The 230686-nt window shown below is 44.9% G+C and carries 171 protein-coding genes and 1 pseudogene (1 of these 172 cut by a window edge); 105 read left to right on the top strand and 67 right to left on the bottom strand.

Going from position 1 to position 230686, the window contains the following annotated elements:
* Positions 1-49: 49 nt before the first annotated feature.
* From QQL36_RS19705 to QQL36_RS19715, 3 genes are read right to left on the bottom strand one after another with little or no spacing between them, the layout of a single operon-like run.
* Positions 50-1132, bottom strand: coding sequence for a metallophosphoesterase (locus tag QQL36_RS19705; protein ID WP_321566523.1), 1083 nt, complete (start codon positions 1130-1132; stop codon positions 50-52).
* A complete protein-coding gene (locus QQL36_RS19710) occupies positions 1119-2453 on the bottom strand; it encodes an HlyD family efflux transporter periplasmic adaptor subunit (protein WP_321566524.1) in 1335 nt (444 codons plus the stop codon). The genes QQL36_RS19705 and QQL36_RS19710 overlap by 14 nt, the downstream gene beginning before the upstream one ends.
* Positions 2454-2463: 10 nt before the next feature.
* Entirely contained in the window at positions 2464-4650 is a 2187-nt protein-coding gene (locus tag QQL36_RS19715) for a peptidase domain-containing ABC transporter (RefSeq protein WP_321566525.1), read from the bottom strand.
* 225 nt (positions 4651-4875) lie between these two features.
* Here QQL36_RS19715 and QQL36_RS19720 point away from each other — a divergent pair, with 225 nt between their 5' ends.
* From QQL36_RS19720 to QQL36_RS19750, 8 genes and pseudogenes are all read left to right on the top strand, one after another.
* Entirely contained in the window at positions 4876-6507 is a 1632-nt protein-coding gene (locus QQL36_RS19720; RefSeq protein ID WP_321566526.1) for a vitamin K epoxide reductase family protein, read from the top strand.
* A gap of 467 nt (positions 6508-6974) precedes the next feature.
* Positions 6975-7208: a TIGR04149 family rSAM-modified RiPP gene (locus QQL36_RS35715; protein ID WP_415751032.1), complete on the top strand. Its 234-nt coding sequence runs from the start codon at positions 6975-6977 to the stop codon at positions 7206-7208.
* A 329-nt stretch (positions 7209-7537) separates the two neighbouring features.
* Positions 7538-8341, top strand: a pseudogene (locus tag QQL36_RS19725) (IS701 family transposase).
* Between the two features lie 44 nt (positions 8342-8385).
* Positions 8386-8700, top strand: coding sequence for a hypothetical protein (locus QQL36_RS19730; protein WP_321566527.1), 315 nt, complete (start codon positions 8386-8388; stop codon positions 8698-8700).
* A 59-nt stretch (positions 8701-8759) separates the two neighbouring features.
* On the top strand, positions 8760-9347 hold the full coding sequence (locus QQL36_RS19735; RefSeq protein WP_321566528.1) for a class I SAM-dependent methyltransferase: 588 nt from the start codon (positions 8760-8762) through the stop codon (positions 9345-9347).
* A gap of 11 nt (positions 9348-9358) precedes the next feature.
* On the top strand, positions 9359-10675 hold the full coding sequence (locus QQL36_RS19740; RefSeq protein WP_321566529.1) for a hypothetical protein: 1317 nt from the start codon (positions 9359-9361) through the stop codon (positions 10673-10675).
* A gap of 32 nt (positions 10676-10707) precedes the next feature.
* Complete coding sequence (locus tag QQL36_RS19745) at positions 10708-11568, top strand: beta-1,6-N-acetylglucosaminyltransferase (RefSeq protein WP_321566530.1); 861 nt, start codon at positions 10708-10710, stop codon at positions 11566-11568.
* Between the two features lie 40 nt (positions 11569-11608).
* On the top strand, positions 11609-12745 hold the full coding sequence (locus QQL36_RS19750; RefSeq protein WP_321566531.1) for a TlpA disulfide reductase family protein: 1137 nt from the start codon (positions 11609-11611) through the stop codon (positions 12743-12745).
* Between the two features lie 169 nt (positions 12746-12914).
* Here the strand turns inward: QQL36_RS19750 and QQL36_RS19755 are convergent, their stop codons facing one another.
* Genes QQL36_RS19755 through QQL36_RS19765 form a run of 3 tightly spaced genes read right to left on the bottom strand, consistent with a single transcriptional unit; the run spans position 12915 to position 14106 of the window.
* Positions 12915-13463: a hypothetical protein gene (locus QQL36_RS19755; protein WP_321566532.1), complete on the bottom strand. Its 549-nt coding sequence runs from the start codon at positions 13461-13463 to the stop codon at positions 12915-12917.
* Between the two features lies 1 nt (position 13464).
* Complete coding sequence (locus QQL36_RS19760) at positions 13465-13818, bottom strand: DinB family protein (RefSeq protein WP_321566533.1); 354 nt, start codon at positions 13816-13818, stop codon at positions 13465-13467.
* A gap of 60 nt (positions 13819-13878) precedes the next feature.
* Positions 13879-14106: a helix-turn-helix transcriptional regulator gene (locus tag QQL36_RS19765; protein WP_321566534.1), complete on the bottom strand. Its 228-nt coding sequence runs from the start codon at positions 14104-14106 to the stop codon at positions 13879-13881.
* A 100-nt stretch (positions 14107-14206) separates the two neighbouring features.
* On the opposite strand from QQL36_RS19765, the gene QQL36_RS19770 reads away from it, so the two are divergent.
* Positions 14207-14596 (top strand): VOC family protein, encoded by a 390-nt coding sequence (locus tag QQL36_RS19770; protein ID WP_083727407.1) that lies wholly within the window; start codon positions 14207-14209, stop codon positions 14594-14596.
* A gap of 235 nt (positions 14597-14831) precedes the next feature.
* On the top strand, positions 14832-16007 hold the full coding sequence (locus QQL36_RS19775; protein WP_321566535.1) for a metallophosphoesterase: 1176 nt from the start codon (positions 14832-14834) through the stop codon (positions 16005-16007).
* 177 nt (positions 16008-16184) lie between these two features.
* On the opposite strand, the gene QQL36_RS19780 is transcribed toward QQL36_RS19775, so the two are convergent.
* On the bottom strand, positions 16185-16724 hold the full coding sequence (locus tag QQL36_RS19780; RefSeq protein ID WP_321566536.1) for a hypothetical protein: 540 nt from the start codon (positions 16722-16724) through the stop codon (positions 16185-16187).
* 389 nt (positions 16725-17113) lie between these two features.
* Between QQL36_RS19780 and QQL36_RS19785 the strand changes: the two genes are divergently transcribed.
* A complete protein-coding gene (locus tag QQL36_RS19785) occupies positions 17114-18697 on the top strand; it encodes a Na+/H+ antiporter (protein WP_321566537.1) in 1584 nt (527 codons plus the stop codon).
* Positions 18698-18854: 157 nt separating this feature from the next.
* Here the strand turns inward: QQL36_RS19785 and QQL36_RS19790 are convergent, their stop codons facing one another.
* A complete protein-coding gene (locus QQL36_RS19790) occupies positions 18855-19376 on the bottom strand; it encodes a nicotinate-nucleotide adenylyltransferase (protein ID WP_321566538.1) in 522 nt (173 codons plus the stop codon).
* A 235-nt stretch (positions 19377-19611) separates the two neighbouring features.
* Positions 19612-21288: an RluA family pseudouridine synthase gene (locus tag QQL36_RS19795; protein WP_321566539.1), complete on the bottom strand. Its 1677-nt coding sequence runs from the start codon at positions 21286-21288 to the stop codon at positions 19612-19614.
* A 54-nt stretch (positions 21289-21342) separates the two neighbouring features.
* On the opposite strand from QQL36_RS19795, the gene QQL36_RS19800 reads away from it, so the two are divergent.
* The gene (locus QQL36_RS19800) at positions 21343-22173 is read left to right on the top strand and encodes a hypothetical protein (RefSeq protein WP_321566540.1); all 831 of its coding nucleotides are present in this window, start codon (positions 21343-21345) and stop codon (positions 22171-22173) included.
* A 1094-nt stretch (positions 22174-23267) separates the two neighbouring features.
* Here QQL36_RS19800 and map read toward each other — a convergent pair.
* Positions 23268-24032, bottom strand: a complete 765-nt coding sequence (gene map, locus QQL36_RS19805) for a type I methionyl aminopeptidase (RefSeq protein ID WP_321566541.1) — start codon at positions 24030-24032, stop codon at positions 23268-23270.
* A 16-nt stretch (positions 24033-24048) separates the two neighbouring features.
* A complete protein-coding gene (locus tag QQL36_RS19810; RefSeq protein ID WP_321566542.1) occupies positions 24049-24243 on the bottom strand; it encodes a hypothetical protein in 195 nt (64 codons plus the stop codon).
* A 262-nt stretch (positions 24244-24505) separates the two neighbouring features.
* Between QQL36_RS19810 and QQL36_RS19815 the strand changes: the two genes are divergently transcribed.
* The 4 genes from QQL36_RS19815 to QQL36_RS19830 all read left to right on the top strand — a co-directional run bounded on the left by QQL36_RS19815 (position 24506) and on the right by QQL36_RS19830 (position 26291).
* Positions 24506-24973, top strand: coding sequence for a hypothetical protein (locus tag QQL36_RS19815; RefSeq protein ID WP_321566543.1), 468 nt, complete (start codon positions 24506-24508; stop codon positions 24971-24973).
* Entirely contained in the window at positions 24963-25322 is a 360-nt protein-coding gene (locus QQL36_RS19820; protein ID WP_321566544.1) for a hypothetical protein, read from the top strand. Before QQL36_RS19815 ends, QQL36_RS19820 begins: the two co-directional genes overlap by 11 nt.
* Positions 25323-25504: 182 nt before the next feature.
* On the top strand, positions 25505-25735 hold the full coding sequence (locus QQL36_RS19825) for a hypothetical protein (protein ID WP_321566545.1): 231 nt from the start codon (positions 25505-25507) through the stop codon (positions 25733-25735).
* Complete coding sequence (locus tag QQL36_RS19830) at positions 25725-26291, top strand: class I SAM-dependent methyltransferase (RefSeq protein WP_321566546.1); 567 nt, start codon at positions 25725-25727, stop codon at positions 26289-26291. The genes QQL36_RS19825 and QQL36_RS19830 overlap by 11 nt, the downstream gene beginning before the upstream one ends.
* 283 nt (positions 26292-26574) lie before the next feature.
* Here QQL36_RS19830 and QQL36_RS19835 read toward each other — a convergent pair whose 3' ends face one another.
* From QQL36_RS19835 to QQL36_RS19865, 7 genes are all read right to left on the bottom strand, one after another.
* On the bottom strand, positions 26575-27144 hold the full coding sequence (locus QQL36_RS19835) for a Crp/Fnr family transcriptional regulator (RefSeq protein ID WP_321566547.1): 570 nt from the start codon (positions 27142-27144) through the stop codon (positions 26575-26577).
* A gap of 6 nt (positions 27145-27150) precedes the next feature.
* Positions 27151-27951 carry an oxidoreductase gene (locus QQL36_RS19840; protein WP_321566548.1) on the bottom strand — a complete coding sequence of 267 codons (801 nt, stop codon included), beginning with the start codon at positions 27949-27951 and terminating at the stop codon, positions 27151-27153.
* 319 nt (positions 27952-28270) lie between these two features.
* Entirely contained in the window at positions 28271-28693 is a 423-nt protein-coding gene (locus tag QQL36_RS19845) for a nuclear transport factor 2 family protein (protein WP_321566549.1), read from the bottom strand.
* Between the two features lie 183 nt (positions 28694-28876).
* Positions 28877-29878, bottom strand: a complete 1002-nt coding sequence (locus QQL36_RS19850) for an NADP-dependent oxidoreductase (protein WP_321566550.1) — start codon at positions 29876-29878, stop codon at positions 28877-28879.
* Between the two features lie 292 nt (positions 29879-30170).
* The gene (locus QQL36_RS19855) at positions 30171-31061 is read right to left on the bottom strand and encodes a helix-turn-helix transcriptional regulator (protein ID WP_321566551.1); all 891 of its coding nucleotides are present in this window, start codon (positions 31059-31061) and stop codon (positions 30171-30173) included.
* A 410-nt stretch (positions 31062-31471) separates the two neighbouring features.
* Complete coding sequence (locus tag QQL36_RS19860; RefSeq protein ID WP_321566552.1) at positions 31472-33616, bottom strand: TIM-barrel domain-containing protein; 2145 nt, start codon at positions 33614-33616, stop codon at positions 31472-31474.
* Between the two features lie 54 nt (positions 33617-33670).
* Positions 33671-34591, bottom strand: a complete 921-nt coding sequence (locus QQL36_RS19865; protein ID WP_321566553.1) for an AraC family transcriptional regulator — start codon at positions 34589-34591, stop codon at positions 33671-33673.
* A 68-nt stretch (positions 34592-34659) separates the two neighbouring features.
* On the opposite strand from QQL36_RS19865, the gene QQL36_RS19870 reads away from it, so the two are divergent.
* Positions 34660-35748 carry an FAD-dependent monooxygenase gene (locus QQL36_RS19870; RefSeq protein WP_321566554.1) on the top strand — a complete coding sequence of 363 codons (1089 nt, stop codon included), beginning with the start codon at positions 34660-34662 and terminating at the stop codon, positions 35746-35748.
* Positions 35749-36016: 268 nt separating this feature from the next.
* Positions 36017-36640 carry a hypothetical protein gene (locus QQL36_RS19875; RefSeq protein WP_220388722.1) on the top strand — a complete coding sequence of 208 codons (624 nt, stop codon included), beginning with the start codon at positions 36017-36019 and terminating at the stop codon, positions 36638-36640.
* A 181-nt stretch (positions 36641-36821) separates the two neighbouring features.
* Here the strand turns inward: QQL36_RS19875 and QQL36_RS19880 are convergent, their stop codons facing one another.
* Positions 36822-38771 (bottom strand): beta-N-acetylhexosaminidase family protein, encoded by a 1950-nt coding sequence (locus tag QQL36_RS19880; protein WP_321566555.1) that lies wholly within the window; start codon positions 38769-38771, stop codon positions 36822-36824.
* A 148-nt stretch (positions 38772-38919) separates the two neighbouring features.
* Here QQL36_RS19880 and QQL36_RS19885 point away from each other — a divergent pair, with 148 nt between their 5' ends.
* From QQL36_RS19885 to QQL36_RS19905, 5 genes are all read left to right on the top strand, one after another.
* A complete protein-coding gene (locus QQL36_RS19885; RefSeq protein ID WP_321566556.1) occupies positions 38920-39657 on the top strand; it encodes a hypothetical protein in 738 nt (245 codons plus the stop codon).
* A gap of 443 nt (positions 39658-40100) precedes the next feature.
* A complete protein-coding gene (locus QQL36_RS19890; RefSeq protein WP_083721839.1) occupies positions 40101-40775 on the top strand; it encodes a YceI family protein in 675 nt (224 codons plus the stop codon).
* A gap of 552 nt (positions 40776-41327) precedes the next feature.
* Positions 41328-43499, top strand: coding sequence for a gliding motility-associated C-terminal domain-containing protein (locus tag QQL36_RS19895; protein WP_321566557.1), 2172 nt, complete (start codon positions 41328-41330; stop codon positions 43497-43499).
* Between the two features lie 77 nt (positions 43500-43576).
* A complete protein-coding gene (locus QQL36_RS19900) occupies positions 43577-43993 on the top strand; it encodes a Dabb family protein (RefSeq protein WP_321566558.1) in 417 nt (138 codons plus the stop codon).
* Positions 43994-44107: 114 nt separating this feature from the next.
* On the top strand, positions 44108-44500 hold the full coding sequence (locus tag QQL36_RS19905) for a hypothetical protein (protein WP_321566559.1): 393 nt from the start codon (positions 44108-44110) through the stop codon (positions 44498-44500).
* A gap of 159 nt (positions 44501-44659) precedes the next feature.
* On the opposite strand, the gene QQL36_RS19910 is transcribed toward QQL36_RS19905, so the two are convergent.
* From QQL36_RS19910 to QQL36_RS19920, 3 genes are all read right to left on the bottom strand, one after another.
* Complete coding sequence (locus tag QQL36_RS19910; RefSeq protein WP_321566560.1) at positions 44660-47251, bottom strand: outer membrane beta-barrel family protein; 2592 nt, start codon at positions 47249-47251, stop codon at positions 44660-44662.
* A gap of 178 nt (positions 47252-47429) precedes the next feature.
* The gene (locus QQL36_RS19915) at positions 47430-48149 is read right to left on the bottom strand and encodes a LytTR family DNA-binding domain-containing protein (RefSeq protein ID WP_321566561.1); all 720 of its coding nucleotides are present in this window, start codon (positions 48147-48149) and stop codon (positions 47430-47432) included.
* Between the two features lie 12 nt (positions 48150-48161).
* Positions 48162-49034, bottom strand: a complete 873-nt coding sequence (locus tag QQL36_RS19920; protein ID WP_235643526.1) for a sensor histidine kinase — start codon at positions 49032-49034, stop codon at positions 48162-48164.
* A gap of 388 nt (positions 49035-49422) precedes the next feature.
* Between QQL36_RS19920 and QQL36_RS19925 the strand changes: the two genes are divergently transcribed.
* Complete coding sequence (locus tag QQL36_RS19925) at positions 49423-51288, top strand: PAS domain S-box protein (RefSeq protein WP_321566562.1); 1866 nt, start codon at positions 49423-49425, stop codon at positions 51286-51288.
* Positions 51281-51688: a response regulator gene (locus tag QQL36_RS19930; protein ID WP_083721831.1), complete on the top strand. Its 408-nt coding sequence runs from the start codon at positions 51281-51283 to the stop codon at positions 51686-51688. Before QQL36_RS19925 ends, QQL36_RS19930 begins: the two co-directional genes overlap by 8 nt.
* Before the next feature lie 59 nt (positions 51689-51747).
* On the opposite strand, the gene QQL36_RS19935 is transcribed toward QQL36_RS19930, so the two are convergent.
* Positions 51748-52545 carry an SDR family NAD(P)-dependent oxidoreductase gene (locus QQL36_RS19935; RefSeq protein WP_321566563.1) on the bottom strand — a complete coding sequence of 266 codons (798 nt, stop codon included), beginning with the start codon at positions 52543-52545 and terminating at the stop codon, positions 51748-51750.
* Between the two features lie 49 nt (positions 52546-52594).
* Here QQL36_RS19935 and QQL36_RS19940 point away from each other — a divergent pair, with 49 nt between their 5' ends.
* The 12 genes from QQL36_RS19940 to QQL36_RS19995 all read left to right on the top strand — a co-directional run bounded on the left by QQL36_RS19940 (position 52595) and on the right by QQL36_RS19995 (position 65206).
* Positions 52595-53995: an MBL fold metallo-hydrolase gene (locus tag QQL36_RS19940; protein WP_083721830.1), complete on the top strand. Its 1401-nt coding sequence runs from the start codon at positions 52595-52597 to the stop codon at positions 53993-53995.
* A gap of 162 nt (positions 53996-54157) precedes the next feature.
* On the top strand, positions 54158-54367 hold the full coding sequence (locus QQL36_RS19945; RefSeq protein WP_083721869.1) for a hypothetical protein: 210 nt from the start codon (positions 54158-54160) through the stop codon (positions 54365-54367).
* 33 nt (positions 54368-54400) lie between these two features.
* Positions 54401-55270 carry an aldose 1-epimerase family protein gene (locus QQL36_RS19950; protein ID WP_083721829.1) on the top strand — a complete coding sequence of 290 codons (870 nt, stop codon included), beginning with the start codon at positions 54401-54403 and terminating at the stop codon, positions 55268-55270.
* 46 nt (positions 55271-55316) lie between these two features.
* Positions 55317-55466: a hypothetical protein gene (locus QQL36_RS19955; protein WP_179091023.1), complete on the top strand. Its 150-nt coding sequence runs from the start codon at positions 55317-55319 to the stop codon at positions 55464-55466.
* Positions 55467-56003: 537 nt separating this feature from the next.
* Positions 56004-59120, top strand: a complete 3117-nt coding sequence (locus QQL36_RS19960) for a TonB-dependent receptor (protein ID WP_321566564.1) — start codon at positions 56004-56006, stop codon at positions 59118-59120.
* An 11-nt stretch (positions 59121-59131) separates the two neighbouring features.
* Complete coding sequence (locus QQL36_RS19965) at positions 59132-60583, top strand: RagB/SusD family nutrient uptake outer membrane protein (RefSeq protein WP_321566565.1); 1452 nt, start codon at positions 59132-59134, stop codon at positions 60581-60583.
* Positions 60584-60602: 19 nt separating this feature from the next.
* Positions 60603-62426, top strand: a complete 1824-nt coding sequence (locus QQL36_RS19970; protein ID WP_321566566.1) for a sulfatase-like hydrolase/transferase — start codon at positions 60603-60605, stop codon at positions 62424-62426.
* Between the two features lie 3 nt (positions 62427-62429).
* Positions 62430-62552, top strand: a complete 123-nt coding sequence (locus QQL36_RS19975) for a hypothetical protein (protein ID WP_255373858.1) — start codon at positions 62430-62432, stop codon at positions 62550-62552.
* Between the two features lie 13 nt (positions 62553-62565).
* Positions 62566-62721, top strand: a complete 156-nt coding sequence (locus QQL36_RS19980; RefSeq protein ID WP_321566567.1) for a hypothetical protein — start codon at positions 62566-62568, stop codon at positions 62719-62721.
* A 15-nt stretch (positions 62722-62736) separates the two neighbouring features.
* Complete coding sequence (locus tag QQL36_RS19985; protein WP_083721825.1) at positions 62737-63639, top strand: sterol desaturase family protein; 903 nt, start codon at positions 62737-62739, stop codon at positions 63637-63639.
* 125 nt (positions 63640-63764) lie between these two features.
* Complete coding sequence (locus QQL36_RS19990; protein ID WP_083721824.1) at positions 63765-64244, top strand: DinB family protein; 480 nt, start codon at positions 63765-63767, stop codon at positions 64242-64244.
* Between the two features lie 200 nt (positions 64245-64444).
* On the top strand, positions 64445-65206 hold the full coding sequence (locus QQL36_RS19995) for a phosphosulfolactate synthase (protein WP_083721823.1): 762 nt from the start codon (positions 64445-64447) through the stop codon (positions 65204-65206).
* 147 nt (positions 65207-65353) lie between these two features.
* On the opposite strand, the gene mgrA is transcribed toward QQL36_RS19995, so the two are convergent.
* Complete coding sequence (mgrA, locus tag QQL36_RS20000; RefSeq protein WP_321566568.1) at positions 65354-66349, bottom strand: L-glyceraldehyde 3-phosphate reductase; 996 nt, start codon at positions 66347-66349, stop codon at positions 65354-65356.
* 177 nt (positions 66350-66526) lie between these two features.
* Between mgrA and QQL36_RS20005 the strand changes: the two genes are divergently transcribed.
* From QQL36_RS20005 to QQL36_RS20020, 4 genes are all read left to right on the top strand, one after another.
* Positions 66527-68761 (top strand): S9 family peptidase, encoded by a 2235-nt coding sequence (locus QQL36_RS20005; RefSeq protein WP_321566569.1) that lies wholly within the window; start codon positions 66527-66529, stop codon positions 68759-68761.
* A 373-nt stretch (positions 68762-69134) separates the two neighbouring features.
* On the top strand, positions 69135-72485 hold the full coding sequence (locus tag QQL36_RS20010; RefSeq protein WP_321566570.1) for a PQQ-dependent sugar dehydrogenase: 3351 nt from the start codon (positions 69135-69137) through the stop codon (positions 72483-72485).
* Between the two features lie 57 nt (positions 72486-72542).
* Positions 72543-73001, top strand: coding sequence for a hypothetical protein (locus QQL36_RS20015; RefSeq protein WP_143708766.1), 459 nt, complete (start codon positions 72543-72545; stop codon positions 72999-73001).
* Between the two features lie 266 nt (positions 73002-73267).
* Positions 73268-73741 (top strand): hypothetical protein, encoded by a 474-nt coding sequence (locus QQL36_RS20020; protein WP_321566571.1) that lies wholly within the window; start codon positions 73268-73270, stop codon positions 73739-73741.
* Between the two features lie 31 nt (positions 73742-73772).
* Here QQL36_RS20020 and QQL36_RS20025 read toward each other — a convergent pair whose 3' ends face one another.
* Positions 73773-74648: an AraC family transcriptional regulator gene (locus QQL36_RS20025; RefSeq protein WP_083721818.1), complete on the bottom strand. Its 876-nt coding sequence runs from the start codon at positions 74646-74648 to the stop codon at positions 73773-73775.
* A gap of 450 nt (positions 74649-75098) precedes the next feature.
* On the opposite strand from QQL36_RS20025, the gene QQL36_RS20030 reads away from it, so the two are divergent.
* Genes QQL36_RS20030 through QQL36_RS20040 form a run of 3 tightly spaced genes read left to right on the top strand, consistent with a single transcriptional unit; the run spans position 75099 to position 78894 of the window.
* On the top strand, positions 75099-76004 hold the full coding sequence (locus QQL36_RS20030) for a dihydrodipicolinate synthase family protein (RefSeq protein WP_321566572.1): 906 nt from the start codon (positions 75099-75101) through the stop codon (positions 76002-76004).
* A gap of 22 nt (positions 76005-76026) precedes the next feature.
* Positions 76027-77475, top strand: a complete 1449-nt coding sequence (locus tag QQL36_RS20035; protein ID WP_321566573.1) for an aldehyde dehydrogenase (NADP(+)) — start codon at positions 76027-76029, stop codon at positions 77473-77475.
* 9 nt (positions 77476-77484) lie between these two features.
* A complete protein-coding gene (locus QQL36_RS20040; RefSeq protein ID WP_321566574.1) occupies positions 77485-78894 on the top strand; it encodes an APC family permease in 1410 nt (469 codons plus the stop codon).
* Positions 78895-78978: 84 nt separating this feature from the next.
* On the opposite strand, the gene QQL36_RS20045 is transcribed toward QQL36_RS20040, so the two are convergent.
* The 3 genes from QQL36_RS20045 to QQL36_RS20055 are packed head-to-tail and all read right to left on the bottom strand — an operon-like array spanning position 78979 to position 82314.
* The gene (locus QQL36_RS20045; protein ID WP_083721815.1) at positions 78979-79914 is read right to left on the bottom strand and encodes a transglutaminase family protein; all 936 of its coding nucleotides are present in this window, start codon (positions 79912-79914) and stop codon (positions 78979-78981) included.
* Positions 79915-79925: 11 nt separating this feature from the next.
* Entirely contained in the window at positions 79926-80867 is a 942-nt protein-coding gene (locus QQL36_RS20050) for an alpha-E domain-containing protein (protein WP_083721814.1), read from the bottom strand.
* A 10-nt stretch (positions 80868-80877) separates the two neighbouring features.
* Complete coding sequence (locus QQL36_RS20055) at positions 80878-82314, bottom strand: circularly permuted type 2 ATP-grasp protein (protein WP_321566575.1); 1437 nt, start codon at positions 82312-82314, stop codon at positions 80878-80880.
* A 498-nt stretch (positions 82315-82812) separates the two neighbouring features.
* Between QQL36_RS20055 and QQL36_RS20060 the strand changes: the two genes are divergently transcribed.
* From QQL36_RS20060 to QQL36_RS20110, 11 genes are all read left to right on the top strand, one after another.
* Positions 82813-84960 carry a DUF6055 domain-containing protein gene (locus QQL36_RS20060; RefSeq protein WP_321566576.1) on the top strand — a complete coding sequence of 716 codons (2148 nt, stop codon included), beginning with the start codon at positions 82813-82815 and terminating at the stop codon, positions 84958-84960.
* A gap of 226 nt (positions 84961-85186) precedes the next feature.
* Positions 85187-85783, top strand: coding sequence for an RNA polymerase sigma factor (locus QQL36_RS20065; RefSeq protein ID WP_083721811.1), 597 nt, complete (start codon positions 85187-85189; stop codon positions 85781-85783).
* A 48-nt stretch (positions 85784-85831) separates the two neighbouring features.
* On the top strand, positions 85832-86779 hold the full coding sequence (locus QQL36_RS20070; RefSeq protein ID WP_321566577.1) for a FecR family protein: 948 nt from the start codon (positions 85832-85834) through the stop codon (positions 86777-86779).
* Between the two features lie 120 nt (positions 86780-86899).
* The gene (locus tag QQL36_RS20075; protein ID WP_321566578.1) at positions 86900-90115 is read left to right on the top strand and encodes a TonB-dependent receptor domain-containing protein; all 3216 of its coding nucleotides are present in this window, start codon (positions 86900-86902) and stop codon (positions 90113-90115) included.
* Positions 90116-90126: 11 nt separating this feature from the next.
* Positions 90127-91536, top strand: coding sequence for a hypothetical protein (locus QQL36_RS20080; protein WP_321566579.1), 1410 nt, complete (start codon positions 90127-90129; stop codon positions 91534-91536).
* 1 nt (position 91537) lies between these two features.
* Positions 91538-92875, top strand: coding sequence for an alkaline phosphatase family protein (locus QQL36_RS20085; RefSeq protein WP_083721807.1), 1338 nt, complete (start codon positions 91538-91540; stop codon positions 92873-92875).
* Positions 92876-93046: 171 nt separating this feature from the next.
* Positions 93047-93442, top strand: a complete 396-nt coding sequence (locus QQL36_RS20090; RefSeq protein ID WP_321566580.1) for a hypothetical protein — start codon at positions 93047-93049, stop codon at positions 93440-93442.
* A 180-nt stretch (positions 93443-93622) separates the two neighbouring features.
* The gene (locus tag QQL36_RS20095) at positions 93623-94624 is read left to right on the top strand and encodes a 4-hydroxyproline epimerase (protein WP_083721805.1); all 1002 of its coding nucleotides are present in this window, start codon (positions 93623-93625) and stop codon (positions 94622-94624) included.
* A gap of 93 nt (positions 94625-94717) precedes the next feature.
* Positions 94718-95947, top strand: coding sequence for an FAD-dependent oxidoreductase (locus tag QQL36_RS20100; protein ID WP_321566581.1), 1230 nt, complete (start codon positions 94718-94720; stop codon positions 95945-95947).
* 20 nt (positions 95948-95967) lie between these two features.
* Positions 95968-97650, top strand: coding sequence for a DUF885 family protein (locus QQL36_RS20105; RefSeq protein WP_083721803.1), 1683 nt, complete (start codon positions 95968-95970; stop codon positions 97648-97650).
* A 78-nt stretch (positions 97651-97728) separates the two neighbouring features.
* Positions 97729-100080, top strand: a complete 2352-nt coding sequence (locus QQL36_RS20110) for a glycoside hydrolase family 127 protein (protein ID WP_083721802.1) — start codon at positions 97729-97731, stop codon at positions 100078-100080.
* A gap of 2 nt (positions 100081-100082) precedes the next feature.
* On the opposite strand, the gene QQL36_RS20115 is transcribed toward QQL36_RS20110, so the two are convergent.
* Positions 100083-100697, bottom strand: a complete 615-nt coding sequence (locus tag QQL36_RS20115) for a porin family protein (RefSeq protein WP_083721801.1) — start codon at positions 100695-100697, stop codon at positions 100083-100085.
* 312 nt (positions 100698-101009) lie between these two features.
* Here QQL36_RS20115 and rmuC point away from each other — a divergent pair, with 312 nt between their 5' ends.
* The 9 genes from rmuC (at position 101010) to QQL36_RS20160 (ending at position 116600) form a co-directional block, all read left to right on the top strand.
* A complete protein-coding gene (gene rmuC, locus QQL36_RS20120; RefSeq protein ID WP_083721800.1) occupies positions 101010-102407 on the top strand; it encodes a DNA recombination protein RmuC in 1398 nt (465 codons plus the stop codon).
* Positions 102408-102485: 78 nt separating this feature from the next.
* Positions 102486-103178 carry a basic secretory protein-like protein gene (locus QQL36_RS20125; RefSeq protein WP_083721799.1) on the top strand — a complete coding sequence of 231 codons (693 nt, stop codon included), beginning with the start codon at positions 102486-102488 and terminating at the stop codon, positions 103176-103178.
* An 88-nt stretch (positions 103179-103266) separates the two neighbouring features.
* Complete coding sequence (locus tag QQL36_RS20130; RefSeq protein ID WP_321566582.1) at positions 103267-105477, top strand: transferrin receptor-like dimerization domain-containing protein; 2211 nt, start codon at positions 103267-103269, stop codon at positions 105475-105477.
* 225 nt (positions 105478-105702) lie between these two features.
* Positions 105703-109314, top strand: a complete 3612-nt coding sequence (locus tag QQL36_RS20135) for a response regulator (protein ID WP_321566583.1) — start codon at positions 105703-105705, stop codon at positions 109312-109314.
* 7 nt (positions 109315-109321) lie between these two features.
* Entirely contained in the window at positions 109322-109681 is a 360-nt protein-coding gene (locus QQL36_RS20140; protein WP_083721796.1) for a response regulator, read from the top strand.
* 302 nt (positions 109682-109983) lie between these two features.
* Positions 109984-110457 (top strand): sigma factor, encoded by a 474-nt coding sequence (locus QQL36_RS20145; RefSeq protein ID WP_179091020.1) that lies wholly within the window; start codon positions 109984-109986, stop codon positions 110455-110457.
* Between the two features lie 64 nt (positions 110458-110521).
* Positions 110522-111847 carry a FecR family protein gene (locus QQL36_RS20150; RefSeq protein ID WP_321566584.1) on the top strand — a complete coding sequence of 442 codons (1326 nt, stop codon included), beginning with the start codon at positions 110522-110524 and terminating at the stop codon, positions 111845-111847.
* A gap of 160 nt (positions 111848-112007) precedes the next feature.
* Positions 112008-115253, top strand: coding sequence for a SusC/RagA family TonB-linked outer membrane protein (locus QQL36_RS20155; RefSeq protein WP_321566585.1), 3246 nt, complete (start codon positions 112008-112010; stop codon positions 115251-115253).
* Between the two features lie 3 nt (positions 115254-115256).
* Positions 115257-116600, top strand: a complete 1344-nt coding sequence (locus QQL36_RS20160; RefSeq protein ID WP_321566586.1) for a RagB/SusD family nutrient uptake outer membrane protein — start codon at positions 115257-115259, stop codon at positions 116598-116600.
* Here QQL36_RS20160 and QQL36_RS20165 read toward each other — a convergent pair.
* From QQL36_RS20165 to QQL36_RS20195, 7 genes are all read right to left on the bottom strand, one after another.
* Positions 116569-117636, bottom strand: coding sequence for a hypothetical protein (locus tag QQL36_RS20165; RefSeq protein ID WP_321566587.1), 1068 nt, complete (start codon positions 117634-117636; stop codon positions 116569-116571). The two genes, QQL36_RS20160 and QQL36_RS20165, sit on opposite strands and share 32 nt — an antisense overlap.
* A 70-nt stretch (positions 117637-117706) precedes the next feature.
* A complete protein-coding gene (locus QQL36_RS20170; protein ID WP_143708765.1) occupies positions 117707-117922 on the bottom strand; it encodes a hypothetical protein in 216 nt (71 codons plus the stop codon).
* A 74-nt stretch (positions 117923-117996) separates the two neighbouring features.
* Positions 117997-118410: a MauE/DoxX family redox-associated membrane protein gene (locus QQL36_RS20175; protein ID WP_083721789.1), complete on the bottom strand. Its 414-nt coding sequence runs from the start codon at positions 118408-118410 to the stop codon at positions 117997-117999.
* Between the two features lie 88 nt (positions 118411-118498).
* The gene (locus QQL36_RS20180; RefSeq protein ID WP_321566588.1) at positions 118499-118909 is read right to left on the bottom strand and encodes a hypothetical protein; all 411 of its coding nucleotides are present in this window, start codon (positions 118907-118909) and stop codon (positions 118499-118501) included.
* An 88-nt stretch (positions 118910-118997) separates the two neighbouring features.
* The gene (locus QQL36_RS20185; RefSeq protein WP_306460909.1) at positions 118998-120059 is read right to left on the bottom strand and encodes a response regulator; all 1062 of its coding nucleotides are present in this window, start codon (positions 120057-120059) and stop codon (positions 118998-119000) included.
* Positions 120060-120072: 13 nt separating this feature from the next.
* Positions 120073-121293, bottom strand: a complete 1221-nt coding sequence (locus QQL36_RS20190) for a PAS domain-containing sensor histidine kinase (RefSeq protein WP_321566589.1) — start codon at positions 121291-121293, stop codon at positions 120073-120075.
* Between the two features lie 87 nt (positions 121294-121380).
* On the bottom strand, positions 121381-122223 hold the full coding sequence (locus QQL36_RS20195; RefSeq protein WP_083721786.1) for an alpha/beta hydrolase: 843 nt from the start codon (positions 122221-122223) through the stop codon (positions 121381-121383).
* A gap of 140 nt (positions 122224-122363) precedes the next feature.
* Here QQL36_RS20195 and QQL36_RS20200 point away from each other — a divergent pair, with 140 nt between their 5' ends.
* Positions 122364-124418: a glycoside hydrolase family 19 protein gene (locus QQL36_RS20200; RefSeq protein ID WP_321566590.1), complete on the top strand. Its 2055-nt coding sequence runs from the start codon at positions 122364-122366 to the stop codon at positions 124416-124418.
* A 120-nt stretch (positions 124419-124538) separates the two neighbouring features.
* Entirely contained in the window at positions 124539-124928 is a 390-nt protein-coding gene (locus tag QQL36_RS20205; RefSeq protein ID WP_321566591.1) for a hypothetical protein, read from the top strand.
* Positions 124929-124963: 35 nt separating this feature from the next.
* Here the strand turns inward: QQL36_RS20205 and QQL36_RS20210 are convergent, their stop codons facing one another.
* Positions 124964-129169, bottom strand: a complete 4206-nt coding sequence (locus QQL36_RS20210) for a two-component regulator propeller domain-containing protein (RefSeq protein ID WP_321566592.1) — start codon at positions 129167-129169, stop codon at positions 124964-124966.
* A gap of 241 nt (positions 129170-129410) precedes the next feature.
* On the opposite strand from QQL36_RS20210, the gene QQL36_RS20215 reads away from it, so the two are divergent.
* From QQL36_RS20215 to QQL36_RS20230, 4 genes are all read left to right on the top strand, one after another.
* Positions 129411-131732, top strand: coding sequence for a glycoside hydrolase family 31 protein (locus QQL36_RS20215; RefSeq protein WP_321566593.1), 2322 nt, complete (start codon positions 129411-129413; stop codon positions 131730-131732).
* Position 131733: 1 nt separating this feature from the next.
* Positions 131734-136017 carry a sialate O-acetylesterase gene (locus tag QQL36_RS20220; protein ID WP_321566594.1) on the top strand — a complete coding sequence of 1428 codons (4284 nt, stop codon included), beginning with the start codon at positions 131734-131736 and terminating at the stop codon, positions 136015-136017.
* Between the two features lie 307 nt (positions 136018-136324).
* Positions 136325-139444, top strand: a complete 3120-nt coding sequence (locus tag QQL36_RS20225) for a TonB-dependent receptor (RefSeq protein ID WP_321566595.1) — start codon at positions 136325-136327, stop codon at positions 139442-139444.
* 12 nt (positions 139445-139456) lie between these two features.
* Positions 139457-140929: a RagB/SusD family nutrient uptake outer membrane protein gene (locus QQL36_RS20230; RefSeq protein ID WP_321566596.1), complete on the top strand. Its 1473-nt coding sequence runs from the start codon at positions 139457-139459 to the stop codon at positions 140927-140929.
* A 46-nt stretch (positions 140930-140975) separates the two neighbouring features.
* Here QQL36_RS20230 and QQL36_RS20235 read toward each other — a convergent pair whose 3' ends face one another.
* From QQL36_RS20235 to QQL36_RS20270, 8 genes are all read right to left on the bottom strand, one after another.
* Complete coding sequence (locus tag QQL36_RS20235; protein ID WP_083721777.1) at positions 140976-141740, bottom strand: hypothetical protein; 765 nt, start codon at positions 141738-141740, stop codon at positions 140976-140978.
* A gap of 27 nt (positions 141741-141767) precedes the next feature.
* The gene (locus tag QQL36_RS20240) at positions 141768-143327 is read right to left on the bottom strand and encodes a RagB/SusD family nutrient uptake outer membrane protein (RefSeq protein WP_083721776.1); all 1560 of its coding nucleotides are present in this window, start codon (positions 143325-143327) and stop codon (positions 141768-141770) included.
* 10 nt (positions 143328-143337) lie between these two features.
* Complete coding sequence (locus QQL36_RS20245) at positions 143338-146436, bottom strand: TonB-dependent receptor (protein ID WP_321566597.1); 3099 nt, start codon at positions 146434-146436, stop codon at positions 143338-143340.
* Positions 146437-146532: 96 nt separating this feature from the next.
* Positions 146533-149367, bottom strand: coding sequence for a TIM-barrel domain-containing protein (locus tag QQL36_RS20250; protein WP_321566598.1), 2835 nt, complete (start codon positions 149365-149367; stop codon positions 146533-146535).
* 163 nt (positions 149368-149530) lie between these two features.
* Complete coding sequence (locus tag QQL36_RS20255) at positions 149531-150124, bottom strand: hypothetical protein (RefSeq protein WP_321566599.1); 594 nt, start codon at positions 150122-150124, stop codon at positions 149531-149533.
* An 85-nt stretch (positions 150125-150209) separates the two neighbouring features.
* The gene (locus QQL36_RS20260; protein WP_321566600.1) at positions 150210-151610 is read right to left on the bottom strand and encodes a hypothetical protein; all 1401 of its coding nucleotides are present in this window, start codon (positions 151608-151610) and stop codon (positions 150210-150212) included.
* Positions 151611-151669: 59 nt separating this feature from the next.
* The gene (locus QQL36_RS20265; RefSeq protein WP_321566601.1) at positions 151670-152254 is read right to left on the bottom strand and encodes a YceI family protein; all 585 of its coding nucleotides are present in this window, start codon (positions 152252-152254) and stop codon (positions 151670-151672) included.
* 135 nt (positions 152255-152389) lie between these two features.
* Complete coding sequence (locus QQL36_RS20270; protein ID WP_321566602.1) at positions 152390-156403, bottom strand: two-component regulator propeller domain-containing protein; 4014 nt, start codon at positions 156401-156403, stop codon at positions 152390-152392.
* Between the two features lie 491 nt (positions 156404-156894).
* Here QQL36_RS20270 and QQL36_RS20275 point away from each other — a divergent pair, with 491 nt between their 5' ends.
* On the top strand, positions 156895-159384 hold the full coding sequence (locus QQL36_RS20275) for a glycoside hydrolase family 95 protein (protein ID WP_321566603.1): 2490 nt from the start codon (positions 156895-156897) through the stop codon (positions 159382-159384).
* 350 nt (positions 159385-159734) lie between these two features.
* Here the strand turns inward: QQL36_RS20275 and QQL36_RS20280 are convergent, their stop codons facing one another.
* Entirely contained in the window at positions 159735-162029 is a 2295-nt protein-coding gene (locus QQL36_RS20280; protein ID WP_321566604.1) for an ABC transporter permease, read from the bottom strand.
* A 520-nt stretch (positions 162030-162549) separates the two neighbouring features.
* Between QQL36_RS20280 and QQL36_RS20285 the strand changes: the two genes are divergently transcribed.
* Both QQL36_RS20285 and gap read left to right on the top strand, forming a co-directional pair.
* The gene (locus QQL36_RS20285) at positions 162550-163542 is read left to right on the top strand and encodes a GlxA family transcriptional regulator (RefSeq protein ID WP_143708762.1); all 993 of its coding nucleotides are present in this window, start codon (positions 162550-162552) and stop codon (positions 163540-163542) included.
* An 83-nt stretch (positions 163543-163625) separates the two neighbouring features.
* A complete protein-coding gene (gene gap / locus QQL36_RS20290; protein ID WP_321566605.1) occupies positions 163626-164639 on the top strand; it encodes a type I glyceraldehyde-3-phosphate dehydrogenase in 1014 nt (337 codons plus the stop codon).
* 113 nt (positions 164640-164752) lie between these two features.
* Here gap and QQL36_RS20295 read toward each other — a convergent pair whose 3' ends face one another.
* Positions 164753-165775 carry a LacI family DNA-binding transcriptional regulator gene (locus tag QQL36_RS20295; RefSeq protein WP_083721764.1) on the bottom strand — a complete coding sequence of 341 codons (1023 nt, stop codon included), beginning with the start codon at positions 165773-165775 and terminating at the stop codon, positions 164753-164755.
* Positions 165776-165885: 110 nt separating this feature from the next.
* Between QQL36_RS20295 and QQL36_RS20300 the strand changes: the two genes are divergently transcribed.
* Positions 165886-167613: a glycoside hydrolase 43 family protein gene (locus QQL36_RS20300; RefSeq protein WP_415751033.1), complete on the top strand. Its 1728-nt coding sequence runs from the start codon at positions 165886-165888 to the stop codon at positions 167611-167613.
* A gap of 57 nt (positions 167614-167670) precedes the next feature.
* Here the strand turns inward: QQL36_RS20300 and QQL36_RS20305 are convergent, their stop codons facing one another.
* A complete protein-coding gene (locus tag QQL36_RS20305) occupies positions 167671-168450 on the bottom strand; it encodes a hypothetical protein (RefSeq protein ID WP_321566606.1) in 780 nt (259 codons plus the stop codon).
* 282 nt (positions 168451-168732) lie between these two features.
* On the opposite strand from QQL36_RS20305, the gene QQL36_RS20310 reads away from it, so the two are divergent.
* The 7 genes from QQL36_RS20310 to uxaC all read left to right on the top strand — a co-directional run bounded on the left by QQL36_RS20310 (position 168733) and on the right by uxaC (position 181991).
* Complete coding sequence (locus QQL36_RS20310; RefSeq protein ID WP_083721762.1) at positions 168733-171690, top strand: SusC/RagA family TonB-linked outer membrane protein; 2958 nt, start codon at positions 168733-168735, stop codon at positions 171688-171690.
* Between the two features lie 17 nt (positions 171691-171707).
* A complete protein-coding gene (locus QQL36_RS20315; protein WP_321566607.1) occupies positions 171708-173342 on the top strand; it encodes a RagB/SusD family nutrient uptake outer membrane protein in 1635 nt (544 codons plus the stop codon).
* 10 nt (positions 173343-173352) lie between these two features.
* Positions 173353-175539, top strand: coding sequence for a glycosyl hydrolase family 28 protein (locus QQL36_RS20320; protein ID WP_321566608.1), 2187 nt, complete (start codon positions 173353-173355; stop codon positions 175537-175539).
* A 1-nt stretch (position 175540) separates the two neighbouring features.
* Positions 175541-177427, top strand: a complete 1887-nt coding sequence (locus QQL36_RS20325) for a glycoside hydrolase family 88 protein (protein ID WP_321566609.1) — start codon at positions 175541-175543, stop codon at positions 177425-177427.
* A 65-nt stretch (positions 177428-177492) separates the two neighbouring features.
* Positions 177493-178914 carry a tagaturonate reductase gene (locus tag QQL36_RS20330; protein ID WP_321566610.1) on the top strand — a complete coding sequence of 474 codons (1422 nt, stop codon included), beginning with the start codon at positions 177493-177495 and terminating at the stop codon, positions 178912-178914.
* Positions 178911-180566: an altronate dehydratase family protein gene (locus QQL36_RS20335; RefSeq protein ID WP_321566611.1), complete on the top strand. Its 1656-nt coding sequence runs from the start codon at positions 178911-178913 to the stop codon at positions 180564-180566. Before QQL36_RS20330 ends, QQL36_RS20335 begins: the two co-directional genes overlap by 4 nt.
* Positions 180567-180587: 21 nt before the next feature.
* Positions 180588-181991: a glucuronate isomerase gene (uxaC, locus tag QQL36_RS20340; protein WP_083721757.1), complete on the top strand. Its 1404-nt coding sequence runs from the start codon at positions 180588-180590 to the stop codon at positions 181989-181991.
* 412 nt (positions 181992-182403) lie between these two features.
* Here the strand turns inward: uxaC and QQL36_RS20345 are convergent, their stop codons facing one another.
* Positions 182404-183417, bottom strand: coding sequence for an alkene reductase (locus tag QQL36_RS20345; protein WP_083721756.1), 1014 nt, complete (start codon positions 183415-183417; stop codon positions 182404-182406).
* Positions 183418-183453: 36 nt separating this feature from the next.
* The gene (locus QQL36_RS20350) at positions 183454-184026 is read right to left on the bottom strand and encodes a TetR/AcrR family transcriptional regulator (RefSeq protein WP_083721755.1); all 573 of its coding nucleotides are present in this window, start codon (positions 184024-184026) and stop codon (positions 183454-183456) included.
* Between the two features lie 229 nt (positions 184027-184255).
* On the opposite strand from QQL36_RS20350, the gene QQL36_RS20355 reads away from it, so the two are divergent.
* From QQL36_RS20355 to QQL36_RS20375, 5 genes are all read left to right on the top strand, one after another.
* A complete protein-coding gene (locus tag QQL36_RS20355) occupies positions 184256-184831 on the top strand; it encodes a DUF4142 domain-containing protein (protein WP_321566612.1) in 576 nt (191 codons plus the stop codon).
* Positions 184832-184964: 133 nt separating this feature from the next.
* Positions 184965-186335, top strand: coding sequence for an exonuclease domain-containing protein (locus QQL36_RS20360; RefSeq protein WP_321566613.1), 1371 nt, complete (start codon positions 184965-184967; stop codon positions 186333-186335).
* A 96-nt stretch (positions 186336-186431) separates the two neighbouring features.
* A complete protein-coding gene (locus QQL36_RS20365) occupies positions 186432-187361 on the top strand; it encodes a phosphoribosylaminoimidazolesuccinocarboxamide synthase (protein WP_083721752.1) in 930 nt (309 codons plus the stop codon).
* A 203-nt stretch (positions 187362-187564) separates the two neighbouring features.
* Positions 187565-189361, top strand: coding sequence for an ABC transporter ATP-binding protein (locus QQL36_RS20370; protein ID WP_321566614.1), 1797 nt, complete (start codon positions 187565-187567; stop codon positions 189359-189361).
* A 159-nt stretch (positions 189362-189520) separates the two neighbouring features.
* Entirely contained in the window at positions 189521-189958 is a 438-nt protein-coding gene (locus tag QQL36_RS20375) for a DUF3276 family protein (protein ID WP_083721750.1), read from the top strand.
* A 126-nt stretch (positions 189959-190084) separates the two neighbouring features.
* Here QQL36_RS20375 and pgi read toward each other — a convergent pair whose 3' ends face one another.
* Both pgi and QQL36_RS20385 read right to left on the bottom strand, forming a co-directional pair.
* Positions 190085-191737, bottom strand: a complete 1653-nt coding sequence (pgi, locus tag QQL36_RS20380; protein WP_083721749.1) for a glucose-6-phosphate isomerase — start codon at positions 191735-191737, stop codon at positions 190085-190087.
* Positions 191738-191769: 32 nt separating this feature from the next.
* Entirely contained in the window at positions 191770-192561 is a 792-nt protein-coding gene (locus tag QQL36_RS20385) for a hypothetical protein (protein WP_321566615.1), read from the bottom strand.
* A gap of 89 nt (positions 192562-192650) precedes the next feature.
* Here QQL36_RS20385 and prfB point away from each other — a divergent pair.
* Both prfB and pruA read left to right on the top strand, forming a co-directional pair.
* Positions 192651-193740 (top strand): peptide chain release factor 2 gene (gene prfB, locus QQL36_RS20390; RefSeq protein WP_143708760.1). Its coding sequence is split into 2 segments (ribosomal slippage): positions 192651-192710 and positions 192712-193740, totalling 1089 coding nucleotides; the frame shifts between segments, so codons are not numbered across the junction.
* A gap of 581 nt (positions 193741-194321) precedes the next feature.
* The gene (gene pruA, locus QQL36_RS20395; protein WP_321566616.1) at positions 194322-195953 is read left to right on the top strand and encodes an L-glutamate gamma-semialdehyde dehydrogenase; all 1632 of its coding nucleotides are present in this window, start codon (positions 194322-194324) and stop codon (positions 195951-195953) included.
* Positions 195954-195991: 38 nt separating this feature from the next.
* On the opposite strand, the gene QQL36_RS20400 is transcribed toward pruA, so the two are convergent.
* Positions 195992-196501 carry a peroxiredoxin gene (locus tag QQL36_RS20400; RefSeq protein WP_235643959.1) on the bottom strand — a complete coding sequence of 170 codons (510 nt, stop codon included), beginning with the start codon at positions 196499-196501 and terminating at the stop codon, positions 195992-195994.
* 97 nt (positions 196502-196598) lie between these two features.
* Between QQL36_RS20400 and pyrR the strand changes: the two genes are divergently transcribed.
* The gene (gene pyrR / locus QQL36_RS20405) at positions 196599-197126 is read left to right on the top strand and encodes a bifunctional pyr operon transcriptional regulator/uracil phosphoribosyltransferase PyrR (RefSeq protein WP_083729039.1); all 528 of its coding nucleotides are present in this window, start codon (positions 196599-196601) and stop codon (positions 197124-197126) included.
* A 374-nt stretch (positions 197127-197500) separates the two neighbouring features.
* A complete protein-coding gene (locus QQL36_RS20410; protein WP_083729041.1) occupies positions 197501-198430 on the top strand; it encodes an aspartate carbamoyltransferase catalytic subunit in 930 nt (309 codons plus the stop codon).
* A 216-nt stretch (positions 198431-198646) separates the two neighbouring features.
* On the opposite strand, the gene QQL36_RS20415 is transcribed toward QQL36_RS20410, so the two are convergent.
* The 3 genes from QQL36_RS20415 to QQL36_RS20425 all read right to left on the bottom strand — a co-directional run bounded on the left by QQL36_RS20415 (position 198647) and on the right by QQL36_RS20425 (position 203728).
* Positions 198647-201970, bottom strand: a complete 3324-nt coding sequence (locus QQL36_RS20415; RefSeq protein WP_321566617.1) for a SusC/RagA family TonB-linked outer membrane protein — start codon at positions 201968-201970, stop codon at positions 198647-198649.
* A gap of 102 nt (positions 201971-202072) precedes the next feature.
* Entirely contained in the window at positions 202073-203083 is a 1011-nt protein-coding gene (locus tag QQL36_RS20420) for a FecR family protein (protein ID WP_083729045.1), read from the bottom strand.
* 102 nt (positions 203084-203185) lie between these two features.
* Positions 203186-203728 (bottom strand): RNA polymerase sigma-70 factor, encoded by a 543-nt coding sequence (locus tag QQL36_RS20425; RefSeq protein ID WP_083729047.1) that lies wholly within the window; start codon positions 203726-203728, stop codon positions 203186-203188.
* Positions 203729-204800: 1072 nt separating this feature from the next.
* Here QQL36_RS20425 and QQL36_RS20430 point away from each other — a divergent pair.
* From QQL36_RS20430 to QQL36_RS20440, 3 genes are all read left to right on the top strand, one after another.
* Complete coding sequence (locus tag QQL36_RS20430; RefSeq protein WP_083729049.1) at positions 204801-205130, top strand: DMT family protein; 330 nt, start codon at positions 204801-204803, stop codon at positions 205128-205130.
* Positions 205131-205454: 324 nt separating this feature from the next.
* Positions 205455-207932, top strand: a complete 2478-nt coding sequence (locus QQL36_RS20435) for a PIG-L family deacetylase (RefSeq protein WP_321566618.1) — start codon at positions 205455-205457, stop codon at positions 207930-207932.
* 303 nt (positions 207933-208235) lie between these two features.
* Positions 208236-209915, top strand: coding sequence for a sodium:solute symporter (locus tag QQL36_RS20440; protein WP_321566619.1), 1680 nt, complete (start codon positions 208236-208238; stop codon positions 209913-209915).
* A gap of 195 nt (positions 209916-210110) precedes the next feature.
* Here QQL36_RS20440 and QQL36_RS20445 read toward each other — a convergent pair whose 3' ends face one another.
* The 4 genes from QQL36_RS20445 to QQL36_RS20460 form a co-directional block, all read right to left on the bottom strand.
* Positions 210111-210770 (bottom strand): response regulator transcription factor, encoded by a 660-nt coding sequence (locus QQL36_RS20445; protein ID WP_321566620.1) that lies wholly within the window; start codon positions 210768-210770, stop codon positions 210111-210113.
* Between the two features lie 94 nt (positions 210771-210864).
* On the bottom strand, positions 210865-211665 hold the full coding sequence (locus tag QQL36_RS20450) for a sensor histidine kinase (protein ID WP_083729057.1): 801 nt from the start codon (positions 211663-211665) through the stop codon (positions 210865-210867).
* Positions 211662-212267: a hypothetical protein gene (locus QQL36_RS20455; protein WP_083729059.1), complete on the bottom strand. Its 606-nt coding sequence runs from the start codon at positions 212265-212267 to the stop codon at positions 211662-211664. Before QQL36_RS20455 ends, QQL36_RS20450 begins: the two co-directional genes overlap by 4 nt.
* 81 nt (positions 212268-212348) lie before the next feature.
* Complete coding sequence (locus QQL36_RS20460) at positions 212349-212765, bottom strand: hypothetical protein (protein ID WP_320582049.1); 417 nt, start codon at positions 212763-212765, stop codon at positions 212349-212351.
* Positions 212766-213170: 405 nt separating this feature from the next.
* Here QQL36_RS20460 and QQL36_RS20465 point away from each other — a divergent pair, with 405 nt between their 5' ends.
* A complete protein-coding gene (locus QQL36_RS20465; RefSeq protein WP_083729062.1) occupies positions 213171-213965 on the top strand; it encodes a hypothetical protein in 795 nt (264 codons plus the stop codon).
* Between the two features lie 91 nt (positions 213966-214056).
* Here QQL36_RS20465 and QQL36_RS20470 read toward each other — a convergent pair whose 3' ends face one another.
* The 3 genes from QQL36_RS20470 to QQL36_RS20480 form a co-directional block, all read right to left on the bottom strand.
* Positions 214057-215025, bottom strand: a complete 969-nt coding sequence (locus QQL36_RS20470; RefSeq protein WP_083729064.1) for a phosphatidylinositol-specific phospholipase C — start codon at positions 215023-215025, stop codon at positions 214057-214059.
* A gap of 457 nt (positions 215026-215482) precedes the next feature.
* On the bottom strand, positions 215483-216379 hold the full coding sequence (xerD, locus tag QQL36_RS20475; protein WP_321566621.1) for a site-specific tyrosine recombinase XerD: 897 nt from the start codon (positions 216377-216379) through the stop codon (positions 215483-215485).
* A 214-nt stretch (positions 216380-216593) separates the two neighbouring features.
* Positions 216594-217013, bottom strand: a complete 420-nt coding sequence (locus tag QQL36_RS20480) for a nucleoside-diphosphate kinase (protein WP_083729068.1) — start codon at positions 217011-217013, stop codon at positions 216594-216596.
* Between the two features lie 263 nt (positions 217014-217276).
* Here QQL36_RS20480 and QQL36_RS20485 point away from each other — a divergent pair, with 263 nt between their 5' ends.
* From QQL36_RS20485 to QQL36_RS20495, 3 genes are all read left to right on the top strand, one after another.
* Complete coding sequence (locus tag QQL36_RS20485; protein ID WP_083729070.1) at positions 217277-218281, top strand: DHH family phosphoesterase; 1005 nt, start codon at positions 217277-217279, stop codon at positions 218279-218281.
* A gap of 27 nt (positions 218282-218308) precedes the next feature.
* Complete coding sequence (locus QQL36_RS20490; protein ID WP_321566622.1) at positions 218309-219193, top strand: FKBP-type peptidyl-prolyl cis-trans isomerase; 885 nt, start codon at positions 218309-218311, stop codon at positions 219191-219193.
* A gap of 455 nt (positions 219194-219648) precedes the next feature.
* A complete protein-coding gene (locus tag QQL36_RS20495; protein ID WP_321566623.1) occupies positions 219649-220083 on the top strand; it encodes a VOC family protein in 435 nt (144 codons plus the stop codon).
* 229 nt (positions 220084-220312) lie between these two features.
* Here QQL36_RS20495 and cdaA read toward each other — a convergent pair whose 3' ends face one another.
* Both cdaA and folP read right to left on the bottom strand, forming a co-directional pair.
* Positions 220313-221128: a diadenylate cyclase CdaA gene (gene cdaA / locus QQL36_RS20500; RefSeq protein ID WP_083729076.1), complete on the bottom strand. Its 816-nt coding sequence runs from the start codon at positions 221126-221128 to the stop codon at positions 220313-220315.
* Between the two features lie 137 nt (positions 221129-221265).
* On the bottom strand, positions 221266-222096 hold the full coding sequence (gene folP / locus QQL36_RS20505) for a dihydropteroate synthase (RefSeq protein WP_321566624.1): 831 nt from the start codon (positions 222094-222096) through the stop codon (positions 221266-221268).
* Between the two features lie 121 nt (positions 222097-222217).
* On the opposite strand from folP, the gene QQL36_RS20510 reads away from it, so the two are divergent.
* The 6 genes from QQL36_RS20510 (at position 222218) to QQL36_RS20535 (ending at position 227383) form a co-directional block, all read left to right on the top strand.
* Positions 222218-223306, top strand: a complete 1089-nt coding sequence (locus QQL36_RS20510) for a BT_3928 family protein (protein ID WP_321566625.1) — start codon at positions 222218-222220, stop codon at positions 223304-223306.
* Positions 223307-223427: 121 nt separating this feature from the next.
* Complete coding sequence (locus QQL36_RS20515; RefSeq protein ID WP_321566626.1) at positions 223428-224477, top strand: ABC transporter permease; 1050 nt, start codon at positions 223428-223430, stop codon at positions 224475-224477.
* A 130-nt stretch (positions 224478-224607) separates the two neighbouring features.
* Positions 224608-225123, top strand: coding sequence for an RNA polymerase sigma factor (locus QQL36_RS20520; protein ID WP_321566627.1), 516 nt, complete (start codon positions 224608-224610; stop codon positions 225121-225123).
* The gene (locus tag QQL36_RS20525; RefSeq protein ID WP_321566628.1) at positions 225113-225805 is read left to right on the top strand and encodes a hypothetical protein; all 693 of its coding nucleotides are present in this window, start codon (positions 225113-225115) and stop codon (positions 225803-225805) included. Before QQL36_RS20520 ends, QQL36_RS20525 begins: the two co-directional genes overlap by 11 nt.
* A 318-nt stretch (positions 225806-226123) precedes the next feature.
* A complete protein-coding gene (locus QQL36_RS20530; RefSeq protein WP_083729086.1) occupies positions 226124-226645 on the top strand; it encodes a DUF4252 domain-containing protein in 522 nt (173 codons plus the stop codon).
* Positions 226646-226852: 207 nt separating this feature from the next.
* Positions 226853-227383 carry a DUF4252 domain-containing protein gene (locus QQL36_RS20535; RefSeq protein ID WP_321566629.1) on the top strand — a complete coding sequence of 177 codons (531 nt, stop codon included), beginning with the start codon at positions 226853-226855 and terminating at the stop codon, positions 227381-227383.
* A gap of 196 nt (positions 227384-227579) precedes the next feature.
* On the opposite strand, the gene QQL36_RS20540 is transcribed toward QQL36_RS20535, so the two are convergent.
* Positions 227580-227867, bottom strand: coding sequence for a DUF721 domain-containing protein (locus QQL36_RS20540; protein WP_083729090.1), 288 nt, complete (start codon positions 227865-227867; stop codon positions 227580-227582).
* Positions 227868-227883: 16 nt separating this feature from the next.
* Positions 227884-228960 carry a DNA replication/repair protein RecF gene (gene recF, locus QQL36_RS20545; RefSeq protein ID WP_083729092.1) on the bottom strand — a complete coding sequence of 359 codons (1077 nt, stop codon included), beginning with the start codon at positions 228958-228960 and terminating at the stop codon, positions 227884-227886.
* A gap of 128 nt (positions 228961-229088) precedes the next feature.
* Here recF and pdhA point away from each other — a divergent pair, with 128 nt between their 5' ends.
* Together pdhA and QQL36_RS20555 are read left to right on the top strand one after the other, a co-directional pair.
* Positions 229089-230099, top strand: coding sequence for a pyruvate dehydrogenase (acetyl-transferring) E1 component subunit alpha (pdhA, locus tag QQL36_RS20550; RefSeq protein ID WP_083729094.1), 1011 nt, complete (start codon positions 229089-229091; stop codon positions 230097-230099).
* 142 nt (positions 230100-230241) lie between these two features.
* On the top strand, positions 230242-230686 hold the 5' portion of the coding sequence (locus QQL36_RS20555) for a tetratricopeptide repeat protein (RefSeq protein WP_083729096.1). Its footprint extends 257 nt past the window's final position; 445 of the gene's 702 nt are visible here — the first part of the coding sequence; the start codon lies at positions 230242-230244; the stop codon falls past the right edge of the window.

Raw genomic sequence — 230686 nt, forward strand, 5'->3', positions numbered from 1 at the left:
AACTCAATAATTCTATTACTTGATATTGATTGGATGAATTATGTTCCAATTACGAAGAATTTACGCCACAACTTCCTCCTCCACAAATAATTAATTTTTTAGTATGTTTTATATTATTCTTATCTCTTACCAAAGTTTCTCTTAACTGGGGATTATGTTTATGTCCATGAAGGATGATGTCAAATCCCATGTTTTCCAACTTATATTCGACGAGACCAGAATCTCTAATAATTGATAAATCCATCCAGACAATTCCATTCGTATTACTTACAGATGCTGGATGTGGTAGCAACTGGTGATGAGTAATTGCAATTTTGATAAAGGTATCGTTGATATTATTTTCTTTAATAAATTGGAATGCTTTTTTAAATTGTTTGCCTCCAATGAAGCCGTAATGATTTTGGTTATTTTCATACATACATGAATTGAAAGAAATGAATAATAATTGGCTTTCTGGGTAGAAATGTATAGCTAGAATGTCTTCAGGATTAGGACGATCAGTGTTAATAGTTAAATCCCATTTGATAAATGGATATAGTTGCCTAAATAATGGCTGTCCATAAAATTTATACAGAAACGAAATGTAGTTATCAAAACGATTACAGGGATCTACTTTTTCTGAATTCCAATCAATATCATGGTTTCCTGGAGTAACAATTACTTTTTCTTTTTTGATATTTAATATTGTGCACACCGCATTCATAAAATTCAATGCCATTTCGAATTCGGATCGACTTGCTGAATAAGTGAAGTCGCCAGACACAACTAAGAATAGACGATTGGAGTCATATTTAAAAAAGGTATTAAATTCCTCCTTGATATGCTCATGTAAAGGTTGGTTATACTCACCATTTTTAAACCGATGCATATCTATCTGGATATTGTTTTTCATTGCATATCCAAAATGAATATCAGTTAAATGTATTATTACGGGTAAGTCGCTTTCTCTTTGATTGGAATGAAATTTCGCTTCCACCAACTCTCGATTTAGGGAAAACTCGTTAAGCCAGTTCATTATTTCTAAAGCCCCTGAAGAATTTAACCCATGGCTACCTAGTAAAGAAATTTGACTGATTGCTGATTTTGCCGCATTATAGCCTATAATGTTAGTGTATAAATTAATTAGCACCATGTTTAAATACTTCCAAGATCCTGCTAGAGAGTCTAGTATCTTTGGTTATAATAGTTGTCTGCGCTTTTAACCCATTTTGTAAAAATACTTTTTCCCCGTTTACAGTCTTTAAGTTATTATCGATCCTTATAATAGCAAAGAAGCCACTATCTGAAGGAATTGAGGATATATAGCTTATATTCCCTTTTAAATAACCAAATTCACGATAAGAATAGGCATCAAATTGGCAATACACAGGCAGACCAACTTTAATCTTACCAAAATTATGTTGAGATAAATAGGTCTCAGCATACATCATAGTATCTTCCGGATTAACATAACCAATCAGTTTTCCAATGTTCAAAACCTGATTTTCTTTTATAGGAATAGTATATATAAGTTTTCCTGTGATCGGCGCTTGAATTAAAAACTTATGTTTCCAGGCATCAACGGCAGTCTTCAGGGTAAGTAAAGCATCTTCAAAGATAACTTTCTGTTGTTCTTTATCATGATCCTGCTGTGTAATTTCCTGCATTTTTTGAGATATCTGAGCACCATTCGCCATATGGGAAACTTCCAGTTGTTGAAACAATATTTTCTTATTGATCAATTTAGCTTCTTCTAATCGCATTCCTTCAGGAGATATTACCTTTTGATCATGCAGGAGGGTATTCATATTGAATGATGCTTCTGTAAGGCCCATGTCTTTATCAGAAAGCAAAATTTCTGTGCTGATAGCAGTATCAATATTACGCAAACTAGTAAGCCCCTTCATAAGGTTAGCTCTTTTTTTCTCATAAAAGCCGTTGTAAAAATAATCTTTATATAACTCAAATTCTTTATTAAAAATCTGATAATCTCCTTGAATTTCCCCGAGCCTATAAAAGTTGCGTTCCATAAATGTTACAGCCTTATGCGTATTTCCATTTCGAAGTTGTTGTAAACAGCTATCGATACTATTTTCCAGTTTCAATACCGCTGTATGATCAGCCGTACTTTCCATATATGCAATGATATCATTTGCTGATACCCTGTTTTCATTTTTCTCTAATAGTTTCACCACCCGGCCTTCCTGTTTGCAAATCACTGCTTTGGGAGAATTAACGGCCACAACTATTGCCGAGCCTTCAATTACATCAGGATAATTAATATAAAAAGTACTTATGCCCATGATCATTATTATTAATAAGAACAATAGCAACGCCCACTTTTCAACAAATCCGGGTTTTCTGGATATTATTTCCTGGGCCAGTTCGGATCTCTGATCTATCAGTGTGTCGCTTACTACCTCATCAATATGTAGCAGGTTTAATTTCTCAGGGTTTATATCAACGGTGTCCATTATATTATTTTTAGTTACCTAATTCAAGCTGGTTTCTTACCAATTCATAGTATTTTCCTTCTTTAGCAATTAGAGAATAATGGTTTCCTTCTTCAATAATCTTTCCTTTATCTATAACGATAATTTTATCTGCATCTCTAACTGTACTTAGACGATGAGCAACAACAATAACCGTTCTGCCTCTGAAAAACCTATCCAGATTTTCAACAATCACTTTTTCATTATTAGCATCTAATGAATTTGTAGCCTCATCAAACAATAGATACTCAGGATTTTTGTAGACTGCACGGGCAATTAGCAATCTTTGTTTTTGACCCTGGCTGATTCCTACTCCTTCTACACCAAGCCGGGTATTAAACCCATTAGGCAAAGACTCTATAAAGGATAGGATATTGGCTATTTTGCAACTTTTAACGAGTTTGTTCATATCTACAAATTCATCTCCTACTGCTATATTTCTTGCGAATGTATCATTAAATATATAGCCGTCCTGTAGTACAGCACCAGTTTGTCTGCGCCATGATTTCGGACTAATATGTTTGAAATTACTATCCCCTATACGTATATCGCCCTGATATTCTCCATAGATCTTTAAAAGTAACTTCAAAATTGTTGTTTTGCCACTTCCACTCATTCCTACTACTGCTGTAACTTTCCCTTCCGGAATTGTAAATGACACATCATCTAAAACCAGATCATTATCTATTCCTGGATATCGAAATGAAAGGTGATCAATATTAATTGTTTTATTATGAGGCAATTCCTTTATAAAGTGTTTATCCAGAGGTTCTTCATCTTCCATTTCATGTACTTCATTCAACCGCTCCAAACTTATTTTAGTATCCTGGATACTTTGCGTCAGGCCAATTAACTGATTCATAGGGCCACTCAATTGCCCGATTATATATTGGACTGATAACATAGCTCCAAATGTGAGTTGTCCTTCCACAACTAACCGGGCCACCATAAAACTTATTAACACATCTTTCCCATTATTAATAAGCAGCGCACCGGCAGATTGTAGTTGTGAATAGTTCAGATTTTTAAAAGTCAGTTTAAAAATCCTTGCCTGTATATCCTCCCATTCCCAACGCTTCAATTGCTCTGCATTATTAAGTCTGATCTCATGCATTCCCTGTACCAACTGTAGGGTAGCATTATTTTCAATAGAAGAAATATAAAAGCTATCATAATTTAGCTTTCTCCTTATGGGAAGAAATATCCTTAACCATAGGAAATAAAAGAAATTCCCTACCATAAATACCATAAACAGGATAGCATTATAATATACAAGTATGATGGCATATATAAAAAAGGTTAATATAGAAAAAATGGTAGATAACGGTCCTCCAGTAAGAAAACTTTGAATGGCCTTGTTATCTCCTAATCTTTGCATCGTATCACCTGTATGATGCCGTTCAAAATAGGACAAGGGAAGTTTGGTAAGCTTAATCCAAAAATCTGATAAAAGGGATAGATTCACTATACTGGAAATACGCAACTGAATTCTGCTTCTAATATAGGAATTAATCGTACTGCTTATACTGAGCATCATTTGAGCTGCAAGTGTAATAATAATATAGTCAATACTATGAGATTTAATGCCTACATCCACCATACTTTGAGTAAGAAAAGGAACGATCAATTGCAAAAGCATCCCAATTAACAAAGATATAAATACCTGCATCAGCGGTTGTCTGCAAAATCGCAGATATTGAGTTACCAGCCTCCAGCTTAACTTATTTTCCTTCTCTCCATCTGCTTCATAGAACAAAGCAGTTGGTTCCAATATTAGCGCAGTGCCAACAGCGCCGATTTCTTCAATTTCGTTCGACTTCCAATGGGACAAAAATTCGTTTTTTGTGTATTTAATCATTCCACCTGCTGGATCAGCAATTATCGCATATCTATTGGTTATCCTGGTTAATACGACGAAGTGTTTTTGATTCCAATGTAATATTGAAGGCAGTGGTACAATCTGTAGCTTGTCATAATTTATTTGTATGCCCCTTGTTCTGAAACCTATCTGTTCTGCGGTTTCACTTATTCCTAACAAAGAAACACCTAGTTTCGAGAATCCGGACACTTGCCGGATTGTATCCGTAGAATAATGTTTTCCATAAAATTTGGCTATCATTCTTAAGCAGGTAGGGCCACAATCCATAGCATTTAGCTGGCGATAAAAAGGGAAACTCATGAAAGAACAATGTATAGTTAACAAAGAAAAGTTAACTAAATGTATTCAATATGTGTCAAAAAATCAAAAATATGAGATCAATATAAGCGCAGTGGCGCACATTCATCAAAGGTTAAAATACGGTTAATAATAGTTAAAATATGACCGAACAATTCCTAATGAAAGATATAGTATTGCAGTGGACACACTGTACTACGTTTTCTCCCATACAAATAGATGTAACCCATGTTTAGAAAACTTTTCATTAACCCAAGGGAAAACTGCGTGGAAGCTACTTCCCTACTTTTTGAAAGCTTAAACGCAAGCGTAACATTCACAACTATAGAGAAAAGAATAACATCTCATCCGAACTATCCCAGCGCCATTTGTATCAGTGATTTTTTGGATTCCCTAAAAATACATAATCTCTCGTTTACTGTGACGGAAGAATTTCTGGATAGAGCAGATGATCCATTTCTGACACTTATCCATAGCGATCAATATCATATTGATATGTATACGATAGTGAAGCCTGGATCACACAATAAATTAAGTTATTTTGATCCTGACCTGCATAGCTGGAAAACATTATCCCACAAGGATTTTATACCAAAATGGAATAGAGATTTTGTAATGATGTTCCAGGCCGAGGGACCTGTTATAGAGGAAGATTATAAAGCAAATTTATTTGCTGAGCGCCGTCAGCTTTTATTTAAATATCTGGCATATACTTCCTTACCATTATTATCTATTTTTGCAATTGCCTTAAACTTTATAATGTCTGGTGCGAAAGCTGTCAATTCAAGTATGTATCTGTTACTAAGTATAGCCGGATGTATCACTACGATTTTATTATTGGGATTTGATGTTGATAAGCACAATCATGTTCTAAAAAACATTTGCGGTAAAGGCAGAAAAATAAATTGTAGCGCTATCCTTGGCTCAAAATTTTCAAAAATAGCAGGTATCAGCTGGAGTGCTATTGGTTTTACATATTTTGCCGGGCAGCTTCTTTTAGGGTTATTTAATATTTTCACGAATCAGTCAGCGATTGCAAACGCGCTTTTTTTCACTAATGCGCTTGCATTACCATATACTATCTATTCTATTTCTTTCCAAACGAAGGCTAAAGTATGGTGTTCATTATGCTTAGTAGTACAAATACTGTTGGCATTACAGTTTACGGTCAACATCACTTCTGGGTGGTATTATATTTCACACCTGAATACATTATTAGAGCCACAATTGCTGGCTTTAGTAGTACTTGCATACTCCCTACCTGCTATAACTCTCTCTATTTTGATGCCAAATCTGATTTCAGCGAAAGAAGGAAGATATACCCAAAAGGAAATAGCTCGCTTAAAGCACAACCCGCAAGTATTTGATTTATTACTAAAACAACAGAAGCAGTTAATCTTTTCACCAAATGAAATGGGAATAAAAATAGGAAGTGGAAATAAAAAAATCATAAAGGTATGCAATCCATATTGTATCCCTTGCTCCAATGCACATAAACACATCGAAGAAATATTACGTACTAACCCAGATGTTGAAGTGCAGATAATTTATTGGATATCCCCTACTGAAGAATCCAGTAATATTGTTAAACATTTGATAGCAATTGAAAAGTTATATGGCCCTGAAAAATTGAAAGAGGCCCTTGATGATTGGTATTTAACTGAAAATAAAGTTTATGATAATTTTGCTATGAAATATCCTATAGATGGGGCCTTTTTGAAACAGGAGGAAGCACTTGGATTAATGCATAATTGGTGTACTAAAGAAGAAATATCATTTACGCCAACATTCTATATAAACGGTTTTCGTATACCAGGCAGTTATAATGTAACTGATCTAAAATTCTTACTTGCTAGTTAATTCTCATTTACATCTTAAAGGTTATTTTTTTCTTTCAATCAATTAAAACAAGATCAAGAAATGAAAAAGCTAAGATTACAGGTGCTACAATTTGGCGCAAGGGAAATTCTTTCCAGATCCCAGCTCAAAAACGTAATGGGAGGAGATGATGGCAGCACTGGAAGCTCCTCCTCTTATTCCTGTAAAGGAAGATGTCTAACCGGGGAAAGCAGCAGTACCTCCTACGTTCCGAGACCATTGTTCAAGGATTGCTATTGTCCGTCATGCACCGACATTGGTTGCGCTGTTGCTTAATGAAACTACTACATATACAAATGGCCGGTTATCGATAATACTAAATTGAATTTTAAATAGATTATTGCAAACAGTAACCCAATCTAAATAAATTAAATATTCCACTTATAAATTAAGTCTCCCTTACATAGTGTATAGGAGTTTTCCACCAATCAATTAAATCCAAATCAAAAATGAAAAAGTTAAAATTACAGGCGCTCCAGTTTGGAGCCAAAGAAATCTTATCCAGATCCCAACTTAAGAATGTTATGGGAGGAGATGATGGCAGTGGAAGCACCACCAGTGACTATTCATGTACAGGAACTTGTATCACTGGAGAATCCAGTACTATTTCCTGTACTCCGAGAAAAATGTTAGGTGATTGTTCTTGCTTAATGGGGACTCCTGTAGATTGTGCAGTTGCCTAACCTTTAGTTTTAACAACCTATCACTTTTAAATGGTAGGTTGTTAAATTCTGTAAGGCTATTAATTCTACTTTGACAAGTTAGGAATTGTGAAAAATGGATAAAAATAAGACTTTAGTATCATGTAAATCAAACGTATAAATATAAGACATGGTCAACAGCCGCCACAACCTGCCGAACCAAAGCGGCTGGAAAAATATATGTTGCTACGAGGTCATGTTTTTAAAACCCGTACCCACAATAAAATGCCCTTATCAATTCAATATGTGAAAGGTTTATTCCAGAGCAGGAAGGGTAATATAGAACGGATGGTGGAACATGTGGCTACAGTATGCAACATTTCATCAGCGAATCTCCGTGGGATGCGCGTACAGTTTTTGATACGGTTGCCCTTCATACTAATGAGGTTTTTAAAAGTTTTGATCAGGTGGCATTGCTCATAGATGAAAGTTCTCACCTTAAGAAAGGAGATTATTCTGTAGGGGTATCTCGTCAGTACTGTGGAACAATAGGGTAGGTAGATAATTGCCAGGTGGCAGTTTATGCAGGATTAAGTGCAGAGAATTATTATGGTTTAGTAGATACAGCCTTATATCTTCCGGAAAGCTGGACCTCTAATCGTAAACGTTGTAAAGCAGCCGGCGTACCCAAAGAGCGGGACAAACATAAAACCAAAATAGAACTGGCGGTAGACATTGTGAGACATCAATTGGAACTGGGCACCCACTTTGATTTTGTGGGAGCAGATGGGCTATATGGTAACAGTAAAATGTTCCGGGAGGAATTGGATGATATGGAATTACTGTTTGTACTGGACGTACATAGTGATCAGCAGGTCTATACAAGTGCCCCATCGCTTTATCTTCCGGAAAAACAGGGCAGTAGCGGTCGGAATCCAACAAGATATAAAACAGAAGACAAGACAACAGAGGTAAAAGATTTATGTCCGGCGAAAGGATCGAAAAAATGGGAAGAAATAAGGTTAAGGAAAACAGGGAAAGGCGATCTGGTCTGCCTGGGATTCGTAAAGAAGGTATATTTGTGGGATGGTGAATCCGGGCACTATGAAGAGAGATTATTAGTTATTCGGGCCACCAAAAAAAGAGTGGCAATCTGGAATATAAATATGCTTTAAGTAATGCAGCAGATGGAGAGTTTGAAGTAGAAGAATTGGTTCGCATGCAATCCCAACGGTATTTTATAGAACGTAGCTTTCAGGATGCAAAACAGGAAGCAGGTATGAGTGACTATCAGGTCAGAGGCTGGCTGGCCTGGCACCATCATATGGTATTAGTCATGATGGCACTTCACTTTATACTCAGTGAAAAGGTGCTGTTCAAAAATGAGTATCCCTTATTAAGTGCATATGACATAAGAGATATCATGATACGCGTTTATGCAAAGGAAAATCACAACGCCCAAAATGTAATGGAACAAATCCGTAAAAGGCACGAGCAGAGAAGATTAGAGGAACTTAAAAAGGACTCATCATAACTTGTCAAAGCAGAATTAAACATAAGAATATTATTAAACTTAAAAATCGAAAAATTATTATGGCATACGAAGGACTTCATTTTGTATCAAATGAAAAATTACCACATTTGGGTGGTAATATTGCGGAAGGAGACCCACACACTTTTGCCCCTAACGTTTGGCAGTATTTAATAGAGCGATTTGCACTCACATCTGTATTGGATCTGGGTAGTGGAATTGGTTATTCATCTCATTATTTTCATAAAAAGGGACTGAAAGTTATTGCTGTTGATGGTTTATATGAAAACATACAGCATGCGATATATCCAACTATTCAAATGGATCTAACAAAACAATCTATTCATTGCCAGGTAGATCTGGTACATTGCCAGGAAGTAGTAGAGCACATTGAAGAAAAATATATAGAAAATTTATTACAGTCACTGGCAAATGGGAGGATTATTGTTATGACTAATGCATTGCCCGGGCAGAGCGGTCATCATCATGTTAATGAACAGGAAACGGAATATTGGATAGAAGCTTTAAAACAATATAATTGTCACTTGCTACATGAAGACACTCATAGAATCAGAAGAATTGCAGAAACCGAAGGCGCTGAATTCTTAGCCAAAACAGGAACTGTATTTGCAAACAATTCAAGATTATAGGAAAAATTCGTATGAATAAAATTCAAACTTACATTATTAATCTTAAAGAAAGAGAAGATAGAAATATACATGCCAGGAAAGAATTTAGCAACAGAGAGGAATTCTCCCTTACAATTGTAGAAGGCATCAGACATGAAAATGGGGCTTTGGGATTAATTTTAACTATACAAAAAATATTAAGCACAATGGTGACAGAAGCTGCTCCTTATATTATTATAGGAGAGGATGATCATCAATTCACTGAGCATTATTCTAAAGAATTACTATTTGAAACGATTATAGCAGCTGAAAACAAAGATGCTGATATGCTTTTATGTGGCATAAGTGCTTTTAAGGGTTTCATACCTATTGATTCACGTTTAAACTGGGTGAAGGATTTTACTGGAACTCAATTTGTAGTATTATTTAGAAAGTGTTTCCAGTTAATTATTAATGCGAAGGTTAATATTGGACTAACCGCAGATGGATTATATACAATATTATCGAACGATAAATATTTTATATATCCATTTATATCAACACAGAAAGAATTCGGTTATTCAGACGCGACAAATGAAAATAATGAAATTGGCAGAATAACAGAATTATTTGAAAAAAGTGCTACAACCGCTAGTCTGTTAACTAAGGTGTATTCATATTATCGTGAAGCGATTCCTACTCAACCGATTCAAACATCCGATTATGAAGGAATGGTATTACCAACATACATAATTAATCTTCCTGAAAGAGTAGAACGTCGAATACACATACTTGGGCAATTTGATGGAAGAAAGGAATTTGACTACAAGTTAATTAAAGCTGTCAAACATTCAGTAGGTGCATATGGGCTCTGGCAGACTATCCGAAAAATAATTCATCTGGCTATCGAAAATGATGATGAAGTAATTCTTATTTGTGAAGATGATCATGAATTTTCTGCTGATTATTCCCGTGACTTTTTATTCAAAAACATTTTGGAAGCACACCTTCAGGGTGCTGATTACATTTCTGGGGGAAGTGGCGGTTTTGATTATGCACTTCCTATTACTGAAAACAGGTTTTGGGTAAACCCATGCTATTCTACTCAATTTATTATCATTTATAAAAAATTCTTCCAGCAAATATTGGATGAACCTTATGATGAGACAGTCATTGCGGATATTTTATTACCTTCCATGACAAGCAATAAAATGCTGCTCTATCCGTTTATTTCCTTTCAAAAAGACTTTGGTTACTCAGATGTAACACCTCTTCACCATGAATATAAAGGTCTTATCACCCGGATATTCAGTAATAGTGAGAAGGCATTGGCATTACATCAGGATATTTACATCAGGCATTGCAAATAAACGCTGAAAAACCCACAATTCATTGATCTACTATGGAAATAAATTACCTTATACTGGCCCATTCCAATCTTCAGCAGGTTGATCTTATGATTAATACTCTGATGATGCCCAATACTTATTTTCATATTCATATTGATAAAAAGGTATCGCTAAAAGAGATACAATCTCACAGTTTTTATACAAATAAAAATGTAATCCTTCTAAAAAGAAGGAAGTCTTTAAACTGGGGGGGATTTAGCCTCGTTGAGGCAACACTTAATTTAATGGAATCAGGTATAAAAAAGAGCAGGAGCGGAGGATATTTTGTTTTATTGAGTGGTAAAGATTTTCCGATTCAATCTAATCATAAAATTCATTCATTCCTTGCAGACAACTACGGATCGGAATTTATTAAATGTGATCCACTTCCATTTAAAAACTGGAATAATGGTGGTTTGGAGAGAATTCAATACTACTGGCTAGGAGATATTCTTCCTACAGAAATAAGTAGAAATTTCTATCAATTTCAAATTGAAAAGAATCTACCACGCCCCTTTTTCGAAGATTTCCATCCTTTCGGAGGATCCCAATGGTGGTGTTTAACATCAGACTGTATATTATATATATTAAAATTCATTCGTTTCAACCCAATTCTACTAGATTTTTTTAAGTTTTCTTTTATACCGGATGAGCTTTTTTTTCAAACAGTTATAATGAACTCTCCTTTTTGTGAAAAGGTAGTTAATGATAATTTGAAATACATTATTTTCAATAAACATCAAAGTCATCCTAAAATATTCAGGGCGGAAGATTTTGAAAGTTTGATTGAATCAAATAAATTGTGGGCAAGAAAGTTTGACATTACAGAGGACGTTACTATTGTTAACCGGCTAATGGAAGTTATTAAAGAATAAGCATACATGTGAGTTATGATGCTACAAAATTATTATTTTTATGAAATATATCCTTTGCATACTGATCACACTTGTTAGCCCAGTTTTAATATTGGGTCAGAAAAAGTTCAATATAACCTTTGTACTTCCGGATAGTGCACATGTCAAAAAGATGAATTTTTATTATTATGATTGCATACAAAGGTCATATATTCCTGTTTCTGCTACTTATACTAATAACACGGCAACTATTTCTCATAGCTATAATACTGTATATGCGAAGATTTTCATAGATTATAATTTGGGTAAAAGAAGGCCATTTATGTCAATAGTTACTACTGAGAAACCGGCTTCAATAAAGCTAATGTCACCTATTAATGAAGGTGATCCGTTTAACAATGCTACAATAATAAACGCACATGATTGTAAACAGGAGATTTCAGCTATGACAGCCTATATCAAGGAACCTCAAGAACGATATAATCAAATGTATGATTCCATTACACCTGGATGGGTTCCACATGATAGCCTTGCTTTTGAAAGGCTTGAAGAAGCCAAAATAGCAATTGAAAACAAACGATTGGAATACATAAGGAAACACTCATATTCTTATTATTCTTTTTCACTGTTTGAAAAGTTTTCTATTAGTACCTTATCTCCGGATCTTCTTTTACAACAATTTGCAACAATTTTTCCAGCCAGATTTAAGAATAGTGAAGAGGGGGCCAGTGTTAAGAACTATTTATTAAACAGAGCTATCTTGGAAGATAAGAAAAAAGCCTTATCATTTACAGCCACAGACATTGATAGTAACAAGATCATATTGAATGAAATTTATAAAAAAAAGCAGGTATTGCTTGTATTTTGGGGCACCTGGTGTAAACCGTGTATCGATGAGATTCCTTTATTGAGAGCAATAAGAAAAAAGTATCCGATAGATCAATTAGAAATAATTGCCATTGCCACTCAATCGCCGCCTGAGAAAGTCCGGCAATTAATTAAAGAGCAACAATTGGACTGGACTCATATTGTTAACAATAATAGTATCAATTTACTTTATCAGGTCATTAGTTATCCCGAAATTTACCTAATTGATACTAATGGGAATGTTAAATATAAAAAAAGCAGTTATCCAGATATTAATTTAGAGAATTTAAACAAAACAATAGACATTGGCTTTCGGTCCATAAAAAAATGATAGCACGCCACTAACCGAAGCCATTCACTTTTCTTTGGAGGGAACAACAATAACGCAGAAGCCACCGTCAGCAAAAGGTTTTGTGCCAAAGAAAGGTAGGTGGCTGGTCGAACGATCATTTGCTTGGCTCAATAACTTTAGAAGATTATCGAAGGACGAAATATTATGTTTATTCACCCACCTTAAATGATTCCGCCACCTTATCAAATATCGGCCTATACTTCGTTTTCTTATCAGGTGCACAAATCCCTGTAATCACATACGCAATCCCATCAGCAGGAAATACATACGCCATCAGGTCCGCTTTCACACCCTGCATTTCCATCGTATAATTATACCACGCACCATGTATCCCATTTGCCTTAATATCCCCATTCGCCACTACTTTTGAACCCGGTAATATTTGTTCCAGTGAAGACAGTGATTTGGTAATATAAGTTTTAAGCGATACTCCCTGCATGGACTCCGTCACCATGTTAATATTTGGATTAGGTACTTCACCCGTTTGAGGAGAGATGATGTAGTAATAATTAATCCCCTGAATCGTCTTACGATCCGTAGTCCATCCTTCAGGCGTATCTAAATGAAAATGCTCACTACCTTTGTTTAAGTTGGTTTTGTCAATGGAGTTTAAAACGTCTTCTGCAGTTTTGGGTTGTTTGTTATTATTACATGCAAAAGCCAGGGTTAAAGCCAGTAGTCCCAATATTTTTTTCATGCTATCTGAAATTTAGGTTGAAGTCTATTACTACGAAAATAGTATTTCTTGTCATATGACGAGTCCCTATTCTTTCTTTCATACCAGTCGACGCCTTTTCCCAAATGTCGATCAAATCATGTTTTGTACCTGTAAATGTACCCGATATGAACACGGGTGCAGGATCTTTTGTCCAGAAATCAATCCCGATCTTCTCCGCACTGGCTATGTGTAAGGCTGTTTGTCGTACACTGTTAAAACTACTGGTCACCACCTGTTCCCATTGTGCATCGGTGATCTGTTGCAACCATTCGATCGCTTTATAATTAGCCCAGATATTATAACTGGCTAAGTCGAGGAGATATGCTTTATTCATAGCCCAAAGGTAGGCCCACATGCAGGTGGTAAATAACAGGCAGGCGTTCTAAAAGTATCGCTAAGCGTTCAATTGGTATTGCTTGGGCGTAATACCATATATCTGTTTAAAAGACTGGATAAAACTCGAAAGGTTTTCATAACCCAGTTCATAATAAATCTCACTGGCTTTTCGGTGCTCATGTCGTAGCATCTTTGCCGCTCTTTCCATTCTCTTTTCCAACAGCCATTTATTCGGACTATTGCCATAGATACGTGCAAATTTACGCTTGAATGAAGAAAGACTCATATTGGAAAGGTAGACCTAAAACTGAAATTGTTTGGAAGGCTACTGACATAGGGTTGTCACCCGGGGCCCTTTATTTTGTACCAGAAAAAACAATTATCACATGATTCTTTCCTCGATTCGTATCATTACTGCTGATATTCAGGGCCTTGTTAAATTTTATGAAGAAGCTACAGGGCTTCCATTTAACTGGTTTACGGAAGACTTTGCCGAACTGAAAACTGCCGGTGCGGCATTGGCGATAGGGAGTACCCGCACGCTTGCACTTTTTGGTGGCAATGTGGCGGAGCCGGCGCAAAACAAATCAGTGATCATTGAATTTAAGGTAGATGATGTAGATGCTGCTTATGAGCGTATACCTGCGGAAACGGTTGTACAACAACCTACGACTATGCCCTGGGGTAATCGTTCTTTGTTATTCAGAGATCCGGATGGGAACCTTGTTAACTTCTTTACGCCTGTAAGCGAGGATGCGAAGAAGCGATTTGCTTAAGCAGGAAATTCCATTTTTGCCATTTAAAGATCCGGTTCACGGTTACAAAGTACCTCCGGAAAACGTTTTATTCAAATAGCTGAAGTGGTTTTCTTCGGCTATTTGAATTTCTTGCATATGGGCCTATCCGACCTTTTCAATACCGGATATTATATTAAAAGAAAAAAATTTCCCTCATCCTTTAAAATATTATCATTAGGTATTCGTCTACCTAAAAAACGCGTTTTACTTTTATATGGCAAGATTTCCATTAATGCTATTGCTCTTCCTGGTGGGCGACCTTTATTTTTACCAGGCAGTATCGACACTCAGTCAGGATCCTATGCTTCATTTTGCCTACTGGCTGGTCGATATTTTTCTGATCGGTGCGATCATTTCTATCATCTTCATGCGCAGAGCCGGCCATACTTCAGAACGCCTGATCGCTGTTGTGATCGGTGCCATGGTGCTCAGCTTTATCCCTAAGCTATTTTCCTCCCCGGTATTATTAGCCGAAGATATTGTTCGTTTATTCCGTGGCTTTCCAGACAGAAGTGTCATTGTGAGTGAGGTCGCGCTGGCACTGGCAGGGGTGATCTTCCTCCTGATCCTCTTTGGATTGACAAAGGGTAAGCATTTCTATAAAGTTAGAAGAGAGACGATCTTCTTCCCGGACCTGCCGGAAGCATTTGACGGTTTTACGATTACACAATTATCCGATATACATTCCGGTAGTTTTAGCGATGCCGGAGGCGTACAGAAAGGCCTTGACCTGGTCGATGCGCAGAACAGCGACCTGCTATTATTCACTGGTGACCTTGTCAATAACATGGCTTCTGAGATGGATCCATGGATAGGTGGTTTTACGAAGTTAAAGGCCCCTTATGGCAAGTTTTCCGTATTGGGGAACCATGACTATGGCGATTACATGAGATGGGAAAGTAAGGAGGCGCAGGCGGCAAATCTGGACCGTTTAAAAGCGGTGCATGGGGAGATGGGCTTCAATTTATTATTAAATGAAGCGGTGACGATCAATAAACAAGGGCAGAGCATTTCGCTGATCGGTGTAGAGAATTGGGGGAAAGGTGGTTTTCATAAATATGGAGATCTGAAGAGAGCGACGGTGAATGTGCCGGATCATTCATTCAAGGTCCTGATGTCCCACGACCCTTCTCACTGGGATGAGGTAACGGTAGATCATCATCAGCATGTACACCTTACATTGGCAGGGCATACACATGGAATGCAGTTTGGAATTGAATTATTTGGTTTTAAATGGAGCCCGATAAAGTATGTATATAAGCAATGGGCCGGCCTGTATGAACAGCAGGGGAAATACCTGTATGTAAACAGAGGGTTTGGTTTCCTCGGCTTAAAAGGCAGGATTGGGATGTGGCCTGAAATTGCAGTATTGACATTAAAGAAGGGCTGATAAGGGGGACCTTATCAGTTTTTTAGAATAGCATTCCTCCCCGGGAGGTTTTTCTTCCGGGGGAAACCTTTTTTTAGCGCTTATTCAGCACTTTTCCGGGCTTTTTCCGAGGTGTTTTTTGGGATTGTTTTTCAGCGCTTTTGGGAGGGCTGTTTTTCCCTCGGGCTGATGCCGGATTTATTCCAGTTTAAGTTCCCTGACTGTTTCATTCCCCGGCAAATCCACCGCCACTACTATGATCTTACCACCCGGTGGCTGACTGGCTACCTTATAGTACCAATCCACACCATTCCTGCCTAAAACAGCGGCGCCTCTATCCACGATAACACCATCAGTATCAACCACCCGTATTTCCACAGCCGCTACCCTGAATTCATCTTTTGCGGTCACGATCACTGTCTCCTCTTCGAATCTGATATTCTGAATCTCCGGTGACGCATAAGCATCCTTTACCGCCATATTATAGGCATTCTGTCCCGGTCCGGCCAGTGACTTATAATAAGCTTTCAGGTCCGGATCTTCCAGGATTGCCAGCGCATAGGCTGCTGCTATTTTCATCTTATACCTGGCTTCCAGCTGCTTTATAGTTGGCTTATTCTTCGATGGACCGCGTTTTTTGGCAATAATAATCTGCCCGTTCCTTTCGTAAATCGTGAGTTGATCGCCGAGGGAGCCTCGTACACATTGGAGGAGTATGTTGTCTTTTACAAGAGCCATAACAAACAGTTTTGAGGTTATAAAATCAATAATAAATATAGGTATGCTAATATAGTGAATCTTTATCACTATACCAATACTAATACATCACTTAAAGGGCACTTCAATATCCAATCGATATTGAAGTGCCCTTATAATGCCCTTATAGTGACCTTAAGGAAGTATAACTATGCTATAGCTGGACTATAATTCTTAAGAGAAATATCCTAAACTATTATCACCAAATTCTATCATTCTTTTATTGTGGGTGGTTCTTTTGGTATGTAAACCAATTTTATATCATCCCACTTAGACCTTACCTGGATATAGTTTTTTTATTGTATTTGTTATCCGCCCTATTTCCTTATTTTCGGGAATATTTGCTCGTCAAGGAATTAAATATCAACTGAATGCACACTATCCTTCCTTTTTTTCTCGCTATGATCGCGGTTGTCGTGGTATTAGAAATGTGGGCGACCCGGCTAAAAATCGCATACCCTATACTGCTGGTAGTGGCAGGACTCCTCATCAGTTTTATCCCCGGGTTGCCTGCGGTAAGGGTAGATCCGGACCTGATATTCTTTATTTTTTTACCTCCTTTATTATTCGAAGCATCCTGGGGTGTGTCATTTAAAGAAATGAAAAAGTGGTGGCGTATTATCACCAGCTTTGCCTTCCTTGTCGTATTTTTTACGGCCTTGTCGGTAGCGGTGGCCGCAAATTATTTCCTCCCCGGGTTTTCGATCGCATTAGGGTTTTTATTAGGAGGGATTGTCTCGCCACCGGATGCCATCAGCACGGCGGCGATTACAAAATTTGTAAAGATCCCTAAGTCTACATCGGCAATATTAGAAGGAGAGAGTTTGTTGAATGATGCGTCTTCCCTGATCATATTTCGCTTTGCCATGATAACCGTAGGTACGGGGCAATTTATCTGGCAGGAGGCAGCGACTAGTTTTTTATGGATGATAATCGGTGGTGCCGCAGTCGGTTTAATCTTAGCGTGGGCATTTGTAAAAGCACACAGAAAATTACCTACCACGCCTACATCAGATATCGCGTTGACATTGATAGAACCTTACCTGATGTACTGGCTGGCAGAGCAATTGCATTGTTCCGGTGTATTGGCGGTGGTATGTGGTGGTTTATATATGTCTTCGCAGCGACTTGTATTTTTGAATAGTGCCAGTCGTATATCGGCTTATAGTGTATGGGACAGTCTTGTGTTTATATTGAATGGGATTGTTTTTCTCATCATAGGACTGGACCTGCCCGAGATTGTAGAGGGATTAAGGGCAGATGGTACACCTTTGCATACCGCTATTGGTTATGGTGTACTGGTGACGGGCGTGCTGATAGTAGCACGCATTATTAGTGCGTATTGTGCCATGTTGGCAACGATTATCTTTCGTCCCAGTGTACGTCCCCGGGCAAGCACGCGAAGCCGGACGATGTTGTTGCCATTGATGTTGGGCTGGACGGGTATGAGAGGGGTGGTATCCCTGGCGGCGGCGTTGTCGATACCGGTGGCGTTTGAGAATGGCACATTATTTCCGCAGCGGAACCTGATCCTCTTTATCACCTTTGTAGCTATCTTATTGACACTGGTGGTACAGGGATTGACATTGCCTTACTTCATCAGCCGATCGCATATTTTTGATGATATAGAGAAGGAGGAGTCGGAAAATACGACCAGACAGCAGATGAAACAGGGGTTGAAGCAGCATGTGTACCAGGTGTTGAAGAGTAAGTATGAGAAGGAATTGAATGGGCATGCAGGCATGGAGAAGTTGTTGCATATATGGGAAGAGCGGGCAAAAGCGAATAGTGAGAGCCTGATGAATGAAACGATGAAAAAGATCTTTATAGATTTGTTGGAGAGTCAACGGGATTATTTGACGGAATTGAATAAAGATCCGACGATTGATGAGGAGATCATCAGAGAACAGTTATACCAGATAGATCTGGAGGAGGAACGGATTAAGATCATTTAGGCCGTTAACGGTTAAATTTAAAAAGAGGGGGAATAAAAAACGCACTGAACATTGCTTAAATAATTATCTGCCTCCTTCAGGTATCCAAATAAAACGAGGCCGTATCTTATTGCTGATACGGCCTCGTTTTAATAATACATTGTCTCATAAAAAATCATCAGAAAAGCTCTCCGGCATCATTCGCCTTCAACTTAATTCTTTTGGTGCCGTTTTCCAGTATCAGTCTGTATTTGGATTCATTGTCCCTGTCTTTGATGTATGTGATCAGGTATACATCTTTATCAATTGTCCACCCTGGATATTTTTTTGCAATTGCCTCAGTCACTGAAGTAGGCAATAATTCAATTTCATATCTTTCTGCAGTGCGGATCAGTTTACCATTTTTGTCATAAGCAGCCAGTGTGAGACCGTTAGGTATAGCGAAGGAGATAAAGTATGAATCATACTCATCTTCGTAATAATTAACGGCAGTTTTTACATCGTATGCGGCAGAAGTGATGGCCAGTGGTGCCACGGGCTGTGCTTCTTCTTTGCCATTGACGGTTTTGATGAACTTATAACTGGTTGCCTGTAAGTTGACAGATGGTCCGGCAGCAGGTGCAGCAGTTTGAGCAGATGATGAAAGGATATTGGTCAGCATCAGAGCGATGGCTACAAGCATGAATTGTATGTATTTCATAGCTGAAGGTTTATAGTTTAGAATCTTACTTCAAAACTCACTTATTGCCGAAGCAAAACTATTGACGTGGATCATGGGGTATTGAAAATAGCATCATCAGTGGCCATGATTGTCATCAGAATGTAGAAACGGGGTTGATAATCAATTGGGTTAAAAGGTATTTTTGATGGTGCACCCTCGTGGAAAGGGTGGATAAATCCGATTTCGGCTGTATCAGCTACCTTTGTCAATTGGATTAAAAGCCTTCTTCGACAGCGAAGCGCATTTTTTCCCTCGTGGCAGGGTGGATAAATTCTATTTCGGCTGCATGGAGGTACATTCTTTCCGATGCGGTGCCGTACAGATCGTCTCCTACAATGGGGGCATTGAGTCCTGACTCATGTGCCGAATGCATACGCAACTGATGCGTTCTACCCGTAAGCGGCCAGAAGTTTACTTTAGTCATGTCCGGGAATCTTTTGACTACTTCCCATTTTGTAACGCTTTTCTTGCCTGTTTCGAAGCAGACCAGCTGTCTGGGACGGTTTAATAAATCAGGTCCCAAAGGGAGGTCGATCATGCCTCCTGGCTGGTCAAGTACTTTAGAAATCAATGCAGTATAGCGTTTGCTGACTGTTCGCTGTAAAAATTGCCGTTGGATATGCTTGTGGGCTGCCTGGGTTTTGGCGACGACGAGTAGTCCTGAAGTATCCATATCCAATCTATGAATAATCAGCGGCTCTGTATCTAGTAGGCCGTGTTTTAATCTACTATACACGGAATCCTCGATATTCACCCCGGGTACGGAGCGGAGACCGGAGGGCTTGTTCACTACCACAAAACTATCATCTTCAAATACGATTTCAAGCGGATGACTATCTTCTTTTATATGCAATAACGGATTGTCGTCGATGGCGATCCCTTCCAGCATATGTGCCAGAATGGGCTTGCATTTGCCTGTGCAGGCAGGGTAGAATTGTTTATGTTTCCTGATCTCTGATTTTGGAGAGGTGCCCCACCAGAATTCAGCCATTGCTATGGGTGTGTAATTATTAGCAAAAGCAAATTGGAGGAGTTTGGGCATAGCGCATTCCCCGCTGCCTGCCGGAGGTTTACCAAAAGGTGTTTCGCTGAAGATAGCCTGCAGACTTTTGGTCTGACCGTCTTTATTCAGAAAACTGTATTGTTCAAAGATCTGTTGCTGTAGATCGGCGGATCGTTCCTTCCGTTCATTTTTGAGCGGTTCAAGAATGGACTCGAACTGGTCCAGTTGGTTTTTTAATTCCGCTTGTCTTGCTAACCAATTGTCCGTCAGGTATTTCAGCTGTCTTTTATCCGCCAGGCTCTGATTGATGATATCTGCCTCAGCAACAGCATATTCGGCCTCATTTAAGCGTTCTTTTAGCTGAGTCCGGAGTTGTTTACGGTTGTCTTTGTTAGCTTTTAATTGCTGCTTTAAATGGGTGATTTCGGCTGTAGCGGTGATGGCTGCCTGCTCTATGTCCAGTTTCAGCTGTTGGTACTTTTCATCTGCCTGCAGTTCGTCAATCCGGGTATTGATGGCGGTGATGAATTCCAGTCCTTTGAGGAAGAAGCTGTTTTCAGACAGCATATCAAAGACAGGAGGAACAAATTTTCCGTGGTCGTTTGAGTTGGCGAGTTTGCCGGAGAAGGCGGAGAGATAACCCAGTCTGCCGGTTGGATCCTGTACAACCAGCACGCCGAACATTTTGCCGATAGCGGATCCATCCGTATCGTCAGTCAGTCCGAAGTTATGATCCAACCCGGTATGCGTTTCCAGGTATTGCTGGAGGTCGGCAGCGGCTAGTTTGGATAAAGGATGTGGTTCGTAGAAAAAAGGAAAGGTAAACCGTTCAGGTAAGGCTATATCTTTTATTAATTCATCCGAAAAGTAATCGATCTTATCTCCCAACACAATTAAATTTGGCGCAAAATTAGGACTAAAGTTATTAATTTGGTAGCCCTTATGAGAAGAAAAGACTTTACAGCAGAAGAACTATTAACCCGGGTCCTCAATAATAAATCACAAAAGACATATTGGGATAATGTTAGAGAGCTATACCGAAGGGGAGGGGAGGAGACATTTAAGAGATGTTATCAATTGGTTAAAACGGGTACGGATCGGGAAAAGGAGGTGGCTGTTGATATTCTGGCTCAATTGGGATCGACCGGAAGACCTTATTTAAAGGAATCGCTGCAACTTTATTTTGAATTGTTGGAGCGTGCGCTGTTGGATAGTGCGTTTACAACAGATCTGCTCATCACAGTACTACATGCCATCCGTTTTAACAACGATACGTTGAGTGCCGCTCAGGCGAAGGCTGTTTCCGCATTTAAATCTCATTCGGATAAATACGTAAGATTAGGCGTGGTGTATGCATTACTTGGGGTGGAACATCAGGTAGCGGTAGATGCGATGGTGGAACTGACTACAGACAAATTTAGTGCTATCAGGAATTGGGCGACATTTGGTATTGGTTCGCGGATAGATAAGCACCCGAAACAGATAATAACGGCTTTGTGGAACAGGGTGAATGATAAGGAAGAGGAAACGCGGTTTGAAGCCATTGTGGGGTTGGCGATTAGAAAAGAGGCAGGGATAAAAGAGGTGATTATACAGGAGTTGTTGACGGGTGAATTTGGGACATTGTTATTTGATGCGATTGAAGCGTTGGACGATGCTGATTTTTTGCCGGCATTGAAGCGGTTGCATAAAGAATCGCAAAAGGATAAAACGATTGATCCTGGCTGGTTGGGTAAGTTGGATGAAACAATTTCTTCTTTGTCAGCTCAGTAGGCGGTATGGCGACAAGTTGGATGAAACTATTTCTTCATTGTCAGCTCAGTAGGCGGTATGGCAGTAAGTTGGATGAAACTATTTCTTCTTTGTCAGCACAGTAGGCGGCATGGCGGTAAGTTGGATGAAACTATTTTTTCATTATCAGCTCAGTAGGCGGTATGGCGACAAGCTGGGTGAAACTATTTCTTCTTTGTCAGCACAGTAGGCGGTATGGCGACAAGTTGGATGAAACTATTTTTTCATTATCAGCACAGTAGGCGGTATGGCGACAAGTTGGATGAAACTATTTTTTCATTGTCAGCTCAGTAGGCGGTATGGCGACAAGCTGGGTGAAACTATTTCTTCTTTGTCAGCACAGTAGGCGGTATGGCGACAAGTTGGATGAAACTATTTTTTCATTATCAGCTCAGTAGGCGGTATGGCGACAAGCTGGATGAAACTATTTTTTCTTTGTCAGCTCAGTAGGCGGTATGGCGGTAAGTTGGATGAAACTATTTTTTCATTGTCAGCTCAGTAGGCGGTATGGCGACAAGTTGGATGAAACTATTTTTTCATTGTCAGCTCAGTAGGCGGTATGGCGGTAAGTTGGATGAAACTATTTTTTCATTGTCAGCTCAGTAGGCGGTATGGCGACAAGTTGGATGAAACTATTTTTTCTTTGTCAGCTCAGTAGGCGGTATGGCGGTAAGTTGGATGAAACTATTTTTTCTTTGTCAGCTTAGTAGGCTGTATGGCGATAAGTTGGATAATACTATTTCATCTTTAACAGCAGTGAATGCCGGGCGAGCCATTGCCACCTGTGACCAGTACTAGTGCTGATTGTTGCATAGTATGTGATTTAGTGATCCAAAGCTACAGGAGAGAGGGGTGAAGTTGTTGGTGTGAGAGATCCAAAATTACTGGTATGAGAGGGCCCCAAAGGAAAAGCCTTCAGATCGGGTGAGCTGAAGGCTTTGAAAAATCTTAATTCAAGATCCTAATTCAAAATCCTTATTCCTGATTTCTAATTTAATCTCCTGATCTTTATTTCAATCTCCTGAATCCAGATTCCTGATACAGAATAGAGAAACCAGAATCCAGATTCCAGATTCCTAATTCAATATCCCATTCATCTCCGTCAATATTAACGGCTGTCCATCGGTCACCACAATCGTATGCTCATGCTGCGCCATAAATCCACCTCTTTCACCTACCATTGTCCACCCATCATTCAACTCAGTCGCATAAGATGAATTGGTAGAAATAAACGTTTCAATTGCCACCACTGAATTCTTCTTAAATCGTCTCTTATCCCCTTTATTTCTATAACAAAGCAGCTCACCCGGCTCTTCATGCAACCCTCTGCCAATCCCATGCCCACCAAGGTTCTTAATCACTTTATACCCTCTCTTCTTTGCCTCCGTCTCTATCAGCAAACCAATATCCGCTATTTTCACACCACCTCTGATCGTATTCAACGCCTTCCGTAAAATATCTTTCGATGCATCCACCAATTTCTGATGTTGATGCACATCCTCTCCAATTACAAATGATCCGCCATTATCCGCCCAAAAACCATTCAGCTCTGCAGAAACATCAATATTGATCAAATCACCATCTTTTAAAATTCTCTTTTCTGAAGGAATACCATGGCAAAACTCATTATCCACACTAATACAAGTCCAACCCGGAAATCCATAGGTTAAATAAGGCGCTGATTTAGCACCAAAGTCTGCCAGGATCTTCGCCCCATATTCATCCAGCTCTTTTGTACTCATGCCCGGTTTGGCATAGTTTGTCATTTCCTTCAATGTGTATGCAACAGCTTCACTCGCTTTTTGCATGCCGAATAATTCGGATTCTTTTGTTATTGACATACCTTTTATTTTGTCGCTATATAGATATCAACTTCTGAATTGTCACCCTGTTGAGATTCTCACCATAGACTTCAAAATCATAGCTGTATTTCCTGTTCAGTTCCGCATCTCTCTGCCAGATGTTCATCCAGCAATTGCCTACCGCAGCCGGCATCGCACCTTTTGCTGTGAATTTCTGAAACTGTTCCGGTTGAAATTCACGACCGGCCAATCATTGGGGGATTTCATCCAGGGTAGTTTATCTTCTAAACATTAGCCATAAAAACCTATATATGATACAAATTTATTAAATTGATAATCAAATTATTATAGAAGTTGTTTAAGCTTATGTAAAAAAAGGAAGAGTCCCAGAGATTATAGATTTTTGTTTTGCGGAAAAAAAGAATAAATCCGGGACTCATAGACGAAGATAAAATAAGAGATTGGATAATACCACATTTAAGTAAGAGAGAACGAGGCTTTGCACCCAGAATATGTTTAATAAAAGTGGTTCAGTTAATCTTAAAGCGGATGAAAACAGGCTGTCAATGGAGGGAACTAGTAATGAATTTAACTGGATACTCAGAGGGCCTGAAGCTTCTATCTATCCTATCTGGACCATCATAACGAATGTAATAAGCGGAGGAGCATCTGGATTCTCAATCAATGTTGGAGGAGCTACGTACCTTGGGCCAGTAAGTGAAATTAACCGAAGCATTGTAGAAACGAAGTTTAGGGAAGGTGGAGTTGGTACTTACGTATCCGTTCCTTTTGCTGAAGGGCTCAGCGCAACTGGGGGCTATACGCCAGGAGCAAATGGTGCTCCTGGAATCATCTCAGGAAGTCTTAGCTTTGATCCACTAGCAGGTGAGATTGGAGATGTACCCGTTCCTAAATATGGTGTAAGTTTTAGTAATACATATAAAGTAAAAGATTTCAAACCTGAATCAAATGAGAAATAACAGCATAAAGCAATGGCTTTCTTTATTGGTCATTGCTACCATGTCGATCGCCTGTTTCGGCTATGAAAAAGCCGTCAGGGAATTTAAGGAATTTAATAGTGCCTCCCTCGATGGGAAAGTGATCTTCATGGAAGGGACCAATGGCTATTTCCAATTCCAATTGGACAACGATCCCAAAAAATATGGCTGCAGACCAGTTTCGGCGGACAATTTTGGAATATCCTTTCGTAACGTCGCAATGGGCAATAATATTAAAAAAATCCCTTATGCAGATACTTTAATTGTTATAAAAAAAGGCCGCACGTATAAATACGTCTTTAAGAAATTTGAAGAACAGGGAAAAAAATAAATCGGGTTGGAAGTAAGGGATTATTTCCCTTACTATCCTCTCACACCACTGTACATGCAGTTCGGCATACCGCGGTTCATTAAACATAAACAGTTTTAGGGGCTACTTGAAATTGCGGTGAAGTGGATGGTGGAGAATCCTATGCCGGTAAAACTTCCAGTTGTCGAATATGAAAGATAAATATGTTCTCATTATTCAAAAAAAGCAAAGTAAATATTCAATCTGTCAGGATTCCTAACTTTGGATGGGAGAAGATCAGAGATGAAGAAGGAATTATCCTGTGGATCAATCCTGAAGAAACAATTGCGATATCTGTTCACTTTTTATCGCAGGTGAGACACTATATTAATCTGATTGAAAAAGAGGTGAAATGGGATACAGAAATAGATAAATTGGAAACATTTGAAAGATAAATCAAATGGCTATGATAATATAGCCGAATTATATGCCCGGCACAGGACTACCACAGGCTCGGCTAAGGTCCGGGCCTGGGCGCAGTCGTTTGCCAAAGGCGCTGTAATACTTGATTTGGGGTGCGGCACTGGTATTCCGGTTACGAAAATATTGCTGGAAGCAGGATTGAAGGTGTATGCAGTGGATGCATCAGCTAAAATGGTAGCGGCTTTTCAGGATAACTTTCCGGATGTACCTGTAGAATGTGAGTCGGTAGAGGAGTCACAGTTTTTAAATTTTAAGTATGATGGCATTATCTCTATTGGCGTGATATTTTTATTGGAAGAAGCTGCACAACGATCACTCATTGCAAAGATGGCTGCGGCGTTACATGCTGATGGGAAGTTGTTATTTACTGCACCTTTGCAAAAGGTAGCCTGGCAGGATGTAATGACTGCGCAAAACTCAAGGTCTTTAGGTGCAGAAGAATACAAAAAGCTGCTGTTGGCAGCCGGCTTATCCGGTGTGGAAGAGTTTGAGGATGAGGGCGGAAATCATTATTTTAGTGGTATATGAAAATTGATAACCCAGCCTTCAACTATGACAATTTAAATCACTGGAACAAGGTGATGAGCAGCTACTGGATAGTCATAGAGATAGGGAGAAGAGCTAGCGGATATTTCTTCTTTTGAGAAGAGTATCTTTAAATCACTGGAACAAGGAGATAAGCACCTACTGGACGGCCATAGAGACAGGGAGAAGAGCTGGCGGATATTTCTTCTTTTGAGAAGGGTATCTTTAAATCACTGGAACAAGGTGATGAGCAGCTACTGGACGGCCATATAGACAGGGAAAAGAGCTAGCGGATATTTCTTCTTATCCTGCTAAGTGATGATTGAGTTATACCTAAATAAGAGGCTAAATAGGATAGTGGTATTCTATTGGCCATTGTAGGAAAGTTTCTCAAAAACATCAGGTAGCGTTCGGTGGCATCTTCTGCCATCATCGGACTGATCCTGTTTACTTTTTCCGCCAGTCCTTTTGCTGTTATTTTGGCAATGATCGCATCCCAGCTGATGATGGTCATAGACAATTCTTCCATGGCAGCTTTGGATAGCGCCACATATTCACAATCGGTGATGGCCTGTACATACTCAGTAGAAGGAATACCCTGGTTATAACTGTTTACATCGGCGATAAAGTTATTTTCGTCAAGGAAGTATTTAGTGATCTCATCGCCTTTGTTGTTGTAGTAGCAAACCCGCATAATTCCGTCCAGCAGGAAGATGATTTCACGGGGTATTCTCCCTGCTTCGTGATAATATTCATCTTTTTTGGTTGTTTTTATCACAGCTTTGCTTGTAATCATCTCAATCTGCTGTTGATTGAGATGACCGAAATGTAATAGGTAATTGATCAGTTGTTCCATGTGTAGTTATTTCATTTGACTCATCAGCATTTTGTCAAACAATTTATCAGACAATATTTTTCTCATGAACAGCATGGGTTTTGCCATTGCACCACCAATATACCTTGTTTTAGGATGTGTTGCTTCAATTCCTTTTTTAATCAGTTTGGCGATCACGACTGCTTCTACTGAGTTCTTTTCCATATCATCGTACATCTTCAGCAGGCTATTCGCCAGACCTTTATATGCTGTATTTCCGGAAACGCGCATCAGTTCTTTGCCACCAATCCCCGTCATTTCAGATTTGGTACCACCTGGTTCAATGACAATGACATCGATACCAAATTGTCTGACCTCATTACGGAGGCAATCGCTCATTCCTTCTATGGCAAATTTACTGGCATGGTACCATACGCCCATAGGTAATCCGACTTTACCACCTACAGAAGAGATGTTGACGATCTTTCCGTACTTGTTTTTCCGCATGTTCGGTAGTACCAGTTGAATTAATCTTGCTACACTAAAGAGGTTGATTTCCATCTGGTTTTTCGCTTCTGACAAAGGTACGTCTTCCAGTGCACCGTAGGAGCCCAGGCCCGCGCTGTTAATGAGGATATCAATATTACCGGTTTGTGCTACACAAGCAACGATACTTTCGTCTTTTGTCACATCCAGCATAATTGGTTTGATACCATATACCTGCAGGGCCTGGAGCATTTCCATACGACGTGCAGCGCCATATACATTGTAGCCGTTTTGTGCCAGATAAATAGCGGTTGCTTTACCAATTCCGGAGCTGGCCCCGGTGACCAATACTGTTTTCGACATCGTTTTTAATTTTATGATGCGAAGGTAGACTGGCTGGAATTGGGATTATTTGCCATTTGGCAAAAAAGGTAAAATGGCTGTTGTAAAAGTTAGAAAGACTTTTAAGAAGTTCGAATGACTATTGTAAATGTTAAGATGTTTTTTTTAGAGTTAGAATGTTTTTTTAAAAAGTTAGAATAGCTATTTTTAAAAACTAAAATGACTATTTTAAACGTTAAGATGGCTTTATTAGAGTTCGAAAGCCTTTTTAAAAAGTTAGAATGGCTATTGTAAAATTTAAGACGGCTTTTTTAGAGTTCGAATGGCTTTTTTAAAAAGGTTAGAATGCCTGTTTTTCCTGCCATTCAAATATGCCTATTCGTTTAGCAATCAGCCATTGGTTATTCACGAAGATGTAATTGTCGTAATAAATGGCGCCGATAGTCGTCTTCACTTTCGCACCAATTAATGTAATCTGGCAATAACATGTTCCGGTAGCGGTATCGCCATCTATAATTACCTTTTGCTGCCCATTGAAATGGTAGATCGTGTCGAAGTCTTTAAGGAAATTGATAAAAGCGGCTTCCATCTCTTTCCTGCCTTTCAGTTTTAAAATAGGAACGCCTTCTATAAATGTCTCTGATATTGCATCGTCAGTAAATAGCTGCACCTGTGCGTGAACATCTTTTTTATCTCCCAGTATGGAAAGTGTATCGACCAGTTCCCGCAGGGCAAGCTTGTCTGCTAATTCCTTCATATTCATACCTGTAATTTTATCAGACAGTCAGCACGATCTTACCCTGGATATGTCCATGGGTAGTCAGTTCATGTGCTTCCTTCATATTCATACCTGTAATTTTATCAGACAGTCAGCACAATCTTACCCTGGATATGTCCATGGGTAGTCCGTTCATGAGCTTCCTTCATATTCATACCTGTAATTTTATCAGACAGTCAGCACGATCTTACCCTGAATATGTCCATTGGCAGCCCGTTCATGTGCTTTTTGCGCATCAGCGAGGGGAAAGGTGCTATCGATAGCGACATTTATCGTCCCTGCGGCCAGCAAACGACCGAATTCTTCTAGCTGAGTGCCATTTGAACGTACCTGGGTAGAAGAAACTATGATCCCTCGTTGTGCAGCTTCCTCCGCATCAGAGAAGCCTAAGAACACAGGGAATAAAGCACCGCCACGTTTTATTGTTTTTAAGAAACGACCAGTATGCGGACCGCCAAGGGTATCGAGCACTAAATCAAGATCCTGCACCACGGCTTCAGGCGCCTGTTTGGTATAGTCAATAAATTCATCGGCACCTATTGAGTGTAGGAATGCTTCATGTTTGCCGGAAGCCACCGCGATGACATGCGCCCCTTTCCATTTGGCCAGTTGTACAGCCAGATGTCCAACACCGCCGGCTGCGCCATTTACAAGTACTTTTTTGCCATTTAGGGGGACTGGATGGTGTTTATGTGCCTGAAGTGGATTCTGTACATCATGGCCCAGTTCAATGAGGAATTGCCATGCCGTCAATCCAGCCATCGGTGCCGCTGCCGCATGAATATGATCAATACCCGCTGGTTTGTGTGCAAAGTCAGAAGCCGGTGCAGCTACAAATTCCGCATAAGCAGCGCTTTCGCCCACACTGGGAAAGCGAACCATGCTAAATACTTCATCGCCTGCAGAAAACCCCTGTACACCTTTGCCAACAGCGGCAACTACACCAGAAACATCCGTACCCGGAATAATAGGGAAGGGGATATTGGGTCTCCATTCCGGAGGTAGCATTTTATAACCTTCGCGCAGGTACCAGTCTGGTGGATTGATGCCGATGGCATGCACGCGAACGAGGAGCTGACCATCCTTCAATTCCGGCATAGGTGCATCTTCGTAACGCAATACTTCCGGTCCTCCGTAAGCATGTAGGCGGATTGCTTTCATTTGTTCCATATAAGATTTGTTTATGGGCATGGGAATTCCATATAGGTACCCGCCGCCCTTTAGTTAAAAGATTTTGAATACGAGAGATATTCATTTACAGGCATGGTATCCCAAATAGGTACCTTCCCTTTAGTTAAAAGATTTTGAATACGAGAGATATTCATTTACAGGCATGGTATCCCAAATAGGTACCCGCCCTTTAGTGAAAAGATTTTCTAAAAACGTTTGAAGCGAGATTCATTTGCAGGCATAACAATCCCCTACAGGTATCCGCCATATTGAAATCGGATGCCATTATCTGTCAGTTAAAAGACTTCCTAAAAACGTTTGGAGAGAGATTCGTATGCCGCTTAAATAACTTATTAAAAGACTGTGGATGCTCAAAACCCAGTTGATAGGCAATTTCAGCCACCGTCTGCCTGGTAGTGCTCAACGCCACTTTGGCTTTTTCAATAAGCCGGTCATGTATATGTTGCTGCGCACTTTGGCCGGTAAGGGTCCGCAACATATCAGTGAGATACCTTGCAGACACCTGTAGCTGTGCCGCCACCTCAGGAACCGTTGGAATACCTCCCTGTGTGTCTGTAAACCGGCTTTCCAGGTATTTATTCATCTCTGTGATCAGATCATGATGAATGGCCTTTCGGGTCAGGAATTGCCTGTTATAAAAGCGATTACTGTAATTCAGCAATAATTCAATCTGAGAAACCAATACATCCTGGCTAAAGGCATCCGTATTATTATCCAGCTCATCCGCAATATTCTCAAATATTCCACCGATCACTTTCTTCTCTTTGTCTGACAAAAAGAGCGCCTCATTCACCGCATAAGAGAAAAATCCATATTGCTGAATGCGCTGTCCCAGAGCATAATTCCGGATCAGGTCCGCGTGAAAAAGCAGGAGATAACCATCCAGGCAACCGACTTCGCCAGACATGGTCACTACCTGGTTCGGGGCTAAAAAGGCCATGCCGCCTTCTGAAAAGTCATACCAGGCCTGTCCATACCGCATCTGACCGCTAAAATCTTTCTTAAATGCAATCTTGTAGAAGTCAATCATGAACCTTTTTCCGGTGAAATTGCCACTGATCTGATCCTTGTCATAATTGACCAGGGCCACCAGCGGATGGAGCGGTTTAGGCATATCCATATCCCGCATAAATTCGGAGATACTTTTATAAATGATTGTCATGGTACAAAGGTGAGGAAAGCTGGCAAATAAAAATTAGCCTATCTGGTAAAAAGTGTAGCCTGTAAATAAATGGGTATTTATTTGCATTTGTGGCCTGTGTGGACGCATTTTGCTACTGTACCCATTGTGTTGGGCAACGAAGATCTTTATTACAGGTAATGGGCCTTGCAAAATCATGACCTATGGGTTCTGTAAGGAAGAAAAAACATTAGTGGTGGCTACCGGTTGTGAACTGGTCATCTGGAAAAGAGAAAAGGGATGTATCAAAAATAAATGAACCTCCCTGGAATTGCATAAATGGAAACCTGGCTCCATCATGTATCTGAATTAATAGAGCGTGTATCTTACTTTTGATACACGCTCTATGTTTTTCTCAAAATGGGTTTCATCCCAATTGGTAAAATCTTTATTTAAAAACTCAATTTGCCCGCTTTCCCTATCATCCCACTCTTCTCTTCTTTCCCAACAACAACCTTTATCATTTTGTAAGCATGCTTACCTGCATACCCCCCACTTACTTTCCAGCTAAGAGTCTTCGTCGCATCATCCCATAAAAACGCCGTTGTTCTTGTAGCCCCTTTGGTATAATTGTAAGAAGTCCCATCATCCTCCACCATATTAAAATTCCCGTTTTTACCCGGATAAACATGTATTTCAAGCGGTGCAGTAGTAGCCTGTTCTGAATATTGCACAACAGGACTGAGCGGCAATATCGTGCCCGCCCGCACATATACGGGGATCTCATCCAGTTGCTTATCCACTGCCATCCTCTTTGGCCCTGTAATTTTTTCTCCACTAAAATAATCATACCACGTATCAGCAGGTAAATACACACTCCGTTTACCACCTGCATTTAATACAGGTGCCGCTAATAAACCTTTACCAAACAACCATTCATCTGTCATATTCGCAACAGTCGTATCGGTCGGAAACTCCATCACCAGTGGCCGCATAATAGGAGCGCCATTGTTGTATGCTTCGTGACCGAGACTGTAAGTATAAGGTAGCAGCTGGTATCTCAGCTCCAGCGCTTTGCGTATGGCCGCTTCGCCATCATCCCCCCACAAAAACGGGAAGCGGGCAGTAGTACCGATATCTGAATGAGAACGCATGATAGGGAAGAAAACCCCTGCCTGAAACCAGCGTACCAAAGTCTCTTTTTCCGGCGTGCCGTGAAAACCACCAATGTCGCAGGCGCCGTAGTACATGCCGGCAAGACTGAAGTTCAACAGGTCTTTGGGTACATCGGCCAGTGAGGACCAGGAAGACTGTATATCGCCATCCCAGGTACAATAGCCAAAGCGTTGATTGCCGGGGCTAAATGCCCTGTTAATCGTGAAGTGGCGGTAGTTAGGCCGTACGGTTGACAGTAAGTTGTATTGGGCGGTATTCCACCAATAATAACAGGTATAATAAGATTCGCCTTCATCATCCCACCATGCATCTACACCTGCCTGTAGCATAGGTTTTGTTCTGTCTTCAAACCATTTCCGCAGCTCTGCATTGCTAAAGTTCAGGTCGCGGCTATCTGTATGTGGGTTCATAAGCCAACCGTTTTTTCTGGCAGTATCCAGTCGTTGATCATTGCCCAGTCTTGGTTTGCGGATACCGATAAATTTTACGCCCTGCGCTTTCATATCTGCTATCTGTTTGGCCGGATGGGGGAACAGTTTTGGATTGAAAGTGAAATCACTATAACCTTTCTGCCCTTCTTTAGGTACAGTATAGTCAGGTGTAGTGGTATACCATTCAAAGTCAAAAATAAAAGCGTCTACAGGTAGTTGATGTGCCCGGAATTTAGTGAGCACATTGGATATATAGGTGCTATCTTCCCATCCCCACTGACTTTGCAGGTAGCCAAAAGCCCATCTGGGCGGCAGTTTGGGCTGTCCAGTCAGTTTTACATAACCTTTGGCGCCATCGTAAATGGTGCTGGCAGGCCAGAGGTATAGGTTGGCGATTTTAGATGGGAATTTCCATGCCAGGAGGTGGTGGTCTTTGGTCCAGCCAGCTGGTTGATTATCATTGGCAGCAACACCAAATGCGCTGTAGCCTGTCGTATTCCAAAGATAAGGAATGCCAGCTACGCCATTGCCTACAGCAGAACCGGACTGGCTTTTTGTAAGGTCTTTGGAAGAGATATTGCCGGCGCCATACAGCAGGCCTTGCGTAGTATGATCAATCTCAACCGAAGTATCGGTAAAGCGGTAGGTGCCGTTCTGTATCAGCGGCTGACCTTTTGCATCATACAATGACCAGGCACCGGTCGTGGTATTGATCGTTAACTGGCCATAGGCAGTTTTGATCCCATATAACGGAGGGGTCGAAACTACGGTGTACGGCGAGGATGCACTGTTACTGGATTCAATAAAAGTGCTCTTAATAATTTCTCCGTTTAAGCTGAGACAAAAGGCAGCATTGTTAGTGGTAAATAGTCCCACCTGATGGCCGCCTGCATTCACAATGATCCCGTTGGGGGCCTTTCTGACCTGAGCATTCGTGGTAAAAACTGCTGCCTGCATTGCAAGGAGCAGCAATAGCATCTTGTTTTTCATTTTTTCGTGTGGTATAAGTGGGGCGAAAGGTATAAAATATTTTGCTAAACCGGTTTAACTAATTTTTTGAGCGTATTTTTTAGGTTTTTGGCCGATGTACTTTTCGAATGTTCTGGAAAAATGGCTGAGGTTTTCAAAGCCTATCTGGTAACCGGCTTCAGACACGGATAGTTTCTCTTCGCGGATTAGTCTTGCCGCTTCCTGCATTCTGAAATGCTGATAATAATCATAAATCCCCATGCCGAAAACCTGGGTGAAGATCCTGCGCATTTTCAGTTCATTCATTTCAGCAATTTGTTTCAGCTCGATAATAGCAGTGGGTTTGTCTAAAGAGGCAATAATCTTATCGCGGACCTTGTAAATGGATTTAACGTCTTTGTCGCTCAATTTTTGGTGAACGGATTGTTCGCGTTTGCTCAGGCTTTTAAACAGATGGAAGATCAGTTCCATCGCTTTTAGTTTGTAGTGGTAGTCGGATAATATGCCAGGGGGTTCTTTTTTTACAATGTCGTTAATCGTGCGAACAATATCATCCGTCATGATCTCTTCTATTAAGAAGTCATTGCTGGTGTCGAAGAGATATTGGAACTGGTCTGCATCTTTGTTCAGGAATCCTTTTAAATACTCCGCACTGATCAGCACGGAGACGGTCTTTACGCGGGAATCTTTTTTGAAAGTGCTGGTATAGGTCCAGGTAGATGGGAATACGCGTATGAACGGCTTTTCATCTTTGTTTGAGTGATCGTTGTCAAATGGATTATTAAAGAAAAAGCAGATACTGTTTTTAATGAATTTTGGTGCAGTTGTGGGGCGGGAGAAGGTTTTCTTTACTGTATAAGCGGCAAAGAACATGACCAGGTCGGGGAAAAAGTCAAAGCTTTTATAGTTGTGAATGTCTACATTCTGGATGTAATTAGTACCTACGTTATAGCCTATTTTATCAAACAATTGAAGGAAGTCTTGTTGAGTTGACATAATTTTTACGACTATTTTTAGTAGTTATCGTGCTATTTTATTTATAAAGATACATCCATTTTTGTGACATGAAAAAGCAGGTATTAATATCGGGAGCGAGCATAGCAGGCCTCTCATTAGCCTATTGGCTAAATCATTTTGGATATGCAGTGACGGTGATTGAGATATCAAAAGGGTTAAGGAGAGGCGGTTCTCCTATTGATGTGCGGGGTGATGCATTGCGGGTGGCGGAAGAGATGGGTATATTGGATAAGATCAAGGCAAAAGAGCTGGTGCATACAGATGAAATTGTGAATGCTGATAATGAAACTATTGTTAGTTTTTCGATCAATGCACAGGCGGAATATAGTGGGGATATTGAGATTACCAGGGATGACCTGGTGGATATATTGTATGAGAATATTCCTGTTGGGGATGTTCAGCTGATTTTTGATAATAAAATTGAGACAATCACGCAGCACAAAGATTGCATTGAAGTTACTTTTCAAAGAGGAGCGCCCAGGGAATTTGATTTTGTATTTGGGGCGGATGGTACGCATTCATCTGTAAGGAAACTTGTATTTGGGGAAGAGGAAAAGTATTCAAAATTCTTCGGTGCTTATTTTGCAATAGTAGAAGCACCTCTTTTGAAAGCTGGAACCGGAGCGTTGATATACCGTGAACCAGGCAAATTGGCGGCGCTGTATCCATTTAAGAATATAGTGAATGCGTTTGTAGTTTTCAGGTCGCCAAAGTTGCCGTATGATTATAAGAATGATGCGCAGCATAAGCAGATCCTGAAAGATAAATTCAAAGATAGTTCCTGGAAAATACCGCAGATATTGGATGCGATGATGAATTCGGACAATTTATATTTTGACGAAGTGTGTCAGATCCATATGCCAGCATGGACAAATGGTCGTGTGGCATTGGTGGGTGATGCTGCGTATACAACGGGTTTTCCAACAGGCATGGGAACGAGTCTGGCGATGTTGGGGGCTAGTATTATTGCGCATGCATTGCATGCAAATGAGGATTACAATAGTGCATTTGCGAAATACAATGACAGTTACCGGCCTTTTGTAGAAGGTGTGCAGGCAGGGATTACCCGTGGGTTGAACTGGTTGGTGCCGGAGACAGAAGAAGGTATTCAGGAAGCTATAGAACGGTTTTTGTAATATAAAGAAAGATTAGAAGGTAGAAATGTAAATTCATTGGATAATGATTTGGTGAGTGTGGTTGAAGAGTACGCATAAGATATGCAGGTAGTATAATGGAAAACCCGCTAAATGAGCGGGTTTTCCTATTTAAAAGTGTATATTAGGGTTATTCTATTTAAAGAATATAATGAGTTACTTCCGGGGATTAGTTTTTGGAATACCTATTTTAATAAACATAGAATGACATCAAAGTATTAATAATCAAACTTCATTCATTCAAAAACAAGTGCGACTAATAAATACAATTGAAATAAACCCTTTTGACTTTTTAGAGACCGATATTCAGGAAGTACCCGAAGATCGTATCCGGTTTTGGACTGAATGCCTCTCAAACCGAAACCTGGGAAGATTACAAGCCATTCAGAAAGACAGTTATTTAGTGGATATCACAAGTATTAATGATGATGAATTGATAGAAATCATAAAAAAACATCTTGAAGAGGTGGAAATGGAAACGTATGAAGATCAGGTGGGAAAATTATGTGGAGGAATTGCATTAATAGAGAATGATCAGTTTTACATAAAGCCTAACTGTTGTGGTGATATTGGGAATTTGACAGATTGGGAAGATATGCTGGAAGCGCCTGAAGGGGAGTGGAAGCAATTATGGATAGGACATCCATGGGTTTATTACAGACCAGCTTCTCAGGTGATTGAAATTTCCGATTACACTGAGAGTATGGAAAAGATTTCGTTGTTGATCACTATTTCCAAATCAGATTTGCAAAGAGAATTAAAGAAAATCAGATTAGAGCAGGAGAATTTTGAAAAGCGAATACAACAAGCTCTCGAGAAAATGGGAGTGGGAGAGAGTGAGGAAATTGCGAAATTGATGACGCGAAATGAATAATATTTTTAACTATAAAAGAATGGTTCCGTTTAGAAAACTCGCTTTTGCAGTATGCAGTCCTTCTATTCTAATAAGCCTTAATAATTGCTAACAAGTTTACTAACTTGCAAGCAGCCTGAATAAAAACCGGGCAAACCAATACATGCATTGATTTGCCCGGTACCTATTTTCTGCAACTAAATTAATAAGCAATCAGCTTCGGAGCATCCGCCACAAACACATCCAGCACACCATCCGCGATCTTAATTGGACCACCAAAACGGGTAGCGCCAGGGATCGTCTGCAAAGCAGCAGCTTCAGCTGCTAATTTCTTAGCATTGGCAAAATAACGACCCGCTGCGGTACTTCCATGATCAGCAGCATCCAATCCTGCGGCAGTCAGCTGTAGTGCTCTTCCCCATAACTGCATCGCATCCAGCCACGGACGTGCATCCTGCGCAAAAGAGGTATCGACAGTTCCTGACCTGATAATATCCGGCGCCCCTGCGAACGCTGCAGCACGCTGTATCAGGTCGGTAATGGCCTGATGACGGGTGGCAATGTCTCCATTTGCAATGGCATCGCGTACACCATCGAGCATCGCCTTCAGTTTAGGTGCCTGTACCTGCCATGGCTGACTGCCAAAAGTAGGTGCCAGATGTTGGGTATCAAAGAAGGTCAGCAACGCAGCTGTGGCCTGCTCATCACCACCTGCCAGCTCGCGTGCCGCAGCCAGCCAGATACGTTCTGCATCATATCCTTTGTCATTCCACGCAAAAGCAGCTACTCCTGTTACAGCAACACGGCTCGGTGCTTCCTGATTCATTGGATTAGAGAGGATCCCTGCCAGTTCTGTTGATAAGCCGGCTTCGCGTCGTACATAAGGAGCAAGCAACAACCGGCCAGTAGATTCCCCGTAATCATTTACCGGGTAGTTGTCCCATAACAGTGTCTTGCGTCCAAATGCCTTTGTCGCTGCACGTGCATCCCCAGTGGAGATGGCTGGTGGTACGACATCGGTGCCAGTCCATTGTACGACCACCTGCGAGTCAAGATTTTTCCTCAATGCAGCTTTGTATGGACTTTCTTTTGCATCATAATATTCTGTTGGCACCATAATGAGCGGAGGTGCTGTCGGATCGATTTTTTTAAGATTGGCCTGCAATGCGTTCAGCAAACGAGACTGCGCAATACCCGCCGCCTCTGGGCCTGAAGGGCCAAAAGTGGTTTTGTCCAGGTCACAATTCCATTTGGTATATTCAATATCATCGAGGGCCACATAGAAGCTGTGAACACCAATTGAACGAAGGGCACTGAACTTGCGCTCCAACTGATGCAGATCACTTGAATCAGAGAAACATACAGTGGGACCCGGAGAAATGGCATACACAAAGTTGACATGGTTCTTTCTGGCTACCGCTACCAGTTTACCCAATTCAGCTAAAGTCGCTGCAGGATAAGCATCGCGCCAGCGATCCCTTGCATATGGATCGTCTTTTGGACTATACACATAAGTATTTGCTTTGACAGTAGCGAGGAATTCGAGGTGTTTCTCCCGATCTGTCATTGACCATGGTTTACCATAAAACCCTTCGATGGTGCCGCGGATCGGCATAGAAGGATGGTCTTTGATCACGAGTGCCGGAATGGCAGCGCGTTGTGCCAGTTGCCGGAAAGTCTGTGCTGCATGGTACAAACCATCCGCATCGTGGCCGGCAAGTGTAATGAGTGCACCGTTGCCTATCGCTACACTGGCGATTGTATAGCCTTCGGTATTACTGTCTGCTACAGCACCGCATTTCGTGAGTGCTGTGCGCACGATCGCCGCATCGCCGGTACCGAGTACGATGTGTGTACCTTCGAATGCCTGTGGCAGCTGTTTTGCCGTTGTGATGGTTTCAACGCCCGCCTGCGTAAGTATGCTACGTACCAGGGCTGTAGTTTCCGTATCAATACCCGGAGGTGCAACCAGGGTAACTGATTTACCCAGCATGATAGATCCCTTTCCCAGCGCGATAGATACGGGGGCCGGATAAATGGCCGGCAACGTAGCAGGTCGTGCAGAGAGCTGGTTATTCGGTTGAACCGTTTGCGCAAAAGTACTGCTGCAACCCAACATGACCACGGTTAAACAATTGAATAACTTTTTCATTTTTCTTTCTTATTTAGAGCCTGTAATTGTCCGAAAGATAATAACTGACATGGCAAGAAAAAAATGAGCAGGTAATTAAATTAAAAATTTGGCATATAATTAGCCTTCTATCCCTCAAGGCGCAATATCTTTGCCCGCTACAAATACTATGAAAAGATTACTATTAGCCGTTTTGCTCTATGCCAGCGTAAGTGCTTTTGGACAGGACAATCCTAATCCTAAAGCTGTTTCCGCCTTTATCACGCTTGTAAAACAGCAGGATAAACAGGCGCTTGCCGATAAAGTCATATATCCTTTAAGAAGACAATATCCGTTGCCAGCTGTCAATAATAAGCAGGAATTCCTTGCCCGTTACAATGAACTGTTTGATGATTCACTGATTTATGTAATCGCTCATTCTGACCCGGCAAAAGACTGGGCTTCAGGAGGGTGGAGGGGAATCTCCCTGAATCGGGGTCAGGTATGGCTGGATGATAATGGAAAGCTGATAGGGATCAATTACCAGACGAAAATAGAAGCGGCTAAGAGAGCTACGCTGATAGAAGCGGATAAGAACCAGATCAATCCTTCTTTGAGAGATTATAAGCAACCGGTTTTAGCGTTTCAGACGGAGAAATTCAAGGTGCGTATCGATGATATGGGGAGTAATAATTTCCGGTATACCAGCTGGCCGGTGAATGTGAAAACGATTGATCAGCCGGAGATGGTGATACAGGATGGGAAGTTTATACGTGAAGGCTCAGGAGGGAATCATTATTTCTCTTTTGAGAATGGGGCGTATACTTACAAGGTAGAGATCACTGTTATAGGAAAGGAGAAGTTGCCGCCTACATTGACAATTTCAAAGGGGGATGAGACGATCATGATACAGAAAGCTAAGAAGTAGCTAACTGCACGGGAGATCCGGCAGGGGCCTGACTAAATTCAACATGATACACTACGCATAATTATTTTCTTTTTAAATCCAGAAAAACAACCTACCTTAAATAAATTGCCCCAGCCGGTAATCCAGCTGGGGCTTCCCATTAAAATTGTAAAATAAACAAACTAGTATGGCTATACTAAACGAATACCCACTGCTGTTTATCTGAGATACAAATTTACACGTTTTATCCACCTCTATTAAATCCCACATTAATCATTAGTCATTTCACTGTACAATCATTAAAATTTAAAAAAAAGCACATCATTTTCAGAAAATTGTCCATTCCCCGGTAAAAAGTCGTTGTACATTCCATCTTTTTTCCGGATTTGCTATTGTTGTTAGAACACAAATATTTAATTTCGGTGATATAATACATTGTCTTTTAATTAAAAAAATCGAAAACCATGAAGCAAACTGTATCTGCTATTGCTTTAATGCTTGCACTGGCCGCTTGTGGCGGTGGTACTAAACCTGAACAGGCTAAAACCTCCGAAGCACAGGAAGCTGCTGCTACCACCGGTGCTGCTTACACCATCGACACTACTGCTACTACCGTTGACTGGAAAGCTACCCACAAAGGTGGTATGGCTCCTCGTTGGGGTGTTATCAAGGTGTCTTCCGGTACCCTGAACGTTGAAAACGGCACTATTACCAGTGGTGAATTCGAAGTAAACATGAATTCCCTGACCACTGATCCTGCATCTGTTACTGAAAAGGATAAGAAATCCACTGATCTGGATGGCCACCTGAAAAGCGCAGACTTCTTCAATGTTGAGAAGTTCCCTGCTGCAAAATTCGTTATCACTGCCGTAGCTCCTTACGACAGCACTAAAGCTAAGAGCCTGGAAGCAGGTGCAACTAATCTGATCAGCGGTAACCTGACCCTGAAAGATAGCACCCTGAACATCACTTTCCCTGCTGTAGTTACTGTGTCTGAAGGCGACGTAACTGCTACTGCTAAATTCGTGATTGACAGAACCGCTTGGGGTATCCACTACAAAACTGAAGGTAGCCCTGAAAACTGGGTGATCAGCAAGGATATCGAAATCGGCTTCAAAGTGAAGGCTGTTAAGAAATAATTGCTATCAGCAATATGCTGAAAAATAAAAAAGGCCCGCATCGTATGATGCGGGCCTTTTTTTCTCTGAAAATGGTTTTCATTCCCCGTTCGGGAATTCCCTCTTTCATGAATGTTTTATTTGAAAAATAAGCGCAATAAAATTGAATCAAATAAAGTAACAATATCGAAACAAATACCTCCAATTCTCCTAAAACGAAAAAGAGGTAGCAGAGATGCTACCTCAATAAATTATCTGGTCCTTTGAAAACCTAATTTGTATTATTCCCCTTCAAATATTGGTATGCAAATGTAACAACCTTTTTCCGCTCTTTCCAAATCTTTTTTTCCTCCCAAATATTGCACAATAACCAATCCTCTCAATTTCAACTATCTCTCTCCGTTATACTCACATAAAGAATATACCTGCCCGAAAATATATTTTATTATATAAAAAAATATCATAATTTACTTATCTCATAAACCATCATCGACACATACAGCTACCGTGATATTGAACCCTTTTTAACCAGAACCAGCGCCTGTATGCATTGAAAACATTATCCTATACCTGATGCCAAAAATCTATTCCCTGTCTCTGGCATTGCTTTTATCTCAATTACAGCTAAAAGCACAATATGCCGATACCGGAACAGGATCCCTCAAAGAGCACATCTACTGGTGCAACTGGGCCGGTTTTACCATCACCGAAGGGGCCACTAAAACATTCATTACCAGTGATAGCCTCACTGTTACCGCCACGTTTTCCGACGTTACAGGTACCACCCCCGTACCTAACTATATGTCTTACGCCGGCTATGACTTCAATAACCCCGCCATCAAAGGCTCTTTAAATACCAACAGCAGCGCGCATTTCAAAGTGGCATTTACCGCCACCCGGAATAATACCCCCTCACCCGTTACCATGGTCGCCATCAGTACCGGCAGCACTACTTATACAGGCGCCTGCAGCACTTCTATGGCGTTAAGTACTGATACGACCGAAGTCACCATGGGAAACGCCTCCACCGTCATCTTCGGTATCCTGGCAGCATTCGACAGGGGAGACCTCCCGGCTTCCTACGGCTATGCCGCCCACGAACTCACTTATACCCCCTGTACACTCACACAACAATCAAATTTCTACTTAGGTGCCATCGCTCCCGATGCCGACACGCTAAAAGCTACTGATGACGGTGCCGACGAAGATGCGATCACCACTTTTCCTCCATATACAGGAGGAGGGGAGTACGAAATCACGATTCCGGTATACGCCACTACAACTGCATACGTCTCCGCCTGGTTCGACTTCAACCGCAATGGTATCTTCGATGCAAACGAAATAGCGATCGATACTATAACAGCAAATACCGCCATTTTAAAATGGTCAGACATCCCGGCAAGACTCCCTGCCGGCAAAGTGTCTCCATCCGCCTTTCGCTTCCGCATCTCCGATACCCTTATCATCAATCCTACCGGCTATGCGCCCAACGGCGAAGTCGAAGATTATTTCATTGCGCTCACTGCACCCTGCGATGTAAAAGTTACCACGCTCCCCGATGTTATTCTCTGTGCAGGTAAGTCCACGCAGCTCAGTGCTACAGGTGCCACCACCTATCAATGGACACCCGCCACTTACCTGAATGCAGATACCATCGCTCAGCCAGTGGCCAGTCCAACCACCACCACAAAATACACCGTAGCAGGCACAGACGCTTATGGCTGCACAGGCGAAGCATCGTTGACGATCAACGTGAATCCTTCTCCCGTTATCACCACCAGCAAGGATACCTCCATGTGTACCGGTACCACTATCCAGTTATCAGGCGTTTCAGATATTCCTGCCAGTTATACCTGGTCGCCAGCCAAAGGATTAAGTAATACAACCATCACAAACCCAACCGCCAGTCCTGACACTACTACCAATTACATCATTACTGCATCTACTATCTACGGCTGCCGTACTTCCAAAAACATATATATCAATGTAACTCCGACACCTGTATTGAAGGTCACCCCCGACTCACCCGTTGTCTGCATCGGTCAGTCTGTGATCATGACTGCCGCCGGTGGCGATGAATATGCATGGTTCACATCAAATGATTCCCTGCTCACCACAGGTACAGCTTTAAACATTTCACCCCTGCACGATACTACTTTCAAGGTCTACATCAAAGACTACGCCTGCAAGCTCGCTGATACCCTCGTGGTACCCGTGATCGTATACGATACGCCCACCACTACCATTGCCAAATCGGGTGACATAGACTGTGCCAACGCCAGCATCAGTTTAAAAGCAACAGGAGGCATCTATTACACCTGGGAAACAGCTCCCGGCATCACCAATACACACACTGCCAGTCCGGCCGTATCCCCGCTGGAAACGACTACTTACGAAGTCACCATTATGGATGGTCACGGATGTACCAATGTAGAAAGTATAACCGTCAATGTGGATGTCGCTCTCGAATTCACCCGTTATCCTATTCCTTCGGCATTCACACCTAACGGAGATGGTAAAAATGATTGCTTTGGACTAAAACGTTGGGGGGAAACCTCCTGGTTTGAATTCAATATTTTCAATCGCGCAGGCCGGATCGTATATTTATCTGATTCGCCAGATGCTTGCTGGGACGGCACATCCAAAGGAGAACCTTTACCTATGGGTACTTATATTTACATGATTCGCGCCAGAACGGTCTGTGGCGATGTCGTAAGAAAAGGCACTATCCTGCTTATCCGCTGAGCTAAAACCATTTTGCAAAAAATAAATTTTGGGCTCATAGATATTTCCTATTTTGAAGGACTAAAAATCATGACCCTATGTTCAAAAAAACAAGGCGCCAATTCTTAGCCACCGCCGGGAAAACAGCCGCTCTCACCGGTATCGCTTCCCTGTCAGGCACTGCGCTCCTGGCTAAGCCAACTGAAAAGGTTTTTGTACACCATGTCTACTTCTGGCTCAATAATCCGGACAGCCAGGAAGATAAAGCAAAGCTGATTGAAGGACTACAAACGCTGGCGAAAACCGCCAAAACCATTCGCCAACATCATATCGGATTACCTTCTACCACCAACCGCGAAGTGATTGATCGCTCTTACCAGGTATCCTGGCTGCTGTTCTTCAGGAACAAAGCAGATCAGGACATTTATCAGACCGATCCGGCACACCTGGCATTCATCAAAAACTGTTCTACCCTCTGGCAAAAGGTGATCGTCTACGATGCAGAGGATATATAGCGTTAACCGCTCATTAACCTTAAAAGACAGGATTAATACTTTACTTCAGCCTACCAACCAAATACACACACAGCACAACAACGTTATGTCAAAAACATATATGATGATCTGAATATGACATTAGTATACCGCTATTTGTATTACCATTATTACTTATTGGCACAAAAATTTACAAAACGGTATGCAAGAGAGAATGCCGTTTTATATCTGACTGTGGTGGGTTTTATGGTGCTATTACCATTCGTAATAGCCAGTTTTATTATGATCTTCGATCAGGTGTCTTACGGCTTCCTGACGGCTATCGCCGCAGGGTTTACCATCTTTATCTATACGATAAACCGATGCTATTTCAGCCGGAAAACAGTCATTCGCAGAACTTATAAAGAATTTGCCCATCAAAGTAAGCAAGCCATACATGATGGTCTCATTTTCGCCACCGGCCTCCTCGTACTGGCACCTGTACTTTTCCTCCTGCTGCTCGGCTTTATGTCGCTGCTGGACCGATAATAAAAAAGCAGCGGACCAGCCGCTGCTTTTTTGTTTTCCCCTGTCCTACGTATAAAAAAATTACCAGTGACTCATTTTGATCTTTAAAGCGGGCCGTTGGCTTTAGCCATCAACGGCTGCTGTTTTTTAATGAAATATACATGAGTCTATTCTGAGAAATTACATCTGCATTCCTGAATTGGTATCCATGGTACTGTTCGCTTTACGCTTAAACAATGAAGCATCGATCTTACCAAAGCGATATGCCAGGTTCAGTCTTACGAACTGTGGGTTACGCAAACGTGTATATTCCTGTGTAAAATAAGTGCTGTAAGATACCTGATCCGTAGTTCTGCTGCGGAAGATGTCGTTCACGCTGACTGTCGCTGTCAGCGCCTTGCTCTTCAGGAAGCTCTTCTTCAACGCCAGGTCTACACCATAGAAACCTTTGATATAACCCTGGGAAGAACTCTGTGCCTGCATCTGTGGAGGACCGTCTCCAAAACCTTTCTGCTGGTTCACCGGCATGTTGGTTTTAGACTGATAGGTACCTGTCAGCTGCAGTTCAAAGCTGGCCGGCAGTTTGAAGTTACTGTTCACCTTTGCAAAGACACTCCACAAGGCATTGTTCTGTACCTCTGAAGTACCCGCATTTACCTTTGAGTTGTAAGCATTGATGTTTGTATTCATATCCCACCATTTGGTGAAGTAGTTGACCAGTGTTACTTCCGCACCTGTGGTATAGCTGTTCTTTGCATTGATATATGTGTTTATCAGTGCAGAGGTACCAGTGGCTTCGTCTGTTTCTGAATCAGTATAGCTGGTAATAGTATGTGCAGTACGTTTGTAATAACCAGATGCCATAAAGGTACTGTTATTACTGAACGTCTTCATGTAAGATAATTCGAATGATTGTGTGAACTCTGGTACCAGGTTAGGATTACCCTTTGTGATATTCAGCTTATCTGTACTATCCGCAAATGGTATCAGCTGGAAAAAGCTCGGACGGTTGATCCTTCTTGTTACACTCAGCTGCAATTCCTGGTTGTGGCCCACTTTCTGGCTCAGGAAGATAGTTGGGAAAAGGCTTACCGGGTAACTGTTGCTAAACTTCTCACCGTTGTTAAGCAGTTTACCATCGTAGTTGGAACTTTCTGCACGTACACCTACTTTATAGCTGAAATTCTTAATGCTGCTGCTGAATGAACCATAGGCCGCCAGTATCCTCTCATGATTCTCGTAGTTGCTGGTAGAGCTGGATGACAGATCGTACTCACCGGTTTCGTCATTGTAATAGTAAGTAGCGTTCTTGTTCAGCGTATAGTTGAACTGTCCGCGTACACCTGCTTCCAGTTTTGATTTTGCACTCAGTGCTTTTGTATAATCCGCCTGTCCGGTGATGTGGTGCATCTTACCATCGCCATCGATCTTCTGAATTACATCATTAGTATAAGTACCACCTTTAGCTGTATAGTAATTGGTGGTATACAGTGAATTATTTGTGTTGGTACCACCGAAATAGTTTGCCGTGACACTCAGTTCATCTCCTTCGTGGGGGAACAGGTGTTTCATTGCCAGTTCCAGGCCATTCCCGTTAAAGACTCTTTTTCCATCTGTAATACGATGACCATAAGAGCTGGTAGTACCGCTGTTGTACAGGCTGTCTGTAAAGATGTCAAGCGTACTTTTTGGTGACATTTCACCATGCACTTTTGTACCTGTGAGGGATAAAGTCGTTCTGTTATTCATGAAATAATCCAGACCTACCCTGCCAAACATAAATCCACCGCCACCAGTCTGTACGTTGTTCTGCAGTGTATGGAGGTTAGGGTCTGTAGAGTAATCAGTACGGTCAGTGTAACCTGTTGTACGATCTTTGTTCTGGTTATACATTGCATTTGCACTCAGGTTAAATTTACCCTGGCGTGCATTGAAGTCCAGGCCGCCATTCAGGGCGCCACGGCTGGAAATACCCGCTCTGATGTTACCATTGTAACCCGTTTTACGGTTCTTCTTCAGCACAATGTTCACGATACCTGCGCCACCACCTGATGCATCGTATTTAGCACTTGGAGCAGTCATTACTTCCACCGTTTCGATTGCATCTGCCGGAATCTGGTCCAGGGTCAGGGTAGTAGGACGGCCATCCAGGTACAACTGTGGTGTGGCATTGCGCATGGTCATGTTACCATCTACATCCACGTTCACAGAAGGTACGTTCTTCATCACATCCTGTGCAGTACCACCTACGCTGGAAATGTTCTGGGTCACATCGAATACCTTCTTGTCCATATCCACTTTCATGAGTGGTTTGGCAGCGGTCACTGTCACCTCGTTCAGCTGACTGATGTCGGCCGTCAGTTTGAGGTTACCCAGGTCTTTGTCAGTAGAAGGGGCGCCGCCACCTGCTTTTTTGAAAGACACGGTCTGTACATATTGTTTATAACCGGTGGCTGAGATTTTCAGTATCAGGGGGCCGAAAGTAGGCACACCTTCCAGGCTGAAATCCCCGTTATTTTGTGTCATGGCTCCTTTTACAAGCACATCTTTTTTAGTGCCGGTAGTGGTGTCATATCTGTTTTGAAATACGATAACGGAAGTGTAGGGTAGAGGTTTACCATCACTATCCAAAACCTTTCCGTAGAGGTGACCATTTGCTACGGGTTTACCACCTGGAAAACCTCCCGGAGGAGGTGTGCCCCCCGGAGGCATTTGTGCATGTGCTGCTACTGTAAAGGTCAACAGGGCGATTAGCCAAAAAATTCTTTGCATAAACTTCTTTTCTGATAAGGCAAAACTAATTGTAGAATTTAATTATGCATAGCCAAATGAGACAACAGGAAAAAATATAGCGACAAAAGGTAGCTTCTTTTCATGTTCGGCCCCCCACACAAAAAAAGTGGGTTTTACCAGCCGGCAAAACCCACTTTTCTGATATCGCTGAATAAGCTTATTTAGTACCCGTCAGCGCCGCCACAGACTCCCTGTAGTTATCCCCCACAGGCAGCTCCATGGTGCCGATAAACACACTGTTCTTCCTGATTGCAGTGATATGCGCTACCGCAATGATATAACTTTTGTGGATCCGGATGAACTTTGCCTGGTTTAGCTGTTCTTCCACCTGTTTCAACGGCATCCGGGTCACCACCGGCTTGGCGGTACCTGTCATATGTATCCGGATATAGTCTTTCAGGGCTTCAATCCAGATAATATCTCCGATATTGATCTTCAGCAGACTATAATCCGCATTCACAAAAAAGAACTCCGGAGAAGGGGCTGCCGCCGTTGTGGGGTTAGCTGGCAGTTGCCTGAGCTGGAACAGTTCTTTCGCCTTGTTACAGGCTTTGATAAAGCGGGGCAGCGCGACCGGCTTTACCAGGTAATCTGTTACCTCCAGGTCAAACCCCTGCAATGCGTATTTTTCATAAGCCGTGATCAGGATGATCATCGGCTTGTGCTGTAAACTCTGTATAAACTGCAATCCCGTCAATCCCGGCATCTGGATATCCAGGAAGATCAGGTCCACGGTATTTTCTTCCAGCACCTTAATCGCTTCAAAAGCATCTGCACACTTTGCTACCAGCTCCAGATAAGGTACCTGTTTGATATTGTCTTCCAATAAATCCAGCGCCAGTGGCTCATCATCAACTGCTATGCAACGTAATACCATATTCGTATTTTATTAATGCAAGTGTAATTGCAGGGATACAACGAACCATCCCTCTTTTTTATTGATCAGTAACTGGTAATTGTCTCTATACAGCAGGTTCAGTCTGCGTTTCACATTCGTTAAACCTATCCCGGACGAATTATCTTTTACCTCTTCATATTCTTCATTGTATTTGTTCATCACAGAGAACTGTAATAAACCCTGCTTCGCTCTCAGTTCTATATCAATCCTGGCATCCGGTATCATACCTGTGCCATGCTTAAAGGCGTTCTCCACAAAAGGAATGAGCAGCATAGGCTCTATTTCATACCCATTCTCCGGTAGTTGCAGGTTCACATTCACCTGTACTTTCGCCCCGAATCGCTGTTGCTGCAGGTCAATATAACTTTGCAGATAATCTACCTCCTTGTCCAGCGCCACTTTGTCCTCATCCGCTTCGTACAGCATATACCGCATCAGGGAAGAGAGTTTGATGAGGGAAGGTTCCAGCTGGTCGGACCGCTTCCGGGCCAGGGCCACCATATTATTCAATACATTGAACATAAAGTGCGGACTTACCTGGGAGCGCAACAGGCTCAGCTCTGTTTTCAGATTCTCATTTTCCCTGTCACTGGCCAGTTGATCCGCTTCTACCTTGTCTTTAACGATCCTCCAGGTAGTACTACATGCAAGGATAAAGAGCAGGGTGAAAAAGCTAAAGAATATCGTAGGGCGTAAATCAAACTCCTCCGGCGAAATAAATATATTCACAAATATCCATCTCACTAATACCTGCACAAAAAGCATTAGCAGCAATATAACACCATATTGCCACCATTTCTTCTTATATACCAGTTTAGGTATCAGCACATTTGAGTTCAGGTAAAACCAGCAAGTCAGGAACACACAATTTATGATAAAGTGAATATGCCATAGAGGATCTTCTTCCTTGTGTCCATGATTTTTGTCTGGCGAAGGGCGTAATAAATATGGGAGGGTGAATAAGGTAACCCAGGCCACCGCGTGGAGTAAACTTTGAGCCCATTTTTTCGTATACCAGGCGGGTTTTATATCATTTTCTGTAACAGTCATTACTTTAATTCGTCCATTAAAACACTTCAAAAAAACAGAAAATAACTGGATTGCAACAGAAAATAGAGATGAATTACTCGTTTTTGGCGGCAAACTTGTAGTTTTCGCTTAATATTGCTGTTAATATTTTGTTATAATCATATCCAGATCCGACCGTCAGCAATAAATTCACTCAATCTTAAAGGGGGGTTCCAAATTAACTATGGTGCAAGCTAAAACCATTAACCCGGCGAATAATTGGTGGGGTGCAATCGCCGCCGCATTTGAGGATGGCTATATCGCTATTAACCAGGCAGGTCAGATCGTGGCCTTTAATCCCTCCGCATTGGAGATCCTGCAGATCTCTGAGGCTCAGATGGAAGATCCTGGCTGGTGGAAAAGCCCGTCTGCCGGTGCTTTAGGGCGCCTGTTGCAGGAGCAGAAAGAATTCGTTGGTCATAAGATCCAACAGGATGTACCTCACAAAAAGGACTGCTGGCTGCATGTCACCGGCAAGGCTTTGCATACATCTACTGAGACTGGTTATATGCTCACTTTCAGAGATGTGACCGGTTACCTTGAAATCTACCGTTCGCTCAATACCATCATTTCTTCCCTGGATGATATCATCCTCGAAATGACAATTGATGGCATCATCCTGCATGTATGGATGAACCGGAGCGCCCGCCTGACCCTGCCCTGGATGGAGATGCAGGGCAAATCTGCCTATCATTATATGCCTGATCGTTTAAAAAAGGAAATACAGCAATTGATCCATGAAGTGGTTATCTCCGGCAAGGAGGTTGTGAGGGTAATGCTGGATCCTTTGGATAGAGATCAACAGGTATGGTACCGCATCCGCCTGCTCAGGCCCGGCACTGCCAATAATACTATTATCCTCAGCATACACGATGTCACAGCAGAAAACAAGGCGAACCAGGAACTCAGAGAGGCCCGTAAACAGCTGGAAGATAGTCAGCAGGTGTTCAAGAGCGTCTTTGACTATTCGCCTACCGGCATTGCGTTGTTATCGCTGGATGGCCAATGGCTGGATGTCAATGCTTCACTGCTGGATACCCTGGGGTATACCCACGAGGAAATTTCCGGTATAGGTGCCTGCGACCTCATTCATCCCGAAGACCTGGATACGGCCATCGCCCAGATCCAGCAGATCAGTGACCGGAAGATCAATAGCTACAGAGCAGAACGACGATACCGGCATCGTGAGGGGCATTATATCCATATGTGCCTGGCCTGCACGGCGATGCTGAACCCGGATGGAACCGTCCGTTACCTGATCGTTCAGATGATCGACGTGACGGAACTAAAACACCTGGATTCGGAAGCCAGAAAGAAAAATATCATACTCCATGCCACCTCCATTGACCTCCAGCAAAAAATCAAACAACTCTTCGAACTCAACCAGATCATTGCCCATAACTTACGGGGCCCAGCTACCGCCCTTATCAGTTCAGTAGAACTCCTGCCTGAACTGCATAACATGCAGGAACAGCACACCCTGCTTAATCATATGAAGAATTCAGCTAATTCAATCATCAATACCCTCAATGACCTGAAAGAAGTGTTGGCCCAGCATGCCAATACAGATCTGCCCTTTACCCAATGTGACCTGGAAGATATAACCAGTAAGTTGTGGAGTTCGCTCAATCTACAGGTTGTGGAAAAAAATGCACAATTAAAAATGCATTTTCAAATTCCAGTATTATTATATTCGCGCCCGTATCTAGAAAATATTTTATTTCATTTGATAAACAATGCATTAACTTATACCCGCCCGGAAGCTCCGCCTGAAATTACCATTAGTACCTGGCAGGAAGAGGACCAGGTCGTATTGATGGTAAGGGATAATGGCATAGGGATTGACCTCCAAAAGCACAGAGAGCAGTTATTCAGGTATAAGAAGAAGTTTCATCGCGGTTACGAAAGTAACGGAGTAGGCCTTTTTATGGTCCGGAATCAAATCCAGACTTTTGGTGGTAGGTTGGATGTAAAGAGTGAAGTAGGGAAAGGAAGTAGTTTCTTTGTTTATTTTAATAACCGGGTACTCATAAAGAAGGAAGATGAATAAGATTAAAAATGTTTGCGTTGTTGATGATGATGAATTATTTCAATTTGTCATGCGGCAGCATTTTGAAAGACTGGAACTGGTAGAAAAGATCCATAAGTTTACAGATGGAGAGCAGGCATTGAACTACATTAAACAAAATCTGAATGAGGCGGATCATCTCCCTGACCTGATCCTGCTGGATGTAAATATGCCCTATATGGATGGGTGGCAGTTTCTGCGGGAATACGTTAAGTTAAAGCTGCCGGCAGGCAAGCAGATTAAGGTGTATGTACTGACCAGTTCTACACATGAAAGTGATTTGCAGAAAGCGAAGGAGTTTCCTTCTCTGGCAGGATACCTTGTTAAACCAATTGGAAAGAATATTATCAAAGAAATATTAACAGAATTATTACCAGCCTGAAGCCGAAACTAAAAGTTCCTTTTTCTCTGCAGGCCGCAGGCCCAGCCTCAAAAAAATACTCATTTGCCTGTGGTAAATGAGTATTTTTTTGCCATCTTATAATAGATGGATGGCCACCACTTATGCAACCAATATAGATACTTCTCCTTCCGCGCAATAATCACATGTTTTTTCCGCTTTGCGACCCCTTCTAATATTCGTGCAGCGCATTCCATGACCGGGATCCCTTTTATTTGTGCTTCATCCATCACCCCATGCGCCTCCCCACTCGCCGTAATCGCCGACAGTGATAAATTTGTCTGCACCCTACCCGGGCTCACAATCGTCACCGGCACATCCTGCTCCACCTGCAATGTTTCAAAATATCCCTTCAATGCATGTTTACTCGCTGCATACCCTGTCCTGCCCGGAAATCCCATCAACCCCGACATACTCCCTATCACCACCATATGCGCATTACTAACAGGCAATAAACATCCCGTGATCGCAACTGGCGCAAAGAAATTAATCTCCATCAACTGTCTGTAAACTTTGACCGGCGTTTCCACCGCCAGCGATCTTTGCCCGATTCCCGCTGCATGTATCACCATATCAATCCCGCCAAAGGCGGCCAATGCTGCTGCGGACAATGCGGCAAAATCTGCGGTATACAGATCTGCTGGTAATACTTTCACTGCAGTATCCAATCGCGCTGACAAAGTCTCTAAAGCCGATGCCCGTCTGGCTGTCAATATCAACCTCGCCTTTTTTCCTGCCAGCAATACGGCCAGCGCCTCTCCAATTCCTGAAGAAGCTCCCGTGATCCACACTATTTTACCCGTAAAATTTATATCATTCTCATGCATGACCCTGGTCATCTGTTAAAAAAATGGCGTATTGCATCTTTGCAATACAAGCTTAGTCACCATGAAAATAGAACAAATTTATACAGGATGTCTCGCACATGGGGCCTACTACATCGAAAGTGATGGAGTAGCAGCTATCATCGATCCGCTGCGCGAAGTGGCCCCCTATATCCAAAAGGCCGCCACTGCCGACGCCAGTATAAAATATGTTCTGGAAACACACTTCCACGCTGACTTTGTTTCAGGCCACCTGGAGTTGTCCAATATTACCGGCGCCACTATCGTCTATGGCCCTACGGCACAACCAGGTTTCCCCGCCTATGTAGCAAATGACAATGAATTTCTGTTCTTAGGCAAATGTACTATTCAGGTGTTACATACACCTGGGCACACACCAGAGTCTACATCTTATCTATTATACGACGAGTTTAATAAACCGGTGGCCCTGTTCTCAGGAGATACCCTCTTTATTGGCGATGTAGGACGTCCTGATCTGGCCCAAAAGGCCGCAAACATGACCAGGGAAGAATTGGCCGGTGTGCTGTTCGATTCCCTGCGCAACAAGATCATGACATTACCTGGTGATATCACTGTATATCCCGGTCATGGTGCAGGTAGTGCCTGTGGCAAAAATATGAGCCGCGAAACCACCGATACCCTGGCTAACCAGCTTGCGACAAACTATGCTTTGCGCAAAAATATGACCCGCGATGAGTTTATCATTGAAGTAACTACCGGTCTGACTACACCACCTGCTTACTTTCCTGAAAATGTGCGGTTGAACAAAGAAGGTGCTACTGAAATGGGTACCGTTTTGTCAAGAGGTCTCCAGGCGTTATTGCCAGAAGATTTCGAAGCTATCGCAGACGAAACGGGTGCACTCATTCTCGATGCCCGCGATCCTGAAGAATTTGCCACCGGTTTTATACCCGGTGCTATTAATATCGGTATTGATGGCAGCTTTGCTCCATGGGCAGGCACCCTCATTCCGGATATACAACAACCCATTCTTATCGTAGCACCTACCGGCAGGGAAGAGGAAGTGATCGTCCGTCTCGCCAGAGTGGGATATGATTTTACTATGGGTTTTCTGAAAGGTGGTATGCTCTCCTGGATGGAGGCCGGCAAGCCTATAGATAGGGTCATTACGGTAGAAGCCAGTTCCCTCACCGGTGGGGAGCATATTGTGGATGTACGCCGCAGAAGTGAGTTTGAAAGCGAACACGTTATGGACGCTATCCATGCGCCGCTGGATTATATCAATGACAGCATGCAACTGCTGGATAAAGAGAAATTGTACTACATACATTGTGCAGCCGGTTATCGCTCCATGATGTTTATCTCCATACTAAAAGCCAGAGGCTTCAGCCACCTGGTAGATGTTAGAGGTGGGCTCAAGGCAATCCGTGAAGCAAACAGACTTCAGTTGACTGAATATGTGTGCCCCCAAACCCAACTTTGACGTTCTTCATAGACTATACAAATAAACCTGCAAGGAAGCTGACTAAGAAGATACCCTTCTGCCGGAGGATGATCTTTCAGGTTGGCTTCCATTTTTGTTAGAAGTGGTTTGCTGCATTTTGCTGGCATGCCGATTGTCTTTACTTATCTAAAACTGATAAGCATGAAAACATTAGGTCTCGTCCTCATTATCGCTGGTATTGCCATGATTGTCATCAGAGGCTTCTCTGTAACCACCCAAAAGAAAGTAGTTGACCTTGGCCCCGTTGAAATCAATAAGAAAGAAAACAAATGGATTGGATGGCCTACCTATGCGGGCGCGATTGTCTCTGTTGTAGGCGTAGTTTTGGTATTGGGTGCCAGGAAAAAATAATCCTTACATTTACAGGCATAAAAATAGGAATATATGCCTGAATTGAAGAACGGACAGTTGCACGTAGTCATCGCTGAAAAAGGAGCGGAGCTCCGCAAAGTAACCCGTACAGACCTGCAGCAGGAGTATCTCTGGAATGCAGACCCTGCTTTCTGGGCCAAAACCAGCCCTGTACTATTTCCTATAGTGGGTACTGTAAAGAATAATACTTACACGTTTGAAGGAAAAAATTACACACTCAGCAGGCATGGTTTTGCAAGGGACAATGTATTTGCTGTTACTTCGCAGAGCGATACCCAGGTTACGTTCGAACTGAATAGTAATGAAGAAACCCTGAAAGTATACCCCTTTCATTTCCGTTTTGCTGTCATTTATGCAATTGAAGATGCAAAGCTCACTGTTACTTACCAGGTGGAAAATAAAGGTGTGGCAGACATGTATTTCTCTGTGGGCGCACATCCTGCATTCAAAGTGCCTTTGGAAGAAGGAGTTACTTACGAGGATTACTACCTTGCGTTTAATAAAGTAGAAGATACCCGTTTATATCTCCTGTCTGATGGAGGATTTGTGGAAAAGACACCTGTTCCTTTCCTGGAGCATACACAGCGCTTAGACCTGAAAAAATCACTCTTTTATAAGGATGCACTGGTATTTAAAGATCTTGCTTCCAATGCGATCTCCATTAAAAGCGATAAGAAACCACATGGTCTTACTTTGCAATTTGATGGATTTCCATTCATGGGTATCTGGGCGGCGATAGATGCTGACTTTGTTTGTATCGAACCGTGGTGTGGTGTAGCGGATAATGTGGATGCTACTGGTGAACTTACAGAAAAGGAAGGGATCAATAAACTGGGGGCTGAACAGGTATTTGAGAGAAGCTGGACAGCGGATTTCTTTTAATATGGTATGATATTTTCAGGTATTATGATGAGAAAAACGAACTGTCATGATACGAAAACTGAAATCAGGGAAGTATCGGATTTACTCACGTAAAGTAGATCCGAAGACACAAAAACGGAAAAACCTGGGAACGTTTGATTCGTTGGAAGATGCGAAGAAACATGAACAGGCTATACAATACTTTAAACATCATTAATAACCGCCCTTCGGGGCGGTTTTCTTATTTTTTAAAGGATTAACCCAACGCAGCGTTAAAGCCCATTTATATCTATCGCATAGCGATTGCCCCTGAAATGGCTTATCTCTTAAAAAAATAATAGTACACTAATTTGGTGGACTAATATTTTTTACTATTTTTGTCCCAATATCACTGTAATTTATTTTGTACAATGGCAAATACAGTACAAACCATTTATTATCAACCAGGATGTCCTAACTCAGCCGACCGCTGTTGTTGCCGCTAATTATATTTCTTCCATTCAATCACCTTTCCATCATAATAATCCTGACACGTGCTTTCCTATGTCAATCACAAGACATAAGAATGCCTCAAAACTGCAATATGCACACACATCTACATAACAAAGGCACGCCATCCGTGTGCTAAAAAAAGAAAGCCGGTAACTGCGGGAACAGTCACCGGCCGGATTTTAACAAGGCTCGTTATCGCTCTACTCAACGATTCGCATCGCTGGGCAGGCACCTTATTTTTTAATCGCTAACTACAAATTTAATGAAAAAAGTTCTCTTGCTCATCTCACTCACCCTGGGATTAGCACCTGTAACGTCGTATGCTCAAACAGTGAATGAACCAGTCATCAACTCCACACTCACCGGCATTGTCGTAGACAGCAAATCCCAAACCCCGCTCATAGGGGCTTTGGTAAGGATCAAAGGTACCACCAACCAGGTGCTCACTGACAATAAAGGGAAGTTCTTTTTCAAAACAGGACAAAAACTTCCCTACGTACTCGAAGCGGTTTATATAGGGTATAAAAAACAGGAGATCGAAGCCTCCAACTCACCACTCACCATCTCGCTGGTCGAAAACGAAAGCCAGCTCAACGAAGTCGTAGTAGTAGGTTATGGCACCCAACGCAAAAGTGACCTCACCGGCGCTGTAGCCAGCGTGAACAAAGGATTGCTGTCACAACCCGCTGCCTCTTTCGACAATTTATTGCAAGGCTCCGTACCAGGTATCAATGTCACCCAGAGCTCCGGGGCACCCGGTGCCACCGCCACTATCCGTGTAAGAGGTGGGAACTCCATCAGCTTTGGCAACGCCCCCCTCTATGTGATCGATGGCTTTATCATCTATAATAACAATGATAATGTAAATACCAGCGCGTCCAACGGGGTAGGGGTGAACGCCCTCTCTACCATCAATCCCAGCGATATAGAAAGTATAGAAATCCTCAAAGACGCTTCTGCCACCGCCATCTATGGCTCCCGTGGCGCGAATGGGGTAGTGGTGATCACGACCAAAAGAGGGAAACGCGGCCGCGACGAAATTAGTTACAGCACCTACTTTGGCCAGCAACAGGTGCGTAAAAAACTGCACCTCCTCAATGCCTCCCAATGGGCCTCTCTCATCAATGATGTGAATACAAGCACCGGCAGCACCAAAACCTACAGCGACTCTGCCATCGCTGCCCTCGGTGCCGGTACTGACTGGCAATCTGCCGCACTTCGCAAAGCGCCCATTCAAAACCACGAGCTCTCTGTATCTGGTGGCGACGATAAATCGAGGTACCTCATCTCCGGCAACTACTTCAACCAGGACGGTATCGTTGTCAACACCGGTTTCAAACGGTACTCCGGCAGGATCAATTACGAAAGAAATATTGGCGACAAACTGAAAGTCTCCACCAATATATTCGGTAGCCAATCCATCGAGGATAAACTCTATGGAAATAGCTATAACAGCATCAACTTCCAGAGCACCGCTTTCGCAAATTTATTACAGGTATCACCCGTAGTGCCTGTCTACAATGCAAACGGCACCTATTATACAGCCAGCCCTTATTCCTCAATTCCTACCAACCCTATTCAGGATTTTAAGTCCACCATTAACCGTACTTACATCCGTCGTATTCTCGGCAACGCCTCCGCAGAATACAAGATCCTCAAAGACCTCACCCTCAAAGTTACAGGCGGTACAGACCTCATTAATACCAAGCAAAATTATTACTCTCCCAGTTACGCGGGTTCGCCAGCTGGCAACAGTACCGGGTATTCTGCACAGGGCTATGCATCTGTGGGTAATATTGCCGCATCGACCTGGATCAATGAAAACACCCTCACCTGGGATCATACTTTCAGCAATAAGCACTTCCTGAACGTACTGGCTGGTTATACTACCCAGCACCAGGAAGATCAGTCTGCCGTAGCCAGTGCACAGAAATTCCCCAATGACCTGACTACATTCAATAACCTGAACTATGCAGGTACTGCTGTACTCTCTACTTCCGATGCACATGAGTCATCACTGAATTCATACCTTGCAAGAGCCAGTTATTCTTATAACCATATATACAATGTAACGATCTCCCTGCGTGCAGATGGTTCATCCAAACTGGGTAAAAATAACCGCTGGGGTTACTTCCCTTCTCTTGGTGTCTCCTGGAATGCAGGTAGGGAAAACTTTTTCCGTCCTGCCAGCGAAGTCGTGAATGACCTGAAATTACGTGCATCAGTAGGTCGTACCGGCAACTCCGAAGTACCACCTTATAGTTCACTGGCAGCATTGTCACCGAGCAATTACTACTTCAATGGTTCGCTGGTTACAGGTATTGCTCCTACACAGATTGCCAACCCCAATCTGAAATGGGAGACTACTACCCAATACAACGTAGGACTGGATGCAGGCTTCTTCAACAACCGCCTCACCTTTACCTTCGATGCCTATTATAAGAAGACGACAGACCTGCTGCTGAATGTACCATTCCCGCTCTATTCAGGGTATTCCAGTGTATTGCAGAATGTAGGTAGCGTAGAGAACAAAGGGATAGAGCTGAGTCTCTCATCGGATAATATCAAAAGCAGTTCCTTCAGCTGGAAGACCACCGCTGTATTTGCTGTGAACAGAAACAAGATCCTGAGCCTGGGTCAGGGAACCGATTACTACTACCCTTTGGCGCCAACAGGATATGTATCGCCGGTGATTGTAAAAGTTGGGTTGCCTGTCGGCAGTTTCTGGGGATATAATACCGCAGGGTTGCTTACCGCTGCAGACGTAGCGAAAGGTGTACCTTACCTTACCGGTGTATCTCAACAGGTAGGCGATACCAAATATGTAGATACAAATGGTGATGGTGCGATCACCACTGCAGATAAACATTACTTAGGCAGTGCGCAGCCTAAATTTACTTTTGGCTTCTCCAATACCCTTGCTTACAAAGGGTTTGACCTGTCCTTCTTCTTCCAGGGTTCTTATGGTAATAAGATCTTCAACTTCCTCCAGCAAAAACTGGAAATACCTACGCTCTCGCTGAATGCCTCTGCCACTTTGCTGGATAGATACAGTGCGACCAATCCCAACGGCAAAGTTGCGAAAGCCACCAACGCGCCTGTAGCACAGGTGACTGACAGGTATGTAGAAGATGGATCTTACGTAAAACTCAAAACACTTTCTTTAGGCTATTCCATTCCCCGCGATGTGATCCGCCAGTTACATATCAGTCAGCTCAGGGTGTATGTCTCTGCCCAGAACATCTGGACATGGACCAAATACACCGGCCTCGATCCCGAAGTCAATTTCTTTGATAGTGACAATACCAAGCAGGGTATTGACTACGGCGCCTATCCCAGCACAAAAGGTTTTCTCGCTGGTCTGAATCTGACATTCTAAAATTAACAACCATGAACAAATCGCTCATCATATTTTCTTTACTTTTCGCTGCTGCCTGCAACAAGCTGGAAGAAGATCCGAACTCCATCGTCACGGCATCGCAATTCTACAAAACGCAGTCAGACGCCGTTTCCGCCGTAGCAGCGGTGTACAGTACACTCAATACCGATGCTGCCGGCGACTTCGTGATCTATGGCCGTGACCTGAACCTCTTAACCGGCAACGGTAGCGATGACCAGATCTTTAGTCCATCCAATACCAATACAGATGTACGTGCATTAGGTACTGCGACTTATGTACCTGCCAATGACCGTATCAAAAAGAACTGGCAGCAACACTATTTTGGTATAAGCCGTGCAAATGTGGCAATAGACAATATTCCGAATATAGATTTCGATACCACCCTTCGGGCAAGACTGGTGCGCGAGGCCAAATTCATCAGGGGCTTATTGTATTTTAATATCGTACGTTTCTGGGGCGATGCACCTTTGGTACTGCATGATCCTACCAGCATCGATGTGAATGCACAAAAGATAAAACGTAGTCCCAAGGATAGTGTCTATGCACAGATCATTTCAGATCTGAATGAGGCGACCCTGTTGCCTAAAACATACACCGGTGCTGATGTAGGCCGTGTAACCAGTGGCGCGGCGCATGCATTGCTCGCTAAGGTTTACCTGACCAGAAGAGAATGGGCAAAAGCAGCAACAGAACTCAACACAGTGATCAATGGTGGTTATGGCTACGCCTTATTTGATAACTTCCTCGATGTATTCCAGCAGTCAACCAAGAATGGCAAAGAACATATCTTTTCTGTACAATTTGGTACCAACCTTGGAGCAAAGAACAGTACCAACTCTCTGAGCAGTAGTAACTTTAGCTCTTTCAATCCCGCTGTATATCCCGGCGATCAGCCTGCAGACAGTACTTTGTATCAATTGTTCGCCAGCTTTGATGCCCGTCGTGACGTGACGTTCTTTACACAAATGTATAATGCTGCCACTGGCAAGTATGTACAATTCGGCGCTGCACGCTTCGCCAAGTTCATCGACTATTCCATTTCTCCATTGACGAATCAGTCCATCAGTGGTATCAACTATCCTGTGATCCGCTATGCAGATGTACTGCTCATGCAGGCAGAAGTACTGAACGAGATCAATGGTCCCGGAGCCGATGCCTATGCTGCTATTAATCAGGTAAGGGCAAGGGCAAAGATCAGCAACCTCACAGCAGGCCTGAGTCAGGCAGCTTTTCGTGATTCTGTATTCCATGAAAGAAGAAAGGAATTCATACAGGAAGGCAATCGCTGGTTCGACTTGTCGAGAAGGGGAGGCACCTATTTGTACGATGCACTCAGGGTGTATCCTGCCAAGACAGGCGCTGCTTTGAAAGATACACTCTACCCGATCCCACAATCAGAAATAGATATTAATAACGAACTGACACAAAATCCCGGTTGGTAAAACTCACAAAACGCTATCAATGAAAAAACAATTTTTAGCAGCTGCTGTTATTCTCTCTTCGCTCGCTGCGACGGCTCAAACTTATCAGGGCACTGTCGGCCGCACCCTCGCCGAATCCAAAGAGTGGTGGCCTGAACCTGTGCGTCCGCCACAAGGTGCACCCAACGTATTGCTCGTATTGTTAGATGATGTGGGATTTGGTGCCAGCAGTGCTTTTGGTGGTTTAATCAGCACGCCGGTTTTTGATAGTCTGGCGGCTAATGGTTTGCGCTATACAAATTTTCATACAGCCGCCATTTGCGCACCTACCCGTGCAGCATTGCTCACGGGCAGAAACCAGCACTTTGTACACATGGGTGGTTTTGCACACTACTTTTCATCAGCAGGTTTCCCCGGCTGGGATGGTCGTATCCCCAGCTCTTCCGGTACCATTGCTGAAGTGTTGAAGAATGCAGGTTACAATACCTTTGCGGTTGGTAAGTATGGGGTCACACCTGATGAAGATACTTCCAATGCCGGTCCTTTCGACTACTGGCCTTCCGGCAAAGGGTTTGAACATTTCTTTGGTTTCCTTGGCTCACAAACAGATCAATATAAACCTGCACTGGCAGAAGACAATGTGAACATCCAACCTGATGGCCGTCACTTCAGTGAACAGCTTACTGATAAAGCCATCAGCTACATCGCACGTCAGCAAAAGGCGGCGCCGGGTAAACCCTTCTTTCTTTACTATGCACCTGCGGCAACACACGCCCCACATCAGGTACCTGCAGACTGGCGTGATAAGTACAAAGGTCAGTTTGACGAAGGCTGGGATGTATACCGCCAGAAGGTATTTGCCAACCAGAAGAAGCTGGGTATCATTCCTGCAAATGCCACCCTGCCTGCCCGCAATGCACGCATCAAGGCATGGAACAGCCTGAGACCCGATGAACAAAAGCTCTATGCACGGTTCTTCGAAGTCTATGCTGCATACCTTACCTACACCGATTACCAGGTAGGTCGTGTGATCAACTATTTAAAGAGTATCAATCAGCTCGACAATACCCTCATCTATGTGGTAATAGGTGATAACGGCGCCAGCAAAGAAGGTACGGACGAAGGTGTCGTTTCCAACAAACAAACACCGCGAGGTAATAAGAACCTCACCCGTGCAGCACTCACTAAATACAACGAAGAGAATATCGCACTCATTGGCACGCCGGAGTCAGACGCCAACTATCCTTTAGGCTGGGCACAGGCGACCAATACACCTTTCAAATTCTGGAAACAGGATGCATTTGCAGAAGGTGGTACCCGCAACCCGCTCATCGTGTTCTATCCAAAAAAGATCACAGACAAAGGAGCACTGCGTACCCAATACGGTTACGTAACGGACATTCTGCCTACTACACTCGAGGTGACAGGCGTGCCATTTCCTACAGCGATCAAAGGGATCAAACAGGACACCTTACAGGGTACATCACTGGCTTACTCTTTTGACAATGCAAAGGCCCCATCCCGTCATACAGAACAGTACTATTACATCTTTGGTAACCGTGCCGTGTACAAAGATGGCTGGAAAGCCGCAGCAGCACATCATCCTGATTACATTGATCTGAATGAGTATGCGGATACAAAACATGATGTACAGAAGGATTTTGACAAAGATGAATGGGAACTCTATAACCTGGATGAAGACTTCAACGAGCAAAATAACCTGGCTAAAAAGTATCCGGAAAAACTGGCAGAGTTGAAGAAACAGTTTGAAGAAGATGCTAAGAAATACAACATCTATCCACTCATAGACTGGGAAGATGTCTTTACAGGAAAATTAATTAATGCAAAAAAAGTAAAACGATAAGTCATGGTAGTGCAGGACATACTATTACTCATTAGGAAGATCATAGTGGGGATCATCATTTTCCTCATTCCATTGGGGGTGATCGGTCTGTTATTATGGTTGGTCAGGTATTTATTGTCTAACTAAAAAAACAAAAGGTATGAAAACGCCAGTAGTAACGCAGCAACGCATATTGAGAGATGTCATTATCAGCGTCTTCATTTATGCATTGCCGATCGTGCTGATGTTATTGTCTTTTAAGATTTCAGGTCAGCGGCCATGGAAAGATAAACCGGCGATAACTATTCACAAATAATAAAAACTCATTCACATGCTTGTACATATCGAAACCATTTTTCGCAATCTCAATGGCTGGGGACTACCTGTCATCATGCTGCTCATTGGAGTGATCGAATTTGCTTATGGACTCTATGAAAATCACTGGACGAAGAATGAAAAGGTGCTGGACATTGTCTGCTTTATCATACCTAAGATCATTGTAAGACCTTTCGTGGCTTACTTAGGTCTGTTATTATTCCCCCGTTTTCTGCCGGATGCGAAGAATGCATTTGCATGGGTACCTTTCTGGTGGGGATTTGCCATCATAGCAATAGCAGATGATCTTACACAGTACTGGTATCACCGGTTGCATCACCAGTTGCCCTGGTTATGGCGGTTTCATCGTACACACCATTCAGCGCCTTATATGGGGATGGCCATGGCGAGCAGGCAGAATGTGATCTATACCATTTTCTTTTCACAGATCTATTTGACAACAACGCTGGTGTACCTGGGATTAGGATATCCAGTATTGTTTGTAACAGGGGTGAAAGCGCTGATTACAACAGGCGCGCATTCCAGTATAAAATGGGACAAACCGTTTTATACCATCAAATGGCTGAAGCCAATAGGTTGGGTGATGGAGAGGGTGATTTCCACGCCTGCTACCCACCATGCGCATCATGCAGATACGTCAGATGATGGGGTCGGGTATTATAAAGGGAATTTTGGGAATATGTTCTTTGTCTGGGATCTGATATTTGGTACGGGGATTATAACCCGGCAATATCCTTCCGGGTATGGCATTAAACATTATAAACAGGAAGAGTGGTATGCCCAGTTTCTGTGGCCTATATTCAAATCTAAGAAAGAAGGAAGCGAACTGGCGGCTAACGGACCTATGGTAGGGGATGCCTTGCCGTTGGAGGCGCCTGCGGTGGTGGCAGGGTCATAATGAGCCCCACCCTTTTTTTTGAAATACGCTTTGCCACAGGCAAAGCGTATTTTTTATATTAAATGTTACACCATTATTAGGGAAATCCCTTCATACTCCGTATTTTACAATATCAACCTCAAATTATGAAATCACTCAACCTCGACATCCATCAGCAATATGCCGAGATCTATGATGGAGACAACTGGGTAGGGGTCAGTTTTTGCAGTGCCATTGATGGTGTAACCCCCGAACTGGCGTTCCAACAACCCCCTGGCCACCGTAATTCAATCGCCGCTATTGTAAAGCACATGACCCACTGGAAACAATTCGTCATACAAAAATTACAGGGCAATATCAATTACGACGTCGATCAGGAAGATTCGCTTAATGTCACTGATCTCGCAGCAGACCCGGCCGCAGGCTGGCAACAACTTCTCGAAGCACAGGAAAACGTACACGAAGACCTGCTGGACGCGCTTGATGACCTTAGTCCCGAAGACCTGGACACACCGGTAGGCGGCAGGGATTACGATATCAAATACCTGATCAATGGCGTAGCCCTCCATGACATGTACCATACCGGCCAGATAGAATTATTAAAGAAACAGCTACAATCACTATAACCCAAAAATAGCCGCAGGCTCTTTCAAAAGCAAGACACAGCCAGACAACGCCTGACGCAAGGTGCCACCCAGCACCTGAAATAGCCAGACAACGCCTGACACAAGGTGCGATCCAACGTCAATACCCATCCATCAAAACTTTCCCTCACATGTCCTGATTTTTTAAATACCTTTGCCCCGGAAGATAAAAAATTAGGAAAATGAACTTCAACCTGGATAAGATGCCCGAACGTACGCAACGGCCCCGTTCTAACGGCATCACAATGGTAACCGACAAGGGACTGAGCCTGCAAGACACAAAAGATTTCTTATCCGTTGCATCACCACATGTAGACATGGTAAAGCTCGCCTTCGGTACGGCCTACGTAACGCCAAACCTGAAGGAGAAAATAGACCTGTTCCATTCCTTCAATGTACCCGTCTATTTTGGTGGCTTACTGCTCGAAGCATTTATCATCCGCAACCAGTTCGATGACTACCTGAACGTAGCCAAAGAATATGGTATCAAATATTTTGAAGTATCCGACGGATCACTCAGTATCCCCCACGCTGAAAAATGCGGGTATATAGAAAAACTGGCAAAACTGGGTACTGTATTAAGTGAAGTAGGTTCCAAAGATAAAGACCGTGAGCACATCACGCCTCCTTATAAATGGATTGAGTTGATGAAAGCTGAGATGGAAGCCGGTGCTACTTATGTAATTGCAGAAGCAAGAGAGCAGGGTACGGTGGGTCTGTATCGTGACTCAGGTGAGGTGAGAGAAGGGTTGGTGCAGGAGATCCTCACAAAGATCCCCGGGGAGAAAATCATTTGGGAAGCGCCACGTAAGGATCAGCAATTGTATTTCCTGCGTTTGGTAGGTTGTAATGCCAATCTCGGCAATATATCATCAAGTGAAGTCATTTCTCTTGAAGCGATGAGAGTGGGTCTGAGAGGGGATAGTTTCCATTTTTATTTGTAGACTTATTTTATTTGTAAATAATTAAAGGCTCCCCGGGTTACCAAGGGAGCCTTTATTATGTAATTTCGAAATTGCTTTCACTCAGCAACCTCCATTTCCTATTATTTCAGTATACCTTCTATCTCTATTCCAACCTCAAATTTCCTTTTATTTTAAAATCCCTTCTATCTCCTCCAATTCCTCCACCGTATACCTCAAATTCCCCAACGCCCCCAGATTATTATCCAACTGCTCCACAGAACTCGCTCCAATCAACACCGTCGTTATCCGCCTATCCTTCAGCAACCATGACAGCGCCATCTGTGCCAGCGACTGACCTCTCTGCTGCGCTATCGCATTCAGCTTTGTGATCTTATCCAGCTTCTCCTGCGTGATCTGCTCCGCTTTCAGGAACCCGCTTGGCTTACTCGCCCTTGATCCCTCCGGAATACCATGCAGGTATCTATCCGTCAATAACCCCTGTGCCAGTGGTGAAAACGGAATACATCCCACACCATTGCTTTCCAGCACATCCAGCAAACCATTCTCCACCCATCTCTCAAACATAGAATACCTTGGCTGATGGATTAAACAAGGCGTACCGAGTGACTTTAACACCGCCAGCGCCGCCGCTGTCTGCTCCGCTGTATAATTAGACAATCCTACATACAGCGCCTTTCCTTGTCTGACTGCCGTATCCAGTGCACCCATGGTCTCTTCGATCGGGGTATCAGGATCCGGACGGTGAGAATAAAATATATCTACATAATCCAGCTGTAATCTTTTCAAACTCTGATCCAGGCTGGACAACATATATTTTCTTGAACCCCATTCTCCATAAGGCCCCGGCCACATATGATAACCCGCCTTGGAAGAAATGATCAGTTCATCCCTCAAATGACCAGTAAAATCTTTTTTCAGGATATGCCCAAAATTCTCTTCTGCAGAACCAGGCACAGGACCATAATTGTTCGCCAGATCAAAATGGGTAATGCCTTTGTCAAAGGCTCGGCGTACAATCTTTCTGCCGTTTTCAAAAGTATCGATGGAACCAAAGTTGTGCCACAGGCCCAGCGAAACCGCCGGGAGTTTGATGCCGCTTTTCCCGCAACGGTTATATTGCATGGAATCATACCGGTCACCAGCAGGTACATAAGCATTCATATTCGTGAAAATTTAGAATGCCCAAGATAGTGCTAATTAATCAATCTCTCAAGCCGGTTATCCTTTCAGCTGGCCGTAAACATTTATTAAAAGCAAAGAAAATTTTTCGCAACTTTCGCTCAGAAAAAGCTAAAATCTGCAAACCCATATGACCGTGCATCCCTTAAATTTATCATTATGAAAAATATTTTCCTGCTGATCATCTTATTCCCGGCATTCGCATGGGCGCAATCCTTACCTCCTTATCAGCCTTCTGCTGCTGAAGAAAAAACTGCTTACCAGCAAGCATCACAACTCGATTCCATCATTCGTGGCAAAGCTTACAAAACCACTGTCAAACCTCATTGGCAGGCAAACAATAAATCATTCTGGTACAAAAACTATTTAAAAGACAGCACTGCCGAATATATATTAGTGGATGCTGTCAAAGGCACAAAATCACCTGCATTCGACCACGAAAAAGTAGCTGCTGCTTTAAAGCTATCTGATAGCAAACATCTGCCGATCACAGATCTGCTGATAGAGAAATCTTCATTGAAATTTGCTGTCAAAGAGCAATGGTATGAATACAAAAATGGCCAATGTACACAGATAAAAACACCGCTGGTCAGCACGGCACAAACAGCTTTTCGTAATATCTCCCGCTGGTCTTTTCACGATGACAACACTGCCTCCGATACATCATCGCCCAACAAAGAATGGGTGACTTCCATACACAACGGCAATGTTTTCCTCAAAGCCACCGGCGCCACTGACTCCGTAACACTCACCACCGATGGCAATATCGATCAGCCTTACGGCGCATTGCAATGGTCGCCTGACAGCAGGTACTTCGTTGGCTACCGCATTCGTCCTGAAAAAATAGGATCCATCCACCACTTACTTTCTTCTCTCCCGGAACAGACCCGTGCCCGCCTGGATACAGAAGAATATGCACAACCCGGGGATCCTTTCACCTCCTTCGAAATGTTCATTTTTAATCCTTCAGATAAAAAGGCGACTAAAGTCAACACACCGCTCTACGACTTCCTCGGCAAGCCATACCTGCGCTGGCGCAAAGATGATCCCCGCTATTTTACGTACGAAAAAGCAGACCGTGGTCACCAGCGTTTCCGCATTATAGAAGTCGATGCTGCCAATGGCAATACCCGCGATCTGGTCGATGAAAAAACAAAGACCTTCATCTATGAATCCCGCATCTTCACACACTATCTCGAAGCAACTAACGAAATTATCTGGTCCTCCGAAAAAGACGGCTGGTACCACTTATACTTAATTGACGCCATCAAAGGCACGATCAAAAACGAGATCACCAAAGGGCCATACGTGGTACGCGACATCGACAGTGTAGACGAAAAGAAAAGAGAGATCTGGTTCAAAGCCAGTGGCATGAACCCTGGCGAAGATCCTTACAATATTCACTACTATCGCATTAATTTCGATGGTACGCAACTCGTATCACTCACAAAAGAAAATGCCCAGCATAATCTTTCTTTTTCACCTGACAGAACATACTACCTCGACACCTATTCCCGTCCGGATCTACCACCTGTCACCACCCTGCATCGCACTACCGATGGCAAACAGATAATGGAAGTAGAAACAGCAGACCTGCACGATTACTTCGCCACCGGCATCCGCCTGCCTGAAGTATTCACCGCCAAAGCCCGCGATGGCCAGACCGACATTTGGGGCGTAGTATGCCGTCCGCGTAACTTTGATAGTACACGCAGGTACCCTGTCATAGAAAACATTTACGCAGGCCCACAGGATGCTTTTGTACCCAAGACCTTCATGACGTTCAGCGAAATGCAAAGCCTCGCAGAATTGGGCTTTATTGTCGTTCAGATCGATGGTATGGGTACCGCCAACCGCTCCAAAGCTTTTCATGATGTATGCTGGCAAAATCTTGCTGATGCAGGTTTGCCGGATCGTATATTATGGATCAAAGCCCTCGCTGCAAAATATCCTTACGTCGATACTACACGCGTAGGCCTCTACGGCACCAGCGCTGGTGGCCAGAATGCTGCAGGTGCGTTGCTCTTCCATCCTGAATTTTACAAAGCCGCTGTATCTGCCTGTGGTTGTCACGACAACCGTGTCGATAAGCAATGGTGGAATGAACAATGGATGGGGTACCCGGTGGGTCCACACTACGCCGCGCAATCCAATGTGATTAATGCGAGCAAACTGAAAGGCAAACTCCTTCTCATCGTTGGCGAAGCAGACAACAACGTACCACCTGAATCTACCTACCGTGTTGTAGATGCCCTTATCAAAGCGAATAAAGACTTCGATCTGCTTGTGGTGCCCGGTATGGGCCATAGCGATGGTGGGCCGTATGGCAGACTGAAAAAGCGGGATTTCTTTGTTAAGAATTTATTGGGGGTGACACCACCTGATAGAAATTAACATTCGCTGTATAAAATTCTATCTGACTTTATATCTCAAATTAAGATCACCATTGCCCGGCAAATCTTTACTCCTTTTCATCATGTACGGGTGTAATTTTGAAATGATTGTAGCTACCAGCAATTTACAACCCCCAATGACCTTTAGTCCTCAATTACTACCCGTCTAAGAGGGGTATCCTTTGGGTCCTTTGGTACCTTATGCCACCGGCATTGTATAGTATATATCTACATTATTTTTCTGCGTAAATGCCGGTAATTGCCGGCATTTACGCATTCTATCCGATATCTTTATTATTTTACAATCGCCATTAACAAAGACATACCATGCCTTAAACATATCCTCCTATATTCATTCATCAACAATCCTATACATGAAGAAAAACCTACTCACCATTTTTATATTGGTGTTTCTCTATGCCAGTGCTGCCTTTGGTCAACTGCCATCGGCATTTGTACTCAAACAGCTCTCGGGCAACAACATCAATGAAGCCACTGCTTTGGCCCATGCGCCTGATGGCCGTATCTTTATCGCCGAACGTGGCGGTAATGTAAAAGTCTATCAAAACGGTACTGTCTCCATCGTACATTTTGTATCGACGACTACTGCCAATGAACAGGGGCTGTTAGGCATCACACTGCATCCGCAGTTTGCCACCAACGGCCAGTTCTACATCTTCTACACCAATGCTGCCAGCACCGTGCACTACCTGGACCGCGTGACGATCAACGCCGCCAACCAGATCACTGACACGACCCGCATCATGGAATTCGATCCTATCATCAATGGTTTTCACAATGGTGGCGCCATCCTGTTCAAAGACAATTATTTGTATGTCGCCATCGGAGAAAGTAATTCTCCTGCGGAAGCAACCAAACTGGATACCTATCGTGGAAAGATCCTGCGTCTCACCGCCGATGGTCAGCCTGCTCCCGGCAATCCTTATTACAACACACCCAATGCTTCGCGCCAGCAAAGAAGCATCTGGGCCATCGGTATGCGCAACCCATGGAAAATGGCACTGGACCCGGTATCCGGCAAGATATTCGTTGTCAATGTAGGCGGTAACTATGAAGAAATTGACGATGTCACTGCACCGGATTCTACCAAACATTATAACTATGGATGGGATGGCAAAGGCCAGTCAGGTCCTGAACAACCTGATTCTACCATCGCACCTGTATTCGCTTATCCGCATGATGGATGGGGTTGTGCCATTACCTCTGGTGTATTCTTCAACCCAACTAACACCAGGTACCCTGCCGAATACAAGAATCGTTTTTATTTCTCCGACTGGTGTGCTGATTGGTTCAGGAGTGTAGATGCGACCAATCCCGGGGCCGGCGCAACGACCTTCTCTACTACCAATTTCAGAAGTGTATTGGGCACGAGCGTAGGTCTGGATGGTAATATTTATTTTGTATACTACGGCACGAACGGATCATTGTACCGGTTGGAATATGATACGACACAATTACCAGTGATCGTGAATCAGCCGCAAAGCCAGGCTATTGTAACGGGCGATCCTGTTGAATTCTCCGTTACCTCTTCGGGTGCATTGCCATTAACTTATCAATGGCAAAAGAATGGTGTGAACATCTCCGGTGCTACGGCAGATACTTTTGTGATTGCAGCAGTAGCCGCTTCCGATTCAGCCAATTATCGTTGTATTGTAAGCAACAGTGCAGGCAGGGATACCAGTGATAACGCAAAACTCACTATACTGCCATTCAATGCACGCCCGGTGCCACACATTACTGCACCACTCTCTACACTCACCTGGAATGTAGGCGATACCGTTCACTTTGCAGCTACTGCCACCGATGCAGAAGATGGCACTATACCTGCCAGCAAATACCAGTGGGAAGTACGTTTCTATCACCAGGATGGTGCGAACAATCAGCACTATCACCCGGGTCCCGCCGTACCAAATGGTGTAACTGCCGGTACTTTTGTGGCCGACAATGGTGGGGAAACTTCTCCGAATGTATGGTTACGCATCATGCTCACCGTGAGTGATTCACAAGGTCGTACCGGTGTAGATTCAATAGATATCATTCCAAATAAAGTAAACATCACCGCAGCTGCTAACATCGCAGGATTACAACTCATTCTCGGTGCACAGAACACTGCGCCATTTACAAAGACACTCGTCGTCAATACACCGATCTCCCTGGAAGCGGTTACGCCACAGGTATTAAACGGCAAGTACTATGAATTCGCATCCTGGAGCAATGGGGGTGCTGCGGCTCAGACGATCCGTGTGCCTGCAAAGGATAGCACCTTTACAGCAAACTATGCCCTTGGTGCAAATCTGCAAAATCCTTATTTCGCGACTCCTACGGCTATTCCCGGCAAGATCGAAATTGAAAACTTCGACCTCGGTGGCGAAGGCATTGCTTACCATGACAACTCTACCGGCAATGCAGGTAATCAATACCGCACAACTGAAGATGTAGATCTTGAAAACTGCTCCGAAGGTGGTTATAACATTGGCTATGTGGCAGCTGGAGAGTGGTTGGAATATACGATAGATGTGACGACTGCTGCGCAATACACATTGTCTGTTCGCGTAGCCAATCCCGGCGCTGCCAAGACGATGCACGTAGAACTGGATGGCCAGAACATCTCCGGCAATATTACCGTACCTGCTACTGGTGGTTTTCAGGCATGGCAAACGGTATCCATCACCACACCTGTACTGACCAAAGGTGTGAAAGTACTGCGCGTATCGCTGGATGCCACAGACTTCAATGTGAACTACCTCACCTTTGCACTGGCAGGTAGCGTAGAAGGTCCTGTAGTGAGCCTGAGTGCGCCTGCAAACAATACCACCTTCTCCGCAGGCGATAACATTGAAATAGCAGCTGCAGTCACAGATTCTACCGGCACAGTCATGAATGTAGAATTCTACCAGGGTAGTACAAAAATAGGAGAGGATGCTGATGCGCCTTATACCTTTACCTGGACCAGTGTGCCTGCCGGTACATACTCTCTCACCGCCAAAGCGACTGACAATGCGGGTCTTACGGCTACTTCCATCCCGGTGGGTATCACCGTCAGCAATGGTGGCAGCGCTAACCTGGCACTGAATAAAAACGTAGTGGTATCCGGCAATGAAAACGCCGTGACCATGCCTGGTTCAGCAGCAGTGGATGGCGACCTGAATACCCGCTGGTCCAGCGCCTTCGAAGATCCTTCCTCGATCTATGTAGACCTGGGAGCAAGGTATAATATCAGCGAAGTGAAGATCACCTGGGAAAATGCCAAAGGCAAAGACTACCTCGTACAGGTGGCGGACACCATTGGCAACTGGCATACCGTAAAAAACATTACAGGCAATAACGATCTCATAAATGACCACACCGGTTTGACAGCTACAGGTCGTTACGTGCAGATTTACGGTACCGCCAGAACTACGGGCTATGGTTACTCAATTTTCGAACTGGAAGTCTACGGCAACAGTGCTGCCAGGGTAGCCAATTACAACGCTGCTCCTCAGAAGGCGTTTAAGATCTATCCCAACCCAGCATATAATTACCTTAATATCAGTGGAATAACCAGCGACGGTCTCTTTACCATCGTGAACGTAGCCAGCGGACAAACCAGTTCCCTGCGTTCTGAAGGTGGTAAGATCGACGTGAGCGGATTGACGCCGGGTACTTATATCATACAGTTTAAAGACGGTGAAAAGAAGATAAACAGGAAATTTATTAAATTGTAGCGCAAAAGCATGGAGGTCGGTTCTGGCCTCCATGCTTTTCTGTAAATTTCCTTTACCATGAAATATTATGTTTGGGGCATTTTTTTATGTTGTTTGTTTGCCTGTCAGCCCGGCCAAAGGGACAAGATGATCAGCGAGCGGTTGATACAGCGCCTCAAGGATCTGCATTTACTGGATGAGGACGAGACCATTTACCAATTTTACTCCAACTACAGAAAGCGAATAGCCGGCAATTTTGTTTCCAGCAAGCGGGTAGCTACTTACTATATAGATGATAGAAGCAAGTCGAAAGATGAAATTGCTTTTGCATACTATGAGAATATCCGGACCATGGATACTTTGTACCGTTCGGCACAGGTAGGAACGCCGCACTTGTTGGTGACGACGTATGATCATAAATTGATTAAGGTGTATGTGGATGGGAGTAGGGCGACGGTGCAGTCTTTTTTTGACAAGGCATTGGAGCAATGGGCGGCACATAGGAAGCAGGGGGTGAATCCGGATATAAAAATGTAGGTATCAAAAATATGACTCTTTTTAAGCTGAGCTTACCTTTAAGCTTTGTAATATTTTTATTGACGTGCATCAATTTGCGGAAGGACCTGAAGGCATTCAGGGTGGCTACGAAGGGAATTCGTGTTAATGCAAAGATCATTGCATTAAAAGACACTATAGAAGACGTTAGAGCGCAAGGATTTGATTTACAAAGGTGAGTATTGTCCCAACTAATTAGAGATTATATTTTACAGTTTGAAAAGCGGGTGTTGCAGAAAAAACAGCGTATGAAAAGGAAAAAAAGAATACCTATCAGCATACCCGGTCAGAGAGCCAGAACAGGGCAACCTACATGGAAGAAGGACGAGGTCGGCGTATTATTGTTGATCATTGGTATTATTGCAGGGCACATCTGGTTTGGGGTGCAATATAAAAGAGGGCAGGAAGCTCAATGGGTCACCATGCATATTAATCGTGTTTCGATAACAACTGGTAAATACCCTGATTGCAGGGTAGCACTGAGCTATCAGGGCGAATCATTTACAACGGATACCCGTGAAGATGACTACGAACGACTAAAAGATCTGGATCAGGTAGAGGTATTATACTTACCTGGTACGGACTTTGTTGAATTAGAAAAGGCCGCACCGGGCCGGCGATGGAAAGGGTTTACATGGTTGTCAGGTGGCATTTTGGTAATTATCTTTTTGGGGTACAAAGATAATTTTCTTAAGTTATACAGACTATTAACAGGCAAATAAAAACCCGCCGTTTTAGGCGGGTTTGTCAATATCATACACTCTGAAAATAACTCGTCATATAATCACTCGGCGACTGCGTCGTCACCGTCTTAAACACCCTGTTGAAATTCGTAATACTATTAAACCCACACGTATACGCCACCGTCGCAATATTATCAAACGCCCCATCCGTCAGCTTCTTACACGCCTCATTAATCCTCACCTCATTCAAAAATGAAACAAACGTATGCAGCGTATGCTTCTTGAAGAACCTGCAAAAAGCCTGTGGTGTCATATGCGCCTGCTTCGCCGCATCTTCCAGCGTGATCGGCTTATCATAATTCTGCATAATATAATTATAGATATTCCCGATCCTGATCCCCTCATGCTCACTCACCAGCTGCGTCTTCTGTGCCGTAGCCAGTGGCGTCATATCCGCATACCCGGATAATTGCTTTAACAGATCTACAAACTGCAACAACTGATCCGTGCCACTACTATTCGTAATCTGCATCATCTTACTACTCACCTCCGCCTTATGGGCATCTGGCACCTTAAACCCTGACTGGCTCTGCGAAATAAAGTTCTTCAGCAACTTCGTCTCCGGCAAATTAAACAACGAAGACAGATCTCCATTCGGATTAAAGAATATCGCCAGCGCCACGATCTTCTTCCTGCTTTTAGGCTGAAAATACGACGCCTCACTCTTAAAGATATGCGGTTGATTTGCCCCCAGCCAGAATATATCATTCGGCCGGAACGCATGCATATTATTATCCGCTACCAGGGTGCCTTCTCCCTGTTGAATCCAGCTCATCTGGATCTCATGATGTCTGTGTAAGTGTGGATAGAAAAAAGGCAAAACGTCTTTTTGAACAATGATCGATTTGTCCAGCGGAACAGGTATAGTAAACTGTAACACTTTCATCGTAAAGTAATTTTAAGTCACCGCAAGCAGGTACTTGCAAAAATTGTTTTACAGGTAAAAAGTAAAAAGGCCCTTCTTCAGTAGCAAAATCTAAATATTTTGGTTGATCCCGTCTATCGGGTAGAAATGAGTGTTAATTACACAATTAAAATTTCGTCCTCTCAATATTACGGATTTTAACCCAAATTTCATAATATTAAACCTATACAGGTTAATATCCGGGCAATGATGGATAAAATCCGGATTAACCTAAATTACACCCGTTAAAAGTACCGTGTTTCCGTCTCCGCAGGCCCGGCGGCCGCCCGCGCAATAATTCGGAGATGTGCGTATAACAGGCATTGCAACTACCCCTCAGTCAAAGAGGTTAAAATTTAATAATAATTGATTACTATCAGAGCGGCCCCCTTACATTGTAGTAGATATTTTTGAAAAAAAAATAAACAGTCTATGGCTATTGAATGGAAAGGAATATTTCCTGCATTTACCACCAAGTTTACACCATCAGATGAACTTGACCTATCTCTGTTTGGCAAAAATCTGGATGCACAGGTAGCAGCCGGAATTGACGGCGTGATCCTCGGTGGTTCACTGGGTGAGGCCAGTACCATCAGCATCGCTGAAAAAGAAACCCTCACAAAATATGCAGTTGAAAAGGTGCAGGGAAAGATCCCGGTGGTACTCAACATTGCAGAAGGCGCTACCGCCGATGCCGTAAAACAGGCAGCAGCTGCTGCTAAATGGGGTGCAAAAGGCCTGATGCTGCTGCCACCCATGCGTTATAAAAGCGATGAAAAAGAAACCGCTACTTACTTCAAAACCGTAGCCGCATCCACTGACCTGCCGATTATGATCTATAACAATCCCGTTGATTATAAGATCGAAGTAACCCTTGATATTTTTGAACAATTAAGCGCATTTCCAAACGTACAGGCTGTTAAAGAATCTACCAGAGACGTCTCTAATGTGACCCGTATGATCAATCGGTTTGGCGATCGCTTCAAAATACTCTGTGGGGTAGATACGTTAGCTATGGAAGAGATCATGCTGGGTGCCGATGGTTGGGTAGGAGGACTGGTATGTGCCTTCCCTGAAGAGACGGTGGCAATATACCGCCTCACCAAAGCTGGCAGGATACAGGAAGCCCTCGCTATCTATCGCTGGTTCCTGCCTTTGCTTGAATTGGATTTACACCCTAAATTAGTGCAGTATATTAAACTGGCTGAGCAACTGGTAGGTCTGGGTTCCGAAACAGTCAGGGCACCCCGCCTGCCATTGGAAGGAACGGAAAGAGAAAAAATTCTCGCTGTGATCAATACCGCGCTGGCCAACAAACCGAAGTTGCCCGTATATTAACATTTCAATATAATCACATCGCATGCAGATACAAAAGATCATGCAGCAGTCCGCACAGGCCTTTGAAACGTACAGACAGGTGACCCCTGCTGTACGTGCTGCATTACTGGAAACCATCGCTACTGAGCTGGAAGCGCAAAGAGCAATCATGGTTGAGACAGCCGGCGAAGAAACCAATCTGCCTGCTGCCCGTCTCAATGGTGAACTGACCCGCACCACCAATCAGTTAAAATTATTTGCTGACCTGATCAAAGAAGGTAGCTGGGTAGAAGCTGTCATCGATTCTGCCAGACCAGAAAATACCCCTGCCAGACCCGATCTGCGCAGGATGTTATTGCCTATAGGCCCTGTAGTCGTATTCGGCGCCAGCAATTTCCCTTTTGCATTTTCTACTGCCGGTGGTGATACCGCCAGTGCCCTCGCCGCCGGTGCAACCGTGGTTGTGAAAGGTCATCCTGCACATCCACGCACTTCTTTACTGGCCTACCAGGCCATTGCCAGTGCCATTGAAAAGACAGACCTCCCTGCGCATACCGTGCAGCATGTAGCCGACGAAGGCTATGAAACAGGCAAGGCATTGGTCATGGATCCTGCTACTACCGGTGTGGCATTCACAGGTTCTTTCAATGGAGGTAAAGCGTTATTACAATACGCTGCACAAAGAGAAACCCCCATCCCTGTCTTTGCAGAAATGGGCAGTGTGAACCCCGTTGTATTCTACCAGGATGCATTGCTCACACAGGGACCACAACTGGCACAAACCTTTGCTGCAAGTATTACCCTCGGTATGGGACAGTTTTGTACCAACCCCGGTTTGTTGCTCGGTATACAAAGCGATGCATTGGACAACTTCGCACATATGTTAGGCGGTGCAATAGCTGCCAGTTCACCTGCAAAGATGTTGCACGCAGGTATCCATGCGGCCTATGTAAAAGGACGTGCCAGCGTACTCTCACTGGAAGCGGTTACGCTGGTCGGACAAACAGCCGAACCTGCTGAAACAGAAGCCTGGCCTGCCGTAGCGCGCACGACGGGGGCTGAGTTTTTACAAAACCCTCACCTGGCAGAAGAACTCTTTGGCCCGTATTCATTACTGGTATCCTGTGCCGATGAAGAAGAACTGGGGAAAGTACTGAGAAGCCTGAAAGGACAACTCACCACTACAGTGGTCGGTACAGATAAGGATACGACTATTTACAAATCACTGATTGCATTGCAGGCCACTTTAGCAGGCAGGATAATATTGAACAATGCCCCTACCGGCGTGGAAGTATGTGCTGCAATGGTGCATGGTGGCCCTTATCCGGCTACGACAGATAGTCGCTTTACCAGTGTGGGTACCAGTGCCATTCGCCGCTGGGTAAGACCTGTATGTTTTCAGAACTTTTCAGATAGTATGTTGCCCGATGCATTAAAAAAATCAAACCCGTTAGGAATATGGAGACTGGTCGATAACGAATTTACCAGATAAAAAACACCTATGTCAGATCAACCAAAATCATTTAAACGTTCATTTGGCCTGCTCGATGCTACAATGATCGTAGCAGGATCCATGATCGGCTCCGGGATCTTTCTCGTGAGTGCCGATATCACCCGCAATGTAGGCTCGGCCGGCTGGCTGATACTGATATGGGTTATTACAGCGGTACTCACCATTACGGCGGCTGTGAGTTATGGTGAGCTCAGTGCAATGTTTCCTCATGCTGGCGGACAGTATGTATACCTGAAAGAAGCTTTCAATGACCTGACAGGGTTCCTGTTCGGATGGAGTTTCTTTACAGTGATACAGGCGGGTACGATTGCAGCAGTAGGTGTAGCGTTTGCAAGGTTCACAGCCTTTCGGTTTCCCATATTGAGTGAGACGCATATACTGGCAGATCTGGGGTTTGTAAAAATCTCGGCTGCACAGGTCACGTCTATTCTGCTGATCATCTTTCTCACCTTTGTGAATACGCGGGGGGTGAGAGAGGGGAAGTTAATTCAAACGATCTTTACATTGACAAAGATTGTCGCATTGCTGGCACTGATCGTATTTGGCTGCTTTGCAGCAAATAAGCAGGTGTGGGATGCGAACTGGCAGAGCGGGTTTGGGTTTAATAAGCTGGAGCCTGCGCAGCTGGTGTCTTATTCCGGATTTGCGGTGTTGGGAGCCATAGCGGCGAGTATGGTAGGCGGGTTGTTTAGTAGTGATAGCTGGAATAATGTGACCTTTATAGCTGGGGAGATTAAAAACCCTGAGAAGAATATCGGGCGCAGTTTGTTCTTTGGTACATTGCTGGTCACGATGATTTACATTGCCACTAACCTGATTTACCTGGCAGTACTGCCTTTGCGCGAAATTGCATTTGCAGAGAATGATAGGGTAGGGGTGGCGGCGGCCGTACGCATCTTTGGAAATAATGGTACGGTGATTATAGCTGTGTTGCTGATGGTGTCTACGTTTGGGTGTGTGAATGGGTTGATATTGTCAGGAGCGAGGGTGTGTTTTACCATGGCAAAGGATGGGTTGTTTTTTAAGCAAATGGGGTTGTTGAATAAGAATGCGGTGCCGGGGAAGGCGTTGTGGAGTCAATGTATATGGGCTTCCTTATTGTGTTTGAGTGGGCGGTATGGGCAGCTGCTGGATTATGTGATCTTTGTGGTGTTGATCTTTTATATTCTTACGATAGCGGGGATATTCAGGTTGAGGCGTACAAGGCCGGAAATGGAAAGGCCGTATAAGGCGTTTGGGTATCCGTTTATTCCTATGATGTATATTATAGCAGCGACGATTATTTGTTTGTCATTGCTGGTGTATAAGTGGGAGAATACCTGGCCGGGATTGTTGATTGTGTTGTTGGGGATTCCTGCGTATTATCTTTTTGGAACTAAAAAAATGGCGCTTGCTTAGCAAGCGCCATTTTTTTTATTGCTGGCTGGCGGCCGGCGAATGTAAATGCAATTTATTTCGCAGCGTGAGTAATGCAAAGAAAAACTACTGTTGGCCTGCGCCTTCGCTTTCTTCCTTCTGCGTATGCTCCTGTTGGTCCTGTAGATGTACATTATTCAACTCCTCAAATACATACCCATCTTCATACCCCACAGCCACAAATACAGATAGCTGCTGTTTAGCTGGTCCTTTAAAAGTTCCCTTTACAGGTGTACAATCTCTAAAATCCCTGCCCACCGCTAATTTCACATGCTTATTGGTTACCCATACATTATTGGTCGGATCAATCCCCGCCCATCCTGTTCCGGGTATATATACCTCTACCCACGCATGCGTAGCTCCTTCACCTCTTAATCCATCCTTATTCGGACAAATATAACCGCTCACATACCTGCATGGGATCTGGCAACTTCTCAATATCTGCAGCATCAGGTGTGCAAAATCCTGGCACACACCTGCCTTGTGGTGCAAAATTTCATCAACCGTGGTTTCGATATTTGTAATCCCTTTGATGTATTTGAAATGTCTGAAGATATATTCACTACAATGTTCTGTTACTGCCGCTACACTTTTCCCCTGGGCAAAGATCGATTTCTGGATATCGTTGATCACATCCTGTGCCTCAATAGACGCAGTCCTTGCCATCTCTAGCAATTGTAAATCTCCCAGTACCTCATCTTTCAATTGCTCAAACCCTGAATGGAAATTCAACTGCAATTGCGAAGTAGCGGTAGTCCTTACCAGTAATTTGCTTTCTATCTTGAGCAACTTGTGTGCAGCCAGTATGTTGAACCCGCCGGTCTTATTCCCAAAGTAATCCGTAAATGTCTGTACATCCGGATGCCCGGTAATAGACAGATCATGCTGCAAAACTTCCTGTCCCGGACACTGTGAAGGGAAGATCTTGATCTCGTTCACACTTTCTTTGACCGGTCTTTCGTATTCGTACCTTGTAATATGATGAATTCTGAAAATAGGCATATAGCAAACACTTATGCGTAAGAAAAAAATTGTTGACCCAGCATTCTGGTAAAGTGCTGTACTTCGCCCCGCAGGTCTTCCATATAAGGATGTAAGGTATGATTGTTCAGTGTTTCGAGGTCAGTATGTTTTACCTTACTGTACAATCGTCCGAAACAACGCATCAATGCAGCGTTTTCTTCCGAGAAATTGCGCTTTGTTACATCCTGCAAATGCCGGTCAATGCGTCCTAAGGAATACACTACCGAATGCGGGAAGTCTTCGTTGAACAATACCTGGTGCAATACATCGTGATTATCCGCAGAAGACCGGTATGTCTTCAAATGTAATTCATATCCGGAAAGGGACATGAGCAATTGTCGCCATTGCATGATGTCCTTGCTTTCATGGATCTTGTAATGATTGATCTGGTAGTGTTTATTTGTCAGCACGATGGTCTCAAAACACCGTTCAATGTATTTTCCAAGATTCATAAACGCCCAGCCCGTGCCCCGTGCCATGGTGATATCAGTAATGCCTGTATACAAGACACTATGTCTTGTGAACATGTCCAGCATATCTGCTGCTTCATAGCTGGCTAACCGTTTATCGAGCGTAGGCTGATTGATGAGGTGATAAAAGGAATTTACTTCCTCCCATACTTCTTTGGTAATATAATCCTGTATACCTCTCGCATTCTCCCTTGCCTTGCTGATGATCACTTTCAATGAATTGGAGTTGCTGTTGCTGGTGAGCAACAGTTTCAACGCATCCGCAGTTTGATCTTTTGTCGCTTCAATCTCTGCTGGAGTAGCGGTGGTGAAGGTCTCAAGTACCGATTGCCAGGTGAGCGCACCATTTACATCTTTGTCGAGAGAAAGGAGATAATGTGTAGAGGTAACTCTTAGTAAACCTTCGGCCCTTTCCATATAACGGGCCAGCCAGAATAGTGAATCCGCAATCCTACTTAGCATGAAAATAATTTTAATCAATAACCCATGTATCTTTACTACCCCCGCCCTGTGAAGAGTTCACAATCAGGGAGTCTTTGCGCAAGGCCACCCTTGTGAGTCCACCGGGTACGATCTGTACCCCCTGGGGTCCACATAATGCATAAGGGCGTAAGTCTACATGCCTGGCCTGAAAAGTGCCGTCAATAAAACAAGGAACTGTAGAAAGTTTGATAATCGGTTGTGCAATAAAGCTACGAGGATCTGCTTCAATAGTGGCTTTGGCCTTCACCCATTCTTCAGGAGTCACTTTATTACCCATCACCATGCCATATCCACCTGACTGATTGGTACGCTTGATCACCATTTGCCCTATATGTTCAAAAACATGTTTGCGCTGTTCCGGATCACTCAATTCGTAAGTCGGTACATTGGGCAAAATGGGTTCTTCATTCAGGTAATACCGGATCATGGCCGGTACATAGGCGTACACTGCTTTGTCATCGGCTACACCGTTTCCGATGGCATTCACAATCGCCACATTGCCCATGCGGTAAGCATTCATTAACCCCGGAATTCCCAGTGCACTATCCGGCTTAAACGCCAGCGGGTCCAGGTATTCATCGTCTATCCTGCGATAGATCACATGTACCTGTTCCAGGCCTTCCGTGGTTTTCATATATACCTTATGATTATCGATGACCAGGTCCCTGCCTTCTACGAGGGTGATCCCCATCATTCTGGCCAGGAAAGCATGTTCATAATAAGCAGAGTTGTAAATACCGGGTGTGAGTAGTACCACACGTGGGTTAGAGATCTGTGCCGGCCCCATTTGTAAAAGGATCTCATGGAGCATAAGGGGGTAGTTATTCACCCTGCGCACATGACTGGATGCCAGCATTTCGGGGAAGATCCTTTTGGTCACCTCCCTGTTTTCCAGCATATAGCTCACCCCGGAAGGAGTGCGGAGGTTGTCTTCCAGTACATAGAACTTTCCATCCTCGCCCCTGATCAGGTCTATTCCGGAAATATGTACATAGATGTCATGGGGAACTTTGATCCCAAATACCTCTCTGGTATAATGTGGACAGGTGGCAATAAGAGACGCAGGAACGACCTTGTCTTTTAAAATCTGTTGTTCGTTGTAAATATCTTTTAAGAAGAGATTCAGGGCCTTTAAACGCTGTTGAATGCCCAATTCTATATGGTCCCATTCCTTCCCGGTTATGATGCGGGGAATGATATCGAAGGGGAAAATGCGTTCAATACCGGCATCGTCACTGTACACTGTGAATGTAATGCCTTGATTCATAAAGAGTTCACCAGCAAGGCGGTCTTTCTGCTGAAGAGCACTGACATCGAATTGTTCCAGCGAAGTAAAGACTTTGTGATAGTGCTCCCTTATCTGTTGGTGATCGTACATCTCGTCCCAAATGTTGGGTGGAAGGTCATATTGGTCCAAAAATCCCATAAGTAATTGATAAAATTTGGTGCTGGATTTTTACAATATAATGAAATGGGAGGATTGTTTTTGGAAATGCGTATATATAATTTTATTTAATATGTGTTAAAAAGCGGGCAAACCCCGCTAAAGCTATAGTGTGGCTTCGTTACAGCTTCGCTACCAATAGTACATTATAAGGGCACCTTAATATCGTAAGGATAATGAAGTGCCCTTTTGGTGCCCTGTAAGTGCACCGTTAATATTGAAGTTATATCGAAGAAGCGTCGAAGAAGCATCGAAGAAGCATCGAAGGAGCATCGAAGGAGCATCGAAGAAGCATCGAAGAAGCATCGAAGAAGCATCGAAGAAGCATCGAAGCTTTGATATGGTTATGATAGGACCAGAACGGGTTAATATCCGTACCGCCCGCCCTCCTCATTTCTCCTAATTTTAGAAAAACCTATCAATAGCAAACCCTCATGCTATAACTCCTTAAAACCCAGTTACAATTAAAAAACACAATTCATGAAAACACATGTACTGTTAGTATGGTGCCTGCTCATTACAGGCATCGCTGCCGCCCAGAAGTCGGTATTTATACCTACCGAGTTCTCAACGGCCCCTCTGAATACCTGGTCGTACACCCGGTCTTATCAATCCACGAACTTCATTGTCTTCTGGGGTAGTGTAGTAGGCACTGACCCTGCTAATTATTCCGATGCGAACCTGGCCTTTAACCCGCAGTCCATTTGCGACACCCTGGAAAAGATTTACACGAAGTACATCTCCGAGATTAAGTTCTGCACTGACACCTCCACTAAAAACCTCGGGAAGTACAAGATCATTATCGTTATGAACGATACCTGGGGTACCAATGGTCCTACCGGTTGGGCGTTTGGCGGTACTTACGACAACACCATCGGGGCCATGTGGGTACATCCCAATGCCACCCGCGATGGAGGGGTGATCAGCCATGAACTCGCCCATTCCCTGCAGGGCATGATCTCCATCCAGGAAAACACCGTCGGTGGTGGTTATGTCAATTATGAACCTGCCGGGTTCTTTTGGGAAACACATGCCAATTTTATGCGCACCCAGATGTATCCCCGCTTTGCATCAGACGATATGCCCAGATGGATGGGAACAGCCATGTTTCACTATAGCTCCACCCGTCACCACTATGACGCCTTCCGGTTATTATTTACTATACAGCAACTCGATGGCATCTCCATGGTCAATCGACTCTGGAAAGAGTCGGTTGCCAACGAACATCCCTTAATCACCTATCGTCGTTTAAAAGGATGGACCCAATCACAGCTGAACGACTTTATGTTTGAATATGTAAAAAGAGAATCGACGGCTGATTATACGGTGAATGGATTTGGCGGTATTATCCGTGCACAGCGGGATGCACTCATCAGCAGTGAACCGCATTATGTATGGCGGTTAAATACTATTCTCACTCAGATCAATGCCACTACCGGTCGTTATGTGGTACCGGATGCTTTTGCACCACAGGATTATGGATATAACATCATCCCTTTGTATCCTACCTGTAGTTCCGGACTGGTGACCGTAAAATTCAAAGGACATACTGAGGTGAACAGCACTGCCGGCTGGCGGTATGGCTTTGTCACCGCATTGGCAGATGGCACGATTTCCCGCTATGGTACCCTGAATAATGCCAATGAAAGCCAGATCAGTTTTCAACTCAACAGCAATGAATCAAAATTGTACCTGGTTGTGATGGGTGCACCCACTACACATACTTCTTATGTATGGGAGCCGGGATGGCCAAAGATCAAACGTTATCCTTATGAACTGCGTATTGCAAATGCAGTACCCGAAGGGTATCAAAGTACCTTCCGCGCTGCTTACAAAACAAATGGACATGCGCACTCCAATGGTGGTGGCTGGGTAGCGAATACAGCAACTGTGGCTTCTACGGCTTATGTAGGTCCTAATGCCATCGTATTAGGTACCAGCAATATTTCCGGTACGGCCAGGATAGATGGTTTTGCATGGGTGGAAAGTGCGGCAGTATCTGGTAGTGTGGTGATCAATGGCAATGCAAATGTATGGTATGGTACTTACTCCGGTACCGCGCAGGTAACGGACAATGCGTTGTTAAGTTATTGTACTGTGAGCAACAATGCGATTATAAAAGGCGATGCGATGGAATGGGGGGTGACCTTTGGTACAGGCGTAACCGTTGGTGGCGATGCGGAAATAGGAAGTTGTAGTACGGCAGGTGTGTATTTGCAGGTGCCACATACAAATAATGGCCGTACTGATTGTGATGGCAAAGGTGCCAGTGATGCCTCTAATACGGATGTAAACAGTGCTTATACCCGGTTTACAGATACGCAGATGGCATTTACAGGAAGTGTGGCATGCCCTGCCACAGCGGCAGCTGCTGCAAAGATAGCTACAAAAGAGGTGATAATATATCCAAATCCTGCTGCTACCTCGTTTAATGTAAGTCTTCTCAACTTTGATAGTGAAGAAGCATTGATAATATCAATATATGATACGCAGGGGAAAGAAGTATTGCGCCAGGGAGTGAAAGGAAAGAATAATATAAATATAAACAAAGCATTGACGCCCGGTGTGTATGTGTTGAAGGTGAGTGGGGCGCAGACATATACAAAAAAATTAGTCATTACTAAATAGCCTGCTGCAGGTAATCCAATCGGAACCGCTATCGCAGGTAATCCAATCGGAACCGCTATCGCAGGTAATCTTATCCGGAACTGACAACTGCTATCGCAGGCAGTCGCTATCAATCCTTTTAAAAATACTATGGAATGTTGAGATGAAGGGGCCCTCTGTTTTTACAGAGGCCCTTTTTTAAACTTAATATTCAGTTTACATCCGGTGAGTATGTTTGTACCCTAATATGGAAAAGTATCCGGACAGCCAACTACTAGCATTCATTAAAACTGGGGATCAGCAGGCCTTCGCTGCATTGGTAAACAGGTATTGGGAAGAGCTGTATGCCCATATTCACGCCCGCCTGAAGCAGGAAGACGACACAAAAGACATCCTACAGGAGATCTTCATCACCATTTGGAAAAAACGCGACACCATCACCCCCGACGAAAACGGTCGCCTTAGCAGCTACCTCTTCACCGCTGCCCGTTACTGCATCATTGATCACTTCAGCCGTCCGCACACTCCCATATATAATGAAGAATTTTTTGCAGAAACAGTCCCTCAGCAAACCACCTTTTCCGCCATCGAACTACTCGAAACAAAAGAGCTGGAACAACAGGTCAATGAAGCCCTGGACCGCATGCCAGACCGCCTTTGCCTGCCATATCGCCTGAGCCGCTACCAGCAACTTTCTACCAGGGAAATTGCCCTGCGCCTTTCCCTCTCTGAACAGACCGTGAAAAATAATATTTCCATCACATTACGTTACCTCCGCACTTACCTGAAAGAGCAAAACGATATCGCCGGTATCGTCCTTATTATACTCTTCATAATTCCTTAACATACTTCACCGGTACTTCTTTTTTGCTGAAGAGATGTATAGTATGTTATGAGCAATCAACAGCTAAAATTCCTTTTATCCAGGTACCTGCAGGGCAAAGCTACACCTGCGGAAGCCGCACAGGTCGAAGCATGGTACGACTCTTTTAATGAAACACCTTTATCTGCAAATGATAAAGCACGCCTGAAGGATGAAATAATTTCCAACGTATTACAGGAAATCAATCCACCTGCACGTGTGCGCAAACTATACTGGTACGCTGCTGCCGCAGTATTCATTCTGCTGGGTTCCACGCTTTCTTTTTTTATCACTAAAAAGAAACCGCTCCTTCTTCATGCAGATCAATTGGTAAGCACACCTGCTGGCAGCAGAAAAACTATCCGCCTGCCCGATGGTACTGTCGTACAGTTGAATGCCGGTACCTCATTAGTGATTCCCGGTGATTTTGGTAGGAAAGACCGTACCATTACCCTCACCGGTGAAGCGTTTTTTACCGTTGCTACCGATGCCACACATCCATTTATTATCCATGCCGGACATATCCGGACCACTGTATTGGGTACTTCCTTTAATATCCGCTCCTGGCCGGGAGAAGATACCTGGGCTATTGGTGTAAGTACTGGTAAGGTGAGGATCTCCAATGACGTGAACAACCAGGTCATGGCCGAATGTCTCACGGCGAATAAAGCCCTCATCCATCACATTGAAACCGGTACCTCCGACATTGCCGACACCGATGCCGGTATGCCGGGTGCATGGCGCAATAACATTTTTCATTTCAATAACAGCAGCATGGCAGAAATAGGGCAGGAGCTGCAACGACAATATAATATACCTGTCATCGTGAATGGAGAAGGTAAGAACGGCGGGCATTACAAAATCAGTTTCTCGCGGGAACCGCTTACTAAAGTACTGAAAGTACTCGCCGGCCTGACCGGTATTACATACACAATTAAATCAGATCAGGTGATCATTCAAGTGCCAAAAACAAATTAAAAAGGCGTATGCAGTACGAAAAAAGCCGGAAGTGGTTGCAACACTCCCGGCGGATAACGCACTGCTAACAGTACGTCACATTTTTAACGGATTCAACTCACATTAAAAACTACATCAAAGATGCGAAAAATTTTCTCAGGTTATTACAACCTGTTTAAAAAGCTATTTACCCTGAAAATGAGACTAACGAGCTTTCTGATACTCTTTTCTTCGGTCATTTCCTTTGCAGCCACCGGCTCCGGCCAGTCTATGCACGAAGTGAAAGTCAGCCTCCAGGTCGATAACAGACCTATTAAGGAAGTGCTGGCCCTTATCGAAAAGCAATCTGCTTTTGTGATCGGGTACAACCAGGACAATATTCCCGATAGTAGCAGGATCAGCTACCACGCGAATAATAAGTCAGTGAGCGATGTGCTCAAAGACATCCTCAATATTTACCCGGTGGTAGCCCGTCAGGTAAATGAGAAATATATCGTGCTGAACAAGGTATCCTACCATGAGAAATACCTGCTCATGCAACAGATCACTATCTCTGGTAAAGTAAGTGATAAAACCACCGGCGAAATGCTGCCAGGCGTGAGCATTGCCATAAAAGGTACTTCTTCAGGAACCGCTACCGGTGTGGATGGTCAATTCTCCCTGCGTTTTCCGCAGGATCAGGAGCAGATCACTCTGGTGATCTATTCCCTGGGCTACAGGAAAATTGAAATCAACCTGACCCGCGACAAAGCCGGTGCCCCGCTTAACTTCCAGCTGGAAGCCGACCGTATGGGGCTGGACGAAGTCGTGGTGACCGGTCAGGGACAGGATATCTCCAAGAGAAGACTCTCCTCAAACATCGTGTCTATTGGTACTAAGGAGCTGGATCAGGCACCTTCCGGTAGAATCGATCAGATCCTTCAGTCACGTCTTCCAAATGCCCAGATCCGCCTTACTGGTGGTCAGGCAGGTGCTACCTCCATCATCCGTGCAAGAGGTGTAAATTCCGCCTTTGTAAACTCTACACCCATTATTTATGTGGATGGTGTGAGAATGGATAACCTGAATACTGCTTCCAAACTCGGTGGTGGGTCTGCTACCGGTGCTGCTGTGAGCTCTATCGCAGATATTCCCATGGACAATATTGAAAAGATCGAGTACATCAACGGTGGTGCTGCTACAACAATGTATGGTTCTGATGCGGCAAACGGGGTGATCCAGATCTTTACCAAAAAAGGTGGTTCTGACAGAACTGACGTGACTGCCGAAACACAGATGGGGGTTGAAACACCTACCGCCGATTTCCTGCACTTCAAACGTACCAAAGATCTGCTGTTCCAGAATGGTTTTTATCAGAAACAACACCTCGCGATCAATGGCGGTAAGGACAACTTTGGGTACAGTTTTTCCGGCAACTATATGAATAGCCAGGGTGTACAGATCTATGACCAGAACAGGAACAAACGTGTAGACTTTTCCAGCGGTTTCCGTGCCGCACTGGGTAAGAAAGTCACTTACGAAAGCAGCTTTACCTATATCAATAATAACTACAAACGTAACAGGAATGGTAACCAGGGTGGCTATACAGGATTATGGTTTGCAGAGAGTGGTGCAAGCGCCATCACAGGTCCTAAGTTCAGTCCTGTGATCGATACATTGTCTGCCGCTTCCTATGCGAAGATGAAAGCATATGTAGACGAAGCAGAACAATTGCAGAACAACAGTATTAAGGTAAACCGTTTCCAGACTTCACAGGTATTTAAATATTCTCCCCTTAAGAACCTCGTGTTCAAAGCAACGGGTGGTATTGATTATCGTGTGATGCGCAATCAGGTGATCACTACGAACCAATACCTGTCTGTTACCACGAATGCAAATGTGGTAGATCAGGGTAGCGTGAGCAATACGGACAGAAAGTACATGGGTATCACCCTGGAACTGAATGGCCAGTACCAGGCTAAGTGGAGAGACTTCTCCTTTGTAACCACTGCCGGTGGCCAGTACTTCCGCAACGAAGATCAGCAGATCCAATATATAGGTAGTAATATCCGTGATGGTGCACAGATCATAACCGGTGCCGCTACCAAAACCAGCGATGAATATTATTTAGAGGTGGTGAACTACGGTATGTACCTGCAGGAGAATGTGGGCTTTAAAAATAAACTCTTTCTCGATATGGGTGTAAGAGGTGATGGAAATCCTGCATTTGGTAAAAACATTGGTGTGCAATATTATCCTAAAGTAGGATTGTCCTATATACCTGGTGCAGAACCCTGGTTCGACGCCGTCTCCAAAGTGATCTCTTCTGCGAAACTGAGAGGAAGCTTTGGGGTAGCCGGGAATCTGCCGACTGCTTTTGCCAATCAGCGTACCATTGCTTTCAGTGGTTATCAGAATGAGCAGGCAGCGTATTTTGGTCAGCCGGGTAATGATAACCTGAAGCCTGAAAAGACGCAGACCACAGAAGGTGCTTTGGACCTGGGTTTTGTGCATGACCGGATCTTATTGTCCGCAGGTTATTATCATTCATTGACGAACAATGCCCTGTTTTATGTACCTGCTACGCCTTCGAGCGGACAGACACAATCTCAGCTCTACAACGTAGGTAAGATCCTGAACCGTGGTTTTGAATTCAACTTTGTGGTAGTACCTATTGAGACAAAGAATACTTCCCTTCGCCTGAATGCATCTGTGAATACCCTGTATAATAAGGTGCAAAGCAGCGGTGGTGTGGCTGCATTTAACATCAACGGTTTTAGTGCCAGAACGATTCAGACAGTGGTACAGGAAGGATATGCTATTGGTTACCTGAGAGGGAACAAAGGTGTATTTGCAGCCGATGGTACACTCGCTTCTACAACCGCACAGCAGTACCTGGGCACGACTATTCCTAACCTGTTTGGTAGCATGGGTCTGAACTTCCGCTTTAAAGACCTGGAAGTATTTGCGAATGCTGACTATCAGAAAGGGGCTTATGCCAACTCTTTCGACCGTCAGTTCCGCTTTTATTACAGCGCTTCCAATGAAGGTATTCCACAGGCGGAGATTACAAAGAACGGTCGTACTAACTGGCTGAACTTTACAAACCGCTTTGTAGAAAAGACGGACTTTATCAAAGTAAGGACGATCGGTATGAGCTATACGCTGAAGGGTAGTAAGCTGAACAACAGGGTACGTTCTGTAGTGATTGGCTTTATGGCTGTGAATCCGCTGAACTTCAGTGCATCCAGTTTTGATCCTGAAGCCACCATCAGTGGTGCTGCACAGGGACAGGGTGGTGCCACTACCGGCGGTATCTCTTATGCCACTTACTCTTCACCACGTCAGTGGCTGGGTTCTTTAAAGTTAAACTTCTAATTCCGGAAACGATGAAAAAACTCTTTATATTCCTTTTACTCGGAGCCAGTGCCTGTAATGTACTGAACCCGAATATTACAGATGATGTATATGTAGACAATGCCGGTGCTGCCAGCAGCTGGGTAAATGGTGTGAGCAGACAGCTGGCACTCACGATGAATCAGGTAGTGGTAAGCTCAGAACTGGTATCGGACAATTACTATAACAACCGCACACAGAGTAGTAAAGTGTTCGATATTCCGCAGATCGACTATTATGATACGGATGTCAATAATATGCAGACACAGATCGCCATATTGCGTACCATGGCAGAGTATGGACTGAGCAAGGTATTGCCGGGCGACGTTACTTCTACTGCTTCGGATAGTGCGGAGATGTATTATAGCTCAGGGTATGCGCATATCCTGAGCGGGGAACTGTTTGTAGGCTTGCCGGGTAGTGAGAAAGGTCGTGTGCTGACGCCTACTGAACACCTGAACCTGGCCATTGCGAGTCTGAATAGTGCGATTACACTGGCAGATGCTGGTAGTACCGCACAAATGGCATATACACTGCTGAAAGCACGTGCATTCTATTCACTGGGCAATGCGGACAGTGCGGTGGCGATTGCTAAGACAGCCATGAGTATCCCTACTTTATTGCAACAGGTGAAATATGATGGTACTAACAGTGTGACGAATGATATGCAGACGTATGTATTCTCTTCTACTTACAATGAGTTTGCACCATCACCAAGACTGGATTTCCTGGATCCTAAATATTACCACACGGGCTTAGCATCAGCTGATCAGAAACCTGTAACTATCGTGAAAGCAGAAGAAGCGTGGCTGATTGTAGCTGAAGCTGCGATTGCCGGCAATGACCTGAGCACTGCCCGGACTACGCTGAAAGACCTGCTCTCATCTGTTATCGCAAACCGTCCTACCGTATCGCTGAACGATAGTAAGGAAACACGTAACGGTGGTAACAGGACCGACTATCCACTAACCGCTGAATTAGTGAAGTTTGATGCTGCTGATAATACCCGCAGTGGATATATCCTGAATCGTCAGGCAGGGAATATCACAGCTTATACCGTATCGGGTACAAAGGTGACTGCTACTGACCTGGATGCTGCCACTACACAGGATGAGCTATTGTACCTGTTGTACCGCATGCGTCAGGAAATATTTATGGCAGAAGGTCGCCGTATGACAGACCTTGGTATTAAATTCCCGGTATCACAAACAGAGCAGCTGAACAATACGAATGTGAGTGATGCCGATATCGTGGCGCAGATCCCTTCTTTCATTCCACGGGCAAGAGGAATGGATGATTTTACAAATGATACTGCATCCGGCATTGTGACCATGAAGTATGATATGAACAAGGTACTGGTTGAGAACAAGACATCTCCTTATATTTTCCCATTTATTAATTAATATGAAGAAGTTTATATTATCCATTGCAATATTTCTATGCGGCCATCAGCTGATGGCGCAGCAGGTAAAGTACGTGGTACTGGTGAGTGTGGATGGCTTTCGCCCTGATTTTTATATGGATGCTTCATGGCCGGCACCTAATATGCAGCAGATGATGCACAACGGTGTGTATGCAGAAGGAGTGAGAGGTATTTTTCCTACCGTCACGTATCCTTCGCATACCACATTGATCACAGGTGTGATGCCTGCTAAACATGGTATTGTATACAATACGCCTTTTGATCCGAAAGGACTGAATGGTACCTGGTTTAAGTATGCGAACCAGATCAAGGCACAGACCCTCTGGCAGGCGGCGCACAAGGCAGGGTTAAAGACGGCAGCCGTGTCATGGCCGGTAACTGTAGGTGCAGATATCGATTATAATATTCCTGAAACCTGGTTAGAAAAAACGCCGGGCGACAGAAGAATGGCGACGAGTCAGGATGCAACACCAAAAGGATTGTTCGAAGAGATCCAGGCAAATGCAACCGGGCAGCTGGAAGCAAATGATATGGACCTGCACTACCTGAGTATGAATGAAAACCTGGGGAGAATGACGGCTTACCTGATCCGTAGATATAAGCCGAACCTGATAGCCGTCCATTTGCCAAATACTGATGAATTTGAGCATATGGAAGGTCGTGAAGGCCCCGGTGTGCGCAAAGCGGTTGCGGCAGCAGACAGGGCTATTGGAGATATTATCGAGGCATTGCAAAAGGCAGGTATTAAGGATAGTGCGGCCCTGATCATTACAGGTGATCATGGTTTTGTAGATACCCATTCCAGTCTGGCGCCGAATGTATGGCTGGCACAGGCTGGTCTGCAGGGTACTACTGCTGATCGTGGCAACTGGAAGGCCACCTTCCATGCCAGTGGCGGATCGGCTTTTTTACACCTGAAAGATCCAAAGGATACAAAGACACTGGAACAGGTGAAAGCAATACTGGCAGGTTTACCGCCTACACAGCAGAAACTGTTCAGGGTGATCGACAAAGCTACGATCGATAGAATGGAGGCAGATCCGGAAGCAGTACTGGCATTGACAGGGGAGCAGGGGATTAGTTTCAATAACAATGCAGACGGGCCTTTGCTGAAGCCGGCGAAAGGTGGTGCACATGGTTACTTCCCGGATTTTAAAGAGATCAGAACCGGTTTTGTGGCAGGTGGAGCTGGTTTGGGGAGTGGAGTGGTATTGCCGGAGATTGGGTTAGAGGATGTGGCGCCGCTGGTGGCAAAGTTGTTAGGGATTGATTTAAAGGAGGCAGAGGGATTGGTATATCCCGGCGCCCTGAAGAAATAAGGAAATAGTTGACCCATTGCGCGGGGCTGACTAAAAAGTAACGTGAAGGTGCTGAGAATTGCGTAAAAGTAGTTTCATCTCCGCCACCTACCCGATAGGGGTATCCTTTTTAGTCAGCCCTCGTTTTACCGGCATGATTTTTACACCTTACATTATAAAAATCACCCTTTTATGGAAGAATCACTGACTGCACCAGTCATCATTCATAGCACTTTTGACCTGATTGCTACTTCAGAAAAGATCATTCACATCAGCAATGACGTTCCTTATATTTCCTCGGAATTTATTGCTGACGCCGAAGGAAAGAAACTTCTCTCCGTAAAGGCCATTATCGGGCTGAATGCCGATAGTATGGAGTCTTTCCGGCTCATCGTCACGGAAGTAAGCGATACCCTCGGCGTGACCCTTCGTTACGACCAGGATGTGGACAGTGCGCTACGCCACCTGTGGTATGTGGATGTTGTATTTGGAAATATCGATCAGATAGAAAAGATCGAATTCATGATCGATTCCTCTGATGACTATCACGATCTCAAAATAGGCAGGATTGCCCTCCCTAAAAACTAATAGTTATTTTATATTCCGCTTATATTTCGCCCCCCGCCCCCGGAGGGCTTTTTTTTATTGCATCCTAACTGATTTTATGTTAATTTTTGCACATCATTGATCAATACCTGAGAGTACACATTCCTATGCACCCGGTATTTTTACCAATGAGGAAAACAAATTAACCAGAATCAAGCACCCGTGAAGAAAACATTTTTTTGTATCGATGCCCACACCTGTGGGAATCCTGTGCGACTGGTAGCCGGTGGAGGACCTGTACTCCATGGCGCCACTATGAGTGATAAGCGCAACCATTTTTTACAGGAATACGACTGGATCCGCAAAGGACTGATGTTCGAACCGCGCGGACACGACATGATGAGCGGCAGTATCCTGTATCCACCACATGACCCGTCGAACGACGTGGCGGTTTTATTTATCGAAACCAGTGGTTGTCTGCCTATGTGCGGGCATGGTACGATCGGGACCATCACCATTGCGATTGAAGAAGGACTCATTACTCCTAAGATTCCAGGCATTGTACGCATGGAAGCGCCCGCCGGCCTGGTCATCATCGAATACAAACAGGAAGGCAATAAAGTAAAGAGTGTCAAACTGACCAATGTTGCTTCTTATCTGGCGGCTACCGATCTGGTAGTGGAATGCCCTGATCTGGGCCCACTGAAAGTAGATGTTTCTTATGGAGGGAATTACTATGCCATCGTAGATGTGCAGGAAAACTTCCCGGGGCTGGAACATTATACAGCTTCTCAGTTGATTAGCTGGGCGCGTGAATTGAGAACCCGAATCAATGAGAAATACACTTTCGTACATCCTGATAATCCTCACATCAACGGTTGCTCACATGTACTCTGGACGGGTCGTGTGCTGGATCCAACTTCTACTGCACGGAATGCTGTTTTCTATGGTGATAAGGCGATTGACCGCTCCCCCTGTGGTACCGGTACCTCGGCACGCATGGCGCAGTGGTATGCAAAAGGGAAACTGAAGAAAGGAGATGCTTTTGTTCATGAGAGTATCATCGGTTCTAAGTTTATTGGTACTATAGAAGAGGAAACGACGGTAGGTGGTATGCCTGCGATCAGACCGGGTATTGAGGGATGGGCAAGGATTTATGGATATAATACGATCTCAATAGATCCGGAGGATGATCCGTATGCATATGGGTTTACTGTATTGTAATTAGCTTTTAGGCATCGCCCTTTGGGCGATGCCTAAAAGCGGGAATGTTTTTGTCGCCCGGAAGGCGACAAAAACATAAAAAATTTAAACGAAATGAAGATCATCATCATAGGCGGCGGCATCATCGGATTATCCAGTGCACTTTATCTTCAATCCGCCGGACACAATATCACTATCGTAGATCGTACCGACATGCTCAACGGCTGCTCTTATGGCAATGCCGGTTATATCTGTCCCAGCCACTTCGTACCCCTCGCTACACCCGGTATCGTATGGCAGGGCCTCAAATGGATGCTCAATTCAAAAAGCCCGTTTTACATCAAGCCGTCTTTAAATAGCAGCCTTGTAAAATGGGGACTTCAGTTTTACAAAAGCGCCACTACATCTCATGTAGAGAAATCCGCCGTTCCTTTAAGAGACATCGCTTTACTCAGCAAACATCTCTATGAAGAATGGACGAAACTACCCGGCCTGGAATTCAGCTATGACCCTACCGGTATGCTGGAACTCTTCCAGCGCGAAGCCAGCGCTCACCATGCTGAACACACCATCAAAGCTGCTAAAGAACTGGGCATCGATGCACAACTCATAGACAAAGCAACGTTACAACAAATGGAACCCGATACGGAAATCAAGGCCCTCGGTGCGGTGTATTTTCCCGGCGATGCTCAGCTCTATCCAAACCAGCTGATGTCCAGCCTGATCACCTACCTGAAAAGTAAAGGCGTCATATTCGAAGGTAACAGGGAAGTGACAGGGTTTACTAAAAACGGCGTTATCACCAGCAAAGGCAATATAGAAGCTGACCATATCATCGTCGCCGCCGGTGTATGGAGTGGGGAATTAGCAAAGCTTTTAAACCTGAACATACCCATGGTCGGAGGTCGTGGCTACTCCGTTACCTACGAAGACGCACCATGGAAAGTAAGAAGATCTGTGATCCTCAGCGAAGCCCGCGTAGCTATTTCCCCGATGAATGGCAATAAGATCCGTTTTGGTGGTACCATGGAAATCACCCCTGTGAACACGCCTCCACGTATGGAAAGAGTACAGGGCATTCTCGAATCAGTGAAAAGATATTTCCCTGCTTACGACATTCCATTACCCACGCAGGATAAAGTATGGTATGGCTATCGCCCTTGCAGCGCAGATGGTCTGCCACATATCGGTACATTGAAAAACTATCCGAATGTCACAGTGGCCACCGGTCACTCCATGCTGGGTATCAGCCTGGGTGCCGCCACTGGTAAGCTCGTGAGCGAAATTATCAACGGCGATCAGTTATCCATGGATATCACACCGTTCAGGGTAGACCGATTCTAACATATACAAACTCATTATACATGAAAAGACTCATTCTCTCGATGATGCTGGGGACCACCATGCCCGTATGGGCACAACAGAAGGATATCAGTGATCTGCTCATTCACTACGAAGCAGACAGGGGCAGCTTATACCGCTTTTACCAGATCGATGAATCACCGGAAAAAAATTCCCGCTTTATAACATTCAACAACGACTACCTGGCCCAACTGGAAGCGGTCAACTTCGATGCACTCACCACTGATGGCAAAGTTGACTACATCCTCTTCCGCACAAAACTCAAAGAAAATATTTACCACCTGGACGAAGCCAGTACACAGGTAAAAACACTGGCACCCTGGTTTCCCATAGCTGACAAAATTTACGCTGCTGAAAAGATCAGAAGAAGAGGTGGCAAGCAGGATGCGCAGGCATTGGCAGGCACCTATAGAGAAATGGCCCTCGCCATCAAGGAAAAAGAAAAACAGTTAACCAATAATACAGACCTCAACATCTACCTGCTGCGCAGAGGCGAGCAGGTAACCAAAGGTCTGCAGGAAGCGATCCATAGCATTCAAACCTTTTACAATGCCTATGATCCCCTGTTCACCTGGTGGATACCTGCTCCCTATGCACAACTCGACTCTGCATTGACCAGTTATGCCAATGCATGGAGAACGAAAATGAAACAAGCTCCGGGTACTAAAGACGATGGCAGCGGCATTACCGGTCATCCTATTGGCAGAGAAGAACTGATCCGTCAGTTACAAACTGAACTGATCCCCTATTCTCCTGAAGAGCTGATCGATATCGCTAACAAGGAGTTCGCTTTCTGTGACAAAGAAATGCTGAAAGCCAGCCGTGAAATGGGCTTTGGCGATGACTGGCACAAAGCACTGGAAAAAGTAAAGAACACTTATGTACCTGCCGGCGATCAACCGGAAGCCATTATGAAACTCTACAACGAATCTGTAGACTTCATCAAAGGCCACCACCTCGTGACCATTCCACCACTGGCAGAAGAAACCTGGCGCATGATCATGATGACGCCTGAGCGTCAGCTGGTGAATCCATTCTTTACAGGAGGTGAGGAGCTAAGTATTTCCTATCCTACGAACGATATGGAAGAAGCAGATAAACTCATGAGTATGCGTGGCAACAACCCACACTTCTCCCGTGCTACCGTGCACCATGAGCTGTTTGCAGGGCATGCCTTACAGGAATTTATGACCAACCGTTATAAGACGTATCGTCACTTTGAAACCCCTTTCTGGATAGAGGGCTGGTCCCTCTACTGGGAAATGCTGCTGTGGGATCTGAAATTTCCGCAGTCACCCGAAGACCGCGTAGGCATGCTCTTCTGGAGAATGCATCGCTGTGCCAGGATTATATTTTCCCTCAATTACCATCTTGGTAAATGGACGCCGCAACAATGTATCGACTTCCTCGTAGACAGGGTCGGGCATGAAAGAGCCAATGCCGCCGGCGAAGTACGCCGTTCTTTCAAAGGTGATTACAGTCCGCTCTACCAGGTAGCGTATATGATTGGTGGCCTGCAATTCATGGCCCTGAAAAAAGAACTGGTAGACAGTGGTAAGATGACTTACCAGCAATACCACGATGCGATTATGCAAAATAATATGTTGCCAGTAGAGATGATCAGGGTGATCCTCGAAAACAAAACGATCACTAAAGATTTTAAATCGAACTGGCGCTTCTATTAACCGGTTAAATGGCATTGACGCAAGATTTTAAAATCAACAAACTGGTGCTTCTATTAACCCATTAAACGACTTTGACGCATGAAAATACCCGCTATATTCTCCTTGTTGCTACCGGTAGCTTTTTGTTCCGCACAGTCTTTTTCTCCTATGAAAGACAACGGTAAGATGAAGGTAAAGCCTGTTGTAAAATTACAGGCATATACGTTTCCGCTGGAAGATGTGAGCATTGCCGCAGGCCCATTTAAACAGGCCATGGAAGCAGATGAGCGCTTTCTGCTGGTAATAGAGCCTGACCGGCTGTTGTCCGACTTTCGGGTACATGCAGGATTAAAAGCAAAAGGAGAACGATATGGTGGCTGGGAAAATTCCGGACTGGCAGGACATACCTTAGGGCATTATCTTTCTGCCTGTGCCATGGAATATGCAGCCACTGGCGACAAGCGTTTTCTCGACAAAGTAAATTATATCGTACAGGAACTGGACGAATGTCAACAAGCCCGCAAAACAGGCTACCTGGGCGCCATACCGGGGGAAGACTCCGTATGGGCACAGGTAGCTGCCGGCAAAATTAAAAGCCGTGGTTTTGACCTGAATGGTGGCTGGTCTCCCTGGTACACCGTACATAAGATCATGGCCGGTCTGCTGGATGCCTACCTGTATTGCAATAACAACACAGCACTCACTGTAGAAAAGAAAATGGCTGACTGGACTTCAAAAGAAATCAATCACCTGCCGGATTCCCTGATCCAGAAAATGCTGCTTTGCGAATATGGTGGTATGAATGAAGTATTGGTGAATACGTACACGCTCACGAAAGAAAAGAAATACCTGGACCTTTCATACAAGTTCCACGATGTACGCATTCTTGATTCACTCGCAGCACAACTGGATGTATTGCCCGGCAAGCATTCCAATACACAGATACCAAAGGTATTGGGTTGTATCCGTCGCTATGAAGTAACGGGTAAAAAGAAAGACAGTGTGATCGCAGGTTTCTTCTGGAACACGGTGACACAACATCACAGCTATGCACCTGGTGGTAACAGTAACTACGAATACCTGGGCCCTGAGGATAAGCTGAACGACTACCTCACCGACAATACCATGGAAACCTGCAACAGCTACAATATGCTGAAGCTAACCCGTCATCTCTTCTCCCTGCAACCGGATGCACATTTCATGGACTTTTATGAAAGAGCTTTATACAATCATATTCTTGCCTCACAGAATCATGCAGATGGTATGATGTGTTACTTTGTTCCTTTGCGGATGGGTACCCGCAAAGAATTCAGTGATACATTCAACACCTTTACCTGCTGTGTAGGCAGTGGAATGGAAAACCATGTGAAGTATGGCGAGAGCATTTACTTTCAGGGGGCCGATGGCAGTCTGTATGTGAACCTCTTCATCCCTTCACGCCTGCAATGGAAAGAGAAGAATGTAGTTATAGAACAATCTACTTCACTGCCTGCAGATGATAAGGTAGAATTGACGATCAATACAAAAGAACCATCCACCTTTGCCGTGCGCATCCGCAAACCCCGCTGGGTACAACCGGGCTGGCAGATTGCAGTGAATGGAGAAACAGATAAAGGTGTGACAATGGGCAAAGATGGTTACATCATTGTAAAACGTAGCTGGAAAAACGGAGATAAGATCACGTTGCAATTGCCCATGAACGTGTACAAAGAAAGTATGCCAGACAATCCTGACAGGATCGCCCTGTTCTACGGCCCTGTTGTTTTAGCAGGTGTATTGGGCAATACAGAACCCGATCCGGTGACGGGTATTCCTGTACTCGTTACAGCTGACAACAACCCAAATAACTGGGTGAAAAGCGATCAGCCGCTGGTATTCCACACTACGCAAACCGGCCAGCCCAAAGACCTGACACTGGTGCCATTCAATACCGTTTCAAAAGAATATTACAGTGTATACTGGGATGCTTTTACCCCGCAAACCTGGGCAGTGCAACAGGAAAAATATGAGGGTGAAAAGAAACGTCAGCAACAGATAGAAGCAAAGACGGTAGACATGCTGAGAGTAGGGGAGATGCAGCCGGAAAGAGACCACAACTTTGGTGGCGAAAAGACCCTGAATGGTGAAGAGCATGGGCGTAAATGGAGAGCGACAGAGGAAGATGGTTACCTGGCTTTCACTATGAAAACAGATCCTGCAGCCACCAATAGTTTGCTATGCAATTACTGGGGAATGGATAACCGTTACCGCAAATTTGATATCCTGATAGATGGGGTGAAGGTCGCGACAGAGGATCTGAACCAGTACAAAGCGAGTAAGTTCTACGAAATTGTATATACGATACCGGTGGAGTTAACGAAGGGTAAAAAACAGGTAACTGTTACAATGAAAGCAGGCCCGCACAATAGTACGGGCCCGGTATATGGTACGATCAGAATGATGAGGGATTGACATTATTTAATGTTGATCCCCATTCCAACTGTGATCTGCTGAGAATGCCAGTGTACATCACCACGATCAGCCGGATGTACATTCAGTACATCGTTGATGCCATACACATAACGGCCAAAGAAATGTACGGTAGATACTGCTATCTGTACACCTGCCACCGCACCGATATCGCTCTTGGTCAGTGCATCTCTGTTGCCTTTGAATATGTTTTCATCAGCATATACGAGGTAGCTGTACTGACCACCTGCGAGGAGGGTGAAGTTCTTAACCGGACTGTAACGCAGTAACAAAGGTACAGTCACATAGCTGAGTCTTAACTTATCGTTGCCATACGTGTTCCTGTCTGAAACGAAGTAAGTAGGAAAGCTACTTGCTTTCTTTGCTGCCGCCTGAGTAAAGAGTAATTCAGGCTGGAAGCCCCATTTACCGTCTTTTGACAGATCCCATTGGGCATACAGACCGCCCTGGAAACCTGGCTTAACCCCTGATTGCATGCCATCTCCTTGAATACTGGAAAACATCAGGCTGGCTTTTAAACCGTAATGAAATGTCTGCGCTTTGGAAGCCGTTCCAATAAACAGTGATAAAACACCTGCCAGTAATAATCCTTTTTTCATAGATAATATTTGCTATTTGACAATTTTATAAATTTTTCAGGGTTGAAAAAAGGCTCCACCCTTTAAAATATAACCTAAAATTTATTCGCGGGCAAACTTACGTAATTCATCATAATACCTAATTATAATTAAATTAAAGTTTGTCGATATTTTTAGATACCCTATCACGAATTGAGTTTAAAAAGATCAGACATAATGGGATTAATGGGTAAAAGTTATCTATGAAAGTTGTAATTTAATCTCCGAATAGCCTAAAAATATCGCTCGCTAATTTTTCGTTATTATTGCACAAAATTCCCTTTTTACATATATATGGAGATTATTATCATTGTCGTGCTTTCTTTGGCGATCATCGTTTGGCTACTTTTTACAATACATCAATACAGGACCCGCATTGCCGTTATGGAGAGTCAGATGGGTTCAGGTAATCAGGCGGTCGATTTGTTAAGACTGGACATACAGGAAAAAAAGGCATTGGCAGAAGAGCTGAATGCCCGTATGCAAATATTGCAACAGGAAAATATCCGTCTTCATAGTGACGCAGAGGCCCGTGAAACGCGGCTTCGGGAGCAACAACATTTTATTGAACAATCTAATTTACAACTCAGGGATGCGTTCAGTGCTTTATCTACAGAGGCATTGAAGCATAATAACAATTCATTTGTAACACTGGCCAAGGCGGCGCTTGAAACACAGCTCACAGATGCCAAAGGTGATCTTGAAAAGAGACAACAGGCGATTGATAGCATGGTGAAACCGCTGAGTGAAAGTCTGCAGCGATTTGACGATAATATGCGCCAGCTGGAAAGTTCGCGGCAGCAACAGTATGGACAGATCAATCAGTTCATACTCGGTGTACAGCAAAGTACGGAGAAGTTACAGAAGGAGACACATAGCCTGGTGAGTGCGTTGAAGACCTCTCATATACGTGGTAAGTATGGGGAGATTGCCTTGCGTAGGGTAGTTGAGTTCGCTGGTATGACAGAGCATTGTGATTTTAATGAGCAGGTGTCTGTAAACAGCGATGAGGGGCAGTTAAGACCAGATATGATCATTCATTTGCCGGAGGGGAAGACGATCGTGGTGGATTCAAAAGTACCATTGAGTGCTTATATGAGAGCGTTTGAGACGGATAATGAAGATGAGAGGAAGGCGCTGTTTGCACAACATGCATTGGCGGTTCGGGATCACCTGAAAAAATTGAGTGCAAAAGCATATTGGAGCCAGTGGAGTCATTCACCGGATTATGTTATTTTGTATTTGCAGATAGAATCTTCTTTTGGTGCAGCTTTGCAGGCAGATCCTACTTTGATTGAAGATGGTATCCGGAACAGGGTAGTATTTGCCACACCGACCACACTGATCACATTACTGCGTACCGTAGGATTTGTATGGCAGCAGTTGCATGTGGCAGAGAATATCGAAGAGATCAGGAATGCGGGGATTGAGCTGTACAATAGAACGAATGTACTGGTGCAGCATTTTACAAAAATAGGAGGTAGTCTGACGTCGGCAGTCGGGCATTATAATAATGCAGTCGCCAGCCTGGAAAGCAGGTTTGTACCGCAGGCGAAGAAACTGTATAATTTAGGCCCTGCGCTGAAGAATACTATGCCGGAGGTGAAGGCGGTAGAGACGGCGGTCAGACATTTGCCGGAACAATTAGGCGAGAGTGAGGAAGGAATGGATAATGAAACTCTCGAAAATTAGAATATAAATTATTTATTTTGTGGCGTGCCGGTGTTTAAGCACCGGCACGCATTTTAATTACTAAACCACCCACGTAAAATGGTCTACTCAACTAAAGGTCTGAAAAGAACTATGGGCTTGCTATGCCTATCCGCCTCCCTGCTGCCGGCATCAACCCGGGCGCAGGACAAAACAGAAACGATCAACCGTAAAGGTTACACCCTTGTCTTTACAGATAAGAGTCCTGACCTCGACTCCACAGTTAAAGCGCGGCTGATCAGCACCTTCTTCACCGTCTATCCGGCCGAAGCGAAGAAGTACAACAAGCACACGGTAAAGAAAGTAGATTTCGTTATCGACCCTGCCTACGACGGCGTTGCCGCTACCAGTGGTTCAGTGATCACTTTCAACCCGGAATGGTTCCGTAAGCACCCCGGTGATATCGATGTAGTAACACACGAAGGGATGCATGTGGTACAGGCCTATCCGGAGTATAACCCAGGCTGGCTGACGGAAGGCATTGCCGATTATGTACGCGCTACCATGGGGGTAGACAATGCCGGTGCTAAATGGACCCTGCCGGAATACAACGAAAAGCAGTCTTACAAAAATGCTTATCGTGTCACCGCCCGCTTCCTGATCTGGCTGGAAAAGAACAAACGCAAAGACATGGTCCTGAAACTGGACAAGGCGATGCGCACCAACACCTACACAGACGGAATCTGGAAGGAACTGACCGGTAAGACTGTGGATGAGTTGTGGAGCGAATATGCCGCAAATCCGGCCTTGTAGCCGTTGGCCCATGTTGAAAAAGAGTATTAGTCTACTAAATTAATATAGTATATTTGCTATTACCTTTTATCAACTAAAAAAAACATACATGCAAACCCGTAGTATTACTTGTGTATTGTCTGTTTTCCTGAGCTATGCCACGCTGTCGACAGCACAGCAAAAACCAATCACTGGTTATAACAGCAGTGAATCTGCCGCACAGCTACAGTTGGAGACCCGCTTCGACAAACTGCTTTCCGCAGCGGCCATCGGAGATAACATCAGGACGCTTTCTGCTTACCCACATCATATAGGCTCTGCCCGTGGAAAGGCCGTGGCTGAAGACATTGCTGCCAAATTTAAAAGTTATGGCTTTGAAACGAACATCGTCTCCTACCAGGTGCTGTTTCCTACGCCAAAAACAAGAGTGCTGGAACTAACCGGTCCCACTCCCTATAAAGCTGTACTAAAAGAACCTGCATTGAAAGAGGACGGCACTTCTGCACAGGAGGGACAGTTGCCTACCTACAATGCATGGAGCGCAGACGGCAATGTCAACGGGGAACTCGTATTTGTTAATTACGGGTTGCCTGAAGATTATGAGTGGCTGGAAAGACAGGGGGTGGATGTAAAAGGCAAGATCGTCATTGCAAAATACGGACATAGCTGGAGAGGTATCAAACCTAAGGTCGCTTACGAACATGGGGCGATCGGGTGTATCATCTATTCAGATCCGGCGGATGACGGTTATACCCAGGGGGATGTATATCCTAAGGGTGCCTATAAAAATGAATACGGGGTGCAAAGGGGATCAGTCATGGACATGGTAATTTACCCCGGCGACCCGCTCACACCGGGTACCGGGGCTACGGCGTCTGCAAAAAGGCTGGATAGAACACAGGCACCAACCATCCTGAAAATACCAGTATTACCCATCAGTTATCACGATGCGCAGCCCTTGCTCAAAAGCCTGGAAGGCCCTGTAGCACCGGCGGCGTGGAGAGGTACATTGCCCATTACCTACCACATAGGGCCCAGTGTTGGCAAAGTGCACCTGGAACTGGCTTTTGACTGGAAATTAGTACCTGCATATGATGTGATCGCCAAAATAAAAGGCGCCAAATACCCTGACCAATGGGTGATCAGGGGCAACCACCACGATGCATGGGTGAACGGGGCGTCTGACCCAATCAGTGGTATGGCGGCAGAACTGGATGAGGCGAAGGCCATCGGCCAACTTGTAAAAGATGGTTATCAACCTGCACGTACACTGGTGTACTGTGCCTGGGATGGCGAAGAACCCGGTTTGCTGGGATCTACTGAGTGGGTAGAAGATCATGCGCAGGAGCTGCAACAGAAAGCGGTGGCTTACATCAACAGTGATGGCAACGGCCGTGGCTTTTTGTATGCAGGTGGCTCGCATGCCCTGGAACCACTGGTGGCGGATATAGCACAGACAGTGACCGATCCGCAGACAAAAGTGAGTATCTATGAACGCAAAAAAGCGGCAGATGTGTTAAAAGCCGGTAATGCCAAAGCGAAGAAAGACCTGCTGCAACAGCAACAGCTTACCCTGAGTGCACTGGGTTCCGGCTCTGACTATTCCTCCTTCTTACAGCACCTTGGGGTGCCTTCACTGAATATCGGTTTTGGTGGAGAAGATGAAGGGGGGGATTACCACTCTATCTTTGATAGCTGGGATCACTATCGTCGTTTCGGTGATCCTGAATTTGCCTACGGCGTAGCGCTGGCACAAACCGCAGGCAGAGCAGCCTTACGGCTGGCCGATGCACCAGTACTACCTTTCAACTTCAGCAATCTGCAAAAAACCATTGCAGGATATGTAAAGGAACTGGATGCACTGGTGACGACCATGAGAGAAAATACGGCTATCGAAAATGAACTGATACGGAACCGCCAGTACGACCTGGCAGCAGATCCGCAGGAAAAGGTAAAGGCGCCGGCTACAAAGGCGGAGGTACCTTACCTGGATTTCTCTCCATTGCAGAATGCATTGGTGGCGCTGGATACAGCCGCGCACCATGCGAATGTAAAGGCAGCAGGAACAGGGGATAAGGCAGCTATCAACCAGGCATTGTATCAGGCGGAGCAACAGCTGTTGGTAGCGAATGGTTTGCCACGGAGAGACTGGTATAAGCACGCTATTTATGCACCGGGTTTTTATACCGGGTATGGGGTGAAAACGGTACCGGGTGTGAGAGAGGCGATAGAGCAAAGAGATTGGAAAGAGGCACAGGAACAGATTATCATAGTAGCAGGTGCGATCAACAAACTGGCAGCTTATTTAGAAAAGATTTAAAGCCGCTATCGAAAAGATTTCAAGCCGGCCGCTAGTTGCAAAAGAAACGAGGGGTATCATAACTAAATGAAACTCCTGAGAAACGCATCAAATGGAATCTGGCTCCACCAGGTATCCGAATTAAACGAGGGTATATCTAACTTTTGATATGCCCTCGTTTTTTTGCAACTTGTATATAATGTGGCACTATATTTACGGGCTTATACACCGCACAACAACGAATGGATGAAAACTAGTTCTACTTTCAGGAGAAATTTGCTAATTGGATTCGGCTTATCCTTATTCCTGCTGATCATCAGCTCCGTCGCATCATTTTTCAGTATTAAAAACCTGATGGAAAGTGCTGCAATGGTAGACCACACCAATCAGGTAATCCAGGGTCTTGAAAACACCATCTCCTACATGAAGGACGGGGAAACAGGACAAAGAGGCTACCTGCTTACAGGCAATGATGAATTTCTCGATCCTTACAGGGGAGCATACGACAGTGCAATAGCAGGTGTGCAACAGGTAAGGCTACTAACTGTGGATAATCCTCCACAACAAACCTCAATAGAACAGTTACGACTCCTCATTATGAGGAGACAGGCACTCCTTCAAAGATCAGTAGAGGCAAAAAAAATGGGCAGGAATATCAGCTATGATACCCTGCAAAGTGGTCGTATGATCATGGACGATGCCCGTAATATCGTGAAGGTGATGGAAGCCAGGGAAAGATCGCTGTTACTGACACGTACTGATCGTTTGAACCGTGTGTCCGGCTATACGCCCATCCTAATTGTGATCGCAGCCATTCTGGCCTTGCTGATCACTTCCGTATTTTATGTAAGGGTAAAACGGGATTTCGAACTCCGTACAGCATTACAGCATGCTTTAGAAGCAAAAGACAGGGAAATCACCCGTCGTATCGATATCATTCAAAATATTGCTGAGAAGATTTCGGCAGGCGACTATGCAACCCGAGTGAATGATGAAGAAAAAGATGGCCTGGGCAGTCTGTCTTTCTCGCTTAATAAAATGGCGGCTTCCCTTGAAACCTCTTTCAACCTGCTGAACGATAAAGAGTGGCACCAGACCGGGGTAGCAGGACTGAATAATAAAATGGTGGGAGAGAAGACGGTAGAGGTGCTCACTGCACACATTATCGAATTCCTCGCTGAATATACCCATAGCCAGGTAGGCGCTTTATATATAAACGACTCTAACAGGAGAATGTGGCTCTCCGGTAGCTATGCTTTCGTACCAACGCCAGATAGAGCAGAGATCAAATTGGGGCAGGGGCTGGTAGGTCAATGTGCCGCCAGTGCCAAAACGATTTTACTCTCCGATGTGGCGCCTGAAAACATCAGCATCAGCTATGCTTCCGGCGAAATAAAACCTGCCGGCATCATCGTAGTGCCTATCAATTTCGAAGGCAGAATTAAAGGTGTGATCGAACTGGCCAGCCTGACTCCGTATACGAAAAATGATATCTCGTTCCTGGAAGAAGTAGGCCACAACATTGGTCTCGCCATCATCACGGCCGAAAACCGCCGTCGTATGCAGGAACTGCTGGAAGAAACACAGGCACAGTCAGAAGAACTGCAAACCCAACACTCCGAACTCGAAAATATCAATACAGAGCTGGAAGCTCAGGCCCAGAAACTGCAAGCCTCTGAAGAAGAACTCCGCGTACAGCAGGAGGAACTGCAACAGGCGAACCAGGAACTGGAAGAGCGCTCCCGCATGCTGGAAGATAGAAATCAGGTGATCGTAGAGCGTAACCTGGAAATCCAGAGAAAGGCAGAGGAACTGGAAGTGAGCACGAAATACAAATCAGAGTTCCTTGCCAATATGAGCCACGAGCTCCGTACCCCGCTGAACTCCATCCTGCTACTGAGCCGTCTCATGGCTGAAAACAACGAAGGCAACCTGGTAGACGATCAGATAGAATCTGCCCGTGTGATCCAGAGCTCCGGCAAGGGCTTGCTGAACCTGATCGATGAGATCCTGGATCTCTCCAAGATCGAAGCTGGTAAGATGGACCTTGAAATGGCCAATGTACCGGTACACGAGATCTGTACAGACATGGAATCCCTGTTTGCACCGATCGCCAGAGAAAAGAACCTCACGTTCAATGTAAACATCCTGGCAGATGCCCCGGCACTGATCGAAACGGATAAAATGCGACTGGAACAGATCCTGAAAAATCTGCTCTCCAATGCGCTGAAGTTTACCGCCAAAGGAGGTGTGACCCTGCAGGTGGGCCTGATGCCTGACCAGCCGGGCTATGTACGTTTTGCAGTGAGAGATACCGGTATCGGTATTCCAAAAGATAAGCAGGTGGTGATTTTCGAAGCCTTCCAGCAGGCAGATGGTTCTACCCGCCGCAAGTACGGTGGTACGGGATTGGGTCTTTCCATCAGTCGTGAACTGACGAAGTTACTACATGGTGAACTGAAGCTGGATTCAGAACCTGAACATGGCAGTGAATTCATGGTGATCATCCCCATACGTCCACAGGAAATGGAGAAGAATGTGATACCAGAACCTACACAGGAAGAAGCAGAAAAAGTATGGCAGGAAGCGCAGCAACCTGTTAATAAATACGCTGACTTTATCGCGACTGATATTCCGGAAGAAATACCTGATGACAGAAACGATATTACCGCGAATGATAAGATCATCCTCATAGTAGAAGATGATACGAGTTATGCCCGCATATTGCTCGACTTTACCCGTAAGCGTGGGTATAAAGGGATTGTGGCAGTAAGAGGTGACCAGGGGCTGGAATGGGCATTGAAATACAAACCGGTAGCGATCCTGCTGGACATAGTACTGCCTATACAGAGTGGCTGGCAGGTGATGGATGCCCTGAAATCTAATCCGGCTACCCGCCATATTCCGGTACACATCGTATCGAGTATGGATGCGAAGCGTGAAAGCTTACAGAAAGGGGCGGTAGACTTTATCAATAAGCCACTGGCACTGGAGCAGATGCCACGCATATTCCAGCAACTGGAAGAAGCCCTGAGCAAAGGCCCTAAGAAGGTACTGATAGTAGAAGAGAATCCGAAACATGCGCAGGCGCTGGCATACTTCCTGGAAAACTTCAGTGTAAGTACAGAAATCACGGGCAATATCAGCAGCAGTATCACCGCCCTGCAAAAGCAGGATGTGAACTGTGTGATCCTGGATATGGGGGTACCAGACCAGCATGCGTACGAAACGCTGGAAACAGTGAAGAATAACCCGGGGCTTGAGAATCTGCCCATCATCATCTTCACAGGTAAGAACCTGTCCCGTGCAGAAGAGCAACGCATTCGCCAGTATGCGGACAGTATTGTGATCAAGACGGCGCATTCTTACCAGCGTATGCTGGACGAGGTAGCACTGTTCCTTCACCTGGTAGAGGAAAAAGGCGGACAGAAACCCAGCCGTAAGCAACTGGGTAGTTTGAAGGAAGTACTGAATGGTAAGACGGTGTTGATAGCAGATGATGATGTACGTAATATTTTCTCCCTGACCAAGGCACTGGAACAACATAAAATGAAGATCGTATCGGCGCTGGATGGTAAAGATGCGATGCAGCAGCTGGAAAATAACGGGGAGGTAGACATTGTGCTGATGGATATGATGATGCCGGAAATGGATGGATATGAAACGATCCGCCAGATCCGACAGGTAGCCAGGTATCGCCACTTACCTATACTGGCGGTGACAGCCAAGACGATGGTCGGTGACAGAGAGAAATGTATCCGTGCGGGAGCTTCCGATTATATTTCAAAGCCGGTAGATATAGACCAGCTGGTATCCTTATTAAGAGTATGGTTGTACGATAATTCCCGTAACGCTTAAAAGACACATGAAAAAGATCCTGATCATAGACGACGATGCGCGTAACATTTACGCATTGAGACTGGTATTGAAGGCAAGAGGTTTTGAGGTATTAACGGCAGTGGATGCCCCGGCGGGGATTCAGATCCTAAAAGAAGGTGGAGGAATTAATGTGGTATTGATGGATATGATGATGCCGGAGATGGATGGGTATGAAGCGCTGTCCATTTTGAGGAATGACCCGGAACTGGCGGAGGTTCCTGTGATAGCGGTAACGGCACAGGCGATGGTCGGGGATAGAGAAAAGTGTCTGGCGGCAGGCGCGAATGGATATGTGAGTAAACCGATCGATGTGGATATACTTTTAGAATTATTGGCGCAACAATAATGACTTTATTTGATAGCCCTCTGCGAGACCTCGCAGGGGGCTTTTTTATACCTGGATAATTTGAACCCCTCCTAAAAAAAACTAAATCGTTTAAGCAATAAAGCGATCTTTGTTCAGTTAATAAATTGTAGGTTTATGCCCGTTTTAATGGTAAAATCTACATTAATTTACATACCAGAATCAGCCATGGGCGGCTTAAAAAACGTAAAATATACCTGTTAACATGGTATTAACGTCGTGGAGATCAGGGAAATATGATATTTACGGTAACAACTGTTAACGATTTCCCAAAATTACGCTGTATGCAGTACATGGATGATTCGGTAATGCTGGCTGCCCTGAAAGGCGGAGATTTGAAAGCTTATCAGTATTTCTTTATGAAATATTATAAGCCATTGTGCCTGAAAGCCAGAACCATGCTAACGGTGATGGAGGAGGCAGAGCAGCTGGTGCAGCATGTATTTGTACAGGTATGGGAGGAACAGCTTTATCTTGAAATAGACCACTCTATGGGTGGATATTTATATAAAATGGTTCATAACAGTTGTGTTAATCTGGTAAAGAAGAGCGATTCCGACGACCGCTTTTCCGCTGATCCCGGCTTATTGATGGTCCGCCACATTGAGTTCCCTTTACCGACACCCTATAGTGTGCTTAGTTTATCCGGCCCGGAAAAAGACCGGGTAGAGCAGTTTAGAAGAATAATGGAAAACGGTGTCCTTTATGCTAAACAGTTATGCAGAGAAGTACTCAGAACACTCAGGCTTCGTAAGTAATAAATAATAATGCCAACGAAAAACCTGTCGCCCTCAGTAGGTGGCAATTTTCCTTTTTAGCCCAATGATTCATAACGAAGAACATATCTTTCAACTGATACTAGAAAAGTTGAGCGGTGAAATAAGCCAGGAAAATCTCGACTACCTGAATAAGGTGGCCGGGGAGGATCCGAGTGTGCAACGCTGTCTGGATGAAATGGAAGACGCGCTGAATGCCGCAGGCCCCGGCTTTATGACGGATGTATACAATGAAATGGCGTGGGGAAAGGTGTTGTCCTTGCTGGATGCAGATCAGATGGATGGACAGCAGCAGGGAAGACACAAGGAGGAAGGACATTTTCAGGAAGAACATTTGCATGGAGAACATGTGCAGGAAGAACATGTGCAGGAAGAACTGAAGGCCGGAGCACCTTCTTCTTCAGAAATTCCTGCACCTGCTGTCATACCTGAAGAACCAGTAGAACAGGTCCGGATTGTTAAAAAATCACCTTCAAAAATATGGCTGGCAGCGGCCAGTTTGCTTGTGCTTGTCCCGGTAGGATTGTTTTTCCTCCTCTCGGCGCAGAAAAATGGATCGCCTGCTTCATTTGCCAGTAATTCCCTGAATGAGGGGATGATCAAACTCCTTCTTGAAAACGGGGATACCATCGGTCTGCCTGAAAACAACAGTGCGGATATTGCTGCTCAGCAGGTAAAACTGCATCCCGTACCCGGTCAGCTCACTTTTACGCCTACCGGCAATGCCAATGGCTGGAACACCTTGCTGGTTCCTACGGGCAGAGACTACAGGGTAGTCCTTGCCGATGGTTCACAGGTACATCTCAACGCATTTTCCCGACTCCGCTTCCCCTTTGCTTTTAATGGCAGTACCCGGGAAGTCTACCTGGAAGGAGAAGCTTATTTCAATATCGCCCCTGATCCCCTGCATCCTTTTATAGTGCATACGGGTACAATCACTACCAAAGTACTGGGTACGGCATTTAATGTGAATGCCTATACAGATAGTATGGTCGTTACCTCCCTGGTACAGGGAAGTGTGAGTACAACCCGTAGTCAGGAAGCTGTTGTGTTGTTAAAGCCCGGTATGGAGACTGTGTATGCTTCAGGACACTCACAAATTGTGCGTGCATTTGATGAAAATATAACCCTGGGATGGCGCAAAGGAGAATATACTTATTATAATCAACCATTGAGTTCCATCGATGCAGTGATCCGCCACTGGTATGGTAAAACATTGGTTTTTGAAGATACTACACTGACTACTAAAATGCTCACAGGTGTGATAGAGAGAGACCATCCTATCACCGAATTCCTCGACGGTCTGAAAAAAACTTCTGGTATAGCATACCAAATTACAGCAGAGAAGATATATCTTAGTAGCAATAATTAAGAGGGTGTCTTTCATTGCCGGTAAACGGTTATTCCGCACTGCGGGTATTGCCGTTTTATCCCGGAATGCAAGCCTTCCTCCGGACGAAAGCATTTACGTTGTGATATAAACTCAACCCATTCGATACTTGTCAAAAGTAAGCCAACATTAAAACTCAAGGATGGCGAAGCATGTTTGTAGCGCTATTGGAACCCTTTGTGTTTTATACCTATTTTTACTACCGTCTGCTGTCCTGGCCCAACCTGCTGACCACAGCGTGAAAGTAACGGTGGTGGGTAAACACTTTCCATTATCTGCTATTTTTAAAAGTATTTCAAAGCAGACTGGTTACTATTTTGTTTATGATAATGCTATCCTGGATGAGTCAGAAAAAGTAACTGTACACTTTCGAAAAGTACCCTGGGAGCAGGTATTACAAGTCGTTTTACAAAGTAGAAACGTTAGCTGGACATTGCTGAATAACAGGATCTTTTTACAAAAAACGGCGGATGTCAGCATTGTTCCCATACCGGTTCCTGCAAAGGATTCCCTGCCGTATGTGGTAAAGGGATACATCAGAACAGAAGGTGAACAACCCGTGCCCGGTGTAACCGTGCTACTCAAAGGTACCTCCCGTGGCATTACTACGGGAAACGATGGTGCATTTGAACTGAGCCACCTGCCCCGCAATGCGGTATTACATATTTCATCACTGGGGTTTGCACCGCTGGATACGGTGTTGACACCTTTTCGTACACATGTGATCCACCTGTCAGAAGCTGTTAATAGCCTGGATGCCGCTGTGATAATTGGTTATGGTGCCAGTAGCCGCCGCCTGCTCACGGGCAATGTGAACCGCGTTTCCGCGCAGCAGATCGCTACCCAGCCGGTGGTGAATCCACTCACGGCCCTGCAGGGACAGATCCCCGGTTTACTCGTCATGAATGCCAATGGACTGCCCGGTGCTGAAATCAAAGTGTATATAAGAGGTCGTAATTCCATTGCTGCAGGCAATAACCCTTTGTTTATTATAGATGGGGTGCCTTTTGATATCACCCCGCTCAATGACCTGGATGAACTACAGGGTGCTATTAAGTATATCAGCCCGTTTAACAGCATCAATCCGGCAGATATAGAAAGTGTCGACATTCTCAAAGATGCGGATGCTACGGCCATCTATGGCTCCCGTGGGGCCAATGGGGTCGTACTCGTGACCACGAAGAAAGGGAAAACGGGAAAGCCCCTCTTTGACCTGAATATTTCACAGGGCGCCGGCCGTACTGCAGGATCTCTCAGCATGCTGAATACCACCCAATACCTGTCCCTGCGCAGAGAAGCTTATCGTAATGACGGCGTTACACCTACTGTGGCAGAAGCCCCCGACTTACTGCTCTGGGATACTACCCGTAATATGAACTGGCCGAAATACCTGACTGGTGGCACCGCCCCTGTTACCAATGTACAACTGAGTTATTCCGGGGGGAGTGAACGCACTACTTTCAGACTGGCAGGTAACTATTATAGACAGGGTTCCGTATTGCCTGCTGCATTGACGTATGCCAGGGGGGGCGGGCATTTCAGTATACAGCACCACGATGTCAGTGAGCGCTTTGAAATCAACAGTACGACTTTATTTACAACAGATAATAACCAGAGTATTTCCAACGATCTCTTTTCGCTGGTGAACCTGCCTCCTGATTATCCTATGTATGACCGCAATGGAAAGTTCTTCTGGGGTTCCTATCTCGATAATCCGGCAGCGTATTTAATACAACATGCGAATAGTCAGACAAGCAATTTACTGAGCAATGCCGTATTGCGCTATCGGTTATTGCCAGGGCTGTACCTGAAGGCCAGTGGCGGTTATGCCCGTATTGATATGCAACAGACCTTTTCCTTCCCGCAATCTTCACAGCATCCGGAAAATGCAGTGACCAGTTTTACAAGAGTGGCGGACAACAGAAGGGCGGGATATATTATAGAACCACAGGCCGATTACACCTTACGTATTGCCAAGGGGAGTTTGCATGCTTTGATAGGCGGCACCTTTCAGCGTACTCTGAGCAATGGGCAGTTTGCCGAAGGCAGGGGCTATGCAGATGAAAATCAGCTAGGCTCACTGAAGGGTGCGGATACCATTATCCGTAAGGCGGATACGCATGGGGAATACAGGTACATTTCTTTCTTTACCCGCTGGAATTACAACTGGCAGGACAAGTACCTGCTGAATGTGAGTTATAGAAGAGATGGTTCTTCCCGTTTTGGACCTGGCAGACAGTTTGGCGACTTTGGTGCTATCGGTGCAGCCTGGATCTTTTCAGAAGAACAGTGGATGCAGGGCCTGACCTGGCTGAGTTTTGGTAAACTCCGTTTGAGTGGCGGGATCACGGGCAATGACCAGATACCGGATTACCAATATAAGAGCAACTATGGGGTGAATGGAAATTACCAGAACAGTAGTACGCTATCCCCTTTGCGCATTGCCAATGACGATTATAGCTGGGAGGAGAACCGAAAGCTGGAAGCAGCATTGGAACTGGGGTTTCTGCATGACCGGTTATTTTTTGCCATTGCAAGGTATGACAATTGGAGTAGTAATCAGCTGGTAGGGTATCAGTTACCGGGCATCTCCGGTTTTTCCAGTTACCAGGCGAACCTGCCGGCCATAGTACGCAACAGAGGTTGGGAGATAGAGTTGACAGCCACCATCATACGAAATAAGCAATTCGGCTGGAAGAGTACTCTGAATGCCACATTCTTTGGCAATAAATTACAGTCATTCCAGGGGTTAGCGGCATCTTCCTATGCAAATACATTTGTGATCGGGCAATCGTTGAACATTGTGAGGGGCTATCATTTTCAGGGGGTGAATCCGGAGACGGGTGTCGCTAAGTTTGAAGATGTGAATAAGGATGGCATGCTTTCCAGCGCCAATGATTTTGTAACGATATCTAACAAAGATCCCCGTTATTATGCCGGGATTACAAACGATCTTACTTACAGACAATTTTCGCTCAGTTGCTTTCTGCAATATGTACGGCAGCAGGGCAAAACATTTGTCAATGCACCGGGTGGTCAGGGCAATGAAACCATTGCAGCACTTAGCCGCTGGCAGCACTATGGCGATCAGACCAATGTGCAGCGGGCCAGTGCCACGCCGGGTAATGAGGCGTATGATCTGAGTGCAAACCTGACACTGTCCAATGCTGCCTATATGGATGCTTCTTACCTGCGGCTCCGGAATATCAGTGTCTCTTATGAACTGCCTGTGACCTGGACAAAGCGGGCGCACCTGCGCAAGTGCAGGGTATATGCAGAAGGGCAGGACCTGTTCACCATTACACCATACAGTGGTGCAAACCCTGAAACACAGCTGGCACTGCCACCGATGAAGATCATCACGGGTGGTGTGCAGTTAACACTATAGTAAATGAGGTATGTAAGAATCATATTACTGGCGCTTAGCCTGGTCTCGTGCAGGAAACTGCTCACAGTGTCCACGCCGGACAGTGAGCAGAGTTCTGATGACGTATTTAGTGAAGATGCCAGTGCGGATGCCGCTGTGGCAGATATTTATTATACCATGGGTATGTATTACAATGGTAACTTACTGTCTGTGATCAATGGGATGACAGGGGATGAAGGGGGAACATTGAATGCGTACTATCAGCGTTATGTGAACAATAGTATTCCTTCGGATGATGCACAGATCAACCTGATCTGGAAAGCTTATTATAAAGCGATTTATCGTTGTAATTCAGTAATGGAAGGATTGTCGCAATCAACAAAGCTATCTCCAGAAAGGGTGCAGCAATGGACGGGAGAGGCAAAGTTTATGCGGGCATTGTGTTATTATTATCTCGTAAACTGCTGGGGGGATGTGCCATATATAACCACGACAGATGTGGATCAAACTGCGCTGGCGTATCGTATGCGAACAGATAGTATCTATGCATGGATGCAACAGGATCTACTCAGTGCGATCAACTTATTATCTGAAAAATATCCGGGAGCGGAGCATGTAAGAGCCAATAAATGGGCGGCCATGGCATTGCTGGCGAGGGTGGCATTGCAGGGTGGAGATGCTGGCAAAGCTGAATACTATGCATCGCAGGTGATTGATGCCGGCATGTATCGGTTATGTGTACCTGATAGTGCATTTCTATACAATAGTCCACAGGCAATTTTACAGATCTGGACCAGTGAAGGTTATACCTTACCCGGGCAAATGTTTATCCCGCTGGATGATGATGCATCTTACTATCCATTATCAGCGGATATGGTAGCGGCGTTTGAAAATGGAGATCAGCGCAGGGCATCGTGGACACGGTCTTTTGTATATGGCGGCGGTACTTACTATTATCCTTATAAATATAAAAAGCGCGGGGCTACAACCGGAGAAGACAAAGAATACCTGATGGTGCTGCGGTTTGCAGAGCAATACCTGATACGGGCAGAGGCGAGGGCACAACAGGATAATTACACGGGTGCGATTGCCGACCTGGATGTGATCAGGGCAGGGGCAGGATTAACTGCGCTGGATATTGTCAATGACCGTGCACATTGTATGGCAGCCTTAGCGCAGGAGCGACGGGCAGAATTATTCTGTGAATGGGGAGACCGCTGGTTCACCTTGCAACGCATGGGTACTATGAGTCAGGTGCTGGGTGCTTTGAAACCCGGTTTCTGGAAAGACTGGGCGGCATATTACCCCATTCCGCAGCAGGAGCGGGACAAGGATCCTAATTTAACACAGAATCCAGGGTATCAATAGCAAAGCTATAGATGTAGTCTCTGCATTGTACCACCAGTTTATCATGGAAGATATTGATGCGGAGTACTTTTTCCGGTTTCAGTGGCAGGTAGAAACTACCCAGGTATTGATTTGTATGAATGTCATATTTGTCAATCGCAGTATTATTGCTGAATTTCCCTTCTGCTTCGTGGTCTCCTTTCAGGAGGGAGTGTACGAACAACTTTCCTTTATATACAAAACTGGCATTGTTGATCATCGGGTCAGGTCCCTGGCTGGTGAACACATGTTCCTTGCGGGCAGTGGCTTCGGCCAGCTGGTAGCGGAAGTGGCTGGAGGTATCGATGGTATGGCCTGCCTGTAATTTTTGCAGGGAGGTATCGAAGCTGAAGAACTGATTGACGTAATAATAGGTATAGATGAGTTGTTTGGTAGCGGTGTCGTAAATAAGGCTGCCGTCAGTACTCACGCCTCCGTCCTGGTGCAGGATAGAGAGGTTCTTTTCGGTAGTAATAGTATTGGTGGAGGTATTGATTTTCAGGAATTGCTGATCGGATATTTTCCTGTCCAGTTTGCGGAGAATGAACTGATCGGGAGCGATGGCAATGGCCTTTGAAAAGCCGCCGGGAGGAAGTCGGAAGATCTGTGCGTTGCCACCGGAGAGGGGTAGGGTAATGATAGCCGGCATGTTATAGCCATAGATGTGTACGAAGGGAGAATCGATGGTAGTGTAGAAATACGTTTGCAGGGAATCGAGGAGTCCCTGCGAGAGGGTGATCCTGATCCGCTTGGGGTGTTGAAAATGGTAGTCCGTACAGAGAATGACGGTAGGGTCTGTGGTGGTGAAGAAGAGTTGGGTGGCGGTAGCGCCGCTTACGAGCTGGATGCTGTCGCCGGTAGGCATATTGCCCAGTGGGGTGAGGAAGTGAGCTGGCTGGATGGATCTGTCAAATCCATTGCTTACTTTATTGGGCAGTGGCGCAGACATTACCAGAAAAGTGACGATAGCGATGGCGCTGAGGAGGAGGAAGGAGAGAGTTAAAATAGCTTTGCGCATGGTTATTTGTTATATGAAATGGGGGCTGATGCTGATAGGATCAGCCCCTGAAAATTTTAGGAATGTTGGCTTATGGGCGATAGATCACATTGTAGCCATTGTCGATATCCATGGCACATACGATCCTGTTCCCGCCAAGGCAATACTGGATTTTAATATCGCTGGCGAGGCCCGTTACTAAGGTACCCTCCCACAGTATCCAGGTGATTACACGTTTTTGGTTGGCAAACGCGGAACCGGCCGCCAGAACAGCGGCGAGCAGGGTGATACTAAGGGTCTTTTTCATGGTCTTAAAGATTAATGTAGTTGATAAATGCCTACTCTTTTCTACAGGTTTTCGGCGGTTCCTGACAATGTTCTTCATAGATGCTTCTTTACATGCAATAGGATGCCGATGGTAGTTATGATTATGAACGCTGAATTAAATATGATATGAGCCTGCCAGGAGAGGTGTTGGAGCACGCCTCCGCAGGAACAGGGTATATAAGGGCTGTACCTGAGCATAGCGACCAGGTAAATAGTGAACAGGCAGAGTAGAAAAAAGGAGCAATATAGGCCCTGTAAACGGGTTTTATTGACCAATAGCAGACCGGCAATGACGAGTTCTCCCAGGGGCAGTGCCCATGCGATCATATTCGAATATTGGGTAATGAAGGGAGATTGGCTGAGTTGTCTGCTGAATACGGAATAATCCAGCAATTTGCTGATACTGGTATATACAAACAGGAAGACCAGCAATGCTGATATTAGTTCAATCCATCTTTTTTTAGGCATAGGGCTAGAGATGGGGACTAATATAGGGCTTATTTTTAATTTGTTTGTAAAAAAATAAGGACCGTTACTACGGTCCTTATTAAAATCTTCACCTTATATCTCGTTTCCTCACTTCCTGCGCCTGCGTGACCAGATTCACCGGAAAATGTTCTATCACATATTCATCAAATCCTATTCCCAATCTTCTCGCGTCTCTTTCCATATTTTCCAGTTTTTCCAGCATGTGCTGCTGGTGACGCCTGATATGTTCCTCATTAGAAAAATCGCTTCCGTGTGGGGTTAACCAGGCTTGCTGTAAGGCCACCTCGTTGCGCAGGGCTTCGAATCGTGTGTCCATCTGAAGAAAAGCAGTATGAAAATATTCCAGCTTTTCCAAGAGGGAACGATCAAAGTGATACTGTAAAATATTGGCTAACTGGGTTTTAAGGTTGATATTCCGGTTTTCCAGTACGGCCAGTTGTTTTTTGCACCTGTCAAGGGCATTGCGCAAGTCTTCCATCGCTAAAAATCTTATCAGTTCAAAGATACTTAGCGTCTGTTTGGCCAAACAGGATACGGGTCAGTAGGAAAACTGATTTTTATCATGCTTAGTTTACGAGGTTCGCCAGCTTTTGTTCATTCAGGATCGTGATAACCCCTTGTTTAATCTCCAGTAACTTTTCATCTCTGAAGTCACCCAGTGTCCTGATCATGGATTCGGTAGCTGTACCTGCGATAGTCGCCAGATTTTCTCTGGAGATGTCTATCGAGAATGGCTGATCCTTGGTTACATGGTATTTCTTTTTCAGGAAAAGGAGAGCTTCGGCCACTTTTTTACGCAGGGAGCTGTAAGCGATGTGCAGCAGTTGTTGTTCCTTTTCTGTGATGTTTTTGGCCAGCAGGCGTATAAATTGCTGGGCTACTTCCCTGTTATTGTTAATGAGTGTCTCAAAGTCTTCTCTGGGGATGGCGGTCAGTTCACAATCGTCCAGTGCTTCTGCATTTTCGTGATAGTTACTGCCTTCCAGGAGGGCTACATAGCCCAGGAAGTCGCCAGCGCTATAAAGGTTAGCTGCCAGTTCTTTACCGTCATTATTCACCTTGTAGGTTTTTACTCTTCCTTTCTGTATGTAATACAGGCTGGTAGGGCGGTTGCCTTCCTGGTAAATGAGTTGTTTCTTTTTGAACCGGTCGGTGTTACCTTCTTCCATGAGGGTCTGCAGTGTGTTCGTACCGGTTGCACTCGTCAATAGTTGTTGTAATCCTTCCATATCTGACGTAAGTTCCAGTTTCTTAACAGCGGCTTTTTTGAGCCTTCTCTCCACGGCATTCAGCAGGTCGGTGCCACTGAATGGCTTTGTGATATAATCGTCCGCACCCATTTCCATGCCTTTACGGAAATCTCCACGTTCACTTTTGGCGGTAAGAAAAATAAAGGGGGTATCCTGTACGTCGGGGTTCTTTTGCAGCAGGTGCAGTACCCCATATCCGTCTAATACGGGCATCATGATATCACATACCACCAGGTCCGGTTGGTGTTCCAGAGCCAGTTCTACGCCGGTTTTGCCGTTTTCGGCGGTAATTACTTTGTAGTTGGCAAGCTCAAGGATCTCGGCGGTGTTCTCGCGAATATCGTCGTTGTCTTCTATGAGTAAGATAGTTTTCATCATTTGAGCGTTTTAGTTAAGATTGCAGAAAGGTCACTGTAAAGGTAGTACCTTTATTTAACTCACTCTTACATGTGATCTTTCCGTTCATCAATTCTGCGTATTTACTTACAATGTGCAGCCCTAATCCCGTCCCCTGTATATTGCTGACATTGGTGCCCCTGAAAAACCGCTCAAACAAATGCTGTTGGTCCTCTTCGGAGATACCTATACCGGAATCGCTTACTTCGAGTTTGATAATATGTCCTTTCTGAAGTGTGCTGACGCGGATCACCCCATATTTTCCGGAGAATTTGATCGCGTTGCCCAGTAAATTGAGCAGGATATGTTTAATCAGCGAAGGATCCAGTTTTACTTTGGAAGGGCCTTTGTGTTCATATTCGATTTTCTGGCCTTCCTGCACAAGATCCTGCATTTCCTGGATAATGGCAGTGGTGTGTAGCTGCATATCGAAGGTGTTGCTTCTGACTGTTACACCTCCTTCTTCAATTTTTCCGACAGACAGGAAATCATTCAATACTTCGGTGAGCAGGGTCACGGAAGAGATGATTCGTTGTATATGTTTACTTCTTTTAGGTTGGTCTTCTGTATTTATATATTGGTTTACGAGGAAAGCAGAGGAAAGAATGGTGCTCAGCGGCGTCCTGAACTCATGGGAGGCCATGGAAACGAAGCGGCTTTTCAGTTCACTCAGTTCTTTTTCCTTGTTCAGCGCTATCATCACTTCCTGTTTGGAAAGTTCCAGTTGTTCCAGGGCCTGTGTGAGTTGCTGGGTACGCTCAGCGATCTTCTGTTCCAGCTCGTTATGCATTTTTTCAAGCTTTTCTTCCGCCTTTTTCCTTTCAGTGATATTATTGATATAGGAGATGACGAAAGAGCCTTCTGCATGTTGGTATTGACTGAGGCTGACCTCAACGGAGAATTCAGAGCCATCTTTTTTGAGTGCAAAAAGATCCATGCCGATACCCATAGGGCGGCTTTGGGGCTGGCTACTGAAACCGTCGCGAAATTCTTCGTGTTTGGACCGGAAGCGCATAGGCAGTAGGCGCTCGATGGTCTCGCCAATGAGCTCTTCTCTTTGATAACCAAATTGTTCCAGTGCGAAGTCGTTTATTAGCACGATCTCGCCCTGCCGGTTGGTGACCAGTATGCCAATGCTGGCAAAATTGAACAGGGCTTCAAAGCGCTGTAGTTCTTTATCGTATTCCTTTTTATACAGGTTGTTACCGTAGAGCATAGTTACAAGATCAGCCTAACAGCTGTAAAATTCCGCTACGGTGGGGTGAATGCATATGATCAGTGTCAGTAGTTCCGGTGATTATCATCATCGGCCATAGGGGGCAAGCCATTTGGCCGCCAGCGATGGCCAGGTTTCGCCTGCCACGTTGCCTTTGCGAAGGCCGTATCCATGACCGCCTTTTGCGAGAAAGTGCAGTTCTACCGGCACTTTTGCATCCCGGAGAGCGCCTGCCATGACCAGGGCACTGTTGCCATAAGGATCATCTGCAGTGGCGAAGAGGAACATAGGAGGGGTGTTGGCGTTTACTTTCAGCTCAGGGGTAAGGGAACGGTTTTCTCCCTTGTCAAGGTAAGCAGGGTAGATCAGGACACTGAAGGCCGGTTTGGCAGATTGATTGTCTGCCGCATCTGCTTTTTTGTAACTGTCTGCATCATAAAGGGTACTGATACGGGCACTGAGGCTACCGCCGGCGGAGAAGCCCAGTATACCTACTTTGTCAGCGTTGATCTTATATTCCGCTGCCCTGCTTTTTACGAGGCGGATGGCACGTTGTGCATCCTGTAAGGCGCCTTGTTCTTTGTCAGGTACACGGTATTGGAGTACGAAGGCAGTGAAACCAAGGGTATTGAGCCATTTGGCGATTTCATAACCCTCGTGGTTGATAGCGAGTATTTTATAACCACCACCGGGACACACGATAACTGCTGCACCATTGGGTTTGGCAGGGCGGAATACCTGGAGGGTAGGGTCGGTCACGTCGGTGAGACGGACTACATTGTTGGATGTGTCGGGAGTGGCTTTAGCGGGGTGTTTCGGAGCAGTTTCTCCGGGAACATCGCCTGGCCATATATGAATAATGTCTTTATCCTGGGCAATTGCATGCATACTAATAGCTAATACTATGACGAGTAGTCTGATAGTTTTCATAAGTGGAAAAGTATGGAATAAAAGTAAGTATTCTGAGATAGAAAAAAAATGTTTTAGGTCATACTTTGATCTTGTACCGGATTTCAAAATAATAAAAAACTTATCTTCGTCAGACTCAAAATAACCAAAATACTGTATCTATGAAAACATTGTTGTCCCGCATGGTAGGGGTGATCCTATTCACCTGCTATTTGCTACCCATTCATTCTCAATCCTTATCATCCGTTATTGACAGCACAGAGTGGAACACGTTTTTCCCTCACCGCTTCAATCCTGACGATCGCACCGGCGCTGGTACATTGCCCACGACTGCTGCTAAGGATTTTTATTCCTACGCTAATTTTGCCAAAGCTGTGACATGGATGAGCAATATAAAGATTATTGTAGAGCGGCGTTGTGCTACTAATCTGTATCGCCTGACCCGCGTGGACAAAACTACCGGATCTTCTATTGTGATCCGTACGGTAGATGGGTTTAATAGCTCTACTAACAATATCATCACCACCACAGTGGATTATGGCACCTTTGCGAATGAAGGTGACCTGACGGTGCGGAGGCGGGAGCTGATGGCGTTCCTGGCGAACATTTCGCAGGAAACCACTGGTGGCTGGGCGACAGCACCGGGTGGTCAATATGCCTGGGGATTGTATTTCAGGGAGGAAGTAGGGTATGAGGGTACCACGAATATTGGTTACAGAGATGAAACCAATACAGAATATCCGCCTGCTGCAGGCAAGTCTTATCATGGTCGTGGCCCGATCCAGCTGAGTTATAATTATAACTATGGTCAGGCGAGTGAGTTTATCTTCGGTGATAAGAATGTATTGCTGGCCAATCCGGAGAAGGTGATTGAAGATGGGGCGATTGCATTTGAAACCGCGATCTGGTTCTGGATGGCGGAACAATATCCAAAACCTTGTTGTCATGATGTGATGATTCCCGGCAAGTGGGTACCGACAGCTACGCAGACTGCTGCAGGGATCAAGGCAGGTTTTGGCGCGACGGTGAATATTATTAATGGAGGTGTAGAATGTGGCGGTGGTACGGAGAAAGCGCAGGTAGTAGGCCGCATTGGTCATTATACCCGCTATACCGGTTTGAAAGGCGTGAGCCTGGAGCTGGATGGTGGCAATAATGCCAGTAATTGTGGTTGTGCGAATATGAGCCAGTTTGTGATTGATAATATGGAGTGCAGCCAGATCGTATCGCTTACATTTACTGCTCCTGCAAATGGTATACTGGATGTGACCAGTCTTTCTCCGGTTACATTATCAGTGGCTAAGAATGATCCTAATAATGAGGTGACGGCAGTATATATTAAGATAGATGGTCAGCGGTTGAGTGGAACGAGTGTATCCTGGACACCCTCTGCATATAAGTCTTATACCGCTACAGCGGTGGCGTTGCGGAATGGCAAGGATTCTGTGGTGACGACTACGACATTTGCGGTATGGAATAGCCAGACATTTGCAGGTTGTGCATATTTGCCGGCCTGGGATGCGACGAAGAATTATACGACAGCTGGAAATATCGTGCTGTATAATTCTATCGTGTATAGAAATCAGTGGTGGGCAGGTAGTGCAGACGTTCCGGGTGGTAATGATACGTGGGCAGTGGTAGGAACATGTTCTGGTAATGGCGGGAATGGTGGTGGAAATGGACAAAGTTGTGGTAGTATTCCGGGTTGGACACAGGGCGGTATATATGTAGCCGGTAATCAGGTGGCGTATGGAGGAAAGATATACCAGGCGAAGTGGTGGACACAGGGTAATCAGCCTGATTTGAATGTAGGAGATGGTTTGCCATGGACGTATGTGGGAGTGTGTAGTGCTTCAGCGGTGTCAGTGTCAGGGTCTGGGTCTGCATCTGGGTCTGCAAAGGCAGGCGTTGCTTCAGCAACTGATAAACCTGCTGTAGCAGCTTCCGGTAACACACTTGTAACTACAACGGCATTGACGGTTTATCCAAATCCTGTTAGTGGTAATACTTTAACATTGAATATTAATAATGCTACTAATGAGCAGTTGGAAGTATCCTTATTAGATGTACAATCAGGTAATCCTGTATTGCAGAAATTGATTACAAGTGGTACGGTACAGCTGGATATCAGTACCGTGTCTGCGGGTATATGGGTCCTGAAAGTGAATGGAAAAGCTGGCTTAATTGGCAGTGCAAAAATAATCAGGATCCGGTAATTAGTCTTGAACCGCTCATCCAAAAGATCAATTGAAGGCCCCGTGTCAGCAGCCTACGTCGCAAGCGTATGAAATTTGCGAAGCAAATTTCATACGCTTGCGTAACTAAATGGCCTCTTTATGCGTTTAAATAAAATGCGAACCATTTACTTACTTCTGACCGTAGCGCTGCTCAGTAGCTGTAGCAAGAAAATCACTCCTGAAAAAGAAGGAGAATGTACCAAATATGCCATCGTATCCATATCTCGTATCGAACACGTCAACGACAGCATCAAAGTATATTTCAATGTCAATAACGGCTGTGGGCAGTTTAACAAATTTATAGAAAAGGACTCTGCCGGTGCCCATATCGTAACCGTACAGGCTGTCTACAAAGGCTGCTTCTGTACCATGGATATTCCGGAGCGTTCTGCCAGCTACAAATTCAAACCTACCAAATCCGGCACCTCCTTCCTGACATTCAGAGGAGTAAACGGTGATGATATTACGGAAACTATCGATGTAAAATAAAAAGAGGCTGGTTGCATAAACCAGCCTCTTTCATCTTATCCCGCTGCTTTCACTTTTTTTAAATGTACGCTTGGCGGCACCCCAAACTGGGTCTTAAAACACTTACTGAAATAAAACGGATCATTCATCCCCACTTTATAGGCCACCTCCGCCACCGTATATTCTCCTGTATTCAACAATTCTGCCGCCTTTTTTACCCTCACTAACCTGATGTATTCATTTGGCGAATACCCTGTCAGTCCTTTTACTTTTTTGTAAAATAAGGTCCTGCCCATTTTCATGGAGAGTGCAAAATCATCTACAGAGAACTGCGCATTATCCAGGTTCTTTTCAATGATCACATTGATCTTATCTAAGAATTGCTGATCTGCTTCATTTTCTGAAATATGTACGGCAAAGAAACCCGGATCATTCGCAAAGCGCTTCCTGATCTTTTCCCGTTGTTCTATAATCCTGATAATAGTGGTCAGTAAGAACCGTGTGCTGAAAGGCTTGGTGATATAAGCATCCGCACCTGCATTAATACCCTGTAACTGGTGCTCCCCACTGGACAATGCTGTGAGTAATACTACTGGTATATGACAGGTCTGGAATTCACTTCTTATCTTATGTGTGATATCTAATCCACTCATCTCAGGGAGCATTACATCGCAAACAATGAGGTCCGGAGATTGTGCAATGGCTTGTTCTAATCCTTCCCTGCCATTTGCCGCTGTATCAATATGGAAATAACGACCTAATGTCGTTGCCAGGTACGCAGCAATATCGGCATTGTCTTCAATGATCAATACATTGTACCTGGAACTGGGTTGTGGTATTGCTGAGGTGTCTGTATCATCCATAAAAGGAATCACAGGTTCTTTAGATACTACCTGTAGGGCAATTTCATCTGCCTGGTACGCCTGTTTGTGAATGGGAAGGTTTATTTTGAATGTCACACCCGCATCTGCATTATTCTCAAAACTAATCTCTCCTTTGTGCAGGGTGACCAGTTCTTTGGTCAGTGACAAACCTAAGCCGGTGCCAGTGGGAGAGAAGGTCAATTGTGTGAACCGCTGGAATACGAGATGTTGTTTCTCTTCGGAAATAGCAATGCCGTTGTCGATCACTTTGATGGATAGGTCATTGCTGACCGTTACGTCCAGATTGATCCTCCCGCCTGTAGGTGTGAACTTATGTGCATTGGAGAGTAAGTTATACAGCATTTTATCCAGCTTACCCTGGTCCACCCAGGCCATACAGGCATCTACATTGGCCTGAAAGTTTAAGGTAATTTGCTTTTGCGCAGCGAGGTCCGTAAATCCATTACAGATGTCCTGTATAAACCGGATCACTTCTGTTTCCTGTACCTGCAGCTGTAATTTATTATGCTGTATTTTCCTGAAATCCAGTAACTGATCTGCAAGGCGCATGAGGTGTGCTACCTGTCTCTGCATGATATGCAGGTGCTTGCCTGCTGGCTTGCCCGGAAGCAATTGTTCCATCGCACTCACGATGAGTGATAACGGTGTTCTGAACTCATGTGAGATATCTGTAAAGAAATTGAGTTTGTATTCAGTCAGCTCCTTTTCTAATGTCACCGCATGTTGTAAGCGGTGGATACGTTTGTTCACAGTACGCACCCCCATGATGAGACAAATGATGAATCCAAGGTACCCGATGATGGCAATATTCGAACGCCAGAAAGGGGGCAGTACGATGAGCTGTATACGTGCTACCTGCTTACTCCATGTACCATCATCATTCGTACCCCTTATTTTGAAAGTATATTTTCCTGGAGGAAGATTACGATAAGTAGCCACATTATAACTGGAAGGTGCATTCCATTCATCTTCATAATTCTCTAAGATATAGGTGTACTTATTCTGCTGCGGATTTCTGAATGCCAGAGAGGCAAATGAAATGCTGAATACTTTCTGTCCGGGTTCTAAAGTGATCGCTTTGGCTGTACTGATAGATTCTTCTAAAGGCACAGGATTGCCTGCCACACTGAGTCCTGTCAGGAATACAGGGGCATCGCTATTGCCGTTTTTCAATTGCTCAGGAAAGAAGCTGTAAAAGCCATTCATGCTACCCCATAGCAACTGCCCGTTTCCTCTTTTAAAACAGGCACCTTCAGAAAATAAATTGCCCAGTGCATTATTGGCAAAATAAAATACTTCGAAGGTGCTCTTCTCAGGATTGAACCGGGTCAGGCCGTTTTCGGTACTCACCCATAGATTTCCCTGTGCATCTTCGAGCATACTATTTACAACATCATGAGAAAGTCCCTGTTCGGTGGTATAATTAATAAACTTCCTTTTGTTTCGTACAAACTGGCTGAAACCACCGCCGGTAGTACCTATCCAGATCCTACCGGTATGATCTTCGCAAAGGCTTTTGATTTCATTACTCCCTAGTCCTGCCTGGTAGGTGGTCACTTTATTTTGACCCGACAGTAAATTGTCAGGATTAAATACGAGTATACCATTGTTTGTACCTGCCCATATCTGGTTTTGTTGATCCTGCATTAAGCAACGAACGTAAACGGGGTTTACCCCATCATGAAAGAAACTCTTCCAATCCAGTGAATTGCCACCATTGTAAGTAGCGAGGTATAAACCACTCCCAAAGGTACCTACCCACATTCGCCGCTGGCGGTCCTGCATGATGGTGTACACGAGCCGGTTGTCACCTGTGGGCAACAGAAAATGTCTTGCCTTATGTTGTAGTGAATCACGATGTACAATGTACACGCCATCGCCTTTGGTCCCTATCCAGAGGTATCCCCGGGCGTCTTCTGTGATACAATAGATATTGGCGCATTGTCCGGGTAGCAGGTGTTCTAAAGAACGTGTCTTTTCGAGGTGATCATTATACAGATACAACGCACCATTGCGGGTACTTACCCATATGCGGTGATAGCTGTCTTCGAAGATGGTCTTTACCCCATTGGCAGTATACCTTTCAGGTGTCTGTGTCTCCGGGAAAATATGGGTGACATGCAGGGATTGCGGGGTTAGTTTTTGCAGACCGGTATGTTCCGCGCCTACCCATATCAAACCGGAACGATCAGCGATTACGCTGAGCAGGTAATTTGTACTTAATCCATTGGGATTGTCAGGGTCGTATACAAACCGCTGTACCTGCCTGTTGAGTTTATCAAAGCAATACAGACCGCCTCCATAGGTGGTGATCCATACCTTGCCTTTGTGATCTGCTGCGAAGACAAACCTGCAATCGTCTATGACCTTCATGACATTGGCAGGAATGAGGGAAATGCGCTGGCTGAATTCCTGTTCCGGATCGAAGTACCAGACATTGCCGGAATGGTTATTGACCCAGATGCCATGGTCCTGGTCAGTTTCTATATCGATATGACCGGGTATTTCTTCACCAAAGAGTTTTTTGATAGAACTCAGTTGGTTTGATTTTAAATCTACTATTTGCAGCCCATGCTGCTGGGTACCTAATAAGATCCTGTTATTAGCTAAAATAGCAGCATCTGTCAATGTCACGCCGGCAGGGAGGAAAGCTAAATCATTTTTCAGGGATTGTTTTGTAGACAGGTTATATATTATTATCCCCTGTTTTTTAATAAAATACAACTGTTGATCCTTCGCTATTGCTTTAATAAAGTTCCCTTCACAGATCTTTATAGCATTGCCCCGGGCATCCAGTTTGTATAAATTCTTATCCGTACCTATCCATTGTTCATGTTGCGGGTCTTCAAATACAAAGTGTACAGCTCCCAGTGCGTATCTTTTGCCATTGTGCAGGCACCCGTTATTTTTACTATATAGCCATACTCCCTGTGAGGCTTCGTACAGATGATCATAGGTCAGGTCTGCGCTGCCAGGTATTACATTGACAAAACTCTCCTTTTTGGGGTCAAAACAATGATAATGTCCCTCGGTTGTCTTGACCCAGATAATCCCTGATTGATCTTCATACAATGACCGGATCCGATTGTCACTAATAGGCAGGGGTACACCCTGGTTCGTGCGGTACACGGTAAATTTCCTGCCATCATACCGGTTCAACCCATTCAGTGTCCCTACCCAGATAAACCCTTTTTTGTCCTGGAGCAGACATCGCACGGTATTCTGGGACAACCCGTCATGAGTGGTTAATTGTTCCAGCCTGATATTGCCGGACGGATCTGTATAGGGATGTGTCGGGCCGGCCGACGAAAAGGATAGCCCGGTTAACGACGGCCATAGAAAGCCGTATAAAAGGAGGAAGTATTGTTGCAGTCGCATAACGTTTTTCTTTGCCGGCCTTGGTGGAAATCGCCGGATGGAATTTATAAAGCGTGAAATCAGTTCGTATGAGCAATATAAAAAAATAACCCCTACTCATTATCCTATAGTGTCTTAGCAACACTTTTTCGCACATTTTTCCATCCTTTTGTCAATTTATCCATGCCACTGACCACATATTTACAGGGTTTACTACAATTATCCATTGCACAATATTGATATAGGAGATAGATTTGAGGATATGATCAGGTCTATAGTTACGATTATTTGTTTGTATGTGATAATGCCGGCCCGGGCACAGCAATTTACCCGGCAACAGAATGCATTTCAAATCCACACCGCTACGCAATCCTTTCAGCTGGAATTTTGTACATCTTCCATGTTCAGGGTCAGCTATGGGGCGCCTTTCAAAGAGCCGTTGATGGTGAACAGGTACGATTGGGATAGTGTGGATGTACGGGTCAAAAGCGAGGGGGCCGGGTTGGAACTCAGTACTGCCAGTCTTCGGCTCATCATCAGTGCTGCCGGCCACCTGGAAGTCTATTCCTCCAATGGTCAGCTCCTTTCTTCCGAAAAAAGCGCCGATTCCCTTGGGGTGAAAAAGGTGCTTCAATCCGATGAGCACTTCTTTGGCTTTGGAGAGCGAATGGACTTCCTGGATCAGCGCGGAAAGAAAGTGCAAATGGAGGTAGGCAGGGGAAAAGAGAAGCCACATATCGTGGGGGCTTACAATGTACTGCAGGCGAATTATAGCCCGGTACCTTTCTTCATGAGTACGAAAGGATACGGCATTTTCCTCCATACCACCTATAATTCCACCTGGGATATGGGGAATACGGAATCAGATGCATATAGTTTTTCAGCAGCTCAGGGGCCGCTGGAATATTATTTTATATATGGACCTCAGTTTACGGGAATACTGGATCTGTATACCCAGTTGACCGGCAAGTCGCCCTTACTGCCAAAATTTGCCCTCGGTTTGCATGTGGGCACTTATAGTGGAGGTACATGGGGGCATGAGGAACTGACTTCTGCAGCGTATGTGATTGAACTGGCCCGCCGGTTTAGGGAAATGGGTATTCCTGTAGATATTCTCTTCCTGGATTCTACATGGAGACAGTTTGGCAAGAACGGGGGCAAGGGGGCTACTTCTTTTGAATGGAGAGAGACATTCCATAACCCGAAGGCAATGTTCGACACCCTGTATAACCTGCATTATAACATGGTGGGGCTGCACATTCGTCCAAGGATAGACAATGGCACCCGGTTTAAGTTGTTAGACACGGCCAGAGAATTACATTATACCTATCCGGAGGCTAATAACCCCGGGGAGTTTATCAACTACTTTGATACTGCTGCTGTGAGCTGGTGGTGGAACCATGCAGCGATGAAAGTGGCGGCTGTAGGAGCACGGTTCTTCAAGACAGATGAAGGTAGTGCCTTTGGTGCGCTGGCCAATGAAAGTGCGAAGACGGGACCCGTTGGCCCTGAGGCACAGCGATTACACAATGTATTTCCGATAGCATATGCGAAGGCGGCGTACGAACAGTTTGGGGCTTACAACCAGCTGCGTGGTTTGAACCAGACCCGCGAAGGGTATGCAGGTATTCAGCGATTCCCTTTCATCTTTGCGGGTGACTGGCCCAGTCAATGGCAGTACTTTGGTCCTGTGATCAAAGCAGGTTTGAATATAGGTGTATCTGGTGTAGGTTACTGGGCGCATTGTATGGGTGGTTTTGAGCAACCTGCAGATCCTGAGTTGTATGTTCGCTGGGTGCAGTTTGGTATGCTGAGTCCTGTAGCCTTATTGTTTGGCATGGATCATCCTGGTTATAAAGAACCCTGGCGTTATGGTAAGGAGGCGACGGATATTTTTAAGCAATATGATGAACTGAGATATAGTTTGCTGCCTTACCTTTATAGCACCAGCTATCATCAGTATAAAACAGGTACGCCCATTATGCAGGCCCTTGTACTGGCATACCAGGATGATGTGAATGTGTACAACATCACAGATCAGTACCTCTTAGGAGAAAATATCATGGTATGTCCGGTGACGGAAAAAGGCGCTGCGACCCGTGTTGTTTACCTGCCCCAAGGCGAATGGATCGACTACTGGACAGGCAAACATTACGATGGTAAAAGTTACCTGAATGCCATATGTCCGCTTGACAAAGTACCTATCTTCATCAAAGCAGGCAGTATTATCCCGAAACAACAGGTTGTTCAGTACGTAGGCCAGCGTGTGATAGACAATGTAATACTGGAAATTTACCCGGGCATAGGTAGTACTGACCTATATACCGATGATGGTAAAAGCCTGCAATACCAGCAGGGTATTTATTCCATTACCCACATAGATCAGCGGACAGAGAATGGCGGTTGCCGCATACACATCAGTGCACCTGAAGGAAAATACCACGCTCCCACCAAAACCTTTACCCTCAGGGTACATGTAGAGAAAGCTCCTGCCAATGGCAAGGGGCAATACGATGCTACTAATCAGGTATATACGATTGAAGGCATCGATGCTACCAAAGAAAATACGATACTCATCAACTGATATGAAACAAACAGGATTGATAGCACTGCTGCTTGGCTGTATGCTGTCTGTAAAAGCACAAACGATCTCCCTGAAGGGAGAATGGCAGTTCACCACCGACTCTGCCGGACAATGGAGCACCGTGAAATTGCCGGGTTCTATGCTGGAAAATAATAAAGGAGAGGAGGTGTCGGTGAATACAAGGTGGACGGGGAGTATCTATGATAGCTCCTGGTACTTCAATCCTGAAATGGCGAAATACCGGGTGCCGGGGAATATTAAGTATCCATTCTGGCTCACACCGGCAAAGACGTATGTAGGGCCGGCATGGTATAAGAAGGTGGTGGATATTCCGGCAGACTACGCGGATCGCAGAATTACATTTACGATGGAAAGGCCGCACTGGGAAACAGTGGTGTATGTAGATGGACAGCGGGCCGGGATGCAGAATAGTATGAGTGCACCGCATGTGTATGATCTGTCCGGGTTATTAAGTCCGGGGAGGCATACGATATTAGTGCGGATTGATAATAGGATTAAGGAGATTAATGTAGGGCCGGATTCACATAGTCTGACGGATCATACGCAGGGGAATTGGAATGGTACGATCGGGAAGTTGGAGTTGAATGCGGGGGGAATGGTGTGGATGGAGGATGTGCAGGTGTATCCGGATGTGAAGAGGCGAATTGCAAAGATTAAATTATTAGTAGGGCGAAGAGGAATCAGATCTGTATCAGGTAAGTTTTTAATTACGGCAAATTGTGAAAATATTAAAGCCCCTTTAAAGGAAGTTCCTTTTCAATTGAATAAAGATACCACTGCTATTGTGATTGATTATCCAATGGGCAATGATGTATTGTTGTGGGATGAGTTCCATCCTGATTTGTATGAGCTAAAAATTCAGATGATACCTGCTGAAGGGGAGGCCAGTACTAAAAATATCACCTTTGGTATGCGGGAATTCAAAATTGCTGATACCCGGTTTTTTATAAACGGTAAACCTGTATTTCTGCGTGGCACAGTAGACAATGCCGTCTTCCCTTTAACAGGCTATCCACCTATGGATGAAGCAAGTTGGATACGCATCTTTCAGAAAGCAAAATCATACGGCCTCAATCACATGCGCTTCCATTCCTGGTGCCCACCGGAAGCCGCTTTCAGTGCAGCAGACAAAGTTGGTTTTTACCTGCAGCCGGAAGGCCCCAGCTGGGCGAACCATGGTACATCTTTAGGAGATGGCTTACCTGTAGATCAATATATTTATGATGAGACGAACCGCATTGCAAAAGCATATGGTAACTACGCCTCTTTTTGTATGCTGGCATATGGCAATGAACCCAAAGGTGGTCATCAGGTAGATTACCTCACACAGTTTATTGCTTATTGGAAAGAGAAGGATAACAGACGGGTATATACAGGCGCTTCTGTAGGCAATAGCTGGCCATTGGTGCCGGATAATGAATACATGGTGAAAGCCGGCGCCCGTGGTCTACGTTGGTCTACGTTGCCGGGTAGTGATTTTGATTACTATGATCGCATCAAAGATTTTCATGTGCCTTATGTGAGTCATGAAATGGGTCAGTGGTGTGTATATCCCGACTTTACTGAAATACCTAAATATACAGGTGTATACAAAGCAAAGAACTTTGAGATATTCCGTGATCAGCTCACAGCGCATCATATGGGTGCGCAGGCACATGATTTCTTTATGGCTTCCGGAAAATTGCAGGTATTATGTTATAAAGCAGAAATAGAGGCAGCTCTACGTACACCGGGTTTAGCGGGTATTCAGTTATTATCCATCAATGATTATCCGGGACAGGGTACCGCATTGGTAGGTGTATTGGATCCGTTCTGGAATGATAAGCCTTATATCAGTGACAAAGAATGGCGGCACTTTTGTAGTCCGACAGTACTGCTGGCGAGGATAAAGAAATTTGTATACACCAGTAACGATACTTTGCATGCAGCTATATCTGTGACGAACTTTGGAGAGAAATCTTTATCGGCGATGCACCCTCTCTGGAAGGTAAAAGACAAAACCGGTAAGATATTGCAACAAGGTACATTCCCGGTCACAGATATTCCATTGGGTGATAATATCCCTTTAGGTTACTTACACCTGCCTTTAAAATTTACAGGTAATATCAGTGTGGAAATTAGTCTCGATGGTACGGATATCAGCAACAGCTGGCAGCTGTGGGTATATGCGCCAACTTTGGATATTTCTGAAAAAGGTATTTATGTATGCGATACATTGGATGCCGCTGCACAAAAGGTATTGCAGGATGGTGGGAAGGTACTGTTGCTGGCAGCAGGAAAGGTACAACAAGGAAAAGAAGTCGTACAGAGTTTTACTCCTGTATTCTGGAATACCTCCTGGTTCAAGATGCGTCCGCCACATACATTAGGCATCTTATGTAATCCTACACATCCTGTATTTGCAGATTTTCCTACAGACTATTATAGCAACTATCAATGGTGGGAGCTGGTGAATAATACACAGGTCATGGAGCTGTCCAACTTTCCTGCTACTTTGACACCATTGGTACAAAATATAGATACCTGGTTCCTGAACAGACGATTAGGAATGATCGTGGAAGCGAAAGTAGGGAAGGGAAGATTGATCATCAGTAGTATTGATCTGAATAAAGAAGGAATAGTCACCCGCCAGCTGAAGTATAGTTTATTGAAGTATATGCAGTCTGCCAACTTCAAACCAGCTGTAGATGTGAAGCTGCCTGTGATACAGGAATTGTTCAGACCGGGTGCATCAAAGAAAGTAAACCTGTATACGAAGGATAGTCCGGATGAATTGAAGCCGACTGCTTTACGGTTACCTGCAGTAGTAGGCGATCATATGGTATTACAACAAAATGCGGATATAAACATCTGGGGATGGGGTATAGCTGGTGAGAAGGTGACGATCCGGAATAACTGGGATAATAAAACCATTGCGACCACAGTGGGTAAAGATGGCCGCTGGCAGGCGGTGCTGCCTACTGCCAAAGCAGGTGGGCCGTATACACTGGCGATAAATAATATCCGCTTATCTGATATTTATTTGGGTGAAGTGTGGTTGTGTTCCGGACAATCAAATATGGATATGACAGTAGCACGCGAAGATCGCTACTGGTGTGGCGTGTACAATGAAGCTGCGGAAGTTGCGGCAGCTAATTACCCATTGATCCGTGTTTTTGATACCGACTTTACACCAACTGATACCATTCAAACGGATGTAAAAGGCAAGTGGGAAATTTGTTCACCAGCTACAGTAGGTCACTTCTCTGCCGCCGCGTATTTCTTTGCAAGGCATCTGCAACAGCAGTTGCAGGTACCAATAGGTTTGCTCACCACTGCTTATGGTGGCAGTACGGCGGAAGCATGGGTAAGTAGAAAAGAATTAGCCGCTCATAACTTCCAGTCTTTATTGGATGCGTATGCGCAGAAAAAGGCTGTGTATGATACCAGCTTTACAGCGCGTGCAAAATATAAAACGGCGATGGAACGCTGGGTGGCAGATGCGGCTATCGCAAAGGCGGAGCATAAAGATCCTCCCCGGAATCCAAAAGATCCTAATCCTGAGCACGATCAGCATAGTCCTGCTGTATTGTACAATGGGATGGTAGCGCCGTTGATCCCTTTTACCATTAAAGGGGCTATCTGGTATCAGGGAGAGTCTAATGCCAACAATCCAAACATATACCGCTCTTTGATGGAGACATTGGTAGCCAGTTGGAGAGCTGAGTGGCATCAGGGAGATTTTCCTTTCTATTATGTGCAGTTAGCGAACTATGGTAAACCAGATTCATTGCCGGTAAGAGAAAATGGAACGGTGTTGATCAGACAGGCACAGCTGGAAAATTTAAGCATTCCAAATAGTGGGATGGCAGTGGCGATAGATAATGCGAATCCTGAAGATCCGGGGAATATACATCCAAAGAATAAGCAGGAGATAGGGTTGCGGTTAGGGTTAATTGCTGATGCAAATGTGTATAATAAAGAGGTCGCCTATAGTGGTCCGGTATTTTCAAAAATGGAAGTGCAAGGCAAACAGATCAGGTTATATTTTGAACATACAGATGGAGGATTGATGGCAAAAGGTGATACATTGAAAGGGTTTGCGATAGCAGGTGCAGATCAGCATTTTGTATTTGCAAATGCACGTATAGATGGGAATACGGTGATCGTATCAGCACCAGAAATAACAAAACCTACCATTGTAAGATATGGATGGGCCGGCAATCCTGCCACCAATTTATATAACAAAGCTGGCCTGCCAGCAAGTCCTTTCAAAACAGATTAATACAGCGTCTGGCCTTTTAGCCGGCCGCAGGCCAACGCCGCCACGCCGCCCGCAAAAAAATAGCTTCCGCCGAAGGCGGAAGCTATTTTTTTGCCAACAGATAACAGATTTTCCATCAAATAGTACAATCCTCCATTGTTCTCCCTTCCTTGCAACTCTATTTTTACCCAATGGAATCGCATTACCAACAACAACGGCTCGCGCGTCTTAAACGTTTAGAAAAACTATTGCTCATTCTTATCATATCGGCTACCGCACTGGTAGCATGGCTATTCTTTTTCAATTAGTATCAACCAACGAAAGCGTTATGAAACAAATTTTATTATTGGCAGCTTTGCTCCTCCTCGGGCAATGCCTCCATGCGGCATTCGCCCCGGTCACAGGACAAATCGTGGACGATGCCGATCAGACACCATTAATTGGTGTGAGTGTAAAGGTGAAAAACACCAATAAAGGGACTACCACCAATGCGCAGGGACAATTCACACTCGACGTAACAGACAATATCGTACTCGTCATCTCTTACGTCGGCTATGAACCGAAAGAAGTTACTGTGAGTGGTCCACACCTCACCATTCGTTTATCAAAAGCAAACAAAGGATTGAATGAAGTCGTCGTAATTGGTTACGGCAGCGTGGCTAAAAAGAACCTGGTAGGCGCCGTCGCTTCCATCGGTGAAACCCAGATCAAAGACCGGCCTATCACCCGCATCGATCAGGCACTCGCCGCTCAGATGCCCGGCGTACAGGTACAATCCATCACAGGTACACCCGGTGCTGCGCTACAGATCAGGGTAAGAGGCGCCGCCTCCGTATCCGGCAGCAATGATCCGTTGTACATTGTAGATGGGGTACCCGTTGATGACTTAGGCGATATCGATCCTGCTACCATACAATCTGTAGATGTGCTCAAAGATGCATCGGCTGCTGCGATATACGGTGCCAGAGGTTCTAACGGTGTAGTGCTCATCACTACCAAAAGAGGTCAGACTGGTAAACCCATCATCGCTTTCTCCGCCACCTATGCCAGACAGGAACCTGAAAAGTTAGTCGCCATGATGTCGCCCACAGAATGGATCCAATTCAAAAAAGACATTATCGACTCTTCCTGGGTAGCTCTTGGCAGAACAAAAGGAAAGAGCTATACGGCCAGTGATAACATGGATTTTCGTGCCTCCGAATTAGGGGGCACCGTTGCGAACACCCATGATCTGGCCAGCACCACCTATATGTATGATCCTTACTGGGCGTACGGTACAGATAGTCTCGATTACGTGAACTGGCAGGATGAATTTTTCCGGCCGGCCTGGATGCAGAAGTACAACCTCTCTGCCTCAGGAGGTAATGAAAATGTAACGTACCTCTTATCAGGCGAATACATGGATCAGGATGGGATGGCTGTGAACACCGGTTACAAACGCTACACCTTCCGTTCCAACATGGAAATTAAGGTAAGCGAACGCGTGAAAGTCGGACTGCAATTATCACCTTCCATTTCATGGACAACTGGTGCAGGCATCGATGGCCGTAGTGGTATTGGTCCATCTGTAGCTGGTACGGCTCCCATACAGGAGAAGGGCGTCGGGGTACACTCCGGTGCTATCACCTCGGATGCTTATCGCTGGGTAGCAGACCAGATCAGCCCTGTAGAAGTGATGGAAAAGACGATGAACAAAACAGAGCTGACGAAGTTGCTCTCACAAATGTATATCAATGCGGCATTAGCAAAAGGCCTTCGCCTGAACCTGACCGGTGCCTGGAACAGTAGTAGCAGTGATTACAAATATTACCAGCCTACCTCCGTGACTTCCGCCAGAAGAACCGCTACCGAAGGTTCTCAGAGTACGGCCACCCGCAAGACTGCCCGTACACAATACTACCTCTTCCAGGCATTGCTCACCTACGATAAGCAACTGGGCAAACACGGCTTTAACTTCATAGCCGGTGCAAGTACAGAAAACAACAACGCGGCGAATACGGCGCAAACCAACAAGGTATTTGCCAATGATAACCTGTACACCTTTGACCAGGGTTCCTCTACGGTGACTACATCCAGCACGACAGAATCAAAGCGCACACTCGCATCCTTCTTTGGTCGTGTCAATTACAACTTCAACAGCCGGTATTTATTATCAGTGAGCTTCCGGCAGGATGGTAGTTCCCGCTTTGGCGAAGACTCCCGCTGGGGCGCCTTCCCTGCCGCTTCTATCGGTTGGAGGATCAGTGATGAAAACTTTATGAGTGGCCTGCGACACATCTTTAGTGACCTCAAAATCCGCTACTCCTGGGGGATTGCCGGTAATGACAGGATAGGAGGGGATTATCCTTCCATCGGCCTGGTGACCAGCACCAACTACGTATTTGGAGAAACACAGGCACAAAGCACCGGTTTCTCAGTGACCAGTATCACCAATCCTAACCTTCGCTGGGAAAAGACGACCTCCAACGATATCGGCTTCGATGCGACTATCCTGAATGACCGGTTCACCCTCTCTTTTGACTATTATGACAAGATCACCAGAGACCTGTTACTAAGCGTACCCGTGGCCCGTGCTACCGGCTTTACAAAAGAAAACTCCAATATCGGTTCTGTAAGGAACTGGGGGTATGAGATCAACCTGAACTCAAGGAACCTCCGTGGTAAAGACTTCAGCTGGGAAACGGCCCTCAACTTTTCCTGGAACAAAAACAAGGTGGTACAACTGAACAACGACAACACCCCCATCTACACCGGTTGGGAGAATACCGTTAAAATAGCCGTAGGAAGGCCATTATACACCTATGTGCTCTACGATGCTATAGGTGTATATCAAACGGAAGAACAGCTGAAAAACCTGCCTAAAAGAAGCAGTACGATCATTGGGGACCCTGTGTACAGAGACGTAAACAAAGACGGTACGATCAACGCCAATGATATGACAGAAGTGGGCCATCCTGATCCCAACTACACCTGGGGCATGACCAACCGCTTCAGTTACAAACGCTTTGACCTGTCTCTTTTATTACAGGGCCAATGGGGCAACCAGATCTTCAGCATGTTTGGCCGTAATATCGACCGTCCGACCACCGGGCTGGGTAACTACAATGCAAAGCAGGTGTGGGTGAACCGATTCCGTAGCGTGAGTGAACCCGGCGATGGAAAGACACCCCGCATCGATGCATCCACCGCCAGTTTGTACGATACCCGCTGGCTCTACAAAGGTGCTTTTTACAAGATCAAAAACCTCACCGTCGGGTATACTTTCCGCCCGGGTTTTGTGAAAGGTATCCGTAATGCGCGGCTGTATTTCAGCGCAGATAACCTCTGGATGCATGACAACTACTCCGGTGGTTATTCTCCTGAAGCCTTTCAGTCCGATTATCTGAGTGACTGGTCCAGCTACCCGACCGCACGCACATACAGCATGGGTATTAATATCGGATTATAAAAAATAAGTTACATGAAATATATTATCGCAATCATTTGCATCACCATATTAGCGGCCTGTAATAAAGATTTCCTGGATACAGCGCCCATCTCCAATCAGAATGAAAGCAGTTTTTACAAAACGGAAAACGATATTGTGCAGGCTGTAAGCGGGGTGTACAACAAGCTGCTCGCTTTCCCTGACGTGAATAATTTATACCTGTCAGAGGTACGTTCCAACAACTACTATGTAGCCAGACAGGATGCTGCGAGGGATTACTTCAGCCTTTCTGCATTTGAAATCACATCTGCCTTAGGTACTTTGCAAACTGCCTGGACGAATGATTATGAAATGATAGAAAGAGCGAACCAGGTATTGGACAAGATAGATAATATCTCCTTCGCAGATACCACCAAACGTAGCAGGATGAAAGGAGAATGTAAATTTCTCCGTGCGCTCGCTTATTTTGAACTGGTAAAAACCTTTGGTGCAGTGCCTTTGATCGAAACAACGGTTTCTTCAGCAGAAGCGCTCAACTATCCCCGTGTAGGTGCAGATACGATCTACAACTTCATTGTCAGCGAACTCACAACAGCTGCTAATTTATTACCCATCAGCTATAGTGGCACAGATAAAGGCCGTGCTACAAAGCTGGCTGCTTTAGGTTTATTAGGCAGGGCATACCTGTTCATGGCAGGGTATCCGTTTTACAAAACAGAAAACTATACCAACGCGGTCAATGTGCTCAAACAGGTGCTGGATGCAGAGAATAGCGGCTGGACCTTTGCCTCCACGTATGCAGAGATCTTCAAAACAGCCAGTGATAATAAATACTATCTTTTCGAAGTACAATACCTGTCAGGAGGAAAAGGCTTAGGCAATCCTGTACCGGGCGAAGTGATTCCGCTGGACATGGATACAAAGATCACTCCTTACGGCAGCTACTACATGCAGGGCTTCCCTTCCGATGATCTGATCAGTAGTTTTGAAGCAGGTGATAAGCGGGAATTTGTGATCCTGGATACGATATACAGAAACAAATCAGGTGTACTGACGAAGCGGAACTATTTCAAAAAATACCTCGACTCCTCTGCCGCCGCTTCTATTCTCAGTAGCGCTGACTGGGGCATCAACTTCCCCATCTTAAGACCGGAAGATGTAATGCTCATGTATGCCGAGGCAGTGAATGAAACCAGTGGTCCTACAGCAGAAGCACTGAATCTGGTGAACAGGATCAGAACAAGAGCGGGACTTGCAGGTATCTCCGGTGTATCTCAATCTGAATTCAGGCTAATATTAGAAACTGAAAGAAGACATGAACTGGCGTGGGAAGGGTTGTATTGGGGAGACTTAGTACGAACAGGAAGATGTTTGGAAGTAATGAATCCATGGTTACAAACAAACTATTCAAAAACGATAGATGTGACACAGGAATTATATCCAATTCCTCAATCTGAAATGCAAATAAAACCGGGCCTGTATTACCAGAATCCCGGTTATGAATAAACACAAATAAGGGGCTGGTTAAATAACCAGCCCCTGTATATCACCCTTAATAATTATATCCTTTTCTTTTGAATAACCAGATATTTCTCCATCCATCTCCCTGTTGCACCAGCGTCAGTTCATTCTCATTCAGCTTCACAATCGTATACGTCGTTTTCGCACCCAAACTAATATCACTACCCGTTATCTTTACTGTTTGCGCCGTGGTATCCAGATCAAAGATGGCCTTGGTTTTCGTGCCATTATGATTAAAAGTAAAGTTCTTCGCACCATCCAGGTCAAAAGTCATTTCATCAGCAGCTACGCCCTGTGACACGAGGTAACTCTCTCCATTCGTCCACCATGCTGGTGTAGTCGCATCGCCCGGGCCATTCCCATAGCAATACAAAGTCGGTACATCTACCGCCCATACCCATGTCTTACCTTCTGCACCATTCGCCAGCAGGTTCCACAATGCACTACTGAAATATTCCGGGTCGTTCTCTGATACGGTGATCTTTGTAGAATCGCCTACAGGGCCGCCATGGGTATAGATAGTATACTTGATCCAATAATCACCTGCAAAAGGTAAATTGATGGTATCCTGCATTTTCCTGGAGAACCCACCGGTATATTGCCAGAAAGGAATATACCCGCCACTGGTTTCACTACTCAGATAGATAATATTATCGTGCCCGTCTTTCTGTGTAATAGAATATTTCAGGCCTGACTGTGCTATGGTCGGAGACCCCATGCTCTCCTCATCTTCTTTGGTACAGGCAGTAAAAGCACAAGCCAGTACCAGGAGTGACAGTATAATATAGTTTTTCATTTTTAACAGTTTTGTGGAATTATAAAATCACCAACCAGCGTTTTGCTGATACACGCCATTAGACAAACTGATCTCCTGCTCCGGAATTTTGAACAGGCCTTTTGTGGCAGAAGGGAAGCTCACCGTAAAATCAGATGTAGTACCTGAATTGTCAATCGCTGCCTTTGCTACATCTATACCCTGACGCAGTAAGTCCCAGTAGCGTTGTCCTTCCAGTGCCAGTTCCAGTCTGCGCTCATTCATGATGAGGGCTTTGCCCGTTGCATCGGCAGTGAGCGTTTTGCGATAGCTGGTACTTAAGAAGGCCCTGTCGCGTACCTGGTTATAGTAATCCTGTGCTTTAGACAGGTTGCTTTCGAGGTTTAGCTCTGCTGCCATCAGCAATACATCGGCATAGCGGATCACTACATCATCATAGTAGTTGTCAATCTGGAAATCACCACCCATATCCACGGCATTGCCTTCATTCATTGGTGTATATTTCTTCCAGAAGTAACCGGTGTATTGTGCCTGATCGCCCTTTGAGTAAGCCGTGAGGTTTTCATTTTCAATAGATACGATAGAACCACCACGGCGGGTATCATTATTGTCATACGCATTCCAGAGACTTGTGCTCACTGTACCAGCACCCCATCCTTTGTAATAAGGATCCAGTACCTGATTACGAATAGCGATGTCTACCTGCATACGGTTACCATTGTGCTGATCCCAATTGCCCAGCCCTTTGTATGTGAATTTAATAGACCATACGGTTTCTTTATTGTCTTCTCCTACAAAGTTGGTGAGTGCTGACTGCCAGAGGTTCGCAAAGTTATCTACCAATCCGAACCCGCCGGTGTTGATCACGTTGTCAAGGTAAGTAATGGCTTCTGCTTTTGTAATCACACCTGCCAGATCTGTCTGACTATAATAGCCGGTGTAGTATAAAAATACACGGCCTATCAGGGACTCAGCCGCCCATTTGGTCACCCTGCCATAATCGGAAGAAGAGATGCTGGCATAAGGGGTAGCTGCCAGATGATCAGCTGCATACTTCAGGTCTTCTGCGATCTGCGCATAGACTACAGCAGGATCAGATTGTGGCAGACCCAGTTCACTGGGCGTGAGCGGAGTGGTTGTCATAGGGATGTTTCCAAACAACCTTACCAGGTCAAAATAGAAGTACGCTCTCAGAAAACGGGCTTCGGCAGTATACTGTACTTTCAGTGTGGTATCGCTACCCCAGCTTACACCATCTATTTTTGACAGGAGGATATTGGCCCTGTAAATACCTGTATAATATTTCTCCCAGAGGCTCAGGTTCATATTGGAAGACGCTTCGAAGCGGTCCCATTGTTTCCATACCAGGTCAGAGGTACCACCGCCGCCAAAACAGTCGTCGCTGGCTATTTCAGATACGAGGTGGATATTATCATAGTCACCGATTTCCAGTTGATTGTATACGGATACCAGTGCCTGCAATGCCTGTTCCGGCGTTTTATAGAAAGATTCTTCCGTCTGTTCATCAACAGGGGAGCGTTCCAGGAAGCTCTTGCTACAAGCGGCAAAGAACGCGATTGCTATAGCTGCTAAGAATATTTTTTTCATGTGGAATGTTTTAGAATTTTACGTTCAGGCCCAGTAACAGTGTCTTAGGCTGTGGATAGGTACCTACGTCAATACCGGAAGCCCAGGAAGAAGAGCCATAACCAATTTCAGGGTCTATGCCTTTATACTTTGTGAACGTAAACAGGTTGGTGCCGGAAACGTATAATCTTAATTGTTGAATAGGCATTTGCGGGAATAACTTTTTGAAGTCATAACCCAGGTTCACACTCTTTATGCGCAGGAAGGAACCGTTTTTAATATACAGGTCAGAAGAGCGGATCCAGTTCTGGTTCAACTCAGCACCATCTGTAACACGAGGTATTTTGTTAGAGGTACCTTCGCCTGTCCAGCGACCCAGGATCTCAGCAGAATAGTTATTGAGCGGGCTGGAGAAGTCGTGTGTACCATCCCAGATATTGCTGCCCTGTGAGCCATAGATCGCAACAGTAAAATCAAAACCCTTGTAACCCAGGTTCACATTGAAACCATAAGTAAACTTAGGGAATGGATTGCCGATCATGGTTTCATCGTTCGCATCGATCACGCCATCGCCATTCAGGTCTTTGAAGCGTACATCGCCGGGTTGTGCATTCGGCTGGATAGGAGAACCGTCTTTACCTTTGTAAGCAGCGACTTCGCTTGTATTCTGGAAGAGACCATCCGTTTTGTAACCATAGAAGTAACCCATTGGGAAACCTTTCTGTGCACGGTAGAACTCTGGCATACTGGCATAGGTGACGGCAGTAGAACCATTGATGATCTTTTCCTTGTTAGGAATGTCTGTCACCTTATTACGGTTCACGGTCAGGTTACCATTCAGTCCTATAGAAAACTCATTGAATTTGTGATCCCATCCCAGAGCTACTTCAATACCTCTGTTGCGCACGTCACCACCATTTACGAGTGCAGTGGTGGCACCGGATATAGCAGGCGTGTTCACACTTACCAGCCAGTCTTTTGTCAGTTTATTATACAGGTCGATGGTCAGCGTGAAATCATTGAAGAGCACCGCATCGATACCAACGTTGGTCTGTTCGGAAGTTTCCCATTTCAGATCAGGATTGGCAGTTTTAATCGGTGCCGCACCTACATAAGCTACATCACCACTACCGAAGTAGTAACCCAGGTATTGGGTAGATAGGGTGGACAGGTATTGGTATTGAGCAGATGGCAGGTTGCCGTTTTGGCCCCAGCCGGCACGGATCTTCAGGAAGTCCAGCCAGTATTTTTTCAGCCATGGTTCGTTGGTAGGTACCCAGCCCGCAGAGAAGGAAGGGAAGCGACCGTACCGGTTGTTTGCACCAAATGCAGTAGAACCATCTATACGGAATACGGCAGTGAACATATACTTTTCCGCATAGTTATAGCCAAAACGGCCAAAGTAGGAAAGCAGTGCAGAAGAACCTTTGGAACCATATACCTTTTGTGTACTGTCTGTCGTACCATTGTTGATGATGGCATTGTCCAGACCTGATTTAGTCAGGTCCTGTTTGTAGCCATTGATATAAAAGGTGGTATTTTCCATGGAGTTCAAACCCACCAGTGCATTGATGTTGTGCTTGCCAAACTGGCGCACATAGTTGATGGTGTTATCCCAGTTCCAGATAGCAGTACGAGACATACCCTGGTTGGCCTGTGAGTGAATATTATATTCAGTGGTAGACAGGTCGTAAGTGGGTTTATAGCTATTGGTATTTTCATACTGCAGGTTAATACCGAAGTCAGAACGGATATTCAGTCCCTTGATCGGTGTGGCCTGCAGGTAAATATTGCCAATGAAGTTGTCGTAGGTATTCTTGTTCTGGTATTTATAGTACATGGCAGCTACGGGGTTGGCTTCGCCCACGTTCCAGGTAGACTTACCGAAAGCCCCGGTAGAGTCATACACATCGAAGAGCGGACTTACATTCAGTACGCCGTGCATCGTATTGTCATAAATACCACTCACACCTACACCACTTTTTGCAGAGCGGGAGTAAGTGAGGTTTTCACCAAATACGATCAGGTCCTTGTAGGCTTTATGTTCAGAGTTGACGCGGAAGTTGATACGCTCATATTTGGATTGTCCTTTGAAGCCAATGATACCATCCTGTTTGGTATAAGACAGGGAAGCAGAGTATACAGAGCGGTCATTACCTCCAGACATGGAGATACTATGGTTCATCATCGGCGCCTTCTTGTTGTACATCGCTTCCTGCCAGTCGGTACCTTTGCCCAGTGCTTTCAGTTGTTCGGTGGTGAAGTACGCATTGTTGCCGGAGTTGATCGCAGTTTCATTCATGATCACACCATAGTCGTGTGCATTCAGCAACGCCATTTTGTGAGAAGGGTTCTGCACACCATAATAAGCATCGTATGCCAATTTAGTAGGTGTGTTTTTACCTTTTGCAGTCGTGATCAATACCACCCCGTTCGCACCACGGGAACCATAGATAGCAGAGGAAGCGGCATCTTTCAGAACGTCCACACTGGCAATGTCAGAAGGGTTCAGGTAAGAAAGGTCCGTAACCTGCACACCATCTACAATGTAAATAGGATCGGCAGTACCCACAGTACCTGTACCGCGTATGCGTACTTTCATGGATTCTCCGGGTTGTGCGGATACGGTAGCGATCTGCACACCGGCAGTCTGACCCTGTAAGGCCTGGTCTACACGCAGGGAGTGGTTTTCTTCCAGTTGTTTGGTATTCACATGGTCGATGGCGCCTGTTACAAGTTTTTTCTTCTCCGTACCATAACCGATCACTACTACTTCGTCAATAGTCTTTGTGCCTTCGGTTAACTGGATGTTGATGGTTGTTTGTCCTTTTACAGCGATCACCTGTTTGTTGAAACCCATGAGGGTGATTTCCAGGGTATCTCCATCTTTGGTCTGCAGGTGAAAGCGGCCGTTGATATCAGAAATGGCACCATTGTTCGTGCCTTTTACGCGCACACTGGCGCCTGTGAGTGGTTCATCTTTACCAGCTGTGGATACTCTTCCTTCGAGCTGGTGAGAGTTGGTCTGTGCAAATGTCATAGTACCGGTCAGCAGCATTGCTATAAGCAGTATGCCCCTGATCCCCCAGGATGCAGCCACAAAATCGTGGATTTTGTAAGCAGTTTTCATAATGTTAGAATGTTTGTTTCTGGATGATGTAAGAATTGATGGTCGACGAATTTTGTGTTGTTCACAACGTGTTAAATGTTGATGTGGTTTTAGGTTTTAAAGTTTTATATGGATCATTTGTTCATTGCCATTATACTGTACCAGCTGACCTTTGTTGGCCGCCAGGTCAAATGCTGTTGGATGTGTTGGATCTATCTTTACAATACGGAAACTACGCTGTTGCAGCATGCCGGGGAATTCACCTGCGCGCTTGCCAATCTGCAACGTATTGTCGGCATCATTATAGGTAAATGCGATAGTACTGAACATGCCTTTTTCATAGTTATAGTTCAACCCTTCATCCTCATAAAGGCTGAATGTGCCATTGCTACCGCCATAAACATATAAGGTAATGGTATCAGCAGGTTGCTGGCCGGTGTATTGCAGCTCCGGACCAAAGGGTACAATGCTGCCCGCTTTTACATACAGTGGAATACGATTCAGTGGTGCAGCAGCTGTGATGTGCTGACCGCCATCGGTATACTTACCATCATACAGGTTGTACCAACCCTGTCCTGCTGGTAGGTACAGCTCACGGGAGCGGGCTTTGTAAGCATAAACCGGGTTAACCAGGAAGGCAGGACCAAACATGAACTGGTCTCCTATATGACGAACGGAAGTATCCTGGTCGAAATCCATGATCAGCCCACGCATCAGTGTGTAGCCGTTATGATAAGTCTGTCCGGCAAGAGAGTAGATGTAAGGCATTAACCTGTAACGAAGCCGGTCGTAATAAACGATTGATTGATATTCCTGGCTGTTATCAGGTGCAATATTGTACACTTCCCTGTATGGATACTGTCCGTGTGCACGGAACAATGGACAAAAGGCCCCGTATTGATACCAGCGGGTGTTCAGTTCCCGCCATTCCTGTAAATTATCCCCCTGTGGATCAGGCTTGTCATATTTATCCTCTACATAGAAGCCCCCAATATCCGTAGTCCAATAGGGTAAACCAGACATACAAAAGTTCAGACCAGCCGGAATTTGTCTGGCCAGTTCATCGAAGCGGGCAGCGATGTCGCCACTCCATGTTGCAGCACTATAACGTTGTAATCCGGCAAACGCGGAGCGGGTAAGGATAAACACACGCTGATCAGGTTTCTGTGCTCTCTGACCTTCATAGATGCCTTTTGCATTCATGAGTGCGAAAGGATTAAAGTATTGTGTGGATGACCCTAAAGCAGTAGGGTTCATCAGTTGTTTGCGGTATTCGATAGTTGAGTTGGAATAGATATCCGGTTCGGTCGCATCCAGCCACCAGGCGTCTACACCTTTGCTGAATAAGTGTGTATTTATGATAGACCAGAATTCTTTTCTGGCATCCGGATTGAAAGCATCGTAGAAGGTAGATACATAGCCTTTGCCGATCCAGTCGCGGATGGTGTCTTTGATACTTTTGGTGTAGAGATAACCCTTGTCATTCATCAGTTTGTAGTTCGGGATATCCTTGTAGAACTTAGGCCATACTGAAATCATGAAGTGGGTATGATACAGGTCGTGGAGGGAGTCGATCATTCCCTTCGCATCCGGGAACCGGGCAGGATCGAAGTCCTGGCTTCCCCAGGCATTTTCTTCCCAGTAAGACCAGTCCATCACAATATTATCCAGCGGTATCTGTCGTTTTCTGAATTCCTGAACGGTGCTGATCACATCTCTTTGCGTCTTGTATCTTTCACGGCTTTGCCAGAAACCCATGGCCCATCTGGGCAGGATGGCGGCTTTGCCTGTAATGGTGCGGTAGCCATTGATGATCTCATCAGGATGTTCTCCGTATATAAAATAGTAATCGATCTTTTCACCGGCTTCGGAGGTAAAGGCCATTTTATCTTTCAGGCGTTCCGGGGTGGGAGAGAGGTGTTTCAGGGAAATAAAGGCCTGATCTGATTCAGGGATCCATTCTACCTTCAGGTCATGCTGTTCACCTGTCTGCATGGTCTTATTAAAGACGGAAGGACCAGGGTTCCAGCCCTCCCGCCATTTGTCTAGCATCAATACTCCATCGATCCAAATTCTGATGTAACCGGAAGCCGAAATGTAAAATTTCTGATCGCCCGCTTCTTTGGGGCTTACCTTTCCTTCCCAGGTTACGATGCCTTTTGCCATTGGGTAACCGGCAGGGATCGTTTTGAGGGAGGGGATAAAGGAATAGTCAATTTTTGACTCTCCCCGTTGCAGGAATACGCTGTCTTTTTGATAGCGTAGGCCATAAGTAGCCGTTAAAGCCCCTTTCTGGCCGTTTTTATCGGTCAGATCAAGTGTGGCCAGCTCTTCATATGGGCGGTCGTCTCCAAAGCGGGTAATGGAATAATTATCCCACAGAATACCATAATGGCGGCTGGACAAAACAAAGGGTACAGCTACCTGGCTATTATATTGCGTAAGGTCTACGTCCTGGTTTTTATAGTTCATAAGACCAGTCTGTGGCTGGCCCAGTCCATAAAAAGCTTCATCAGCCGGAGAATCAAAGAGTTGTTGAATTCGGAAAAGCTTTTTACCGTCTATTGTTACAGGCGTAAATGCTTTCCCTCCTTCGTTTATGATGGTGTTACCCTGGGCGTCTTTAAATTGCACTTCACCGGTGGTAATGTCTACGGTAGCTGTTAAGGCATTGGTTTTCAATGTAGCTACATTTCCTTCTTCTGTGGATGTCCATTTTATATCCTGGTTATTACCTACTACCGATATCAGGCTGGGGGTAGTAGAAATTTTGTCTTCAGGAGAGGCGGATACCCTGATAATTTTGTCATTGATCACTTGTAGTCTTACCTGTTTTACATCGCCTTCTGTTCTGATCAGTAAGCCATCTTTCAATTTTTCAACACGGTCAGTGTGACAAAATTGAAAGCAACAGGAAACAATCACAATCGGTAGGAATCGGATTTTCTTCATATCTGTGGAATTTGTCTTTACTCGTTGTTGGTCGATGTTCGAGTGCGGACAAATGTAGCCCACTGCTACCAGACAGAGGGTAGGCGAATGTTTTCAATTAGGGGTCAAAATGTTAACTAAAAAGAAAATTTAAGGGGCTGTTTTGATAACCTTGTATTGATTATCAATCAATTACTTTAAAATTGAATTGGAAGGTCACCACCAGGTCGTCCTTGGCGCGGATCATGCCGCCAAACTTCCGGGGGGGTACCAGGCCGAAGTCGGAGAAGTGGATATTTTTGGAACCGGTCATATGGATCATTTTCTGATCGTCGGTATTCGTGGTCAGGTAGAGGTGCATTTCTTTGGTCACCCCGGCCAGTTCGATCGCAACGTTCCCGCACAATTGTTCGGAGTTGCCATTGAGGGCAGGGTATTTCTGAAGGGATAAGAGGGCGATGCGAAGGGCTGGGTGTTGACGGGCTTTGAGGGTTTCCCGCAGGTCGTGGGTCATCATCTTGTCCAGGCAGTCGAAGTCAAATACGGCCATTTCCAGTTTACCACTGAGGCGTACTACTTCGGAACCGTTGCTCTGGTAGCAAATGAGGGTATCCCGGTTTGGATAGTTTTTGATTTCGCAACTGAATTTGTTCACGTTGGTACTGCCGCTTACCCGAACGAGGATGTTGTTGAGTACTACCCATTTTACACCCCGGGGGGCTGGCACTTTGAAAGCCAGGAGGCAGAAAATTGTCAGTATGAAGGTAAGTGTGCGCATTGTTAAAAGGAAGAAGGAAGTAAAAAAGGCCCTCCTTTTTGGGGAGGGCCTTTTTCAAATTGATACACTATCAGACATTGAAAGATTAGAACCCAACCACTGCTTCAATCACGTATCCATTGAACTTACCACCAGAGCGATAATCTGCTGTAGGGAAGTCTTTGTATTTCTGTACCACATATTCACCTTTCATCAGAATATTATTTGTTACGAACCAGCCAGCAGCTAAAGCAACACGATTTATTTTCACATCCTGAGTGTAGGTGATTGCACCTGCACCGGTACCAGCTGTGCTGTTTGCAGGGCGTGCAGTCACTTCGTTATATCTTACACCCAGGAAAACATTTTCTTTAGGGAAGAAACGGTAAACTGCATCAACTGCATATTGGCTTGCATCTCTTGTTTTAGCTTCGGAAGCAGAACGGCCACTTGATTTTTCGTAAGTACCAAATACTTCGAAGCCGCTATATTTAGCAAATACGTTGAACATACCTGCGTTGATCTTCTTGGTAAAACCAGGATTGAAACGACCGGAGAATGCGAGTGGAGTACCTGCACCGCTGGTGTTGCTTGGGTTAGAAGAAGCTTCTTCCATCACGTATTGGTAGTTAGAACCGGAACGGTCGCCACCATACAGTGTGTTGCTACCGCTACTCTGGTTGCCATAGTAGCTCAGGCTTGCACGCAAACGGAATTTCTCAGCCAGTTTCTTGTCAAAGCCTACTTTAGCTAACAGGGATGGAGACTTGTGCAGTTTGCCATCAGCGTTGTTCTTGTTGTAGAGGGAGTCTACGTTACCTTTGATCATACCGTTGGTGATACCAACCATACCGAACAGACCATTGTGTTTCAGGTAAACTTCAGCACCAATTTCTGTTGCATAAGCATCCATGATGTTACTTTCCATGAAAGGATTGTAGAGGGTCTGACCACCATCGCTTCTGCGGAAGTGTGCATCACCATAGTCTACTTCCATGTGACCCACTTTGATGGTTGCATATTTCATGATGCCATCAAGTACTTCGTTTCTGAATGGAAGTCTGTCGATTTGGATATATCCACCTTTTACCCATGTTTCATTATGGTGTTTGGAAGACAGGTACAAAGTTAAGTTCATGGTGATACCAGGAGCCAGCGGTACATCGAAGTACAGGTTAGCCTGTGCTGTCTGGAACCCTGCGGTGATATCTTTCAGTTTGTTACCAGCTACAGATCCTGTAGAGCTGGAATAAGAACCTACTGTATTGTTTAGTGCAGTGGGATTTTCGTGTTTCAGATTTTGGAACTGCATGGTAAAACCAGCACCGATTCTAGGTTTGATACCGTCGAAGTAGGTGGAAGTATCCTTTGCTCCTTCGAATACGTTGATACCAGTTTTATCGTATGGTCTCCAGTTTGGAATGTTCCGGTCCTGCGCCATTAAGGTAATTGGGAAGAAGCCGACGCAAAACAACACTATATGTTGCAGACGCATTTTTGTTTTCATGGCAATCGATTTAAAATAATGTGTAGTGGTTAGTGGTTTTATTATTGATGAAGTGTAATTTATTGGTGAAGTGTAAACTCGTAGCTGATAGTTACAGCGTTACCAGTTTTCATGGCACCCATCATGAAGGATGGAGGATCCACCTGGAAGTCAGTCATATTGATAACTTTGCTTCCTTTGATAACTACTGATTTACCACCGGCTGCTGCAGTGCTCTTCGCTGTCAGTTCTACTGCTTTGGTTACACCTGCAATGGTCAGTTGACCTTGTGCTTTGATGGAACCATCTGCAGCTACAGTTGAAGTAGTAATTTTGAAAGTGATGTTTGGATTCTTTTTAGTTTTTAATGCTTTATATGCATTGCTATCCATGCCACTGTGTTCACTTTTCAGCGTTTCTGCACCTACAGTGTAACTGAGTGCAGTAATACCGGTCAGCTGGCCGGCAGGGCTGAAGGTAAGGTCAGCTGTACAGGTTCCGGAAGTAGCTTTCATTTCCCAGTCGTGAAGGGTAGATGTACCGTTTACTTTGAGACTAATGCCGCTTACTACCAGTGTTTTATTCTGTGCAAATGCTGCCGCTACGATAAGTTGTACGAACAGTAATGTGGCGATTCCTTTTCTGATGATTGCTGAGTGATACATGGTAAATTGGATTTAAAGCGTTAGACGGATATCGTTCCGTTCTGAGTGCAAGTTGGTGATAAGTAGATTGGCGGGAAATGATGGACATCATTCCTGTAACTGATTGGAGTTGGGGTATGCCTGACAGTGGTTATCTTAATCGTTGCGGCCCTTGTAGGCAGAGGGCAAAACACCGTACTCGAGCTTAAAATAGCGGGAAAAATATTTGGGGTTATTAAAGCCGACTTCGTAGGCTATTTCGGCGATGGTTAACTGGCTTTTTTCGAGCAATTGGGCTGCCCGCTTGAGTCTTATGGATCTGATAAATTCAATCGGGGGCTTACCTGTTAATGATAGTAGCTTTTTGTAAACAGAGACTCTGCTCATGAAAAGTTCACGGCTCAGCTCTTCTACAGAGAAGTCCGGGTTGGAAATATTCTTCTCTACTATCTGTAATGCCTGCTGAATAAACTGTTCGTCCTGTGAGGAGATGGCAATTTCCTCCGGATGTGCTTCTATGTGCTGTTGGAAGGTCTTTTTGAGGGATTGTTGCTGATTTATGATATTCCTTATGCGTGACAACAACATTTCGAAGTTGAATGGCTTGGTAATGTACTCAGACGCGCCATTGTCAAGGGCTTCCAGCTGGTCTTCCTCCGCTGCACGGGCTGTGAGGAGAATGACAGGAAGGTGTGCCGTACGGGGCTGTTGCCGGATCTTACGGCAGAGCTCCAAACCATCCATTTCGGGCATACTTACATCGCTGACCACGATCGAGGGTAGGGTATTTTGTAAAATATTCCAGCCAGCCAGGCCGTTGGGCGCATCAACAATGTGAAAGTACTGACCAAGATTATCTTTGAGATAAAAACGAAAATCTTCGCTGTCTTCGATCAGGAGAATAACGGGCTTTTTGCCTGTATAGATAGGTGTGGCGTCAGGTATTTGCGGCTCCATAATGGAGGTGTGTTGCGTAGCTCCTTTGGTAGCGGTCTGAATGCCATTCACAGGCAGTAACACCGTGAAGGCGCTACCCATGCCGGGGGCACTGTCTACACTGATACTGCCACCATGGAGTTTTACAAATTCTTTGGTGATGCTTAAGCCGATGCCACTGCCCTGGTTGACGAGTGAATCGGGTATGTCGTGTTGGAAAAAACGTTCGAAAATACGGTCTTGTTGATCGGGAGGTATACCAATACCAGTATCTTTTACTATGATGGCCAGCAAACCGTTTTGTTGCAGTTGTAAGTCAATGGAAATATTGCCCTGGTCAGGGGTAAATTTAAATGCATTGCTGAGTAAATTGAACAGGATCTTTTCAATCTTGTCAGGGTCATAGAGCATGGTCAGCACTGGCACATTGCTATGGAAGTCGAGGTGAATTTGTTTCTTTTCGGACAGGTCCGAGAAAGAGGTGGTGAGTTCTTTGATGAACGCAATGATATCACCTTCTGTAGCGTATAATTTGATTTCCTGTACTTCCATTTTACGGAAGTCGAGGAGTTGATTTACCAGGTTGAGTAAGCGGCGTGCATTGCGCTGTACAAGCACGAGTTGTTGCTGTACATTGCCTTCGATATCTTTTTTCAGTAGTCTTTCTAAAGGCGTAATAATTAAGCTTAGCGGCGTGCGGAATTCATGACTTATATTTGTGAAGAAACGGATCTTCAGCGAATCTAATTCATGCATGCGCCGTGCTTCCTGTCTTTCCTGTGCAATGCGTGCACGGAATCTTTCTCTTTCAAGAATTACACGCCTGCCAATGATTAAGGCGCCTATGATGAGTAGGGCATAAATGATGAATGCCAGCGGTGTTCGCCAGAATGGTGGTAAGATGGTGATGCGTAATTCCAGTGGTTGTGGTGTCCATATACCATCGTTGTTAGAGGCTTTTACTTTGAAGATATATTCACCAGGATCGAGGTTCGTGTAAGTGGCAGTGCGTGCGCCTGCATCACTCGTGAGCCATTCGTGGTTAAAGCCTTCCAGCATGTAGGAATACTGGTTCTTTTCAGGATGAAAGAAATTCAATGCAGCGAAGCTGACAGAGAATTCGTTTTCCTTATATTTTAAAGTGATATGTCTTGTTTGATTGATGGTTGCAGATAAGAGTGTTCTGCCATTCAGCGACTCACCGGGAGACATGCTTTTGTTGAAGACCTGGAAGTCTGTGAGTACGACTGGTGGAATGTTTGAGTTGACAGCGATATTGTGTGGATAGAATAAATTGAAGCCGTTTCCACCACCGAAAAGGAGTTCTCCATTGCGTGTTTTTAGCGCTGCGTTTTCGTTGAATTCTCTACCTTGTAATCCGTCTGACTGATCGTAATTTTTAAACTGTTGTTGTGCACGCATATTGGATAAACCATTGGCGGTGCTCATCCAGAGCGTGTGGTTATTATCTTCTAAAATGTTTAGTACAGTATTGTCAGGGAGACCATCTTCTCTTCTGAAAATTTTAAATTGCTTTGTGTTGGGATTAAAAAGGTTTAATCCTTCCCTGGTGCCGATCCATATTTGTCCCTGGCTGTCTTCAAACAGGCAGAGGACGTTTTTATGACTGAGGCTGCCGGGTTGTTTAGGATCGGCATCGTAGTGGGTGAAATTTCCTTTTTGATCCATTACATCTACGCCTTCGGCGGTGCCTATCCACAGGTTCCCTTTTTTATCCTGGAGAAATGCGGAGATGTAGGGTGAGTGTACTTTATTGTTGTAGCGAATGAATTTGTTGTTTGCGAGCTGATTTAATCCTCCACCTAAAGTCCCGATCCAGAGTCTTTGCTGACTGTCTTCAAATATTTCCCAGATGCTGTTATCGCTTAGACTGTTGGTATCATTGGCATCATGACGGTAGTGAATAAAACGTTTTCCATCAAAGCAATCCAGTCCACCGAAGTAAGAGCCTACCCATAGTTTTTGCTCGTGATCGATCCAGAGACTAACGATCACATTGCCACTGGGTGAGTTAGGGTTGGATGGGTTATGCAGGTATTGTTTGTAGGTGTTTTTATTTCTGTCAAAGTAAATGAGACCACCGCCGTTGGTACCGATCCAGATATTGCCGTTGGCGTCTTCTGCGAAGCGATTTACGTCGTCGTAGGGGAGGCTGTTTAATGCAAATGCCTGGTGCTGGTACAGGGGGAATTTTACCATGTTTTCATGGTAATAACAGAGGCCTTTTTTGTAGGTACCAATCCAGATGATACCGGCGTTATCCTTATAGAGGGTGGTAATACTATTTTGACTAAGGCTTTTAGGATCTTCGCTATTGTTAGTGAGGAAGTGGAAGGTTTGTTGTTTTTTATCGATAATGTTGAGGCCACCGTGGTCGGTGCCAACCCATATTAATCCCTGGTTGTCCTGTACAACACCGCGGACGATGTTGTTATTCAGGCCATTGTTCTGATCGTAGTGGGTGAATGTTTTTGAGCGTTGGTTAAAGCAGTAAATACCCTGCACATCGTTGTTGCTGAACAGCCAGCAGTCGCCGTCTTTGTCAGCCATGAGCTGATAAGGGCTGGGAGTGGGGGCAGGGAGTTGATTTCTGGAAACGATTTGTTGGGTATGTGGATCCATTTTTTCCAGCAGGCCATTGGTGTGGATGATCCAGCAAAAGCCGGATGGGGCTTGTGCCATATCAGATATTTGAGTGCCCGGGAGGAGATGGAGTGTTTTTTTGTTGGAAGGAGAGTAGCGGTAGAGGCCATCTTTGGGTGTGACGAACCAGAAGTTGCCATCGAGGTCTTTGAGAATATTATTGATGCTGTCTACAGGTACGCCAAATCTGCTGAGGGCCTGGCGCGGATCGCGCTGGAAGTTTCCCATTTGCGGATTGAATACGTTTTGTCCGTTTCTATGTGTGATCCAGAGGAGGCCTTCGGGCCCTTCCATGATGCTGGTGACGAAGTTGTCGGCGATGGTGGTGGTATCTCTGATATCTTGTCTGAAGATCTGGAAGTTGTAACCATCGTATCTGTTGAGGCCGGACATGGTGCCGAACCACATGAAGCCCTGGCTGTCTTTATAAATGCAATTGACCTGGTTGGCGGATAGGCCCTGGGTGATGTCGATACGGGTGAATTGGTATTGGGACTGTGGTGTTTGTGCCCAAAGTAACGTAAATGGTAATAGCAGCAGGATGAATAAAAACGATTTGTGGATGGTCACACTAAGAAATTTTCATAAACGTGGTGTAATATAATTAAATGTCGGGAATACAATTTAATTTCTGTTAAAGGGATGTAGGCATCAAAATAGGCATCAGGCTTCTTCACTATCAATCCCGCCCATCTGGCGCCAGCCAGGGAAAGATCCCTCTTCCTTGCTGCCGCAGGCCATTCCATCACCTATATAAAAAGAGAAAGGTCGAAAGAATTCGACCTTTGTGCTAAAATTCCACGTTATGGTACTCAGGTCCATAAAATCTTCCAGCGCTTGCTATATGTAATAAGGTAATTTATCTCCATCATGAAACAACCATTCTCTCTTCTTGTTCACTTCCCCTTGGGTGGCTGTTTTTAATTATACAACAAATGTAACGAGGGCTAAAATGATTACCAAAGGTTTAGCAAACTTTTTTGTGCAATCGTTTGCGACATGTTTCTTTCCATTACATTTACCTTGCTTTTAGATCAATATAGTTTTATTTTACACTCTTTATGAAACAAAACAAAATAGGACTGCTATCCGTGCTCCTTTTATCAGCCGGAACAGTCAGGTCTCAACAGCTTGCCGATTCATTAAAGCTCTGGTACAACACTCCTGCCAGGGAGTGGACCCAGGCCCTGCCTCTCGGCAATGGACGCCTTGGCGCAATGGTATTTGGAAAAGTCAGCGACGAGCTGATTCAACTCAATGAAGCCACCCTCTGGTCGGGTGGTCCGGTAAAAGACAACGTCAATCCGGATGCACCTCAATACCTCCCGCAGGTAAGAGCGGCCCTCTTCAATGAAAACTACCACCAGGCCGACAGCCTGCTCCGCAAAATGCAGGGCGTCTACTCACAGTCATTCCTCCCCATGGGAGACTTACACCTTCGCCAGCAGATCGATGCTAACTCTGTAAAGGATTACTATCGCGACCTGGACCTGAACAAAGCTCAGTCGAACACCCGCTTTACCAGCAACGGCGTACAATATACCCGTGAAATGTTCATCTCTGCAGCAGATCAGGTAATCGTTTACCATCTGAAAGCCAGTAAGAAAGGAAAGCTGAACTTTACCCTCAGCGCCAACAGTCAGCTGCATTATCAGAACATTGTAAACGGCAAAGACCTGGTCCTCAAAGGCAAAGCACCTTCTCAGGCTGATCCTAGTTATATCAATTATAATAAGGAACCTATTATATATGAAGAACCCGGCAGTTGCAAAGGTATGCGCTTCGAAGTCAGACTGAGAGCTATCAGTGTCGACGGTACAATTAAAACAGATACAGCTGGCATCACTGTCAAAAATGCAACAGATGTCACTGTAATCGTTTCCGGTGCAACCAGTTTCAATGGCTATGACAAATGTCCTGACAAAGATGGACTGAATGAAGATAAGATCGCTTCCGAACAATTGGCAAAGGCCGCAGCCCGTTCCCTGAGCGATTTACGTACCCGTCATATAAAGGACTACACCAGATTTTTCAACAGGGTACACTTTGCAATAGCTGGTAGTGAAGCCGTGGCAGCACTGCCTACTGATGAACGTTTGCGCCGCTATAGTCAAGGAGGGGAAGACCCTTCTCTGGAAGCATTGTATTTCCAGTACGGTCGCTATCTACTCATCTCAAGTTCCCGCACCAAAGGGGCTCCTGCCAATCTGCAGGGCATCTGGAACAAGGAACTGCGTGCCCCCTGGAGCTCTAACTACACCATTAATATCAATACGGAAATGAACTACTGGCCGGCAGAAGAGTGTAACCTGATGGAAATGCAGCAACCGCTGTATGACCTGCTCATGGAACTCGCCGTGACCGGTAGACATACTGCACAGAACTTCTATCATATGAATGGCTGGGTAGCGCACCATAATACAGACATTTGGGCAATTTCCAATCCTGTGGGCGATATTGGCAAAGGTGATACTAACTGGGCCAATTGGATGATGGGGGGAAACTGGCTCTGTCAGTTCCTCTGGCAGCACTATGAATTTAGTGGCAGCAAGGTCTTTCTGAAAGATACCGCTTATCCTGTAATGCGCGCAGCAGCACAATTCAGTTTGGGCTGGCTGGTTCCTGACAAACAAGGTCGTCTCGTGACCGCACCGTCTACTTCACCGGAAAATATCTTTATTACAGAAAAGGGAGAACATGGCGCCGTATCTATGGCTTCCACCATGGACCTTTCTGTGATTCATGATCTATTCACGAATGTGATCGCTGCTGCAGATGTTTTAGGTAAAGATGCCGTCTTTGCAGATTCTTTGAAACAGGCATTAGCGAAACTATACCCATTACAAGTTGGTAAAAAAGGCAATTTGCAGGAATGGTATAAGGACTGGGAGGATGAAGACCCTCAGCATCGTCATATTTCTCATTTATTTGGCCTTTTTCCGGGCAATCAGATCTCTCCCATTACAACACCTGAGCTGGCAGCTGCCGCCAAAAAAAGCCTTGAAATTCGTGGCGATGGAGGTACCGGTTGGAGTAAGGCATGGAAGATCAATACGTGGGCAAGACTGCTGGATGGCAACCATGCACACAAACTCCTGAAAGAATTAATACACCTCACAGGTGAAGGAGGTGTAGATATGCATAATGCCGGTGGTACTTATGCAAATCTCTTCTGTGCGCATCCGCCATTCCAGATCGATGGTAACTTTGGTGGTACCTCAGGCATCGCGCAAATGCTGCTGCAAAGTCAGACAGGTACGCTCCACTTATTACCGGCATTACCTGATGTCTGGAGTACAGGGGAGATTAGTGGCTTATTGGCACAAGGTGGTTACACGGTAGATATGAAATGGAAAGATGGTCAGCTCACCAGTGTTACTATTCACGCCACTAAAGATGGAACCTGTATGCTGCGTGTACCGCAACGTATTAAAGCTGATGGAAATGCACAATTAGCGCCTGTAAAGCCAAAGGATGCAGATCATGGTTTTGTGTATGCATTGCAAACAAAGGCAGGTCAGTCTTATACATTATATAGGGTACAACGCTAACAAGGTTTCTTCGACTGTTGTTCGATCGTTGTTCGATCGTTCTTCGACTGTTGTTCGACTGCTCTTCGACTGTTCTTCGATGCTTCTTCGATGCTTCTTCGATTGGTGTTCGATCGTTCTTCGATCGTTCTTCGATTGCTCTTCGATCGCTCTTCGATCGTTCTTCGATCGCTCTTCGATCGTTCTTCGATTACTCTTCGATCGTTCTTCGATTGCTCTTCGACGCACCCGGAAAAAATCGCTTTTACCAAAGGTGAAAGCGATTTTTTCATTTATGAAAATCAAACTCAATTCTATTTCCCCCCGATTGCGTAGACACCCCCTCCTGCATGTCAACACCCCACCAGACACTACTCGGCACTCAAAGCCTTCACGGGATTTGAAAACGCGGCCTTCAAAGATTGAAAACTAACTGTACAGACGGTAATAAGCAAAGTAGCGACTGCCGCCAGCACAAACATACCGGGTTGCAGGTAAATACGATAAGCAAATCCCTGCAACCACTTTTCCATCATCCATGCAGCCAGCGGAAACGCAATCACAATGGCGATCATCACCAGTTGTAAAAAATCGCCGGATAACAATAACGCCAGTTGCTTCACAGAAGCGCCCAATATCTTCCTGATACTAATCTCCTTCTTTCTTTTCTCAGCAGTAAATGCAACCAGTCCAAATAATCCTAAACAGGAAATCAATATCGCCAATCCTGCAAAATAGCGGGATAGACTACCAATCACCTGCTCTGATTTATATTGCGCCTGCACGGCATCATCCAGAAATTTGTAATTGAAAGTATATCCTGGATTGAACTGCTTATAATAAGCAGCAATGCGATCAATCGTTTGTACATCGTGTACACGCACCATGGTGATGATGGCATATTCCGGCCAGAGTCTGAAGATATAGGGTTGAATAGCATCGTGCAGTGAATTGAAATGGAAGTCCTTCACGACCCCAATAATCTGTACCGGCACATTCTCCGTATAAATCGTCTTCCCAATGGGATCCTTGAGCTCCATGGCCTTCACCGCCGTTTCATTCAGCACCACACCTTGTTTGTCAGTACTGAAATCCCTGCTGAATGAACGGCCTTTTAGCAGGGTCATACCCAGTGTTTCTGGCAGGTCATAGTTGACAAGCATCTGAGTGAACCGGATCTGTTGATCTTTGTTTTTGCCATCCCACTCTATATGCGACTCAGGAATACCCGCTGGCATGATGATATTGCGCATCATACTGGAAGCATTCACTACTCCCGGTATTTGCTTAATACCGGCTATCATTGCATCTTTACGCTCCATTGCAGGACCATCGGCCTGGAAATAAATGACATTTTCTCTATTAAAACCAAGGCTTTTTTGTTGAATAAATTTTATCTGCTGATAGATGACCAATACAGCAATGATAAACACGACGGATATTACAAACTGAAAGATCACCAATCCTTTTCTGGCCCATGCATTGCCGGAAGTCTGTAAAAATTTCCCCTTCAAAGTAACGACAGGATGAAAACCAGTGAGATAAAATGCAGGATAACTACCTGCTAAAAGGCCTGTTATCAGGGGGATCGCCACCACCACATAGTCTAATTTTAAAGACAGTTGCTTCCCCGTAATCGCATTAAACGCAGGCATTAGAAGAAGCACAATGCCAAGCGCCAATAGCAATGCCATACAACTAAGCAGCAAAGACTCTCCGAGAAACTGCCTGATCAGTCTAACTCTGGAAGCACCGATGGCTTTCCTGATACCCACTTCCTTCATCCTGCCTGCGGCATTGGCCGTGCTCAGGTTCATGAAATTGATACATGCGATGATTAAAATGAAAATAGCAATCAGGCTAAACATACGTACATAAGCCATTTTGCCGCCTTCCTGTAAATATCTGTCTGTAAATTTGCGGAGTGAGAGTTCTATTTTAAACGGCCATTTACCCATCGCCGCCTGCACATCGGCACCCTGTTTCAATAAAACATATGTTTCGAATGGACCTGTTCCGTTTCCCAGCTCACCAGATACGGGTATCTGGTCTACCCACGCACCAAAGTTTAAGACAAAATCCATCCGGATAGTACTATTTGCAGGCATATCATTATACACCCCGGTGATGATGGCGGGGTGCGTAAAGTCAAATAGTTTCCAGGTCAGTGTTTTACCAACTACATTTTCAGTAGTATGGAATAACCGCAGTGCCAGTGATTTTGAAATCACCACTGAATGCTTATCAGTAAGCACGGTATTTTTATTTCCTTCTAATAAATCAAAAGAGAAAACAGAGAAGAAATTTTTCGATACAAAATTTCCTGTAGCACTGAGTGTATTATTCCCAACACTGAGACTAAAAGGCTCAAACCATATTTGTGGAGCCATGGTCACGGATTGTTCAACACCCGGAATAGTACGTGTCAGTTCCTGACCTAATCCCCCTGAAGTACCACTATTGGTATTCTTCAGGTCTCCCTGCTGCTGTGTGACCATCACCTGGTAGATCCGGTCACCGTTTGCATGGAAACGATCCGTTTGCAATTCGTCATGTACCCATAACCATATCAGCAATGCACAGGCTAGCCCCGTAGAGAGACCAACGAGGTTGAGGATGGTTGATTGCCGGTCGTGCATCAGCCGGCGCAGGTTCATTTTAAACATAGTTTATTCAGTTTGCAGGCTCTTTACCGGGTTGGTCAGTGCGGCCTTTATACTTTTATAACTGGTGGTAGTGAATGTAATCAATTAGGTCGCTATACCTGCTATGCAGTAAACATCCGCACCTACATGAATACGATAGACAAAGGTCTGTAACCACTGGAACATCATCCAGCCAGCCACAGGTTGAGAATTGTAAACAGGCAGTCTTTGCGAAGATTGCGCCAGGCTATAGTAAAGATACCTTTGAACATATAATCGTTTTAGCGGTTAAGCTTGCAGCACGAAACAAATGCCATATTTTTAGAAGAGTCTTATCAGTAATATACATATTTTAAAATATGTAAACTGTCCGTTTTCAGTACAGGATACGTTTCGAAAGCGAACAGGGTAATATTTAATGATATTGATTTTCAATTAGATAGTAACGGGCGCCTTAAAACCCTCTTTGGCCGGAATTGTATCATTTATGACCTTCCCGCCACCATCAAAACCCCTTACCTTTATATCACAATTCACCTCCATGGCAAAAAAACTAGTAGTCATCGTACCTATGCCCGGTACCTACATGCTCGATGTCGCAGCCCCCTGCGACGTCTTTGCCGCTGCCGACAGCATCCTCCACGAAGGACTCGGCACCGAAGGCACCGGCTACGAAATCCTGCTCGCTGCCTATGGAGATGAAAAAACCGTTGTCAGCAAAAGTGGCATCACCATGACCTGCCCCGTCACCCTTGCGGAAATCACCCGACCCATCGATACCCTTATCGTAGCCGGTTTTCCCATGGCTTTCCTCCAATCAGGAGACCGCAGGCTCATTAACTGGATTAAAAACAACTACCCACGCCTCCGTCGCATTGGCTCCATCTGTGTCGGCACCTACGCCCTCGCCGAAGCTGGCATACTCGAAGGCAAAAATGCCACCACTCACTGGGAACACAGCCGATCCTTCCAGGAAAAATACCCCACCATCCATGTAGACACCAACCCATTCTATACCAAAGATGGCAATGTCTATACCTCTGGTGGTGTTTCCTCCGGCGTAGACCTCTCCATGGCCCTCGTCGAAGAAGACTATGGCCGGGAAGTCGCCATACAGGTTGCCCGCAAACTGGTATTGTACCTGAAACGCCCCGGCTTTCAGTCTCAGTTTGCCAACCTCCTCCAACTCCATAGCGTAGCTAACTCCCTCGCCGGAAAATTGCGCCCCTGGATGCTGGAGCACCTTGACAAAGAACTCGGTGTGGAAGAACTGGCAAACCACCTGAACATGAGTCTCCGCAACTTCACCCGCGTCTTTACCCGCGAAACAGGTATGACACCTGCCAAATTCGTAGAAAAGTTGCGTGTGGAAATAGCCAGAAAATACCTGGAAGACAGCGATTACAGCATGGAGCAGATCGCCGCCAGATGTGGGCTGGGAGGTGTGGTCTCGATGAGAAGAGTGTTTCTTCGACATATGAATGTCACCCCCAGCGACTACCGGCGCACTTTCCGCACCTCTTTCGCTGACTAAAAGCAAAATGAAATTTTTTAAAATAACTACTGCATCACATCTTATGTGATGAGGTGGACATTTATCACTTTAAAATTTAAGTTATGAGAATAGCCATCAATGGTTTCGGCAGAATAGGCAGAATGACCTTAAGAGCATTACAGGATAAAAATGATGTTCAGATAGTGGCTGTCAACGACCTCACAGATGTAAAACTACTGGCGCATCTCCTCAGGTACGATACTTCGCATGGAAAATTCCCCGGCACTATCGTACAGCATGATGATAAAATAATCGTAAACGATCAGGAGATCCTTTTCCTCAGTGAAAGAGATCCGCAAAAATTGCCATGGGGCGAGCTGCAGGTAGATGTAGTCATCGAATCTACTGGCCGCTTTACCCAAAAAGAAGCAGCACAGGCACACATTACAGCCGGTGCAGCTAAAGTACTGATCACTGCACCTGCTACGGGTGGTGTAAAAACAGTAGTCGTTGGCGTGAATGACGATATCATAGACAAAGACGATCAGATCCTCTCCACCGCCTCCTGTACTACCAACTGTATCGCGCCATTATTATATATCCTGGAAAAAGAATACGGTATTACCTCCGGTTTCATGAGCACCATCCACGCGTTCACGATGGACCAGATGTTGCAGGATGGCCCGCACAAAGACTTTAGAAGAGCCCGTGCCGCTACCCAATCCATCATTCCTACTACCACAGGTGCTGCCAAAGCGATCGGTGATGTATTGCCTGGTCTGAAAGGTAAACTGGATGGGTTCTCTTATCGGGTACCTGTTATAGATGGCTCCATTGCAGAGTTGTCTGTGAACCTGATCAAACCTGCTACTGCACAGGAGATCAATGATCTCTTCAAATCCTATGCAGACACCAGTCTCAAAGGTGTGCTGGAATATACAGAAGAACCATTGGTGTCTGCTGATATCTTAGGGAATACGCATTCCTCCATCATGGATGGTACGCTGACCCGCAGTATTGGTAATCTGGTGAAAGTTGTAGCGTGGTATGATAATGAAGTGGGAATCTCTAATCGCTTAGCTGAAATGACAGTAGCGCTGGCGAAACTGACCCGGAAGGATTTACAAACCGCTTAAAATAAAACATTTCAACACTGGGGGTACCGCCATGCCCCCAGTTAATTTTATGCCATCGGGGCTATACCTGCGGTAAAAAATAAAAGACCTCTTCCTTGCTGCCGCAGGCCGGATTATGTCGATGCCTGTACAATCAGTGTCGTCGCCAATATCTTTCGTTCAAACTCCTTCACTGGCTTCTTACTCTCCACCAGCTGTAACAACATTCCCGTCGCTATCTGCCCCATCTCAAACGCCGGTTGCCTCACAACTGTCAATGGCGGATTCAGTAACTCTACCAGATCTGAATTCGAAAATCCTACCAGCGCCATCTCCTCCGGTATCCTGATCCCTTTTTCCTTTAATATCCGCATACAATTCGTCGTCAACTTGTCCGACGCTGTAAAGATCGCATCCGGTCTGGGTCGTAGCTTTAATAACTGATTCATGGTCTGCTCCACCTCATCGATATACAACCCGGCAAACTGACTATACCTGATCATCGATTTCGATGGCTTCATTCTCGATTGTGCCAGCGCTTCCAGGTATCCCGCTACTCTTTCCCTGCTGATACTCAGATTTTCCGGTCCCGCCAGCACTGCAATATGTTTATACCCCTTATTGACCAAATGTAAAGTCGCATCATACGCCCCCCTGAAATTATCCACCATTACCTTATGCGTTTGCAGATCTTCCACAATCCTGTCAAAAAACACAATGGGAAATCCTCTGTCATGCAGCGCCTTCAGGTGTTCCAGGTTCTGCGTGCCACTACTTACTGAAATCAGTAGTCCATCTATAGACCTGGAAGCCAGGTATTGTAAGGTCATCAATTCTTTCTCAAACGATTCATGCGTCTGGGAAATAATTACATTATACCCTTTATCTTTTGCTACGGATTCAATCCCGTTAATGGCCTGAGAAAAGAAACTATTGGCGATCTCTGCTACAATCACCCCAATGGACCGGCTCCGTTTCTCTTTCAGACTCAGTGCAATAGGATTTGGATGATAATTGATACGGGTTGCATATTCCAGTACCAGCTGTTTAGTAGCTATACTGATTTCATGACTGTCGCGCAATGCGCGTGAAACGGTGGAGGTGGAAAGGCCCAGTGCGTTCGCAATATCTTTTATAGTGGCTGCTTCGAATTTCATAACGTCTTCGTAAATATAATTTATTTTAACATTACCTGAAACCCGTATATCACATTCAATAGAAAAATTCCCCTACTTTAGTTGTCATATTCACACGTATTTGAAAAACAATGACACCATCCACTCTTTGTACACTCATCCTGTGCATGTTCTGTACTTACGCCACTGCACAGGATCCTGGGAACGGTACCTACCGTAATCCTGTCATCAACGCTGATTATTCTGACCCTGATGTCTGTGCAGCTGGTTCCGATTTTTATATGACAGCTTCCAGCTTTAACTGCATCCCGGGGTTGCCCATTTTACATTCTACAGACCTGGTCAACTGGTCGCTTATCGGTTATGCGCTGCATCGCCTGCCACCTTACGATCACTTTTCCAGAGTGCAGCATGGGGGTGGGGTATGGGCGCCGGCTATCCGTTACCACAACAAGGAATTTTATATCTACTACCCGGATCCGGATTTTGGTATTTACATGATAAAAGCAAAGTCTCCCAAAGGTCCATGGTCTGACCCTGTTCTCGTAAAAGAAGGCAGGGGCATCATCGATCCCTGTCCTTTCTGGGATGAGGATGGCCAGGTGTATCTCATTCATGCTTACGCAGGGAGTCGTGCAGGTATCAAGAGCGTGCTTACCCTGCATCATATGAATGCCGCAGGCACTACTGTCACAGATGCGGGTATCCTTGTCGTGGATGGCCATCCATCCAATCCGACTTTGGAAGGGCCAAAGCTCTACAAGCGCAATGGCTACTACTACATTTTCGCCCCTGCGGGCGGAGTGAGTACTGGCTGGCAACTGGTTTTAAGAGCGAAAAAGATCGAAGGCCCTTACGAAGAAAAGATCGTCATGGATCAGGGTAATACTCCCATCAATGGTCCTCATCAGGGAGCATGGGTGACCACAACTACTGGTACTGACTGGTTCCTGCACTTCCAGGACAAAGACGCCTATGGTCGTGTAGTACATTTACAACCCATGAAGTGGGTGAATGACTGGCCGGTGATTGGGATAGATAAAGATGGAGATGGAAAAGGAGAGCCGGTGCTCACTTACAAAAAGCCGTTCATAGGGAATACTGTTAAAATGCCACTTACCGGCAATACTGTTAAAACGCTACCCACCACTGGCAATAGTGTTAAAACGCCACTTGCCGGCAATACTTTTATGACGCCACCCACCACTGGCAATACTTTTAAAACACTACCCACCGGCAATGTTTTTAGTACGCCCCTCACCTCCGATGAATTCAATACCAGCACCCTCGGTCTTCAATGGCAATGGCAGGCAAACCCACTCCCTACCTGGGGCATGCTTTCTCCTGCAAAAGGTGTATTGAGACTCTTCTCCGCGAAACTCCCTGACTCTCTGCACAACTACTGGGATGTACCAAACTTACTCTTACAGAAATTTCCAAACGATACCTTCACAGTGACTACTGTCTGCAAGTTCACACCCAATCCCAATTTAGAAGGAGAACGCACGGGCCTCATCATCATGGGTGCTGACTACACTTCACTTTCCATCCTCAAAAAAGAAAAGGAATTACAACTCGTGTACAGCACCTGCAAAAACGCCGACAAAGGCAAAGCAGAAAGCCAACAGCTCATTACTACACTAAAAGACAGCACCTGCTATTTCAGGGTGAAAATCACCGAAGGCGCCATCTGCCAGTTTAGCTACAGCAATGATGGGAATGACTTTATCCCAATCAAAGAAACTTTCACTGCCAAACCCGGACGTTGGATTGGTGCCAAAGTAGGGCTATTCTGCACACGACCCGGCCAGATCAATGATGCAGGATATGCAGATTATGATTGGTTTAGAGTAGAATAAATTAAAAAGGGTTTGCCGCCAGGCAAACCCTTTTTAAAAATCCCCTGTAAAAAAATATTATTTCGCTTTCAACGCTTCGATTTCTTTTTGCTGCGCTTCCAGCTGTTTCTTCAAATCAATGATGTACAATGTCAGCTCTTCGATCTTCTGCATCTGTAATTTTTGCATTTCTCCCACATCCAGCCCCTCTGCAGCAATCTGTTTCTCTGAAGGAATATCAGGTAATTTGTGATTTTCTTTGATATGCGCTTCCACTTCAGCTAATGAAGGTAATTTATAACCCGGAGCAAACACATAATCCGCCCAGCTCTGCGTTACCTTTAGCTTGGTTCCACCAATAGTGCCATTCACGGCCAGGGTGTAACCAGTAGGCAAAGAAGCCATATTTACAACCATGCCAGTCTCAGCCCTGAGAGTTCCATTCACATCCAGCGCGGTAGCGGGAGTACGGTTATTAATACCAACATTACTGGCGGAGGTAATAAAGATACCAGTAGAAACAGAGTTGTTTCCATAGTTCTGAATCGCAAAGGTATTGCTGGACTGTAGAAAGCCCATGCCAGCTACCCATTGACCAGCTCTTACAAACGATAAATGGAAACGGGTATCACCCTGATTCGCTGGTCTGGCAACCTGTATGCCATAACCATACGGGGTATCATCAAACGACTCGCCAAAGTGAGCAGGGTTAGCAAAACGGGATTTACCACCAACATTCAGATTAAAAGTTTTGTTTACGTACGTTCCCACTCCCAGGTAACCAACAGATATCGTGTCATACTGGGCTAACGCAGGCAAACTACCTGCCATAAATAGACACAAAAGAATTTTCTTCATAAAAAAATAGGTATTGAGGATTTCTACTCTAAAATACAGTCTTCTCCTTGATTTTTATTATAAAAATTCTAATGATAATATTCACCGCAAACGTTTGCGTAAATAAATCCGCCCATTCCCTTCCAATAATAAAATTATAGCTGTAGAATTGTTTCAGGGATACGGGTACAACCCATCAATCTGATACAAAACCAGTGCCTGCCTGTATTGCAACTGTAGCAATGCTTATTCCATGACGTCTGTATAACCCATTTGAAAAAACACACAACAATTCGATACGTTATGAAAAAACTACTGATGTTTTGCTGCCTCGTGCTCAGCACTGTCAGTTGGGCGTTCGCTCAAACCCATGTTATCAAAGGAAAGGTGACCGATGCTACCACCGGCGAACCTCTCATCATGGTGAGCGTTCAACTCAAAGGCACTACCACTGGCACTCAAACCGATGCCTCTGGGAATTTCTCCATCAATGTCCCCAATCCACAGGGCGTGCTCACATTCACCTACATGGGGTATGAAGCACTCACCCGCAATATTGACGGAAACACAAGCCTGAGCATCGCAATGACAAAAGATAACAAACAACTGGATGAGGTAGTCGTAATCGGCTATGGTGAAGTAAAGAAAAGAGACCTCACCGGCTCCGTTGTTTCTGTCAAAGGCGCTGAACTCAAAAAAGTGCCTACTACCAACGTGATGGAATCTGTTCAGGGTAAACTCCCCGGCGTAGACATCACCAAAAGCTCCGGTGCCTCCGGCGCAAAGATCAACGTCACCGTGAGAGGTAATCGCTCCATCCGCGCAGACAACGGCCCCCTCTACATTGTAGACGGTGTACAATACCAAAACATTCAGGACATCAACTCCAACGATATTCAAAGCATGGAAGTGCTCAAAGACGCTTCCTCCACCGCTATCTATGGTTCCAGAGGTGCAAACGGTGTGATCATCATTACCACCCGCAAAGGCGCGCTGGGCAAGCCTAAGGTAAGTCTCAACACTTACGTGGGCAACAACGAAGTAGCCGGCTATCCATCCATGATGACGGGCCCTCAGTACGTTGCCCTCAAAAGAGAAGCCTACCACACCACCGGCCGCTGGAACTCCGATGCCGATGATGCACTCATCTTTAACGCTGCTGAAGTGAATGCTATTCAAAACAACCTCTGGACCAACTATGCTGACCTGCTTATTCATAACGGCTTACAGCAGGATTATCAGGTGGGGGTAACCGGTGGCTCCGACAAAACAAAGGTTTACTTTTCCCTCGACTACTTTGATGAAAAAGGTTTATTCAAACTCGATCGTACCCGTCGCTACAGCGCCCGCCTGAACATCGATCAGACCATCAGCAACATCCTGAAAGCTGGTATGCAAAGCCAGGTCACTTACTACGACCAGGATGCGCGCCGCGACCCTTTAAATCAGGCCAACAAAATCGTACCCCTCAATGGTCCGTACGATGCTGACGGTAATTTCGTACTGTTCCCCAACAATGGCTCTGCCATCAACCCACTGGCAGATGAACAGCCTAATATCTACCAGAACAATAGTCGTGTCACCAGGACATTCATCAATGCCTACGTAGAGCTTACACCACTCAAAGGCTTGTCTCTCCGCTCAAACCTGGGCGTTACGCTGGACAATGCCCGACAGGGGATCTTTGCTGCTAAAAATTCCATCGACAGGTCTACCGCCTCTACCTCGCGTTCCCAGTACAACACAGGTGCACAACGCTACCTGAGCTGGGAAAACGTAGCCAACTATTCACACCAGTTCGGACAGCACTCCATCGGTATCACCGGTGTAGCCAGCCTGCTCTCCGACCAGCGTGACTCGAGCTTTCTGCAGGGTGAAGGACAACTGTTGCCCTCGCAGCTTTACTATGCACTTGCCAATAGTGTAAGTGGTATAGCGGTTCGTACGAACTACCTTTCCAGTAAACTCATCTCCTTCACTGGGCGTGTGAATTACAACTATAAAGGTAAGTACCTGCTATCCCTCACCGGCCGCTCTGATGGCTCTTCTAAACTGGCCCCCGGCAATAAATGGGCGTTCTTCCCATCAGCTGCCGCTGCCTGGAGGATCAGTGACGAATCGTTCATGAAAGGACAAAATGTATTCAGCGATCTTAAACTCCGCGCCAGCTACGGTATTGCAGGCAACGATGCTGTATCGCCATACTCCACCGCCAGTTACCTGAGCAAGATCCCATTCTCTTACGATGACACCAACGCTGCCCTTGCATATGGCATCGGTAACCAGGTTGGCAACAAGAACCTGAAATGGGAACTCTCTGCCACTGCGGATGTAGGCCTGGATTTTAGTGTGCTGAATGGCAGAATAGGCGCTACTATCGACTACTATGATACTCATACCAAAGACCTGCTGCTGCAAAGGACGCTACCTTCTTCTTCCGGTGTGACCACCGTGATCCAGAACATCGGAAAGACCCGCAACAGAGGGATTGAAATAGGCATCAATACGACGAATATCAGTACCGGCAAACTAACCTGGACTTCCAATATCGTCTTCTCCAAAAACAAAGAAGAAATCGTTTCGCTGGCAGACGCCAACACCAACGACGTTGCCAATGGATGGTTCATTGGTTACCCTGTAAAAGTATATTATGATTACCAGAAATTAGGCATCTGGCAAACGGATGAAGCCACAGAAGCCGCTAAGTACGGTTACAAACCCGGTAATATCAAAGTAAAAGATATCAATGGCGACGGTGCGCTCAACACACAGGACAGAGTAGTACTGGGCAGACAGGTACCTACCTGGAGCGGTGGTTTTAACAACGATATCCGCTACGCTAATTTCGATCTGAACGTCTATGTATTCGCACGTATCGGTCAGTACATCTACTCTGAATATGCTGCCAAATTCGATCCACAGGGTCTGGAAAACAGTGCTCCTTTGGACTACTGGACGCCGGACCATGCTACCAATGCTTATCCAAGACCCAATGCCAGCGTGTCAAAAGATGGTACGCCATTCATCAAAACATTGGGTTATCAGGAAGGCTCTTTTGTAAAGATCAGGAATATCTCACTGGGATATACCTTGCCAGCAGGCGCATTGAAGACGGTACACCTCAGCAGTGTAAGAGTGTACGTCACCGGCAAGAACCTCTTCACCTTCAGCAAGGTGAAAGACTACGATCCGGAAAGAGGCGGGGACCTCAGCAACCCGCTCACCAAAATGTATGTCGCTGGCTTAAACGTAGAATTCTGATCCTAAAAAAGTAAACCATGAAACGCTACTATTTCCTCCTCATATTATTAACCGGCTTCGCTTGTAACAAGCAGCTGGAAGAATACAATCCATCGGGCCTCACTACCGATCAGGTATTCAGTACCCCCGAAGGTTTTGAAACCCTGGTAAATGCCGTCTACACCTACAATCGCTGGTGGTACGGCAAAGAAGAAGGGTACAGCATCTCTGAAATGGGGACCGACCTCTGGACCAGCGGTACCGGTGATAAATACCCAGACATCACCCAATACATAAATTTACAGGCCAGCAATACCGTGATGAGTGGACTCTGGAAACAACTCTATGCCGCCATCAACCTGTGCAATACCGGCATTGGCCGCATCGACAAAGCAGGTTATACCGACGATGTCAAAAAGAAGCGCAACGCAGAACTCCACTTTATGCGTGCATTCTACTACTGGCACATCGTAGAAATGTGGGGCGGCGTACACTTTACGGTGGATGAAACCACAGGTGTCCAGACGACAGCTAATCGTACTCCCGTAGATACCTTTTACGCCCAGATATTCCGTGACCTGGATGTCGCTGTCAACGACCTGCCACTCACTACAACAGACTATGGCCGTGCTACCAAACCTGTAGCCCAGGCTTTTCTGGCCAGGATGTGCCTGACCCGCAATCTCAACGAAAGAGCAGCTGTACTCGCTGACTCTGTTATTAACAATTATGGATATAGCTTACAGGCAAAATATGCCGACCTTTGGAGCATGAGCAACCTGCAGAATAAGGAAGTGGTGTGGGCTGTGAACTATATGAAAAACCTGGTCTACGATGACCGGGTTGATGCCACCCTTTATCCCAACGGTCATTCCCGCGGTGCCAACAATGGTCACCTCATGTTCATCATGAAGTACGATGACCTGCCCGGTATGCAGCGCGATGTAACCAATGGCCGTCCTTTCAACAGGTATATGCCATCGCTCTTCCTGCTGAACCTGTTCAACGAAAATGCTGATGCCCGTTATGCAGCTACCTTCAAACAGGTATGGTATTGCAATAACCTGAATACAGCGCCAGCTGGTATGAAACTGGGGGATACCGCGATTGTAATCACTAAATATGCAGTCACCAACGCAGATACCGCCGGCAAAAAATACAGAACGTACGACAGGAATATAGTATATGCTACAAACGGCGGCGGTAAAGACCGTACGCACTATATTTCTCTACAGAAATTCGATGATCCTACCCGTGCCTCCATGAATGAAGAAGAAAGCGCCCGCGATGCATTCATCATTCGGCTGGCCGAGATGTACCTGATCGCAGCTGAAGCACAGTTCAAACTGGGCAACAATGGCAAAGCTGCGGACTACATCAACGTGATTCGTAAAAGAGCCGCCATCGCCGGTCATGAAGCCGATATGCTCATCACCGATGCCGACATCACACTCGACTTCATCCTCGATGAAAGAGCACGTGAACTGGCTGGCGAACAGTTAAGATGGTTCGATCTGAAACGTACCGGCAAACTGGAAGAACGTATTAAAAACTACAGCCCTGATCCGGCCACCTACTTCCAGTCTTATCACAACCTGCGCCCGATTCCGCAGGATCAGATAGATGCCGTGACCAACAAAGCTGAATTCACTCAAAATCCTGGCTACCAATAAACTGTTACAGATGAATATAAGACGTTATTTACTGGTATTATTGTTACCGTTGATCAGCTGGATGCCGGCTGATCAACCCCGTATTTTCCTGATTGGCGATTCCACCATGTCCAACAAACCACTGGAAGATAATCCCGAAAGAGGTTGGGGCCAACTGTTCCCGCAATTCCTGGATGGCATTGAAGTAAAGAACTATGCCGTGAATGGCAGAAGCACCAAAAGCTTCATCAACGAACATCGCTGGGATTCTGTTTTAGCACAATTAAAACAGGGTGACTGGGTGCTCATCCAGTTTGGCCACAATGACCAGAAGAAAGAAGATTCCTCCCGTTATGCAGCTCCGAACGGCGCATACAAAGACAACCTGTTGCGCTTTGTAAAAGAAGCCCGCGCCAAAGGTGCCAACCCCGTACTCATCACACCCGTGATGCGGCGTAAGTTTGACGACAAAGGCAATTTCGTGGACCAGCATGGGGAATATCCCGGTGTAGTGAGGGCACTGGCCGCTCAGTACAAAGTGCCCCTCATCGACCTGCACAAAAGCAGTGAAGCCCTCATTGTACAACATGGTGTTCAGGGTTCTGAAAAGCTATTTAAAACCACACCGGCAGGGCACTATACCAAATTGCCCGATGGCGTCACAGACAATACCCACTTTAACACCTACGGCGCTACCCTCATTGCAGGGCTGGTGGCAAAGGAAATTCATGAGAAACACATTGGGCTGGATCCTTTCCTGAAAAAGACCGCTTTTGAAGGCAAATACCGCTTTGATCTGCCAGAGATATATGAACCTCATTTCAGAAGAGATACGCTGAATATCCTGTCCTTTGGTGCCAAATCTGATGGTGTGACCCTCAATAGTCAGAGCATCAACGCCGCTATCGATACCTGTAGCAACAGGGGGGGAGGGGTGGTAATGATTCCTTCCGGCTTATGGCTCACTGGTCCGATCGTATTAAAAAGCAATGTGAACCTTTATCTGGCGCCTAATTCCATCTTACAGTTTACGACCGATTTTTCCCAATACCCTTTAATAGAAACAACCTACGAAGGGCTGAAAGCCATGCGCTGCCAGGCCCCTCTTTCTGCACTCAATGCAGAAAACATTGCGATCACCGGCAAAGGTATTCTCGATGGCGGCGGCGATGCATGGCGCATCGTCAAGAAAGATAAGCTGACAGAAAGCCAATGGAAGAGACTGACCACTTCCGGCGGTATTACCGGCGATGACCAGAAAACCTGGTACCCGTCTGAGAAATCACTGAAAGGTTCGAAAACCCAGCAAGCGGGCGTGATCGCTCCCGGCAAAACCGCTGCTGATTACAATGATATCAAAGACTTCCTGCGCCCTAACATGATCAGCATCGCGTCCTGCAAATATGTATTGCTGGAAGGCGTAACTTTTCAGAACTCTCCGGCGTGGTGTTTGCACCCATTATTGTGTGAACACATCACCCTGAGAAATGTATATGCAAAGAACCCATGGTATGCACAGAATGGCGATGGACTTGATCTTGAATCCTGCCGTTTTGCGCGCATCGAAGGTTGTACCTTCGATGTAGGTGATGATGGCATCTGTATCAAATCCGGCAGAGATGAACAGGGTAGAAAAAGAGGGGTGCCTACGGCCGATGTGATCGTGAATAATTGTACGGTGTACCATGCACACGGTGGCTTCGTGATCGGTAGCGAAATGTCAGGCGGAGCGAACAATTTATATGTATCTGATTGTTCTTTCTTAGGCACCGATATCGGATTGCGTTTCAAAACAACCCGTGGTCGTGGTGGTATCGTAGAAAAGATCTACGTGAGTAATATCAATATGGAAAACATTCCTGCGGAAGCCATCCTCTTTGATATGTACTACATGGCGAAAGACCCTGTGGTACTGGTAGGTGAGAAAAGAGAAACACCTAAGGTGGAGACGATTCCTGTTACAGACGGCACGCCCCGCTTCCGGGATTTTCATATCAATAATGTGGTGTGTAATGGTGCGGCAAAGGCGATCTTTATCCGGGGCTTACCAGAAATGCCTATCAGTGATATCTACCTGAATAATATCACCATCAAAGCAGACAAAGCCGGTGATTGCATAGAAGGTAAAAACATCCAACTGACCAACGTAAAACTGCTCACTGCCGACAATGGCAAAATGAACGTGCAGGATAGCAAAGCAATAAAAATGGGAGACTAAAATGAAAAGAACAGGCTTAATTTTTCTATTAGCTGTAGCTGCCACCATGCAGGGCAATGCGCAATCTGCTGCCCCGATGGCCACTACTGTCATGCGATTATGGAAAGACTCATTACAGGAAACCGGCAAAACGCCTCACTGGACTTACGACCAGGGTGTAGTACTGGAAGGCTTTGCAGGCCTCTGGAAAAACACCGGTGATGGAAAGTATTTCCAGTTTATCCAGGAGGGCATTGACACGTACATTGACAAGGAAGGTAACATCCGTACTTACAAACAGGATGATTACAACATCGATAACATCAAAAACGGCCGCGCTTTATTGTTGCTGTACAAAGTGACCAATGAAGAGAAATATAAATTGGCTGCTGAAAAACTAAGGGAACAGTTGCGCAAACAACCCCGTACAAATGCCGGTGGTTTCTGGCACAAGAAGCGCTACCCTTACCAGATGTGGTTAGATGGTTTATATATGGGTGAACCTTTCTATGCAGAATACGCGGCTTTATTCCACGAGGATACTGCCTTCCGTGATATCACGAGACAATTCGTGCTCATGGAAACAAACAGCCGGGATGCAAAAACAGGATTACTCTATCATGCCTATGATGAATCCCGCCAACAGAAATGGGCGGATAAGACCACAGGGCGCTCCCCAAATTTCTGGGGTAGGGCCATGGGTTGGTATGGAATGGCGCTCGTAGACGTATTGGAATATTATCCTGCCGGTCATCCGGGCAGAGACAGCCTGTTACAGATCTTACAACGCTATGCAGCAGCTGTAAAGAAATACCAGGACCCTGCCAGCGGTGTTTGGTACCAGATCTTAGACAAAGCAGGCAGGAAAGGGAATTACCTTGAAGCCTCTGTAAGCAGTATGTTTGTATACACACTGGCCAAAGGGATCCGCTTAGGTTACCTGCCTGAATCCTATTTATCCATCGCAAAAAAAGGGTTCACCGGGATCAATAAACAATTCATTCGTCCTGCTGCCGAAGGCGGTGTAAACCTCGAAGGTACTGTTAACGTCGGGGGCCTGGGAGGCGATCCTTACCGCGATGGCAGCTATGAATACTACCTGAGTGAAAAGGTGATCCAGAACGATCCCAAAGGAGTAGGCGCCTATATGCAGGCTGCCAATGAAATAGACCTGCTGGCCATTCCTAAAACAGGCAAAGGGCTCACCATCACCATCGATAATTTCTTCAACCATGAAGTAAGAAGCAATGGTACCACCTGGCATTATGTATGGGATGAGATGGATAATGGTGGGTACTCTCTCTGGGGCGAAATTTTCCACAACAAAGGTGTGCGTACCGCCATGCTGCCTGCTGCACCCACAGCTGCAAATCTGGCAAAGACCAATATCTTCCTGATCGTAGATCCTGATACTGAAAAGGAAACTGCGAAACCTAATTTCATGACGCCTGCTTATGCTGATGTGATCTATGACTGGGTAAAGAAAGGAGGTGTCCTGGTCATCCTGCAAAACGACAAAGGTAATTCAGAAATAGAAAAATTCAACACCCTTACAGAGCGCTTCGGTATTCACTTTAATGAAGATAGCCGCAACCATGTAGAAGGAAAGCAATTTGAGCAGGGCGCTTTATACCTGCCTGCAGGAAACCCTGTTTTTGCCCGCACAAAGAAAATCTACATCAAAGAGATCTCGACGCTGAAACTCTCGCCACCCGCTACCTCCATCTTCAATGATAAAGGAGATGTGATCATGGCGGTGGCCAAAGTAGGCAAGGGTGCAGTATTTGCAGTAGGCGATCCCTGGTTCTACAATGAATACCTTGATGGTCGCAGACTCTCACCCGATTTTGAAAATTATCAGGCAGCAGCTGATCTGGCAGATTGGATGATTCGGGAGGCAAAGAAATAATCATCCTGGTAACCTGAAATTTTATCTGCATTTCAATCCATACTTCAAATTATCAAACTCATTATATGCAATTGTCAAAAAATCACGTAGCCCTCCCGGAGCTTCCTGAAAAGGTACTGCAATTTGGTACCGGCGTGCTTCTCCGTGGTCTCCCTGATTATTTCATAGATAAAGCCAACAAAGCCGGCATTTTCAACGGCCGTATTGTCGTGATCAAATCAACTGACAAAGGTGGTACGGATACCTTTGCTGCTCAGGATCATCTCTATACTCAATGTATACAGGGAATCCATGCCGGACAGCGTATTTCAGAACATGTCATTAATACTTCTATCAGCCGGGTACTCTCCGCAGCATCGCAATGGACTGAGATCCTTGCCTGCGCAGAGAACCCCGATATGGAGATCATTATATCCAATACAACCGAAGTCGGTATTAGTCTTACAGATGATGATATTCATGCAAACCCGCCATCTTCTTTCCCCGGAAAATTGCTCGCGTTCTTATTGAAACGCTACCAGTTTAACCAGCAAGGGATGGTCATCATCCCTACAGAACTCATTCCGGACAATGGTACGAAACTGAAAAATATCGTCCTTGAACAGGCAAAACGACATCATTTAGAACAACCTTTCATTCACTGGCTGGAAACAGAAAACGACTTCTGTAATTCGCTCGTAGACCGCATTGTACCCGGTGCATTGCCAAAAGAAGAACAGGCGGCGACAGAGAAACAGCTTGGTTATGAAGACCAACTCATGATCATGTCTGAAGTCTATCGGCTATGGGCAATAGAGACCAATAGTGAAAAAGTAAAAAAGATACTTTCTTTTGCTAAAGCAGATGAAGGTGTGGTACTCGCACCAAACATCAATGTATTCCGTGAATTGAAGTTGCGCTTATTGAATGGTACGCACACGCTCACCTGTGGGTTAGCACATCTGGCCGGGTTTGAAACCGTGCGCGAAGCAATGGAGGATGCCGCTTTTGAAGCAGTGATTGCAGCCCTCATGCAGCATGAAATCGTGCCTGCTATTACTGATATCAATATCCGTGAAGATGCTGCGCATCGCTTTGCTATCAGCGTATTGGACCGCTTCCGCAATCCATACATCCAACATCGCTGGCTCAGCATCACCATGCAGTATACGAGCAAAATGAAAATGCGTGTCATTCCCATTCTGAAAAAATACTACCAGCATGTACATGAAGTGCCTGCATTACTGGCCATGGGTTTTGCTGCATATCTGCTCACCATGAAGCAGGATATTCAGGATGATCATGCTGCGTACTTCAAAGAAAAATGGGCGCAATTATCTCCTGAAGCGCTGGTACAGGAAGTGCTGAAAAATGAAGCCTTATGGGGCGAAGACTTAACCCGATACAAAGGATTCGCACAGGCTGTTACCGTCATGTTGAATAATTTAATAAATGAAGGAGCCGCTACATTAATCAAACGGGTAGCAGCAGAAACAACCGTGATATGAAAAGAAGTATTTTAAAAGTCCACCCACACGATAATGTAGTGGTGGCACTAACCGACCTGAAGAAAGGAGAAACCGTACAGGATAATGGTCAGTCGTACACGCTGTATGATGACGTACCTGCCAAACATAAATTTACGGAAGCAGCCCTTAAAACAGGTGATCCTATCACCATGTATGGCGTACTGGTAGGCAAGGCAAAACAAGATCTGCCTGCGGGCGCCAGGATAGGCACCAGCAATGTACAACATGCTGCCAGTGATTTTCAGCTGGCGTCACAGCGCAAGACTGCCTGGCATCAACCTGATATTGCACATTGGAAAGATCGTACTTTCCAGGGGTATCATCGTGCAGATGGTAGCGTGGGCACGGGCAATTACTGGCTCGTGATCCCCATGGTATTCTGCGAAAACAGGAATGTGGAAGTACTGAAAGAAGCCCTCACAGATGCTTTGGGTTATGGCCGGCCTAAAAAATACGCCGCCTTTGCAAAACAACTGGCTACACAATTCCAGCAGGGTGCCAGTAAAGAAAGCATTATCGAAACCATCTTCACAGAAAACGAACCCGCTTATCAGCAACCAAAGGTTTTTCCAAATGTAGATGGCATTAAATTCCTCACACACGAAGGTGGTTGCGGTGGTATCCGTCAGGATGCACAAACCCTTTGTGGCCTGTTGGCAGGGTATATCACCCATGCAAATGTAGCAGGTGCCACAGTATTAAGTCTGGGGTGCCAGAATGCACAGATCACTATGCTGCAGGATGAGATCAATAAGCGTTCTCCGGAATTCAGTAAACCTTTATACATCCTCGATCAGCAAACCATTGGTACAGAACAGGCATTGGTATCTGCTGCCATCAAACAAACCTTTGCGGGTTTGATAGCAGCAAATACAATAGAAAGAAAGCCGGCGCCTTTAAGCAAACTGACCATCGGTCTTGAATGCGGTGGCTCCGATGGTTTCTCAGGTATTTCTGCGAATCCTGCCATCGGCTATACTTCCGATCTGCTGGTTGCCTTAGGCGGTAGTGTGATCCTGTCAGAGTTCCCTGAGCTTTGTGGGGTAGAACAGGAGATGAGTGACCGTTGTGTACAGGAGACAGATGCACTGCGCTTCATAGACCTGATGCGTACTTACGAACGCAGGGCAGAAGATGCCGGTTCTGGTTTTGACATGAACCCTTCACCCGGCAATATCAAGGATGGACTCATCACCGATGCCATCAAGAGTGCAGGCGCCGCTAAGAAAGGTGGTACATCGCCTGTAGTAGAAGTACTGGATTATCCCCAACAGGTAAAGAAACCGGGCCTCAACCTCTTATGCACCCCCGGCAATGACGTAGAATCTACCACAGCCGAAGTAGGTGCCGGTGCTACCATCGTTTTGTTCACCACAGGTTTGGGTACGCCTACCGGCAACCCTGTCACCCCTGTGATCAAATTAAGTAGCAATACAAAGTTGTTTGAAAAAATGCCGGACATCATAGACATCAATACCGGTACGATCATAGATGGGGACGAGACGATCCAACAGGCAGGGGAGCGGATCCTGGAACATGTGATCCAGGTGGCCAGCGGTACATTGCCCGCAAAATCAGTCCTGAACGGACAGGATGATTTCATTCCCTGGAAGAGAGGAGTCTCATTATAAACAACATTTTAATCAGTAATAATGAAGCAGTTTTTAGATGAACATTTCCTGTTGAGTACTGCGACATCCAGGAAATTGTATCACGACTATGCAAAGGAGATGCCCGTGATTGATTATCATTGTCACCTGCCACCGGCGCAAATTGCAGCCGATACCGCCTTTGAAAATATTACACAGGCATGGCTGTATGGCGATCACTATAAGTGGAGGGCCATGCGTACGAATGGCGTGCATGAGAGCTATTGTACAGGTGACCGTTCGGACTGGGAGAAATTTGAAAAGTGGGCGGCAACAGTGCCTTATACCTTACGTAATCCCCTGTATCACTGGACGCACCTGGAATTACAACGTTATTTCGGCGTCAATGAAATATTGAATACATCATCGGCACCAGCTATTTATGCTACCTGCAATGAGCTGTTGCAAACAAAAGAATATACCACCCGCAACCTGCTACGCAAAATGAAAGTAGCGCTGGTATGTACGACCGATGATCCTGCAGATACACTGGAATATCACAGACAACTAAAAGAGGACGGTTTTGAAATTCCTATTCTGCCTGCGTTCCGTCCGGATCAGGCAATGAATGTAGATGATCCTGCAAAATATAATGCGTATCTCCAAAAGCTGGAACAGGCTGCGGATACAAGTATTTCCACTTACCAGGATCTGCTTACAGCGCTTAAAAGCAGGCACGATTTCTTTGCAGGGATGGGGTGTTCTGTGTCAGACCATGGTATAGAGGAAATCTATGCAGATGATTATTCAGATACAGAGATCAATAACATCTTTACGAAAGTAAGAAGTGGTCAACAACTGACCTTGTCCGAAATCCGTCAGATCAAATCTGCCTTATTAGTACAACTGGCTATCTGGGATTGGGAGAAAGGCTGGGTACAGCAATATCATCTCGGTGCGTTGCGCAATAACAATTCCCGCATGATGCGCCAGTTAGGTCCTGATACTGGTTGGGATTCCATCGGCGATTTCTCCCAGGCGAGGGCGTTGGCTAAATTCCTGGATAGATTGGATAGCCAGGATCAGTTGGCAAAAACAATTCTCTATAACCTGAATCCTTCAGATAATGAATTGCTGGCTACCATGATTGGAAACTTCAATGATGGGTCAGTAGCAGGGAAGGTGCAGTTTGGTTCTGCATGGTGGTTCTTAGATCAGAAGGATGGAATGATCAGGCAAATCAATGCATTGTCCAATATGGGGTTACTAAGCCGTTTTGTAGGGATGCTAACTGATTCGAGGAGTTTCCTTTCTTATCCAAGACATGAATATTTCCGTCGTATCGTTTGCGAGTTGTTTGGGCAGGAGATAGAGAATGGGGAATTACCAAATGATGTGGAGTGGGTAGGGAAGGTGATACAGGATATTTGTTTTTACAATGCACAGCAATATTTCAATTGGAAATAAAACATTCATGAAAAGGGGAATTCACCAACGAGGATGAACCCTGTTTTTAGGGAAAAAAACACATCCCGGTGACAACAGGGCGTCACCGGGATTCTCCTTCGCTGCAAGCAATCTTATTTTATGATAACAACCCGCGCTCATATCCGCGGATCGGGCAATTTAACCCCGCCATTACAGCGGGTCGTTCATCCTGACTAACCACTAACCAAACATTATTTATGATAACAACCCGCGCTCATATCCGCGGATCGGGCAATTTAACCCCGCCATTACAGCGGGTCGTTCATCCTGACTAACCACTAACCAAACATTATTTATGATAACAACCCGCGCTCATATCCGCGGATCGGGCAATTTAACCCCGCCATTACAGCGGGTCGTTCAACCTGACTAACCACTAACCAAACATTATTTATGATAAACAATCCGCGATCATCCGCGGACCGGACAATTTTACCCCGCTGCTACAAGGCTGTTCAAATGCAACAAAATCCGCTAACCCACTCCGCAAAGTATCCTCTGCTTTCAGTGCATCGAAATTCCCATTTAGTATCAGCGGGCCATTAAACCTCGCTCTGATTCCTGCCAGCAATATCGCTGGTATCTCCGGCTCTCCTAAACTATGCCCATCTACAATGTGTATATATGAAAGTGAAAACGTATCCAACGCATCTACTAAATATTCATAAGTCGTATTAATCTGTCCGTGATGTTGCAGATCATTCACCTTACTATAAGGAGACAACCTGATCCCTGTCCTGTCTTTTCCAATCGCTGCACTCACCGCAGCCACCGTTTCCAGAATAAACCGTACCCTGTTCGGAATAGTCCCACCATACTTATCGGTACGCTGGTTTGTATCAGGATGAAGAAACTGCTCCATCAGGTACCCATTCGCCGCATGCAGTTCCACACCATCAAAACCTGCTTCAATCGCTTGTTTCGCGGCCTTTACATGTAGCTGCACCATTTCCTGAACTTCAGCTGTACTCATTGCCCTTGGCGTACCATAAGGTTGATAACCAGCCGCTGTCCAGATTTGTCCATTGGCGGCAATTGCCGAAGGTGCTACGATCCTCGTCTTTGCCGGCATATTTGCAGGATGAGAGATCCTGCCCGTATGCATGATTTGCAGGAAGATCTTACCGCCATTTGCATGAACGGCTTCCGTCACCTTTTTCCAACCCGCTACCTGTGCTTTGCTATAAATGCCCGGCATATGTGCATGCCCCATTCCGCTTTCCACAGGGCTGGTGCCCTCTGCTATAATAAGTCCGGCGCCTGCCCGATGGCTGTAATACTCCACCATCAGCTCATTTGGCACCCCATCATTGACGCGGCGCTTGGTTACAGCCGGCGCCATCACGACTTTATTAGAAAGGGCGTATTTGCCTATAGTTGCCTGTGTTAATAATGCTGGATACATATTAGAATGATCGTTCTGGAAATGGTCAAAAAATTTTTACTTTCTAATGCTACTTAAAATATGATCAGTCAACTGATCAACCAACTGTTTATCATTGAATAATACATCCATCATCCACAGTGAGCTAAAGCTGCTGTACAGGAAGCGGGCCATTACACCCGGGTCTTTATCCGCAGGAATTTCTCCCATCTGTTTTGCCTTTTCAAGCAATTCCTGCAATACAAAGATCAGTTCCAATGCCTGGTTCTTAACAAGATCTTTGATACCCTGGTCCATAGATGCCAGTTCAAAGGAAGTCTTTACCATCAGGCAGGTCTGGCCTTCTTTTCTGTTTGCAATGGCTTTGCGTACAATGTGTTCAACAGCGGCAATCGGGGAGCATACCTGGCAGCATTGCTTGTAATCTTTCAACGCCTGTTTGGCGTAGTTAGAGAGACATTGCTGGAACAGCGCATGCTTGTCGCCGTAAGTATCATATATAGAGGCCCTGTTCAGTTGCATGCCATCCACAAGGTCTTGCATAGAAGTCGCGTTGTACCCCTTTTGCCAAAAGAGGTCTCTTGCTTTTTCCAGCCTTTCTTCAGGATCGAATGCTTTGTTACGTGCCATGATGGTACAAAAATATAATTTCAGAATGAATGTTCCAAATAAAAAAAGACGACTGTTCCATATTTGTAGAAACACGTCTACAATTGTTTGATAATCATTATGGTAGAGGTTGTATTATGAAAATCCTCTCCCAGCAAGGCATTGGAGTGGTTAATAGAACCTTCTGTCGGCAGTGGCCCCTTTTTTGCCTCTTCCCATGTAATAATTGTTGAACCTAAAAAAGTTAGACATGAAAAGACTAAGTTATGTAGCTGCCACGTTGATGACCGTTTGGATGCTACAATCCTGTGGCGGAGGAAACACCGGAGCAAAGCATGATGACGCTGTTGATAGCGCAAATGCCGTAAATAAAGAAATAGCTCCGGTAGACCAGAATTCATCTGAATTCGCTGTAAAAGCTGCCGATGCGGGTATGAAAGAAATTCAGCTTGGCAAGATTGCACAGGAAAAAGGTGTAAATCCTCAGGTAAAAGCTTTTGGCGAGCAGATGGTAGCAGACCATTCTAAAGCTGCTGATGAATTGAAAGCGATTGCAGCTTCCAAAAACATTACACTGCCTGATAGTGTAGGAGAAGACTATACAAAGGATATTAAGGATATCAGCAAGAAAACCGGTAAGGATTTCGACAAGGCTTATGTGGATGAGATGGTAAAAGACCATAACGATGCTGTAGACCTGTTCCAGAAAGCAAGCAATGACGTAACTGATCCTGAGCTGAAAGCTTTCGCTGCAAAGACACTGCCTACGCTGCAGGCGCATCAGACGCATGTGAAGATGCTGGATAGTTTGTTGAAGAAGAAATAATAAGAATTTTGTAGTTGTTAGTTGCCAGGAAGGTTTCATTGTGAATTGGATTCGGGAATGTCGACCTGGTGACTAACAACTCTTTTTTATATTGCTGCACACCCCCTATCTTTGCTTTCGGAGTAAGGGAGTTATGTACGCAATTGTCGATATCGAAACCACAGGTGGGCACGCCAGTGCCAATGGCATCACCGAAATAGCCATTTTTATTTATGATGGATCTCAAATTGTTCAGCAATACGAATCGCTGATCAATCCCGGTGTACCTATTCCCCGTTACATCCAGTCGCTTACCGGTATTACTGACCACATGGTAGCCACTGCTCCCAAATTCGCAGATGTTGCCGGCGAAGTATTTGCTTTGCTAAAAGACAAGATCTTCGTTGCTCACAACGTCAACTTCGACTATTCATTTTTACAATATCATTTGTTGCAGGCAGGTTACGACCTCCGCACCAAAAAACTGTGTACTGTACGCTTGGGGCGTAAAATCGTTCCCGGTTTACCCAGTTACAGTCTAGGTAACCTTTGCCGCTCTCTGCAAATCAATGTAGAACAGCGTCACCGTGCTGCCGGCGATGCTGCTGCTACCGTTCGTCTTATGGGACTCTACCTGAGCCTGGATACGAACAATGCTATCTCGGCAGCACTCAAAACCACCAGCAAGGAACAGTTCCTGCCACCACACCTTCCCCCTGATCAGGTAAAGAAATTACCTGCCAACCCGGGTGTATATTATTTCCACGATCAGAAAGGGAAAGTCATCTATGTTGGCAAAGCCAAAGACATAAAAAAGCGGGTCAACAGCCATTTTACCGGCAACAATCCCAGTCGCCAGCGCCAGGAGTTTTTGCGCAACATCTATAGTGTCTCTCACGAAGTGACAGGTACGGAACTCATGGCCAATATTCTCGAAAGCGTGGAGATCAAACGGTTGTGGCCAAAATATAACAGGAGTCAGAAGAACGTAGAATTCAAATACGGCTTCTACACTTTTGAAGACCAACTGGGCTACCTGCGCCTCGTGATCGAACGCCGCCGCAAGTATACCCGGCCACTTCACTCATTCCCTTTACTGGTACAGGGCCATACGATGCTCAAAGGGCTGATCCGTGAATTCGATCTCTGCCCCCGTCTATGCTTCCTCCAGAAAGGCGATGGCGCCTGCAAACCGTTGACAGGCCACAAGTGTAAAGGTGCCTGCGATAAAAAGGAAGGACCTGAATACTATAACCTCCGGGTACAAGCCGCCATCATCCACATGCAAATGCAGCAGCCGAGCTTTATCATCGTCGATACCGGCCGCGATGCAGGGGAACAGAGCTATATCCTGATGGAAAAAGGGAAGTTCTACGGCATGGGCTACATTTCCCGCGATACCGCCATCACAGTGGAAGAAGACGTGAAAGACAGGCTTACGCAGTACCCAGAGAATGAATATATTTTAAACCTGATCCACCAGTTTGCCGGCGCGAATAATTCCCGGCTTTTAAAGTTTTCTTAGTTAATTAAGTACTTTTGCGCATCTGAATGCATAACAGGCAATATTTGCCGGGTGAATAAAGGATATTCGTTAATTGTTTTAATAAGGTAATAATTCATGTTAGAGCCAAAGTTTAAATTTCCAAAGCAAACGGCTTTTTACAAAGGAAAGGTAAGAGACGTATACACCATCGATGACAAAGAGATGGTAATGATAGCCAGCGATCGTATCTCCGCATTCGATGTGGTACTGCCCCGTCCTATTCCTTACAAAGGTCAGGTGCTGAACCAGGTAGCTGCAATCATGCTGGAAGCTACTAAGGACATCGTGCCTAACTGGGTAAAGGCTGTGCCCTTGCCAAATGTAACCATCGGCTTAAAATGTGAAACTTTCCCGGTAGAAATGGTGGTTCGTGGTAACCTTACCGGCCATGCCTGGAGAACTTACAAAAGCGGTAAACGCGAACTTTGCGGCGTAACAATGCCGGAAGGTCTGAAGGAGAACGACTACTTCCCAACGCCTATCATCACGCCTACGACCAAGGCACACGAAGGTCACGATGAAGATATCTCCCGCGAGGATATCATTGCAAAGGGGCTTGTAAGCAAAGAAGATTACGAAAGACTTGAGCAATACACACTCGGCCTTTTCGCACGTGGTAAAGAACTGGCAGCTAAACGCGGTTTGATCCTTGTAGATACCAAATATGAATTTGGTAAAATTGGAGATACCATCTATGTGATCGATGAGATCCATACACCGGATTCTTCCCGTTACTTCTATGCAGATGGCTACGAAGAAAAACAAAAAGCGGGCGAACCACAGAAACAGCTCTCAAAAGAATTTGTACGCGAATGGCTGATGGCAAATGGATTCCAGGGTAAAGAAGGCCAACAGGTGCCTGAAATGACCGATGAATTCGTCAACACCGTGAGCGAACGTTATATCGAACTATTCGAAAATATCACTGGTCAGAAATTCGTGAAGGAAAACGTAAGTGAAGCCGATAGCGAGAAAAAGATCATAGAAACACTGAATAGTTTATAAGTTATCAGAAAAGGGGGAGGGGAACCTCTCCCTTTTTAATTGTAGCAGTAGGATTTTCTTCTTTGAAAGAAAAACAATTCATTCTCCGGAAGCTAACGCGATTTTGAAAATGATAAGCACTGCTTCAACGAAACAAAACCATCAGATCGATCCCTCGATTTATCTGAAACCATGCTAAACGGATATTTACGAAAGATAGACCAATGAAACACCTCGCCGTACTGAATAAATACTTCCTTCGCTATAAATGGCGTTTCCTGCTTGGATTAGTCTGCACAGTCATCTCCATTGTATTCAGTGTGTTTCAACCTATCATGGTCCGCCAGATATTCGATCTGCTGGCCCAGAATCTCAACAACTATCACCTGATCAGCGATACCAATCTTAAAACCACCTTCCATTCTGACTTCTCCAAAGTCCTCGCCTTCTACGGTGTCATGCTGCTCATCTTCGCATTACTAAGTGGTTTCTTCTTATATCTTCAGCGGCAGTCGCTCATCGTGATGAGCCGCCACATTGAATTTGACCTCAAGAACGAAATTTACCAGCACTACCAGCTGCTGGATCTCAACTTCTTTAAGATGCACCGCACCGGTGACCTCATGAGCCGCATCACAGAAGACGTATCACGTGTACGTATGTATGTCGGCCCTGCTATCATGTATGCCACCCGCACCATCTTCATGCTTGTGATCGTCGTGTATCTCATGATAGATGTGAACCCGTTGCTTACACTGTATACCCTGTCACCACTGCCTTTTCTGGCACTCACTATATATTATGTGAACCATATCATTCACCGCAAGAGTGAAAAGATACAGGCACAATTATCCAATATCACCTCCATTGCACAGGAGTCTTATTCCGGAATCCGTGTGATCAAATCATATGTACAGGAAGAAGGCATGATCGGGCATTTTGAAAAAGCCAGCGAAGACTACAAGATCAGTTCCGTCAGTCTTGCAAAGACAGATGCCCTCTTCCAACCCAGCATGGCATTGTTGATTGGTCTGAGTGTACTCCTCACCATTTTTATTGGTGGTATCCAGGTCATACATGGCAACATCACCGTAGGTAACCTCGCAGAATTTGTGATTTATGTAAACATGCTCATGTTCCCATTCCTTTCTATCGGGATAGTGGCCAGTATGATACAACGTGCATCTGCCAGTCAGAAACGTCTAAATGAGTTCCTCGATATCAAGCCCGCTATTTACAACAGACCCGATGCAAGGTCCATCGATGTAAAAGGTGAAGTGGTCTTCAAAAATGTATCCTTCACCTACCCACATACAGGAATACAGGCCATCCAAAACTTTAACCTGACGGTAAAACCGGGAGAGAAAGTGGCGGTGATTGGCCGTACCGGTTCCGGAAAGTCTACCCTGGCACAGTTGCTGATTCGTATGTATGATCCGCAGGAAGGTGAAGTGATGCTGGATGGTATGGATCTTAGAACCTTGAAACTGGAAGACTTACGTACACAGATCAGTTATGTACCACAGGATGTATTCCTGTTTTCAGACACGATCACCAACAATATCCGTTTCGGTACCCCTGAAGCCAATGAAGAAACTGTACGTCGTGCAGCCCGTCAGGCATCGGTGGAGAAGGACATACTGGGATTCCCCGAAGGCTTCAATACGGTAGTAGGGGAGCGGGGTGTGACATTGAGTGGTGGTCAGAAACAACGTATCTCCATCGCCCGTGGTTTGATCAAAGATCCGAATCTGTTGGTGTTTGATGACTGTCTGTCGGCTGTAGATGCCCGTACAGAGAAAGAGATCATTGGCAATCTGTATGCATACCTGAAAGACAAAACCGCTATAATTATTACCCACCGGATATTTGCCCTTTTTGAGTTTGATAAGATCATAGTTTTGGATGATGGACGCATCGTCGAAACCGGCACCCATGACGAATTATTATCATTAAACGGTTACTACTCAGAATTATACGCCCGGCAGCAATCTGGGGAAGATGAATCCATAATGGAATAAGGATCAAAATATTATACATGCCTGAAAACCAGTACCTAAGCTGTGTTTCTATCATTTTTCAAAATCATTTAAAATTATTTTGATATTTGTAAAACAATAGTATATTTGTTGCTTATTGGAAAAAGGATTTGATTCGTTAACAACTTAAATCTATCAACTGTGGCGTACGAAAATACCAATCAGCAGGAAAGAAATAATGACAGTATCTTTTCTAAACGATTGAAAGCGGGCAAAAGAAGAACATACTTCTTTGATGTAAAGACCACTCGGGGAAATGATTACTTTCTGACCATTACAGAAAGCAAAAAACGCTTTAATGACAATGGTTATGACAGGCACAAAGTGTTCCTGTACAAGGAGGACTTCAACAAGTTCCTGAATGCATTAACAGAGACCATCAACTACGTGAAGACTGAGTTGATGCCCGACTTCGATTTTGATGCCTACAACCACGACTATGTACGTGATGATGAAGAGGGAGAAGGCACAGAAGGAACTTCTTCTGATGCTGCTGTGGAAGCCGCTGTTGAAGCTGCTGCTGCACCTGCCGCTACTGCATCTGCTACTTCACATAGTGAAGATGTAGATAAGTGGTAAGGGAAGGCTAATATTGACTTCTTAAACTTCTTATACGACCTCTGGATTTTTCCAGAGGTTTTTTTATAATAAAAGAGGGGTTTGCCTATGGCAAACCCCTCTTTTATTATTGTTTCAAATGGAAGCTTACTTCTTCATCTTCTTCCACTCATTGATCAATCCATTTGTTGAGCTATCATGACTGGATACTGCCGCATCACTTACCAATTCAGGCAGGATCTTATTCGCCAGCTGCTTACCTAATTCAACACCCCATTGATCAAAGCTATAGATATTCCAGATCACACCCTGCACAAAGATCTTGTGCTCATACAGTGCCACCAGTGAACCCAACGTTCTTGGATCAATCTCTTTCACCAGGAATGAATTCGTAGGCCTGTTACCGGTAAACACTTTATAAGGCGTCAGGTGTGCAATCTCTTCTTCTTTCAATCCCTGTTTCACTAACTCCGCCTTCACTTCTTCTTCACTCTTACCATTCATCAATGCTTCTGTCTGCGCAAAGAAGTTAGACAACAGTTTTACGTGATGATCACCAATCGGATTATGACTGATGGCAGGTGCGATAAAGTCAGCCGGAATAATACGTGTACCCTGATGGATCAACTGATAAAACGCATGCTGTCCATTTGTACCTGGCTCACCCCATACAATCGGACCGGTTTCGTAATTCACCGCTTTACCATTGCGATCTACATACTTACCATTGCTCTCCATATTACCCTGTTGGAAATAAGCAGCAAAACGATGCATATATTGATCATAAGCTAAGATGGCTTCAGTGGCAGTGCCAAAGAAGTTACCATACCACAGACCCACCAGCGCCATGATAGCCGGAATATTCTTCTCTAACGGAGTGGTCTGGAAATGCTTATCCACTGCATGTGCACCTTCCAGCAATTGTTTGAAATTATCAAATCCTACAGTCAGCGCAATGCTCAATCCAATTGCAGACCACAGTGAATAACGTCCACCTACCCAATCCCAGAACTCAAACATGTTCGCAGGATCGATACCAAACTCCTTCACCGCTTTTTCATTAGTAGACAATGCAGCAAAATGTTTTGCTACAAACTTTTCATCCTTCGCATGCCCGAGGAACCAGCTACGCGCAGTCAGCGCATTGGTCATTGTCTCCTGCGTAGTGAAGGTCTTGGAAGCAACTAAGAACAGGGTCTCTTCCGGATTTACTTTCTTCAGTGTCTCTGCGATATGTGTACCATCCACATTAGACACGAAGTAAGGTTGCATATCTTTTTTCCAGTAAGGTTTCAATGCTTCAGTCACCATTACCGGACCTAAATCAGAACCACCAATACCAATATTCACGATATAACGTATAGGTTTGCCGGTATATCCTTTCCATTCACCACTGTGCACACGCTCGCAAAACTCTTCCATCTTCTTCTGCACCGCCTTTACATCCGGCATCACATCTTTACCATCCAGCAGCACAGGATCGCCTGAGAAATTGCGCAATGCAGTATGCAGCACAGCTCTGTTCTCAGTAGCATTTATTTTTTCAGCGCTGAACATTGCTTTAATGCCATCTTCTACACCACACTCTTTCGCCAGTGCAAACAGCTTAGTCAGCGTTTCTTCTGTAATAATGTTCTTGGAATAGTCGAACAGGATATTTTCAAAACGCAGGTTAAATTTTTTAAATCTTTCGCCATCTTCCGCAAACAAAGTGCGCATGTGTGTTTGTTTCATCTGGTCTGCGTGTTTCAGCAGCTCCTGCCAGGCTTTTGTTGTTTCAGGATTTGTCGTTGGGAACATGAGTTGATTTTTTAGTCTCCAAATGTAATAAATTATTTAACGGCCTTTTTATGAAATGCCTCCCGAACGCCCGCAATCAGCACAACGCCGATCGCCGTCAGGCAACATACGATCACTGGTAGGGCCATGGTCGTCACCTCACTTTGCCGTTTGGCAATGATACCATAAAATGCCCAGATAGCTACCATTCCTGCTACGATATTATGTCGCTTTACTACCAGCAGGGTGGCGCCTACACAGGCCATCAGGATGAGTATAGCTGTGATAGGTACGCTCATACCATCCCAGCCGGAATACACCATCAGTGCAGCAATATTGGCCATCGTGGCTACACAGATCCAGCCCAGGTACAAACTGAAGGGAACGTGTATGAGCCATTGCACAGAACGGCTGGCGCCCGGTGCAGCAATATTAAAATTTAAATGGATAGCCAGCAATGATATTAATAAGGTGAGCATCAGTAAAATAGCCAGTGGTATTAGTTCATAATGCCAGGCAAAAAGCCAGCAACTATTAGCCATACAACTGATCAACCACCAACCGCGCATCCTTTTCATAAATCGTTCCAGCAATTCCTCATATCCGGGCGCAAACGCCAGCCAAAGCTGGTAGATAATAAACCCCAGCAATGCCAGGTAAATTACGCCCCATATCGAAAAAGTAAAACCCGCAGGCACAAAGAGATTATCATACTTCTCCGACACCTGTGCGGGGGTATTGCCGTTGATCATGCCAAAAGCAGCAAGTGCATTCACACCAATGACCATCAGATACCCTAATGCGTTAAAAATCGCGCTGTTCTTGTAGTAAAGAGAGTCTTTCATGGATAGTTGAAAATTTTAATTTAAGGGCGAAGAATAATGTCAAACTGCAACAAATATTGTTCCCCTTTTTCCTTACATTTGCCACCATTATGACAGCAGAACAACTCAAAGCTATGAGGGACCGTCTCCATGTCCTGGGAGGTTTTCTTTAACGTCCAGGACCGCATAGCCAAAATCGAAAATGACAAACAATTATCGTTAGCCCCCGGCTTCTGGGACGACAATGCCCGGGCTACGTCAATTCTGAAAGAGATCAAAGTCAACAAGTTCTGGGTCGATCTTTACGAGCAGGTGAAAACCTCTATTGAAGATAGCGCGGTACTGCTGGACTTCCAGAAAGAGGGTGAAGCCTCTGAAGAAGAAGTAGCAGCTGCGTACCAGGGAGCAGTGGCCGCTTTGGATGAATTGGAATTCAAGTCTACCTTGAACGAGCCGGAAGACGAGATGCCGGCAGTACTCACCATCAACTCAGGTGCCGGTGGTACCGAGAGCCAGGATTGGGCCGAGATGCTGTTGCGTATGTATCGTATGTACGGTGAAAAACAAGGCTGGAAAGTATCTGAAATCGACGTGCAATACGGGGATGGTGCTGGTATCAAATCAGCTTCCCTGGAGTTCGACGGTAGCTTTGCTTATGGATTGCTAAAAGCTGAAAGCGGAGTGCACCGTCTGGTACGTATCTCTCCGTTTGACGCTAATGCCCGCAGGCATACTTCATTTGCTTCAGTCTATGTGTATCCGTTGGTGGACGATACCATCGAAATTGCCGTGAACCCGGCCGACCTGGAATGGGAATTCTACCGTTCTGGTGGTAAGGGCGGACAGAACGTCAACAAGGTGGAAACAGCCGTGCGACTCAAGCACGTTCCTACAGGCATCATCGTAGAATGCCAGCAGGCCCGTACACAGGGTGAAAACCGTGAGAAGGCATTGACCATGTTGAAATCACGCCTGTATGAGGAAGAGCTGCGCAAGCGCGAAGAGCTGAAAAATGCCGCTAACGCCAATAAGCGTAAAATCGAATGGGGCTCACAGATCCGTTCCTATGTATTCCATCCGTACAAGATGATCAAAGATCACCGTACAGATTTTGAAGTAGGTAACGTTGGGCCTGTAATGGATGGAGAACTGGAAGGCTTTATAAAAGCTTACCTGATGATGTCCAAAGAAAATAATTGATGTTTTTAATGTGAAAAGGCCCTTCCAGCAGGAGGGGCTTTTTTGATTTAGGGAATTGATGCCTGATCGCCTGCATGATTAGTTTTTTTCTGAAAATGGTTTTCATCCCCATTGGTGAATTCTCCTTTTTATTCTAAAGATGGTTTTCATCCCCGTTGGTGAATTCTCCTTTTTATTCTAAAGATGGTTTTCATCCCCGTTGGTGAATTTCCCTTTTTATTCTAAAGATGGTTTTCATCCCCGTTGGTGAATTCTCCTTTTTATTCTAAAGATGGTTTTCATCCCTGTTGGTGAATTTCCTTTTTATTCTAAAGATGGTTTTCATCCCCGTTGGTGAATTCTCCTTTTTATTCTAAAGATGGTTTTCATCCCCGTTGGTGAATTCTCCTTTTTATTCTGAAAATGGTTTTCATCCCCATTGGTGAATTCCCTCTTTCATGAAGGTTTTTTATTTTGACATAAAGGGACGCATTCCCAGCTGGCCGCAGACCATTAAAACCCGCCATATCGAAGACATCCATTATTTGTCGTTCAAAGACACTAATTTTATATTATCTCGTTACAACAAAAACTCTTTGAGAATGCACAACGCTTATTTTCATTTTGCTGCACCGGCAAATGAACCGGTTTACAGCTATGCACCCGGATCGCCAGAAAAGGTTGCATTGAAAAAGCAACTATCTGCCTTTAAGGCGCAACAGGCGGATATTCCTATGTACATCAACAACCAGGAAATCCGCACAGGGAAAACCGTTGACCTGCGCCCTCCACACGAAATCAAGCACAAACTGGGTCATTTCCACATGGGCGATGCCTCCCATATCAATGATGCCATCGCAGCAGCATTGGCCGCTAAAGAACAGTGGGCTGCTACTACATGGGAACAACGCGCTGCTATTTTCCTGAAAGCCGCTGAACTGATTGCTACTAAATACCGCTATCACATGAATGCTGCGACCATGCTCGGTCAAAGCAAAAATGCCTACCAGGCCGAGATCGATAGCGCCTGCGAACTGATCGACTTCCTGCGTTATAATGTGCATTTTCTCTCTGAGATCTATAAACAACAACCTGTCAGCTCTCCAGGGGTTCACAACCGAACCGAATACCGTCCGCTGGAAGGTTTCGTACTGGCAGTAACACCGTTCAACTTCACAGCGATTGCAGGTAACCTACCTACATCTGCTGCGATGTGTGGAAATGTGGTCGTTTGGAAACCAGCAGATACCCAGGTATTTGCTTCACATGTTTTCATGCAGATCATGATCGAAGCTGGCTTGCCAGCGGGTGTGATCAACCTCATATATGTGGATGGTCCTAAACTGGGTGATATCTGTTTTAGTCATCCTGAATTTGCAGGTATTCACTTCACAGGTTCTACTGCTGTGTTCCAGCATATGTGGCAGACGATCGGTCAGAACATCAATAAATACAAAGCTTACCCACGTATCGTAGGGGAAACAGGTGGGAAAGATTTCGTACTGGCACATGCTTCTGCAGATGTAGATGTGACTGCGATTGCACTGGCACGTGGTGCATTTGAATATCAGGGTCAGAAATGCTCTGCAGCGAGTCGCGCTTACCTGCCTTCTAACATTGCCGAAGCGGTAAAAACCCGTCTGCTGGCAGAACTGAAGACCATGAAAATGGGTACAGTGGAAGACTTCAGCAACTTTATCAATGCAGTGATTGATGAGCGTTCATTCAATAAGATCACTAACTATATTGAGAATGCAAAAAAAGATCCTGCTGCAAAGATCATTGCTGGTGGTAACTACAATAAGACAGAAGGTTACTTTATCGAACCAACTGTGATCGAAGTAACAGATCCGAAATACGTAACGATGTGCGAAGAGATCTTCGGCCCCGTATTGACGATCTACACTTATGATGCAGATAAATTTGAGGAAATTATTGGCGTGGTAGATAGCAGCTCTGCATATGCATTGACTGGTTCTATCATTGCACAGGATCGTTACGCAATTGACCTGGCTACTAAGAAGCTGGTGAATGCTGCGGGTAATTTCTATATTAATGATAAACCGACAGGTGCGGTGGTAGGACAACAGCCTTTTGGTGGTGCGAGAGCTTCTGGTACGAATGATAAGGCAGGGTCTATGCTGAACCTGTACAGGTGGTTAAGTGCAAGGACGATTAAGGAGACACTGGTACCGCCTACGGAGTATGGGTATCCGTTTGTGAAAGAAGCATAAGTTATATAAGGGCACTTCGAAAGAAGTGCCCTTATCCATTATTTAATACCCTTCAACGCCGCCAGCGACTCCGTCACATGCTTCTCCCCATCTTTCATACTATTAAAAGTATGTACCACCACTCCCTGCTTATCCACCACATAAGTCACCCTCCCCGGAATCACAAACGTCTTCGGCACCCCAAATAACTTTCGCACACTATTAGAAGTATCGGCCAATAACGTAAATGGCAGATTATGATGCTGCGCAAACTTTTTATGCGAAGCCACCCCATCAGAACTAATGCCTATCACCTTCGCCCCATACTGTGAAAAAGCAGTATAAGAATCCCTGAAAGAACAGGCCTCTTTCGTACACACACTGGTCTCATCCTTTGGATAAAAATAGATCACCAATGGCTGTTTCCCCAGCACAGAATTGATATCAAAGGTATTACCATCCTGATCCTTGAGCTGAAAAGCCGGTACTTTATCACCTACTTTCAGCTGGGATTTGGAATTACATGCAAAAACAAAGAAGGACAATGAAAACATAAGAAGCTGCTTCATATAATTTATGATTAAGTTAACCGTATGCAAGATATACGTATTTTTTGGCCCCCGGTATTTTCATATTCCTTATTTTTACCCCCTAAAACTGCATACTTTGAAGACCATACTGAGTGGTACACAAGTGGCCATCACTGTTGACAGACTCTGTCACCAGCTTATCGAAAATCATGGAGACTTCTCCAAAACTGCGCTGATCGGACTTCAGCCCAGAGGTATTTATCTGGCTGACAGAATCTACAATACCCTGCAGAAGCTGCTGCCAGGCGTAAAAATCCAATATGGAAGAATTGACATCACCTTCTACCGTGATGACTTCAATAAAGGGAAAGCACTCCATGTGCCTAACGAAACCGCTATCGATTTTTCAATTGAAAATAAGAAAGTAGTATTGATCGATGACGTGCTGTACACCGGCCGTACCACCCGCTCCGCACTGGATGCAATGCTGGATTTCGGCAGACCTTCTGAGGTAGAACTGCTTGTATTGATAGATCGCCGGTTTACCCGAGAACTACCTATTCAGGCGGACTATGTAGGGCGTACCATTGATGCCGTCAATTCGGAAATGGTGAAAGTGCGCTGGAAGGATCGTGACGGGCATGATGATGTTATTATTGAGTAGCAGCATGATGTCTGGTCGGGATAATGAAAGTGTGCTGGAAGGAGATAGACGGGCATGATGATGTTATTATTGAGTAACAGCATAATGTCTGGTCGGGATAATGAAAGTGTGCTGGAAGGAGATAGACAGGCATGATGCTGTCAGTATCCAATAAAACAGGGAACTCTCTGGGCGCAAATGGTAAAAGTATACTGGCTGGATCGTGACAAGCGTAATGCCGTCATTATCTAATTAAAACAGCAACCCATCTGCCCGGAAATGTGAAACAGACAAACCATCACCGCCTTAATGCCATCAATTTCGAATAATTTTACCATACCGTCCGGATATTGATTTTGGGTTTTGTATTCAGGTCATTTATATTTGCATCTTAAATGTCATTATCAGTAAATCATCTCCTCGGAATTCGCGGTCTGAAGCGTCAGGATATAGAACTTATCTTTCAAACGGCTGATCAGTTCAAAGAGGTTTTACAGAGACCTATCAAAAAAGTTCCTACGCTCAGGGATACTACCATCGTTAATTTATTTTTTGAAAATTCCACCCGCACCCGTATCTCCTTCGAACTGGCGGAGAAACGTCTCGGTGCCGACGTGGTGAATTTTTCAGCATCAGGATCTTCGGTATCAAAAGGTGAAACCCTCATCGATACCGTAAACAATATCCTCTCCATGAAAGTGGACATGGTAGTCATGCGACACTCAGCCAGCGGTGCGCCACACTTCTTATCCAAACACATTGATGTACCTATCGTAAACGCCGGTGACGGGATCAACGAACACCCGACCCAGGCGCTGCTCGATGCCTTCTCTATCAGGGAAAAGCTCGGTACCGTAACAGGAAAGAAAATCGCCATCTGTGGCGATATCATGCACTCCCGCGTAGCACTGTCCAACATCTACTGCCTGAAGCAACTGGGCGCAGAGGTAACGGTTGTAGGTCCGCCTACACTCATCCCTAAGCACATGCAGGAAGCACTGGGTGTAAATGTCAGCTACGACATCCGCGAAACACTGGAATGGTGTGATGTGGCGAACGTACTGCGTATACAGCTGGAAAGACAAAATACACCGCTCTTCTCTTCTCTGAGAGAATACTCACTGGCTTACGGTGTAAACCGCCAGCTGCTGGATAGTCTTAAGAAAGAGATCGTGATTATGCACCCGGGCCCGATTAATCGCGGCGTAGAGTTAAGCTCTGATGTAGCTGACTCCGGACATTCTATCATCCTGAACCAGGTGGAGAATGGGGTAGCGGTTCGTATGGCAGTTTTGTACCTGCTGGCAGGGAAAAAAGAACACTAGACAATACTAACAAACCCAATAAGTAAAAACGCTTTTACCGTTTGGTAAAAGCGTTTTTTTCTGAAAATGGTTTTCATCTTCGTTGGAGAATTCCATTTCTTTGAAAATGGTTTTCATTCCCCCGTTGGAGAATTCCCTCTTTCATGAATGTTTTATTAGTGAAATGATGTAAGTAACTGATGAAAAAGGAAAGTGTTTATTAAAGACCATTCCCGTCTAAAATATCGCATTCATCCCCAACGTAAACGACCTGAAAAACGGATACTGATACCCCGTATTCGCCGCCTGCTCCGGATCATAATACCTGATCTTCATCTTATTGATCTCCCACAGATCCTGCCCTGAAAAATACACCCTCAGACTACTAATCAATGGCTGCCCATGCGCAAATCTAAACGTATACCCCAACTGCAAATTCTTCAATCGTATATAGGCCGCATTCATCACCCAAAAAGAGCTAGGCGCCAGATTTTGACTATAGCCATTATATAACCGCGGAAAAGCCGCCTTCGTATTCTCCGCCGTCCAGTAATCCGCATGTATCTGCCATGGCTGCTGCCACCCTTCTACAAACGGCATACTATACTTCGCCGGCACTATCACCTTCCGCTCCCCAATCCCCTGGAAGAACACTGAAAAATCCAACCCCTTCCACGAAAATCCCGCATCAAACCCATAAGAATACCTCGGCTGTGAACTACCTAAATACACCAGATCCCCATGATCTGCTTTCGTATTAGTACCCCCGTTAATAATCCCATCATTATTCTGATCCACATATTTCAGATCTCCCGCAGCCGTAGTCGTACTCTGAAATGCATGCGCATTCGCCTCATCATTACTCTGGAAATACCCCTCCGCTTTATACCCTAAGATCGCATTATAAGGCAATCCTTCCAGTCCTTTATTATTCCCCGCCAGCCATGCTGTATTCCCATTCGATTGCAAGATCTTATTCTGGTCGTCAAAAAGATTCGCATTCACCCAATAACTAAACGGCCCCCTGTTATCTCTCCACCCAATATTCAATTCCCATCCCCATGACCGCATACTGGCTATAAAGAAAGAAGGATAAGCATAATTATAAGGAGGTAAAGTCTGTTCTGCTATCTGTATACGCGGATTGTGCTTCACAAAATAATCCGCTGTCACGGTCAGGCGGCCTTTCAGGAAAGCCATGTCCAACCCCGCATTCGTCGTATTGATCGTCTCCCAGTTATTATTCCCCGGCATATACCTGTCTGTATAATCCTCGTTCAACAATGGATACGCCTGCGGATATTTCAGCTGATCACGGTAATTATAATCATTCAACCCGGACCGCCAGTTGAAGTTCCCTAACAGCCCCCATGAAGCCCTCAGTTTAAACTCATCAAAGATGCGGAAGGCATGGTTAAACCACTTCTCATTATTCAATCGCCAGCCCGCAGAGAAAGAAGGGAAGATGTGCTGGCGGGTAATCGAATTCATGGTAGAACTGTTGTAAAACAGCCTTGCTGCCACCAGGTTCGCTTCCACCAGGTACCGGTCATTAAAGTTATAATTCAGCCTTGCAAATAGTGATCCCTGTGAGCCGGAAGCTTTGTACCAGCGAATATCCGCCCATGTAGGCTGATTAAATGCCAGTGTAGCAATCTCATTGTCCGATACATTGTAGAGCGAAGAGATCTTCTGGCGCTGATAATGACTCTCGTAAGCATAGCCTCCAAGAATGTGAATGGTATTCAGTTTGCCGGCAGGAATATCATAATCGGCCAGTAACTGCAGACTATGCTGTACTTCCAGCTGATCGCCTCTTTTCAGAGAGTTCGGATCATTGATGCTGTTTGCATACCCATTTCCGTTATAGTAATTGATAGTTTGCTTGCCAAGCCCATCGTAGTAATGCGTGATCTGCGGACTGTACACTGCTTTCAGCGTTAACCCCTTCACAGGATTTTCTGCTTTCAGACTAAAGGTCGCATCAGCAAAAGATGTTTGTTCATCCCGTTTGCCTCCGTGCTGTAAGAGCGAAATAGGGTTATAACCGGTTGTATAATTGCTTGTATTGGGCACATATGTTGGAACATTGCCCGGTGCCTGGTATAAATAATTCAATAAACCATTGTACCCATCCACACGATAGCCGGGTGATTGTGTATGACTTTTCGCATACTGCAAACTCGTTTCCAGGCTGATCATATCGCTGAAACGGTTATTGATATTCAGTTGTACGTTATTCCTATTCGTATTATCAGGCCCGGTATTAAACAAGCCCTGTCGGGAAAACTGTCCTAATGATAACATATATTGGTGATCTGCAGAACCACCACGTGCACTGATATTAAAATTGGAAACGGAACTATTCTGACGGGTCACGTTTTTCAGCGGATCATTGTCGTAATAATATTTATAATCTCCATTGCCATCAGCAATAGCTCCAACAGCAGGGTCTTTTAGGTAACCGATCTCCTGGTCTGTCCAGATGGGATCCATGCCGGCATTAGCCGCTGCCTGGTTTTGCAAAGTCGCTGCCTGCCAGGAGTGCATGCGTTTGGGCAAATTGATCGGATGCTCTAAACCAAAGAGGCTGTTGTATTCAACACTGATCTTCCCTGCTTTCCCTCTCTTGGTCGTTACGAGTACCACGCCACCAGCGGCTTGGGGGCCATATATACTCGCAGCGGCAGCATCTTTCAGTACGGAGATCGATTCAATATCGTTGGGATTGAGTAAGGTAATGGAACCGGGTGCACCATCTACAAGCACAAGTGGATCGCTGTTATTGCCGGAAGAGAGACCCCGGATCTGGAGATTAAATCCTTCTTTGCCGGGTTGTCCATTGAGGCGGGTTACGAGCAGGCCGGGAGCAGTGCCTTGCAGGGCGGCGAGTACATTCGTTACAGGCCGGCTTTTGAGGCGGCGTCCTTCTACTTTGGCGATAGACCCGGTGATGTTTGCTTTGGTCTGTATACCATATCCGATAATGACGAGGTCATTCAGTATTTTGGTATCGCCTGCCAGCAGTATATCCAGGTTTCTTCTTTGTTTGAGTGGTATTTCCTGTGGCTCGTAGCCGATGAGTGAAATCTGTAAAACAGCATCTCCATTATTCACTGTCAGTTTGAACCGACCTGTTTCATTGCTGCTCACGCCATTTCGCGTCCCTTTTTCCCTGATAGAAACTCCTGCCAGTGGCTTCTCTCCATCGGAAATGACCCCTGATACAGTGAATACTTCAGGTTCCGGTTTGGTCTGAATTTTCGGTATTCCGCTCACGGGGGCGGATTGCAGGATCGGGAAGACGATGATTTGTTTATTCCTGACTTCAAATGCGTATTTGCTACCTGAGAATAATTGTTGCAGCACGGTATTCAATGGCTGGTGATCAGCATTGATGGTGATGCTCCTGGAATTTTCTATGACGGTGGAAGAAATAGCGAAGGTAAGGCCGGTTTGTTTTTCGACGAGGCGGAGTACCTGGCGGAGGGGAGTGCGGGTTACTTTCAGGGATACGTGAATCGTATCAGCATCCTGGGCCTTCACTGATGGGCATGCCAAAAGAAGCCCTATACATGCACAAAAAAGTGCGATGTACCAGCGCTTGGTTAAAGCGGCCTTCCGGAGTGCCTTATGAGTTTCCTGCATTTTCTCCGGAAGTACTTAATAAATTTCTACGAGGCTATCTTTCTGTACGGTATGTACCTGCAGTGTTTTTGACAGGATGTCCAGTACTTCAGAAAGGGATTCCTTATGGAAGGTTGCGATCAGCTTTTTATCGGCCAGCTCATCACCTTTTAGTACGATATGTACTTTATAATAATCTTCGAGTATGTCGGCAACTTCTGACAATGAGGCATCGTCAAAGGTAAGCTGACCAGTTTTCCATGCGATAGGATTATTATTTCTATGGTGACGGGTGGTGATGCTTTCGCTGGCTAGTAGCATATCGGCTTCCTGGCCCGGGATGAGGATCACAGATTTGTTCCTGTTCTTGTAAATAGCTCTTACTTTACCACTCTGTACAAAGACTTTTACGTCCTGTTTGGTTTCTTTCACATCGAAGGAGGTACCAAGTACTTCAATGTCCACATTTTTCAGGTGAACGGTGAATGGTTTTTCAGGCATATGCTTTACATCTACGAATACTTCCCCTTGTTGTACGTATACTTCGCGGGTATCACCTTTGAAGTGGCGGGGGTATTTGACAGAAGTATGTGCATTCAGATAGAGTCTGGTACCGTCTGGCAACAGCAGGCTATCTTTATTTTGTGCGGTTTGTTGGGTCGTATACATTGGCTGACGGACCAGGAGGTAAGTTCCTGCCATCAGTAGCACGGAAGCGGCTGCTGCCCACCAGTAACGGTGTACAGGTTTCCGCATCTTTATAACGGGAGTTGAATTGGATGTGACTGGGGTAAGGGTACTGTTGCCGGAGAGTACTTCTTCCGTAGCTAACAGGGTTTCAAACCTTTGCCATTGTTGCGTGGTATTGTAGGTAGCTGCTGTAGGCAACAGATCGTCGCCCTGCCATAAGGATTTGGTTTCTAAGAAGATATCCAAATTGGCAGCATCCATCTGCAACCATTCATCCAGTGAACGTTTGTGCTCCTCATGTCCTGGTTCTTCCAGGTAGCGGATAACGACATCGATATCAGGTTGCTGTAGTTTCATCTCTTACTATTAATACAATCAAAAATAAACTTACCATTAGTCCCCGTGGAAAAATTTTAACATTTTCTTGGGCGCCTATATATATATTATATGTATGCCCCTCTACTGCTGATTGAGCAGTCCCAACCTGATTTTTTTGAGTGCGGTGGTAAGGTGTGTGTATACTGTATTGATGGAAATATTTAATTGCTGCGATATCTCTGCGGGTGACAATCCTTTAATGCGACTCATCTCGAAGACCCGTCTGCACTGTTCGGGTAGTTTTTCTAAAATGGAGAGATACTGGGCTTCCAGTTCTTTATGTTCCAGCAGGAGGTGCTCAATGGTGCCCGGTTCCTGCGTTTGTTGCTGTTCCTTTGCGTATGCCTGCTGCCTTTGGGTTTTCTTGATACGGTTCAGGCAGGTATTTACTGTAGCTCTGGCCAGATAGTGCTGGATAGGAGCGCGCTCATCCAGGTTTTCGGCAGTGCGCCACAGGTTCAGAAATACATCCTGCACAATGTCCTGCGCCTCTTCCTGATCTTTCAGGTAGCGCAAGGCAATGCTGAACATGGATGGCGAAAACTGATTGAATATAATTTCAAAAACTTGTTTATCCCTGTTCCGAACCCCGGTGACTATATCTGTATTGTTGAGCGGCAGCATCCTGTAACTATCTTTTCATTCCATTTTTAAAATAAAACTAAAATCGGCATTCAAAAACAGAATATAGCAAAATTATGGTTATTCTATCAATTATCCGGCTAATTGAGGGGATCAGCGGTCAGACAAAAAAAGTAAATAATTTTTTTATACTTGTAAATGGGCCACTGTGGCTGATCTTTTATTTCTGAGCCCCCTTTTTTTAAAAAAAGACAAGTTTTTTTTAAAACGGACTAATGGTAAGGATATTAACGGTTGTATTATATATGTAGACAGTGAATAAGAAGCCGGCATTTAGCAGGCGCCTGCTAAAAATTATTTAAAGAGTAACCATTCTTTGTTTAGGAAAGACAGAGTGGTATTGACAAATTGGGGAGGAAACCACTGCCTGAGGGCAGCGGTGATCGGAAGGCATGGATTTGCCTGTGATACGAGAGCGACCCCTCTATATATAATATAGAGGTAAGCAGTCATACCACACCATAACATACTTGCAAAAGGCAGGTGCCTATACCTTAGATTATTACCAGAGATCATTATATATGATGCAAGAAGGGTACAAGTCCCCTTTGCGCACTCTGAAAACTTACAACTCCTAAGCATGATAGGAAAGTTGAGACCTGTAACAACCGGCCGGCTCTTTTGGGCCGGTTTATTTTTTTTATCTATTTTGCTAAAGGAAAAAATACCATACCCATTCCCGCTATGCTTGCCAATTTAACGGGTGGGTATTTGGCCTCCTGATAACCTTCTATTTACAAACTGCATCCGTTCATTTTAGGGGTACGACTCTGAAATGAGCGGATTTTTCCTTTTATAAACTCCCCCATACATTGCAGCAGGAATAACCCCAAAACCAGATTTTTCTTTTTACAACCAACCGTTCACTCACTTCTGCTCTTTTACAACCAACCGTTCACTCACTTCTGCTCTTTTATAACCAACCTTCCATTCACTCCTGCTCTACGGTCCATAAACTACCGGATTATTCTATTTACAAACTTCCCCAATCATACCTGTTTCACAATCCCGGGAAGGCTGTATTTTCTTTTCCAAAACGCTGTAAATTCGCAGCATGCGTACCATAATCTTTCTTATCATCTCCAACACGTTCATGACCTTCGCCTGGTATGGTCACCTGAAATTTACACATGTTGCTCTCTGGAAAGTTATCCTTGTCAGCTGGGGCATCGCCTTCTTTGAATACTGTTTCCAGGTCCCGGCAAACCGTCTGGGTGAACAGGAAGGCTTCTCCGGCTTCCAGCTCAAAACCATCCAGGAAGTCATTACCCTCTCCGTATTCGCCGTCTTTGCCATTTTCTACCTGAAAGAACCAATCAGGTGGAATTACCTCGTGTCTTTTGCCCTGATCCTGGGCGCTGTGTACTTTATGTTTAAGAAATAGCCCCTATGGCTATAGCAAAGCTTCGGTATAGCTTAGTTAAAACTCTGGTCTAGCTCTGGCATAACCCCGGCACAACACCGGCATAACTCCGGTCTGGCTTCGGTATAGCTTCGATACAACTTCGTCACCAATCCAACATCAAAAGGGCACCTCAATATCCCCGGGATATACAAGTGCCCTTTTAGTGCCCTTATAGTACCGAAGTTGTACCGAAGCTATATCGAACCTATACTATTGTTCCACCCACCCATTTCCTTTTATCACATTTTCATAAACACCTCCTTATTATCACTATTTTTGAGCCTGTTTAAATCCTCGAAAGTAATGGTAAAGAGCATCTGTTTAGCATTCGCAACAGGCATGCTGGCGGCCATCACGGCCCTGGGACAACCCTCGCCCGTGAACAACTCTGCCGACATTGCCCTGAAGCTGAAAAAGTTGGATACGCTGGGAAGTGTTTTATATATGGCCGCTCATCCTGATGATGAAAATACCCGCCTGCTGGGTTTTCTGGCAAATGAAAAATTATATCGTACCGGGTACCTCTCCCTCACCCGTGGTGATGGTGGACAAAACCTGATCGGCAATGAACAGGGTGAACTCCTGGGACTGATCCGTACCCAGGAACTCCTCGCTGCCCGCCGTACTGATGGTGCTGAGCAATTCTTTACCCGTGCACTGGATTTCGGTTTTTCCAAGAATCCAACCGAAACCTTCACTATCTGGAACCGGGAACAGATCCTTGCAGACGCTGTCTGGATCATTCGTAAATTCCAGCCCGACGTCATCGTATGTCGCTTTCCTGCCGATAGCCGTGCCGGGCATGGCCACCATACCGCCTCCGCAATGATCGCCGCCGAAGCCTTCGATGCCGCCGCCGATCCCAAAAGATTTCCTGAACAATTACAATACGTAAAACCCTGGAAGGTCAAACGCCTGCTCTGGAACACTTTCAACTTCGGTGGATTTAATACCACCAGTGAAGACCAGTTCAAACTGGATGTGGGGGTCTTCAACTACCTCCTGGGTAAAGGTTATGGCGAAATCGCCGCTGAAAGCCGCTCTCAGCACAAGAGCCAGGGCTTTGGCGTAGCCGCTGCCCGTGGTAGCTCCTTTGAATATTTTACTACTATCAAAGGCGATACCCCCCGCGAAAGTCTGCTGGATGGTATCAATACTACCTGGTCACGTATCGAAGGCGGTAAAGCCATCGGTATGATGATCGACAAAGCCAGGGCTGCCTATAATTTAGAAAACCCTGCTGCCACCGTGCCTGCGCTGTTAGCCATCAGAAAGGCCATTCAGGCCCTGCCGGAAGGTTACTGGCGCAATCAGAAACTGAAGGAAACCGAAAACCTCATCCTGGCCTGTGCCGGCATATGGGCAGAGGCTTACAGCAACAACGAAGTCGTTGTACCGGGTCAGGCTATGCAGGGCAGCGTGCAGGTGATCTGCAATAGCAAAATCCCTGTGCAGATCCAGTCTCTTACCTTTGGCAGCAAGGATACTACCCTCGCACAAAACAAACTGGACTTCAACCAGCTAAAAAATATCCCTGTCACCCTACTGGTGCCGGATAATACGCCGATCTCTGAACCGTATTACCTGCGTGAACCACACGGTGTAGGAGAATACAAAATACAGGACCCGCTGCTCGTGGGTAACCCTGAAAACATTCCAGCTATTCAGGCTACCATTCATTTAAAAATTAATGGCGAAGACCTGACCATCTCCCGTCCTGTTCAATACAAACATACCGACCCTGTGAAAGGTGAAGTATACGCACCCCTCATCATCGCACCTCCTGTGGTGGCGAACCTGGCGAACAGCGTATTTGTATTTACCAGCACCACTGCTCAACCTGTACAGGTAAAACTGCGCAACATGGGCAATGCTACTAAAGGCAAAGTGAGATTACAACTACCTGCTGGCTTCAGCAGTCAGGAGGCATCCCTGCCCTTTGACCTCAGTGGTAAGGGCGACGAGACCAGCCTGCTCTTTCACATTGCACCTTCAAAAGTAACGGGCAGCAACCACACCGATACATTCAAAGTGATCATTGAAGACGAAGGCCATAGCTATGCACAAGGTATCCAGACCATCAGCTATGACCATATCCCTACCATTACTTTATTCCCGGATGCAGCCGGCCGTCTGGTGACAGTCGACCTGCAACACAATGGGCGCAAACTGGGCTATATAGATGGGGCAGGAGATCTGGTAGCAGCAAGCCTGCAGCAGGTAGGTTATGAAGTCACTCACCTAACCGAAAAAGATATTATGAACGGAGACCTGAGCCAGTACGATGCTATCATCACTGGTGTAAGGGTATATAATATTAATCCACGTATCAAATACTGGCAGCCTCACCTCATGGAGTACGTAAAGAATGGAGGTACCCTGCTGGTACAGTATAATGTGAACGGACCTTTGCAAATCACAGATATGGGTCCTTATCCGTTTTCACTGAGCCGTGACCGTGTGACCGACGAAAAAGCGGAGGTCTCTTTCCTGCGTCCTGATGATGAGATCATGAATTATCCGAACAAGCTTTCCCAGAAAGACTTTGACGGATGGATACAGGAACGCGGTCTATACTTTACTACCAATGCAGATACTAAGTATGAGTCGCTCTTCTCTATGCATGATCAGGGAGATCCGGCGCTGGATGGTTCTACCATTGTAGCAAAGTATGGCAAAGGCAGGTATGTATACACCTCACTGGCGTTCTTCAGAGAACTGCCTGCAGGTGTGCCCGGCGCATACCGCATATTTGTGAACCTGATTTCAACAAAAAAATAAATGGCGACACAAAAACAGCCAAACCGCTCCAGACTGAGTATGGCAGCAATTGTCTGCATTATACTTGGTCTGGTCATAGGAATTGAAATCAAGCGGGTTCATATCGGACTAATGATAGGACTCGCGTTGGGTCTATTGAGCGGAAACATGTTAAGTAGAAGAAAATAATCAAAGCTAAAGGAAGTATCTTATGAAAAAAGATAAACCGCCATTACTGCCACAATGGTGGCAGTGGTATGCTGTTGTAGTCGGCTGGCTGTTGCTGCTGATCGGCGCGTTTTATTTATTCACTAAAGTTTATTCATGAGTGTAGCGGATTGGATTGTACTGGGGGGTACATTAATCGGAATTATATTATACGGTATCTGGAAGAGCCGTGGCCAGAAAGATATGGCCAGCTACTTCCTGGATAACCAGTCTATGCCCTGGTACATCGTACTATTGTCGATCATCGGTACACAGGCGAGTGCCGTTACGTTTCTTTCTGCACCGGGGCAGGCGTATACTGACGGGATGCGGTTTGTACAATATTACTTTGGGTTGCCGCTGGCGATGGTGGTGATCTGTATTGCGTTTGTACCTATTTATCACAAGCTGAAAGTGTTCACGGCGTACGAATACCTGGAAGGTCGTTTTGATTGTAAGACCCGTACTTTTACGGCGATATTATTTCTCATACAACGTGCATTGTCTACGGGCATCAGTATTTATGCCCCGGCTATCATTCTCTCTTCTTTACTTGGCTGGAACATATACTGGACCAATGTAATCATGGGCGGACTCCTTATTATTTATACCGTGTCCGGTGGTACACGTGCGGTGAGTTATACGCAGACATTGCAACTGGTGATCATTTTTGTGGGGATGTTCCTGGCTGGTTATATGGTGGTTCATTTGTTGCCGGCGGGTATTGGATTTAATGATGCGCTGAAGGTAGCGGGCAAGATGAATAAGCTGAATGTGATAGTGACTGATTTTGACTGGAAGGATAAATATAATATATGGAGTGGGCTGATAGGAGGGTTCTTTTTAGCACTCTCTTATTTTGGAACGGATCAATCGCAGGTAGGCAGGTACCTGACTGCGCGGAGTGTAACGGAGTCTCGTTTTGGGTTGCTGATGAATGGATTGGTGAAAGTGCCGATGCAGTTCCTGATCTTATTATTAGGGTCGCTGGTATTTGTGTTTTACCTGTATTTCAGGGCGCCGATATTTTTTAATGAGGCGCAGCTGAATAAGGTGGATGGGCCTACATTGCAGGTATTGCAAACCCAATATGACGGATTTAATAAGATAAAGCAGGAGCAGGCAATTGCGCTTTCAAATGCGTTGCATAACAAGGACAATGCAGCCGTAGAAGCGGCCCGTCAAAAACTACAGGCCGCAGATGCAGATGCATTCAAAGTACGTACTACAGCGATCGAGTATATTAAAAAAGCAGATCCTGGAGCGGATACGAACGATACCAATTATATCTTCCTGGATTTTGTGGTACACAATCTTCCGAAAGGCCTTGTGGGCTTGTTGATAGCCATTATATTCCTGGCTGCCTGGGGCAGTATTGCCGCGGCATTAAATTCCCTTGCATCTACGACAGTGATCGATATTTACAAAAGACAGTTTAAACCAACAGCCCCGGACGAACATTACTTTAAAGCATCCCGCTGGTGGACGTTCATCTGGGGACTGTTTTGTATAGTGGTAGCACAGTTTGCCAGCAAACTGGGTAGCCTGATAGAAGCGGTGAATGTACTGGGATCGCTGTTTTACGGCGTTATCCTGGGTATATTCCTTGTAGCGTTTTATTGTAAGCGGATCGGTGGCACGGCTGTATTCTGGGCGGCAATAGTGTCGGAGATCCTGGTGATCATCGTATTTATTACCAATATTGTTTCATTCCTGTGGCTCAATGCGATCGGGTGTATACTGGTGATCGTACTGGCCTGGATGATACAATTATTTCAGCCTTCACATGACAAATAACAGCAGGCTCATTTTTAATAAATGCAGCCTTTCACATGACAAAATTTAGCCTGTTCTATCAGGTTTATTCTAATAAATGCAGCCGTTCACATGACTTGGAATAGTCTGGATACAATCAGGCATATGCTGATGATTGAAACCTTTACATTACGAACAATAGCCCGGTCTATCAGGCTTTTACTAAAAGATTGCAGCCTATTCTATCAGGCCGTTTCTAAAAGCATACATTACGAGGCCCACAATGTTTTTGGCCCCGGTTTTTTCCAGCAGTTTCTGGCGTAGTCCTTCCACTGTTCTTGGACTCAAAAAGATCTTTTCAGAGATCTGCTGCGTAGTCAGTTCTTCACAGATCAGGCGCAGTACTTCCAGTTCGCGGTCGGTAAGGGGCACCTCGTTGTGGAAAGTAGGCTTGAACTGTTGCTTTGTTTTGTGCATGACCTTCTTGAGGAGGGCCAGGTTCACATTTTCATTGAAATAAAAACCTTTCTCGTAGGTAGTACAAATAGCTTCGTAAATCTCACCTGGTTCTGCATTTTTAAGCAGGTAAGCATTCGCGCCCATTTCGATAAGATGCACGATAAAGTTGTCATCTTCATACATGGTGAGCACGATCACTTTTACGTGCGCATATTTTTCCCTAACTTTTTTGGTAGCTTCTATGCCATCCATGTTGGGCATTTTCAGATCCATGAGAATCACATCTGGTTGTTGTGTTTCCATGATTTCTAATAAATGAACTCCATCTTCAGCTTCAAACACCACACTGATGTTTTCATAGGGCTTGAGGGTATTGATCACCCCACTCCGGAAGATTTTATGGTCGTCGGCAATAGCTACCTTAATGTTGTTTGTCATAGAGGGAGCCAGTTTATATTGGTTGCGTAAATTGTCCCGATTTTCATTTCACGTGTCATTGCTCAGGGGACAAAGCTAGAATAAAATAATATGATTACTCAGCGCGCTGGTAATTTTCTACTTTGATTTCGGCAATGGTACCGGTAGGTTGCCCGGCAGTGTAGCTGATAGTACCGCCTATGATGTTGAGGCGGCTTTCAATATTCTTGAGGCCCAGGCTGCCTGTTTTATGACGGGCCATTTCCAGGGAGTTGAGCAGCAGGCCATTTCCATTGTCTGCAACGTGGATGCTGAGCTGGGTAGGCGTAGTGTGATAGTTGATCTGCACCTGGGAGGCTTGTGCGTGTTTCAGAATATTGTTGATGAGTTCCTGTACGACGCGGTAGATATTAAGTGCTTTTTCGGGTTCCACAACGTGGTGGTTACTCTCTTCGGTGAAGTGGATCTGCACCTGTTTATTACGGTTCATCATATTACAGAAGGAATCCAGCGCCCGGCTCAGTCCCAGGTTTTCAAGGGCCTGCGGGTGCAGGCTTTGTGAGATGAAGCGCAGGTGCTGGATGATTGTATCTGTAAATTCTTTGGTCTCTTTGAGTTGTTCCTGTTCGCCATTGCCTGTTTTGAGCAATGGCTGCAACTGGTTGAGGTTGAGTTTGAGCACGGAAAGTTGTGCGCCAACTTCATCGTGCAGATCTTCTGCGATGCGTTTGCGTTCCAGTTCCTGGCCCTGGAGAATGGCTACCAATCGTTCTTTTTGCAGTTGGAGGTCCTTGTCCCTGATCAGGAGTTTGTGTTGAATAACCTGTTTCTGCTGAAAGATAACGAGTACGATGACAAGGATGCCCATGGTGAGCATCACAGCCGTACCGATGATAACTACTTCGTAACTGTTCATGACCTGAATTTTTGAGCTTTGAGGAGGCCGATGTAGATCAGTACTACTTCTGCAAAGCCGCCGATAAAGGTAATAGAAAGCGTGGCATTTTGTATACCTCTGTCAAATTGGGCAAAGCTGGAATGCTGCAAAAAATTATAAGCCAGGGACAACATAAAGTTGGAGCAATGGAAAATAAACAGGCCACTATTATACCAGAAGCTGGGAAGGTAATTGACAAAGATGGATTGTTTGACCAGGTCCTCGTCGCGCATGAGTTCCCAGAAATAAATGACGCTATACAGTAACAGAAAGAGATTTTCTACGGAAAGTGCATAGGAGTTATAGGCCATTGGCCCCTCCAGGAAAAAGTAGTCAGTTATCGCAAAACAGGTGACGAGTCCAAAAACAATGAGAATAATTTTCTTGAGTAGCTGGTTTTTAATTACATGATGAAAGAAGATGGTAAGAATGAGGAATTGGATGAGTGACATGGGACTGAAAAACCACATGTTATTTCTCGAAATATGAGCGATCAGGTGCGAGCCGCTTGCGAAAACAGCACTGCTGATAAGATAGTAAAAGATCCATCTGCCACCCTTATCGAGAATTTTGAATTTCATGATAAAGGGGATCAAAAGTAAAAATTCGACCCCCTCCATGATGTAGAAAAAAATCAGAAATGAATTCACCTGCGTTTTGGTTTAAACGGTTCCTGTATCAGGGCAATTTGTCGGACATGGTAAACCCTGGTCCAGTGCTGCGAATTGGATAGGAGCTTCTGCGCCAACCTGGAGATTCATCTGCTTTGCTGCGGTTGAATCTTTGAAATGTACATTATGACCTTCGTTATTTACGGCATAAATAACCATCTTCTTCAGTTCCTTTTCAGGATGATCATGGTCGTCTCCGAAATAGATACGCAGTCCGATAATGTCTTCCTGACAATCAAGGAGTTGCTGTAGTTTTTCTTTTCCGAAGAAGTAGGCCTGAATGAAGTCAGGATTGTGTGGTTCTTTCTGACGTTTTTTGTTGCAGTAGTTGTCCCTTAAACGTCTCGCTTCGTCATGGTGAATGAATCCACCTGCATCTGGTGTGAAGTTCGGTTTAGTAGTACTCATACGAATGCTGTTGTTTTAATTGGCGGTAAAATTATTATAAATAATCGCTTTTCAAAGCTGTGCCTGGTATCCCATTTTAGTGCCATACGGGGGTGGTAAATGAATTTATCTTGTTTTGGGTCAGGCCGTTATGTGTTAAAAAATGGATGCTTTTATATATAATCTAACGTATGGTTCCCTAAAAAATGCGTAGAACTACGTATTCTGAAAACAACGTATTCTAACGCTTGTTTAAAAAAAGATACTTCGTAATCTTTGCATTGTGGGGTATGGCTATCCTCACAATGCGAGCAAGCATCGGCAGGGCCTTTCTACCCAAAGTTTGTTCATTCCTAGTAGACATGCAGAGAAACACAACAAAATTTGAGGTTAACCGGGTTGGCCCCAATTTTTAAACTTACGACTATGTGTTACCTATTAATTGGAAACATTTCTGCATTGCTCTCTGTTGACTGTACTGAACCGTTGGTAAACGCCCGGATCAGGGTTTATTTGCCGGATGGGCATTTATCAAATCGTTACCCCAATAAAAATACTTTTAGTGGCCCCAGACAGTTAACCCCATCAGAGGTGTTGAATAAGCACGATCGGTTATTGGCTGAAGGGGCCCTGGATCATCACGGCAATTTCAATCTTAGCTGGGAACAATTACACTTATTCACGGAACCTTTAGAGTTGGACATCTGTTTACAGGGCATGCCCGAGGAGGCAGGCGAGCGGAAGGAGACACATTTCCATCTGAGCCGGCTGGTACCTCAATGGAAGCATTCCTTACAGCGGTATGTAGCGGCTTATGCTTATGTAATTCCGGCTGAAAGCTGGGCACAGATCCGAGCCAGCTATGGTACATGGGTGATCGCCGGAATAGTTAGGCGTACCCACGATAATGAGGGACAATCACAATTACGGGTAGAAGCGTACAATGCAGGTAACCACCGTATGCTGGCCTATAGCAGCACAGACGATCGGGGGCGTTACCAGATCAGATTCAGTAGAAAGCAACTGTCCGGCAGGCAGTTGCTTGGCCCTGATGTTTATTTTAAAGTGTATAGAGATAAGCAGTTGCTTTGGGAAGAGCAGGCGGAAGTAGCAACATTGCCTGGGAGAAGAGCGGTGGATGCATGTAGTGTGATGAATATTACGATGCAGGGTGGGGTGGTGAAGAAGGCGATGAGTTGGTTGAATAAGTTGGTGGGCTAAAATAATTGTGGGAGTTATAAAACGCCTTTGGCGTTTTATAACTCCCACCCGATTGCAATGTGGCACTGCTGAAAACAGTGCCACATTGCAATTAGAAGTTTGTATTTAAAATAGCCGTGGATCTTGTTGTATTTGCAAAATCCATAGGTACAATACCATACCTGCCAGCCGTATGCGTCGAAAAATAAGTGTCAATTTGTGGATTGATAGTGCCTGATACAGTAGTAATACTTGGAATACCGAAGATTAAAGGTTTGTAACCACTGGTATAATTAATATATAGGGTACTATTACTGGTCGTGCTGGATTCAGTAAATAATGCAGTCACATTACTCCACTTGGAAGCGTTGTCATTTACAATATAATTATCCTGGATTTTCAAATTGGCGTTACCGTTATTAATGGTAAAAGTAGTGTTATCCGCCCAACTGGTGGCATCGATGCCTTTGGGTGTGGTGGTTGCCGCAAAGCGACGGAGCAATACGATCCTGCCTCTCACTTCTCCTAAGTTAGGCACAGTAGCATTCAGAACGATGTTGCCATATTTCGAAACATAGGTATCAAAAGTCTGTTCGAAAGTACGGGTGTTGTTGCTTGCATCATATTCTTCCTTTACACTCATCACAATCACTTCTTTTGGATGATTGGTCAGGAAGGTCTTGCAGGCAGTCAGTACATCATCGAAGTTCAGGTTCTGATAGATGGCCCCGTGGTGAATGGCGAAGGCATTGTCAATGTGCCTGCAGCGGATGTCGAGGTAGCGGATACCGGCTTCCAGCTGATCTGCAATAGAGAGATCCTGGCATTTGGCGGTACCAGATACTGGTTCTACGCGGGCACCGCTGTCGTGCGTACCGGGAATAGAGATGGCTGCAATATTGGTGTTGTCTGCTAACGCCGTCATCCAGCTATTGGATGCAACACTTACAGCTGCTACAGTGCTGGTAGCTGCTACGGTGTTATTTAAACGGGGGGCAGGAATGTCCTGTTTCGAACAGCTGAACAGGACGAGGGATAACAGCATGGTAGTAGGAACATGCAGGAGCGATGACGCTTTCATTTGGTTTGTGCGTTTAATTTCAGGCAATAGGAAATGTTAACGCATGCATTGTACAGCTATAGGTAGCGTGACAGTGTAAACGTGTAACAGGTTGTAGGTTTGAATTTTCAGGTGCAAAATAATAAGGTTATAGATAAGTTGATAATGGGTGGGGCATCATTAACAAAAGGGTAATAATTGTAAGGGGGATGTTTTAATGAACCACTTATCATTAATAAAAAAGAAAGGATTTTTCTTTTTTATTAAATCAAATGATTTGGTTTCAAAAAGTATTTCTCAAAACGGGAGTGTAAAATATTTTGTGTAAACCCTTCCCCATTGTTTGAAACCCTGCCGGGATGGGGAAGGGGGAATGGCGCGGCAGCAGCGCCTTCCCCGGTTTTGGGGACTATTGAGATAATTCACCACCATAGGCCATTAACACAGGAAATTTTACAGTCTCCTCAAAACTTATTTCTCAAAACCTTGGATGGAACCTTTGTAACGTATCTCTTAAATACTCTCTATCCAGATGCGTATAGATCTCCGTCGTAGTAATACTCTCATGTCCCAGCATTTCCTGCACTGCTCTTAAATCTGCCCCACCTTCTACCAGATGCGTAGCAAATGAATGTCTGAACGTATGAGGTGATACCTGTTTCTCAATACCCGCCATTGCTGTCAACTCTTTTATCACTAAAAAGATCATCACACGGGTCAGTGCACTCCCTCTGCGATTTAAAAAAAGAATATCCTCCTGTCCGGGTTTACAAGGCATATGCACCCGCACTTCATCCTTATATATATTAATGTATTTAATGGCATCCCTTCCAATAGGGATCAATCTTTCCTTATCTCCTTTACCAATAACACGAATAAATCCCGCATCAAAGTGTAACTGTGATATTTGTAAACCCGTCACCTCGCTCACCCGCAATCCGCAGCTGTACATGGTTTCCAGTATAGCACGGTTACGTGCACCTTCAGGTGTACCTGTTTTGACCTGTGCAATAATGAGCTCTATTTCTTCAAAACTCAATACATCGGGGAGTTGTCGCTTTGTTTTTGGTGCTTCTAATAACTGTGTAGGATCCTGTTTGACGATGTCTTCTAATAAGAGGTATTTATAAAAGGCTTTGATGCCGGAGATGATACGTGCCTGTGAGGTAGCAGTCATACCCAGTGTAGCGATCCACTGTACACAGGATTGTAAGTGTGTGAGTTCAACCTGGTGGGGTGGGAGGGGGAGATTGGCAGACTGCAGGTATTGCACCAGTTTCTCTACATCACGAAGATAGGCTTCAATTGAGTTGCCGGAGAGGGAACGTTCGAGTTGTAAATAAGCCTTGAATCCTTTCAGATAGATATCCCACATAGGTGCAAGTTAAGAAAACGGTTTCGAAAGCGAGCATTCGCCAGCGGGCATAAAATTCATGGCTGAATGGATGTCTGTTTTCAATAAAGCATTCATGGAAAAAGGGAATTCATCAACAGTGATGAAACCATTTTCAACAAATGATAAAACCCATTTCCAATAAAAAAGCGCCCTGTAAATTTACAGGACGCTCTTTTGGAATATCTGAAATAGCTTAGAATTTCTCCAGGCCAGAGAAGAAGAAGTTACCTTCGATCTCAGCATTCTCGTCAGAATCAGAGCCGTGAACAGCATTACGACCGATTGACTCAGCATAAATTTTACGGATAGTACCTTCTTCAGCATTTGCTGGGTTGGTAGCACCGATCAGTTTGCGGAATTCTTCAACAGCGTTATCTTTTTCCAGGATAGCTGCTACGATATGACCACTGCTCATGAAATCAACCAGTTCACCATAGAAAGGTCTTTCTTTGTGTACTGCATAGAATTCACCTGCTTTCTGAGCAGACAGTCTGGTCATCTTCATCGCTACGATGCGGAAACCAGCTTCGTTGATCTTGTTCAGGATACCACCGATATGACCGTTTTCTACGGCATCCGGCTTGATCATTGTAAAGGTTCTGTTGTTAGCCATAATATATTGAGTAACTAATTAGCGGATTTTGCGCGCAAATGTAACCAGATTTTAGGCAATCAGAAAAAAAAAGCGCCTGATACTCCTCACCGACAGAAAAAAAGAGCGAATTCTACTGTTAAAACAGGTATTTAGCCTATATTTTCGATCTTCTATAGGGAATTTTAAATCCTGCGACCAAAAATTTTGAAATTCTGTGCTAAATAGAGAACTTCGCACTTCATTTTTCGGTAAAAACAGTTACATTATATTATTAATATAAAATGAAGAGGATCGAGGAAATTAAGCCTTTGCTGGAAACCCCTAAAAGAGTGGTCATAACAATGCATCAGAAACCGGATGCAGATGCAATGGGAAGTTCTCTGGCCTTGTACCATTATTTGAAGCAGAAAGGACACGACGTAACTGTTATTTCGCCTACCAATTTCCCGGATTTCTTAAATTGGATGCCGGGTTCACAGGAAGTGCTGGATTTCGAATCTTCGCAGGATAAAGCGATGAAGGCATTGGAGGGAGTAGAATTGTTGTTTTGTCTGGATTTCAATGCTTTGTACAGAACCAAGAACATGGAGCCTTATCTGGCGGCACTGCAATGTCAAAAAATTCTAATTGATCATCACCTGGAGCCTCAGCCTGTATTTGAATATGGGGTGAGCGACACCACAGCGGCTTCTACGGCATTATTAGTGTATGAGACAATACACAAAATGGGAGAAGAGCGTTATATTAACGATGCAATGGCACAATGTATCTATGCAGGTACCATGACTGACACAGGTTCTTTCCGTTTTGCCTCTACATCATCCCGTGTACACCGTATGGTGGCTGATTTGCTGGATCATGGTCTGAACCATGAGCTCATTCACCAGGCGATTTATGATAATTTCCTTGAAAACCGTCTCCGCTTTCTGGGCCATAGCCTGCTGAACCGGATGGAGGTTTATTATGAGTACAACACCGCCATGATCGCTATACCATATACTGATCTGAAGCGTTTTGACCTGCAGACGGGCGATACTGAAGGTGTGGTCAACTTCCTGCTCTCTATCCAGGGCATCAAGATGGCGGCGCTGATCATAGATCGTCATCAGGAGGTAAAGCTGTCGTTCCGTTCCAAAGGAGACTTTGACGTGAATACCTTTGCCCGTAAGTATTTTGACGGCGGCGGCCATTTCCATGCAGCAGGTGGTCATAGTTCAGACTCCCTCGAAAGGACCGTACAGCGTTTTGTAGACGCGATCGCCGAAAACGAAGAAGCATTACAATAAGTCATTCAATCCTACTAATACAGTCAAATGAAAAAGAACAATCAGTTGTTAGTTGCAGCATTAGGCCTGTTAATGGCCAGCTGCGGTGCCGGCGGTCAAAAAAAGACGCCCGGTGGCGTAGATTATATCGTTCATAAATCAGGTAGTGGTGCGCAGCTTAAAGTGGGTGACACTGTGCTGATGAACATATACCAGAAGCTGAATGATTCCCTTCTGGCTAAATCTGCTGATAGAAGCAATGGTGCGCCAGTTCCTGTACTGATCCAGAAGTCTCAGCAGAAATGGGACCTGATGGACGGTTTGGCTTCTCTGAAAGAAGGTGATAGCGCTACTTTTGCTATTCCTATAGATTCCCTGCCTCAGCCACGTCCTCCTTTTGCTAAGAAAGGTGACAAGCTGAACGTTACTTTCGTGGTAGTAAGCAAATATTCCTCTGCTAAACAACTGGCGGAAGATCAGAAACTGATCAAGGAATACACTGCTAAAAATAACCTGCAGGTTACTCCTACTGCTGAAGGTGTGTATGTAGCTACCCAGGTAGCTGGTGGTGGCGAACAGCCTCAGCCAGGTGATACCGTTGTGGTAAACTACACTGGTAAACTGCTGAATGGTAAAGTTTTCGATTCTTCTGTTGATTCTACAATCAACCCAGGTAGAAAACTGGAACCTATCCGTTTCCCAATTGGTAAAGGTTATGTAATTAAAGGTTGGGATGCTGGTATCGCTTCTCTGAAGAAAGGTACAAAAGCTATCCTGATCCTGCCTTCTGGTCTGGGTTATGGTTTACAGCCAACTCCGATGATCCCTTCTAACTCCGTACTGGTGTTTGATGTGGAACTGCTGGATATCAAGAAACCAACTGCTGCGCCTGCGGTTACTGCTGCACCGGCTGCACCAGCTAAGAAGAAATAGTAATTAGCTTCTTATAGAAAAAAGAAACCGTCTCATAAGTCAATTATGAGGCGGTTTTTTATTACAGCCTCATGCCGTTATCCTTTGGCCTGTGCTGATGTGTAGTTCAGCTTTTGTTTTACTTTCTTGTCCACCTCTTCCTTATCGTCCAGTGCGGCGTTGCTCTAAAGCACAGAAAGATGAGAAATGATTTGCTATTTTTAAACTATATAACACTTTTGCCGCCAAAAGACGAAATTCCCGAATTGCCAGGCTCTGAATGAGATTACAGTTTTAGTGAGGAGAATGAAATAACCAAAGTCGATATTACCATTTTTAATGAATTGGTTGAACGTATGGAAAAATTGACGGAAGGCTTCAGGATCGGATGCTCATTGATGTTGAAAAATCCGGACGATCTGTTCGCCGATTCATCGCAGAATTAATTGAAACAAAATAAACCCAAAATAAAAATCATGAGAGCAATTAATCCCTGGATCAACTTCAATGGCAATGCCGAAGAAGCATTCACTTTTTACAAATCAGTTTTTGGTGGCGAGTTTACAAAAATTACCCGTTTTAAAGACTTATCAGGCCCCGGGTTGCAGGTAGCCGAAGAGGAGGCAAATAAAATAATGTACATCGGCTTGCCACTAGGCAAAAACAATGTGTTAATAGCCAACGATGTTCCCGGATTTTTGGGGCCGGTAAGCGAAAATGAAAACCGGTCTAAAATATACGTGAATGCCGAAAGCCGGGAAGAAGCAGATAAAATATTTAACGGATTATCAACAGGCGGAGAAGTGGAAGGGCCCATTGGCGACAGCCCATGGGGTACCTATGCCGGAATGTTCAGGGATAAATATGGTATTGAATGGATTGTAGAGTTTGACCCGGGTTATAACGGGTAGGGTTAACAGTGTCCTTTCAGTGGCGCACGCGTGCCGCGTGTGTAAAAACGGTAACTCCCAACCAAAGAGGCTGCCCCTTTCGGAACAGCCTCTTTTCGCTGAAAATGGTTTTCATCTTCGTTGGTGAATTCCCTCTTTCATGAATGTTTTTCGCTGAAAATGGTTTTCATACCTATTGGTGAACTCCCTTATTCATGAATGTTTTTATTGAAAATGGTTTTCATCCCCATTATCCCGCATATCCATCTACCAGTACCTCATACAACTTACTCTTCAGATCTTCCAGCGACACATCCTGTACTAAGTTGCCATCTTCAGCATAAGAGATCGTTCCCCTTTCTTCTGATACCACAATAGCGAGGTTATCACTGTGTTCCGTAATCCCAACAGCAGAGCGATGTCTTAAACCTACCTGCATGGGAAGGTTCGGATTTTCTGACACCGGAAGAATCACCTTGGCGGCCAGGATCTTGTTTCCTACGATGATGAGCGCGCCATCATGCAACGGACTGCCTTTGCAGAAAATGCTTTCCAACAGTTTTGCATTGATATTACTATCGAGAGAGATGCTGGAAGCGGTATCAAATTTCACACGATAAGAGTTTGACAACACGATCAGGGCACCTGTAGAGGTGGCAGCCATGCGGCTGACAGCGGTTACTACTTCGTCGATGATGTTTTCTTCTTCTTTATAGCTTTTGAATTTATCAGGTAAGAAGAGCTTTGTAAAGAAGCTATCTTTGCTCAGCGGTGCTTTTTTACCTAATACCAGCAGGAACTTGCGGATTTCGGGTTGAAAGATGATGATAATGGCGATCAGACCGATATTGATAAAGTTCTGCAGGATCAGGGTGAGGATCGGCATGTGCAGGAGCTCCACCATGAAATAGGCGAAGTATACCATGAGCAGGCCAACGAATATATTGAATGCCAGACTGCCTTTGAGCAGGCGATAGAGCTGTATCACAAGGAAGATTACAATCGCCAGGTCAAGGACATTTAACCAGTTGTAACGGTATCCGTAAAATTGAAACAAGTCATCCATAGATTGTAAAAATAGTGAATATTAAATAGATATGGTTTAAATAGGAAATTCATTCCCAGGCATGAAGTGCTAAAACTGCATGTTTTTTAAAGTGGGTTTATTTCAGGCATTTTTAGGCAGAAACCTTTAAGCGGCTTTTAGAGACCTTTCATGTACTGATGTATCTTCACTGCTTCTACCGCAGCCTTCACATCATGTACCCTTAATATATGCGCGCCTGCCTGTAGGGAAAGTGTATTCAACACCGTTGTCCCGTTCAGCGCTTCCGCTGGTGTATTTTCCAGCAATTTATAAATCATCGATTTTCTGGAAATGCCAATCAATAAAGGGCAATCCAATATATGAAAAGCATCTGTGTTTTTCAAAAGTGTATAATTATGTGCAATGGTTTTTCCAAAACCAAATCCCGGGTCAATGATCAGGTCTTTGATTCCTGCCTGTAAGCATTCCGCTTTCTTTTGTATAAAATAATCCAGTACTTCCCGTGTCACATCTTCATACTGTGGCTGGTGCTGCATGCTCGCGGGCGTTCCCTGCATATGCATAGCAATATATGGTGCTTTTGTAGCTGCCGCCACTGCGATCATATCAGGATCCATATCTCCGGCACTGATATCATTGATAATCGCCGCTCCCGCAGCCATACACTGTTCTGCTACCTTTGCATAGAAGGTGTCGATAGAGATAATGACGTCCGGAAACTGCGCTACCAGTGCCTCGATAGCCGGTATCAGCCTGTCAATTTCCGTTTCTTTTCCTACAGTCAATGATCCTGGCCGGGTACTTTGAGCCCCTATATCCAGTATTTTAGCGCCTTCTGCCAGGTGCTGCGCTGCCTTTTCCAGTATTGCATCCAATTGTTTGGTGCGGCTGTCAGCAAAAAAAGAATCATCAGTGATATTGATGATCCCCATCACCACCGGGGTTGACAGATCCAGTAATTTGCCTTTACAGTTAATTGTACTCATAATTGCCATTCCTCCTTTCCGTTTATCCTGTTTGCGTATTATTGATTATTTTGCCTTGCAAATTTAGCTATAATGTGTTGATGTGCCGACAGGTAAACGGACACAATAAATTAAATTATCCATGAAATTTCTCCTTAACCTATTAAGAATCATTGTAGGGGTGTTGTTCATCTTCTCCGGTCTGATCAAAGCGAACGATCCGCTGGGCCTGAGTTACAAAATGGACGAATTTTTTGAAGTATTGCACCTGGGCTTTATGTCGCACTACTCGCTGGTATACTCAGTGGCCATGAATACATTTGAAATTGTGTGTGGCGTGGCGATACTACTGGGGTATAGAATGCGGCTGTTTTCGTGGCTCATATTGCTGCTCATAGCGTTCTTTACGTTTCTCACGGCGTATGCGCTGTTTAGCGGTACTGTGCGTGAGTGTGGCTGTTTTGGGGATTGTATCAAGTTGTCTCCGGCAGAAACTTTCTGGAAAGATGTGGCTTTGCTGGTGATGATCCTTGTCATCTTCCTGTATAGAAATAAGATCGGACCATTGTTCGGTACCAGGGCCAATGGGGCATTGATGCTGTTGTCACTGGTCTTTTCATTAGGTATTCAGTGGTATACGCTGGCGCATTTGCCAGTGGTGGATTGCCTGGGATATAAGGTGGGTAATAATATTCCTGAGAAGATGAAATTGCCGCCGGGTGCACATCCGGATGTATTTGAGACGGTGCTGATCTATAAAAAGGATGGTAAAGAAAAGGAGTTTACGACAGAGAATTTCCCATGGAACGACAGTACCTGGGTGTATGTAGACAGAAAGGACAAATTGATACAGGAAGGGGATGGTGAGCCACCGATCAAGGATTTCATACTCACAGATTTTGAAGGGGGGAACCAGACGGAGGCGATTTTGTCTGAGACCATGCCGGTGTATTTGTTCCTGGTGAAGGATGTGAAGGAGGCAGGAAAAGGTTGGGATGAGAAAATACATGCGTTGCAACAGCAACAGGCGCAGGGTAAATGTTATATTTATGGAGTGACGGCTTCTACGAAGGATCAGGTGGATGGTTTTGTGAAGGCCCATGGGTTGCAGTTCCAGTTTTTGAATATGGATGGAACAGCGATCAAGACGGCTGGTAGGGCGAATCCTTGTTTGATCCTTTTGGAAAAAGGGACGATTAAGGGGAAGTGGCATTATCATGATATTCCATAAAAGAGTAGTTGCTCTTTCCTGAAAATGGATGTAAGCCTGCGGGATATTTGATATTGCCGCCGAAAGGGCCGGTTTACGGAATGTAGAGGTATCGCAATTTGCCATTTGCTATAGACAGATTATGCTGAGATTTTTCTTACGGAAAATAGCTTACGGAATACTGGTGCTACTCGGTGTAGTGGCACTGGTATTTTTTTTATTCAATGTGCTGCCGGGGGATCCTGCGAGATTGACCCTTGGCCAGAGGGCAGATGTGGCGTCGTTGGAGAATGTGCGGAAGGAGTTGCATCTGGATAAGCCGGTAGCGGTACAGTTTCTCTTGTACCTGAATGACTTATCGCCCATTTCGGTGCATGCACAGGAAGAGGCGGCTAATTTACACTATATAAGTCTCCTGCATTTAAGTGGGGATCGACTGTTGGTATTGAAGACCCCTTATTTAAGAAGATCCTACCAGGGAAAGAAAGATGTGTGGGAAATGCTTACAGAAGCGCTGCCAGGTACATTGGTTTTGTCCATAGCGGCCATCCTGTTTGCAACCATAGCGGGGATCGGGTTAGGTATTTTATCAGCCGTAAAAAAGGATACCTGGATGGATACGGGGGCAGTATTTGGCAGTGTGGTCGGGATATCGGCGCCATCGTTTTTTATGGGAATAGTGCTGGCGTATATGTTTGGCTTTGTACTGAGTGATTATACAGGGCTGCATATGACGGGGAGTTTGTTTGATTATGACGCCTTTTCGGGGAGAACGCTGACATTAAAGAACTTGATTTTACCCGCTATTACATTGGGTATCCGGCCATTGGCGATCATTGTGCAGTTGACAAGGGGAGCGATGCTGGATGTATTGCACCAGGATTATATCCGTACGGCCTATGCCAAAGGCCTGCAGAAAAGGACGGTGATTTTCAGGCATGCTTTGCGGAATGCCCTGAACCCGGTGGTGACGGCAATTACGGGGTGGTTTGCAGAGTTGTTGGCCGGGGCGTTTTTTGTGGAATATATATTTGGATGGAAGGGGATCGGGAAAATGACGGTGGATGCGTTGGAGAAGTTTGATTTTCCTGTGCTGATGGGGGCGGTGTTGTTTACGGCGGGGATATTTGTGGTAATTAATCTATTGGCAGATGTGTTGTATAGCGCGATTGATCCGAGAATTAAATTATAAATTGTGTTGTAAATCAAGGCCCTAAGGGGCCTTTTTTATTTTAATCTACTTTTTTAAAAAAAAGTGGGCATCTTTTGTAACAAACCCTTCCACGAGTCGTCTTCCTTATATAAACGCACTGGTATAACATATGTCTCTTGCAATATTTGAATCACAAGTCGTCCCGGTCAGGCAAAAGCTCTATCGCTTTGCTTACCACCTGCTGGGAAACGAAGAAGACGCAAGGGACATTACCCAGGATGCGATGGTGAAGGTCTGGCAACAGAAAGACCGCATGGCCGAGCTGCAGAACATGGAAGCATGGTGCATGCGAATAGTCAGAAACCTGGCTTTGGATAAGCTAAAATCCAAAAAGCACCGTAGAGCAGAAGAGCTGGACAAGGCTGTCGAAATAGCTGTCACACATCAGGACAATCCGCATGAAGCAGCTGCGAAGCAGGATGTCATGAACAGCGTCCATCGGATCATGCGGGCGTTGCCGGAAAAATACCGTACTATTATGCAGCTGCGTGATATAGACGGTCATACTTATCAGGAAATCGCTGATATTCTGGAACTCGACCTAAGTGACGTGAAAGTGAATTTACATCGTGCCCGCAAATCAGTACGTGAACAATTACAAAAACTGCAAGTGTATGGAGTATAATGAGATCAGAGGATTGCTAATCCGGTATTGGGAAGGAGAAACTTCGCTGGAAGAAGAGGACCTGTTGCGCAGTTTTTTTGCTGAGAATCGACAGGGATTGCCTGCGGATTTGCAGGAGGCAGCGCCGCTGTTCGGGTATTTTGCTGCAGAAGCAGGGAAGGAGGTGCCGGAAATGGGATGGGAGATATTGGAAGGAATGAAGGAGGAGCCGGAGGTAGCAGGTGAGATGGCGGAAGAAGTGAGGGAAGGGCTGGAGGTAGCAGGTAAGATGCCGGAAGAAATGAGAGAGGTACCGGAGGTAGGAAGTCAGATGCCGGAAGCCGTGAGGGAGGTGCCGGAGGTGAATGCTGAAGTCGTTGAGGAAAATACATCCCGGTCTACGGTAGTTGTTTCCATGCCTCGTCCTTACCAGCACTGGATGAAATATGCGGCGGTATTGCTTTTAGGAGTAGGATTGGTATATAGCGGCCGTCAGTTCAAAACAAAACAGGAGGAAGGTCGTAATCCTGATAGGATGGCGCAGGCCTTGAACCAGGCTGATACCTATGAAGATTCTAAAGAAGCATATGCTGCGACAAAGAAAGCGTTGGAGTTGTTGGCGAAGAACCTGAATAAGGGGACGGCACAGGCGAAGAAGATCGCTTATTTTAATGAGGCGACAGAGTATATAAAGGCGGATTAGGGGAAATAAATGAAGTAGTAGCTTATATCGACGCGGAAGAGCAAATGAGGTAGTCGCTATTTCAGATTGGAAGAAATAAATGGGGTAGTCGCTATATCAAAGCGAATGAGCAAATGAGGTAGTCGTTATTTGAGATTGGAAGAAATAAATGAAGTAGTAGTTTATATCGAAGCGGATAAAAAAATGATGCCGCAGCTTATATCATATAAAAAACTCTTTAAAACCCTGAAAAATCAGGCGATTAATGATTTGAGAGAACTTGAAACGTAACAAAGACAAATCAGGCCATTCTAATTCCTTTATTATAAAATTTAAACAATGAAACGGTTATGTTTATTGCTGTTGCTAATAACAGCAGGTACGGGCCTTTTTGCCCAACAGGTAAGTGTGATCGACCGCTTTTTTCAAAAGTATGAAAACGACCAGAGCTTTACCCTGGTCAGCGTCACACCGAAAATGTTCTCCATGTTCAGCAAATTTGATATCAATTCTGCTGAAGGGAAAAGCTTTATGACGATCGTCAAAAAGCTCAAAGGACTGAGAATCCTTGTAAAAGAAAACGCCAAAGAAGGGAGTAAACTTTACCAGGAAGCGGCTTCCATGCTCACGAAAGAGTACGAAGAATTAATGACCGTACGCAGTGACGGAGAGCTTGTAAAATTCATGGTAAAAGAAAACAGTAAGGGAAATATTGCGGAATTAGTCATGCTCGTGGGTGGCAAGGATGAATTCGTCGCAATGAGCCTCTTAGGTGATATCGACCTGAACGAAATCAGCCAGATTGCCAATGATGTGAATATTGGCGGTATGGATAAATTGAAAGCGTTAAACAAGAAGTAAGTATTAAACAGGAAAAGTGTGCGGTAACTAACGCATAGATGATTAAGCCCTCCGTAAGGAAAGCACTGAAATCTGGAGGTGTTCAATAGCTAAAGCACAGAATGAGAAAGTTAGAAACGGAAGTACTGAATGAGAAAATGTTCAATAGCTAAAGCACTGAGTTAAAAAAAGCATTACCTAAATCGCTCTGAATTAAAAACAACCCTTATGAAACATTGCCTTGTATTATCAATCGTATGCTGCTTACTGCTCGGTACAAGCACTACACACGCACAGGATCGCCTGCTCACACAATTCTACAATGCCCATAGAGGCGTAGCCCTGACTTTAAAAATGGGTATTGGCAGATTGCCGCTACGCATAGTAAGAGGCTTTATTCCAAATGAGCAGGGTGAAGACGGCGTAAATGCAAAGAAACTTTTCTCAAAGATCCGCAAGATGAAGGTCTATATCATGCAGGGATATGACGGGCCTATTCCGGGCAGTGACCTGACCTGCCTGAAACAAAAGCTGATCGACAAAGAAAACTTTGATTTACTGATGGAAGTAAGGGATCATGGAAATATAGTGCATGTACTGAATAAGGGGACGGAGGAAAATCTGGGGAATGTGGTGTTATTGATTCAGGATGAGAAAGACATGATCATGGTGCATTTACATACCAGTTTGCGTTTTGAGGATATCAATGGGTTGATTAAGGAGTTTAATAAGAAGCCAAAGGCAATGGCTAGTTTATAGTCCACAACCGGTAGAGAGCATTAGCTGCAGCTAATGTTTTCGCCGTTTAGAGAAGATGGTAAATCAGAAAAAAAATGACCCTTACGGATCACCACTTTGTTTGCCAGAGATTCGCTCAGGAACTTATACGAGAAAAAAAATGACCCTTACGGATCACCACTTTCTTAACCAGGGATTCACTCAGGACAACTAATTCTTACCGGATCACCACCTCCCTCACTACCTGCTCACCCAGCATCTCATTTACCAACTTAATAATCTTATCTTTTGAATAGGAGAGTTCCTGCTTCAATGGCGCTACACTGGTAGAGATCAACAACTTCCCATCTATCAGCTGAATACTTTCGGTATACCTGGAAATCGTCTTACCCATAATTTGTTCCCAATTCTCCCTGATCCGTACTTCTGTAAGCCGTGGTTTCATCCGGCTTTTGTCCATAAAATCTCTGAGGGCATCTCCCATTGTCGTAATACCGTAGCGCATGCGGCAAAGATACGGATTACTCCATCTCTACCAATTGAAAACCTGCTTCTTTTTCATTAAATGCATCGAGTAATCTTGTAGCATGTGTATCAGTGATAAATACCTGTCCATACTCAGTACCGCTTACCAGCTGGATAAGCCGTGAAACACGCTCCTGGTCCAGTTTTTCAAACACATCATCGAGCAACAGTAATGGTGCAAAGCCTTTGTGTTTTCTAATCACTTCATACTGCGCCAGTTTCAGTGCAAATAAAAAACTTTTACGCTGTCCCTGCGATGCGCTTGTTTTCATAGCATGGTCATCCAACAGAAACAGCAGATCATCTCTGTGAATACCACCTGTAGTACGCTGCATCATTGTATCCTTATAGCGATTCGCATGCAGTAGTTGTGCGAAAGACTGCTCATGAAGGCCGCAGAGATAATGAATGTTCACCACTTCATGCTGGCCGGCGATATAATCATATAATAATTGTACCTGTTGTATGAATGCCGGCAAAAAATTTCTACGCCATTCATATATAGGTGTACCATGTTGAATCAGCTGATCGTCAAAAACATCGAGCAGGAGGTCCTGGCCGGCGGCAGGGGGGGCTTTGAGCAGACTGTTGCGCTGCTGTAGGATCTTTTGGTAAGAAATGAGATGATCGAGGTAGCCGGGGTGTAGCTGACAGAGCAGGGCATCCAGCCACTTCCGGCGTTCTTCGCTACCTCCCAGGATGATTTCGGCATCGTCGGGGGCGATCATGACAGCGGGAAACTTCCCGATATGCATGGAGAAGCGCTCATATGATTCGTCATTGAGTACGATGTCCTTTTTGCCGTCTTTGACGGTGCATACGATATGTTCTTCATGGCCTTCCTTGTCGAGCAGGGCGTCGATACGGAAGCCATTGGTGTTGTATTGGGTATTCTGGGCTTCGCTGCTGGTAAAGTAGCTTTTGGTGAAGCAGAGGTAGTAAATGGCATCCAGGAGGTTCGTCTTGCCGGAGCCGTTGCGCCCGGTAATGCCAACGATCCTTTGGGTAAACCGGTGATCAGCCCGGGTATAGTTCTTAAATTGTACTAATGTTATCTTTTTGAGCGACAGCAAATTATATTTTTTTTAACGCCTATATGGCAGGTGCCTATTATATTATTATGGTATGTATTTCCAGCAAAGTTGCAAAGTATTTAGTTTTTAGGATTTTCCTGTTATATTTGCGGACAAATTAAGAAACAGTGGCTACAAAAACAGACGTAAAGACGAAGTTCACCAAAGAGACGTATTTGTACTGGTATGAATTGATGCTCTTGCTGCGCCGCTTTGAGGAAAAAGCCGGCCAATTATATGGAATGCAGAAGATTCGCGGTTTTTGCCACCTGTACATTGGACAGGAAGCGATTGCTGCGGGTTGTATGACTGCAACTAAACCGGAGGATAAATTCATCACTGCTTACCGTGACCACGCACTGGCGATTGCCAAGGGTATGTCTCCGGATGCTTGTATGGCTGAACTTTATGGTAAGGCTACAGGTTGTTCTAAGGGTAAGGGTGGTAGTATGCACTTTTTCTCTTTAGAGCATAACTTTTTCGGCGGACATGGAATCGTGGGCGCTCAGATTGGTACCGGTGCTGGCCTTGCATTTGCTGAGAGATACAAAGGTACTGACAATGTAGCAGTTGTCTTCTTCGGAGATGGTGCTGCCCGTCAGGGTATGCTGCATGAGACATTCAATATGGCCATGCTGTGGAAACTGCCAGTAATTTTCATTTGCGAAAATAACATGTACGCAATGGGTACTTCAGTAGAACGTACATCCAACGTACTGGACATCTATAAGTTAGCTAACGCTTACGACATGCCGAGCGATACCATCGACGGTATGAGCTGCGAAGCTGTGCACGAAGGTATGGAAAGAGCTGTAAAGCGTGCGCGCACCGGCGAAGGTCCATCCTTACTGGAAATCAAGACTTACCGCTACCGTGGTCACTCCATGAGTGATCCTGCTAAGTATCGTACTAAGGAAGAAGTAGAAGAATACAAAGAAAGAGATCCGCTGACTGTAGTGCTGAAGACCATTCAGAAAAACAAATGGGCGACAGATGCAGAAATCGAAGCAATCACCGAGAAGGTTAAACAACAGGTTGAACATTGCGTAGAATTTGCAGAAAATTCTCCATGGCCTTCTGACGATGAACTGCTGAAAGATGTATACACACAACAGGATTATCCTTTCATTGTTGACTAAGTGATATTTAATAGGTTAGCGGTCGCGTCCGTGCATGAAATGGCATGGGAGATTCGCTAACCTTTTTTATATTTGCGGGAATATGGCAATCAGGCCGTACCTGTACCCTAACAAGAAATACTTTTAAACGATCACATTTACAATGACCGAAACAAAAAATAAGGCCGCTGAAACTGCTCCTGTAACTAAGGACTTCGACTTGCAAGGCTCTGTACACAAGGCTGAAGATTTCTATTACAAGAACAAGAACGTCATCAACATCGCCGTAATCGTTATCCTGGTGGTGATAGGCGGTACTTTTGCCTACAACAGGTTCATTAAAGCACCTAACGAGAAGAAAGCAGCGGACATGGTATTCCACGCACAGAAAGCTTTTGAAAAGGATTCATTTAACCTGGCCCTGAACGGAGACGGTAACAACGACGGCTTCTTACAGGTAATCAAAAAATATGGCGGTACCAAAACTGGTCAACTGTCAAAATACTATGCTGGCCTTTGCTATGTAAAAACAGGCAAATTCCAGGAAGGTATCGATATGCTGAAAGATTTCAATGCAGGTGATCAACTGGTACAGGCTATGGCTTATG

It is taken from the genome of Chitinophaga sp. LS1, assembly GCF_034274695.1.
In the GTDB taxonomy this organism is placed as follows: domain Bacteria; phylum Bacteroidota; class Bacteroidia; order Chitinophagales; family Chitinophagaceae; genus Chitinophaga.

Excerpts from the sequence above, each read along its gene's own strand:
- QQL36_RS20225 (WP_321566595.1), top strand. The coding sequence starts at position 136,325 with ATGAAACAAATTTTATTATTGGCAGCTTTGCTCCTCCTCGGGCAATGC.
- QQL36_RS20240 (WP_083721776.1), bottom strand. The coding sequence starts at position 143,327 with ATGAAAAAAATATTCTTAGCAGCTATAGCAATCGCGTTCTTTGCCGCT.
- QQL36_RS20410 (WP_083729041.1), top strand. The coding sequence starts at position 197,501 with ATGTCATTATCAGTAAATCATCTCCTCGGAATTCGCGGTCTGAAGCGT.
- QQL36_RS20145 (WP_179091020.1), top strand. The coding sequence starts at position 109,984 with ATGCAGTACATGGATGATTCGGTAATGCTGGCTGCCCTGAAAGGCGGA.
- QQL36_RS20540 (WP_083729090.1), bottom strand. The coding sequence starts at position 227,867 with ATGCGCTACGGTATTACGACAATGGGAGATGCCCTCAGAGATTTTATG.
- QQL36_RS19735 (WP_321566528.1), top strand. The coding sequence starts at position 8,760 with ATGGCATACGAAGGACTTCATTTTGTATCAAATGAAAAATTACCACAT.
- QQL36_RS19870 (WP_321566554.1), top strand. The coding sequence starts at position 34,660 with ATGAAAAAGCAGGTATTAATATCGGGAGCGAGCATAGCAGGCCTCTCA.
- QQL36_RS20440 (WP_321566619.1), top strand. The coding sequence starts at position 208,236 with ATGAGTGTAGCGGATTGGATTGTACTGGGGGGTACATTAATCGGAATT.
- QQL36_RS20010 (WP_321566570.1), top strand. The coding sequence starts at position 69,135 with ATGAAGAAAAACCTACTCACCATTTTTATATTGGTGTTTCTCTATGCC.
- QQL36_RS19790 (WP_321566538.1), bottom strand. The coding sequence starts at position 19,376 with ATGAAATACATACAATTCATGCTTGTAGCCATCGCTCTGATGCTGACC.
- QQL36_RS19900 (WP_321566558.1), top strand. The coding sequence starts at position 43,577 with ATGTTCAAAAAAACAAGGCGCCAATTCTTAGCCACCGCCGGGAAAACA.
- QQL36_RS20255 (WP_321566599.1), bottom strand. The coding sequence starts at position 150,124 with ATGCGCACACTTACCTTCATACTGACAATTTTCTGCCTCCTGGCTTTC.
- QQL36_RS20515 (WP_321566626.1), top strand. The coding sequence starts at position 223,428 with ATGCTGAGATTTTTCTTACGGAAAATAGCTTACGGAATACTGGTGCTA.
- QQL36_RS19970 (WP_321566566.1), top strand. The coding sequence starts at position 60,603 with ATGAAAAAACAATTTTTAGCAGCTGCTGTTATTCTCTCTTCGCTCGCT.
- QQL36_RS19965 (WP_321566565.1), top strand. The coding sequence starts at position 59,132 with ATGAACAAATCGCTCATCATATTTTCTTTACTTTTCGCTGCTGCCTGC.
- QQL36_RS19715 (WP_321566525.1), bottom strand. The coding sequence starts at position 4,650 with ATGAGTTTCCCTTTTTATCGCCAGCTAAATGCTATGGATTGTGGCCCT.
- QQL36_RS19800 (WP_321566540.1), top strand. The coding sequence starts at position 21,343 with ATGAGAAGAAAAGACTTTACAGCAGAAGAACTATTAACCCGGGTCCTC.
- QQL36_RS19915 (WP_321566561.1), bottom strand. The coding sequence starts at position 48,149 with ATGGTATTACGTTGCATAGCAGTTGATGATGAGCCACTGGCGCTGGAT.
- QQL36_RS19835 (WP_321566547.1), bottom strand. The coding sequence starts at position 27,144 with ATGGAACAACTGATCAATTACCTATTACATTTCGGTCATCTCAATCAA.
- QQL36_RS20280 (WP_321566604.1), bottom strand. The coding sequence starts at position 162,029 with ATGTTTAAAATGAACCTGCGCCGGCTGATGCACGACCGGCAATCAACC.
- QQL36_RS20110 (WP_083721802.1), top strand. The coding sequence starts at position 97,729 with ATGAAAATACCCGCTATATTCTCCTTGTTGCTACCGGTAGCTTTTTGT.
- QQL36_RS20460 (WP_320582049.1), bottom strand. The coding sequence starts at position 212,765 with ATGAGTACTACTAAACCGAACTTCACACCAGATGCAGGTGGATTCATT.
- QQL36_RS19955 (WP_179091023.1), top strand. The coding sequence starts at position 55,317 with ATGATACGAAAACTGAAATCAGGGAAGTATCGGATTTACTCACGTAAA.
- QQL36_RS19905 (WP_321566559.1), top strand. The coding sequence starts at position 44,108 with ATGACATTAGTATACCGCTATTTGTATTACCATTATTACTTATTGGCA.
- QQL36_RS20030 (WP_321566572.1), top strand. The coding sequence starts at position 75,099 with ATGGCTATTGAATGGAAAGGAATATTTCCTGCATTTACCACCAAGTTT.
- QQL36_RS20315 (WP_321566607.1), top strand. The coding sequence starts at position 171,708 with ATGAAACGCTACTATTTCCTCCTCATATTATTAACCGGCTTCGCTTGT.
- QQL36_RS19945 (WP_083721869.1), top strand. The coding sequence starts at position 54,158 with ATGAAAACATTAGGTCTCGTCCTCATTATCGCTGGTATTGCCATGATT.
- QQL36_RS20275 (WP_321566603.1), top strand. The coding sequence starts at position 156,895 with ATGAAACAAAACAAAATAGGACTGCTATCCGTGCTCCTTTTATCAGCC.
- mgrA (WP_321566568.1), bottom strand. The coding sequence starts at position 66,349 with ATGAATGCTTATGTACCTGCTGGTGACCGGTATGATTCCATGCAATAT.
- QQL36_RS19730 (WP_321566527.1), top strand. The coding sequence starts at position 8,386 with ATGCAATCCCAACGGTATTTTATAGAACGTAGCTTTCAGGATGCAAAA.
- QQL36_RS20020 (WP_321566571.1), top strand. The coding sequence starts at position 73,268 with ATGAAAAGGAAAAAAAGAATACCTATCAGCATACCCGGTCAGAGAGCC.
- QQL36_RS19780 (WP_321566536.1), bottom strand. The coding sequence starts at position 16,724 with ATGGCTCTTGTAAAAGACAACATACTCCTCCAATGTGTACGAGGCTCC.
- QQL36_RS19960 (WP_321566564.1), top strand. The coding sequence starts at position 56,004 with ATGAAAAAAGTTCTCTTGCTCATCTCACTCACCCTGGGATTAGCACCT.
- QQL36_RS20190 (WP_321566589.1), bottom strand. The coding sequence starts at position 121,293 with ATGCTCTACGGTAACAACCTGTATAAAAAGGAATACGATAAAGAACTA.
- QQL36_RS20170 (WP_143708765.1), bottom strand. The coding sequence starts at position 117,922 with ATGAAAAAGACCCTTAGTATCACCCTGCTCGCCGCTGTTCTGGCGGCC.
- pruA (WP_321566616.1), top strand. The coding sequence starts at position 194,322 with ATGCACAACGCTTATTTTCATTTTGCTGCACCGGCAAATGAACCGGTT.
- QQL36_RS20470 (WP_083729064.1), bottom strand. The coding sequence starts at position 215,025 with ATGAAAGCGTCATCGCTCCTGCATGTTCCTACTACCATGCTGTTATCC.
- QQL36_RS20330 (WP_321566610.1), top strand. The coding sequence starts at position 177,493 with ATGCAATTGTCAAAAAATCACGTAGCCCTCCCGGAGCTTCCTGAAAAG.
- QQL36_RS20495 (WP_321566623.1), top strand. The coding sequence starts at position 219,649 with ATGAGAGCAATTAATCCCTGGATCAACTTCAATGGCAATGCCGAAGAA.
- QQL36_RS19860 (WP_321566552.1), bottom strand. The coding sequence starts at position 33,616 with ATGAAAAACAAGATGCTATTGCTGCTCCTTGCAATGCAGGCAGCAGTT.
- QQL36_RS20165 (WP_321566587.1), bottom strand. The coding sequence starts at position 117,636 with ATGCGCAAAGCTATTTTAACTCTCTCCTTCCTCCTCCTCAGCGCCATC.
- QQL36_RS20420 (WP_083729045.1), bottom strand. The coding sequence starts at position 203,083 with ATGAAACTACAGCAACCTGATATCGATGTCGTTATCCGCTACCTGGAA.
- xerD (WP_321566621.1), bottom strand. The coding sequence starts at position 216,379 with ATGTGGGATATCTATCTGAAAGGATTCAAGGCTTATTTACAACTCGAA.
- QQL36_RS19775 (WP_321566535.1), top strand. The coding sequence starts at position 14,832 with ATGGCAAGATTTCCATTAATGCTATTGCTCTTCCTGGTGGGCGACCTT.
- QQL36_RS19990 (WP_083721824.1), top strand. The coding sequence starts at position 63,765 with ATGAAATCACTCAACCTCGACATCCATCAGCAATATGCCGAGATCTAT.
- QQL36_RS20215 (WP_321566593.1), top strand. The coding sequence starts at position 129,411 with ATGATCAGGTCTATAGTTACGATTATTTGTTTGTATGTGATAATGCCG.
- QQL36_RS19975 (WP_255373858.1), top strand. The coding sequence starts at position 62,430 with ATGGTAGTGCAGGACATACTATTACTCATTAGGAAGATCATAGTGGGG.
- QQL36_RS20065 (WP_083721811.1), top strand. The coding sequence starts at position 85,187 with ATGGAAAAGTATCCGGACAGCCAACTACTAGCATTCATTAAAACTGGG.
- QQL36_RS19705 (WP_321566523.1), bottom strand. The coding sequence starts at position 1,132 with ATGGTGCTAATTAATTTATACACTAACATTATAGGCTATAATGCGGCA.
- QQL36_RS20125 (WP_083721799.1), top strand. The coding sequence starts at position 102,486 with ATGGTCTACTCAACTAAAGGTCTGAAAAGAACTATGGGCTTGCTATGC.
- QQL36_RS20465 (WP_083729062.1), top strand. The coding sequence starts at position 213,171 with ATGTGTTACCTATTAATTGGAAACATTTCTGCATTGCTCTCTGTTGAC.
- QQL36_RS19770 (WP_083727407.1), top strand. The coding sequence starts at position 14,207 with ATGATTCTTTCCTCGATTCGTATCATTACTGCTGATATTCAGGGCCTT.
- QQL36_RS20345 (WP_083721756.1), bottom strand. The coding sequence starts at position 183,417 with ATGTATCCAGCATTATTAACACAGGCAACTATAGGCAAATACGCCCTT.
- QQL36_RS20250 (WP_321566598.1), bottom strand. The coding sequence starts at position 149,367 with ATGAAGAAAATCCGATTCCTACCGATTGTGATTGTTTCCTGTTGCTTT.
- QQL36_RS19940 (WP_083721830.1), top strand. The coding sequence starts at position 52,595 with ATGAAAATAGAACAAATTTATACAGGATGTCTCGCACATGGGGCCTAC.
- QQL36_RS20105 (WP_083721803.1), top strand. The coding sequence starts at position 95,968 with ATGAAAAGACTCATTCTCTCGATGATGCTGGGGACCACCATGCCCGTA.
- cdaA (WP_083729076.1), bottom strand. The coding sequence starts at position 221,128 with ATGGATGACTTGTTTCAATTTTACGGATACCGTTACAACTGGTTAAAT.
- QQL36_RS19845 (WP_321566549.1), bottom strand. The coding sequence starts at position 28,693 with ATGAATATGAAGGAATTAGCAGACAAGCTTGCCCTGCGGGAACTGGTC.
- QQL36_RS19755 (WP_321566532.1), bottom strand. The coding sequence starts at position 13,463 with ATGAAAAAAATATTGGGACTACTGGCTTTAACCCTGGCTTTTGCATGT.
- QQL36_RS20070 (WP_321566577.1), top strand. The coding sequence starts at position 85,832 with ATGAGCAATCAACAGCTAAAATTCCTTTTATCCAGGTACCTGCAGGGC.
- QQL36_RS20155 (WP_321566585.1), top strand. The coding sequence starts at position 112,008 with ATGGCGAAGCATGTTTGTAGCGCTATTGGAACCCTTTGTGTTTTATAC.
- QQL36_RS20480 (WP_083729068.1), bottom strand. The coding sequence starts at position 217,013 with ATGGCTAACAACAGAACCTTTACAATGATCAAGCCGGATGCCGTAGAA.
- QQL36_RS19720 (WP_321566526.1), top strand. The coding sequence starts at position 4,876 with ATGTTTAGAAAACTTTTCATTAACCCAAGGGAAAACTGCGTGGAAGCT.
- QQL36_RS19750 (WP_321566531.1), top strand. The coding sequence starts at position 11,609 with ATGAAATATATCCTTTGCATACTGATCACACTTGTTAGCCCAGTTTTA.
- QQL36_RS20450 (WP_083729057.1), bottom strand. The coding sequence starts at position 211,665 with ATGAACAGTTACGAAGTAGTTATCATCGGTACGGCTGTGATGCTCACC.
- QQL36_RS19745 (WP_321566530.1), top strand. The coding sequence starts at position 10,708 with ATGGAAATAAATTACCTTATACTGGCCCATTCCAATCTTCAGCAGGTT.
- QQL36_RS20220 (WP_321566594.1), top strand. The coding sequence starts at position 131,734 with ATGAAACAAACAGGATTGATAGCACTGCTGCTTGGCTGTATGCTGTCT.
- QQL36_RS19710 (WP_321566524.1), bottom strand. The coding sequence starts at position 2,453 with ATGGACACCGTTGATATAAACCCTGAGAAATTAAACCTGCTACATATT.
- QQL36_RS20180 (WP_321566588.1), bottom strand. The coding sequence starts at position 118,909 with ATGGAAGACTTGCGCAATGCCCTTGACAGGTGCAAAAAACAACTGGCC.
- QQL36_RS19895 (WP_321566557.1), top strand. The coding sequence starts at position 41,328 with ATGCCAAAAATCTATTCCCTGTCTCTGGCATTGCTTTTATCTCAATTA.
- QQL36_RS20205 (WP_321566591.1), top strand. The coding sequence starts at position 124,539 with ATGCGTTTAAATAAAATGCGAACCATTTACTTACTTCTGACCGTAGCG.
- QQL36_RS20140 (WP_083721796.1), top strand. The coding sequence starts at position 109,322 with ATGAAAAAGATCCTGATCATAGACGACGATGCGCGTAACATTTACGCA.
- QQL36_RS20435 (WP_321566618.1), top strand. The coding sequence starts at position 205,455 with ATGGTAAAGAGCATCTGTTTAGCATTCGCAACAGGCATGCTGGCGGCC.
- QQL36_RS20060 (WP_321566576.1), top strand. The coding sequence starts at position 82,813 with ATGAAAACACATGTACTGTTAGTATGGTGCCTGCTCATTACAGGCATC.
- QQL36_RS20085 (WP_083721807.1), top strand. The coding sequence starts at position 91,538 with ATGAAGAAGTTTATATTATCCATTGCAATATTTCTATGCGGCCATCAG.
- QQL36_RS20040 (WP_321566574.1), top strand. The coding sequence starts at position 77,485 with ATGTCAGATCAACCAAAATCATTTAAACGTTCATTTGGCCTGCTCGAT.
- folP (WP_321566624.1), bottom strand. The coding sequence starts at position 222,096 with ATGAGTACAATTAACTGTAAAGGCAAATTACTGGATCTGTCAACCCCG.
- QQL36_RS19935 (WP_321566563.1), bottom strand. The coding sequence starts at position 52,545 with ATGACCAGGGTCATGCATGAGAATGATATAAATTTTACGGGTAAAATA.
- pgi (WP_083721749.1), bottom strand. The coding sequence starts at position 191,737 with ATGTTCCCAACGACAAATCCTGAAACAACAAAAGCCTGGCAGGAGCTG.
- QQL36_RS19760 (WP_321566533.1), bottom strand. The coding sequence starts at position 13,818 with ATGAATAAAGCATATCTCCTCGACTTAGCCAGTTATAATATCTGGGCT.
- QQL36_RS19890 (WP_083721839.1), top strand. The coding sequence starts at position 40,101 with ATGAAGCAAACTGTATCTGCTATTGCTTTAATGCTTGCACTGGCCGCT.
- QQL36_RS20370 (WP_321566614.1), top strand. The coding sequence starts at position 187,565 with ATGAAACACCTCGCCGTACTGAATAAATACTTCCTTCGCTATAAATGG.
- QQL36_RS20360 (WP_321566613.1), top strand. The coding sequence starts at position 184,965 with ATGTACGCAATTGTCGATATCGAAACCACAGGTGGGCACGCCAGTGCC.
- QQL36_RS20150 (WP_321566584.1), top strand. The coding sequence starts at position 110,522 with ATGATTCATAACGAAGAACATATCTTTCAACTGATACTAGAAAAGTTG.
- QQL36_RS20055 (WP_321566575.1), bottom strand. The coding sequence starts at position 82,314 with ATGGGATTTTTGGACCAATATGACCTTCCACCCAACATTTGGGACGAG.
- QQL36_RS20210 (WP_321566592.1), bottom strand. The coding sequence starts at position 129,169 with ATGCGACTGCAACAATACTTCCTCCTTTTATACGGCTTTCTATGGCCG.
- QQL36_RS19885 (WP_321566556.1), top strand. The coding sequence starts at position 38,920 with ATGAAAAGATTACTATTAGCCGTTTTGCTCTATGCCAGCGTAAGTGCT.
- map (WP_321566541.1), bottom strand. The coding sequence starts at position 24,032 with ATGTCAATAACAAAAGAATCCGAATTATTCGGCATGCAAAAAGCGAGT.
- QQL36_RS20245 (WP_321566597.1), bottom strand. The coding sequence starts at position 146,436 with ATGAAAACTGCTTACAAAATCCACGATTTTGTGGCTGCATCCTGGGGG.
- rmuC (WP_083721800.1), top strand. The coding sequence starts at position 101,010 with ATGGAGATTATTATCATTGTCGTGCTTTCTTTGGCGATCATCGTTTGG.
- QQL36_RS20025 (WP_083721818.1), bottom strand. The coding sequence starts at position 74,648 with ATGAAAGTGTTACAGTTTACTATACCTGTTCCGCTGGACAAATCGATC.
- QQL36_RS20530 (WP_083729086.1), top strand. The coding sequence starts at position 226,124 with ATGAAACGGTTATGTTTATTGCTGTTGCTAATAACAGCAGGTACGGGC.
- QQL36_RS19950 (WP_083721829.1), top strand. The coding sequence starts at position 54,401 with ATGCCTGAATTGAAGAACGGACAGTTGCACGTAGTCATCGCTGAAAAA.
- QQL36_RS20075 (WP_321566578.1), top strand. The coding sequence starts at position 86,900 with ATGCGAAAAATTTTCTCAGGTTATTACAACCTGTTTAAAAAGCTATTT.
- QQL36_RS19765 (WP_321566534.1), bottom strand. The coding sequence starts at position 14,106 with ATGAGTCTTTCTTCATTCAAGCGTAAATTTGCACGTATCTATGGCAAT.
- QQL36_RS20455 (WP_083729059.1), bottom strand. The coding sequence starts at position 212,267 with ATGAAATTCAAAATTCTCGATAAGGGTGGCAGATGGATCTTTTACTAT.
- QQL36_RS35715 (WP_415751032.1), top strand. The coding sequence starts at position 6,975 with ATGAAAAAGTTAAAATTACAGGCGCTCCAGTTTGGAGCCAAAGAAATC.
- QQL36_RS20115 (WP_083721801.1), bottom strand. The coding sequence starts at position 100,697 with ATGAAAAAAGGATTATTACTGGCAGGTGTTTTATCACTGTTTATTGGA.
- QQL36_RS20235 (WP_083721777.1), bottom strand. The coding sequence starts at position 141,740 with ATGAAAAACTATATTATACTGTCACTCCTGGTACTGGCTTGTGCTTTT.
- QQL36_RS19815 (WP_321566543.1), top strand. The coding sequence starts at position 24,506 with ATGTTTAATAAAAGTGGTTCAGTTAATCTTAAAGCGGATGAAAACAGG.
- QQL36_RS20285 (WP_143708762.1), top strand. The coding sequence starts at position 162,550 with ATGGCAAAAAAACTAGTAGTCATCGTACCTATGCCCGGTACCTACATG.
- QQL36_RS20185 (WP_306460909.1), bottom strand. The coding sequence starts at position 120,059 with ATGATGAAAACTATCTTACTCATAGAAGACAACGACGATATTCGCGAG.
- QQL36_RS19825 (WP_321566545.1), top strand. The coding sequence starts at position 25,505 with ATGTTCTCATTATTCAAAAAAAGCAAAGTAAATATTCAATCTGTCAGG.
- QQL36_RS20045 (WP_083721815.1), bottom strand. The coding sequence starts at position 79,914 with ATGCCTATTTTCAGAATTCATCATATTACAAGGTACGAATACGAAAGA.
- QQL36_RS19910 (WP_321566560.1), bottom strand. The coding sequence starts at position 47,251 with ATGCAAAGAATTTTTTGGCTAATCGCCCTGTTGACCTTTACAGTAGCA.
- QQL36_RS19995 (WP_083721823.1), top strand. The coding sequence starts at position 64,445 with ATGAACTTCAACCTGGATAAGATGCCCGAACGTACGCAACGGCCCCGT.
- QQL36_RS20325 (WP_321566609.1), top strand. The coding sequence starts at position 175,541 with ATGAAAAGAACAGGCTTAATTTTTCTATTAGCTGTAGCTGCCACCATG.
- gap (WP_321566605.1), top strand. The coding sequence starts at position 163,626 with ATGAGAATAGCCATCAATGGTTTCGGCAGAATAGGCAGAATGACCTTA.
- QQL36_RS20305 (WP_321566606.1), bottom strand. The coding sequence starts at position 168,450 with ATGAAGAAAATTCTTTTGTGTCTATTTATGGCAGGTAGTTTGCCTGCG.
- QQL36_RS20485 (WP_083729070.1), top strand. The coding sequence starts at position 217,277 with ATGAAGAGGATCGAGGAAATTAAGCCTTTGCTGGAAACCCCTAAAAGA.
- QQL36_RS19855 (WP_321566551.1), bottom strand. The coding sequence starts at position 31,061 with ATGACAATCATTTATAAAAGTATCTCCGAATTTATGCGGGATATGGAT.
- QQL36_RS19850 (WP_321566550.1), bottom strand. The coding sequence starts at position 29,878 with ATGGAACAAATGAAAGCAATCCGCCTACATGCTTACGGAGGACCGGAA.
- QQL36_RS20510 (WP_321566625.1), top strand. The coding sequence starts at position 222,218 with ATGAAATTTCTCCTTAACCTATTAAGAATCATTGTAGGGGTGTTGTTC.
- QQL36_RS20050 (WP_083721814.1), bottom strand. The coding sequence starts at position 80,867 with ATGCTAAGTAGGATTGCGGATTCACTATTCTGGCTGGCCCGTTATATG.
- QQL36_RS20295 (WP_083721764.1), bottom strand. The coding sequence starts at position 165,775 with ATGAAATTCGAAGCAGCCACTATAAAAGATATTGCGAACGCACTGGGC.
- QQL36_RS20005 (WP_321566569.1), top strand. The coding sequence starts at position 66,527 with ATGAAAAATATTTTCCTGCTGATCATCTTATTCCCGGCATTCGCATGG.
- QQL36_RS20430 (WP_083729049.1), top strand. The coding sequence starts at position 204,801 with ATGCGTACCATAATCTTTCTTATCATCTCCAACACGTTCATGACCTTC.
- QQL36_RS20100 (WP_321566581.1), top strand. The coding sequence starts at position 94,718 with ATGAAGATCATCATCATAGGCGGCGGCATCATCGGATTATCCAGTGCA.
- QQL36_RS19840 (WP_321566548.1), bottom strand. The coding sequence starts at position 27,951 with ATGTCGAAAACAGTATTGGTCACCGGGGCCAGCTCCGGAATTGGTAAA.
- QQL36_RS20310 (WP_083721762.1), top strand. The coding sequence starts at position 168,733 with ATGAAAAAACTACTGATGTTTTGCTGCCTCGTGCTCAGCACTGTCAGT.
- QQL36_RS20035 (WP_321566573.1), top strand. The coding sequence starts at position 76,027 with ATGCAGATACAAAAGATCATGCAGCAGTCCGCACAGGCCTTTGAAACG.
- QQL36_RS20260 (WP_321566600.1), bottom strand. The coding sequence starts at position 151,610 with ATGAAAACAAAAATGCGTCTGCAACATATAGTGTTGTTTTGCGTCGGC.
- QQL36_RS20090 (WP_321566580.1), top strand. The coding sequence starts at position 93,047 with ATGGAAGAATCACTGACTGCACCAGTCATCATTCATAGCACTTTTGAC.
- QQL36_RS20230 (WP_321566596.1), top strand. The coding sequence starts at position 139,457 with ATGAAATATATTATCGCAATCATTTGCATCACCATATTAGCGGCCTGT.
- QQL36_RS20200 (WP_321566590.1), top strand. The coding sequence starts at position 122,364 with ATGAAAACATTGTTGTCCCGCATGGTAGGGGTGATCCTATTCACCTGC.
- QQL36_RS20080 (WP_321566579.1), top strand. The coding sequence starts at position 90,127 with ATGAAAAAACTCTTTATATTCCTTTTACTCGGAGCCAGTGCCTGTAAT.
- QQL36_RS19980 (WP_321566567.1), top strand. The coding sequence starts at position 62,566 with ATGAAAACGCCAGTAGTAACGCAGCAACGCATATTGAGAGATGTCATT.
- QQL36_RS20355 (WP_321566612.1), top strand. The coding sequence starts at position 184,256 with ATGAAAAGACTAAGTTATGTAGCTGCCACGTTGATGACCGTTTGGATG.
- QQL36_RS20175 (WP_083721789.1), bottom strand. The coding sequence starts at position 118,410 with ATGCCTAAAAAAAGATGGATTGAACTAATATCAGCATTGCTGGTCTTC.
- QQL36_RS19925 (WP_321566562.1), top strand. The coding sequence starts at position 49,423 with ATGGTGCAAGCTAAAACCATTAACCCGGCGAATAATTGGTGGGGTGCA.
- QQL36_RS20335 (WP_321566611.1), top strand. The coding sequence starts at position 178,911 with ATGAAAAGAAGTATTTTAAAAGTCCACCCACACGATAATGTAGTGGTG.
- QQL36_RS20525 (WP_321566628.1), top strand. The coding sequence starts at position 225,113 with ATGGAGTATAATGAGATCAGAGGATTGCTAATCCGGTATTGGGAAGGA.
- QQL36_RS19880 (WP_321566555.1), bottom strand. The coding sequence starts at position 38,771 with ATGAAAAAGTTATTCAATTGTTTAACCGTGGTCATGTTGGGTTGCAGC.
- QQL36_RS20160 (WP_321566586.1), top strand. The coding sequence starts at position 115,257 with ATGAGGTATGTAAGAATCATATTACTGGCGCTTAGCCTGGTCTCGTGC.
- QQL36_RS20445 (WP_321566620.1), bottom strand. The coding sequence starts at position 210,770 with ATGACAAACAACATTAAGGTAGCTATTGCCGACGACCATAAAATCTTC.
- QQL36_RS19985 (WP_083721825.1), top strand. The coding sequence starts at position 62,737 with ATGCTTGTACATATCGAAACCATTTTTCGCAATCTCAATGGCTGGGGA.
- QQL36_RS19930 (WP_083721831.1), top strand. The coding sequence starts at position 51,281 with ATGAATAAGATTAAAAATGTTTGCGTTGTTGATGATGATGAATTATTT.
- QQL36_RS19820 (WP_321566544.1), top strand. The coding sequence starts at position 24,963 with ATGAGAAATAACAGCATAAAGCAATGGCTTTCTTTATTGGTCATTGCT.
- QQL36_RS20535 (WP_321566629.1), top strand. The coding sequence starts at position 226,853 with ATGAAACATTGCCTTGTATTATCAATCGTATGCTGCTTACTGCTCGGT.
- QQL36_RS20350 (WP_083721755.1), bottom strand. The coding sequence starts at position 184,026 with ATGGCACGTAACAAAGCATTCGATCCTGAAGAAAGGCTGGAAAAAGCA.
- QQL36_RS20135 (WP_321566583.1), top strand. The coding sequence starts at position 105,703 with ATGAAAACTAGTTCTACTTTCAGGAGAAATTTGCTAATTGGATTCGGC.
- QQL36_RS19740 (WP_321566529.1), top strand. The coding sequence starts at position 9,359 with ATGAATAAAATTCAAACTTACATTATTAATCTTAAAGAAAGAGAAGAT.
- QQL36_RS20520 (WP_321566627.1), top strand. The coding sequence starts at position 224,608 with ATGTCTCTTGCAATATTTGAATCACAAGTCGTCCCGGTCAGGCAAAAG.
- QQL36_RS20265 (WP_321566601.1), bottom strand. The coding sequence starts at position 152,254 with ATGTATCACTCAGCAATCATCAGAAAAGGAATCGCCACATTACTGTTC.
- QQL36_RS20425 (WP_083729047.1), bottom strand. The coding sequence starts at position 203,728 with ATGCTGCCGCTCAACAATACAGATATAGTCACCGGGGTTCGGAACAGG.
- QQL36_RS20130 (WP_321566582.1), top strand. The coding sequence starts at position 103,267 with ATGCAAACCCGTAGTATTACTTGTGTATTGTCTGTTTTCCTGAGCTAT.
- QQL36_RS20400 (WP_235643959.1), bottom strand. The coding sequence starts at position 196,501 with ATGAAGCAGCTTCTTATGTTTTCATTGTCCTTCTTTGTTTTTGCATGT.
- QQL36_RS20015 (WP_143708766.1), top strand. The coding sequence starts at position 72,543 with ATGAAATATTATGTTTGGGGCATTTTTTTATGTTGTTTGTTTGCCTGT.
- uxaC (WP_083721757.1), top strand. The coding sequence starts at position 180,588 with ATGAAGCAGTTTTTAGATGAACATTTCCTGTTGAGTACTGCGACATCC.
- QQL36_RS19865 (WP_321566553.1), bottom strand. The coding sequence starts at position 34,591 with ATGTCAACTCAACAAGACTTCCTTCAATTGTTTGATAAAATAGGCTAT.
- QQL36_RS19785 (WP_321566537.1), top strand. The coding sequence starts at position 17,114 with ATGCACACTATCCTTCCTTTTTTTCTCGCTATGATCGCGGTTGTCGTG.
- QQL36_RS20365 (WP_083721752.1), top strand. The coding sequence starts at position 186,432 with ATGTTAGAGCCAAAGTTTAAATTTCCAAAGCAAACGGCTTTTTACAAA.
- QQL36_RS20490 (WP_321566622.1), top strand. The coding sequence starts at position 218,309 with ATGAAAAAGAACAATCAGTTGTTAGTTGCAGCATTAGGCCTGTTAATG.
- QQL36_RS20195 (WP_083721786.1), bottom strand. The coding sequence starts at position 122,223 with ATGAAAACTATCAGACTACTCGTCATAGTATTAGCTATTAGTATGCAT.
- QQL36_RS20320 (WP_321566608.1), top strand. The coding sequence starts at position 173,353 with ATGAATATAAGACGTTATTTACTGGTATTATTGTTACCGTTGATCAGC.
- QQL36_RS20385 (WP_321566615.1), bottom strand. The coding sequence starts at position 192,561 with ATGAAAGACTCTCTTTACTACAAGAACAGCGCGATTTTTAACGCATTA.
- QQL36_RS20300 (WP_415751033.1), top strand. The coding sequence starts at position 165,886 with ATGACACCATCCACTCTTTGTACACTCATCCTGTGCATGTTCTGTACT.